Origin of the sequence: Rhodococcus artemisiae, assembly GCF_036327795.1 — a bacterium.
GTDB lineage: Bacteria > Actinomycetota > Actinomycetes > Mycobacteriales > Mycobacteriaceae > Rhodococcus > Rhodococcus artemisiae.
Window position 1 is genome coordinate 56996 of sequence record NZ_JAUTXY010000002.1, and the last position, 230686, is coordinate 287681.

Sequence of the window (230686 nt, forward strand, 5' to 3'; positions counted from 1 at the left end):
TCAGGTCGGGGTGCTCCTTCGCGGTGGCCTCGGCGGCCGCGAGATCGAGGTCGGCGGCGATCACCTTGTCGCCCTGCGCGGCGAAGGCCAACGCAATGGATTTACCGATTCCGGAACCGGCTCCCGTGACGAGTGCGATGTTGTTCATGTGAATTGTCCTCTCGGCGTGGAAGATGCGGTCAGGCCTTGACGTACTTCGAGAATTCGGCGGGCCGCTTCTCGGCGAATGCCTTCGCTCCTTCGAGGCCTTCGTCGGACTTGCCGAACAGGTCGAGTGCAGACATCGCGAGGTTACTCAGACCGGCCTGGTGATCGGTGTCGGCGTTGAACGACTGCTTGAGGAATCGGATCGCGGTGGGGCTCTTCTCGGCGATCTCGGCGACGACGGCCTTGGCCTCGTCGAGCAACTTGTCCTGGGGGACCACCCAGTTCACGAGACCCCAACGCTCGGCTGTGGGGGCGTCGTACTGGCGGCACAGGTACCAGATCTCGCGGGCGCGCTTCTCGCCGACGATGCGGGCGAGGAAGGCGGAGCCGAATCCGGCATCGAACGATCCGACGCGGGGTCCGGCCTGGCCGAACTTCGCGTTCTCCGAGGCGATGGTGAGATCGCACAGGACGTGCAGGACGTGTCCGCCGCCGACGGCGATGCCGTTGACCGCAGCGATGACGGGTTTGGGAACATCGCGGATGAGCTTGTGCAGGTTGCCGATCTCGAACATGCCGCTCTCGGTGGGGCCGTAATCGCCGGTCTCGGCGCGCTGTTTGACGTCGCCGCCGGTGCAGAAGGCCTTCTCTCCCGCGCCGGTGAGGATGATCGCCGAGACGCGGGTGTCGGCCCAGGCGGAGCGGAAAGCCTTGATCAGTTCCTCGACGGTCTTGCCGCGAAAGGCGTTGTAGCGCTCGGGGCGATTGATCGTGATGATCGCGGCGGCGCCGTCGACCTCGTAGGTGATGTCGTCGAAGTCGGTCATGGTGACTCCCTTGTCGAAGTGAGAGAATGAATACTCATTCATTAAGCCTGAAGGTACATTCACCAGGATGTGGTGTCAAGGGTCACAGTCTTCGATGGTGGATGTACAGCCGAAAACGCCCCCGGGCCGCGGTGGCGCCGGGGGCGGAGGTGTCGGCTATCGGGAGTTGTTACTGAGGATTCAGAGCCATGAAGCGCGCGGGCACCTCGCCCCCGCCGTGGACGGCGAGATCGGCGCCGTTGACGTAGGACGCAAGCGGTCCGGCCAGGTACAGGCAGGCCCCCGCGATGTCGGAGGGCACGGCCATCCGCTGCATGGGCAGAGTCTTCGTCACCGCAGCTCCACCGTCGTCGCCGTAGACGTGAGCTGCAGCTTCGGTACGGATCAGGCCCGTGGTGATGTGATTGACCCGCACTTTCGGTGCCCACTCGAGCGCGAGCGCCTTGGTGAGTGCGAGCAGGCCGGCCTTGGCTGCGGTGTATGCGGCGGTGCCGGGCTGGGGATCGTGCGCCGACACACTGCCGATGTTGATGATCGAGCCGCCGGTGGGCTGGGTGCTCATGACGCGGTTCGCGGCCTGTGCTGCATAGAAGGGCGCAGAAAGATTGAGGGAGAGGATCCGGTCGAAGAATCGTGTCGACACCGTCGCCGCGTCCGCGTCGGGGGAGCCCCCCGCATTGTTGACCAGCACATCGAGTCGGCCGAATTCGGCGGCCGCCGCATCGACGACGGCAGCCGCCTGGTCGGCGGCACGGATGTCTGCGGCGAAGAACGACGCCTTGCGGCCGTCCGCTTCCGGGAGAGTCTCGGGCTCGGACCGCCCGCACACGAGCACGTCGGCGCCCGAAGCGAGGAAGGTCTCGGCGATGACGAAGCCGATGCCCTTCGTGCCGCCGGTGACGACGACTGCGTGTCCGGTGAAATCGGCCGGGTTCGCGATACTCATGGGACCGGAGCGTAACGGCGCGGCCGATGGTTCGGCCGCGCCGTTCCGCTCAGTGGGTCCGTCTCGGTCAGGGCAGATGAGCCGTCAGAGAAGATGAACCTTCTTGTAGAGGATCTTCGACGGCCCGCCGATCAGTCCGACGCTGTCGAGGAACGTCATGAGCTTGGCGCCGGACTTGCGCACCTTGTCGTGGTGGTGCTTGTTGCCCTTCGCCTCGGCGAGGGCGCGGTCACGGTCGAGCCCGGCGTTGGTGTACACGCGGGGATGGATCATGCTCTTGACGACGAAGTACACGACCACCGCAGTGTTGACACGCTCGATCGCGAGCCGTGTGCGGCTCGCGCCTGTGAGTCGTCGGGTGACCTCCTCGCGAGCGAACCGGATGTGCCGAGCTTCCTCGAGGACGTGGATCTTGCTCACAGTGCGGGTGACCGGCTGGACGCGCTCGTCGCGCATGAAGTCGCGCTGCATCATGTCGAGGATCTCCTCGGCGGCCATCACCGAGGCGTAGGCGTTGGCGCCGCGGAAGTAGTGACCCCACAGCCGTCCCAGGTGATGGATGTACTTCGGAGGACCGTAGCCGGGCATTCCGAGGCGTTCGCCGGCGTGCGCGAACATCACGGAGTGACGGCACTCGTCGGCGACCTCGGTGAGCGCGAACTGCACATGGCTCGAGTGCTTGTTGCGGCCGTACACGTCGCGCAGCAGCATCTGCATGAGCAGGATCTCGAACCACAGGCCGACGCCCGACACGCTCGCAGCCTCGTGCTTGGTCAGCTCGATGCGCTGCTCGTCGGTCAGCTCGTCCCACAGTGCGGTGCCGTAGAGCGTGCTCCATTCCGGTGTCATGCCGAATTTGTCGTCGGGGATCGGTGCGTCCCAGTCGACCTCGATGACCGGGTCGTACGACTTGCGGGCGGACGATGCGAGCAGGCGTCGCGCGGTGTCCTCGCGGTCGGAGATCGGGAGTCCTGGAACGAAACCCTTGCTGTTCTCGCGGGTGAGCGATGCGGTCATGCCTCCACCTTTAAGTGTGACGATGAGTAACTGTTAACTGAAGGCTACAGTGATCGCGCCCACGACACAATGCCCACCGCCGAATCGACGATGGGCATGGTGGATGGGCGTTGCGGATGGGACCTGTGGGTTCTGGAAGAGGTTGGGCTCAGCTGCGTGGCGGCGCCCAGAATGCCGCACCGACCGCGCCCACCAGCAGAACCGCCGCGAGAGCGAATGAGGCCTGCTGCATGCCCTCGAGGAACGCGTCCTGGGCGAGTGCGGCGAGTTGTTCGCCCTGAGGACCGGCCTGTTCCGCGACCTGCAAGGCGGCGGCGAGGGAATCCTCCACGGCCCCCCGCGCCGGTTCCGGGATCATCTCCGCGGTCGGCGCGATCCGGTTCCCGTATGCGGCGGCGAGGACGCTGCCCGCCGCAGCGACACCGATTGCCGCCCCGATCTCGCGCGTCGCATCGTTTACGGCCGATGCGACACCCTGCTGGTCTTCCGGGGTGTTCGACACGATCGCGTGCGTCCCGGGGGCGGTACAGAATCCGACGCCGACGCCCGTCACCATCATCGCCAGCGCGACATCGAGGTACGACGAGTCCGCGTCGAGCAGGCCGAGGAAGATCAGCGACACCCCGATCAAGGCCAGGCCGACGCTCATCAGGATGCGCAGTCCGATCCATCGGAGCATCAGCGGCACTGCGACCGACATGATCATCACGAGGACGAAGATGGGAGTCATCGCGACGGACGACATCAGCGGTGAATAGCCTTGGACGAGCTGGAGATACTGCACCATCAGGAAGAACAGCCCGAACCCGGCGAGGAACTGCAGGTTCAGAGCAGCGGCACCCACGCCGAATTCGCGGTTGCCGAACAGGCGCATGTCGAGCAGTGGCTCGGAGGCTCGTAGTTCGGCGAACACGAACCCGACGGCGGCAGCGAGACCGACAGCGACGCAACCCAGTGTCACCGGGTCGAGCCAGCCCCGATGGGGGCCTTCCATCACACCCAGGACGAACAGGCCGATGGACGCGATCGCGAGGATGCTGCCGCCGATGTCGAAGCGCCCGGGATTCTCGGCCCGCGAGGACGGGATCGTCAGTGACATCACGACCATGACGAGGGATGCGACAGCGAATCCGCCGAAGATCAGCTTCCATGAGGCGTATTCGAGGATGACTCCGGAGACGATCATGCCGACGACTGCCCCGGATCCGGCCACCCCAGCCCAGATCCCGATCGCTCGTGCTCGGTGCTCCGGAGAGAATCCCGTCGTGATGAGCGACAGCGTGGCCGGCATGACCAGGGCAGCCCCGACGCCGGCGATGCCCCGCGACGCGATCAACCACGTCGGACCGTCGGTGATCAGCGGAAGCGCCGACCCGAGGCCGAAGATCACCAGGCCGATGACGAGGACGCCGCGCCGGCCGAACCGGTCTCCCAGGGCGCCGCACGGGAGCAGTAGTGCGGCGAGTGCGAGCGTGTAGCCGTCGACCACCCATGTCAGTTGACTCTGCGTTGCACCGGTATCGACGGCGATGTCGGGCAACGCGGTGTTGAGTGCCGCCATCGCCGCAATTACCGCGGACACCGAGGCGCACGCCACGACGAGCAGCCACAGTTGAGCGCGCGTCATACGGGCAGTGCGAATCTCGGACTCCGGAGGTGCTGATGCTTCGGGCACGGTTGCCTTCCGAACGTCGCGGCGGATTTCTGGAACCACTCTTCTGGGGCCACTGAGGATTTGCGGAACCACAAACGAGACTGTCGGTATCGTAACGGAAACGACGGTTCCATAACCAGGTCATGACCGACACGAGAGAAACTGTGGGTGTGAGCGCACGCGACGATGCCCAGACATCCCGAGAACCCGATCCACGGAAGGTGCGGTCGCGGGCACGGCTGCTCGACGCCGCCACCGACCTGCTCGCCACGGGCGGCGCCGACGCCGTCACGATCGATGCCGTGACAACCCGCGCCGGGGTGGGTCGCGCGACGCTCTACCGGCATTTCGCGAACGGCACCGAGCTCGTGGCCGCTGCCTTCGCGCGCTTGATCCCGCCGGCCCCGCCCGTGCCGGAGAACGCCGACCTGCGCGAACAACTCGTCGAACTGCTCATCGGTCAGGCGCGGATCGTCGAGGAAGTACCCATTCCCCTCGCCGCGATGTGCTGGCTCGGGATGGGACCGGAACTCGTCCACGCGAGCCGCCCGGCGGACCCGGAAGCTCTGGAACGCCCCGAACTACAATCGCTGCGCGAGCAGCTCGTCGAGCGCTACCGCTCGTCGTTCGACCGCGTGCTCGGCACGGAGTCGGCGCACGAGGACCTCGGCGAGTTCGACTACGACCTCGCTCTCATCCAGCTGGTCGGCCCGGTCGTGTTCAACCGGCTCGTCACCCTGCCGCCTATCGGGCGGGGGGCATGCGAACAGATCGTCGACGACTTCCTCGCGGCTCGTCGCGCGGCGAGGGGGCAGTAGTGCCGGGGGGTCTGATCAGAGGGACCAGCGTCGTCGATCCGGCGCCCGCAGGACGAACGGCCGCGACCGGCGGAAGTCCTTGACCCTGAGCCTGCGCAGAGGCTGGATCCGGAACTCGTCCGGATCGAGCTCGGCGGCGAGCTTCTCGTCCACCAGGATCGAGCCGGGCCGGGCCGCGCCGGTGAGACGGGCAGCGTTGTTGACGACGGAACCGAACAGGTCGCCGAAGCGTGCCAGCACCGGCCCCCAGGCCAGGCCCACCCGGAGCTCAGGTGTGTCCTTGCTCGCGCCGAAGGTCTCCTGCAGTTCGAGCGCGATCCGTGCGCCGTCGGCCGGATCCTCCGCCGCGAACATCACTTCGTCGCCCACGGTCTTGATGACCCACCCGTGGTGTCCGGTGATGGCCGCAGTGACCTCGGATTCGAAGTACTCGAGCAGTTCGTTGAGTTCCCCCGCATCGATGCGACGGGTGAGCTGTGTGTAGCCGACCATGTCGGCGAATCCGACCACGACCTCGCGCAGAGGTGCGTCTCCCTCGGGGCGCCAGACGGAACGCTCCGTGGTACTGACGATGTGACGTCGCCAGATGTGGCTCTGCAGGGTTTCGGCCCGCATCGACAGCTGCTGCACGAGCGCATCGATGAGATCGGGCATCTCCTCGGCCGACACATCGGAATGCTCCTCGACGAGGTTGTCGAAGAGGTGGGTGTTGAACAGGGTCAGTTCCCATTCGGCGAGTCGTGAGATCGACTGGCCGAGCGACCGGGCCGCCGAGAGCTCGAGGTTCTCGTCGATCACGCCGCTACCGACGATCGCCGCGATATCCCGTAGCGCACCGACGTCGCCGTCGGTGAACATCTCCGCGTCGGGCTCGGGATCGACGGTGAATCCCAACGCCTGCCACAGTCGCCGGACCCGCGCGGGGGACATGCCTGCCATCGTGGCGACCTCGTCGACCGTATAGCGGCGTTCGCCCCCGAGCAGGCTGCGTTCGAGCTCCCTCTGAATGGCGGCAAGCATGTCGAGGCCGGGCTGCGGTCGTTGCTCCGGCGAGTTCACACCCGACATCCTTCCTTGTCGTGGTCCGGGGCACACGCCGGGTTCCGTTGTGACGAGGCGATCAAGGTGCCTCTGGACGGACGGAGTGTCGTACAGATGTGCGAGAGTGGGCGCCGTCGATCGCACAGCAGAGCCGAGAAAGGACGTGGCATGCCGCCCCGTAGACGTGCGGACCATCTGACCGAGGAACAACTCACGGAATTGAGCTCCGCCCTCGCGGAAGGGCGCCGCGCCACGGTATATCTCGTCGAGGGGATTTCCAGTCTGGGGATCGAGCCGGGGACGTCGGCGCGAGTCATCTCGATCGAGGGGACCACGGTCACCGTCCGCCCCAAGGGGGTCAACGACGAGCTCCCCTTCGAAACCGACGAGTTGCGCTTCACCCGAGATGTGGCAACGAAGGCGTCGCCGAAAAAGGCCGCCGCGAAGGCGCCCGCTGCGACCCGGGCACCCGCCCCGAAGCCTCCGGCGGCACAGCCCCCCGCAGCAACAACTCCACCTGCGAAAGCCGAACCCACACCGCCCGCCTCCCGGCCGGCAGCCAAGGAGAAGACCACCGTGACCTCCACTCCTGCGAATCCGCCGTCTGCGGCCGGCACCGAGCCCGCCAAGCCCAAGGCCCCGGCCAAACGAGGCGCCAAGAAGCCCGCAGCCATCAGCATCACCGTCACGATCGACCCCGAGAACGAATGGACGGTCGCTGTCGCACAGGGCACGCGGAAGATCGGCAAGCCCGCGGCGGTTGCGCCCGATGCCGTCGAACGCGCCGTCAAGGAACTCGGCGACGAGACCGCGATCGAAGCCGTGCACTCGGTGATCGACGAGGCACGCCGAACCGTGGAGGAACGCGTCGCGCAGTTGAGTCGCGAACTCGAGGAAGCCAGGAAGGCGCTCGAAAGTCTCGGTTCCAACCCCGCATAGTGCGTAAACCTCTAGTACGGTGACGGCGCTCTAGTACGCTGACCGCGGAGACGGTCGGGGCAGACCGCGTTGGAGGGGAATGATGTTCAAAAGACTTGCTGTGGTATTCGCAACCGCGATTGCCCTGGTCGGCAGCGGTGCGGCGGTAGCCACGGCTGCCCCTCCGGTCGTGCTCGGCGGTGGATCGGGTATCACGCTCGGTCACGGTGACGAGAATGTGTACGACTGCACGCTCACCACGATCGGACACGACGCGGCCGGTCGGCTCGTCGGACTCACGGCGGCGCACTGCGGCGAACCGGGCATGACGGTCAAGTCCGAGCAGGCCATCGATGCCGGAACACTGGGCCACATCGTGTCGACGAACGAGACCCTCGATTACGCGGTCATCGAGTTCTACGGCGACAGGGTCACCCCGGTCAACCGCATCGGCAACGTCACCATCACCGGGCTCGGTACCCCCGCCGGATTCCCGAACATCGCCTGCAAGGAAGGCCGCACCACCGGCAACACCTGCGGCATCGTGTGGGGCGACGTCTTCGGCGCTCAGGAGACATGGACTCAGGTCTGCGTCATCGAGGGCGATTCGGGTGCACCGCTCGTCGTCGGTACCACCCTGGTCGCGATGGTCAACGCCTACCTGCTGGCGCCGTGCGTCGGTCCCGAGGTCGGCACGAACATCGACGTGATCATGGCCGACATCGATGCGCGCGGTGGCGCCGGTGCGGGGTTCCGGCCGATCTGACCGGAGTGGTCACCCGCACACAGCGCCCTGTGATGCGGACCCGACGAGTTTCGTGTATTTCGCCAGTACACCCTTGGTGTAGCGCGGCGGCAGTGGCTTCCAGCCCTGTCGCCGCGTCGCTGTTTCGGCGTCGTCGACGAGGACATCGAGCAGACCGTTCGCAACATCGAGCCTGATCCGGTCGCCGTCGCGGACGAACGCGATGGGGCCGCCGTCGACGGCCTCGGGCGCGACATGCCCGACGCACAGGCCGGTGGTGCCGCCGGAGAATCGTCCGTCGGTGAGCAGCAGGACGTCCTTGCCGAGGCCTGCGCCCTTGATGGCGCCGGTGATCGCGAGCATCTCACGCATCCCCGGGCCGCCCTTGGGGCCTTCGTAGCGGATGACGACCACGTCGCCCGCGGTGATGGTGCCGTCCTCGAGGGCATCCATCGCCGCACGTTCGCGTTCGAATACCCGCGCGGTGCCTTCGAAGACGGACTCGTCGAAGCCCGCAGACTTCACCACCGCGCCACCCGGTGCGAGGGATCCACGCAGGATCGTGATGCCGCCGGTGGGATGGATCGGGTCGTTCAGCGCGCGCAGCACCTTTCCATCGGGATCGGGCGGCGCGATCCCCGCCAGGTTCTCCGCGACGGTCGCGCCGGTGACGGTGAGGCAGTCGCCGTGCAGAAGACCGGCATCGAGCAGGGCTTTCATGATCACCGGAACTCCGCCGATGTGGTCGACGTCCTTCATGACGTGCCGACCGAACGGTTTGACGTCGGCGAGGTGCGGGACGCGTGCGCCGACCCTCACGAAGTCGTCGAGCGTGAGATCGACGTCGGCCTCGTGGGCGATCGCGAGCAGGTGCAACACGGCATTGGTGGATCCGCCGAACGCCATCACCACCGCGATAGCGTTTTCGAAGGCTTCCTTGGTGAGGATGTCGGACGCGGTGATGCCGCGCCGCAGCATCTCCACGACGGCCTGTCCGCTGCGTCGTGCGAACCCGTCGCGACGGCGGTCGGTGGCAGGCGGTGACGCGCTGCCCGGAAGCGACATGCCGAGTGCTTCCGCGGCGCTGGCCATGGTGTTCGCCGTGTACATCCCGCCGCACGCGCCCTCGCCGGGACAGATCGCGCGCTCGATCGCGCCGAGATCCTCTTCGGACATCAACCCGCGCGCGCACGCACCGACCGCTTCGAACGCGTCGATGATCGTCACGTCGCGTTCAGTGCCATCAGACAGTTTCGCGATGCCGGGGAGGATCGAACCCGCGTACAGGAACACCGAGGCGAGGTCGAGCCGCGCGGCAGCCATGAGCATTCCGGGCAGCGACTTGTCGCACCCGGCGAGCAGCACCGATCCGTCGAGCCGCTCGGCCTGCATGACCGTCTCCACGCTGTCGGCAATCACCTCGCGGGAGACGAGGGAGAAGTGCATGCCCTCGTGACCCATCGAGATGCCGTCGGAGACAGAGATGGTTCCGAACTCGAGCGGATACCCGCCGGCCGCGTGCACCCCGTCCTTCACAGACTGCGCGAGACGGTCCAGCGACAGGTTGCAGGGTGTGATCTCGTTCCACGACGAGGCCACACCGATCTGCGGCTTGGCCCAGTCGTCGTCGCCCATCCCGACGGCGCGCAGCATCCCGCGCGATGCGGTCTTCTCCATGCCGTCGGTGACGTCGCGGCTGCGGGGCTTGATGTCGGGGGTGCCGGAGGAGGACCGGTCGCTCATGGCGTTCTCTGCTTTCGGGGGGTCACGGCTGTCGGGGATCGCGACCGGTGAGGGCGATCAACCGGTCTTGCACGGGAGCGTCGTCGGCTATCGGGACGGGAGGCGCGAACAATCCGCTCGACGCAAGCATGTCACGCTGCAGCTCGAGCTCGGACCACACCGCATCGACCAGACCGGGGTTGAGCCGGTCGCCGCCACCGACGGCGCGTGCCAGATCCCACGTGTGCACGGCGATGTCGCCCACCTGCTGTTTGAGGTATTCGAGGCAGGTCACGGTGCCGTACGACAGGTGCACGTTCGCGTCGAGCGGGGTGGCCTCCCACGCGGCGGTGGCTTTCTCCGCGTATCGGTGCCATTCTGCGGCGAGGTCGTCGCGGATCGGTTCGAGTGTGGCCTCCGCGTCGGCGAGGGTGCGCCCTTCCAGGATCGGCGCGACCCACCGCTGTTCGTCGACCATGTGTCGTACGAGGTCGGCGACGGTCCACTCGGTGTCGGGGGTGGGAGCGGACCAGTCGGTGATTCGGGGGAGCCGCGCGTCGAATTCACTTCGGGCGGTGCGCTGCATTTCGGTCCAGTCGATCGCCATGGATCCAGCCTAGGCGCGGCGGGGTTCGAATCACGGTGATTCTCGAACCTGCGCGGCGGGGCAATGTGCGGAAGGATCGGAGAGATTGTCGTGTAGTGATTGTCGTGTTCTGTGTTCGTCTACTCGAGGAGAGTGCTCGATGCCCGTCCCCACCGTGGAGCTCGCACCCGGATTGACCGTCAGCGCCCAGGGCTACGGCGCCATGTCCGTTGCCCCGGTCTACGGGGCGGTCGATCTCGACGAGGCTCTCGCGACACTGCACCACGCGGTGGACATCGGCGTCACCTTCATCGACACGGCGAACATCTACGGCAGCGGCACGAGTGAACAGGTCGTCGGGAAGCTGCTGAGTGATCGCCGCGACGAGGTGCAGCTGGCCACGAAGTTCGGTCTCGTCGGGGGCCTCGGGAAGGACAACCGGTCGATCAACGGACGCCCCGATTACGTGCACGAGGCGATCGACGAGTCGCTGCAGCGGCTCGGTGTGGACGTGGTGGATCTGTATTACCTGCACCGCGTCGATCCCGAGGTTCCGATCGAGGAGACCGTCGGTGCGATGGCCGAGCTGGTCAAGGCGGGGAAGGTACGCCACCTCGGTCTTTCCGAGGCCACGGGCGAGGAGCTGCGGCGCGCGCACGCCGTGCACCCGATCGCCGCGATCCAGTCGGAGTGGAGCATCATCTCGCGCGATGTGGAACGCAATGTGGTGCCGACCGCTGCCGAACTCGGGATCGGCTTCGTGCCGTTCTCGCCGGTCAGCCGCGGTTTGCTGACCGACGCGTTCGCGCCGGGACAGATCGGGGACGGCGACTTGCGGCACCGGTTCCCGCGATTTGCAGAAGGAGCGCTTCCCGCGAACCTGGAGCTGCGTGCGAAGGTGCGCGCCGTCGCTGATGAGACCGACGCCACGGTCGCGCAGGTTGCTCTGGCATGGCTCGATGCGAAGGCTCGCGCGTTCGCTCTGCCGTCGGTGTCGATCCCCGGTACCCGTTTCGCTGGGCGCGTCACCGAAAACGCGGGCGCACTCGATGTGACGCTGTCGGACGAGCACGTCGCGCGTCTCGACGCTCTCGCGGGTGAGGTGGTCGGTGAGCGGGCTTCGGACCCGACGTGGGTGTCGCTCGGACGAGAGTAGTTAACCGACCTAACGAACTCCGGCGTATCGTGTATATCCCATGAGGTCATGGCTGGTCTGGGGTGTCGGTGTCTTCGCCTACCTGGTCGCGGTCCTGCACCGCACGACATTCGGTGTTTCGGGTCTGGCCGCGACCGAGCGCTTCGACATCTCCCCGTCCGTGTTGTCCGGGTTCGTGGTGTTGCAGCTCATCGTCTACGCGGGCATGCAGATTCCCGCCGGAGTTCTGCTCGATCGATTCGGGTCGCGCAAGGTCATCGCGTTGGGTGCCGCCATCATGGCGGTGGCCCAGTTCGTGCTCGCTGTCACCGACTCGCTGCCCATCGCGTACGCCGGTCGTGTGTTCGTCGGGGTCGGTGACGCTCTCACGTTCATCTCGGTGCTGAGGCTGGTCCCGGTGTGGTTCGCTCCGCGCCGGGTTCCGGTGGTGTCGCAGTTGACGGGCATCCTCGGGCAACTCGGACAGGTGTTGTCGGCTGTTCCGTTCGTGCTCATCCTGTCCGGTCAGGGGTGGACCGCTGCCTACGCCAGCGCCGCGGCGTTGGGGGTCATTGCCTGCGTCCTGGTGGTCGCGGTCGTACGGAACGCTCCGACCGGGGAACACCTGGAGGTCCCGGCGGCGGGACTGCGCAATGTGCTCGGTCAGATCGGCGGCGTGTGGCGTCGACCGGGTACACGGCTGGGGTTCTTCACCCACATGGGCACCCAGTTCTCGGTGACCACGTTCGCCTTGATGTGGGGTGTGCCGTACCTCGAATCCGCGCAGGGCCTGTCGGCCGCGGCAGCCGGCTCGATGCTCACGGTATCGGTGGCCACCGCGATCGCAGCCGGTCCGATTCTCGGTATTCTCACCGGCCGCTTCCCGAATCACCGATCGTGGCTCGTGCTGTCGATCATCATCGCGTGCGCGAGCGCCTGGACGGTGGTGCTCGCGTTGCCAGGACCCGCGCCGATCTGGCTGCTGGTGCTGCTCATCATCGTCATCTCTGTCGGCGGGCCGGGTTCGATGGTCGGATTCGACTATGCACGCACGTTCAACCCGTCGACTGCGCTCGGTACCGCACAGGGCATCGTCAACATCGGGGGCTTCCTCGCGACGTTGCTGGTCGTCCAGACGATGGGTGTACTGCTCGACGCGTTCGGCGGATACGGCTTCGATTCGTTCCGGGTCGCGTGGCTCGCTCAATACCCGATCTGGGTGCTCGCCCTCGTGGGTGTGCTGATCACTCGTAAGAAGGCGAGGCGTGAAACAGGTGTGTATCCGCGCACGTTGCGGCAGATATTGCGAGCGAGAACCGAGCCCCGCCGTGAGGAGCTGGCAGACTCGATAGCGGAACACATCGAGGAGGAACCGAGTGACAACGACGGTGGACGGTCCTGAACAGGGCGTGCCCCTACCCGACGAGCCGGAGGATGCCTCCGCTCGGCCGCCGGTATCGCTGCAGGACCTGAAGAGCGAGCTCACTCGGTTTCTCATGGTCTACAAGTTCGGCATCGACGAGATGATGACCAAGATCAACATCTTGCGCGACGAGTTCACCTACGCCCGCGACTACAACCCGATCGAGCACGTCAAGTCGCGACTCAAGTCGCCCGAGTCGATCATTGCGAAGGCGCGCCGCAAGGGTGCTCCCCAGACGCTCGAAGGCGTGCGTGAGCATGTTCGCGACATCGCCGGCATTCGCATCACGTGCAGCTTCACTTCGGACGTCTACCGCATCATGGACATGATCACGCGACAGGGTGACGTCGGTGTGGTCGAGATCGAGGACTACATCGCCCGGCCCAAACCGAACGGTTATCGCAGTGTCCACGTGATCGTCGAGATCCCCGTGTTCATGTCCGACCGCATGGAGTCGGTCTACGTCGAACTCCAGATCCGCACGGTCGCGATGGACTTCTGGGCAAGTCTCGAGCACAAGATCTATTACAAGCACGACCGCGCGGTGCCGGATGCACTGCGTGAGGAACTCCGCGTTGCTGCAGAAACCGCCCGTGACCTCGACGTGAAGATGGAGGCGCTGCACGACCGGGTGCATGGGGAGACCGATAGCTGATCAGTCCTCCGCCGATGAGTCGCCCTCGGGATCTTGCTTGTCGTCTCCACCGGTGACCGTCTCGAGCACCAGACCATCAGGACCGGTGTCGACTCGCACCGTGTCTCCCGCGCCGAGCGTTCCGGCAAGCAGCAGGTTCGACAGCCTGTTGTCGAGTTGCTTCTGGACGGTGCGCCGCAACGGGCGAGCACCGAACTCCGGTGCGAACCCGGTGTCCACCAGCCAGTCGACCGCGCTCTCGGTGATGTCCAGATCGACGTCCTGGGCTCGCAACCGTCGCCGGGTCCCGTTGAGGATCAGGTCGACTATCTCGCGCAGCTGTGCCTTGTCGAGCCGGTGGAACACCACCGTCTCATCGATACGGTTGAGGAACTCGGGCCGGAAATGGGAGTGCAGTCGCTCCATCAGCTTCGGGGTCAGCGTCTCGATGTCGCCGCTGGTGTCGGCCAGGATGAGATCGGACCCGATGTTGCTGGTGAGAATGACGATGGTGTTCTTGAAATCTACTGTGCGGCCTTGCGCGTCGGTGACATGGCCGTCGTCGAGGAGCTGAAGAAGCACGTTGAACACATCGGTGTGCGCCTTCTCGATCTCGTCGAACAGGACCACCGAGTACGGCTGACGGCGAACCTTGTCCGTGAGTTGTCCTGCCTCCTCGTACCCGACGTAGCCCGGGGGAGCCCCGACCAGACGGGAGACGGTGTGCTTCTCCTGGAATTCGCTCATATCGAAGCGAATCATCCGGTCCTCATCACCGAACACGGCCGCAGCAAGCGCCTTCGCGAGTTCGGTCTTGCCGACCCCGGTGGGGCCGAGGAACAGGAACGAGCCGATCGGCCTGTTCGGGTCGGACAGACCTGAGCGCGCCCTTCGCACCGCTTCGGCCACTGCTGAGACTGCTTGTTCCTGCCCGACCACGCGAGCGTGGAGCACGTCCTCGAGGTCCAGGAGCCGTTGGCGTTCTTCTGCTGTCAGTTCGGAGACCGGGATGCCGGTCTGTCGCGAGATCACTTCGGCAATGTCGACGACCTCGACCTGCGGTGTCGACGCCGAGCCGCTCGATCCGACGCGCTCTTCGAGGGCAGCGATCTCGTCCTTCAACTCGCCGGCTTTGGCGTAGTCCTCGGCGGCAACCGCAGTGTCCTTCTCCCGCTCGAGTCGTGCCAGTTCTTCCTCTTGCGAACGGGTGTCCGCATCGGGCGTTTTGGTGCGCAGACGTACTCGAGCCCCGGCTTGATCGACCAGATCGATCGCTTTGTCGGGCATGAAGCGGTCGGTGATGTACCGGTCGGACAGTTCGGCTGCAGCCACCAGTGCTTCGTCGGTGTAGTGCACCTGATGGTGTTCCTCGTAGACGTCGATCAGTCCGCGCAGAATTTCGATGGTGTCGTCCACCGACGGCTCGGACACCATCACCGGCTGGAACCGCCGTTCGAGCGCCGCGTCCTTCTCGATGTAGCGGCGGTACTCGTCGATCGTGGTCGCGCCGACCGCGTGCAACTCTCCGCGCGCGAGGGCCGGCTTGAGGAGATTGCCGGCATCCATCGAACCTTCGCCACCACTGCCCGCGCCGACGATCGTGTGCAACTCGTCGATGAAGAGAATCAGTTCGTCGGAGTGTTCCCGAACCTCGTCGAGGATCTTCGTCAACCGCTCCTCGAACTCGCCGCGATACTTGCTACCTGCGACCAGCGAACCGACGTCGAGCGCGACGACGCGTCGATCGGCCAGCGTCGACGGTACGTCCCCGTTGACGATTCGCTGCGCCAAACCCTCGACGATCGCGGTTTTGCCCACGCCGGGATCACCGATCAGGACCGGATTGTTCTTACGACGACGGGAGAGGATCTCGATGGTCTGCGCGATCTCGTCGGCGCGTCCGACCACAGGGTCCACGTTGCCCGCGCGCGCCTCAGCGGTCAGGTCTCTGCCGTACTCGTCGAGTGTGGGCGTCGTGCTCTGCGATGTGTCGCGCCGACCGCCGGTATCGAGTTTGGCGCCGGCCAGCGCATGAGCAGCCGGGTTCTCGCTGTTCGCGGCAATCCCGTAGAGGATGTGCTCGGGACCGATGTAGCTGATACCCGACTGTCCTGCCTGCTGCTGGGCAACCCGTAGTGCACGCTTGGCCGCAGGACTCAGCGTCACTTGCTCGCCCTCGTTGCCTTCGCCACCGGCAAGGGAGCGCATCTGTTCTGCGACCGCATCGGGATCCAGCCCCAGACCACTGATCACACCGCGGGTCGGGTCGTCGAGAGTGGCGGCATACAGGAGATGTTCGGGGGTCAGCTCCGCGCTACCCCACTCCGTGGCTGCCTTCCTGGCCTCGGCGACCAGCTGCTTGGCATCGTCGTTCAGCAGCCGACTCAGGTCCACACGCTGTACCTGCGGTTGACGGAGTCCGCCGGAGCTGAAGAATCGTTCGAAGATGTCGTCGAACGGGTCGCGGGAAAGCCAGCTGTCGGTCATATCAACTCCACGGTCTCGGCCTGAATTTCGGTTTCCGCAGGAAGTACCGCACGCACTTACTTTGCAGCACAGCTCGTTTGCGGAGATCCACTCCGCCACGCCGACAGCAGATGCGTGCCGGCCGATGAGTTCGATCGTAGCCTCCGGCCTACGATTTGTGTGCGGGTCGGCGGATCAACTCGATGAGAGTGTTGGGCTCGGCAACGATTACATCCGCACTGATGGCTACCTCGTTCACTTCGTCGAACGGCACGAGCTTCACGGTGGGTACCGGGCCGGGCACGGGGAGGCGGATCATCGGATTGCAGATGGTGGGGCCTTTGTATGGACGAGGAAGACGTCGGCCGCGACATCCTCGATGTCGTCCACTTCACGGAGGTGTCGTACGTGTGTACCAGGAGCCTGCGGATCCTCACGCGACGTCCGATTCCGTCCTCGTACACCCGTAGCACGGTGGTGCCTCGGATTCCCAGCGGAAGCAGTGCGATCACCAGTGTCGAGACGGCGGTCAAGGCGATGAACGGAACATGCTCCGCCACTTCGTCGCGCGGAATCAAGACTGCGTCTGCGTGCGTTGCCCAGGCATAGATCATGACAGCGCCGACCAGCGTCACCAATGCTGCAGTCGCAGAGGCTGATAGGGGCGGTGTTCTTCCCGTGGGTGGCGAAGAAGAGGAAACCGCACGCGGATGCCGAACTCGCCGCAAAACTGAAGGGGCGGAAGCGTCGAGGCCAGGCGGGGATGGGCATGGCCTCGGAATGAACAGTGTCGTGGCCGGGTGTCTATCGGTCCGCTCGGGCGGGGATGTCCAGCACAACTGTCAACCCGTTGTGAATAGTCGATGCAGCGGAGGCGAGTCCCGCATCGGGGTGAGCGCGAGTGGTTACCGTCAGCTGGGTCAGGTAGCGGTCGTATTCGGCGTCGACGACGAGAAATCGAGTTGTTGCGTCGAACCAGGCATCGCCGACGCGGTAGATGCCTCGCGTGACAACCGAACGATGGGAATCGAAGTCGCCGCTGTCGGACTGCTGTTCGGACCACTCGGGAAGTGAACGGCATTCGGATGCGGCGGCACGGAGAAGTTCGTCGGTGGGGCGCCAACGTGAGAGGCGGCCATGGAGCAGCACCGCGTTGGGTGTCCATCCGTCTTCTGTGTGTTCGGGCGCGACGAGGACCGCGTATGCGTGGGGGAATACTTCGTTGGGTACGGGGGTCCACCCGGCCGGAGTTGGGATCGTGACGTGTGGGTATCCCGGTTCCTCGGGAGGGCAGGCGATGAGCTCGACTTCGTGACTTTCGAGGTACGTTCGGAGGGCTTCCGGAGTCGGGTTCGGAGGTCTCATTTCTTTGCCTTCCGGGTGCGTGCTGATCGGAAGCGTTCGCGTATTGGAGGGGGTCTCAGTAGTTCGGCTGCGTTCGGCTCGCTGACGAGTTTTCGGTCGTCCGGGTTTTCGTGAAGGCGTTTCAGCAGCGCGAGAAGTGTATTGGGTTCGGTCACGAGTACATGAGCCAACAGGGTGATCTTGTGCTCTGTGTCGTGTGGTGTTTGCTGGCGGGCCTGGAGAGGAGATGCGGTGTGCAGTTCGATCACAGGCTGATGCGCGAGGCTTCCGGCATCGATCCGTTCGATCTCATGCCATGCGAGAAATATTCGGTATCTTCTTGTAAAGAATGGGAATTGACGAAGAGAATAGCGCTCGACACCATCGTGGTAGATCGTCACGACAGTGTCGATCCTGATGATCAGAAGCAAGAGCGCGCCAATCACGGAGCCGATCGAGCACACCGTCATGAATGCGGCCCCGCTCTCGGTGCTACGTCCGGATGGCAATAGCGATTCCTCCGCGCCGAGAAACCAGCTGAGAGAAGCGACGCCCGAATATACAGCGCATCCGATCAGTAAGGAGACGGCGAGTGGGATCAACACCCGAGTCGTCGGGACTCTAACCCCGTAACCGTGCTCGGGTGCGTGTTGTCGGCGCAGTCGCCGAGGACGGCCAATTTTTCGAAATCCCGCTTCTTGGACTCCATACAATGATCCGCATACCAGCATGGCTCCTCCGGCCGTGAAAGCCACAGTCGTAGGCGTATCGCTGCGGCCGGAACCCTCGACCGTAAATGTGATGACAACGAAAGCGAAAAGCAGCATCGCTGCTGAGAAAACCAACACTAGTGGACGGAATGGTTGAATCCATGCCTGACGAACACCATCGACACCGATTTTCCCCGGTTTCGCTGCTTCAGACCTGGACTTCTGTGCGTGCATGCTGCGACACCTTTCCCTGATCGAAGGTTGTAGCCACGGATCAATTCCATATTGACTGAAGCGATTTGGAAGTCAGGTAGGTGAATGCGCCTCCAGCCAACGCGCCTGCAACTATCCCTACTGCGGTGCCGGCGCCCGGCGCGATAAGGGTGCCGAGCGCCGCGCCTGCTTTTGCTCCACCCATTGCTGTGACGAATCCGACGGCGGATCCTGCACCTTCTGTGACTATTGCCTGTGCGGGATCCATCCCACCCTCGATGTCGTTGACGATTGCTGGGACAGTACCCAGAGCTGCGGCCGCCGGGCCGAGCGATCTGGCTATGCCACGTGCGACGTCGTCACCTGTGGATAGAGCTGCAGCCTTCAGTCCCTCCTTGGTCGAGTCGGCCATGAACCCGATAGTGGAGGACGCGGTGGTGGCAGACCAGTCAGGAACCCAGGAGAACTCACCGTGGTCGGACTTGACGAGCTTTCCGGGTGTCGCAGCTGAGGCTGCGTCCTCCAACCTTGCGATTGCGTTGTTGATGCGACCCGTTACGTCGTTGGCGGCTGTCGTGGCTTGCTGGAGTGCGTCGACCAACGCGACACTGAGCTCGGCGGCCTGGCGTTCGAGCTGGAGGCACGCGGTGTCGTAGGTCGCGCCCGGTGGCAGCAGAGCGCGAAGAAGTGAGATCTGGTTTGCTGCGTCGACGATGCCGTTGTCGTGCACGGTGAACGATTGATGTTCGGCAGCCCGCACTAGTCCGACTACGTGCATCCGGGCGCCTTCGACGATCGGTGCCCCGGTGCGATAGGCACCGGCGACCTGCAGGAGGGCCCCGGCGATAGCGCTGCCGAGTGAACGTTCCCGGACCACACGGAGGGCTGCGGCATTCGCGGCGTCGCCTTTCCACTGTTCGGCGAGGACATCCTGATCGTTGAGGAGGCCCTTCATGCGGTCGTCGAGTGAGTCGACGATCGTGTCGAGCCCGTCGGCGGTTGTGCGGAGGGCGTCAGGGTTCCAGGCTTCGACGGCAGAGACGCCGGGACTCACCGGGGGAGGTCCATCGCCGCGAGTGCTGCGACGAAGTCGGCCTCGGCGATCTCGTAGTCGTCTGCCGCGCCGTTCGAGATGTCGGTGACTTCGAGGAGGCGTTGGCGGATGTTGGCCAGTGCTTGTGCGGTCGCAAGGTGCCCGCGCGCACCGGTGTCGCTGAATCCGGTCCCGGGAAGTGCTGATTGCGAGTGTGCGTACGGGGCACCGATATCCGATTCCCCGATGGCGTCGGCTGCGCCTCCGACGGATGCGGCGAACGCACGAAGCGCCTGCGGATCTACTTTCAACGTCACGACTGTCCCCCCGACAGAATCCCCCGATATGTCGGGCGTGACGATAGCAGAGCGGATGGAGAGGATTTCAGGTCCCGGTCGTGGATTGCCACAACAGCTTCGGACAGGTGCAACCTTTCGGCGTTCGGGTTGTATCTGTCCGTGCAGGTGGGATCGATCGTGAGATATGAAGGAGTGGAACAAATGCGAGTCCTGCCGGTCCGGAGTGGACCGACAGGACTCGACAGATACTGCTGGGGGACTACTTGTAGCTGTAGAAACCCTCACCGGTCTTGCGGCCCAAACGGCCCGCCTCGACCATGCGACGCAGTAGTGCCGGCGGCGCGTAGTTCGGCTGGGCGAACTCGTCGTACAGCGACTGTGCGGCGTTGAGCGCGATGTCGAGTCCGACGGTGTCGAGCAGCGTCAGCGGACCCATGGGGTAACCGCAGCCGCCCTTCATCGCGGCGTCGATGTCTTCCTTTGTTGCGTAACCCGACTCGAGCATCCGCACCGCGTCGCACAGGTACGGGATGAGCAGTGCGTTGACGATGAAGCCGGCGCGGTCGCCTGCGCGCACGGCGGTCTTGCCGAGGGTGTTCTTGGCGTACTCGAACACCGTGTCGGCGGCGGCCTCGTCGGTGGTGAGTGCCGAGATGATCTCGACGAGCGGCATCACCGGCACCGGGTTGAAGAAGTGGACGCCGACGACCTTGCCGGGACGCTGCGTCGCCTGCGCCATCTTGATCACGGGTATCGACGACGTGTTGGTTGCGAGGATTCCCTCGGGCTTGACGATCTTGTCGAGTTCCGCGAAGATCTCGACCTTCAGGGACTCGATCTCGGGTGCGGCCTCGATGACGAGGTCGCGGTCGGCGAACTCACCCATATCGAGCGTGACCTTGATGCGAGCGAGGATCGCGTCGGCGTCCTCCTGGGTGATCTTGCCGGACTTGACGCCGCGTCCGATCGACTTCGCGAGACGGTCACGCGCGGCTTCGGCGAACTGCTCGGTCGTCTCCTTGACGAGCACGTCGCTACCGGCCTTCGCGCACACCTCTGCGATACCGGCACCCATGGTGCCGCCGCCGATGACGCCTACTTTTTCCACAGCCACTACGAAGACTCCTGATCAGTGTGATGTTCGAGCTGGTCCAAACCTAACCGACCTGTGTCAGCGAAGCAGAGCGCGCGACATGACGACGCGCTGGATCTGGTTGGTGCCCTCGTAGATCTGCGTGATCTTGGCATCGCGCATCATGCGCTCGACCGGGAAGTCCGTGGTGTAGCCGGCGCCGCCGAACAGCTGAACGGCGTCGGTGGTGACCTCCATGGCGACATCGGACGCGAAGCACTTGGCGGCGGCCGAGATGAAGCCGAGGTTGCCTTCGCCTCGCTCGGCGCGAGCGGCAGAGGTGTAGACCATCAGGCGGGCCGCCTCGACCTTCATGGCCATGTCGGCGAGCATGAACTGCACACCCTGGTTGTCGGAGATCGGGCGGCCGAACTGCTTGCGATCCTTGACATAGGCGATCGCGGCGTCGAGCGCACCCTGGGCGAGGCCGACGGCCTGCGCACCGATGGTGGGGCGGGTGTGGTCGAGGGTTGCGAGAGCCGTCTTGAATCCGGTGCCCGGCTCGCCGACGATGCGGTCGCCGGGGATACGGCAGTTCTCGAAGTACAGTTCGGCGGTGGGGGAGCCCTTGATGCCGAGCTTCTTCTCCTTCGGTCCGACGACGAAGCCTTCGTCGTCCTTGTGGACCATGAACGACGAGATGCCGTTGGCGCCCTTGTCGGGGTCGGTCACGGCCATGACCGTGTACCACGTGGACTTGCCGCCGTTGGTGATCCAGCACTTGGAACCGTTGAGGATCCAGTCGTCGCCGTCCGCCTTCGCGCGGGTGCGCATCGACGCGGCGTCGGAGCCGGCCTCACGCTCGGACAGCGCGTACGACGCCATCGCTCCGTTGACGATGTCCGGCAGGACCTTGGCCTTGAGTTCGTCGGAGCCGCGCAGGATCAGTCCCATGGTGCCGAGCTTGTTGACGGCCGGGATCAGCGACGAGGACCCACACACGCGGGCGACTTCCTCGATCACGATGCACGCGGCGATGGAGTCGGCGCCTTGACCCTCGAATTGCTCGGGGACGTGGATGGCGTTGAAGCCGGACTTGTTGAGTGCGTCGAGCGCCTCCTGCGGGAAGCGGGAGTTCTCGTCGACATCCTTCGCGTGAGGCGCGATCTCCTTCTCGGAGAGTGCGCGGATCGCCTCGCGCAGCGCGTCGTGTTCTTCGCTGAGCTTGAACAGATCGAAATCGGCGTTGAGGGCCATGGGGTCGGAACTCCTATCGGCACGCGGTGCCATTCCAGAGGGTGGATCTGCGCCCACAATATCTGAGCTGATGGGCGCAACGTCGCGGAATCCTCCAATTCTAACCACGGCACTGAGTGCCAGGTCAATGGTAAAGGTGGCCCAGCGCAGCGAGAAGTCGCTATGCGCCGAGCGTGCGCCGCACTTCTTCGGCGACCTCGGCCGGCGACGTTCCCGCGGGATATGTCACCACCGTCACGGCACGTGGTGCCTCGGTGGTGGAGGGCGAGTCTGCACCCGGAACAACGCCGAACGTGCGCCTGATGTCGTACAACTCCCGATCGAGGACCTCCGCGGTCGCGGTGTCGTCGCCGCGGATCATCGCCCTCAACAGGAAGTTGTGCGCCGAGGTCACCGCTGCGGCGAAGCTCACGATCCGGATGGGCTTCTCGCCCGGCACCGCCTGGCGCAGGAACTCTGTGAACAACCGCTCGTAGCGGTAGGTCGTCACGAGTTCGCGATCGCGCAGTGCGGGCACCCGCTGCACGACCCGGTACCGCCACACCGACAGGTCGCGCCGGTCGCGGAAGTAACCGAACACGAGTTGCGCGGCGTCGCAGGCGGCAGCCCACGGGTCGTCGAAGTCGCGCGACAGGTATTCCGACACCTGTTCGAGCAGCGACTCGTGGTCGGCGAAGATCACGTCCTCTTTGGAGCGGAACTGCCGGAAGAACGTGCGACGCGAGACTCCCGCCGCCGCAGCGATCTGCTCGACGGTCGTCGATTCGTAGCCGTGCTGCGAGAACAGCCTGATTGCCTGGCTGACAACGTGCACCCGGAACTGGGCGGGATCAGGCCCCGCCGCCTCGGTGCGACGAGTGGGAACCGATCCATGCGTCATAGCTACCGAGTATCCAAGGTCCGCACCCTCGCCACGTCAAGACCTCGGAGTTTCCGCCGCACGCAGTTCGAACTTGAGAATCTTGCCGGTCGAGGTGCGCGGCAGTTCGAGCGGGAAGACGATGTCGCGGGGGACCTTGTAGCCCGCCAGCAGGCTGCGGGTGTGGGCGATGAGGTCGTCCGCGGCGACCGACTGTTCCTTCTTCAGGATCACGAACGCCTTCGGCCGTTCGCCCCACTTCTCGTCGGGAACACCGACCACGGCGACGTCGATCACCGCGGGATGAGCCATGATCGCCTGTTCCACCTCGACCGTCGAGATGTTCTCGCCGCCGGAGATGATGATGTCCTTGGCGCGGTCCTTGAGCTGGATGTATCCGTCGGGATGCATGACACCGAGGTCGCCGGTGTGGAACCAGCCGCCCCTGAACGCCTCGGCGGTGGCATCGGGATCCTTGTAGTAACCGAGCATCACGTTGTTGCCGCGCAGCACGATCTCACCCATGGTCTCGGCGTCGGCGGGCACGTCGTTCATGTTGTCGTCGACGATCCGCGCTGTTTCGGCCTGCAGCATGCCGACGCCCTGTCGCGACAACAGCGCGGCGCGTTCGTCGCCGGTCTTGTCGTCCCACGAGTCCTGGTACTCGCAGATCGTGTACGGGCCGTACACCTCGGTCAGGCCGTAGACGTGCACGACGGTGATGCCCATCGATTCGAGCTGTGCGATCACCGTCGGCGACGGCGGCGCACCCGCGGTGGTGATGTGCAACGGCCGGTCGAGAGGGTGCGCCTGCTCGGCGTTCGCGATGGTCGAGCACACTGCGGGAGCACCGCACAGGTTGGTCACGCCCAAGTTGTCGATCGCATCCCAGATCGCGTCGGCGCGCACCGCTCGCAGGCAGATGTGCGTGCCGCCCGCCGCGGTGACCGCCCACGGCGTGCACCAGCCGTTGCAATGGAACATCGGCAGCGTCCACAGGTATTTGCTCTGTCCGGTGAACCCGTTGTGGAAGGTCTCGCCGAGCGAGTTGAGGTAGGCACCGCGGTGCGAATACATCACGCCCTTCGGTTTCCCGGTCGTGCCCGATGTGTAGTTGAGCGTGATGACGCCGAGTTCGTCGTCGACGCTCCAGGGCAGCGGGCTGTCGTCGAGCGAATCGGCGAGCGCGAGGAACTCGTCGTAGCGCGCGGTGATCACACCGGCAGGAACCTCGGGCGCCGGCACCGTCGAATCCGGGATCTCGACGATGTCGGTGAGTGTCGGGACATCGACGCCGGTGAGCGAGCCGACGAACTCGGAATCGACGAAGAGCAGCGACGCCTCCGCGTGACCCAGGATGTAGTCGAGTTCCGGACCGGCGAGCCGGGAATTCAACGCGATGAGCACACCGCCGGCAAGCGGCACCGCGAAATGCGCGATGAGAGTCTCGGGCACATTCGGCGCCAGGTAGGCCACCCGGTCGCCGGGCTTGATCCGGCTCTTCAGGACCCTGGCGAGTCGTTGGGTCTCGTCGGCGAACTCCGCGTATGTGTACCGACGGTCGCCGTAGATGATGGCGGTGCGATCGGGAAACACCGACGCCGAACGCTCGAGGAAACGCAGCGGGCTGAGCTGGCTGTGGTTGGCGGGCGCGGCAGAGCTGTCGAGTGCGGTGGACACGGAAACCTCCGGGATCATCGGGAAAGTCGGCGTCGCGTGTGACCGTCACAACACCGGATCCCGTCGAGGCTACGAATCATGGAATCGGCGCCGCTACCCTAGAAAGAGGGTGTTCGGAGGAGGAAAGCCGACCAGTGAGTGCAGCGAATCGGGCCGATCTGCTTCGGCCGAGTGACGTCGACACGCTTCGCGCCGAATTGCGGTCGCTGAAGCAGGCGACGGAACTTCCCATACTGTTCGGAGGTACCGTCCACGGCGCCGACCTGGTGTTGTCCGGGTATGTCGGAACTCGTGGACGCTTCCTCCGTAACCTCGTGATCAGTTCCGAACGGGGACTCGGTGGGCGGGCGATCGCAGAGCAGCGTCCGGGCTCGGTCGCCGACTACTTCACCTCCCCGCGCATCACCCACGACTACGACAAGCCCGTCGCGGGTGAAGGGATCGAGTCGCTACTGGCGGTACCTGTCGTAGTGCGCGGGAAGACCCGCGCCGCGATGTACGGCGGTCTCCGGACACCCCGATCCATCGGAGACGCCGTCACCGACCAGATCGTGCAGTCGGCCCGCGCGCTGGCGCGGGAGATCGAGATCCGAGACGAAGTCGATCGTCGGGTGGCGCTGCTCGGCAACGTCGGAGAAGGCGTCGAGCCGGAACGCGGTGACCGGCTACCACGCACGGTGTCCGACACGATCACCGCAAGCTATCTGGAGCTGCGTGAGATTGCGGCCGCGGCCGACGACCCCGACTTGGAATCGCGGCTGAAGGAGATCGAAGACAACTTGCGAGCTCTCGGCGGGGCGGGGATGCCGACACCGACCGTCCACCTGACCTCGCGTGAACGGGACGTGCTCGGGTACGTGGCCTTGGGCTGCCGCAACGCCGAGATCGCCGAGCGGCTGTCCTTGAGTCCGGAGACTGTGAAGAGCTACGTGCGCAATATTCTGGCCAAACTCGAGGTGCACGGTCGTCACGAAGCGGTCGTGGAGGCGCGTCGCCAAGGGCTGTTGCTCTGAGGAGCAGGCATTCCGTCAGGCCGGTGCGGGGAGGTCGGCCTCCGGGCCGGGGACGCCGCCGAGCGCTGCGGCGAGGCGTTCGCGTGCGCGCCCGAGGTGGTCGGTGAGGATCGAGACCGCCAGCTCGCCGTTTCCGGAGGCCACCGCCTCGAGTATCCGACGGTGTTCGGCAGCGATACTCGCGGTGGTCAGCAGGTGCTGGCCCTGGACCTGGACCATGCACAATCGCACCTCGGAGACGAGAGAACCGAACATTCTGCTCGTCCGAGGGCTTCCCATGGCGTCCACCAGTGAGGTGTGGAACCGCATGTCGGGTTCGACGATCGACAGCGGTGTGCTGTCGGTCATCGCGGAGATCTCGCCGTTTGCGGCGACGGCAGAGTCGGGAACGAATGAGCCCTGCGCCAGGTAGCGCAGTGCCGTGGATTCCAGGTGCGCACGAGTGTTGTAGATGTCGCGGACGTCGTCGGGGCCCAGTTTCGGTACGCGGGCGGTCTTGTGGGCGCTGCGCTGGAGTAGCCCTTCGCCGACGAGCTTCTCGATGGCCGCTTTCGCCGTCGGCCGCGCCACTTCGTAGACCCGTGCGACTTCGGCTTCGGTCAGTGTGTCGTCCCGCGCGAGCTCGCCGGAGAACAGCCGCCCCCGCAGTTCGTCGGTCAGGGCATCGACGATCGACAGAGTTCTGACCCGTCCCGCCATCTCCGGCCCCTCCGCTCCACTGTCGAATCGGTGCGCGATTCTTCCACGCCGCGGCAATCGCATTCTTGACTGTCCAGTGTACTTGTCTGACAATATTCGAATGGCTGGTTCCGTGCACATCGAAGACCTGTTCAGCTCACTAGGCGACGCGCTCGTCACCGACCCTGATCGGATGCTCGCGTACCGCCGCGACCAGTCGCTGCTGACCGAGGCGGGAATGCCGCTGGCGCTCGTCCGGGCACGCGACACCGACGACGTGGTCGAAACGATGAAGTGGGCCCACCGACACGGTGTGCCCGTGGTGACGCGCGGAGCAGGAACCGGCCTGGCCGGCGCCGCGAACGCGCTCGACGGATGCATCGTGCTCAGCGTCGAGAAGCTGAACAAGATCCTCCACATCGACACCGCCGCGCGAACCGCGACGGTGCAGCCGGGCGTGATCAACGGCGACCTGGCGGCCGCGGTCGCCGAACACGGACTCTGGTACGTACCCGACCCCGGAAGCCGCGCCATCTCGACCATCGGCGGCAACCTCGCAACCAACGCGGGCGGCACCTGCTGCGCGAAGTACGGCGTCACCGCCGACCACGTGGCCAGGATCAAAGCGGTACTCGCCGACGGGCGCATCATCCACACCGGTGCAGTGACCAGGAAGAATGTCGCCGGGCTCAACCTGACCCAGTTGCTCGTCGGATCGGAGGGGACACTCGCCGTCATCGTCGAGGCCACCATGCGGCTCAGAGCAGCACCGACCGCGGCGTCGACGGTCGTCGCGGCATTCCCGTCGACGGCGCAGGCGATCGACGCGGTGCTGGCCATCCGCGACCGCGCCGAACCCTGTCTGCTCGAACTGATGGACCGCACCACCATCGCTGCCGTCAACGAGATGACGCACATGGGTCTCGACGAATCCGCAGGAGCCCTCCTGCTCATCCAGTGCGACGGCAGAGATGCCGGTGCGGAGGCACAGACATGTGCCGCTGTGTGCGCGGAGGTCGGGGCAACCGAGGTGTACGACACCGACGACCCGGTCGAGGGTGAAGAGTTCATGCAGGCACGCCGGGTCGCCTTGACCGCGCTCGAACGACAGGGCAGCACCTTGCTCGACGATCTCGCGGTTCCGATCCCGCGACTGCCCGAGATGCTGTCGGCGATCGAGCAGATCGCTCAGAAGCACTGCCTCGTGATCGGCACCTTCGGTCATGCCGCCGACGGCAACCTGCATCCCACCATCGTGTTCGACGCAGCCGACGACGACCACACTCGACGCGCAAGATTGGCGTTCGACGAGATGGTGGCGGAATGTCTGGCACTGGGTGGATCGATCAGCGGCGAGCACGGCATCGGAGTCCTCAAGGAGCCGTACCTCGAGCGGATGGTGGGTTCGGTGGAGCGTGAATTGATGAGCAAGGTGAAGGTCGCCTTCGACCCCACCTCGATCCTCAACCCGGGGCGCGGGATCTAGCTCGGCGCCCTACCTGCGACGAATCCGCTGGAAGAATTCTCGGGCCCGCCGCCGAAGGCGTGTTGTCCACGGCTCGGCGACGGCGTTCGCGGGGCGTTCGAGCACATCGACGTTCGACGCGCCGCGTAACGGCCAACCGCCGTCGACGTCGGTGGTGTCGCGGCCGAGACCTTCCAGGTACTCGGCGAAATTCCGCTGTCGTTCGGCGTGCCACGCGGCCTGATCGGCCATGATGTCGAGCTCGGCGAGCTGCGGGAAACGGGCGACGAGCGCGCGGACGAGGTGCCCCGCGGCGAGTGCGTCCGCTTCGGCTTCGTGCGCGCACGACAACGTCACCCCGTACGCGTCGCACACCGCCGCGAGAGTCCGCTTGCCCGACCGCTTGCGGTCCATCTCACGATCGATGACATACGGATCGGCGACCAGCCCGAACACGAGCGAGGGAAGTCCGAGCCGTTTCCCCTCGGCATCCATCACCGTCAAGTCGTAGCTCGCGTTGAATGCGACGACGATGTGCCCGCGAGCCCACGCGTCGAGCAGTGCTTCGCGGATCTCGAGATAACCCGCCCGGTAGTCCATGCCTCGGGTGCGGGCGAGTTCGTCGGTGATGCCGTGGATGGCGATGGTCTCGGAGGGAATCGGGATGCCCGGATCGAGCAGCCACGTGCGTGAGTGGATGTGCTCGCCGTCGAACGTCGCGACACACGCGCTGACGATGCGGGCCGTCCTCGGGTCACGATCGGTCGTTTCGAGGTCGAACGCGCAGAGGGGGCGGTCGGGCCAGGGCGTCATGCGCGGTCCTCTATCCGTTCGATCGACGTGGTCGGTGGTTCATCCGGCATTGTGTCTGCCGGCACCGACACGTCGTGCCGCGGTCGGAACGAGACTCCCCGCGAGGGACTCGGAACGAGACTCTCGCGAACGACTCGGAACGAGACTCTCGCGAACGACTCAGAACGAGTCCGAGCACACGACCATTTCGCGTTCCTCGTAGACGAACCCGCTGTCGGAGATCGAGCATTCGTTGACGTCGGTGGTGCCTTCGAGGATCTCTGTGACCTTCTCCCCCTCGATGGCGGTGTCCGAACAATCGATCCGCTTCGGGTCTTCGCCCCCGAGATCCATGCAGTCGTCGACCTGCCAATCGATATCGAGGCACAACGCGCCGAGTTCGTTGCCTCGAATGGACTCGTAGTAGGACTGGTCCGAGTTGCACTCGTCGCTCGTCGTCACGATGTCGACGACCAGATAGTTGGAGTCGAAGCTGCCACAGGTTGCTTCATCGATCGTGGCGTCGTCGACGGTGCCGCCGAGCAGGACGCAATCGCCGACCTCGGCGTCGACCTCCAGATCGAGATCGGACGCAGACGGGCTGCCCGAGGTCGTGGAAGGCGCGCTGGTGGTGGTTGTGCGCGAGGTAGTGGGTGACGTCGACGATTCCGTTGTCGAGGTCGCCGACGAGCCGGCCTCGGGCACGGCCCGGAGCTCGACATCATCGGAACACCCCGCGATCAACGACACTGCGGCAACGGCTGCGGCTGCGAGGCCGGCCGCACGGCGAAGAGTGATCATGGCTGCACAGAGTACGGAAGGGGAGCATTCCATTCGCGTCGTGGTTGGTGATCACCGTCTCCGACCTCCGGAAACGACATCGATGTGATCGACCTCATAGGTCTTCCCTACTGCTGTGAGGTGGGCGAACGGAAAGGCCGATCGCTCGCAACCGGCACGCGTAGAGAATCCGGGTGCAACGATGAGGGTCATGGATCTGCCTGTCGTTCCACCCCTAGCGCCCATGCTGGCGAAGGCCTCATCGACGGTGCCGGAGCAACCGGATTCCGGTGCAGCGCAGTGGTCTTACGAGCCGAAGTGGGACGGTTTCCGCGCCATAGTGTTTCGTGATGCCGACGAGGTCGTGTTCGCGTCGCGTGGTGGTAAGGACCTCGCGAGGTATTTCCCGGAGCTCGTCGAGCGCGTGCGGGCCGAACTTCCCGAGCGCTGTGTGGTGGACGGCGAGATCGTCGTGCCACGTGAACGCGACGGTCGTATACGTCTGGACTGGCAGGCGTTGTCGGAGCGGATCCATCCGGCGGCGAGCCGTGTCGCGATGCTCGCGGAAGGGACTCCCTCGCAATTCATCGGGTTCGACATGCTTGCTCTGGGCGACGACAACCTCATGGAGGAGCCGTTCGCCGATCGTCGCTCGAGGTTGCAGCAGTCCGTCGGTGGCGGCCCGAGCTGTCATGTGACTGCCGCGACCACCGATGTGGCGACCGCGATGCGGTGGTTCGAGGAGTTCGAAGGGGCTGGTCTCGACGGCGTGGTCGCGAAGAAGCTCGACGGGATCTACCGCCCCGACAAGCGCGACATGATCAAGCTCAAACATGCCCGCACCGCCGATTGCGTGCTCATCGGATACCGCAAGCACAAGAGCATCGACGGGGTCGGCTCGCTGTTGCTGGGGCTGTACAAGGGCGACGAACTCGCGATGGTCGGTGGCGCGTCCGCATTTACCACGGTCCGGCGTCAGGAATTGCTCGCGGAGCTGCAACCGCTGCGTGTGGGCGACGACGTGGTCGCCGACGGTGAACAGACGAGATGGCGTTCAGCGGCCGATCGCAGCTGGGTCCCGTTGCGTCCGGAAAGGGTGCTCGAAGTCGCATACGACCAGATGGAGGGGACTCCGGAGACGGCTATGCGGTTCCGGCATGCGGCCAGATTCCTCCGCTGGCGACCCGACCGCGACCCACAGAGCTGCACGTACGACCAACTCGAGGTGCCTGTGCGCTACGACCTTGCCGATGTACTGGACCGGACGGAGGACTGACGGTGGCGACAGCGAAACGATCACCCGCGGAAGAACTCGACGTCGACGGTGTGCCCGTGCGGCTGTCGAACCCCGACAAGATCTACTTCCCCAGGCTCGGTGCGGAGGGCGGCACCAAACGTCACCTCGTCGAGTACTACCGTGCGATCACGACGTCCGCGGATGCACCGCTCCTCGATGCGCTCCGGGATCGCCCCACCCATCTCCAGCGTTTTCCCGATGGTGTCGAGGGTGAGGAGATCTATCAGAAACGCGCACCCGCGAAACGGCCCGACCATGTCGCGACGTGCGAGATCACCTTTCCGTCCGGACGCAAGGCCGATGCGCTGCGCGTGCGTTCGGCAGCGGATGTGGTGTGGGCGGCCAACCTCGGGTGTGTGACGTTCCACCCGTGGGCAGTGCGCTGCGGCGACACGGACAGGCCCGACGAACTCCGGATCGACCTCGACCCGCAGCCGGGGACGGATTTCGGTGACGCCAGAGCGGTCGCGCTCGATGTGGTGCGGCCGCTCCTCGACGAACTGGGGTTGAAGGGTTTCCCGAAGACGTCCGGTGGCCGCGGAATCCACATCTATCTGCGGATCGTTCCGGAATGGGATTTCGTCGGGGTGCGCCGCGCCGGGATCGCGCTGATGCGGGAGGTGGAGCGGCGCAGCGGTGACCGCGCGACGACCGCCTGGTGGAAGGAAGAGCGTGGTGAGCGGATCTTCCTCGATTTCAATCAGAATGCGCGTGACAAGACCATCGCGTCGGCGTATTCGGTGCGGCGAACACCGATCGCGACGGTGTCGACACCGCTGACCTGGGACGAACTCGCCGACGCAGAGCCGGACGATTTCACGATCGCGACGGTACCCGCGTTACTGACTCGGCGACCCGATCCGATGTCAGGGCTCGACGATGCCGCGCATTCGATCGATGTTCTCCTCGGGATGGCAGACCGCGACGAGGCTGCCGGGCTCGGTGATCTGCCCTACCCGCCGAACCACCCGAAGATGCCGGGCGAACCGAAGCGAGTGCAACCCAGTCGTGACCGGGAGTTGAAGAGTGGGCAAAACGGCGGGAACAACACCTGACCGAGACTGTGCTGTGACCGCGCTGTGGAGCGTGACAGGGCGAACCTCCCTAAACTGTTATCCGAAGGTAGTTCTTCTGACCGATGGAGGGCCGCAGGTGTGACCTGGGCAAAGATGTCGGGCCGGGTGTCGGCAGTCGGCATGACGCTGGCTGCGGCAATCGGCGGTGCTCTGCTGGCTGCGGCGCCGGCGCAATCGTTGACCTGCTCGGCCCCTCCCGGCGCCCCGACGGAGTCCGTCGAGATCCTCGGGACCGAAGCATGTGGTGCGAACACCGAGGGGCCCGGAGGCGCATGGAGCCATGGGGGCGGCGGGGTCGGTTTCGCGGATTCCCGAGGGGATTCGAGGGTCGGAGCCGTCGGTCTCGACGGTGGGGTCGGAGCTGCCGAGAGTGCCGGAGGGCTGCTCGCCGCCGTCGGCGTGGGTGCGGAGTCTCTCGCGCTCGGTGTGCTCGATCAGCCGGGTACCGCGTTGGTGGCGACCGGTCCGAGGTCACAGGCATTCATCGGCGACGCCACCGATCCGGTCCTGTGCGTGGGAGAGATGGCACTGGCGGCGAACCTCACGACCGGCCAGGGCTGCGTCGTGTACGGATCCTTCCGGTACGCGACGGCGCCGTAGTCCGAGACACCGCGTGGTCCGATAATTCCCGGACTGCCGACAATCTGTATGTAGGGCCTTCCCCGGACCCGCGTCGGCACGTAGCGTGTCGGAAACATCCGAGCGGAGGTGCCGATGAGCGTCCGGACGATCGACCGTGAGCAGGCTTCACGCGGGCAGGGCGTCCGAGAACTGCCCCCGACCGCAATGCACGTCGACCCGAGGTTCCTGCCGCTCGCCGACCGCTTCTTCGCCCTCTACAAGGAGCCGCAGCACGGCGGCGGAGCGCTCACCGCATATCTACACGGGGAGAAGGTCCTCGACATCTGGGCAGGATGGGCCGATCGGAACCGGCGCTGGACCCGCGACACGATGACGCTGTCGTTCTCCACGGGCAAGGGCGTCGCCTCGACCGTCGTGCACAGACTCGCCGAGCGTGGCCTGATCGACTATTTCGCCCCCGTAGCGCAGTACTGGCCGGAGTTCGCGGCAGGCGGAAAGGGCTCGATCACCGTCGCCGACGTGATGACCCACAGCGCCGGTCTGCACCGCGTACGCGGTCTCGTACCCGGCACTCACGGAATCCTCGACTACGACCGGACGGTCGCCGCGCTCGCCGCGGCACACCCCGACAAGCGTCGTCACCGCGGGTCGGGCTATCACGCGGTCACCTACGGCTGGCTGGTCGCGGAGATCGCTGCGCGGGTCACCGGGAAGCCGTTCGTCGAGGTGGTCGAAGAGGAGATTGCCCGGCCGCTGGGCATCCGAGACTTCTGGTACCGGGTTCCCGCCGGCGAACGACACCGCATCGCACCGCTGTTTCCCCGGATCAGTCCGATGGGGCTGAACTGGGGAATGAGCGCGTCGGTGCTGTCGAGGATCGGACCTACACGCGGGCTCGCGGAGGCGGGGATGCCCGACGGATTCGACGACCTCGTCCGTGACCCGGCGGTGCACGATGCGGTGATGCCCGGCTGGAACGGCGTGTTCACGGCGCGTTCTCTCGCACGGATGTACGGGGCGATCGCGGCCGGGGGAGTACTCGACGGTCTGCGGTTCCTGGATCCCGGGACGATCGCCGAGATGAGCAGGGTGCGCCGTCGCAGCCACGACTACGTCCTCGGTGTCCCGATGGCGTGGCGACTCGGATATCACCAGCCCGTGTTCGCGAGCACCGAGCGGCCGCGGGGCGCACTCGGGCACTACGGGGTAGGTGGTTCGGGAGCGTTCGCCGACCTCGAGTCCGGTCTGTCGCTCGCGTTCACCACCAACCGGCTCGGCGCCGGTGCGATCCCGCTCGGCGATCTGCGCCTTGCCCGCCTGGGAGCGCAGGCACGCGACCTGGCAAGGAAAGCGTGAGTGCCCCTGCCCCGAAGTGCGGCGGAGATTCCCGTTCCGGCACGAAGAGCAGGGTGAGGCGGGCAGTATCCGGAGCAGGGCATTCATGCTTTGTGCCGACTATGTGAGGAGCGCCGCCATGAGTCATGTGTACCGAGTGATCGAGGTCGTCGGATCGTCGACGGTCGGGGTGGACGACGCGATCGCCAAGGCTGTTGCGCGGGCCGGGGAGACGACGCGCCACCTGGAATGGTTCGAAGTCGTCAACACGCGCGGCCACATCGATGACGGTGCCGTCGCGCACACGCAAGTTACGCTCAAGATCGGATTCCGGATCGAGTCCGGCGACGAATTGTCCGAATAGCACATTCTCGCCACCGGTAGCCGCCTGCTAGGATTTGGATAATGTGATTCTCGACCAAATCTGTAACGTGTTATAGTCTGGGGTTCCGACGACCCCACCCGGCACTCTCAGGCAGGTAGCGAAGTGGCTTATGTGATCACCCAGGCATGTTGCAACGACGTCTCATGCGTCGAAGTCTGCCCGGTCAACTGCATACACCCGACACCCGACGAGGCGCCGTTCGCAACGACGGAGATGCTCTACATCGACCCGGAGACCTGCATCGACTGTGGTGCGTGTGTCGACGAATGCCCTGTCGACGCAATCTTCGCGGACAACGAGATCACTCCCGAGCAGGAGCCGTACCTCGAGATCAACGCCGCGTACTACGAGCGGTACCCGATCGGTCCGGATTGGCCGGAGCTGCGTAGCCGCAAGAAGATCCCGGCCGATCTCGGAACGCTGCGCGTCGCGATCGTCGGATCCGGTCCGGCCGCGTGCTACGCAGCGCAGGAACTCGTCTCGCACTCGAGCGTCCGGGTCGACATGTTCGACCGCCTGCCCACCCCGTACGGGTTGGTTCGTGCCGGTGTCGCGCCGGATCACCAGACCACCAAAGGCGTAGGCGACGTCTTCCGCAGCGCCATCGGCCACAAGAACACCCAGTGCTGGTTCAACGTCGAGGTCGGCACGCACATCACCCACGACGAACTCCTCGCACACCACCACGCCGTGATCTACGCGGTCGGCGCATCGAGCGACCGTCACCTCGGTGTGCCCGGCGAAGACCTCGTAGGGTCGCACGCCGCCACCGAGTTCGTCGCCTGGTACAACGGCCACCCAGACTACGCCGACCGGCAGTTCGACCTGTCCGGCGAGCGCGCCGTGATCATCGGCAACGGCAACGTCGCACTCGATGTTGCGCGCGCCCTGGTCATGAACCCCGATGACCTCGCTCGCACCGATATGGCCGAGCACGCCGTCGAGGCACTGCGGAACTCGAACATCCGAGAGGTCGTGGTCGTCGGTCGTCGTGGCCCGATCCAGGCCGCGTACACCAACCCCGAACTGCTCGCCCTCGGCCAGCTCCACGGCATCGACGTCATCGTCGATCCGACGGAGATCGAACTCGATGCGGCCAGTCAGGCCGTCCTCGACGACCCCGAGGTCGAGCCTCGGATCGCTCTCAAGATGCGGCAGGTCGAGGGGTACGCACAGAACACCCCGAACCCCGACAACAAGCGCATCGTGCTGCGGTATCTCACGTCGCCGGTCGAGATCGCGGGCGAAGGCAAGGTCGAGTCGATCACCCTCGAACGCAACGAACTCGTCGAGTCCGACGGCCGGCTGGACGCCCGGCCCACCGGCGAGACCGAGACACTCACGACCGGCCTCGTGCTCCGCTCGATCGGGTACCGCGGCACCCCCGTCGACGGTCTCCCGTTCGACGAGAAGAAGGGTGTCATCCCGAACGAGTCGGGCAAGGTCGTCGACCTCGACACCGGCAACCCCGTCCCGGGTGTCTATACAGCGGGCTGGATCAAGCGCGGCCCGAGCGGTGTGATCGGCACCAACAAGCAGTGCTCGGCCGAGACCGTCTCGCAAGTCGTCGAGGACTTCATCGCAGGCCGTCTCGCCGAACCTGTCGCGGATCGGGAGAAGCTCGACGCGCTGATCGCCGAGCGTCGTCCAGATTACGTCGATTACAAGGGCTGGCAGGCCATCGACAAGCAGGAACGCGCACGCGGGAAGGCGTCCGGGCGGTCGCGCCTGAAGTTCGTCTCGATCGAGGAAATGCTCGCAGCGTCGAGGCCCGAGGCCTGACACACGGTCTCGAATCGCACCGAATGAATGTGCCGTTCATCTCCTCCGAGAGTGTGAACGGCACATTCGCTTCGCTGCCCGAATTGCTCGACGCCGGGCCGGTGTGTGTAATGACCAGGTATGCCAGCGCCGCGGTCGGGGATGTGTAAACGCGACGCACCGTCGAACGATGGGTAATTTGTCGATGTCTGTGAAGCAGTCCATGCCCAAGAGTCGTCACCGTGCCACGCGCCGGGTCGGCCGCTTCGTCGCCGCTCTCACGGGTGCCGGCGCAGTCGCACTCGCGATGGCAGGCCCCGCGGCTGCCGCGCCGCTGTGGCCGGGCGGCCCGGAGGTACCGAGTGTCGAAGACCTGATCGAGGGTCTCGCGCCGGCGATCCCGGGCGCACCGCAACTCCCGATCCCGCAGGCCCCTGAGCCGGCGGCGCCGTTCTCGGATCCGTCCCTGAACCCGTCCGCAGGTGAAACGGTCGGCGTCGCGCAGCCCATCATCATCCGGTTCAACGAGCCCGTCGGCGATCGCGCTGCCGCCGAACGTGCCATCAAGATCACTTCGGAACCGGCCGTCGACGGCCATTTCTACTGGGCGTCGGACCAGCAGGTGCGGTGGAAGCCGTTCGAGTTCTGGCCCGCGCACACCACGGTCGACGTCCGTGCGGGCGGCGCGCATTCGTCGTTCACGATCGGCGATGCGCTCGTGACCGTGGCCGACGACAATACCAAGACGATCACCGTCACCCGGAATGGCGAGGTGGTCCGGACCATGCCGACCTCGTTCGGCAAGCCCGGCCACGACACCCCGAACGGCACGTACATCGTCGGCGACAAGTTCCGCGACATGTACATGGACTCGTCGACGTACGGTGTGCCCGTCGACGACCCCGAGGGCTATCGCACCTACGTCGAGTACGCGACGCGGATGTCCAACAGCGGCATATTCATCCACGCCGCCCCGTGGTCCGAATGGGCGCAGGGCAACACCAACACCAGCCATGGCTGCCTCAACGTGAGCACCGCCGACGGCCAGTGGTTCTACGAGAATGCCCGCAAGGGCGACCCGGTGATCGTGCAGAACACCGGGGGCGGTGTCCTGGGTGGCTGGGACGGCCTCGGAGACTGGAACCTCTAGCGAGCACTGAGTTCCGCCCCCTACCAGACCGAGCGAGTGAATCGTCGGTTCGATCTATCGAGACGAACGATACATTCGCTCGGATGGGTAGGGGGCGCCTTCTTTTCGTAACCACCTGTTCGCAGATGGCGGACAGACTGCCTCGGTGCCATCGAGTCCGGAACGAACACTGCCGCAGACGGGCCGCGGTCTACGCGGCCGTCCGTGGACCGACTACGCGCTGTTCGCGGTGCTCGTCGGACCCAACGTCGCGCTGCTGGTCCTGTTCACCTATCGCCCCCTGGTGGACAACATCCGGCTCTCGTTCTTCGAGTGGAACATATCCAGCCCCACGTCGACGTTCATCGGCTTCGACAACTATCGAGAATGGTTCGGCAGGTCCGACACCTGGCAGATCGTCGGAAACACACTATTCTTCACCGCGGCCGCCGTCATCGGTTCGATGGTGCTCGGCCTCGGCCTCGCTCTGCTCCTCGATCGGAAGCTGATCGGTCGCAATCTCGTCCGCTCCACACTGTTCGCGCCGTTCGTCATCTCAGGCGCCGCCGTCGGTGTCGCCTTCCAATTCGTCTTCGATCCGAACTTCGGCCTCGTCCAGGACATTCTGGCCCGGATCGGAATCGACTCGCCCAACTTCTACCAGGACCCGACCTGGGCGCTGGTGATGGTGACACTGACCTACCTTTGGAAGAACCTCGGCTACACGTTCGTCATCTACCTCGCCGCGTTGCAGGGGCTGCGCTCCGAACTGGGTGAAGCCGCCGCGATCGACGGGGCGTCCGGGTGGACCACGTTCCGCAGGGTCATCCTGCCTCAGCTTCGCCCGACCACATACTTCCTGTCGATCACGGTGTTGCTCAATTCGTTCCAGGTGTTCGACATCATCAACGTGATGACGCGCGGCGGTCCGCTCGGCACCGGCACCACCACCATGGTGTTCCAGATCTACGACGAGTCGTTCCGTAACTTCCGCGCCGGATACGGGGCAACCGTGGCCACCATCATGTTCCTGGTGCTGCTCGCGGTGACCGTCTACCAGGTCCGCATCATGGATCGAGGGGATCAGAAGTGACTGCTCTCGCCGACCGTCCCACCGCCTACGTCGAACCCGAGCCTGTGGACGCCGACACCCACGCGCGCCGCGAACGTCTCGTGAAGGTGTTCGGCTATGCCGCCATGCTGTGTGTCCTGATCATCGTAGGACTGCCCCTGTACTGGATCGTCATGACCTCCTTCAAGGAGCGCCCGGACATCTATACGATCCCGGTGACCTGGTGGCCGGCCGTGTTTCATCCCCAGAACTACTCCGAGGCCGTGCAGTCCGTGGAGTTCTTCGCGTTCCTCCGCAACTCGGTGATCATCACATCGATCCTCGCGGGCGTGAAATTCGTCCTCGGTGTGCTCAGCGCGTACGGGTTGGTGTTTCTCCGCTTCCCCGGCAAGAACCTCGTGTTCCTCGGAATCATCGCGGCACTGATGGTGCCCAACCAGATCACCGTCATCTCCAACTACGCGTTGGTCGCAGAATGGGGATGGCGCAATACCTTCCAGGGCATCATCGTTCCACTCGCGGGCGTCGCCTTCGGCACGTTCCTGATGCGAAACCACTTCCTGTCGATTCCGGCCGAGATCATCGAGGCCGCAAGGATGGATGGGGCCGGCCCGCTGCGGCTGCTGTGGCGCGTCGTGCTGCCGTTATCGGGCCCGACCATGGTGGCGTTCGCCATCATCACCGTGGTCAACGAGTGGAACGAGTACCTCTGGCCGTTCCTCATGGCGGACGACGCATCGGTAGCGCCGCTGCCTATCGGACTGACGCTGCTCCAGAACAACGACGGCGTCACCAATTGGGGTCCGGTCATGGCGGGCACCGTGCTCGCGATGCTCCCGATCCTTGTGGTCTTTCTTCTCCTGCAACGACACATGATCAAGGGCCTCACCTCCGGTGCGGTCAAGGGCTGAACACTCAGGGAGCTGGTAATGGGTATCGACATCAGGAATTTGAACAGGCGCGGCTTCCTGGGGCTGACGGGTCTCGTCGCGACGAGCGCGGCGCTGGCCGCGTGCGCGGGAACCGGCGACGGCTCGAGCGGTTCCTCCGGCGCATCGGGATCGGCGGCGTCCGGCGACGCGACCACTGTCAACTTCTGGTCCAATCACCCCGGCAAGTCGATCGAGATCGAGAAGGAACTGATCAGCCGTTTCCAGGCGCAGAACCCCGAGCTCACGGTCAACCTGATCGACGGTGGCAAGAACTACGAGGAGGTGTCGCAGAAGTTCAACGCGGCACTGTCCGGTGGCGACCTGCCGGACGTCGTCGTCCTGTCCGACGTGTGGTGGTTCAACTATGCGATCACCGGTGCCATCGCGCCGCTCGACGATCTGTTCTCGACTGCCGGCGTCGACACCGGCGACTACGTCGACTCGCTTCTCGCCGACTATCTTTACGAAGGAAGCCATTTCGCGCTTCCTTACGCGCGGTCGACGCCGCTGTTCTACTACAACAAGGACGTCTGGAGCCAGGCCGGGCTGCCCGATCGCGGCCCCGAATCGTGGGCCGAGTTCGACGAGTGGGGACCGCGCATCCAAGAGGTCGTCGGCGGCGGGAAGTGGGCGCACGGCTGGGGCAATGCTGCGGACTACCTCGGCTGGACGTTCGAGGGGCCGATCTGGACCTTCGGCGGCGCCTACTCCGACGGGTGGGACCTGAAGTTCACGGATTCGAAGACCCTCGAGGCCGGCGCCTTCCTGAAGGACATGATCCACACCAAGAAGTACGCGTCCGTCTCGAACGACATCGCCAACGACTTCTCGGCCGGTCTCCTCGCGTCCACGATCGCGTCCACCGGCGACCTGTCCGGCATCACCAGCAACGCAGCCTTCGAATTCGGCACCGCCTTCCTGCCTGCACCCGACGGGCCCGGCTGCCCGACCGGTGGTGCCGGTCTGGCGATCCCGTCGGGTATTTCCGACGAGCGCAAGGCCAACGCGCTGAAGTTCGTCGATTTCGTCACCAATGGCGACAACACGGCGTACTTCTCGCAGAACACCGGATACATGCCGGTCCGCAAGTCCGCGGCCGAGAACGACGAGATGAAGAAGTACCTCGACGAGAACCCCAACGCGCGCACCGCTGTCGACCAGCTCGCCGTCACACGTTCGCAGGACTACGCCCGCGTCTTCGTTCCGGGTGCCGACCAGGTGATCGGAACCGGACTCGAGAAGATCGCGCTGCAGAACGCCGACGTTGCAGTGACGTTCGCGGAAATCCAGGACCAGCTGCAGCAGATCATCGATCGTCAGATCACCCCCAGCCTGTAAGCACACATTCACAGATAGAGGTACGAACCCAGTGGCCCAGATCAGTTTCCGCAACGTCACGCACCGCTATCCCGGTTCGGACCGCCCGGCAGTCGATTCGCTCGACCTCGAGATCGCGGACGGCGAATTCCTCGTGCTGGTGGGTCCGTCCGGATGTGGGAAATCTACGAGTCTGCGCATGCTCGCCGGTCTCGAAGCGGTCGATTCCGGCCGCGTCGAGATCGGTGGGCGCGACGTGACGGGGTTGCCGCCCAAGGCCCGGGATGTGGCGATGGTATTCCAGAACTACGCGCTGTACCCGAACATGACGGTCGCCGAGAACATGGCGTTCGCGTTGCAGAACGCCGGAATGAAGAAGCCCGAGCGCACGAAGCGTGTACTCGAGGCCGCGACAATGCTCGAACTCGAACAGCTGCTCGATCGCAAACCGGGCAAGCTCTCGGGTGGCCAGCGTCAGCGAGTGGCCATGGGGAGGGCCATCGTTCGCCATCCGGCGGTGTTCTGCATGGACGAACCGCTGTCGAACCTCGACGCGAAGCTGCGGGTGAGCACCCGCGCCCAGATCGCCGAGCTGCAACGCCGACTGGAGACCACAACGGTGTACGTCACCCACGACCAGGTCGAGGCGATGACGATGGGCGATCGGGTCGCCGTGCTCGACGGTGGACGTCTCCAGCAGGTCGCGGCGCCGCGCAAGCTCTACGACGACCCCGTCAACACCTTCGTAGCGGGATTTGTCGGGTCGCCCGGAATGAACCTCATCGATGTTCCGGTGGAGGACGGATCGGCGACACTCGGTGCGCTGCAGGTTCCGGTACCCCGGTCGGTCGACTCGGGTCGTGTGGTGCTGGGAGTGCGGCCGGAATCGTGGACTCCCGTCGGTGCGTGGCGGAAGGGTTCGTGGACATTGCGGACGGTGCTCGTAGAGGAACTCGGGGCCGAGTCGTTCGTCCACGCGGTAGCGCAAGCCCCGACCGACGGGATGGGCAAGGTCGTCGTGCGATGGGATCGGCGGACTCCGATCACACACGGTGAAGAGATCCACCTGATTCCGAAATCCGGTGAGGTCTTCTTCTTTTCGGCGGAAACCGGCCTGCGCATCAGGTCATGACGCGGTGGGCGTCTCGGCGATCGCCAAGGTGTCGCCGTAGAGGTCGCGTTGGTCGTCACCGAGCCCGGAGTCGGTGACGATCGTGCTCACCTCGTCGAGCGCAGCTACCTTCGCGAGTGCGCGGTGCCCGAACTTGGCGTGGTCGGCGACGACGACTGTGTGCGCTGCGGCGGCGATCAGGGCGCGTTTGATGGGAACTTCGAGGGTGTTGTTGTTGGTGATGCCGGCGGCGGGGTCGATCGCGTCCGCCCCGAGGAACGCCCAGTCCGCCGAATAGTGCGACATGAACCGGACTGCATGGTCGCCGATGAGCGTGTAGACGGAGCCGAGCAGTTCACCCCCGGTCACCAGCAGTCGCACATCGGGAAACGATGCGACGAACTTCGCGATGCGGAGATCGTTGGTGAGCACGGTCAGCGACGACTTCTCACGCAGCGCAACCGCGACCTCGTAGGTCGTGGAGCCGCTGTCGAGAACGACACTGTCGCCGTCGGACACGAACGCGGCCGCGGCCGAGGCGATCGCCGATTTCTCGGCGCGGCGTACGTCCTGTTTGAGTGCGTACGGGACTTCGAACGACGCACCGTCGATCGCTTTCGCGCCGCCATGTGTGCGTTCGACCTTGCCGTCGCGTGCGAGCACATCGAGGTCGCGCCGGATGGTGGAGGAGTCGACACCGAGGGCCGCCGACAACGTCTTCGCGTCGACGTATCCGTCGGCGAGTACTCGAGTGAAGATCTCACGTCGTCGTGTGCTCGCGGACACGAATGCTCCTCGGATCGGTGCGTCGGTTATGGGGCGGCCGAGATCGGGACTCTGCTCGATTGGTGACGACCATAGCGCACCGACACGCAGAATGCGCATAGATGTTGACACTCATGCGCGAAACTGTGCATTATTTCGAGCAAAACATGCGCGATCTCGCGCAGTGATCGCGAAGCTGGTCACGAAACCTGAAGTTTGCCGAGAACAGAAGTTTTGCCAAGAACACCGGAACCACCGAGGTTCCTTTACGGACCTCGGTCGACCGCATACGACGTCGTCCTTCGGAGGTCACACGCATGCTCAAGTTGGGATACAAGGCTTCGGCGGAACAGTTCGGTCCGCGTGAGCTGGTGGAGTTGGGGGTGCTCGCCGAGGCGCACGGGATGGATTCGGCGACGGTGTCGGATCATTTCCAGCCGTGGCGGCACAACGGTGGTCATGCGCCGTTTTCGTTGGCGTGGATGACTGCGGTGGGTGAGCGTACCGAGCGGTTGCAGTTGGGGACCTCGGTGCTGACGCCGACGTTCCGGTACAACCCGGCGGTGATTGCGCAGGCGTTCGCGACGATGGGGTGTCTGTATCCGGGTCGGGTGTTTCTGGGTGTGGGGACCGGTGAGGCGCTCAATGAGATCGCGACGGGTTATGAGGGGCAGTGGCCGGAGTTCAAGGAGCGGTTCGCGCGTCTTCGTGAGTCGGTGCGGTTGATGCGGGCGTTGTGGTCGGGGGAGCGGACGGATTTCGCGGGGGAGTTCTACAACACGGTGGGGGCGTCGATTTATGACGTGCCCGATGGTGGTGTTCCGGTGTATGTGGCGGCGGGTGGTCCGGTGGTGGCGCGGTATGCGGGTCGGGCGGGGGATGGGTTCATCTGTACGTCGGGTAAGGGTATGGAGCTTTATACCGACAAGTTGTTGCCTGCGGTGGCCGAGGGTGCGGGGAAGGTCGGGCGTGAGGTGGCGGGGATCGACAGGATGATCGAGATCAAGATTTCGTATGACACGGATCGTGATCGGGCGTTGGAGAATACGCGGTTCTGGGCGCCGTTGTCGTTGTCGGCGGAGCAGAAGCACAGTATCGAGGATCCGGTGGAGATGGAGGCGGCGGCGGATGCGTTGCCGATCGGGCAGGTGGCGAAGCGGTGGATTGTGGCGTCGGATCCGGATGAGGCGGTGGAGTTGGTGAGGGCGTATGTGGATGCGGGGTTGAATCATTTGGTGTTTCATGCGCCGGGTCATGATCAGCGGCGGTTTCTGGAGTTGTTCGAGCGGGATCTGGCTCCGCGGCTGCGCGCCCTCGCCTGAGCGGACGGTTGAGCGAGATGACTTCGGTTGCACAGAATGTGACCACTCTTCCACAGTGGAAGGAACTCGACGCGCATCGCGCCGACATCGAGTCGGTGCACCTGCGTGAGCTGTTCGCAGCAGATCCCACGCGGGTCGGGGCGATGACCGCCACCGCCGCGGATCTGAGGGTCGACTACAGCAAACACCGAATCACCACCCGGACCAAGGAACTGTTACTCGACCTCGCGCGCGCGACCGGGGTCGAGGGCGCCCGAGATCGGATGTTCGCCGGTGAACACATCAACGTCACCGAGGGCAGGGCGGTTCTTCACACCGCACTGCGACTGCCGTCGACCGCGCAGTTGACGGTCGACGGTCAGGATGTGGTCGCCGATGTGCACGACGTGCTCGGGGCGATGGGCGATTTCTCGGATCGGGTCCGGGACGGCCGGTGGCGCGGAGCCACCGGGGAGAAGATCACGACAGTGGTCAACCTCGGTATCGGCGGATCCGATCTGGGCCCGGTGATGGTGACTCGCGCGCTGCGGCACTATCACGACGGCCCGCATGTGCGGTTCGTGTCGAACGTCGACCCGGCCGACCTCACGGCAGCCCTCCACGGACTGAATCCGGCCACGACGTTGTTCATCGTGGCGTCGAAGACGTTCTCGACGGTCGAGACACTGACGAACGCGACCGCAGCGAGGCGCTGGATCGTCTCCGCACTCGGAGAAGGCGCGGTCGCAGCGCATTTCGTTGCGGTGTCCACACATGCACAGCGCGTCGCAGAGTTCGGGATCGACCCGGACAACATGTTCGGCTTCTGGGACTGGGTCGGAGGCCGGTACTCGGTGGGCTCGGCGATCGGGCTATCGGTGATGTGCGCGATCGGCCGAGAGCGATTCGCCGAACTGCTCGACGGGTTCCACCGCGTCGACGCACACTTCCGCACCGCGTCCCTCGAGGAGAACATTCCGGTCCTGCTCGGCCTGCTCGGCGTGTGGTACACGAGCTTCCTCGGCGCGCACTCGCGTGCGGTGCTGCCCTATTCCAATGACCTCGTGCGCTTCCCTGCCTATCTGCAGCAGCTGACCATGGAGTCGAACGGCAAGTCCGTCCGTGCCGACGGCGCTCCGGTGGGATGCGCGACCGGCGAGATCTTCTGGGGGGAGCCGGGAACGAACGGACAGCACGCGTTCTATCAGTTGCTGCACCAGGGAACGCACCTGGTGCCGGCGGACTTCATCGGGTTTGCCATGTCGACGGGCGATCTGCCCACCGTCGACGACTCGGGAAGCATGCACGACGTGCTCATGGCGAACTGCTTCGCGCAGTCGAAGGTGTTGGCGTTCGGGCGCACAGCAGACCAGGTGCGGTCCGATGGCACGCCCGAGGAATTGGTGGCGCACAAGGTGATGCCCGGCAATCAGCCGTCGACGACCATCCTTGCGCCGAAGCTGACGCCGTCGACCCTCGGGCAGCTGATCGCGTTGTACGAGCATCAGGTGTTCGTGCAGGGCGTGGTGTGGGGGATCGACTCGTTCGACCAATGGGGCGTGGAACTGGGGAAGGTGCAGGCAACGCAACTGCAGCCGGCGTTGTCCGGTGACGGCGATCCGGCGACGGGCGATGCCTCCACCGACGCGCTCATCCGAATCTATCGAGAGATGTCGAAGGGAGAGTGAACCGTGCCCGCTCTGAAACTCCTCAAACTCCCCCCGCCGGTGGCGGAGTCGTGGGACTGGCAGATGGACGCGGCGTGCCGCGACGTCGATGGGGCGATCTTCTTCCACCCCGACAACGAGCGTGGAGAACTGCGCGAGGAAAGGGTCGCGGCTGCGAAGCGGATCTGTCAGGTGTGCCCCGTGCGTGCACAGTGCTCGAGCTACGCCTTGGAATCCGGTGAACGTTACGGGGTCTGGGGTGGCATGACCGAAGAGGAACGGAAGGCTGCCCGCAGGCGGCGTGTGGTCCGGTAGTGCTCCCGGAATGCGACGGCACCGAGTGAGAATCACTCGGTGCCGTTTCTGCGTGCGGTGATCAGGCGTCGAGGAACAGATCCCGCTGAGGTTCGTCGCCGCCGCCGTAGCGCGAGAGATCGGTGACACCGGCTGCGGTGAGAACATCCGCGTCGATGTAGCACTTGCCGCTGGTGGCCTTCGCGGGGCTCGACAGGATCGCGACCGCGGCGTCGGCCATGATCTCGGGGCTCCGCGACGACGACAGCAGGTTCTCGCCGTCCTGCATGTTCGCGACCGCGGAGGTGGCGATGTAGGTCTCCGGCCACAGGCAGTTCGCGGCGACGCCGGCCTCGGCGTATTCGGCCGCGAAACCCAATGTCAACAAGGACATTCCGTACTTGGACAGTGTGTACGCGGGATGTGCACCCAGCCAGTACGGGTTCATGTTGATCGGTGGGGAGATCGTGAGAATGTGCCCGTTCTCGGACTTGCGCAGATGCGGCAGTGCTGCCTTGGTGAGGAGGAAGGTGCCCCGGCAGTTGATCTCCTGCATGAGGTCGTACTTCTTCGCCGACAGATGCTCTGTCGGCTCGGTGCCGATCGCGCTCGCATTGTTGACGCACATGTCGATGCCGCCGAATCGTTCGACGGCGGTGTCGACGGCGCGCTGCACGTCCTCTTCCTTGCGTACGTCGCCGACGATGGCGACGGCCTTGCCGCCGGCTGCCTCGATGTCGGCCACGGCTGTGTGGACCGTGCCCTTCAGCTTCGGGTGGGGTTCGGCTGTCTTGGCCAGGAGCACTACGTTCGCGCCCTGTGCCGCGGCTGCGACGGCGATCGCAAGTCCGATGCCGCGGCTGGCGCCGGACACAACCATCGTGCGGTCGCGAAGTGCATGCTGGCTCGTCATCGTTCTCCCTGCTCGGATTTCGTGGGGCTCATTCGTTCTCACCGATGATATTGGCATTCTCATTTTCTGCAAGTAAGGTATCCAGCGTGAGCGATATCGTGGAAACCTCGTCCGGGATCCCGCTCGATCCGGTGTACGGGTCGGGGGATCGAGAGCGCGAACTGCCCCTACCGGGCAAGTTCCCCTTCACCCGTGGAAACTTCGCCTCCGGTTACCGGGGCCGGCTGTGGACATTCCGTCAGTACTCGGGCTTCGGCACCGCTGAAGAATCCAACCGCCGCTACCGCTACCTGCTCGAACAGGGCGGAACCGGGCTCTCGGTCGCGCTCGACCTGCCCACTCAGTGCGGTTACGACTCCGACGACCCCGAGGTCACCGAAGAGGTGGGTCGCGTCGGTGTCGCCGTCGACACTCTGGCGGACGCCGAGATCCTGTTCGACAGCATTCCCCTCGACAAGATCAGTACGAGCTTTACGATCAACGGCACCGCCGCGATCCTGTTGGCCTTCTACGTGGCGGCAGCCGAACGCAAGGGCGTGCCGCGTGAGAAGCTCACCGGCACCATTCAGAACGACATCCTCAAGGAATACGCGTCCCGCGGTACGTGGATCTGGCCGCCCGAACCGTCCCTACGGCTGATCGCCGACACGATCGAATTCTGTGCCGCCGAAGTCCCGCGGTTCAACGCGATCTCAGTGGCCGGCGCACACTTCCGCGACGCCGGAGCCAACGCGGTCCAGGAGATGGCCTTCACCCTCGCCGACGGTGTCACCTACTGCGACACCGTGGTCGAGCGCGGTCGCATGACCATCGACCAGTTCGCGCCGCAGATCTCGTTCTTCTTCTACACCCACGGCGACTTCTTCGAGGAAATTGCCAAATACCGCGCCGGACGCCGTCGTTGGGCGACCATCGTCCGCGAGCGCTACGGCGCGACCACCGACAAGGCGTCGATGTTCCGTTTCGGTTGTGTCGCCGGTGGCGCCTCGCTCTACGCCCCACAGGCGCAGAACAACCTCGTGCGTGTGGCCTACGAGTCCATGGCTTCCGTGCTCGGGGGCGTCCAGTCGATGTTCACTGCGGCGTGGGACGAACCGTTCGCCCTGCCGAGTGAGGAATCCGCGACACTCGCGCTGCGTACGCAGCAGGTCCTCGCCTACGAGACCGGCGTGACCCGGGTGGCCGACCCCCTCGGCGGGTCCTACTTCGTCGAGGCACTCACCGACCGCACCGAAGAGCGCATCGTCGAGATCATGACCGATCTCGAGCAGCACGGCGGCATGGTTCGAGCGATCGAGGACGGCTACCTCCAGGGCCTCATCGCCGACGAGGCGTACAAGCTCCACAAGGAGATGGAGGCCGGCGAGCGACCCATCGTGGGCGTCAACAAGTTCGTCTCCGACGAGCCCGCGCCGGAGATCTCCACCTACGAACTCGATGCCGAAGGTCGCGAGATGCAGCTGAAGCGTCTCGCGAAGGTGAAGGCAGAGCGTGATCCCGAGGCCGTGCGCAGCACCCTCGCAGCCTTGTCCCGCGCAGCGGAAGGAACCGACAATCTCATGCATTCCCTGATCGACTGCGCCAACGCCTACTGCACGGTCGGCGAAATGGTGTCCACACTCAAGTCCGTGTGGGGCGAGTTCCAGCAGCCGGTGGTGTTCTGATGACCGCCCGAGTTCTCGTCGCCAAGCCCGGACTCGACGGCCACGATCGTGGCGCCAAGATCGTCGCCCGCGCACTGCGTGATGCCGGCTTCGAAGTCATCTACACCGGGATTCGCCAGAAGGTAGAGGACATCGTGTCCATCGCCGTCCAGGAGGACGTGGCCGTGGTGGGTCTCAGCATCCTCTCGGGCGCGCACGTCGCCTTGACGACGAAGGTCGTCGAGGCCCTGCGTGCCGCGGATGGCAGCGACATCGACGTGATCGTCGGCGGCACCATCCCGCAGTCCGACGTCCCCAAGCTTCTCGATGCCGGGGCCGCCGCGGTGTTCCCGACCAGCACGCCACTCGACGAGCTGGTCGCCGGAGTGCGCAAACTGACCGAGAACGCACGCTGACCGGCAACCCGGACCAGGCGTAACCCACTCTCGAGCCCGGCCACCGAGCGCGCCACCGGGCCGCGCAGTCAAACGAACTCGTCGAATGCTGGAGGAATCGTGCGGATCGGAGTGATGGTCGGACCCGAGCAGGGTGATACGGCCCGCAAGGTCGACCGGATGCTGAAAGACGTCGAATGGGCCGAATCCGCGGGATTCGACACCGTGTGGGTCCCCCAGATCCCCACGGACTTCGACGCATTGACGGCCGTCGCCCTCATGAGCACGAGGACGAGCCGAATCGAGATCGGTACCGCTGTCGTGCCTCTCCAGGCGCAGCACCCGGTGCACCTGGTGCGCCAGGCACTGTCCACCCACGCCGCGCTGAACGGACGACTCGCGCTCGGTGTCGGCCCGTCGCACCATTGGATCGTGCAGGACATGCTCGGCCTGCCCTACGAGAAGCCCGCCAAGTTCACCCGGGACTACCTCGACGTGCTCGGCGGCATCAAGGATCTCCCCGGGTCGATCGACGTGGAGAACGACACGTTCACCGTGCACAATCCGCTCGATATCGGACCTGTCGCACCGATGCCGCTCCTGGTAGCTGCGCTGGGGCCGGTCATGCTGAAGATCGCCGGTGAACGCGCCGACGGAACCATCCTGTGGATGGCCGACGAACGCGCGATCGGCGAGCACATCGTTCCCCGCATCACGAAGGCCGCTGCCGATGCAGGCCGCCCCGACCCGCGGATCGTCGCTGGTGTGCCGGTATGCCTGTGTGCACCGGGCGAGGAGGGCATCGCGCGTGAGCGCGCCAACCGCATTCTCGCGGAGGCCGAGATCTCGCCGAACTACCAGCGTCTGCTCGAGCAGGGCGAGGCAAAGGACATCGGCCAGATGGCCATCGTCGGCGACGAGAACGCAATCCTCGCCGGGTTCAAGCGGTACCGCGACGCGGGCGTGACCGATCTGTCGATGCGCCTGCTGCCCATCGGCAACAACCGCGACGAACTGGTCGCGTCGAAGTACCGCACCCGTGAGGTCGTCGCCGAGCTCGCGAAGGAACTGCGGTGACCACGAGTCCCGGCCCCCTCGCAGGTATCCGGATCCTCGAGGTCGGCCACATCCTTGCCGGACCGTACGCAACGATGATGCTCGCCGATCTCGGGGCCGAGGTCACGAAGATCGAACCACCGACCGGCGACCTGTCGCGGCAGGTCAGCGACGCGTACTTCGCGAGCCTCAACCGGGGCAAGCGGAGTATCTGCCTCGATCTGACCACCGAGGACGGTCAGCGCCGGCTCGGCGAGCTCGCCGCCGAATCACATGCTCTGCTGGTCAATCTGAAGCCGTCGGCGATCCGGAAGTACGGCCTGACCTACGACGCACTGCGCCGGTTCAACGACAAGATCGTGTGTGTCGCGCTCACGGGGTACGGCCTCGACGAGGGCGATGATCCGGCATTCGACTACGTCATCCAGGCGGTGGCGGGCGTCGCCGATCTCACCGGCGACCCCTCAGGACCGCCGACTCTGCCTGGGTATTCGGCAGCCGACAACTCGACCGGCCTGACGGCGGCGCTCGGACTGCTCGCCCAGATCGTGTCGGGTCGCGGGGGCCAGGTCGAGGTGTCGCTGCGCGATGTCATGCTCTCGCAGCTCAATTATCGTGCCTCGGCGTATCTCAACGAGGGAACGGCGCCGCGTCGTATGCCGAACGGGGCGCACTCGTACTACGTTCCTGCGCAGCTGTTCCCGACATCCGAAGGCACGTTGGCACTGTTCATTACGCACGACGGATTCTGGCGGACGTTCGCGGCGGAGGCCGGCGTCGACGGTTTCGAGACGATGGCCGAGCGCGCGGCCAATCGTGACGAGGTGCTTGCCGTCGTCACCGAGGCGCTCGCCGGCGACACTGCCGCCGGGTGGGAATCGCGGTTGCGTCCCTTGGGTGTGCCCGCCGCCGCGGTCCGGTCGCTGCCGGATGCGCTCGAGGCCACACCGTCGATGATCGTGGAGGCCGGCGATTTCCGGCTCGTCGGAAGCCCTATCCGAGTCGACGGCTACGAGCCCGAATACGGGGCGCCGCCGCGGCTGGGCGAACACGGCACGCTTCCCGTCGGCTAATGGGAGGTATCAAGCCTGGCCGATCCGGCAGACTTGATACCTGGTAGCCGCTGGTGGATGAGCACTCTCGTCGGCTGGACCCCGACCGAGTCCTGAGATCAGACCGTGCCTCCACCGGCGCGCCAGGAGGTCTGCATCGCTGATGGGATGTCGTGCCCGGCCGAGGTCGTGAGCACTCGACCATTAGTCCGCGAACCGACTTCCTGCAGGCTGCCGCCGACGCTCGACGATCCAGGAGGTGCAGGTTGTTGTACATCGGAGACGACTGGGCCGAAGACCACCACGACGTGGAGGTCCAGGACGAACACGGCCGGGTCCTGCGGCGCGAACGACTGCCGGAAGGAATGGCGGGGATCCGCGGATTCGGGGAACTCGTCGGACGGTTCGCCGACGATGACACCGAGTTCTCCGACGTGCTGGTGTGCATCGAGACCGACCGCGGACCCTGGGTGCAGGCCCTGCTGGCGGCCGGCTACACCGTGTTCGGTGTCGACCCGAAACAGGCTGCGCGGCACCGGGAAATCCTCGGAAACTCCGGAGCCAAGAGCGACAAGGGAGACGCGCACGCCCTCGCCGATATGCTCCGCACCCGCCGACATCAACTTCGTGAGGTTGCCGCGGACTCCGAGGTCGTGGAGGCGGTCAAGGTAGTCACCCGCGCTCACCAGACGCTGATCTGGGAACGCACTCGCCACCTGTTGCGGTTGCGGGTAGCGTTGCGGGACTACTTCCCCGCCGCGCTCGAGGCCTACACGCCGCTCGGGCTCACCTCCACCCCAGTGTTGACCCTGCTGGCCAAGGCCCCGACCCCGGATATGGCCGCCGCGCTCACCCTCCGGCAGATCACCGCCGCGTTGAAGAGCCGCCGTGACATCGAGACCAAAGCGGCGGCGCTCCAGCAGGTACTGCGCGCCGAACACCTCGGCCAGCCCGCTCCTGTGACCACGGCGTATGCGGCGACGGTCCGGTCACTCGTGGCGATCCTGACGACGCTGAACTCCGAGATCGCGAACCTCGAGAAGGACGTGTCGGCGCATTTTGGTGAGCACCCGGATGCTGAGATCCTGCTCAGCCAGCCCGGTCTCGGCGTCGTTCTCGGTGCCCGGGTGCTTGCCGAGTTCGGGGACGCCCCGGGCCGTTATACCAGCGCGAAGGCGCGCAAGAATTACGCCGGGACCAGTCCGATCACCAGGCAGTCCGGCAAAACGCGAGTGGTCTCCGCCCGGCATATACATAACGATCGGCTCGTCGATGCCCTGCACATGCAGGCTTCCTGCGCGCTCCTGCACGATGAGCAGGTCCGTGCCTATTACGACCAGCTTCGCGCCCGCGACGTCAGCCACAATGCCGCTCTGCGGCAGGTCGGCAACCGGCTCGTCGGCATCCTCCACGGCTGCCTCAAGACCCACACGCACTATGACCAGGCGACCGCGTGGTCGCATCGTCAGCACACCCTCGCTGCTTGACAGCTGAGATCCAGGGATGTCTGATCGGAGTCGTCGGTCGCGACATGCCGGAGGGTCTATTCGTACCGCACCTTGATGGAGCAGTCCGGTACGGCCTGGCAGGTGAGGGTGTAGCCGTCGGCGATCTCGTCGTCGCTGAGTGCGTCGTTGACACGCATGGTGGCGCTGCCGTCGGTGATCTTCGCGATGCAGGTCGCGCAGTTGCCGGCCTCGCACGAGAACGGGGGTGCCAATCCCGCGCGACGTGCGCTTTCGAGCAGGGTCTCTCCCGGATTCAGCGGCACCGACACGCGCTGGCCGCCCAGCCGGATCGATACCGTGCCCTCGATCGGCGCGGCTGCGGCCGGGGCCCCGATGTCGGCAGCCGCGGCCGGGGTCTCCGCGTCGGCAGCCTTCACGGGTTCCGCAGCGGCGCCGAAGCGTTCGCTGTATACCGTGCCGGGGCCGGTGAGGGCGGACTCGATCATGTCCATGAATGCCTCGGGGCCGCACAGGTATGCGTCGGACGCGGTGTCGGCGCCGATGAACTCCAACGCACCCGCGGGAGTGAGCAGGCCCAGGTCGTCGTCGAAGTGGCGAACCACGGTGAGGCGTCCGGCGTACTTCTCGACGAGTTCGTCGGTCACGGCGTCGAAGATCGCTGCGTTGCGGTCGCGGTCTGCGATGAGCAGACGGACGTCCCGATCGGTGGTGGCGAGAGTGCTCTTCGCGATGGACAGAAGTGGGGTGATGCCGCTGCCGCCCGCGAAGCCGATGACGGGCCCCTCACCCTGGCGCAGCAGGAAGGTGCCTGCGGGGCGGGTGATCTCCACCTGATCGCCTTCGGCCAGGTTGTCGTGCAGCCAGTTGGAGACCTTGCCTCCGGGGACTCTCTTGATGGTGGTCATCATCTCGGTGTCGGTCTCGGGGGCACTCGACATCGAGTACGACCGGTAGAGGGAGGTGCCGTCGACGTCGACCTTGAAGGTGCAGAACTGTCCTGCCTGGTAGGTGAACGGCCCATCCTCGGGAACGAGCACGTAGGTGCGGGCGTCGTCGGTCTCTTTCACGATTCGGGTAACGGTCGCGCGCTGGAACAAAGGTGGTCTCGCCATGGACCGTCTCCTCCTGGTATCGATATTCTGCTACTAGGAGAGTACTATTCTCGCCAGTGAGAGCGAAAGCTCGCGATGGAGTTCTTCCCAGGATGAGACGGGATCGTAAGGAACGAGGACATGGCCGACCGCACCGTGCTGGCCTTCGACCAGCAGGAATACAGCCGCGCGCAACTCGAAGCGCTTGCTGCCGGTATGGCTGCGTCCCTCGAGCGTCGCGGTGTCACACCCGGCGACCGTGTGGCCCTCATGTCGTCGAACCGGCCCGAGTTCGTCATCGCCGTGCTGGCCATCTGGCAGGTAGGTGCAGTCGTCGTCCTGATCAGTCCGGCATGGAAACGCGCTGAAGTCGCGCACGCGCTCGACGTCAGCGCCGCGACCCATGCTGTCGGCGACAACTCGATACTGGCCGACCTGATGCCCACCCTCTGCCTCGACGATCAGATCGAGGAAGGATTCCGGCCGCCCACGCCGGCAGGACCGGATGCCGACGCCGTGCTGGTCTTCAGTTCCGGCACCACAGGTCTTCCGAAAGCGGTCCGGCACACCCACGCGTCGTTTGCCGCCGCAGTCGTGCACTGGCGCGACGCCCTGAAACTCACCGCGAGCGATCGCATCCAGATCGTCACGCCCCCGTCGCACATCCTCGGCCTGCTCAACATCGCAACCGCACTCGACGCCGGCGCCTGGCTGCGGCTGCATCGGCGTTTCGATCTCGACGCGATGCTGCGCCACATCGAGAGCGACCGCATCACCGTCGAGATGGCGGTCGCACCGATCGCCCTGGCCATGGCGTCACACCCGGAACTCGAATCCTTCGACCTGTCGTCGCTGCGCTACATCATGTGGGGCGCCACGCCCGTCACACCGAGCGTCGCCGAGACGGTCACTCACCGCACCGGCGTGCCGTGGGTCCCCGCATACGGTGCGAGTGAAATTCCCGTGATCGCCTGCAGCCCGATCGACGGTGCGCGCCTGGACAGGGTGGGGCGTGCGGTACCGGGTGTAGAGATGCGCGTCGTGTCGCTCGAGACGGGCGAGACACTCGCACCGGACCACACGGGGGAGATCCAGGTGCGCTCCGCGTCCATGATGGCCGGATACCTGCCCAGCGACACGACCGCAGACGCATTCGTCGACGGCTGGTACCGCACCGGCGACGTCGGCAGTGTCGACGCCGACGGCTGGGTGCGCATCACCGACAGATCCAAGGACATGATCAAGGTCAACGGCTTCCAGGTGGCGCCTGCCGAGATCGAAACCGTGCTGTTCTCCCACCCCGACATCGCCGATTGTGCGGTGTTCGGCGTCGACGACCCTTACACCGGGGAAGCCGTCGTCGCTGCGGTCACGACCACCGCACCGATCGAAGCCGACGAGATCATCGACCTCGTCGGGAACACCCTCGCCTCGTACAAGCGTCCGAGCCGAGTGGTCTTCGTGCCCGAAATCCCGCGCCTGCCCTCCGGCAAGGTGTTGCGCCGAATACTCGAGGAGCGCCATGGACGTACGTCTGACCAATGAACAGCAGCAATTGCGCGACGCAGCCGCAAAACTCGCCGACGACCTGGGGCCGGGTTCGGTTCAGGACCTCGACGACGCGACACGTGTCGCGCGGCTGGAGAAGACGGTCGCCGCGGCCGGCTGGCGCGAACTGCGTTCCGACGGCGCCTCCGGCGTCGAGGTTGCCATCGTTGCCGAAGAATTCGGCAGAGGACTCGTGGATGTTCCGTTCCTCGGGCCGATCCTCGCCGACGACCTGCGACGACACCTGTCCGACGAACAGCAGACCTGGGCGATCGCCGTCGGCGACGACGCGTTCGACGTGGCGGGACTCACGCGCGCACTCGTGGTGCGCGACAACAGTATTCTCTCGGCCGAGATCGGCGGCCCCGCCGAGGGCGCCGACTTCACCCGCGCATTCGCGACGTTGGTCGAACCGTACGAACAGCTCGGCGACCTGTCGTCCGAACAGATCGAGCGAGGATATGCGCTGGCGTTGGTCGCCACGTGCGCGGACCTCGTGGGAACCTCGCGTGGTGCCCAGGCGGCCGCGGTCGACTACGCCAAGATCCGCGAGCAGTACGGCAACACGATCGGCTCGTACCAGGCCGTCGCGCACCTGCTCGCCGAGAGCGAAGCGCTCATCGAAGGATCCATCAGCGTGCTGCGGCACGCGGCGTGGGCCGTCGACGAGCTGACACCCGCGGAGGCCGTGCGCGCCGCGCGGATCGCGAAGGTCTATTGCGCCCGTGCCGCACGCACCGTGTGCGAGACCGCCATCCAGGTGCACGGCGGCATCGGAAACACCTGGGAATGCATCGAACATGTCTACCTTCGGCGGGCGCTGACGTCCACCGAACTGTTCCCCGTGAGCCTGGAGGAGATCGACCTTGGACTTTCGTGACTCGCCGGAAGAAGCCGCGTTCCGCACGCGGCTGCGCACCTGGCTCGCAGAGATAGCAGGCAAGTTCCCCACATCGGGCGACGAGTACTGGGCGAAGCAGGGAGAATGGCACCAGGCCCTGTACGGGGCGGGATTCTTCGGATTGTCCTGGCCCAAGGAGTACGGCGGCCAGGAACTCCCGCCGGTCTTCGACGTGATCCTCGACGAGGAACTCGCAATCGCCGGGGCGCCGCCGCGGCCCAGCCTCGGTTACCTCGTGGTGGGTCTCGGGCATCACGGAAGCAAGGAACTGCAGCAGCGGTTCCTGCCCGGGATGATCAACGGCACGCAGCGGTGGTGCCAGGGATTCAGTGAACCCGGCGCCGGCTCCGACCTCGCGTCGCTGACCACCACCGCGACCCGCGACGGCGACGAATACGTCATCCACGGGCACAAGATCTGGACGAGCTACTCCGACGTCGCCGACTGGTGCCTGTTGCTCGCGCGCACCGATCCGGATGCGCCGCGGCACCGCGGTATCTCGGCGTTCATCGTCCCGATGAAGCAGCCGGGCATCGAGCAGCGGCCATTGAAGATGATCAGTGGTGTCACCAAAGAATTCGGTCAGGTCCTGTTCGACGGTGCGAGGGTCTCTGCGGATCAGATGGTCGGCAAGCCCGGCGACGGCTGGCGTATCGCGATGACGGTGGTCGGCCACGAACGAGAGCCCTCCACACTCGGATTCGCAGCCCGCTACGGCAAACTCGTCCGCCAGCTTGCCGCCCGCACAGAAGGCAGACCGCCGGAAGATCTCGCGTGGGCCGCGGTGCAGTCGGAGATGCTGCGTCTGCACGTGCGCCGCCGGCTGTCGGAACAGCTCGACGGCGTGAACCACGGGTCGGAGGGCTCGCTCGACAAGTTGCTCATGACCTGGGTGGATCAATCGGTCGGACACGCCGCGCTGGCGGTGGCCGGCACCCGCGACACCGAACTGCTCGGCTCGTACATGTACAGCCGCGCGCAGTCGGTGATGGGCGGTACATCGCAGATCCAGAAGAACATCATCGCTTCACGAATCCTCGGATTGGGGGTCTGACATGTACGACATGCCCGACGAAATCGACGTTCAGGCCGACGGCCCGCTGCGGATCATCACCCTCAACCGCCCCGACGATCTCAATGCGGTCAACGATGCACTGCACGAGGGCCTCTCGCGACTGTGGACGCGCCTCAGTGCGGACCGCGATGCGCGTGTCGCGGTGATCACGGGTGCCGGCAGGGCCTTCTCGGCCGGCGGCGACTTCACCTATCTCCAGGAACTCGCGAAAGATCGGGACCTGCGCGCGAAGTCGATCTCCGACGGGCGTGAACTCGTGCTCGGGATGACCCGGTGCCGAATCCCCGTGATCGCCGCCGTGAACGGACCCGCAGTGGGGCTCGGCTGCAGCATCGTGGCGCTCAGCGACATGGTCTACATGGGTGAGAAGACGTACCTCGCCGACCCGCACGTGCAGGTCGGTCTTGTCGCCGCCGACGGCGGTGCGCTCACCTGGCCGCTGCAGATCAGTCTGTTGCAGGCGAAGGAGTTCGCCTTCACCGGCCAGCGGATACCCGCGCGGCGAGCGTTGGAATTGGGGCTGGCCAATCACGTGGTCGAAGATCCGCTCAGCGAGGCACTCGCGGCGGCCAAGAACATCCTGGATCAGCCGCAGAAGGCGATCGAGGCGACGAAGCGCCTGATCAACATCCAGCTCGAGCGTACGGTGCTCGCCGCCATCGACTTCGCGCTGTCGGCAGAGGAAATGACGTTTCAGAGTGATGACTTCCAGGCCAACATCGCGCGCCTGACCGCCGGCAAGAGCTGACGGCAAGCATGCTCGGCCGTATGAGGTCGCTGGCAAGTTTTCATCCTGATCTGCGGGTCGCGGCGCTGGTGGCGCCGCGACGCGCGGTGACACCGAGGACCCTCCCGGTGTTGCGCCGACTCACCAAGGCGATCAGGGGTAGAGACGCGGATGTCCACGTCCTGGAACCCGGTGTGGCGGTGCGGTATTTTCGTCCGCGCACACCGGTCGGCGACGAACCGCGTCCGGCGTTGCTATGGATCCACGGCGGTGGTTACGTGTTCGGCCGAGCCGTGCAGGACGATGCGCTGTGTCAGCGTTTCGCCGATCGGCTCGGTGCCGTCGTCGCATCGGTCGATTACCGGCTCGCGCCGGAGTTCTCGTACCCGATCCCTGTGGAGGACTGCTTCCAGGCCTATCGGTGGCTCGTACACCGGCCCGAGGTGGACCCGTCGAAGGTCGTGATCGGCGGTGCCAGTGCAGGTGGGGGTCTTGCCGCGGCGCTCGCGTTCGCGATACGCGGCAGCGACCTTACGAAGCCGGCGTTCCAGCTCCTGGTCTATCCGATGCTCGACGACCGGACTGTCTCCGGGCCCGACCACATGCGTTTGTGGGACGAGGACTGCAACCGCTTCGGGTGGGCGAGTTTTCTCGGGGACGCCGATGCCTCGATTGCGGCGCCGGGACGTCGAACAGACCTGGCGGGGCTCCCGCCGGCGTGGATCGGTGTGGGATCCAACGATCTGTTCGCGCGTGAGGATCGTGAGTATGCGGACCGTCTCGTCGAAGCCGGGGTGCCGTGCGAATTCCATTCGGTATCGGGGGCTTTCCACGGTTTCGACCTCGTCTCCTCGCGCAGCGGTGTCGCGCGGGAGTTCTTCGACGAACAGTGTGCCGCCGTGAGCAAGATCCTGAAGGCCTGACCTTACCGACAGAACGACGGCGCTTCCGAACTCCCCGGAGTCCGGAAGCGCCGTCGTATCGGTCTACGAGTGAGCGAGTTCGTAACGCCGACGGTATTCCTCCTTGGACGTCTCGCTGACGTCCACGTCCTTCGCGCGGGCACGCAGGGCACCGACCGTGGCCTGCTCACGCGGTGTGTGCTCGAACGGATCCCAACCGAAGAAGCGTGCGGCGTTCTCGAAGGTGACCTTGTCGATCTCCTCGTCGGTGAGTTCGGCGGCGACGAATTCCTCCATCAGCACCTCCGGCGACCGCGGCCAGGTGGAGTCCGAATGCGGGTAATCGCACTCCCAGGCGATGGTGTCGATTCCGAGGCGTTCGCGGTTGTTCAGGCCGCTCGGTTCGGTGATGTAGCAGGCGAGGAAGTTCTTCTTCCACACGTCGGTGGGCGACATGCCTTTCGGGAGGAAGCTCGCACCGGTCCAGGACTGGTTGACGATGTGGCGTTCGAGGCGGTCGAGCCAGGGCGCGACCCAGCCGACGCCGCCTTCGCTCATGGCGACCTTGAGATCGGGGAACTTCTGGAATGCGCCGCTGAGCATCATGTCGGTCGCGGCGATTGTCGAGATCAGAGGGGTCAGGACCAACATGTCGTCGAGGTTGAACGCCTCTGGTCGTTTGACCAGGCCCATGCCGCCGCCGATGTGCAGGCTCACCACGATGTTGTGCTCGACGCAGGCCTTGAAGATCGGGTCCCAGTGTCCGGATTTGAAGTCGGGGTAGCCGTCTCCGACGCCGTAGGGGGTTTCGGGGATGGAGATGGAGCGGCAGCCCATGGCGGCGAGCCGGTGGATTTCCTTGACGGACTCGTCGGCGTCGTAGAAGGGAATGATACCGAGTGGGATGAAGCGTCCGGGGTGGGTGCCGGGCACTTCGCCGACGACCCAGTCGTTGAAGGCCTTCAACGCTGCGAGGGAGAGCTTCTTGTCGGGCAGGGTGGCGAGGTGGGTGCCGGCGAAGCCGGGGAAGGTGGCGAACAGTGTTGCGGCGAGGGTGCCGTTGGCGTCCATGTCGCGGACGCGTTGGTTCATGTCGTAGACGCCGGGCCGCATCTCGGCGTAGCCGGTGGGGTCCATGCCCCATTCCTCTTTGGGCCAGGAAACCACTGCATTCAAGCCGGAGCTGCCGACGACGGTGCCCTGGAACTGCCATGCCTGAACTTCGGGGTTGCGGGGGTTGGCGGTGAGTTTGGGAGCCTGGTCCATGAGGCTCTTCGGGAAATGCTTCTCGAACAGATCTGCCGGCTCGACCACATGATCGTCGATGCTGACCATCACCATATCGTCGATATTCATCGAATTCCTCACTGTTGCACCGCTACCGGAGCGGCAAGTTCTCGTTCGTCGATCATGAGCTGAAGGGAGGCCAGAGTCTCGTCGAGTCCGGCTCCGGTACGCGGGCCAGGAGTGAAGGTCGCCGGGAGCTGTCGCATTCCCTGAATGACACCGATGGAATCGTAGTGAACCGCGCCTTCCGGGTCGCAGTGGAAGTCCGGCATCCGGTCGAGTACCGCCACCAGCATCCGCTTGAACACGGTTCGCGCCAGGTTGGATCCGATACAGCGGTGAACCCCCAGGCCGAAACTGAAGTGCCGGTTGCCCCTGCGCTCGAGGTCGACGGTGTCGGGGTCGGTGAACAATGCGGGGTCGCGGTTGGCCATTGCCCAGGAAAGCCACACACGCTCGCCTTCTTTCGCTTCTGCGCCGTCGATTTCCGTGTCGGCGGAGAAGGTACGGCCGTCGCCCGGGGACGGGCAGAAGAAGCGGAGAAATTCCTCGGTTGCCGAATCGAGCAGTGTGTCCCGCTCGGTGCTGAGGGTCTCGCGCTGGTCGGGATTCTGCGACAACCACTCGAGTGCGTGGGACGTCAGGGCCGTCGTCGTATCGAAGCCACCGCCGATGAGCAGGCTGAGAACGCCGAGTTGCTCGGATTCCTCCGGCTCTTCGCCGTTGACGATGGCCTTGACGATTGCGTCGACCATGCCGGGGCGCGGAGACTCCCGGATCTCGCGAAGGTTGGAGAGGAGATCCAAGCCCATGAGTCGGTGTAGTTCCGCGACGCGGACCACGTCGGGAGAGTCCGGGGGTGTGTACATCGCCGCATGGACCGGTTCGCAGTACACATTCCATTTGGCAATCGGGATGCCGAGCATCGCCAACGTGATCACCGCTGGGACGATATTCACGAGATCGTCGATGAAGTCGATTTCACCGGTCTCGATTTTCTCGTCGAGGCATGCGCGGATCACCTCGTCGATGACGGGAACCCACTTCTTGACTGCGGCGGGAGACAGGTACGGATTGAGGACCGCGCGGAACTCGCGATGCTCGGGGTCGTCCATCTCGAGGATTCCGCCCCTGACGCCGGATGCCCTGGCTACGGACGGGATCATGATCCCCTTGTACCCGCGGCGAACTCCCTTGATGTCGTGATCATTCGAAATGTCGGCGCTCCGGGCGAGGGCGAATACTTCGTCACTGCCGGAAGCAACCCAGTGGCCACCGTGGGTGTCGGACCACGCAAACGGGCACTTGGACTGCAATTCCTGGGTGATGTCCTGGAACTTGCCGCGATAGTCGGGTGCGTGTCGGTCGAACTGAAACACCGGCTTCCTGCGGTCGGTGTCGGATACGGCGTCGTCAACGGTCATGGTCCTGCCATCTCGTGTGTCGGTGGAGGCGGATTGCGATCACGCGCGCCCGTGCAGTCGCGTAGTCTTCATTGCAAGAATCATATTCCAGGTGTGGAGAACCATAATCGCGTGCGCGATGATTCCGCAAGGCTTCACATGTGGTGTCACCGAGAACGGGCGCGTCGATCCGCTCAGACGCGCGGATCCCAGACTCGGCGGACCCGGGCGGCATCTACACAGCCTCGGGTCGGCCCACGACGAAAGGACGGAAATTGAAGGCGTGGCAGTTCGAGGGGACCGGCAAACCGATTTCGTTGAACGACATTCCGGAACCGCAACCTGGCCCCGGGGAAGTCGTCATCGACGTCAAGGCCGCCGGGCTGTGTCACAGCGACATCATGTACATGCAGGTCGGTGAGGCGACTATGCCGTTCCTCCCGATGACTCAAGGGCACGAGAACGCCGGAGTCATCAGCGCACTCGGCGCAGGCGTCGAAGGATGGAACCTCGGCGATGTCGTCGGAGTCTGCACATCCGGTGCCCGTCCACCGGCCGGAATGTTCACCCCGGGTGGATTCGCCGACAAGTTCCTCGCCGACGCCCGAGATCTCGCGCGAGTACCGGAAGGGCTCGATCTTGCGCTGGCGGCGATCGCGACCGATGCCGGCATGACGTCGTACCACGCAATCATCGAAGTGGGAGGCGCTGCGGCCGGGATGAAGGTCGGCGTCATCGGATACGGCGGTCTCGGCCAATTCGGCACGCGCGCAGCAGTGCTGGCGGGAGCGCAGGTGCATGTGGCCGAGACGAAGGATTCCGTGTGGGATCTCGCCCGAGCGGCAGGGGCCGTCGACGTTGTGCGAGATGCCGGAGAATGGGCGGGCCAGGGATTCGACCTCGTGGTCGACTACGCAGGCTTCGACACCACGAACAAGGCGCTCGAGGCGATCAAGCGCGGTGGCACCGTTGTCCAGGTCGGTCTCGGAAAGTCGACGTTCACCGTGAACACTCCCACGATGCTCGGCCGGACTCTCGTCGGCTCCCTGGGTGGCACGGTGCAGGACATCGAAAAGGTCTACGCGCTACTGCTCGCCCGCGAAATCGAGCCCGAATACACCGAGATCGGCTTCGACGAGATAGGTGCGGGCCTGGAGCGTCTTCGTCGCAACGAAGTTACCGGACGCCTGGTGGCACGTTTCGGGGACTGACCGGTGTCGGCAGTCGGACAGTGACGGCGAGGGCCGGTCATCACGTGGATGACCGGCCCTTGTTCGACGAGTTACTGCTGCGGTATCAGCGTTTCCGAGCGCTGGATCGTGCCCGTGATTCCCGAGGCGTCCTGCTGCCCGAGCAGGACGGCGGCGGCGCCCATCGTTTCCGGCGGCTCGATGGCCTCCGGCGGAATCTTCTGTCCGCCACCGCCGGCCAGCCACCCTTCGGTGAGCACGACACGGGACGGCGACAGGCAGTTCACCGCAATGTTGTCGGCCGACAGGTCGGACGCGAGACCGGTGTAGAGGCGCTCGGCACCGGCCTTCGACACCCAGTAGGCGTTCGATCCACGATCGATCATCGTGACGCCGGTGGTGGTCACCGCGATCATCGACCCGCCGCCGCGCGCACGGATATGCGGGATGGCGGCCTTCGTCACGTTGAACACACCGGTCAAGTTCACGTCGAGACACAGCTGCCATCGCTTGAGCGGTGTCGACTCGATCGGTCCCATCCACAGGACGCCCGCGTTGGCGACGAGGATGTCCAGGCCCCCGAATTCGCCGACCGTCGTGGTGATGGCGGCGTCGACGGAAGCCTCGTCGGTGACATTGCACTGGACCGGGATCGCCTTGCCGCCGATGGAATCGATCCGCTCGGCGACCTCGCCGATGGTGCCCGGGATCTTGCCTTCCTGTTCGGTCCGCGCGGCAACGGCCACCGCGGCCCCCGCATCAGCGAGGGCGACGGCGATCGCAGCCCCGATCCCACGGCTGGCACCCGCGACGAACGCGACCTTTCCCTCGAGGGGCGTCACTTCGGCGGGAACCTCAGCGCACCGTCGAGACGGATGGTCTCGCCGTTGAGGTAGTCGTTCTCGACGATCGACGCCACCAGCGTCGCGTATTCGACCGGGCGGCCCATGCGCTTGGGGTGAGGGACCTGCGGGCCCCAGTACGCCTCGAGCTGATCGCCCGCCTTGCCGTAGGCGGGGGTCAGGATGGTGCCGGGGGCGATGGTATTGACGCGGATACCCAGCGGCGACAGGTCGCGTGCGGCGACGAGCGTCATACCGAGGATGCCACCCTTCGCGGCCGAGTAGGGGAGCTGACCGATCTGGCCTTCGACGCCTGCGATCGACGCGGTCTGGACGATGACGCCGCGCGAGCCCTCGTCGTTGAACGGATCCTGCTTGGCGATTGCCGCCGCGGCCAGACGCAGGACGTTGAACGACGAGGTCAGGTACGACTGGATGGTCTTTGTGAAGCCCTCGAGCGGCATCGGGCTGCCGTCCTTGCCGACGAGCCGGCCGCCACCTGCGGGACCACCGTGGCAGTCCACGGACACCCGCAGCGGACCGAGTGATTCGGCTTCGGCGATGGCCGCGAGCACCGACTCCTCGCTTCCGGCGTCGGTGTTGACGTAGCGCACGCCCAGCTCGTCCTCGAGGGCCTTGCCTGCTTCGTCGTTGACGTCTGCGACGACAACCTTGGCGCCGCCTTCATGGAGGCGGCGAACGGTGGCCTGCCCGAGGCCTCCGGTGCCTCCGACGACGATGGCCGAGATACCTGCGATCTGCATTCCGATTTCCCTTCTTGCAACTAAAGCTCTCGTGCTGCGAGAATAATGTTCTCATGAACCTAAGCATGATTCTAGAAATGGTGGCAAACAACGGCGAACGCGCAGTTGCGACCGTTGGCGATCGCTCCCTGACTGCCGCGGATCTCGACACGTGCGCGCGCCGCCTCGCCGCGCGGGTGCGCGACAGCTCCGCGGTGCTCTACCTGGGAACGAATCACCTCGCCTACCCGGTGGCACTGTTCGGCGCGGCACTCGCAGGCGTGCCGTTCGTCCCCCTCAACTACCGGCTCGGCGAGCAGCAGTTGTCGGCGCTGCTCGAACGCCACCCCGGCGCGACGATCCTGCGTCAGGACGATCTCGTTGCGCTGATCGACGATGTTCCGGACGATGCCGAACCCGCCGAACTCGAGCCGCAGTGGGACGGCGACGCGATCGCTGCGATCATCTACACCAGCGGCACGACGTCGGATCCCAAGCCCGCCGTCCTGCGTCACCGGCATGTGATCGCGTACGTCCTCAACACGATGGAATTCGCGTCCGCCGAGGAAACCGATGCCTCGCTGGTATCGGTGCCGCCGTATCACATCGCGGGCCTGACGAACCTGATCTCCAATCTCTACAGCGGCCGCAGGATCGTGTACCTGTCGGCGTTCGAACCGGCCACCTGGCTCGAGACCGTGCGGCGAGAGGAAGTCGTCCACGCGATGCTCGTGCCGACGATGCTGGCCCGGATCGTCGCCCACCTCGGAGGAGAAGTCGCGAACGTCCCGACACTCGCGACCCTCGCCTACGGGGGGTCCCGCACGCCGCGGCCGGTCCTCGAACACGCCCTGCGTGCCTTCCCCACCACCGGATTCGTCAACGCGTACGGCCTCACCGAAACAGCCTCCTCGGTGGCGGTCCTCGGACCCGACGATCATCGCGAGGCGATCGCCTCCGACGACCCGGCCGTGCGCGACCGGCTCGGCTCGGTCGGCCGGCCCCTGCCGGGCATCGAGATCGAGATCCGGACGGAGAGCGACGAGCCGGTCGCGACCGGCGAGACCGGGCTGATCTTCGTGCGCGGTGAGCAGATCTCCGGCGAATACGGCGGTCGCAGCGTGCTCGACGCCGACGGCTGGTTCTCCACCCGCGACCTCGGGCACCTCGACGCCGACGGCTACGTGTACGTCGAGGGTCGCTCCGACGACACGATCATCCGCGGCGGCGAGAACATCGCACCCGCCGAGATCGAGGACGTCCTGCTGGCACACCCCGCGATCGCCGAGGCCGCCGTGATCGGTGTGTCCGATCCCGAATGGGGACAGCGCATCGTCGCCGTTCTCGTCGGCGACGCCGACCCGGACGAAGTGCGACAGTGGGTCAAGGACCGGCTCCGCTCGTCGAAGACCCCCGACACCATCGTCTTCCGACACGAACTCCCGAAGACCGAAACCGGAAAGCTACTACGCCGCACCCTGCTCGCCGAACTGGAGAACCAAAATGCCTGAAGCCGTCATCGTTTCCGCTCTGCGGACCCCCATCGGCACGGTCCGTAAAGGAACGCTCCGCGACACCACCGCCTTCGAGCTCGCCGACCACATCGTCGCCGCGGCGGCGAAGGGGCACGACACCGCCGACATCGACGACGTGATCCTCGGTGAGGGCCTGTACGGCGGTGGCGTGATCGCCCGTCACGCCGCGATCACCGCCGGCCTGACGAGCGTTCCGGGAATGGCCGTCAACCGCCACTGCGCCGCGAGCCTGGCCGCGGTGCAGAACGCGTCGGCGAGCATCATGGCCGGCATGGACCGGCTCGTGATCGCCGGTGGCGTCAACTCGGCCTCCACCTCTCCGCAGTCGCTCATGCGCAACGGTGAGAACTGGGAGCCGTGGCTGTCGCCGACCCACCCCAACCGTGAGGACGCTCCGAACAAGGACATGTCCATCACCGTGGGCTGGAACGCCGCGGTGAAGGCAGGTGTGTCGCGCGAAGAGATGGACGCGTGGGCCCTGCGCTCCCACCAGGTCGCGATCAAGGCCATCGACGACGGCAAGTTCGTCGACGAGATCGTCCCGATCGAAACCCCGCACGGCCTGTTCTCGGTCGACGAGCACCCGCGTCGCGACACCAGCATGGAAAAGCTTGCGTCGCTGAAGGTTCTCCACCCGGAGATCGAGGGCTTCAGCATCACCGCGGGCAACGCCAGTGGTGGCAACGACGCCGCGGCGGCCCTGACGATCGCGAGCAGCAATCTGGGTCTGCCCGCGCTGGCCACCGTCAAGTCGTGGGCGTCCACCGGCATCGATCCTGCCCTCACCGGCCTCTCGCCTGTGGACGCGATCCCGAAGGCGTTGGCCCGCGCCGGGATGTCGATCGCCGACGTCGACCTGTTCGAGATCAACGAGGCGTTCGCGGCGCAGTGTGTCGCAGTGATCAAGATGCTCGAACTCGACGCGGATCGCGTGAACATCTACGGTAGCGGGTGCTCGCTCGGACACCCTGTCGCCGCGACCGGTGCGCGAATGCTCACCACCCTTGTCCACGAACTGCGTCGCCGCGGCGGTGGAGTCGGGGTGGCCTCGATGTGCGCGGGCGGAGGAATCGGCTCGGCGGTGGTGATCGAGGTCCAGGCGCCGTGACACCCGCTCTGCTGAACGTGTCGTCGACTCCGGATTCGATGTGAACATCGCCGAACTCGTCGAAGCGGCTCGTCGCGGCTCATTACGCGCGACGGGCCGCTTGCTGACGCTGGTCGAAGGCGACCGCCGCGACGAGGTTCTCGGACTGATCGAGACAGCACCGGTACGGGTCGTCGGGATCACCGGGCCTCCTGGCGCCGGGAAGTCGACGACGGTCGGCGTGCTCACCGGCGGGTACCGCGCGCGGGGCTTCCGTGTCGCGGTGCTCGCCGTCGACCCGTCCTCGCCGTACAGCGGGGGAGCTCTGCTCGGCGACCGTATCCGGATGGCCGCGCACGTCAACGATCCCGACGTGCTGATCCGGTCGGTGGCGTCGCGGGGCCATCTCGGTGGTCTGGCTGCGGCGGTGCCGGCAGCGATCGCACTGCTCGGTGCGCTGTCCTATGACGTGATCCTGCTCGAAACCGTCGGGGTCGGCCAGTCGGAGGTGGAGATCGCTGCGGTCGCCGACCCGACCGTGGTTGTTCTCAATCCCGGTGCGGGAGATGCTGTTCAGGCCGCGAAGGCCGGTCTGCTCGAGGTGGCCGACCTTCTCGTCGTCAACAAGGCGGACCGGGACGGTGCCGATGCGACGGTACGCGACCTGCGTGTCGAAACCGGTATGACGATCCTCAAGCTGATCGCGTCGACCGGTGAGGGCATCGACAAGCTGATCGACGCCATCGAGGTGCATCAGCGAGCCGATACACCGGAGCGCCGTGCTGCACGGGCCCGTGCCCAGATCCTGTCGCTCGCGACCACACGGTTGCGCACCCATCCGGACCTCGACGCACTCGCCGCTGCCGTTGCCGACGGACGCAACGATCCCTACACCGCCGCCGCCGGCCTGCTCGGACAATAGATCCGGGAGGCCGGCGGGCGGCCGGCGCTCAGCTCAGGACCGGAACGATCAGGGGCAGGTCGAGGCTGGTGCGGATACCCGGTGCGGCCGAGTACACCGCATGCACCGCGTTGACCGCGCGATTGGCCGTGTAGTTCGGCGACAGCTCGCTCATTCGCTCGAGGGGGAACGGGAAGCGCATCTCGATGTCGAGCGGGGCGTCCCCGTCGATCGAGATGTGCCAGCCGGTCGCATGTAGGTCCCAGTCGGCATCGATATCGGTGGTGCAGTACCACGTGGGCCGAAAACGCATCAGTTCGCGACCGTCGCGCATGCCTGAGATCGTGATGCGCTGTGCTGCCACCGTTCCGGAGGGAATCGTGCCCGCCGCGATCGTGACGTCGCTCCGGGCAGCAGCCAATTCACCACTGGCCTCGACGGAGTCGAAGGGCAGGCCGAGGGCGTCGGCGAGCACTTGGAGTGACGGACCGAAGTTGGCCTTCACATGGTCGAGTCGCGCCTGTGCGAACTCGGCGAGGGACTGGCCGAAGCCCATGACCTCGAAGAGGATTCCGGGTGAGTCCCGCTGCGACAGATCGGCGTATTCGTCGATCGCGAGATGGTCGAGCCTGCGCTGGATCGAACTCAACACCAGAGGCACTGCCTCGCTGATGAACCCGGGGCTGCTCCCCGTGCTGTGGACGGAGGTGCCGCCCGTAGCGCATGCCGCTTCGACGGCGTCGCGGATCGCGGTGGGCATGCTCGGTGGGTGGTGGAACTCGCCTCGGGTGGTGACGATGTTCGCGCCGGATGCGAGGATCCGGCAGACCTCGTCGAGATCGAACTGCAGTGGCATGTAGAGAACGCAATCCGCACCGAGATTCATGATCTCGTCGATGCTGCGGGTTGCTTTCACGCCCACCGCGTCCCGATCGCACAGTGCGCCGGCGTCGAGGCCTTCCTTGGCGTCGCTGTGGACATACAACCCGGCCAGCGTGAGGTCGGGATGGTCGATCACCGCCCGGAGTGCGCGGGTGCCGATATTTCCGGTGGCCCACTGGACGACGCGTAATTGCTTCTGGGACATGTCAGACCACCTCGGCGGGGAGCCGCAGGAGTGCTTCCTGGGCGAAGGAGGCGACGAGGTCGCCCTGTTCGGTGAAGACATCGCCGCGGCCGAAGCAGCGACCATTGGCGATGAGAGGGCTCCTGTGGCGCAACAGAAGCCAGTCCTCGGTGCGGAACGGCCGGTGGAACCAGAGATTGTGCGAGGTCACCGCCGACGTGAAGGCCGTGCCGTTCCCTGTCTGGCAGTAGCCATCGACGGCGAGAAGCGCGGTACCGATGAGGTGGAGATCGGTCGCGTAGGAGGTGAGCGCGGGCGCCAGTGCTTCGTCCACGGTGGGCGTGCGCATCCACATGTCGAATTCTGGTGCGGCCGTTCCGAGATCGTTGAGATCCGAGGATGCGCGGGTCTCCCAGGGTATGAGGGAGAAGTCGACCCGGCTCTCCTCGGGGAGCAGCGACGGGACAGGCGGGAAGGACTGCCGCTCGGGGCCGTTCTCCGGGGCATGCATGGATACCGATGCGGTGGCCAGCACCCCCTTGGTCTGGCGCGCGACGATGGTCAGGGTGCCGAACGACCGGCCTTCGTGCTGGCGTGTCACCTCGTAACGGACCGGCTCGTCGGCGCGGCCTTCCCGGGCGAACACCGTGTGCAGCGACTTGATGGACTTCTCCGGGCACGTCAGTTGAGCTGCGCGGACGAACTGTCCGAGGAGTTGCCCACCGAAGAGCCGGTGGTACTCGAGGCGCTGGTTTGCGCCTTCGAGAACCACATTGCCGGTTCGGGCGTCAGCGGGATCGGGGGCCGAATCGGCTGCCGGAGTGAGGTCGAGACACGTCAGGAGGTCATTCCAAAGCTCGGTCACATGCCGAGTGTAAATGACCCACTCTCAAATGAGAACAGCATTCTTCCTATTTGGTAGCGAATCCATGGGAGCAGAATGTCCATACCTCGTCGGCGGTGATCGGGCGTGCGGTGGCGTCGGCGTCGCCGCTGGACTGAGCGATGAACATCACGGTCTGCATGGTCATCGCTGCGGCGCGTCGCGCGTTGAAATCGCTGCGTAATCGACCCGATGCTGCGACCTTCTCCATGAGTTCGGTGAACAGTGCCAGCATGGACGCGTGTGCCACCTTGACCTCGGCTGGGTGCGTGAGCAGTAGCTGAGGGGCGAAATCGGTGAACAGGGGGCGCTGTGCAACGGGGTCGGGGCGCGACGATTCGAACAGCAACTCGACTGCCACGCGAAGTTGATCCATCGGGTCGTCCTCGCCGGCCGCGGCCGCGCGGATCTGATCGGCAGACCGGCCGAGGGCGTCCTCGAACAGCGCGAGCAGCAACTCGTGTTTACCGTCGAACTGCAGGTAGAAGCTACGCAGTGACTGCTTCGAGCGATCGACGACCTCCTGCACGGTGAAGTCGGTACTGCCCTTCTCGGTGATGATGGCCTGGGCAGCGTCGAGGAAGCGCTGCACGCGTTGCTCGGCCCGCAGCTTCGCGGTGCGGATGGACCGCTCGACGGCGCGCTGCTTCCATGCGGGTTCTTCGCTCGGGCCGGTCACTGCGCGCACTGCCCATCGTTGCGTGAGGCAAACATGTGAGCACTGTACCGGAGAACGCGTTCGGTTCCGCAAGGTTACCCGAGAGTCAGATGCGTTGAATGAGACCATTACTTTCTCGTATAGAGAATGATATTCTCATGTTGCTGTGCACCGCAGCTCTGTCAGAGAGGTATGTCGGAATGCTTTTCGAGTTCGACTCCGATCAGCGACTGTGGCAGGACACCGTCCGTGACGTCACGGCGAAGGAATGTCCGTCCACGCTGATCCGCAATATCGTCGACAACGGCGCAGATCCAGGGCCGCTGTGGAAAGTCTTCGTGGGGCTCGGCTGGACCGAGCTCACGGAGCCCGAAGCTGCTGTCGAACTCGGGATCGTCCTGGAGGAATTGGGACGGGCCACGGATCCCACGCCCTATCTCGCGACGATGACGCAATTCGCGCAGCTCGCGCCCGGTGTAGCCGAGCCCGACCAAACCGGTGCCGCGGTGTACAGCGGCGTCCATGCGCATCGCGACGCCGACGGCTGGGTCCTCCATGGCACCGCTGCGCAGGTCCTCGACGGCGATCGCGCCGACCTGCTGGCCGTGGTCACCGACGCGGGCGTTTTCGTCGTCACCGCCGACAAGGCGACCGCGACCCGCAGTCCGGTCTTCGACCCCGCCCTGCACATAGCAGAGGTGCGTTTCGAGCAGGTCAGGGTCGAGGGCGACCCTCGCTCCGACGTCGATCCGGTCCGGGCGCGTCACCTCGCACTCGCTGGTCTTGCGCTCACGACTGTCGGTGCGTGCCAACGGGTTCTCGATCTCGCGCTCGACCATGTGAAGAACCGGCAGCAGTTCGGCGTCACGATCGGGTCGTTCCAGGCCGTCCAGCACAAGGCCACCGACATGCACATCGCGATCGAACGTGCCCGCGCACTGGCGTACTTCGCGGCGCTCACCATCGCCGAGGACGATCCGCGCAGGAACCTCGCCGCCTCGATGGCGAAGGCCGCGGCGGGTGAATGCCAATCGCTCGTCTTCCGCCACGGATTGCAGTTGTTCGGTGCCATGGGCTTCACCTGGGAGAACGATCTGCAGTTCGCGCTCAAACGTGCCCGCGCCTGTGAGCATCTGCTCGGTGGCGCTGCCGAGCATCGGGCACTGATCACCGAGGAGTACCGTGCAACTCTCGTATGACGACGACGTCGAGGCGTTCCGCGCCGAGTTCGTGGCTTTCCTCGAAGCGAACCTGCCCGACGAGGCCGACGCCACGGAACGCTCCACCTCGAGTGCCGACGTGCCCGAATGGGCTCGTCGCTGGCAGCGACTCCAATTCGACAACGGCTGGTTGCTTCCGGGAAATCCGCCAGAGTTCGGTGGCCGCAACGCCACGTTGATCCAGCAGGCCGTTCACCTCGAAGAGTTGTCCAAGCGCCGGATCTACCACAGCTTCAATCCTCAGGGCCTCGGCATCATCGCGGCGTCGATCCTTTCCTTCGGAACCGAGGAACAGAAGCAGAAGTGGGCCGCGCGCATCCTTCGCGCAGAGATCACCGCCGCCCTGGGTATGAGCGAACCCGGTGCGGGCTCCGACCTCGCGGGGCTCCGCACCCGTGCCGTCCCAGATGGCGACCACTTCGTCGTCAACGGTCAGAAGGTGTGGACATCCGGCGCTCACCACGCCGATGTTCTGCTCACCTTCGTCCGGACCGATCCGGATGCGCCCAAGCACAAGGGCATCAGCGTGCTGCTGATCCCCACCGACACGCCGGGTGTGGTCCGTCGCCCGTTCGCGTCCATCGCCGACAAGGACGATCGCGATTTCAACGAGGTGTTCTTCGAAGACGTCCGGGTACCGGCGGAGAACCTCATCGGCGAGCTCAACCAGGGCTGGACCGTCGCCAACGGTTCGCTCGGACACGAGCGCACTCTGCTGTGGCTCAGCTTCGCGGACAGATTGGAAGATCTCGTCGTGGACTTCGAGCCACGCACGGTCATCGATCGCGACCGGTACGCAACACTGGTGATGGACCTGCAGGCGCTGCGCCTGCTCGGGTCCGCGGCTCTCGCGCGTGAGTCGCGCGGCGAGCAGGATGTCGCTTCCCTGTCGGTCCTGAAACTGCTCGGATCCGAGGCGATTCAACGCTCGGTCGAGCACGCACTCGATGCAGAGGGCGCTGAAGGGCTCGTGCACCCTGCGTCGACTGCGGCGTACACGCCGTGGAACCTCGACAACTTCACATCGAGCTGGTTCGAACGCTTCGCCCGCAGTTTCGCCGGCACCATCGCGGGCGGTACATCGGAGATCCAACGGAACATCGTCGCCCAGCGAGTGCTCGGGCTACCACGCGGCTGAGGAGCGCAACTTGTACATTCTCTACGAGGTAGCGGACAGGATCGCCACGATCACGTTGAATCGGCCGGATGCCGCGAACGCTCAGAACGCGGCTCTGCTCGATGAACTCGATGCGGCATGGGTCCGTGCGGGCGACGACCCGGACGTGTCGGTGATCGTGTTGCGTGCGGAAGGCAAGCACTTCTCCGCGGGTCACGACATGACCGGCGGTGGGGGCCCGGTGCCCGACAAGATCACGCTCGAGATGATCTACACCACCGAGTCGCGTCGCTACCTCGAGTACTCGATGCGCTGGCGCAACATCCCCAAGCCGTCGATAGCTGCGGTGCAGGGGCGCTGCATCGCCGGTGGCCTGCTGCTGTGCTGGCCGTGCGACCTGATCATCGCGTCCGAGGATGCCAAGTTCTCCGATCCGGTCGTCATGATGGGAATCGGTGGCGTCGAATACCACGGCCACACCTGGGAACTCGGGCCGAGGAAGGCCAAGGAGATCCTGTTCACCGGACGGCCGGTCACGGCCGAGGAGGCCGAGAAGACCGGCATGGTCAACAAAGTGGTGCCGCGCGACCAGCTCGACACCGAGACGCGTGCGCTCGCCGAGCAGATCGCGAAGATGCCGCCGTTCGGTCTGCGGCAGGCCAAGCGGGCGGTCAATCAGACGCTCGACATCCAGGGCTTCTACGCGGCCATCCAGTCGGTGTTCGACGTGCACCAGACCGGACACGGCAACGCACTGAGTGTCGGCGGGTGGCCGGTGCTCATGAAGCTCGATGAAATGAAGCAGAATATCAAGTAGCACGTATGAATCGGGCGCCTCCACTACTGTTGGAGGCGCCCGAATCGTGTGCGGGTCACTGGGGTTTGACGTACTCCGAGTACACTTGCATGATGCGCATCTTCGGGACCGGGCCGAAGCTCAGTGAATCCGACATGTCGAACTGTTTCGCCGCGGCTGCCGCATGAACATTGTGTAGCGCCTCCTTCGGATCACCTTCGATCTCGTAGAGGGTTACGTACGAACCGCCGGACTCATCGGCAGGTGCCAGACGGGTGGCATTGAGAAAGCCGTCGAGCGCGACAACTTCGCGGATGTGTGTGGTTTCGTACCACTCGTTGAACTCGTCGACGCGGTCGGGATGGGACGGGTGGGCTTCGACCATCAGGTAGTGCTTCATTGTGCTCCTTTGTCGTTCCCGGAGGAAGATATGAACTCAGACTCGGACGACCCAGCCGCCGTCGATGTTCAACGTGTGTCCCGTCACCCAATCGCTACCGGACGAAACCAGGTACAGAAGACCGGGAATCAGCTCCTCCGGCTCACCGAACGGGAAGGGGATCGAGTGTTTCACCATCTCCTTCAGCTCGGGTGGCGACGCGATGTCGCCCGCTTCGGTGTTCACCATGCCCGGCGCGATGGCGTTGACGCGGATCCCGAACGGCGCCAGTTCCCGTGACAGCGACACCGTCATGCTCACGAGACCGAGTTTGGTGATTCCGTAGGCCTGGGCGGCCATGAATGCACCGCTGGACGACTGGTTGACGATCTTCCCGTAACCGCGTTCCTTCATGTAAGGGACTACCGCACGGGTGCACAGGAGCGGGCCGGTGAGGTTGACCGCGAGCGTGTTGCTCCACAGGTTCAGAGGCATCGACGTGAGACCGCCCTTGCCGACGACCTCCGCCATCAGGCCGGCGTTGTTGACGAGTATGTCCACTGAGCCGAACTCGGCGGCAACTACGGCGGCCATGTCCGACGTGCTCTTCTCGTCCCGCACATCCACGCGGACGGCAAGTGCCCGATGCCCGTCGGCCTTCAATTCGTCGGCTGTTGCGGTTGCGGTGTCGAGATCGATGTCGGCTACGACCACTGCGGCGCCCGCCTCGGCGAGGCCTCGGGAGTAGGTACGGCCGATCCCGCCGCCGGCTCCTGTGACGATGGCGACCTTGTCTGCAAGTTCCACTGAATCCGGCATGAAACCCTCTCGAATTGTGTGGATTATCCTCTGGCTCAAACCTTTTTCGTGATCCCGCCGTCCACGCGGATGATCGCACCCGTCGTGAAACTCGAAGCGGCACTGGCGAGGTGCAGTGCGAGCGGTGCTACCTCCTCGGGGCGGCCCATCCGCTTGAGTGGGACGAACTGGGCCTCTTCGTCTTCCGGCGGTGCCCATGCCTTCGACAGGTCGGTCCTGAAGGGGCCGGGCAGGATCGCATTGACGCGCACGGTGGGTGCGTAGGCGTCGGCAAGGCCCACGGTCAGGGCATTGAGGCCCGACTTGGCGCATGCATAGGGGAGCTCGCGCACGCTGGCGGTGAGGGAGCCTGCCGTACCGACGTTGATGATCGAGCCGCCGCCGTTGGCGACCATGTGTGCGCCCGAGCGTACGGCGAGGCGGAACGGTCCCTTGAGATTGACGTTGAACGTCTTGTCGTACAAGTCTTCGGTGATCGATTCGAGGTTCTCGTACAGCGGTGACATTCCGGCGTTGTTCACGAGGATGTCGAGGCGGCCGAAGTGTTCGAGGGTGCGGTCGACCAGCGCGTCGCAGTCGTCCCAGTTGCCCACATGACAGGCGACGGCGAGTGCGCGACGACCGGTGGATGCTTCGATCTCCTTCGCGGCGAGTTCGCAGCTGTCGAGTTTGCGGGAGGCTATGACCACGTCGGCGCCGGCCTCGGCGAGTATCTGGGCGATCGCCCTGCCGATTCCCCGCGAGCCGCCTGTGACGATGGCGGTCTTCCCTGTGAGGTCGTGCAGTGAATCCAATGTCGTCATGTAGCGATTGTCTCGCAGAATCTGGAATTTGGAAAGAATATTCTTATTGTCAAGAATACAATTTCGCCATAGGAGAGTGATGATTCGCGCAAGGTAGGGTTGCCGGGCCGCCCGCGTGCGAGGTGGGAACATTCGTCAGATCCGACATCGAGAAGTGAGGACCAGAATGACATTGCAGCGACTCCAAGACCGGCTCGACATCGCCGATCTGCTGTACAAGTACGCGACCTCGGTCGACACGAAGAACTGGGAAGCGCTGGCGACGGTCTTCACCGAGGACGCCCATCTCGACTATTCGTCGGTCGGTTACCCGGCGGGCGCGCGCGACCAGGTGATCGCGATGCTGAGTCGCGGGCTCGACCGGTGCCCCATGACCCAGCACTTCGTCACCAACATCGAGATCGCGTTCGTCGATGACGACACGGCGAATGTCTCAGCGATGTTCTACAACCCGATGCAGCTTCCGGGTGTCGACGGTTTGACGTACTGCGGCGGCAACTACCACCACGAGGTCGTGCGCACAGCCGACGGATGGAAGAGCCGAAAGGTCGTGGAGGAGAACCTCTGGTTCTCGAATCATCCCGATCCGTCCAAGAACGGTGCGGCGGTATTGCAGTCGTAGAGCCCGAGGGGCAGTCGTAGAACCTGAAGGACGAACGAGTAGAGCCACCGTCGCCGACGGTGGCTCTACTCGTACGGGTGCTCGCCTACAGGTTGGCGATGCGCGGCGCCGACCCGGACGCGCGGATGGCTGCCCCGGCCTCTCGTGTCAATTCCTTGGAGCTGCCGAGCAATCCGTCCAGGAACAGTCCGCGACGGACGTGGCGATGCAGATCGTGTTCGTCGGTGAACCCGATACCGCCGAGCACCTGCTGGCAATGCCGCGCAGCGGTCACCGCCGCCTTGCCGGCTGCGGCCTTGGCCAGTAGTGAACTGAAGTCGTCGTTCGCCACGAGGAGCGCCGCTTCGGCCCCCTCGATGGCCACGTATGTCTCGGCGAGCTTGTGGCGCACCGCCTGAAAGCCGGAGATGGGCTTGCCGAACTGCGTGCGATTCAGCGCGTGGGTCCGGGCGAGATCCAGCATGGTGCGGCTCGTTCCCACCAGCCACCAGCCGAGGGCACGACGACCCGCAGCGACCGGCACCGGATTCCCGGATTCGATCACCTCGACGGTGAGTTCCTTGTCGAGCGCCTCGACGATGCGGTCCCCGCCGAGCGCCTCGACGATGCGGTCCCCGCCGAGCGCCTCGGCGATGCAGTCCCCGCCGAGCGCCTCGGTGCTCCGCTGGGTGCGATGCCACACGAGCCACGAGCCCCCCGAGTACGGGAGCGGAACCGTACCTCCCGGTTCGGCCCCGGCCTCCGTCAGAATTACGTCGTTGAGCACGGGTGCGTGTGCGCCGGTTTCGCCCAGCAGTCTGAACACCAGGGGGATCGCGACATCGGGCATCTCACTGAGCATGTCGTGCCAGCCGAGTTCGACGAGCGCCGAGTCGAGTGTGACACCCGAGTGGGTCTCCATGGTCTTGCGGAGTGCGTCCTCGAGGAGTGTCAATTCCGAATCGACCGCCGGTGCAGTGTCGTTCGTGGTCATCACTCTTTCCCCAGTTGCAGTAGACGGCGGGCGATGATGTTGCGCTGGATCTCCGCGGTACCGCCGTAGATCGACGCGGCCCGCGAATACAGGAACTCGGTCCGAAGCTCGCTGTCGAGTAGCTCGATGCTGCCCGGAATCAGATCGCGCGCTGTGTCGAACAGTTGCTGCTCCGCAGTCGCCAGCAGAACCTTGTCGACCGATGTCTCCGGGCCCAGCGGCAGACCGGCCTGGAGGCGCTTCTGTGTGCCGTACGAGCGGCTCCGCACCGTATGCAGCGCGAGGTAGGCGTCGCCGAGCTCTCGATCGTCGGCCGGATCCGAGACGGCAGCAACCTGATCGAGACGCGTGAAGAGGTACGCGATCCGGTGCCAGAAGCACGACGAACGCTCGTGCGGCAGCAGATCCATCGCGAGTTTCCAGCCGTCTCCGGGATTCCCCAGCATCCGATCGGCCGGCACCACGACATCGTCGAAGTAGACCTCGCAGAATTCCTCGCGGTCGTGCATCGTCGTCAGGGGTCGGACAGTGATGCCCGGGGTGTCCATGTCGAGGAAGAAGGCGGTGATGCCGTCGTGTCCGGGGCCGGTGCGGGTGAGGAGCACGCATCGGGTTGCGAACTGCGCGAGCGAGGTCCACACCTTCTGCCCGTTGATCACCCACCGGTCGCCGCGCTGTTCGGCGCGGGTCGACAGCGACGCCAGATCGCTGCCGGAGCCGGGCTCGGAGAAGCCCTGGCACCACTGCTCGCTGCCGTCGAGCAGGCGCGGCACCATCTCGGCTGCCAACTCGGGGCTCGCGTACTTGATCATGGTGGGCGCGAGTACCTCGATCATCGAGTAGATCCCCGGCTCGGCAAGGTCGCGTGTCGCGACCTCCTCGCCGAGTACCGCTCGCAGCATTGCCGGTCCGCCGAGGCCTCCGACCTCGGCCGGCCACCCGTAGCGCATCCATCCGGCGTCGTAGAGAGCGCGCCGGACCCGACCCAGCTGCTCGACGTGTTCGTCGAACGTGAGGTCGGGTCCGGGCGTGAGATCGTTCTCGTCGAGCCAGGCGCGAACCGCTGTCCTGAACTCCGCGATACCTCCCGTCGCTTCGCTCGCCTGGACATTCCCCGTCGCTTCGCTCGCCTCGACACTCCCGGTCGCTTCAGGCGCCCCGGTGATATTCATGCCGTCGGTGCCTCGAAAGCGTGCGGGATTCCCGAGTCGTGCACGCCGCTGCGGCGGATGAACGTCATCTTCCGGGTCTTCAGGCGCCACCCGGCCTCGGTCCGGAGGTAGGTGTCGTTGTAGTACCCGATGCGCATGTCGTGTGCGGAATGTTCGACGAAGCACAGCGGTTGCGTGCCGGTCGCGGTGTCGCCGTCGAGCTCGATCAGCGCAGTACCCACGAGGAACAGGCCCTGGGGAGCCGCAGCGACCAGTTCGGGGAACTGGTCGAGCGTGAACACGTCGCCGAAGGCACTGTAGGTGCCGTCGGGCGTGAACACGTCGACGACGCCGTCCACCTCGCCCTTGGTCATGTTCACGGCGTAGCGTGCGAGGAGCTGATTGATCTCGACGAGGTCACTTGTTGACATAGACCTTTCCGCCTTTCATCACGAACCGCACGTCCTGCGTGACGGTGATGTCTTCGGTGGGATCACCCGGAACTGCGATGATGTCGGCGAGTAGTCCCTCTGCGAGGCGGCCGCGATCGTCGACCCCGATCAGCTCGGCTGCGTTGATGGTCGCGGCCTGAATGACCGCCAGCGGGGGAAGTCCCCGGTCGACGAGAGCGACGATCTCGTCGGCGTTCTTGCCGTGCGGAATTGCCGGAGCGTCGGTGCCGACCGCGATCTTGACACCGGCCTTGTACGCCGCGAGCACAGAAGTGCGTGCCTTCGGGAACATCTCGGCTGCCTTGGCCTGAAGTTCGGGCGGGGCGTGGGAGGTGTCCATTGCGTCGGCCAGGCGGGTGGTGGGAACCAGCCAGGTGCCCTGCTCCACCATGCGATCGATCGCGTCGTCGTCGATGAGGAAGCCGTGCTCGATGCAGTCGATACCGGCTTCGACCGCGTGGCGCACCGCATCGGCGCCGTGCGTGTGCGATGCGACCTTCAGCCCGCGCCGGTGTGCCTCGTCGACGATCGCGCGCAGTTCCTCGTCGGAATAGTGTTGGGCACCTGCCGATCCTGTCATCGACATCACGCCACCCGAGACGCAGACCTTGATGAGCTGGGCACCGTGCTTGATCTGGTATCGGACAGCCTTACGGACCTCGTCGACACCGTTGGCGATGCCTTCCTCGATGGTCAGGTCGAGGACACCGGGCGCGAAGGCCGCGAACATCGTCGGATCCAGGTGGCCACCGGTCGGGGTGATTGCGTGACCTGCGGGGACGATGCGGGGTCCGTCGACCCATCCGGCGTCGATCGCCTTGCCGAGGGCGACGTCGAGCAGATAGCCACCGGTCTTGACGAACAGCCCCAGATTTCGCACGGTGGTGAAGCCTGCACGCAGCGTGCGGCGGGAATTGCCCACCGCACGCAGCATGCGGAGCGGAGGATCGTCCTGAACCGTGGAGTAGACGGGCTTTTCGCCGCGCCCACCCATGAGCAGGTTGACCTCCATGTCCATCAGACCCGGCATGAGGATCTGGTCACCGAGATCGATGACCTCCCCTTGCGGTTCGCCGCCGACGCCCGCAATACGGTCGCCGTCGATGTGGATGATGCCCGGTCGGGTGATCTCGCCGGTCTCGACATCGAGGAGTCCGGCTGCCTTGAGCGTCAGCATGCGCTTACACCACCGGTTCTTTGGTGATTTCGGCCCAGGCGGCGCCGCTGTCGGGGACGCGGGGCTGTTTCCAGACTTCGACGGGGAAGGAGACCATGACCAGTGATTGCATCAGGTGCATGAGGGTGCGGGCGTCGTCGGGGAGGTCGTCGAGGTCGAATTTGTCGCAGTAGGCGATGGCGTCCTCGAGGCGGGGGAAGGCGGCGTTGTAGAACTGCTGCATCTCCGGCATGGTCGAGGCGAGGCGCTTGGCGTACCGCTCGGGTTCGGTGGCCAGGTCCCAGTCGATGTAGGGCTCGAGGTCGGCGAAGTCAGTTGGCAGAGGCATCGCGGTGCTCCTTGACGTAGTCTGCGACGGTTTTGTGGAGGTGGCGCAGGAGCAATTCCTGGTCGCAGAGGGGGAATTCGGTCACCGTGCGGGTGCCGATCATCGTTTGAGTGGCTTCGAGGGTGTTGGCGTCCTGGAGGGCGTATTCCTTGAAGGTCACTGCGGCGAGTTCCTGGGCGAGGCGCTCGCGGGCGTTCTTCGGGGGCACGAAGTAGAGGCTGGCCTCGAAGATGTGCTTGTCGACGGCGGTGGGCCAGTAGGCGTAGGTCAGGTACCAGCCCGGCTTCCAGATGAGCAGGGTCATGTTGGGGAAGAATTCGAAGGAGTCCTGGCCCCAGCTGTGGAATCCGGTGGGGTTCAGGGCTGTGGGGAGTTGGTCGTCGGTGAGGCCGTCGATGTCGGGTTGGTCCCAGGGGCCGAACAGGCCCGAGCGCAGGACGCGTTCGATGGGCTTGACCATGTTGAGGTCCTTGGGCGGTGCCATGCCGCCCCAGGAGGAGATCATCGAGTGCGGGGGCTGCAGGTCGTAGTGCAGGGCTTCGTAGCCGTAGCCGGCGAGCTTGTCTGCTTCGTCTTTGACTGCCTGCTTCATGTGCAGGATGGGTGCGTGGTAGAACTCGGCGAAGGCGTCGATGAACAGCTTCCAGTTGGCGTTGATTTCGGAGCGGTAGCTGTAGACCTCGGTCATTTCGCCGAAGGGGTAGCCTTCGAGGCCCTTGGCGAAGGTGCCGAGGTAGTCGACCAGGGGGATGGCGGCCGGGTCGAGGTTGATGTAGATGAACCCTTCCCACGTTTCGCAGCGCACGTCCTTGAGGCCGTAGTCGGCCTTGTCGAGGTCGAAGAATTCGCCTTCTTGCTGGACGAAGGTGAGTTCGCCTTCGAGGCTGTAGCGCCAGGCGTGGTACTTGCAGGTGAATTGCTTGCAGCTGCCGGCGGTTTCCTCGTTGGGGTAGTCGTTCCAGACGAGTTTGTTGCCGCGGTGGCGGCAGACGTTGTGGAAGGCTCGGATTTTGTTGTCGTTGCCTTTGACGATGATCAGGGAGGTGCCGGGTCCGGCGGAGGGGAGTTCTTTGGTGAAGTAGCTGCCGACGCGGGGGAGTTGTTCGACGCGGCCGACGTAGAGCCAGGTGCGCTTGAAGATTGCTTCGCGTTCGGCTTCGAAGTAGGCGGGGTCGATCGAGTCGGTGTAGTCGACCGGGGCGGTACCGATGTCTGGGTAGTTCTCGGTCCAGCTGCCTGCGGCCGGTTTGGTGAAGTGTGGCAAGGCTCTACCTTTCGTTCGAGAGCACTCTCTCTAGTGAGAATGACGCTCTCACTGTTGAACATTAGGTTTCCATAGAACTCGATCGACGTCAATTGCCGCAGTGCCCGGAACACGAAAAAGGCGTCGACCCAGGATGAAGTCCCAGGTCGACGCCGATAATCGAGGCGGTGCGGCGTTCACCTGCCGGGCAACGGCATCTCGAAGCCCTCCAGAATGACGGCATTGCAGTCGGCAGCGGCCTGACGCAGCGGCAGTGCCTTCTGGTACTCCTCCGACTCGTACCACCTTCGCGCTGCCTCGACGGACTCGAACTCCAGGACGACCGTCCGCTGACCGTGCCATTCGCCCTCGAGTACCTGCGGCTCGGCAACGGCAAGAACGGCGGCGCCCGCCCGTGCGATGGACGGGCCCGAGAGTGCGCTGTAGGCGGCCATGCCGTCCTGGTCCCTGATGGCCTCGGTCAGAACGACGTATCCCTTGGGCATGGATGCTCCTCGGTGTGAAGTGGGGTTCGAGAATGGGTAAGTGCGTCCACGCGGTGATGCGCAGTTGCGTTGTCGCACACTACGACAAACGCCCGCCCCCACGGTCGGAACCGTGAGGGCGGGCGTGGCGTTCGGTGTGGAGTCGGTCTACGAGATCGAGATTGCGCGCTCGGGGCAGCTTGCAACGGCTTCGCGAACATTGTCCTCGTGCTCGGCCGGGACCTCGGACACGAGCGTCACGGCGTAGCCGCCGTCGCTCAGTTCGAAGACCTCCGGGCAGAGCGCGAGGCAGAAGCCGTGGCCACGGCACGCATCATCGTCGACGTGGACCTTCACTTGGCGTCACCCTCCGCGACGGTTCCCTTGTTGTCGCCATCCGCGACGGTGTACTCCAGATTGAGGTTCAGCAGACCGCGAAGGATGAAGGTCGGCAGGTAGTCGAACTTGCGATCGCCCTCCGGGCCGTGCACCTCTTCGGACAGCGCGATATTGGTGGTCCGCTCGAGGAGACGCTGGAGACCCACCCGACCCTCCGTACGGGCCAGAGGTGCGCCGGGGCACGCATGGACACCGCGGCCGAATGCGATGTGGGTACGCGCATTGCGGCGCTCGAGGTCGAATTCCTCCGGGTCGGAGAACTGCCGGGAGTCGCGGTTGGCCGCGCCGTTCAGGAGCATGAGGATGGTGCCCGCGGGAACGTCGACACCGCCGACCTCGGTCGGAGTCTTGGAGAGTCGGAAGTCGCCCTTGATCGGGCTCTCCATCCGCAGTGCCTCCTCGATGAAGTTCGGGATCTTGTCCGGGTCGTCGCGGAGGGCCTGCTGAATCTCGGGATTCTCGGTGATGATCCGGAGCGCGGAGCTCAGCAGTCGTACCGTGGTCTCCTGTCCGGCGGAGAAGACGTTCGCCGCGATGCGGAGGACATCATCGACCGGGGGAAGCGTGCCGTCGGGGAATGTCGCGGTCGCGAGCCCCGTCAGGACGTCGTCCGTGGGGTTCGCACGACGATCCTCGATGTACTCGCCGAACTTCTTGTAGAGGAATTCGAGCGGGTTCAGCTTCAGCGTCTCGCCTTCGGTGCTGCCGAGTGAGAAGCCCCCTTCCGTCGCCAGATTCAGGCCGGCAATGAACTCCGCGTGGTCGCTCTCCGGGACGCCGAGGAGGTCGGCGATGACGAGCATCGCGAAGGGACCTGCGAATTCGCTGATGTAGTCGCCTTCACCCTTGGCCAGGATGTTGTCGAGGAGCTTGTCGGCCAGACGGTAGATGAACTCTTCGTTCTCCTTGAGGCGCTTGGGGGTGATCAGGCGCATCAACAGGCCGCGATGATCCGCGTGCTGCGGTGGGTCCATCGTGGGGAGCTGATCGTTCATCGGCAGCGAAGGGCGGTGCTCCTCGATCAGATCGGAGATGTCGTCGCTCTCGGCCGGGAGCGGGAAGCCCGAGAACGGACCGGTCACCGAGATGCAAGAGGAGTACGACTTCTCATCGCTGAGGACCTGGATTGCTTCCTCGTATCCGGTCACCATCATGACGTTCATGTGCGGCTCGCGCTTGACGGGGCAGCTCGCGCGCATCGCGTCGTAGTACGGGTTGGGGTCGCCGACGAACTCAGGGTCGGTGAAGAAGTTCTTCGTCTCGATGTCGGTCATCATTTCCTCTCGAGAAACAAGCTTCGGGCTGTGGCCGAGCGCGGCCCCGGGTCGCAGCCTGTGCCGCGCCGACGCCGAGTCTCGTCGCACATCAAATCACGCTCCCCCGAGGGGCTCACCTAGGGATGTTTCGTACATATCGGACTTGTGAGCTGAAACAAGGAAACAGAGCCCGCAATGTAATTGATCTTGGTGATTCCCCTCGACGGGTCCAGCATCCTATGACTGGCGTCATAAGTGTAGAGCCCGCAAATGCAGTCGTGGCCGTGCTCGAACGACGGCTGTCGTTCGAGCACGGGCACGACTTGTGCGGGTGCAATTGCTATCTCGCAGGTCTTGTTCTCACCGGGCGGCCTACCTCACACCACCGGTTCTTTGGTGATTTCGGCCCAGGCGGCGCCGCTGTCGGGGACGCGGGGCTGTTTCCAGACTTCGACGGGGAAGGAGACCATGACCAGTGATTGCATCAGGTGCATGAGGGTGCGGGCGTCGTCGGGGAGGTCGTCGAGGTCGAATTTGTCGCAGTAGGCGATGGCGTCCTCGAGGCGGGGGAAGGCGGCGTTGTAGAACTGCTGCATCTCCGGCATGGTCGAGGCGAGGCGCTTGGCGTACCGCTCGGGTTCGGTGGCCAGGTCCCAGTCGATGTAGGGCTCGAGGTCGGCGAAGTCAGTTGGCAGAGGCATCGCGGTGCTCCTTGACGTAGTCTGCGACGGTTTTGTGGAGGTGGCGCAGGAGCAATTCCTGGTCGCAGAGGGGGAATTCGGTCACCGTGCGGGTGCCGATCATCGTTTGAGTGGCTTCGAGGGTGTTGGCGTCCTGGAGGGCGTATTCCTTGAAGGTCACTGCGGCGAGTTCCTGGGCGAGGCGCTCGCGGGCGTTCTTCGGGGGCACGAAGTAGAGGCTGGCCTCGAAGATGTGCTTGTCGACGGCGGTGGGCCAGTAGGCGTAGGTCAGGTACCAGCCCGGCTTCCAGATGAGCAGGGTCATGTTGGGGAAGAATTCGAAGGAGTCCTGGCCCCAGCTGTGGAATCCGGTGGGGTTCAGGGCTGTGGGGAGTTGGTCGTCGGTGAGGCCGTCGATGTCGGGTTGGTCCCAGGGGCCGAACAGGCCCGAGCGCAGGACGCGTTCGATGGGCTTGACCATGTTGAGGTCCTTGGGCGGTGCCATGCCGCCCCAGGAGGAGATCATCGAGTGCGGGGGCTGCAGGTCGTAGTGCAGGGCTTCGTAGCCGTAGCCGGCGAGCTTGTCTGCTTCGTCTTTGACTGCCTGCTTCATGTGCAGGATGGGTGCGTGGTAGAACTCGGCGAAGGCGTCGATGAACAGCTTCCAGTTGGCGTTGATTTCGGAGCGGTAGCTGTAGACCTCGGTCATTTCGCCGAAGGGGTAGCCTTCGAGGCCCTTGGCGAAGGTGCCGAGGTAGTCGACCAGGGGGATGGCGGCCGGGTCGAGGTTGATGTAGATGAACCCTTCCCACGTTTCGCAGCGCACGTCCTTGAGGCCGTAGTCGGCCTTGTCGAGGTCGAAGAATTCGCCTTCTTGCTGGACGAAGGTGAGTTCGCCTTCGAGGCTGTAGCGCCAGGCGTGGTACTTGCAGGTGAATTGCTTGCAGCTGCCGGCGGTTTCCTCGTTGGGGTAGTCGTTCCAGACGAGTTTGTTGCCGCGGTGGCGGCAGACGTTGTGGAAGGCTCGGATTTTGTTGTCGTTGCCTTTGACGATGATCAGGGAGGTGCCGGGTCCGGCGGAGGGGAGTTCTTTGGTGAAGTAGCTGCCGACGCGGGGGAGTTGTTCGACGCGGCCGACGTAGAGCCAGGTGCGCTTGAAGATTGCTTCGCGTTCGGCTTCGAAGTAGGCGGGGTCGATCGAGTCGGTGTAGTCGACCGGGGCGGTACCGATGTCTGGGTAGTTCTCGGTCCAGCTGCCTGCGGCCGGTTTGGTGAAGTGTGGCAAGGCTCTACCTTTCGCTTTCGAACTCGATGCCGAATGTGTTGTAGGCCATGGCCAACAGGCCGTATCCGCCTACGGTGAAGATGAAGTCCATGCGCTGCTGCTCGCTGAGGTGTTCTCCGAGCGCGTTCCAGGTCTGTTCGGACAGCGCGGTGTTCTTGTGGAGTTCGTCGACTGCCGAGAGGAGGCGGTTCTCGAACTCGTCCTCAGCGGTGCCGGCCAGTGCGGCCTCGATCTCCGGGCGGGTCAGTCCGCCTTCTTCCTCTGCCATCCGGATGTGATGGCTGCGCTCGTACTCGCACTCGTACACCTGTGCTACGCGCAGGATCGTCATCTCGCGCAGCCGTGGCGACAGCGTCGACCGGAAGAGCAGGTGCACGCTGAATCCGAGGAATGCTTTGGTCAGCTCCGGATGGCGGACGAGCGTCGCCATGGCAGTGCCTGCGTCTTCCGGATTGCGCATGTGCCGGGGCATCAGCCCCTTCAGTGCGAAATCGACACGCTCGTCCCATTGGTCTGCCGGCAGCGGGGGCACTAGGGCCATGCCGAACTCCTCTTCTTGAGAATGCCATTCTCGTTTACGAACGGTAGATTCTCACGACTCGCGGGGATAGTCAACATACGGTCGTGGAGTCTCCGTAATTGCAGGTAGTGAGGGTGGATCCGTCGCTGATCGATGAGGCACCTTCCCTCCGATTGTGCAGGCCGGTCGGTTGTGGACGTTGGACCCCAATGGAATGAGCATATTGATTCTCCGGATGCGAGAAGATAGTTTCCTTAATGTGAGAGCACCTGCGTGCGATCGTCCATGACTCGACGCGCGCAGACCGCCTGCCGAAAGAGAGGTTTCCCGTGACTGCAACCCTGCGCCCTGGTGGGCAACTTGCCAGCACCGTCTGCACCACCCGTGTGGTGGTCGTGCGTGCACCTGCTGAAGGCGTGCAGGAGATCACGTGCGGCGGAAGCCCGATGGTTGCGGCTCCTCCCGGCAAGCCGGATTCCAAGCCCGACGGCGACGTGATCACCCTTCTCGGTAAGCGTTACGTCGACGCCGACGGGTCGATCGAGGTGCTGTGCACGTCACCCGGAACCGGGGAACTGTCGTACGGCGGCACCCCGATGACGATCAAGGCGGCCAAGGCGTTGCCCGCCTCCGACTGATTCGCTCGATCGCAATCTGAAGATAGGCCGGACGTGCTGCCGCAGTGGCGCAGTTCGCGGCCCCGCAACGACGGCATGAGGTGTCGACTATGGGTGGAATGAGCTTCGCGCTGAGTGAGGATCAGGAGCTGATCCGCAAATCCGTTGCCGAGCTGATGAAGAACTTCGACGACCAGTACTGGATGGAAAAGGATCTCGCGCACGAGTTCCCGACGGAGTTCTACAAGACGCTCGCCGACGGCGGCTGGATGGGCATCACGATGCCCGAGGAGTACGGCGGTCACGGTCTCGGCATCACAGAGGCCACCATCCTGCTCGAGGAGATCGCACGGTCCGGCGGTGCGATGAATGCCGCGAGCGCAATCCACCTGAACATCTTCGGGATGCAGCCCGTCGTCAAACACGGTTCGGACGAGATGAAGGCGCGCACACTGCCCCGCATCGTCAATGGCGATCTGCACGTCTGCTTCGGCGTGACCGAACCGGGTGCCGGCCTCGACACGTCACGCATCACGACATTCGCGAAGCGCGACGGCGACCACTACGTCGTCAACGGCCGCAAGGTATGGATCTCCAAGGCTGCCGAGTCGGAGAAGATCCTGCTTCTGACCCGTACTCAGCGTTACGACGAGGTCGAGAAGAAGACCGACGGCATGACGCTGTTCCTGACAGACATCGACCGCAGCAAGATCGACATCCGTCCCATCCGGAAGATGGGACGCAACGCGGTCACCTCCAACGAACTGTTCATCGACAACCTCCGAATCCCTGTGGAGGATCGTATCGGTGAAGAAGGGCAGGGGTTCAAGCTACTGCTCGACGGTCTCAATCCCGAGCGTATGTTGATCGCGTCCGAAGCTCTCGGCATCGGCCGTGTCGCGCTCGACAAGGCCGTGAAGTACGGCAACGAACGCGAAGTGTTCGGGCGCCCCATCGGCATGAACCAGGGTATCCAGTTCCCCCTCGCCGATGCGCTTGCACACCTCGATGCGGCCGAACTCGTCCTGCGCAAGGCCACCTGGCTCTACGACAACGGCAAGCCGTGTGGCCGCGAGGCCAATACCGCCAAATATCTCTGTGCGGAAGCAGGTTTCGCCGCCGCAGATCGGGCACTGCAGACCCACGGCGGAATGGGCTATTCCGAGGAATACAACGTCTCGCGCTACTTCCGTGAGGCACGGGTGATGCGCATCGCCCCGGTCAGTCAGGAGATGATCCTGAACTATCTGGGATCCCACACCCTCGGACTGCCGAGGAGCTACTGATGGAGGCCCCGCTCGCCGGGGTCACCGTCGTGACCCTCGAACAAGCGGTCTCCGCGCCGATGTGCACTCGCGTCCTCGCCGACTTCGGCGCGCGTGTGATCAAGGTCGAGAATCCCAAGGGTGGCGATTTCGCTCGCGACTACGACGACGTCGTCAACGGAATGGCTGCGCACTTCGTCTGGGCCAATCGCGGCAAGGAATCGATCGCCCTCGACCTGAAGACCGGGGGCGGTCTGCGGGCGCTCCACACCCTGCTGGCGCGCGCAGATGCCCTCGTATCGAACCTTGCACCCGGAGCCATGGCGCGGTTGGGACTTTCGTCCGAGGATCTGGCCGAGAAGTATCCGGACCTGATTGCGGTCGAGATCGACGGATATGGCCCCGACGGGCCGTTGTCGCACAAGCGCGCGTACGACCTGCTCATCCAAGCCGAGTCGGGAGCATGCTCCGTCACCGGCTTCCCTGGGCAGCCCGCGAAGCCGGGTCCGCCGGTCGCGGACATCAGCACCGGGTTGTATTCGGCGTTGTCGATCCTCGCGTTGCTGTGCGGGCGGGAACGCAACCGGGGCCGCGGCGGCGGACTGTCGAAGGTGTCGGTGAGCCTGTTCGACACGATGGCAGACATCATGGGCTACCCCCTGACGTACACCCGCTACTCGGGTGTCGAACAGCAACCTCTCGGAATGAGCTCGCCGGCGGTCGCACCGTACGGTTCGTATCGCACCGCCGACGACCGGATCGTCGTGCTCGGCACGACCAACGACCGTGAGTGGCAGCGTCTGGCGCGCGAGATCATCCAGCGCGACGACCTCGCCGACGACGAGCGGTTCTCGACCAACGCGGCACGGTGCGAGCACCGCGCGGAGCTCGACGAGGCCATCGCCACGTGGTGCGCACAGCACCCGCTCGACCACGTACAGAAGATCGCCGACGAGGCGGGTATCGGCAATTCGCGCTACAACACGCCGCGCGAGGTCATCGATCATCCGCACTTGGCCGCCCGTAATCGTTGGCGGACGGTCGGGAGCCCGAACGGGCCCGTGGAGGCAATTCTGCCGCCACCGGTGATCGAAGGCTACGAGCCGCCGATGGCGCCGGTACCCGGTCTCGGTGAGCACACGGACACGGTTCTCGCGGACTTCGGTCTCCGCCCCGACGAGATCGATCTTCTGCGTGAGCAGGGCGCGATCGGGTCGGTGCAATGACGATCGATGTTCGGCAGATGACCGGCAAGAACACTTGGACCCAGGAGAATTCGAATGCGTGAAGTGGTCATTGCTGCGGCCGTCCGGACCCCGGTGGGTAAGCGCAACGGTGGGCTGGCCGGGGTGCACCCGGCAGACCTGTCGGCGCTCGTGCTCGAGGCGCTGGTCGAACGCACCGGTCTCGATCCTGAGATCGTCGACGACGTCATCTGGGGTTGCGTGTCGCAGGTGGGTGACCAGTCGAGCAATATCGGCCGCTACTCGGTGCTCGCCGCCGGATGGCCGGAGTCCATCCCCGGCACCACGATCAACCGGGCGTGCGGGTCGAGTCAGCAGTCGATCGATTTCGCGGCTCAGGCGGTGATGTCGGGGCAGCAGGACGTGGTTGTCGCCGGTGGTGTCGAGGTCATGAGCCGGGTTCCACTGGGCTCGGCGCGCGCATCGGGGCAACCGTACGGGCCCCGGGCGCTCGCACGCTACGACGGGTTCGCGTTCAACCAGGGAATCTCCGCCGAGAAGATCGCCCAGAAGTGGGGATTCTCGCGCACTCGACTCGACGAATACTCGACGACCTCGCATGAGCGCGCCGCTGCGGCGCAGGATCGCGGGGCGTTCGAGGCGCAGATCGTTCCGGTGGTCACCGACGAGGGCACGGTCAGCGTTGACGAGGGCATCCGTCGCGGCACCACGGTCGAGAAGCTCGCGGGCCTGAAGCCCGCATTCGCCGACGACGGCGTGATCCACGCCGGTAACTCGTCGCAGATTTCCGACGGCGCCGCTGCGCTGTTGGTGACCACGCCGGAGAAGGCTCAGGAGCTGGGTTTGACCCCGCTCGTCCGTTATCGGGCGGGTGCGGTGGCGGGCGCCGATCCGGTACTCATGCTCACCGGCCCGATCCCGGCTACCGAGAAGGCGCTCGTGAAGGCGGGGATCGGTCTGAAGGATGTCGGAGTCTTCGAAGTCAACGAGGCATTCGCGTCGGTTCCGCTGGCGTGGCTCGCCGAGACCGGTGCCGATGCGGAGCTGGTCAACCCCCTCGGCGGGGCGATCGCGCTCGGGCATCCGCTCGGAGGTTCCGGTGCCGTACTGATGACCCGGATGATTCATCACATGCGCGACAACGGAATTCGATACGGTCTCCAGACCATGTGTGAAGGCGGCGGAACCGCGAACGCCACCGTCGTCGAACTACTGGGTACGTAGGGTTTCACGCAGTGTGATCCAGTGAGGAAAATTCTCGGTCTGAGACCCTTGTCACATCCGGGAAACCGACCTAATGTGTGTTCAGTAGGTTGGGGACGTGAAGGAGAGGGGCAGCGTGCAACGGGCGTACGACACGCTTCTCGCCAAGGGTGAGGACCGCAGGGAGCTGATTCTCAGCGCAGCTCAGCGGTTGTTGGCGAGGAACGGGTGGCGCAGCACAAGCCTCGCTCAGATCGCACGGGCCGCGGGCATCACTCCCGCGGGCCTGCTGCATCACTTCCAGTCCAAGGACCAATTGCTGCATGCCGTGCTCGACGCGCGGGATGCAGACGATGATGCACGTGCTGATCGTTCGGGAGATCCCATCGAGCAGATCAGGGGACTGTACTTGCGTTTCGAGAAGTCGCCTGATCTGGTCGGGATGTTTGCAGTACTCCTGATCGAGAACCTGGAGCCGGATGCTCCGCTGCACGATCGCCTACTCGTTCGACACCGGGCCGCGATCGACACAATCGAGGCGGGAATCCGGCGTGGTCAACATGCCGGACGGTATCGGATGGATGTGAACCCAGCCGTCAAAGCGGTGGAAATCGTCGCTTTCCTCAACGGAATGGAAACCTCATGGCTGCTCGATCGTTCGCTCCCGATAGCCGAGATCTTCGAGGACTTCACACAGTCGCTCGAGCAACAGCTCATGCCCACCAGCACAACCTGAGGCATCGCGTCGTCATCGTCGCACCGCGTGTGGTCGATACCGTGCGCAACGCCGGAGGGTGGCTCTACGACCAGGTTCTCGCGGGGTGGGAAGTCACTGTCCTGACCCGAGAGCATCAAGACATCCGCCCCCTCGAGATCCTCGGAGCCCGTGTCGTCGATCTCGACTCTGCTTTGGCGACCGAGAACGGTCTCGTACCCGAGGCGCTGGTGGCATCGGCCGAGCTCTACTCGTCCGACGAACGCATCCGAGCGGGCCTGAACCGTGTACTCGAACGAGGATTGACGAAGTTCAGCATGTGGGGCGATGAGATCCCTGCAGATATCGATGCGCGGTTCTCGGCGTCGGAATACTGTATGAGCAGGGCGGCACAGGTGTTCAAGCGGCATGCGCTCGTCGCAGCGGAGGTCCGTGAGCCCGTGATCGCGCCCACCGAATCCTTCCGGACGTCCGGGTTCACCGCATCGCAGTCGGGGCACCTCACGTCGGTCTGATGTGACCCGGCCGTACGACGAAGACAAGGTTCGACAGCCCAGAAATCACAAACGTCCCGGCTCTCCGATGAGTGCCGGGACGTCGTGTTCGATCGGTCAGGTCGGCTGAAGGTCGATGACCACCTTGCCGACAGCTCGCCCGTTGCCTACCAGTCGGAGAGCATCGACGGTGTCGTCGAGGGAGTACACCGCACCGATGTGGGGCACGGCCCGTCCCGAGAGGAGGAGTTCGACCAATTCTTCCTCCCCTTGCCGGTATTCGTCAGGATCCAGATCCTGGAACTGGAATCCCTGAATTCGAACGCCTTTCACCAGAACGAGATTGAGTGGTATCCGGGGAATGGTCCCGGATGCGTAGCCGACGGTGATGAATCGTCCTCCGCGGCGCAGCGACCGCAGGGCCGGTTCCGACAGGTCGCCGCCGACCGGATCGACGACGACGTCTGCGCCCTCGGGTACGGCATTCTTCAGCAGGGTACGCAGATCACCCGACCGGTGGTCGACGAGATGTTTCGCGCCGTACGACGCCGCAACCTCCAGCTTGTCGGACGACGACGCCACCGCGACGACGGTCGCGGCGAGGACCGCCCCGAGCTGGACCGCGGCGAGGCCCACACCGCCGCCTGCGCCGAGCACGACGAGGGTCTCACCCGGCTGGAGCCGAGCCACCGACCGGAGCGTGTGATAGGCGGTCCGGTGCGCCACGCCGAACGCGGCAGCGGTGCGGTAATCCACACCGTCGGGTATCCGTTTCAGCGACGCGGCCTTTGCTGCTATCTCCTCCGCGAACGCGCCGACGATACCGGTGCCACTCACCCGATCGCCGACGGCGAGGTCGCCGACCTCGCCGTCGACCTCCTCCACGACCCCTGCGAACTCGCTACCGGGCACGAATGGTGGGGGCACGCTGATCTGGTATTTGTCGGCGACGACCAGGACATCGGGGAAATTGACCGCGGCAGCACCGACCCGGACCCGCACCTGTCCCGGTTCGAGAGCGGGAGAGGGACGGTCGCTGATCCGGACCACGTCGGGTTCCCCGTACTCGGAGCAGATCGCTGCGCGCATGCCCGCTACCGCCCTTGCCAGACCGGTGCGCGCTTCTCGATGAACGCGGCGGCACCTTCCTTGGCGTCGTCGCTGGTGAAGACGACGCTCTGCCAATGCCCGAGGCGTTCGTCGGCCCGTGCGGGGTCCGACTGGGCAAGACGAACGAGTTCCTTCACCGCGGACAAGCCCAGCGGGGCGTTCGCGGCGATGCGTTGGGCGAATGCCATCGCAGCCGACTGGACGTCCTCCGGTTCGACGACCTGGTTGATCAGGCCGAGTTCGTATCCGCGCTGCGCCGTGATCAGGTCACCGGTCAGCGTCAGCTCCATGGCAGCGGCCCGCGGGATCCGCGTCCCGAGATTCGTCCCACCGCCTGCGGGGAACAAGCCCCGCTTCACCTCGGGAAGACCGAACTTCGCGGCCGAGGAGGCAACGACGATGTCGGATCCGAGAAGGAGTTCGAGCCCGCCGCCGATCGCGGTGCCGTTGGCAGCGCCGATCACAGGAATATCGGTCTCACCCCTGGCCAACCGTGCGTACGCGGCACCCGGGCCGGAGTCCAGCCCGATCTTCTCGCCGCTCGAGAATGCTCGTAGATCCATGCCCGAGCAGAAGGCGCGGTCGCCGGTGCCGATGAGCACGATCGCCCGGATCTGGGGATCTGCCTCCGCGTCCTCGACGGCTGCGCCGATCCCGTTGATCACGGCGCCGGTCAGCGCATTACGTGCTTCGGGGCGGTTCAGCCGAAGCAAGAGAACCGCGCCGTGTTGTTCTCGTACGAGTCCTTCCACCGGTTCGCTCATCCCTGGTAGTCCGTCGATTCGGCGAGGTCGGCGGCCGACTTCATGAGGTTGGTGATGACCGGACCGTACGACTGCAGCTTCACGTCGTCGCCGGCGCGCTGGAAGCCCTGTTCGAGGACGATGGCGAGCTTCCATTTCGCAAGTACGAGGTAGTAGTCGAGGTCGTCGACCTGGCGGCCGGAGACCTCGGCGTAGTGCGCGAGCATCTGCGAGCGGTTCGGCATCCCGCGCAGATCGACGTAGCTGACCGCGCTGTCTTCGATGGCGTTCGTGTCCTCGGGCCAGTTCATGAGCATCCAGCCGAGATCGAGCTTCGGATCGCCGACGGTTCCCATCTCCCAGTCGACGAGCGCGGCAAGCTTCGCAGGCGCGCCGTCCTTGTACATCACGTTTGCGAACTGGTAGTCACCGTGCATCAGGCCCGGGATGTAGTCGAGCGGGCGGTGATTCTGGAGCCACTTGGTGGCGACGTCCATGCCCTCGATGTCGCGGGCTTTGATCCGTTCGAAGAACCGGGTCCAGCGGTCGACCTGACGATCATGGAAGCCTTCCGGACGTCCGAGATCCTGGAGTCCTTGCGCCTTCCAATCGACCTTCGACAGCAGAGCAATGCCCTCCGCAAGCTGGTAGGCGAGGCCCTTCCGTGCCTCGACGTCGGTGTCGAAGGGTGCGGGCCACGTGCCGCGGTGATCCATCGGGGACCAGCCGTCGACGAATCCCATGAGGTAGAAGGCGCGGCCGAGCACCGAGGTATCCTCGCAGGCGGCGATCGCGGCGGTGTGGGGGACGTCGGTGCCGTCGAGGCCCTGGATGATCCGCCATTCGCGCATGATTCCGTTGTCGCGGTCGGCGGGTGCGGCCGCGGGAGGAATCCGGATGACGCTCGTGAAATCGTCGCGGACCAGCTTGTAGATCTCGTTCTGCGTGCCGCCGGAAAGATAGGTGGCTTCGAGCGGGGCGCCCTTACCGGGCAGTCCACTCTCGTCCATCCACTCGGCGAGTCGTTTCGTGTCGATCACAGGTTCCCCACTTCCAATTCGAGGTATTCGGCGTACTTGGCACGGGCTTCGTCCTGCTTGCGCGGAATCCACTCCGAAGGCCACAGGTCGTCGGTTGCGGTGTAGTCGCGCAAGACTTGCTTGGCGACGGTGGTCTTGTGGACCTCGGTCGGGCCGTCGGCCAGGCCCATCACGGCCGCGCCGTGGATCATCCGGAAGAACGGCATCTCGTTGGTGACGCCGAGCGCTCCGTGTACCTGCATTGCGCGCCAGGCGATGTCGTGGAGCACGGTCGGCATCACGATCTTCGCCGTCGCGATGTCCTTGCGGAGCTTCTTGTAGTCGTTGTATTTGTCGATCTTCCAGGCGGTATGCAGCACGAACAGACGGAACTGTGTCAGCTGTGCATAGGAGTCGGCGATATAGCCCTGGACGGTCTGCTTGTCGGCGAGGCGGCTGCCGGCGGTCTCACGACTCAGCGCGCGCTCGCACATCGTGTCGAGAGCCTTCTGGGCGAGGCCGATGGTGCGCATCGCGTGGTGGATTCGGCCGCCGCCGAGGCGGGTCTGGGCGACGGCGAACGCCTGGCCTTCGCCACCGAGGAGTGCGTCGGCGGGTACCCGCACGTCCTCGTAGTGGATGAGCGCGTGGCTGCCGCCGTTCATCGGTTCGCCGTACAGGCCGACGTTGCGCACGATGTTGATGCCCGGTGTGTCGGCGGGCACGAGGAACATCGACATGCCCTTGTGCACCGGCACCTCGGTGTCGGTCACGGCCATCACGATCAGAAACGAGGCGGTCTTGGCGTTGGAGGAGAAGTACTTCCAACCGTTGATGACCCAGTCGTCGCCGTCCTTGACCGCTTGGGTGCGGAATTGTGCAACGTCGGCGCCGCCTTGCGGTTCGGTCATCGAATACGTGGAGAACAGCTCGCCGTCGAGCAGCGGCTGCAAGTACTTCTTCTTCTGCTCGGGAGTGCCGTAATGCGCGATGATCTCGGCGTTGCCGGTATCGGGTGCCTGGCATCCGAAGACGATCGGTGCCCACGACGAGCGTCCGAGGATCTCGTTGAGCAGTGCGAGTTTGAGCTGTCCGTAGCCCTGTCCGCCCAGTTCTGGGCCGAGGTGTGTGGCCCACAGGCCCTGTTCACGAACCCGCTGCTTGAGCGGATCGATGGCCTTGCGCCGAAGTCCGTCGAGGGGTACGAACTGTTCGTGCTCCCACACCAGGTCCAGGGGCTCGACCTCGTCGCGCACGAAGGCGTCGGCCCAGTCCAGTTTCTCCTGGTATTCGGGGTCGGTTTCGAAGTCCCACGCCATTGCCTGGCTCCTCTCTGATCCAAAGAATATTAATTCCGACTTTCCAGAATGCTATTCTTACACGAGTGAAGACGGTTTGGAACAGTCCGCTACGAAAGGCACCGAGTTGAAAGCCGAAGACCTTTTCCACATGGGCGTCGTGACCGACGACCTGTCCGCGACCAAGACGGAGTTCTCGCAGCTCTTCGGATACGAATGGGGGCCGGAGGTGGGCGGTGAGGTTGCCGTGACGCTCCCGACGGGCGATCGAGTGGTCGACCTGAAATGCGCGTTCTCGATCACCGAACCGCGCATCGAACTCGTCCGGAGTGCATCGGCGCCCCTGTGGGAGTCGGTCCCCGGAATCCACCACCTCGGCTACTGGTCCGACGACGTCGACGCGGATCGCGACGAGTTCGCCGCCCAGGGCTACGGCACGGAGGCGACCCGCCGAGCGCCCGACGGCAGCCTCTTCTTCGCCTTCATGCGCAGCCCATCGGGGCTCCTCCTCGAGTTCGTGACCCGAGTGGCGGAACCGGGGATGTCGCAGTGCTGGGCGGCGTCGCGCTAGGCGTATTGCAGGGTCGGCACATCGAAGCTTGCAGCTCGGCACATCAACCAGGCGAAAAGGGGAAAGTATGGGCAACGTAGGGATCGTGACCGGCGGCGGACGCGGAATGGGGTTTTCATGCGCGGAGCGGATGGTCGGCACCGTAGACACACTGCTGCTCGTCGACATCGATGAAACCTCCGCGAAGGAGGCTGCAGCGCAGTTGTCGTCGGAGCGGACGGTGGTGGAGCCGTTCGTCGCCGATATCGGTGACGCCGAGGCGCTCGGCCCGCTGGCCGACCGCGCGGCCGAGCTCGGGACGCTACGTTCCGTCGCTCACGCTGCGGGAATCTCGCCGACGATGGCCGATTGGCGGAAGATCGTGTCGGTCGATCTCGTCGGCACCGCGCTGCTGGCGCAGGCGCTCCGTCCACTTGCGACCGCAGGCACCGCAATGGTCTATTTCGCCTCCATGGCGCCGTTGATCGGGCGAATGGATCCGGGTCCGGAACTGGGTGCGGTCCTGGATGATCCGCTCGACGGGCAGTTCCTCGACAAACTCCGTGAGATCGTCGGGGAATCGATCGAGCAACCGGGTATCGCCTACTCGTGGGCAAAACACGGGGTGCAGCGATTCGCGCGTGCGGAAGCGGTCCGCCTCGGTGCGGCAGGTGCGCGGGCGAACTCCGTGTCGCCGGGACTGATCGATACTCCGCAGGGGCGTCAGGAGGCGGCGAGCAATCCGCGTATCGCCGACATGCAACGCGCGACGCCACTCGGACGACTCGGGCAGGCCGACGAACTCGCAACGGTCGTGGCGTTCCTGCTGTCGGAGGGTGCGAGTTTCGTCAACGGTATCGACATCCTGGTCGACGGCGGTGTCGTGGCGGCGGTCGATGCGCAACGTGCACACGCTGCGGTGTAGGCGTGTGACAGTGGGTGTCAGTCGGTTCCGGGCCGCAGGCTGCGCAGGAACAGGTGGACCGCGGCACGGATGTGCTCGTCGAGATTTCCACGGATGATCCCGAACGATGCGAGGCGCGCCGGTGCGCCGGCCGCCATGCCGAGAAACAGTTCGGCGAGGGTGTCGGGGTCGTCGGCGACGATGGCGCCGGTGGCCGCATGCCGTCGAAGGAGTTCGGCGACCTGTTTCGTGCGCGGCCAGTACCCGGAACCGAGTGCCTTGCGGGCGATATCGGGGTAGCGGGATGCATAGGCGACCGCTACCTGCTGGAGTTTGATCATCGACGGATCGAGGGCGCGCCGGACGGCGGTGTCGGCGATCGCGGTCAGGGCCGTCTCGAGGTCGTCGAAATCAGGTAACTCGGGTTCGGGCCAGGGCCAATCGCTGCGCGACATGGCCCACCCGAGGACCGACCGGAAGACGTCTTCCTTGGTGGGGAAACGTGCATACAGGGACGGTTTCGTGGTTCCGGCTGCGGTGGCGATGGCGTTCATCGTCGTGCCCTCGTAACCGTTTTCGAGGAACAGTCGAAGTGCGGACTCGCGAACGGCTTCGTCGAGTTTGCCCGCTTCCTCCCTGGTCGGTCGGCCGCCACGGCGCCGACCGGCACTGTCGGCGTGTGGCACATCGTTCACCGGTGTCATAGGTGACGAGTGTGCCAAACAAAATTGCCTCTGGACATAAAACTTTCCCGATGAGTATGGTTATCCGTATTCACTAACTATACCCACAAGTCTAGTTATCTCGGATCTCCCGAAAACTCAACGGCCGGAGGGCACAGTGACAGAAGCGACGATGCAGAAAGACGTCATCGGGACGCTGAACGCGTACTTCCAGGAACGGCGGGAACAGGTACCCGTTCTGACTCAGCGTGCGAACGATCAGGGCATCACCGAAATCCGTTCCCGCGAGGACATCGTTCCTCTGCTCTTCCCCCACACAACCTACAAGAGCTACCCGGAATCGCTGATCGCCAAGGGCAAGTGGGAGCAGATGAACCGGTGGCTCGGTTCCCTTTCCACGCGCCGGGTCGACGACGTCGACGTCTCCGGTGTCAGCGATGTGGACGGTTGGATCGCCGCGCTCGAGAAGGCCGGCCACATGGTGTCGAGTTCGAGCGGAACCAGTGGAAAGGGCTCGTTCCTCAACAAGTCCATCCGCGACTTCGAGGTCAATAAGCAGAACCTGCTCGACTGCTTCGACTCGTTGGGGATGCCACCCGAAACGACATGGCACGTCATCCCCGTCGGACCCGACACCGGACAAGCCCAGCACGCAGCCGTGCGCGATCTGATCATCAATTCGTTCTCCAAGCCCGGTGCGCTCCCGCTGTTCGACGGTCCCGCACCGGAAGGATTCCATCGCTACCTGTCCCGGTTGTCGGCGGTGCGCCGAGCGATGGCCGACGGCACCGCCGCCCCCGACGACATCGCGTCGTTCGAGGCGGAAGCCGCCGAACGTGCGGGGCTCCAGGAACAGAAACTGAACCACTACGCCGACCAGATCATGGCCCGTCGTAACGAGAACATCCTGTTCAGTTCGCAGTTCCCGCAGTTGTATCGACTCGTCGAGGTCCTCCGTGAGCGGGGGGTCAAGGACGGGGAGATCACCGGCATCAACGGTTTGACCAGCGGTGGCGGACTCAAGGGCACGAACCTGCCCGACGATTACCAGGAACAGATCTACCGGATGCTCAACATCGCGCCGGATCGCTTCCTGCACTACTACTCCATGCAGGAACTCAACAACCGCATGTTCAAGTGCCCGGAAGAGGGCCGCTACCACGTGCCGGACGCGATTGTGCTCTTGGTCCTGAACAAGGACGGCGACGCCCTGGCAGAGGCGTCGGGCAACCTGGTCGAAGGCCGGGCCGCGTTCGTCGACACCACCGTCGACGGTCGTTGGGGCGGCACGATCTCCGGCGACAAGATCACCGTCGATCTCGGCCGGTGCCCGTGCGGGCGCGACGGAGAGACCGTGATGCCGACCATCGTGCGGTACTCCGACCTCGGAGACGACGACAAGATCACCTGTGCCGGAACCATGGACGCATACGTCCGCGGAATCGTGGGGGAGTAGAACACCATGACTGCAACTGCACCCACGCGCACCAAGATCAGGGTCCCGCATTTCATCCGAGGCGAGCTCGTCTGGGGCGAGGACAACGAGTACCTCTCCCGTGATTTCGGCGTCCCCTTCGTCACGCCCAAGATCGAATACAACGAGCTGTTCGTGCCCCGGACCGAACCCGGACCGGCTTTCGACGTGCCGATCACGGAGATCATCGACTTCCTCGTCGAGACCGCCGGACAGCTCACCCTGGAGAAGAACCCCTATCTTCAGGAATCGCTCGAAATGACATTGCAGGTCAGCGCACTGCCCAGGCGGATCATCGAGAACACCTTCCAGCGGCCGGGCCGGTTCCTGACCAGGAAGGCCCTCGAGTACCGGCTCGAACGCACTTTCGGCAGCATCGATGTCCTGGACGGATGGGTCGAGAACACCGACCCCAACGGCAGCGTCAGCAGAATCCGCGCCTTCCCTCCGCGACTCGTCCACATGCTCGCCGGCAACTCGCCGAGCGCGGCTATGACGTCGATCGCCGACGCGGCTCTTCTCAAGGCCGTCAACGTGTTCAAGATGCCGTCGGCCGACCCGTTCACCACCGTTGCCGTGCTGCGGACGATGGCCGACATCGCACCCGACCATCCCGTCCTGAAGTCGATCTCCGCGGTCTACTGGCGTGGCGGCGACGAGTCGGTCGAAGGTGTGCTCTACCGCTCGCAGTACTTCGACAAGCTTGTGGCGTGGGGTGGCGGCCCCGCGATCGAGAACGCCGCGAAGTACGCGGGGCCGGGATTCGGCTTGATCTCGTTCGACCCGAAGGTCTCTATGGCAATCGTCGGACGCGAGGCGTTCGAATCGGAGGAGGCGCTGCGGGAGGTCGCCGAACTCGCGGCGGCCGACGCGACGATCTTCAACCAGGATGCCTGCCTCGCAGCGCGACACATCTGTGTCGAGGGTGACGTCGAACAGGTCGACCACTTCTGCGCTCTGTTACACGAGCGTCTCGGCGTGGACCGCGATTTCGCGTCCGCGGTGGGACCGAAACCCGACTCCGAGATCCGCGAGGCAGTCGAAGGCATGCGGTACCTCGAACCCGATTATCGCGTGTGGGGCACGTTCGACGGTTCCGGTCTCGTGGTCCGCTCTCCCGAGATGGTCGACTTCCATCCCAATTTCAAGACCGTCAACGTCATTCCGATCGCGAACCTGCGCGACGCCGCGTCCTACGCGACGGTGGCAACTCAGACGGTCGGTGTCTACCCGAGCCACCGCAAGGCCGAGATCCGTGATCACCTCGCAACCGCGGGTGTACAGCGGATCGTCGAGCTCGGCGGCGCATTGCGCGGCAGCATGGGCGGCCCACACGACGGCATGTACCCACTGCACCGCATGGTGAACTGGGTGGTGGACGACTATGCCTGAGACGACACGACTGCCCGAGACGACACGCAACGCCATTCCGATGAGGGTGCTCGGCCGCTCCGGTGTCAGGGTCAGCGAGTTGTGCCTCGGCACGATGACCTTCGGAACCGAATGGGGTTTCGGCACCGACGAATCGACCAGCCGGAAGATCTACGAAACCTACCGGGAAGCCGGCGGCAACTACGTCGATACCGCGAACAACTACACGAACGGTTCGAGCGAGGAAATCCTCGGGCGGCTCGTGGCGCCGGAGCGCGACTCGGTAGTCGTGAGCACCAAGTACACCTTCCCTACCGACTCCGCAGACCCCAACACGGGCGGAAATCATCGCAAGAGCCTGCGCCGCAGCGTCGAGACGAGCCTTCGCCGCCTCGGCACCGACTACATCGATCTGCTGTGGGTCCACGCGTGGGATCAGTGCACGCCGGTGGACGAGACCCTGCGGGCCCTCGACGACCTGGTGCGGTCGGGCAAAGTGCTCGCGATCGGAGTGTCGAACACGCCGGCCTGGGTGGTATCGCAGTCGGTCGCCATCGCCGAGCTGCGCGGATGGAGTTCGTTCTGCACTATGCAGGTGGAGTATGCGCTCACGGCGCGCACTGCCGAACGCGATCTCCTGCCGATGGCGCGGGCACTGGGGATCGAGGTCTCTGCATGGAGTCCGCTCGGGCGCGGCACTCTCGCCCGACCCATGTCCGAGGAGGCCTTCGCGAAGTTGCCCGCGCCCGTGCAGCGCATCCTCACGGTCACGCGGGAGGTCGCCGGCGAACTCGGTGTCTCACCCGCGCGGGTTGCCCTCGCATGGGTACGCAGGCAAGGGCTTATGCTGTCGATCGGTGCACGTACCGTCGACCAGATCAACGACAATCTGGCGGCATTGGACGTCGAACTCGACGACTCGCATCTGGTGCGGCTCGACGAGGCATCGAAGATCCGCCTCGGTTATCCGCACGAATTCCTGCACGAGCGCCGGGCGATGTTCACACCGGATGCTCTTCGGGCCTGAGCCCGGCAGCCCGCGACTGAGGAAGGCATACACGATGGAGACCCTCGAACACTGGATCGACGGAGCCGTCGCCCCACCCCACGGCGGCGACTACCTTCCTGTGACCGATCCCGCGACCGGTCGCATCGTGCGGCAGATCGCGAACGGCGACAGCTGCGACATCGACACCGCCGTCGCGGCTGCGTCGAGGGCGACAACGGAGTGGTCGAAGATCCCGGCGCTGGCGCGTGGGCGTCTGATCACCGACCTGGGCCGGGCTATTCGTGCGAACAAGTCCGAATTGGCCGAGCTCGAGGTGAGTGAGACGGGTAAGCCGCTCGCCGTCGCCTCGGGTGAAATCGAGAACTCCGCCGTGTATTTCGAGTTCTACGGTGGACTTGTCGGAATGCCAGTCGGGGAGACCCTCGACGTGGCACCCGACCAGCATGTGTTCACCAAGCGTGAGCCATACGGCGTCATCGGCGTCATCACACCGTGGAATGTGCCGCTCAACCAGGCGTCGCGGGCCTGTGCACCCGCGCTCGCCGCAGGCAACACGGTGGTCCTGAAGCCATCCGAGAACACCTCGGCGACCAGCGTGCGGCTCGCGGAACTCGCCACGGAGGTCGGGATTCCAGGCGGCGTGGTCAACATCGTGCTCGGAAACGGACGCGACGCGGGTGCCGCGCTCGCCCAGCACCCCGGGGTCGCGAAGGTTGCATTCACCGGGTCGGTGCCGACCGGTCGCGCTGTCGCGGGGATCGCCGCGGAACGGATCATTCCGGTGACCCTCGAACTCGGCGGCAAGTCGGCGAACATCATCTTCGCCGACGCCGATCTCGATGCCGCCGTTGCCGGGGCGCTGGCGGCGTTCACCGGGAACGCGGGGCAGGTGTGCTCCGCAGGTACCCGCCTGCTCGTGCACCGCGAGGTGCACGATGCGGTCGTACGCCGACTGGTCGACGCGGTGGCTGCCATCCAGGTGGGACGCGACATGGGTCCGATCATCACGCGCGAACAGTTCGGGCGCGTCCAGGAATACTTCAAGGTCGCCGAATCAGAAGGCGTTCGCGCCGAGACCGGCGGCACTGTCTCGACACTCGCCGAGGAGACCGGCGGCTTCTACATCGATCCCACCGTGTACACAGGAGTGGACAACTCGATGCGCATTGCGCGCGAAGAGATCTTCGGTCCCGTCGTCGTAGTTATCCCGTTCGACACCGACGACGACGCGGTCGCGATCGCAGACGACTCGGAGTACGGTTTGATCGCAGGTGTGTGGACCAGGGACGTATCCCGGGCGCTCGCTGTCAGCGACCGCCTGCGCACCGGCCAGGTTTTCGTCAATACGTGGTCGACGGCATCGGTGCAGACCCCGTTCGGTGGATGGAAGAACAGTGGCTACGGGCGCGAGAAGGGCGTCGAAGCACTGCACCACTACGGGCAGGTCAAGTGCGTCACCGTCAAGCTCTGACCACGCACGCGGTGCTGCTGTCCATTCTCGGAAGGAACATGTGATGACCCAGGACTCAGTGACGACCCAGAGAGCAGGGGTGAACGGAGCGTCCGTCGACGACGCGCACCGCGCACTCTTCGACGCCGGACTCACGGTCCGCAGGGAAGTGCTCGGCGACGCCTACGTCGACGCTGCCCTCGAACGCAACGCAGGCTCGGACGGGGAGTCGTTGCAGGAGTATGTCAGTGAATTCGTCTGGGGCGGTGTATGGACGCGCGACGGTCTCGAACGCCGCGACCGATCTCTGTCGACAATCAGCATTCTCATCGCGCTCGGACACCTCCAGGAACTGGCGACGCACGTGCGCGCGGGGCTCGGCAACGGTCTGACCCGCGAGGAGATCACCGAGACCGTCGTCCACGCGACCGCGTATGTGGGTTGTCCCGCGGGTATTTCGGCGATGCGGGTGGTCCAGGAAGTGCTGGTCGCCGAACTCGGCCCGCTCAGCGGGGAGGGCAACGCATGACCGCCGGCCCGGAAACCCCAACGGTCAAGATCGTGCCGTTGCCCGGCAAGACGGTCGGCCATATCGGACTCGGAGCGATGGGACGGCCCATTGCACAGAATTTCGTTGCCGGCGGGCAGCCCACGGTGGTGTTCGACGCCGATCCGACTTCTCAGGAACGGTTCCTCGACGACCACTCCGGTATCCGCGGTGCAGCAAGTCTCGCCGACTTCGCGGACTGCGAGGTCGTGGTCCTGGTGCTTCCGACGAGCGACATCGTCGACGCCGTCGTGCTTTCGGACGAAGGTCTGCTGACACACCTTCGGCCCGGTAGCACGATCATCGACATGGGATCGAGCATCCCCACACGCACCCAGGCACTCGCCGAAGCGGCGGCAGCGAAGGGTATCTCTGTCGTCGACGCCCCGGTCAGTGGCGGTGTTGCGCGTGCCCGGCAGGCCGCGCTCGCCGTGATGGTCGGTGGAGACGCGGCCGCGGTCGATTCGGTGGTCCCCCTGCTGAAGGCGACGGGCAGCGACATCATCCATGTCGGTCCGGTCGGATCCGGCCACGCAGCGAAGGCTCTCAACAACCTGATGGCCGCGAACAATGTGCTCATCGCGGCAGAAGCGCTTCTCGTCGGCCGCAAGTTCGGGATCGATCCCGCTACATTGCTGAGCGTGCTCAACGCGAGCAGCGGACGAAACCAGGCCACCGAGACGAAGTTCGAGAAGTTCGTGTTGTCGCGATCGTTCGACTCGGGGTTTGCGGCGCGTCTGATGCGCAAGGACATCGGAATCGCACTCGACCTCGCGCACGATCAGGAGATCTCACCGCTCCTCGGGGAGACAGTGGGACGGTTGTGGAATGCGGCTGTCGATGAACTCGATCCTGCCGCAGATCAGACGGATGTGGTGCGGTACTTGGAGGAACTCCACCACGTGTCGTTGGAAGACCCTGCCGGTCACTGAGATGAAGAAAAGCCTCGCTCTCCGGGGAGCGAGGCTTTTCGGTCGGAGATGCGGCCCGGTGTGATCGCGTCGGGCCCGACGCCTTTGTTCTTCGGACCTTCCACGAGCAGGCCTTCCATGAGCGCTGCCATGAGAATTGTGCTTCTGCAATCAGGAATGACGTTCTACAGTGGAGGTCATCCGACCTCGGCAATGCCGTCGAGCGGCCGACGTGAGAGCGAGAATCTGTGACGGAGACCGATATTCGATTGACACCGACCGCGCATGCCCACGCGCGCCCGGATACTCCGGCGATCGTGATGGGCGCGAGCGGTGAGACCGTGACCTACGCCCAACTCGAGGAACGGTCGGTGCGGTTCGCCCGCGCGCTCCGGGCTCGAGGGATCATGCCGGGAGACCACATTGCGATCCTCATGGAGAACAACCGGCCCTTCCTCGAAATCTGCTGGGCTGCTCAGCGGTCCGGCCTGTACTACACCGCGATCAACAGGCACTTCAAGCCCGGCGAGGTCCAGCACGTACTCGACGATTGCGGCGCTACCGCGCTGATCACCAGCGACACCGTACGAGACACCGTCGACCGACTCGACCTCGGCAAGATCCTGGTCCGCGTCTGCGCATCCGGCCACATACCGGAATTCGAACGCTACGACGAGGTGCTCGCGCGCGAGACCTCGGAACCGATCGACGAATCCGAGGGGCGCGAGATGCTCTACTCGGGCGGCACCACCGGATTCCCGAAGGGTGTGAGTAAGCCGCTACCCCGCACCGAATTCGGCGACCCGTCGTCGCCGCCCGTGCAGATCGCCAAGGGGCTGGTCATGAGTGGTCCACAGTCGAACGTGGTCTACCTGTCGCCGGCGCCGCTGTATCACTCGTCGCCGCTGGTCTTCTCGATGTCGTGGCAGCGGCTCGGTGGCACCGTCGTGGTGATGGAGAGCTTCGATCCTCGGCGCTGTCTCGAACTCGTCGAGAAGCATCGCGTCACCCATGCCCAGTTCGTCCCCACGATGTTCGTTCGCATGCTCAAACTCCCTGATTCGGAACGCTCCCGATACGACCTGTCGACTCTCCGCTCGGTCATCCACGCTTCCGCGCCGTGTCCGATACCGGTGAAGCGGCAGATGCTGGAATGGTGGGGCCCGATCATCGACGAATACTATTCGGGAACGGAAGATATCGGAACATCGGTAATCACCGCCGCGGAGTGGCTCGCACATCCCGGATCCGTCGGGCGGCCCATGCAGGAATGCCACATCGTCGGTGAGGACGGCGAAGAGTTACCCGACGGGGAGGTCGGCTCGATCTACTTCGCCGGCGGCCGCCCGTTCGAGTACCACAACGATCCCGAGAAGACCGCGTCCGTCACGAACGACAAAGGCTGGCGGACCCTCGGCGACATGGGATATCGCGATGGGGACGGGTATCTCTATCTCACCGATCGGGTCGCATTCATGATCATTTCGGGCGGTGTGAACATCTATCCGCAGGAGACCGAGAACCTGCTCGTCACGCACCCCGCCGTCGCAGATGCCGCGGTGATCGGGGTGCCCGACGACGAGATGGGCGAGGCGGTCAAAGCCGTGGTCCAGCTACTGGATCCGTCGTCGGCAGGGCCGCACTTGGCTGCCGAGCTCATCTCGTTCTGCCGGGCCGAGCTCGCGTCCTACAAGTGCCCGCGCAGCATCGATTTCGTCGGCGAACTCCCACGCGACCCCAACGGAAAGCTGTACAAGCGCCGGTTACGCGACGACTACTGGGCCGGTCACGAGACCCGGGTGATCTGAAACCTGCCGGTCAGGCTCGCGCGCTGATCGCGGTGTCGAGCACACCGAGGTCGGCGCCGAGTTCGGCGACCGTGTCGCGCACGACCGAGACATCCTTCGAGATGAATTCCCCGACCGAGCTGCGGAACGCCTCGACGGACCCGCGCATTGCGACGTTCCCCATCACCTTGCACGCCGAACTTCCGTGGGGAAGAGCGGAAAACAATGCCTCCGGCGCAACGCCGAGCTGTTGCCCGAGCGCTTCGGCCTCGGCCAGGAGCCCGATCTGAGCTGCGAACAGGGCGTTGTTCACGAGCTTGACGCGCAGTCCGTTGCCGCTCGGCCCGACGTGCAGCACCGGGTCGCCGTAGGCATTCAATACCGGGACGACCGCGGCGACATCGGACTCGGGGCCGCCGACGAAGAGCGTGAGGCTGCCCGCTGCGATGTCGTGCGGACCGCCGCTCACCGCCGCATCGACGACCGCGACCGCCAGCGGTTCGGCCACCGCGACAAGATCTTCGATTGTCTTCGGGCTGATGGTGGTGTGGATGACGAGGGATGATCCCCGTGGCATCGCCTGCAGGAGTCCTCGTTCGAGGCAGACCTCGCGGACCTGGGCATCGGTGAACACGCACACCGTCACGAGATCGACGTCGACGCCCACCTCGGAGACGTCGTCGACCGCTTTCGCTCCGGCGGTTTCGATCGCGGCGCGCGACTCATCGGACCGTCCGAGCACCCGAACCTCGTGACCTGCACCGAGAAGACGTTCGACCATGGGCATGCCCATGCGGCCTGCACCGACGAACCCGACGCGGCTCATCGCTGGTATCCCATCATCTCGAGCGTCGCGTCGGCCGTGCTCAGTGACACTCCAGCGGAGGCTCCGGCATTGTCGGCGAGACTTGCAACGAGTGTGACGTCCTTTCGGAGGAGTTCACCGGCGTGCCCTGCGATCCGTTCGAGGCCGCCGGCGGAGACGACACGGCCCAGCGCGAAGCTGTTCGCCGTGCCGTGCGAGACGACCTCACCGAGCTTGGCGGGATCGACGCCGAGCGACTTGCCGAGTTCGAGGGTGCTCGCCGCAGTCGACAGGTTGGCGGTGAAGAGCAGGTTGTTGAGCAGCTTCGCGACCTGCCCGGCACCCAGGTCGCCGAGGTGGACGACGGGGTTGCCGTAAGTCTCGAACACCGGCCGGGCTACTTCGACGGTCTTGTCGTCGCCACCGAGCATGACGAGCAGTGTGCCCGCTGCCGCACCCATGCCGCCGCCGCTGACCGGTGCGTCGATTATCGACACACCCTTCTCACCGGCTACCTCGGCGAGTTCCTTACAGGTGTCGGGGTGGATGGTGCTGTGGATCGCGATGATGCCGCCGTCGCGCAGTCCTTCGAGGACCCCGTTCTCGCCGGTGATCACCGAGCGGACGTCGTCGTCGCTCACCACACACAGGCACACGAGGTCGCTCGCCTCCGCGAGTTTCGCGGGAGTGTCGGCGTATTTCGCGGCGGTGTCGGCGTAGGGTTCCAACGACTCTTTCCGGCGTGCCCACAGCGTAACTTCGTAGCCGGCGTCTACGATGCGGCGGGCCATGGGGCCGCCTTGGCTACCGAGTCCGATGAATCCGACGCGCATCATGTGTCCTTACCTTGGTGGGCTCGCTCGGCGAGGCAGTCGTCGATGAAGTTCAAGACGGTCCGGTGGTACTCCGGAGCAGCGTTGCAGATGCTGAGATTGTGGCCTCCTCCGGCGATCCGGGTGGTGGCGACACGAGGGGATGCGGTGAACATCGCGGCGACGTCGTCGAGTGCCTGCGGGTCACTGCGCCACACCCGCTCGTACTCGGCGGCAGCGTACTGAACGGGAACAGGCACACGAGGCGCCAGCGAGGGGAAGGTCTCCGTAGGCCAGATGGCTGTGACATCGGCCTCGTAATCGGGCGTGCGAGAACCGATTGCCGCACCACCCATGATGTCCGCCGGGTAGAGGTCCTCCGCCGGCGTCCAGATCAGTTCACCCACGCCTTTTGCTTGAGCGTATCGCTCACGCGTACCGAGGATCCCGACCGCAAGCGCGTGGTGCTCGCGACCGGTGCCGGAAATTGCGAGGCCGAGCAGGTCGTGGCCGTGGTCGTCGGTGGCCATCCGAACTGCCAGTTCGCTGCCGACCGAGTGGCCCCACAGGAACAGGCCGGTCTTGCAGGAACCCGAGCCGAGGACGGCATCGACTGCCGCGTAGGTGAGGTGGGCCCGACGCTGCGAATCGCGGAGTTCCTCGGCGAACGGCCTCGATGCGCCGTATCCGGGACGATCCAGTGCGAGCACCGTATACCCGTGATGGGCAGCAGCGCGCATCATCGACAGTTCAGGGTGGCCGGGGCAGTCCCAATATGCGGAGAACGCGGCACCTCCGTGCAATGCCACGATCACTGCGCGCGGTTCGGGGGCCTCGAGGAGCAGTCCCGAGATCGGGATGCCCTCGATATCGACGACGCGGGAGACGGGTGAGGAACTCCACGCGTCGCCGACACCGGCCTCCTCGATCGCTGAGGACTGTGGGGTGGTGAAAGTCATGAGTCCGTCCGAAGTAGCATCGCGCCGCCGGGAGAGAGCCCGCCGGTCGCGGCCACGGCGACACGTGCACCGGCGACCTGCCGCGGACCGCCTTCGCCGCGCAACTGTGTCACGGCCTCATGGATCAGTCCCATGCCGTGAGTGCGCCCGTGGGACAGCTGACCACCGTGCGTATTGAGGGGGAGGATCCCATCGCGGGCGATGTTCTTGCCGCCCGCGAGGAAATCCTTCGCTTCGCCGATGCCGCAGAATCCGAGTCCTTCGAGCCACGACAGGCAGTTGAAGCTGAAGCCGTCGTAGAGCTCGGCCACGTCGACATCGTCGGGCTTCATGGATGTGCGCGACCACATGTGGGCAGACGGCCCGAGCGAATGCGGCTCGTGCGTCAGCGTGCTCTGATCCCAGTCCATTCGTTCCATGATCTGGGTACCGACGGCCTCGACGAGCACCGGGGTCTTCGGGAGGTCGCGTGCTGCGTCGACAGCCGAGACGATGACGGCGATCGAACCGTCACACGGGACATCGCAGTCGTAGAGCCCGAAAGGCGTGGTGATCGGACGGGCCGACATGTAGTCGTCCATCGTCATCGGGTCGCGGTAGATCGCGGTCGGGTTCAGCGCCGCGTTTGCGCGCTGGTTGAGCGCGATCCACCCGAGCGTTTCGCGGTCGGTTCCGTATCGATGGAAATGCCGCTGCGCGTTCTGCGCGAGGGTGTGGGCAGCGGACGTAGCACCGAATGGCATGAACCAGTTCGGGGTACGACCACCGGACGGGGGAGCGATCTCCCCGCGCTTCATCAGTTCGCTGTAGGTCGCCTCCCACAACGTGCGGTAGCACAGCACATGCCGCGCGGCCCCACTGGCGACTGCGATCATCGCGGCGATCACCGATCCGCCTGGGCCGAACGTTTCGATACCGCCGTTGTGCCACGTGGGCCGCAAGCCCAGCGCGGCTTCGACCTGCGTGATGCCACCCTCACCGAACCCACCGACATTTCCGCCGCCGGGATAGCTGGCGATGCCGTCGATGTCGTCCATCGTCAGACCTGCATCGGCGACCGCTCGTTCGCACGCATCGATGGTCAGATCGATGGGTGACCGCATCAGTCGCCGGCCGATGTCGGACATGCCGATACCGGTGAGCGCGACCTTGTCCTCGTACTTGTCCTGCGTGGCCGGGGGACGCACGTGGAAACGGAACTCGCCCGGCTCGATCTCCTCCTGCGGGAGGGACGAGAGTTCGCTCTGCTCCGGTGCCGGCCGGAAGAGCGGAAGCCACACGTCCGCGTCCTGCTGGAAGACGACTTCCATGCGCATGCCGAGTTCGAGCGTCTCGGGGTCGCAGTCGACGATGTTGGTCGTGAGCCGGACCCGGGGGTCTTCCTCGATCGCAACCTGCGCGACGACGTACGGCGCAGGCATGCCCGGCACCGCGAAGCGGTGGTTGACCGTGAACCCCGCGAGAGTTGCGAAACCCGAGACCTCTCGGACACCCATCCGGTGCTCCCGGCAGTACCGGCAGACCGGTTGTGGCGGATGGATGAGAGCCGAGCACGACTCACATTCCTGAATTCGCAGTACCCCGTCGGCGCCCGCCGTCCAGAAGAATCGGTTCTGCGAGGTGAGTTGAGGTAGGGGACGTCCCGAGGCTTTCGCCACAGATGTGTCTCCGGTCTGATCGACCATCGCTGTCTCGGCCACGTGCGTCGAGTTCCTTACTGTCTGTGCCGGGGGCGCCGCTGCGCGACTGTCTGTGCTTGGAGCGCCGCTACGCGACTTTCTGTGCTTGGAGCGCCGCTACGCGTCGACGCAGTGGCGCCCCCGGGGTGAAATCGGTTGCTGTGGGATCAGTTACCGATGTTCGCCGAATCCTTCTTCCGCGTGATCGGATCTGCGAGACGCTGTTCGTCGCAGATCTTCTGCAGCCGCTTCAGCGTGTCGTCGAGATTGTCGCCGAGACGCGGTCCGGGGGTGAACGTCGCCGGCAGATGCCGCATGCCCTGGATCACGCCGATCGTGTCGTAGTGCACGGTGCCCTCGACGTCGACCTTGTAGTCCGGCATGCGATCGAGAACGGCGAGCAGCATCCGCTTGAACACCATGCGCGCCATGTTGGATCCGACGCACCGGTGAATTCCGAGTCCGAAGCTGAAGTGACGGTTACCCCGGCGCTCGAGATCGATGTTGTTCGGGTCGTCGAACAGTTCGGGATCGCGGTTGGCCATGGCCCACGACAACCACAGCCGGTCGCCTTCCTTGAACTCGGTACCGTCGAGTTCGTAATCGTCGGCGAAGGTACGTCCGTCGCCCGGCGCCGGAGTGAAGTAGCGCAGGAACTCCTCGGTCGCGGGATTGAGGAGGGTGTCGCGCTCCTCGCTCAGACGAGTCCGCTCGTCGGGGTTGAGCCCCAACCATTCGAGTGAATGGGCTGTGAGGGCGGTCGTCGTGTCGAAACCGCCGCCGATCAGGAGGCTGAGGATGCCCAGGAGCTCCATGTCGTCGGGCTTCTCGCCGAGCACTTCGACGTTCGCGATCGCGTTGATCAGGCCCGGGCGCGGATTCTCCCGGATCTCGATCAGGCTCATGAGCAGGTCCAGCCCCATTGTGCGGTGCATCTCGTTGATGCGCGGGATGTCCGGGGAGTCCGGCGGCGTGTAGACCGCGGCGTGCACCGGCTCGTTGTAGATGACCCACTTCTCGATGGGAATTCCCATCATGGCGAGGGTCAGTACGGCCGGTACGATGTTCGCGAGTTCGTCGACGAAATCGATCTTTCCGCTTTCGATCTTCTCGTCGATGGCTGCGCGGACGACCTCGTCCACGAAGGGGATCCACCGCTCGACAGCGGCGGGGGACAGGTAAGGATTGAGCAGTGCTCGAAACTCGTGATGCTCAGGGTCGTCCATCTCCAGGATTCCGCCACGCACACCGGACGCGCGTGAGTTCCAGGGAATCGAGATGCCCTTGTATCCCCTGCGCTTACCGTGGATGTCGTGGTCGGTAGACACGTCCGGGTGGCGTGCGAGGTCGAACACCTGGCTGCTACCCGCGGCGACCCAGTGGCCACCGTGGGTGTCGGACCATGCCATCGGACACTTCGATTGCATTTCCTGGGTGACGTCGAGGAACCGATCCCGGTAATCCGCTGCGTGTCGGTCGAAGTCGAAGGTGGGAGTCTTTCGGGCTGCGTCGGCAACTGGGTCGACACTCATGACTGTCCTCTCGGGATTCAGAGAATGGTGATCGCTTGCTCAGGACACGAGCGCACGGCCTCGCGGACGTTCTCCTCGAGGTCTTCGGGAATTTCGGTATCGATGGCTGTGGCATGGCCGTCGATGTCGCTCAGCTCGAAGACATCCGGTGCAGCCATGGCGCACAATGTGTGTCCCTGGCAGCGGTCGGGGTCGACTCGCACCTTCATGGCGTTCCTCCCGTTCGAATGGATATTGATGATGGGCTGTACATTTCGGGGAGTCGGCCCCGGCCCGAAGGCCGGGGCCCGGTCGTCAGATGTGGTAGTCGTACCACTTGAGGTATCCGCCGCCGTCCACACGCATCTGCATGCCGGTCACGTAGCGGGCTTCGTCGGAGGCAAGGAAGAGCACCATGTTGCTGCTGTCCTCGGGCTCGATGAACGGAATCCGCATGGCCTGCTGCACACCGAAGGCCGGCTCTGCGTCCGCGCGGGTCGGGTGTTCGAGATCCGGACGGAACGACCGGTACATCGGCTCGCTCTGCAGCATGTCGGTGTTGCAGTTGGTGGGGTGCAGTACGTTTGCGCGGATGCCGGCGGGGGCAAGATGGGTTGCCAGGTCGTGGATGAACTGCGACAGGGCGCGCTTCGAGAACACGTAGGCGGCGCCGCCGAGGTCCTTGCCCGGCTGGTCGACCTTCGACACATCCATGAGTGCGGCGGTCGAGCCGGTTGCGATGATCGATGCGCCGTCACCGAGGTGCGGCAGTGCCGCCTGCACGGCGTTGATGGTGCCGACCAGGTTGGTGTCGACCACATCGGCCCAGGCCTGTCGCTGCGGCTCGCCCTTCATGCCGGCGACACCGGCCTGCGCGACGACGATATCGATCTTGCCGAGCTCGTCGATACCCTGTTGGACCGCTGCGCGCATCTGCGCGGCGTCGCGGACGTCGGCCTTGACCGTCACGATGCGACGGCCTTCCTTCTCGACCAGACGAGCGGTCTCGTCGAGATCTTCCTGGCTGGCCATCGGGTAGCCGATGGTCGAGAAGTCCTCGCACCGATCGACGGCGATGATGTCGGCGCCCTCGGATGCGAGCTTGACTGCGTGGCTGCGGCCCTGACCTCGCGCCGCGCCCGTGATGAATGCGACCTTGCCTTCTACGCGTCCCACTGTTCGTCCTTTCGATCGAGTGTGTGGTTTTCACAGGCCCGATGATGGGCCGGCAGTGTTCACGTATTGCGTTTACGTACTGCGGTTCGAATACTGCTGTTAGGTGTTTCGGCCACCGTTGACGCCGAGGATCTGTCCGGTGATGTAGCCGGCTTCCTCCGAGATCAAGAATGCACACGCAGCGGCGATGTCTTCGGGACGGCCGGCCCGCCGGACCGGTGTGCGCTCGATGTGGTCTTCGATGGTGCCGCCGAGCAGGCCCTTGCTCTCGGAGCGGCGGAGCATAGGGGTGTCGACGAATCCGGGCGGGACCGCGTTGACGGTGATCCCGTCGGGCCCGTACTCGAGCGCGAGCGACTTCGTGAGCCCGTTGACGGCGGCCTTGGCCGAAACGTACGCGGACATGAATTGCTGGCCCGACTGCGCGCTCGACGAGGAGATGTTCACGATGCGTCCCCAGCCGGCATCGACCATGTCGGGGAGCGCGGCCTGGACGCAATGGAACACGCCGCCGAGGTTGACATCGAGGACCTTCTGCCAGGTGGCGTAATCGATGTTCTTGAATCGCTTGTACAGTTCGAGGCCGGCACCGTTGACGAGGATCGTCACGGGACCGAGTTCTTCGCGGACCTGCGCGAAGGCTGCCGCGACCTGCTGCGGGTCGGAGACGTCGACCTTGTATTCGAGCTCTTCACCGGACGGGTTCAGATCGAAGACGGCGACCTGATGGCCGTCCTTGCGCAGACGCTCCGCGATGGCCTTACCGATTCCCGAGCTTCCGCCGGTGACGACGGCTGTCTTCACGCCCATGCTTCGTCACCCACGATCGTGGTGCGGCGCATGAGGCGCTCGGACGACGGATCGTACGGGAGAGCGCGGTGCAGCATGCCCGTGTTGTCCCAGACGACGAGGTCTCCGACCGACCACTCGTGCGAGTAGACGAAGCGCTCCTGCGTGGTCCACGTGAGGAGTTCGTCGAGGAGTTCACGGCTCTCGTCGGGACGCATGCCCACGATGCGATCGGCCGTTGCGCCGATCACGAGCGATCGGCGGCCGTCGCGGCGATCCCACACGAGCGAGGACTCGTGCTCGGGAAGCCGGCGCCAACCTGCAACCTGCTCTTCGGTGGGGTCGGGGTACACCAGGCGTTGCGCGGCCTCGAAGCTGTGGACGACCCGCAGGCCCTCGTAGCGCTTCTTCTCATGCTCCGGAAGGTTCTCGTATGCGGCGTATGTATTGGCGAATTCGGTTCCGCCGCCGACCATCGCGACGTGGCGTGCAGACAGTGTGGTCGCCTTGGCCGGGACGTCGTTGGTGGTGTCGTCGATGTGCCAGCAGAACGTGCCCTTGAGGTATTCCGCCGTGGGCGTCTTTGCGGGATCGAGTGAGACAGTGAAGATTTCCTGCCCCGGCGCCGGCTGCACCAACTTCCCGAGGCGACGGCTGAAGGCCAGCTGGCCCTCGTCGTCGAGGTTCAGGCCGCGGATGAGCAGCACCCCTCGCCATTTGAGCGCCTCGAGCAGTTGGGCCACCACCGAGTCGTCGCCGAGGTCGTCGAGGCCGGTGACTTCCACCCCGAGTGACGGACTGAGTGCTGTTGTCTCAATCACAAGAATCTCCCTTCCAGATGCGAGAACCATACTCTCGTTCGATTGGGGGTGGCAAGACCGGATTTGTCCGGGTTCGGCCGGCCTCTTCCCACTTCGCCTCGGTGGCGTGAATCACGTTCTGGGGTAGGCGTGAGACGCTCGACTTGGTACAGTCGCCTCCAGCAGATCTCTGATTCTCAGATGCGAGAATATTATTTCCACCAGTGTGAGGAGACGGAATGTCACCGCAGGACAACGGGTCGACCGCAGTAGTCGACGGCGCTACATCGACGGGCGTGACGAAACCCCTGCTCATCGACGGCGAACTGGTCACGCTCGACAAGACCTTCCCGTCCTACAATCCTGCGACCGGTGAGCTGTACGGTCACGCTCCGGACGCCGGAGTGGACGAAGCAGAGGCGGCCGTTGCCGCTGCTCGCCGTGCATTCGATACCACCACCTGGGCAACCGACGCCGAATTCCGTGCCAACTGTCTGGACCAGCTGTACCAGGCGCTGCAGGACAACAAGGAAGAGCTGCGCGAGCTCCTGATGGGCGAAGTCGGCGCCACCCGCGTGCTTACTCACGGCAATCAGCTCGAAGCTCCGCTCGAGATCGTCAAGTACTACGCCGACCTGCTGCGGACCTACCCGTTGACCGAAGAGCTCGGTGAGATCGAGATCCGCGGACAGCAGCACCGCCGGTGGATCGACAAGGAAGCAGCCGGTGTCGTCGCTGCGATCACCGCGTACAACTACCCGGTCCAGCTGGCGATGGCCAAGCTGGCACCTGCACTTGCGGCAGGATGCACGGTCGTTCTCAAGGGCGCACCCGACACCCCGCTCGTCACCAACGCCCTCGGCGAGATCATCAAGGAACACACCGATATCCCCGCGGGCGTAGTCAACGTCCTGTCGTCGTCGGGTATCCCCGTCGGCGAGGTCATGACCACGCATCCGGAGGTGGATGTCGTGACGTTCACCGGCTCCACCCCGGTCGGTGCGCAGATCATGGCGGCTGCCGCGGCCACGATGAAGAAGGTCTTCACCGAGCTCGGCGGCAAGTCCGCTCTGATCGTGCTCGATGACGCAGACCTTGACATGGTCGCGCAGTTCGCCGCCTTCAGCATCTGCTCACACGCCGGCCAGGGTTGCGCGCTGACCACTCGCCTTGTCGTGCCGCGCGAGAAGCACGACGAGATCGTGGCGCGCGTCGCGGGCTTCATGGCCAACGTGCCGTTCGGCGATCCGACGAACCCCAAGATGTACATGGGGCCGCTCATCAGCGCGAAGCAACGCGACAAGGTCGACGGACTCGTGCAGCGCGCGATCGAGGCCGGCGCCACGCTGGCGACCGGCGGCAAGGCCGTCGAGCCCGGCTACTTCTACGAGCCGACGCTCCTCGCCAACGTCGACCCGTCGAGCGAAATCGCCCAGGAAGAGGCGTTCGGTCCTGTTCTCGCGGTGATCCCCCACGATGGCGACGACGATGCCGTCCGGATCGCCAACGATTCCAAGTACGGACTGTCCGGCGGTGTGCTCACCGCCGACGAGCAGCGCGGCATCGCGATCGGACGTCGCATCCGCACCGGTACGTTCAGCATCAACGGTGGTAACTACTTCACCCCCGACATGCCCTTCGGTGGATACAAGCAGTCGGGTATCGGTCGTGAGATGAGTGCGCACGGTCTGGAGGAGTTCCTCGAGACCAAGGCCTACGCAGCCGCGGTGAAGGCATGAAGCCACTGGACGGGGTCCGCATCCTCGAGGTCGCGATGTACGGGTTCGTTCCCTCGGCGGGCGCAGTGCTCGCCGAGTGGGGTGCCGACGTCATCAAAGTCGAACACGCGGTCACCGGTGATCCGCAGCGTGGCCTTCGCCAGATCGGCCACATGCGCGTCGAGGGCGACCCGAACCCCAATGTCGAACATGCAAATCGTGGGAAGCGCAGCATCGGCGTCGATATGAGCACGCCCGAGGGCAAGGAACTTCTCCACGACCTCGCACGTAATTGCGACGTGTTCCTGACGAGTTTCCTCCCGCAGGCCCGGACGAAGTTCGGTATCGACATCGACGATATTCGTGCCGTGAACCCGAAGGTGATCTACGCGCGCGGAAGCGCGCTCGGTCCACGTGGCGAAGAGTCCGACAAGGGCGGCTACGACATGACGGCCTTCTGGGCGAGAGGGGGAATCGCCGCCTCGCTCACCCCTCCCGGGACAGAAGGCATGATCAGTCCTCCGGGGCCGGCGTTCGGCGACACCATCTCCGGAACCAACCTCGCGGGCGGTATCGCGGCAGCCCTGTTCAAGCGTGAACGTACCGGCGAGCCGTCGATCGTCGACGTGTCGTTGCTCAGCAGTGGCGTGTGGGCGATGGGCCACGGGATCGCATTGTCGGTACATATGAACGATCACATGGTGGCCCCGGTGCCCGGCGGGCACGGCGCGATCACCAACCCTCTCTCCGGACTGTACGAGACAGCGGACGGACGATTCCTGTCGTTCGTGATGCTGCAGCCGACGAAGTACTGGGCGGAGGTGTGCACGCTCATCGAGCGCCCCGACTTGATCGACGATCCCCGCTTCGCCGATTCCGAACAGATTGCCGCGCACACCCCAGAAGCCGTCGAACTCATTCGTGAGGCCATCCGTACCCGCACGCTCCCCGAGTGGACCGAGCGTTTCGGAAGTCTGTCCGGCCCGTGGGCGCCGGTGCAGGATTCTCTGCAGGTGGCGAGCGACCCGCAGGTCCGGGCGAACGAGTACATCGTCAAGGCGGGTGAACTCGAGTTGGTCAGCAATCCCGTCCAGTTCGACGTGAGCGCGCCCACCCCCGGAGCGGCGCCCGAATTCGCCGCTCAGACAGAGGAAGTCCTGCTCGAGCTCGGGCTCGATTGGGACCGCATCATCGCCCTCAAAGCTGCCGGAGCAGTCACGTAGTTCGGCAGTCGTCCAGTTCGTCGGGAGAACCCCATGCCATACATTGCTTCGATCGGTACGTACCTGCCATGTTGGGGTACATCCGAATCCCGAGTACCGGGAGATGACGAGGACGCGATCACGCTTGCTGTCGAAGCAGGTCGCGCCGCGCTCGAATCCGGAGGCTCGGTCGAGTACGTCGTGCTCGTGAGCCGAGACCTTCCGCTCACGGAGAGCAGCAATGCCGCGGTTCTCCTCGCCGGGCTCGGGCTCGATCCAGAGCTCGAAGTCATCGAGCGATTGGGCGGGGCTCCCGCGACACTCGACGCCCTCGGCTCGGCCAGACCCAGAACACTCGTGATCGGCGTCGACATCGACGCCGCCGGCGCGGCAGCAGCGCTCACAGCGGAACGCGGCCTGCAGGTGCGCACCGCCGCGCGGGTGTCCCGGAGTCTGCCCGTCCGGACACGGAACAGTTCGGGGGATGTCCACGATTACGGCGATCCACGACTCCTCAAGAAGCGCGGCTACCTTGCGTCCCTGGCGACGGCCTGGGTCGACAGCCCCGTCGTCGTCGCGGGCGTCGGACGCAAGGACGCGGCGCCCCTCGCCGTCGGTGAGTCCGTCGCACTTCCCACCACCGGTGCGAGTTCGAGTCTGTTCGCGTTGGCGGCCATGGCGGAAGCCTCGACGACCGGACCGCTGGTAGGGATCGAACAGGCGAGTCTGTCGGGGATCACAGTGGCGGACGGCTCGGCTTCGGTCCTTCGCCGGGAGCGAGCCCCGCAGCCCCCGCCCGAATCCGGCCAGCTCGCGACCGGTGAGATCCCGATCTCCCTCGCCGCGTACGAGCGGGCTTTCGAGGCGAAGGTGCGCTGGGAGGCGGGAAAGTTCTCCGACAGCGACGAACTGGACTTCCCTCCTCGATACCGGGTGGACCGGGACGGAACATTGAAGACGGACTACACCTTCGTCGAACTTCCTCGCACCGGCACCGTGTACACCGAGGTGACAGTGCACGTCCCGGTGCCCGGCCTGAAGACGCCGTACACACTCGTGATCGTCGCACTCGACGACGTGAGTGTGCGGGCGCTGGTGCGGGTCACCGGTGTCGAGGCAGGCGCCGTCGATATCGGTGACCGAGGTCGGCTGGTACTCAGGCGGGTGGCCGTCCGATCAGGTGTGCCCGACTACGGCTATGCATTCGAGCCCGACGCCGCAGGTGCGGCCGGTGCAGGAACGGAGGATGCAGCATGAGGAACGTAGCGATTGTCGGTGCGGGAATGACGCCGTTCGCGGAGCACTTCGCGCTGGGCATCAGAGACCTTCTGCCGATGGCGTTCTCCGAGTGTGCGGCGAGCATCGACAAGGGGCTCGACCTCTCGGATCTGCAGGCGGCCTGGTTCGGCTCGATGGGTACCAGCGACGGCTTCCCGTCGGGCATCCTCGCCGACACCCTGGGGCTACGCGACATCCCCGTGACCCGAGTCGAGAACTCGTGTGCCACTGGGCACGACGCGATCCGGAATGCCATGTTCGGCATTGCATCCGGAGCCTACGACGTTGCGCTCGTGGTGGGAGCCGACAAGCTCCGCGAAACAGCGTCGAAGGGGATGCTGTGGGAGTGGGAGGCCATGTCCCGCGACATGGCGTGGGACTACCCACTCGGGCTCGCACAGGCGGGATTCGCGCTGCACGTGCGCAGATACCTGCACGAGTCGCCGGCGACCCGTGAACACATGGCGATGGTGGCGGTCAAGAACCACCACAATGCGATGAGCAATCCCAAGGCGTGCCGCCGATTCGAGCTCACAGTCGAAGAGGCACTCGCAGCGGATACCGTCGTCACGCCCTTCGGGGTCTACGACTGCGCACCGCAGAGTGACGGTGCTGCTGCGGTGGTCCTGGTAGCCGAGGACGTGGTCGACAGATTCACCGATCGTCCGGTCTGGATACGCGGAAGTGGCGTCGGTCTGGATTCCGTTATGCATCAGCACAAGCGCGACATGACCTCTTTCCCCGCGACAGTGCGCGCGGCGAAGCAGGCGTTTGCGATGGCCGGGATGACCCCTTCCGACATCGACGTGGCGGAGGTGCACGACTACTTCACAGGTATCGAGCTGATCAGCTACGAGGACCTCGGCTTCGTCGAGAAGTTCGAGGCGTTCAAGCTCATCGAGTCCGGCGGTGCGGCCGTGGGCGGATCCCTGCCGGTGAATCCCAGCGGCGGGCTCAACACCAAGGGGCACCCGCCGGGCGCCACCGGAGTGGCCCAGTGCGTCGAGCTGTTCGAGCAACTGCGTGGCGATGCAGCCAACCAGATCGACGGAGCGCGGATCGGGTTGGCGCACAACGTCGGGGGCCCCACCGCTGTTGCGGCCGTGACGATTCTGGAGGCAGCAACAGGCTGATGGCCTGCAAGGGAAACCCGCGCACACGCATTGTGTGACGCGGGTTTTCGTCGTATCGTGGGCTCTTCAGCATGCCCGATCTGCCCGGATCGATGAATTGTTGCCGGGGTGCAAGATTGCCGTTCTGTAATTTGAATACATAGGTTCTTTTTTATGTGAACTGATATTGCCGTTGACGCGAGAACGTCCTACTGTGGGAGCCGTCACAAGTACTTCGTCTCTTGTTCTGGGCGGCACGATTCCTGTATCGCGATGAAAGTTGAGTTCGGATGATTTCCACGGTTTCCAAACGGGTGGGACGCAGCATTCTGGTTGTCCTGCTGGTGACGATTGCGGTCGTCGCCCTGCTCAGCTTCGCGCCGGGATCGGTTGCCCAGGTCATCCTGGGCGAGAACGCCACACCCGAAGCCGTCGCGAAGATGAACTCCGAACTCGGCCTGGATCAACCCTTCTGGGTTCGGTACATCGACTGGCTCGGCAACGCCGTCCGTGGTGACCTCGGAACCTCGCCGCTCACCGGGCAATCGGTGAGTGAGGCGATCGTCGAGCGCCTGCCCGTCACACTCCAGCTCGCGGCCATGGGTCTGATAATCGCGCTGGTCGTGTCCCTGGTGATGGGCATCGTCTCGGCATCGCGTCCGGGCAGCAAGATCGACCGGGGGATCAACGCACTGTCTGCAGTGTTCCTCTCGGTACCGGCCTTCATTGCCGGCCCGGTGCTGATCTACTACTTCGCCATCCAGCTGCAGATCTTCCCGGTGATGGGCTGGTCGCGAATCAGCGAGGGGCTCGGAGACAACTTGCGCGGTGCGCTCCTTCCCGCGATCGCGATCGCGCTGACCGAGATCGCCGCGTTCCATCGGCTGTTGCGAACCGACCTCATCGGCACGCTCCGCGAAGATTTCGTGGCGTCTGCGCGGGCAAAGGGTATGCCGTCCTGGTACGTGATGATGCGGCACGCGCTGCGGCCGTCCTCGTTCTCTCTCATCACGGTCGCCGGCATCAACCTCGGACGCCTGATCGGTGGCACCGTGATCGTCGAAACGCTTTTCGGGCTACCAGGATTGGGGCAGTTGGTTGCCTCGTCGATCACGTCACGTGACGTAATCATGGTGCAGGGCATCGTCGTCTTCATCGCGGTCGTGTACGTCGGTATCAACACCCTCGTCGACCTCAGCTACCAAGTCATCGACCCGCGGGTCAGGAAGGTGGTCGGAGCATGACGCAGGTCGCGCTCGAGAAGCGTGGGGACGGCGTCTCCACAGGCAAGAGCGCCGCGACGTTACCCGACGTCCCGGCCGTCAAGAAGAAGCGTTCGATCCTCGTCTACCTGTCGATCGTCTGGCTGGTGGTCATCATCGGTGCGGCGGTTCTCGCGGGCCTTCTCCCCATTGCGCCCTACGATGTCCCGATCGGATCCCCTCGCCAGCCACCGTCGTTCGAATCCCTCGACACGTTCCTCGGAACCGACACGCTCGGCCGATCGATGCTCTCGCGCATCATCTACGGCGCGCAGGTCTCGCTCGTCATCGGTGCTGTCGCCGGTTTGACCGGCTTCGTGATCGGCTCGTTCTTCGGCCTGATCTCCGGCTATTTCGGCAAGAAACTCGACTCCGTGATCACCCTGATCACCGATGCCATGCTCGCGTTCCCCCCGCTGATCCTGCTCCTCGCACTGGCGTCGATCCTGACCCCGAGCGTGCCGACCATGCTGCTGGGCCTCGGACTGATGGCTGTTCCGTCGTTCATCAGACTGTCTCGCGCGAATACGCTTTCGTGGTCATCGCGTGAATTCGTCAGAGCAGCAAAGAATATGGGAGCCGGAAACGGACGAATCCTGTTCCGGGAGATCATGCCCAACGTGATCGCGCCCCTCGCGTCCTATCTCCCCATTGTGATGGCCGCGCTCATCGTCGCCGAGGGCTCCCTGAGTTTCCTCGGCCTCGGAATTCCGCCGCCGCAGCCGAGCTGGGGCGGGATGATCAACGACGGAAAGGACGCGCTGTCCACCTCACCGCACTTGGTGATGGTTCCTTCACTCGTCATCTTCCTTACGGTGTTCGGCCTCAACCAGGTAGGCGATCACCTCCGCACGAAGTACGACCGCACGCTGCACGACTGAGTCATCTCGGCGTGCGCCGGTCGTAGTCCCGAAGTACATGAAAGTATGAGGTCGAGAATGATCCGACACAGACGCATGGCGGCCGCGGTCGCGGTAGCGTGCTCCGCTGCACTGGTCCTGGGTGCATGCGGCTCCGGAGGGGATTCCGGGTCCGAGGCCAATTCGACTGCGGCCACGGTGGAGGCGGGCGATCCCGTCGCCGGCGGCACAGGCCGTGTCCTGCAATCGGGCGAACCGCGGTCGCTCGATCCTGCAGCCCTGTCCAACACGTGGGCGCACCAACCACTTCTCGGCAACGCGCTCTACGGCACGTTGATGATCACGAACAACGACACGTTCGAGCTCGAATACAAGATGGCCACGGACTTCTCGAGCGAAGACGGTGGTAAGACCTTCACCCTCTCCCTGCAGCCCGATCTCGTGTTCAGTGACGGGACCCCACTCGAGGCCGAGGCTGTGAAGTACAACTGGGATCGGCTCAAGGACCCTGCCCTGGGATCCACGACCATTCGCCAGGCCTCGGAGGTCGAATCGACCGAGGTCATCGATCCGCACACGCTACGTGTGACTTTGGTCGATCCGAACCCCCAGTTCGGCCAGGCGGTTGTTGCCGGAGCGCTCAATTGGGTGGCCGCGCCAGCAGCACTCGAACAGGGCCGAGAGGCCTTCGACGCAAATCCGATCGGTGCGGGTCCGTTCACCCTGGTCAATTGGGCTCGTCAGGACGCGATCGAACTCGAGAAGAATCCGCAGTATTGGGATGCCCCCAAGCCGTACCTCGAGGGACTGGTCGTTCGCACGGTGGCAGATTCCAATCAGCGGTCGAACACCATGACGACCGGCGGTGCCGATATTGCCGCGGAGACGAACTGGTCCAACATCAACAAGGCCGAGGCCGCAGGCCTGCAGTACGTTGTGACCTCCACCGGTGGTGGTCAGTACGCCGGTATGAACCAGCGCCGTGCACCGTTCGACGACGAGCGTGCGCGACGTGCGGTGTCTCTGGCAGTCGATCTCGATGCCGTGAACACCGTGGTCTACAACGGCGAGGGAGAGGTTCCCACCACGTTCTTCCCGGAGGACTCCCCTTACTACGCCGATATTCCCCTCGGTGAGACGAACACTGAACAAGCGCAGCAACTGTTCGATGAGCTTGCAGCAGAGGGTAAGCCGGTTTCGTTCACCTTCCTGTCGTACCCGACAACGGAAAGCCGCGTTCTTGCAGAGGCCATCCAAGCGCAGTTGAGTGCATTCGAGAACGTCGAGATGAACGTCGAGGTCACAGACTTCGCCGCGGTGACCGCGCGAGCGGGTGCGCGTGACTTCGACATGATCATCTCGTCTGCGATAACCCAGGACCCCGATTACGCTCTGTCGACGGCCTTCGCTTCCGGCTCGTCCGGAAACTTCATGGGCGTCGATAATCCTGATCTGGACACAGCGTTGCAAAGCGGTCGCTTCGGTGAGACCCAAGAGGAGCGCAAGCAGGCATACGACGAGGTGCAGCAGATTCTCGCCGATTCTGTGGTGGGCATCTGGTATACCCGGGGGGTGCCTGCGGCGACCTTCAGCGCGGACACGCACGGTGTGCAGCTCTTCAGTCTCGGATCGAACCTTCCCGAAGAGCTCTGGATCAGTAGTAACTAGCCGACACGACTGAAAGGGCCGGCTCACCGTGAGTACTCAGCCGCTTCTCGAAGTGAGAAATCTACGTGCCTACATCGGCACGCCGCGAGGCACCGTCCGCGCTGTGGACGATGTGTCGCTGACCCTGGACTCCGGACAGGCGCTGGGTATCGTCGGTGAGTCCGGCTCCGGCAAGTCGGTCATGGCCCGCGCGATCATGGGTCTGATGCCGCCGCGATCAGGTCGCTCGGGCGAGGTCACCTTCCAGGGGCGTGATCTGCTGTCCCTGAGCAAGAAGGAAAAGCTGGAGATCTGGGGAAATCAGATCGCCATGGTCTTCCAGGATCCCGGTCGATCTCTCAACCCCGTTGTGCGAGTGGAGCGTCAGCTCACCGAGGGAATGCGACGACACCTCGGAGTGAGCAAATCCGAAGCCCACGATCGAGCCCTGAAGCTCCTGGACGAAGTCGGTGTACCCGACCCGGAGCGGAGACTGCGCAACTATCCGCACGAGATGTCCGGCGGCATGCGCCAGCGTGTGATGCTCGCGATCGCCCTGGCATGTGAGCCGGACCTTCTGATCGCGGACGAGCCGACGACAGCCCTGGACGTGACGGTGCAACGTCAGATACTCGACCTGCTCCGGCGCGTGCAACGCGATCGGAACATGGCGATGATGCTCATCAGTCACGACCTCGCCGTCGTCGCCGGTCGTACCGACCGGGTGGCCGTCATGTACTCGGGTCGTCTCGCCGAGGTCGGTTCCACCCGTGAAGTGTTCGACGCGCCGATGCATCGCTACACCCATGCACTGCTGGGCGCGACGCCCTCGATCGATCACGAGCGACATTCGCCTCTTCGTCTGATCGAGGGGTCGCTTCCCGACCCGATCTCGCCCCCCGAGGGGTGCAGGTTCGCTCCTCGTTGCTCGCACGCGGAGGACGCATGCACGTCTGCGCCGATCGAGCTCGAATCATTCGGCGTCGATCACGACGTCGCGTGCACGAACCCCGTCAAGGTTCCGGCGGGGTCTGTATCCGGAGGTGAGTCACATGGCAGGTAGTGGTACTGCGCATCTGCGCGGAGATGAAGCTTTGCTTTCGGTGCAGGACCTCGTCGTCGAGTACCCGTCGAAGGCCGGCACGGTGCAGGCGGTGTCGAAGATCAGCTTTGACCTGCTTCCCGGCGAAACACTGGGAATCGTAGGCGAATCCGGATGTGGTAAGTCGACCACCGGCCGTGCGGTTCTCCGTCTCGACCGGGTGACGGCAGGCCGGATCCGCTTCGGCGAAGAGTGGATCGAGGACGTGAGCGAGAAGCACATGCGCTCGCTGCGCCGCGACATGCAGATGATCTTCCAGGACCCGGTGTCGTCCCTCAATCCGCGTCGCGCGGTCAAGGACATCGTGGTCGAAGGCCTGACGGTTGCCGGCGCGGATGCCGATGAGCGCGGGAAGAAGTCTGCGTCGATGCTCGAGCAGGTGGGACTTCCGGGCGACCGCTTTGCTGAGATCCTTCCCCGGCAGCTGTCCGGTGGCCAAGCGCAGCGTGTCGCGATCGCACGTGCACTTGCGCTCGGGCCACGCCTTTTGATCTGCGACGAGCCGGTTTCGGCGTTGGATGTCTCGGTACAGGCCCAGATCCTCAACCTCATCGAAGAACTCAAGGCGGAGTTCGATCTGACGGTCGTGTTCATCGCCCACGATCTCGGTGTGGTTCGTACCGTGAGTGACAACGTGATGGTGATGTATCTGGGCAAGGTCTGCGAGTTCGGCGACTCCATCGAACTCTATGATGACCCTGCGCATCCCTACACTCGCGCACTGTTGGACTCGGTTCCATTGACCGATCCGGACAGGGCATTTGCGGGGCCGGCGCTGGCAGGTGATGTGCCGTCGCCACTCTCCCCGCCGACGGGGTGCCGATTCCGGACGCGATGCCCGCACGCACAGAGTCGATGTGAGACTGAAGAACCGGAAATGCGGGAGGTGCGTCCGGGGCAGTACGCGGCGTGCCATTTCCCGCTGCCATCCGTAGTAGGACGGAAGAATCTGTTCGAGGTCGAGACCATCGACCTCGAGGAGGCCGAAGCGTCGTAAGCACCGATTCATCAGAACCGCAGGCCCCGAGATTCTCTCGGGGCCTGCGGTTGTTTGTCGGACGTGTCGAGGTTACGCGGACGACTTGGTCAGACGGGCGAACTCCTCGCGGATGATGAGCCCGACCTTGATCGAGAACCCTCGCGGCAATTTGTGTTGTGCCGTTGCGGCCATTCCGACTCTGTGGCTGAGAACGGGACCGTTCAGCGGCGCGTATCTCAGACGTCCGCTGCGGACTTCGGATCGGCAGGCGGACAGGGGAAGAATGCCGTAGGCCTGACCGGACTCGATGAGTTCCTTCGAGACCTGAAGCGAGTCCGTCGCGAATCGGGACCGAAGTGTGATTTCCAGTCTGAGGGCCGTGTTGGTCAAAGTGGTGCCGATCCCCACTGGCGAAATAGGCAGTACCAGTGGGTAGTTCACCAGTTCTGCGAACTTGATTGCCCGAATCGGGTGTAGGTCGGATGCCGGGCCTCCAACGACGACGAGGTCTTCGACGAGTAGCTCGCTGTAGAACAGGCGATCATCGGGAATCGAGTTGATGATTGCGGTATCCAAGTTCTCCTTGAGCATGTCCTCGACGAGCTTTTCGCTGGGTGAGACCGTCACTGAGAAGCTGACCTTGGGAAACGCCGCGGACAGACTGCCGAGCAAGGGCGACGCCAAGGTAGCTGCGACAGTTTCGGTGAGACCGAGCCGCAACCCGCGCTCGATGTGTGCCATAGGGGAACCGGCGTATTGGAGCGCGAGTTCCAATTGACGTAGCGGACCGGCCGTGTTCGCGCGGAGCTGTTCGCCGTCGTCGGTGAGCTCCATGCCGCGGGGTGTGCGGCGAAAGAGCTTGACGCCCAGATCCTCTTCCAGGAGGCGGAGCTGCCGACTGAGTGCCGGCTGCGCCACGCCCAACACGCTTGCGGCCTGGGTCATCGAACCCTCTTCGGCGATCCGCAGGAAGTAGCCGAGCCGGTGCGTGTCCATGGGCGACAGGTCCTCTCGAGGTATAGCGCGATGTTATGGCTCGGCGCCGAAATCGATATTGGCACAGTGCGTGACCTGAATCATAGTCTCATTTCACCGGGGTGAATTTCTGATCACCCGAATTCGAGAGTAAATCGGCGAGAGGGGAATTCATGTTGCAGGACGAGGCGCAGGACTGGGTCGCAAAACTCGGTTTGGATCGACTGCCGAAGCATACTGTCGATCAGCGTGTTACCGAGGTTATGGATCTGACGGGTAGGAAGGCCCTCGTCACCGGCGCGGGCGGAGAAGGCCTCGGCCATGCCATCGCGAATCGTCTGGCAGGACTCGGGGCAGATATCGCACTGGTGGGCCGGACGCCGGAGACCTTGGAGCGTCGGGCGAAGGAGATCGCGGAGCGGTGGGGGGTGAAGACTGTTCCCGTCCGGGCCGATGTGTCCGATTGGGACCAGGTGCACCGCGCCGTGCAGGAAAGCCGTGATGCTCTCGACGGTTTCGATATCATGATCAACAACCCGGTGAATGTGGTGGCGGGTCCGTTCGAGAACCACACGAAGGATGACATCGACACCACCGTGCACGGCAGTCTGACCATGATGATGTACGGCGCACACGCTGCGCTGGAGGTCATGTTGCCTCAGGGGGCGGGAAAGATCATCAACATCGGGGCTGTGGGCGGCCGCATCCAGCAGCGTGGCCTGGTGGTGTACAACTCGTGTAAGTCCGGGGTGGTGGGATTCACCCGAAACCTGGCACACGAGATGGCTCCGCGGGGCGTCAACGTACTCGCATGTGCTCCCGGGATCATGATCAAGCCCAGCATGATGGAGTACCTCCAGCGTCCGACGAACGAGCGGGAGCATGCCGCTCGGGATTCGATCGTGGAATCGATCGAGAACTACGTACAGCTGGGTCGTGCGGCCCTCCCCGAAGAGGTGGCGAACATGGTCGCATTCCTCGCCGGCGATGCCGCGGACTACATGTGTGGTCAGACGATCGATGTTGCCGGTGGGCAGTGGATGAACTGACCAGCGTTCGGTTGCTGCCGCATCCAGAAGGCTTGATCGACATTTATTGTACTGGAGGACAACGTGTTCGACATCGGCGAGATGCTGGAGACAGCAACATTGCGCACCGACCTCACCGACTTCGGTGACGACTCGTTCCGTGAGGGTCTCGACATACTTCTTTCGTCGCTACGCAGCGAAGCACAACTGAACAGCCGTGGAGAATCGTTTCTCCACGAACGAATCGTCAACCATCTCGCGCAGCGTCTCCAGGTCGAAGATTGGTACCGCAGGCATCCGGAGATCGAGTCGGAGCAGATCACGGCACCTCTGATCGGCTTGGGGCTTCCCCGAACCGGTTCGACGGCGCTCTCCCTCCTCCTGGCGCAGGACCCCGGCGTGCGATACATCCGGCGGTGGGAATCCTCGCAACCATGTCCGCCGACGTCGACGGTGGTCGGGGTCGATCCTCGTATCCCGTCGGACATGGGGGAGAAGGTCGGATCTCGACACCACGTTCCGGTCGACACTCACGGGCCGATGGAGTGCCACGACCTGATGGCGCTGGATTTCAAATCGTACATGTTTCTGTCGTTCGCTCAGATCCCCACATATGCAGAGTGGCTGGTCACGGACGCAGATCTCACATCGACGTTCGAGTATCAGCGGCGAGTGATGAAGCTGATGCAATGGGGTGAACCCTCTCGTCCCTGGCGCCTGAAGTGCCCGACCCACGTTCTCTTCCTCGATGCGATCGACAAGGTCTTCCCGGACGCACGCTTCGTGATGACACACCGTGATCCGACCGACTGCATGCTGTCGGTATCGGAACTGATCGCCGACATCATCATGAGCTTCACGGACAGCGTGGACAAACCCTTCATCGGCCGCACAAACGTCGAGCATTGGGTGCTGGGCATGCAGAGGGCACTCGAATTCCGGGCCGCGGGCGCTGACGAGCGCTTCTACGACATCGATTTCCGCGCGATGCAAGCAGAGCCGATCGGTCGGATAGAGGGACTCTACCGATGGTTGGGCGAGCCGGTCACCGAACAGTTCGAGACGCAGATGCGCGACTGGTGGATGCGCGCGGCTGCCGAGCGTGAACCCAGCAAGAGCGCCGACCCCGTCGAGTTCGGGATCGTCCTGGAACAGGTACGACCGCGGTTCGCCGAGTACCTGGAGAAGGCGAATACGTGGACGGTGCACGAATTCAGCTGAGCCTCGATGTGTGGGCCGCTCGATGAGAAGGGGATTCGATGTTGCAGGGCGATGAGCAGGACTGGGTCGAGGTACTCGGTCTGGACCGATTGCCCACGAACACTGTCGATCGTCGAGTCGATCGAGAACTACGTGCAGTTCGGCCGTGCGGGACTGCTGGAGGAAGTCGCGAACACGGCGGCATTCCTCGCCGGTGATGCCGCCGACCACACGTGCGGTCAGACGATCGGATGTTGCCGGCGGAATCTACATGAACCGAGTCGGAGCGGTATCGAATGTGTCAACCCGACCACGCCGATTTCGACCATGTCAATCTTGCGCGCGTTGACCGTGCGCGACCAATCGAAAGGTGTGAGATGTCCGTAGACCTGACCGGTGGAATCGATCCGTCGCGGGAGTTCGTCTTCGCGGAACGCCCGGAGAATCCGGAGATGCGGGACTCGGTGAGCTTCTGGACTTTTGATGATCGCGGTACGGTGGGATTGCCGCGTATGGGTGTCGAGGCCGTGTCGGAGAATTGGGACAGCCACGACATTCAGGTGAACGTCGCGTTCCCGGACGGGCGAACATACCGGCTCCGCGAGACCACGCCGTCCCATTCTGTGGCCGGCCACGACGGTCTTCCGAGAGTTCTCGGCGCCGGTGGATTGCGTTTCGAGTCCATCTCCGAGTTCGACACCTGGAAGATGACGTACGAGGGCAAGGCTGTGGCCTCGACTTCCGCGGATCTGATCGACGGCAATACCGACGGGCCCCTGGTCGACATCAGGTTCGGCGTCGAAGCGACGATGGCGGTACCGCCGTGGGTACAGGGTGCCATGCGCGAAGAGGCCCAGGAGAACATGAACTCGACTCCGGCGGGCGATCTCATGGGCGGCCCCCGCTACGAGCAGCTGTACCGAGCCACCGGATACATCGCGGTCGACGGTGGGGAGGAGCAGACCTTCACCGGTAGCGGCCTTCGGATTCGACGGCAGGGAGTTCGCAGGCTGACCGAGTTCTGGGGACACTGCTGGCAGTCGGCGGTGTTCCCGAGCGGAAAAGCCTTCGGATACATGGCCTATCCCCCTCGTGATGACGGCGTGCCGTCGTTCAACGAAGGTTTCATCTTCCGCGGTGACGGTGAACTACTCCCCGCGCGTGTTGTGAAGGCACCATGGCTCACGCGACTCCAGGCATCCGGCGACGATGCCTCTCTCGTTCTCGAAACCGATGAGGGAAGGATCGAGATCGAGGGTGAGACCGCGTTCGGCCTTCACGACGTCCATCACAAGGACAAGACCTTCTCGGCTCAGCAGTTGAAGGTGAACTTCCCTGTGGTGCATCAGGCCGGTGTGCGTTACCGGTGGGATGGCGAAGAAGCCTACGGAATGATGGAACGTTCGAACCCGATCGAGAAGATCACCCACCCGTAGACGAGAGTGTGCCCACTGCAAAACCTTCCGAGAGAGTGACGGATCGATCGACATGTCGGAAATCAAGATCAATGCGCCGCTGCCATTCGACGACATCGACACGGCAGACGAGTTCCTGACCGTTGCGGCGGTTCAGGAGATCGGTACGGTACTGGAGAAGGCGGGCTTTTCTGCTGGTTCGGTCACCGACCATCCCTGTCCGACCGGTCGATGGCTCGATGCCGGAGGGCATCATGCCCAGGACCCCTTCGTCATGTTGTCGATGATCGGTGCGGTGACGACCTCTCTGAGGTTGCAGACCGGCATTCTCGTGCTGCCCTATCGGAACCCGTTCCTGGTCGCGCGTGCAGTGGCCACCCTGGATCGGATTACCGATGGTCGAGTCACACTCAGCGTCGGAACAGGTTACCTGAAGGGTGAGTACCGCGCACTCGGGGTCGACTTCGGGCGCCGTAACGAACTCACCGACGAGTACCTCGATGCGATCACTGCAGCGTTGTCGGGGCGGGAGTTCGCCTTCGAAGGAGAAGGTTTCAGGGCCTACGGGAATCGGATTCTGCCGGGGCCCGTGCAGCAGCCTCGCCCGCCGATACTCGTGGGCGGCAACTCGAAGAAGGCAATACGGCGCGCAGTGGAGCGCGGCGACGGCTGGAATCCGTTCCTGACCTCGGTGTCAGGAGCCGACCTGGTCACTACACGGACCGCCGGCATCACCGGGGAAGACGATCTGCGTCGGGCGATCTCGTATATGCGGGAGGTCTGCGAGAAGCACGGGCGAGGCACACTTCCGGAGATCGTTCTCGGAGGAATCATCAAACCGTCCGAGCCGTGGGATCCGCAGAAGTGGGTGGATCGGATCGGCCGTTACCGAGAGCTCGGGGTGTCGGCGGTCGGCGTGAACTTCACCGGACGTACACGGGCCGAATGGTGCGACACCGCTGAACGATTCGGAACCGAACTGATCTCTCAGTTCTGAGGTGAATGCGGGTCGAGCACACTGCGGTACCTGGTTCAGGAAGGCAGGAACGGTATGAAGCCACTCACACATCTTGAAAGACTGGAAGCGGAGAGCATCCAGATATTCCGGGAAGCGGTATCGGAGAGCGAAAATCCGGTGATGCTGTACTCGGTGGGCAAGGACAGCTCGGTGATGTTACATCTCGCGATGAAAGCGTTTCATCCGTCGAAGCTGCCGTTCCCGTTGCTGCACGTCGACACGACGTGGAAATTTCGTGCCATGTACGAGTTCCGAGACACGGTAGCCGAACGCATGGGCGCCGAACTCGTCATCCACCAGAACCCCGAATGTGTTCGGCTCGGTGTCAATCCTTTCGAGCACGGCTCTGCCACGCACACCGACATGTGGAAGACCGAGGGCCTCAAGCAGGCGCTCGACCTCCACGGTTTCGACCTGGCATTCGGTGGTGCGAGACGCGATGAAGAGGCATCGCGAGCGAAGGAGCGTGTGTTCTCGATCCGTAGCGCGAAGCACCGCTGGGATCCGAAGCAGCAGCGTCCGGAGCTGTGGAGTCTCTACAACACGCGGAAGGCGCCCGGCCAGAGCCTGCGCGTGTTCCCACTGTCCAACTGGACCGAGCTGGACATCTGGCAGTACATCCGGCGAGAGCGGATCCCGATCGTGCCGCTGTACTTCTCGAGTCCTCAACCGGTCGTCGAACGTGATGGTGTTCTGATCATGGTCGATGACGATCGATTCCCGCTCGAACCCGGCGAGGTGCCGGAGAAGAAGAACGTGCGCTTCCGGACGCTCGGTTGCTATCCCCTGACGGGGGCAGTCGAGAGTGAGGCGTCCACGCTCACCGAGATCATCCAGGAAATGCTCCTGACGACAAGCTCTGAACGGCAGGGGAGGGTGATCGACCGCGACTCGAGCGGGTCGATGGAGCGGAAGAAGCAGGAAGGCTACTTCTGATGGCACATTCAACGAGCGATCTCCTCGAATCCGGCATCGAGGACTATCTCGAAGTCCACGAGAACAAGTCGATGTTGCGCTTCATCACCTGTGGAAGCGTCGACGACGGCAAGAGCACGCTGATCGGCAGGCTTCTCTACGATTCGAAACTGGTGTTCTCGGATCAGTTGGATGCGCTCGAAGCGGACTCCAAGAGGGTCGGGACACAGGGCGACGAGCTGGACTTCGCGCTGCTCGTCGACGGCCTCACCGCGGAACGCGAGCAGGGCATCACCATCGATGTGGCGTATCGATTCTTCTCCACGGAGAAGCGGAAGTTCATCGTCGCCGATACCCCGGGGCACGAGCAGTACACCCGGAACATGGTGACCGGAGCGTCGACTGCGGACGTCGCGGTGATCCTGCTCGATGCCCGACACGGGATCTCGACGCAGACGAGGCGGCACTCCTACCTTGTGACGCTGCTCGGAATCGACCGGGTGGTTCTCGCCGTCAACAAGCTCGATCTGGTCGACTACTCGCAAGAGGTGTTCGAGTGTCTCGAATCCGAGTATCAGGTGTTCGCGAAGGAGCTCGGCCTTGCCGCCCCCGTGTGCATTCCGATATCGGCGCTACGGGGCGACAACATCATCGAACAGAGTCCGAATACGCAGTGGTACACCGGCCCTACTCTGATCGAGTATCTCGAGTCCGTCAAGATCGCCGACGAAGTCCGGGCATCTCCGCTCCGGCTTCCGGTGCAGTGGGTGAACCGGCCTAATCTCGACTTCCGGGGGTTCTCCGGCAGGATCGTGGGCGGCACAGTCAGCGCCGGCGACGATGTGCGCATTCTCCCGTCGGGTCGAGAGACCCGAATCAAGCAGGTGCACACCGCAGATGGCGATATCGGCCTTGCCGTCGCCGGTCAGTCCGTCACGGTCACCCTCGCCGACGAAGTCGATGTCAGCCGTGGTGATGTCATCGTCGCGGCGTCGGAGCCTGCGTCGGTGTCGGACCAGTTCGAGAGTCATGTCGTCTGGATGGGCGAGGAGCCGATGCTGCCCGGTCGCTCGTACCTGATGAAGATCGGTACGCGCACCGTCGGTGTCAGTGTGGCCCAGCCGAAGTACACGGTGAACGTCAACACTCTCGAACACCTCGCTGCGAAGACACTCACCATGAACGAGATCGGGGTGTGCAATCTCAACCTCGACAAGCCGATTCCCTTCGACCCATACGGAGAGAACCGGGAGATGGGTGGGTTCATCCTCATCGACCGGTTCACCAACGCGACGGTGGCCGCGGGAATGTTACATTTCGCACTGCGCCGCGCCGACAACGTCCACTGGCAGGCGGTCGACGTGACGAGGAACGTTCGCGCGCGTGCCAAGGGCCAGAAGGCAGCGCTCGTGTGGTTCACCGGACTCTCCGGCGCGGGCAAGTCGACCGTCGCGAACCTCGTCGAGAAGCGCCTGTTCGACCAGGGCTTCCACACCTACCTTCTCGACGGCGACAACGTCCGCCACGGACTGAACAAAGACCTCGGTTTCACTGCTGCCGATCGAGTCGAGAACGTGCGGCGGGTCGCGGAAGTTGCCCGGCTGATGGTGGATTCCGGATTGATCGTGCTCGCATCCTTCATCTCGCCGTTCAAGGCCGAACGTCGGATGGCGCGGGAACTGGTCGGGGCGTCCGAGTTCGTCGAGGTCTTCGTCGACGCTCCTCTGTCGGTAGCGGAGTCCCGCGACCGGAAGGGTCTGTATGCAAAGGCCCGGCGCGGCGATCTGATCAACTTCACCGGTGTGGACTCACCGTACGAAGCCCCCGAATCTCCGGATGTCCATCTCGACGCAAGTGGCGGCATCACACCGGAGGCCGCAGCCGATCTCGTGATCCTGCATCTCCGTGAAGCGGGAATCCTGCAGCCGGGAACGGGGGCATGAGGTGAACGACCACGAGCTTGCCGCGGCGTTGGCCGCGGAAGCGGGTGCGCTGCTGCTCGAAATTCGCTCCCAGGGAGGTGATGCCGGCGACGCAATGGCGAACCAGCTGTTGTTGCGCCGGCTGGCCGAAGAACGTCCTCTGGATGCGGTGTTGTCCGAGGAGGCGGCAGACGACAAGGTCCGCCTCGGTCGCGATCGGGTCTGGATCGTCGACCCCCTCGACGGCACGCGGGAATACGGCGAGCCGCCGAGGGCCGACTGGGCCGTCCACGTGGCGCTCGCCATCGACGGAGTCGCCGTGATCGGTGCGGTGGCGCTACCTGGGATGGATGTCGTCCTCCACACGGGAACACCACCGGTGGTGCCCGTGGCGCACTCGGGTCCGCCGCGGTTGGTTGTGTCCAGGTCGCGGCCCCCGAAGTCTGTCGATCGAGTTGTCGAGCGACTCGGCGCCACCACGATTCCGATGGGATCGGCAGGCGCCAAGGCCATGGCGGTGGTGCGGGGTGAGGCCGATGTCTACGTTCATTCCGGCGGCCAGTACGAATGGGATTCGTGTGCTCCGGTTGCTGTCGCGAAGAGCGCAGGTCTGCACACGTCGCGGATCGACGGGTCTTCACTGCGCTACAACATGCCCGATCCGTACCTGCCGGACCTTGTGATCTGTCGCCCGGAGCTCGCAGATTCGGTACTCGAATCACTTTCCGGGAGTGTCGAATCGAGCCGCGGATGATTCGGAGGTCTCGGAACAGGCAGACGCGTCCGCGATTCGGTCGGTCTGTCGGGACGATGGTCGCAGCGTGTATCGCCGCCCTCATGTTGTCGGCGTGCGGTGCAGCCGCGCCCGGCGACGGCGAGAACCGGTCCGTAGGTGAGGGGAGTCCACCGGTTCAGGGAGGCACAGCGAACATCCTGCAGCCTGCCGAACCGCGTTCTCTCGACCCGGCGGCCCTTTCCAACAGCTGGTCGCATCATCCGGTCATCGGGAACGCCCTGTACGGGACACTGATGACCCTCGATCCCGAGACACTCGAGGTCGGGTACAAGATCGCTACGGACTTCGTGGGGAGTGACGAGGGGCGAACATTCACGTTGACACTGCGGCCGGACGTGGTCTTCTCCGACGGAACACCACTCGATGCCGCAGCCGTGAAATTCAACTGGGATCGGCTGCGCGACCCGGATCTGGCCTCGACCGCGATCCGTCAGGCCGCCCAGGTCACCGGCACCGAGGTGATCGACGACCGGACACTGAAGGTCACACTGCCCGAACCCAACGCGAACTTCGTGCACGGCATCGTCAACACCTCGATGAACTGGATCGCATCGCCGTCCGCGCTCTCCGAGGGCCGAGAGGCATTCGACGAGAATCCGGTGGGTGCCGGTCCGTTCACCCTCGCCGAATGGACTCGGCAGGACACGATCGAACTCGACAAGAACCCCGACTACTGGGACGCGCCCAAGCCGTACCTCGACGGTCTGAGCATCCGAATGCCGACCGACACCAACCAGCGCTTCAACGCACTCACCACAGGTGCCGCCGATCTGTCCACCGAGGCCAGTGGGAAGATTCTGTCGATGGCCGGCGACGCAGGGCTCATGACCGAATCCGTGGCCACCGGAGGTGGGCAGTTCATTGCCCTGAATCTGCGGAGGGCGCCGTTCGACGACGAGCGTGCGCGCCGCGCTGTTGCCCTGGCCGTCGATGCCGAGGCGATCGATTCGGCCGTGTACGAAGGGACTGCGCAGACCCGCGACTTCCTCTTTCCGGAGTCGTCGCCGTTCCACCGCGACATCACGTTCCCCGCACGGGATGCGGAGTCCGCTCAGAAGCTGTTCGACGAACTCGCGTCCGAGGGCAAACCCGTGAAGTTCACCTTCCTGTCGTATCCCACACCGGAGAGTCGCGGACTCGGGGAGAGCTTGCAGGCGCAGCTGAGCACCTTCGAGAACGTCGAGGTGGACGTGGAGATTGCGGACTACCCGGCGGCGACCGCGCGGGCAGGTGCACGAGACTTCGATGCGATGATCTCGACGGCTGTCATCCAGGATCCGGATTACGCGCTCTGGACCGCGTTCCACGGTGATTCACCGGGCAACGTCACGGGCATCGACGACGATGCACTGGACGCGGCCCTCGACGTCGGTCGTACCAGCACATCGATGGATGTGCGCTCCCAGGCATACGCGACAGTCCAGGAACGGCTCGTTGCCCTGAATCCCGCAGTGTGGACCATCCGGGCGGCGCCGTCCACCATCTGGCGCGAGTCGATACACGGAGTCGAGCTGTACGCCTGGGGTTCACCGTTACCCGAAGAACTCTGGCTCGGGAAGTGATGGTGCTGCGCCCGAGCAGCCCCGGCCGCATCGTCGGGGTGCTGGTATTCGGCGGGATCGTCACGACCTTGATGTCGACGCTGGTGATTCCACTCCTCGGTGCGCTCCCTGCGATACTCGGAACCAGTGTCGCCAACGCGTCGTGGGTGGTGACCGTGACCCTGCTGTCGGGTGCGGTGGCGACGCCGGTGACCGGCCGGCTGGGGGACATGTACGGGGCTCGCCGGATACTGCTGCTGTGCACCATCCCGTTGATCGTGGGATCGGTGCTGTGCGCACTCTCGTCGTCATTGGCGCCGATGCTCGTCGGGCGAGTTCTGCAGGGCGCGGGCTTCGGCATGGTCCCGGTGGGGATCAGCGCGCTGCGCACCCTTGTACCGCCGGAGAAGCTGGGATCGTCGATCGCGGTGATGAGTTCGTCGTTGGGTGTGGGGGGAGCGCTCGGGTTGCCGCTCGCCGCGGTGGTGGCCCAAACCACGAGCTGGCGGTTCCTGTTCTGGGGAGTTGCGGCCCTCAGCGCAGCGACTGCAGTACTCATCGCGTGGGCCGTGCCGTCCACGCCTGCCTACGGCAAGGGAAAGCGATTCGATGCGGTCGGTGCCCTCGGAGTTGCTGTGGGCCTGGTGTGCCTGCTCTTGGTCGTGTCGAAAGGCGCCGAGTGGGGATGGGCGAGTCCGGCCACGCTCGCACTGCTCGCCGGCGGGGTGATCGCCCTAGTGCTCTGGGCCCTGTGGGAACTGCGGACCGACGACCCGCTCGTCGATCTGCGCGTGTCGACGGGGACGCGCGTGCTGGTCACCAACTCGGTGACAATCCTGATCGGATTCTCGGCGTACTTCCAGTCGTTGCTCGTTCCGCAACTCCGACAGCTACCGGAATCCACGGGTTACGGGCTGGGACAGTCGATGGTGATGATGGGCCTGTGGTGCGCGCCTGCCGGAATGGCGATGATGGCGGTTGCCCCGCTCAGTGCCCGTCTGACCGCGACACGCGGACCCCGAGCCACGTTGCTCACGGGATGCCTGTTCATGGCGACAGGATTCGCATCCTCACTCTTCCTGATGGGATCGACTTGGGGACTGATGTTCGTCAGCTGCAGTGTCGCTGCGGGTCTCGGTCTCGCCTACGGCGCAATTCCGACGTTGATTCTGAGTTCGGTCCCGCAGTCCGAGGGGGCGTCTGCGAACAGTGTCAATACACTCTTGCGATCTGTGGGCAGTTCGGTCTCGGCTGCCGTGAGCGGGATGGTTCTCGGTCGGATGAGCATCGAGTTCGCAGGAAGCACGATTCCCAGCGAGTCCGGATTCGTCACCGGTTTCATGATCGGCGGCGTGACCGCTCTGGTCGCCGCCGCCACGACCATGATGATTCGTGTTCGGAAGCCGGGCGTCGGTCCGGCACATGAACCTCACGCACCGGAGCGAGCCACGGGCTGATCAGGAACTATCGACCGGCATCCATATTCGACCCGCCGTCGACCATCAGGGTGTGTCCGGTCATGTAGCTGGCCGCATCGCTCGCCAGGAACACGGCAACGGAGGCGACTTCGTCGCCACCTCCGAAACGACCCAGCGGAATCTGGGACCGCATCCACGCCTGCGTCTCCTCCCCTGCCTTCTCCAGGTAGATCTTCATAGCGGGAGTGTCGTAGGCGGCAGGACAGATCGTATTCACCCGGATGCCGTCGGGGCCCCATTCGCGCGCCACCACCCGGGTGGTCGCGCGTATCGCTTCCTTCGTTGCGGCATAGGAGAAGTGGTCCTTCAGTCCACCGACACCGGCTCCGGATCCGATGTTGACGACGTTGCCGCTGCGTTGCTCGAGATACGGGTAGCACGCCTGAAGGTAGTAGTAGGTGCCGAGGAGTCCACTCCGCAAGTGCACCATGAGGTGCTCCTCGTCGGTGTCGACGAACGGCATCTGCGTGTTGCGGACGTTCTGGGCGTTGTTGACGAGGACATCGATGCCGCCGAACTCGGATACGACGGTCGCGACGCTTGCGTCGACCTGGTCGCGCTGGGACACGTCGCATGCAATCGGAAGGCCCGGGCTGCCGTAGTCGCCGAGTTCCCGACTCACTGCTTCTGCGGTGTCCGGGTTGATGTCGACGACCGCAACACGAGCTCCGGCCTGTGTCAGGGCGATCGCGATGTCGCGTCCGAGGCCTTGCCCCGCTCCTGTCACGATCGCGGACTCGCCCGCGAGCGCGCCTTCGAGAAATGCCAGATTCCGTTCGGTCATGGTGTTTGTCCGTTCCTCGCACGTCGGTGATGTGAGACTCAGTCTCAATGTCAATTCAGGGTATCAGGACGTAGGCTGTCTCTCCATGAGCAAGGACATCCGCGATCGAGGTCGAGAGATCCTCACCGCTGAATTGGCGGATGCTGCTGCGACCTACTGCGCTGAACACGGTTTCGATGCTGTGACCGTCGACGACATCGCGCGGGCAATCGGGATTTCCCGAGCAACGTTCTTCCGGTACTTCACTTCGAAGGAAGCTGCGGTCGTCGCTGCGGTCCGGATCGGACGGCTGTCGATCGGCGACCAGGTGCGCCGTGGGCAACCGGCGCTCGGCACGCGGGTCGTCGACGCTGTTCGCGCGGCCATGCAGCCGACTATCGATGCAGCACACGCGACCCCGGGGTTGCTGCGCGCGAGACTGACGATGATCTCCGAGTCCTCGGCGCTGAGGGCTCGTCTGGCATCGGAAAGGTCGGAACAGCGAGTGGACCTGGAGCAGGCTCTGCTCGAACGCGTGGCGGATCCGATCGAGGCGTGCGCTGCTGCCCACGCCTCGATGGCTGCGATCGATCTGGCATGGAGTATCTGGAGTTCCGACGAGCGCATGGAGTTCGACGTCGCCCTCGACCGCGCGTTCGAGCTTGTCGTCGACGTCGACTCGGTCCAACTCGATCGCTGATGGAGGCGAACAGCCTTCTGCCCTTATGATCGGAGGCGCGACCCGCTCTGGTTGTTGCTGTCACGACCTTGATGATTCGTATATCGAAGGCCGACAGCTACTCACCACGACACTCGGCGACCGAACATGACCTGGGCTGAGCAGTATTGGAGACCGATATGGGCGAACAACGACGAGGTGCCGCAATCGCGATGTCCGGCGACGGGGGCTCCGACTTCATGAGTCTTCGAGGTGTGGAACTACGCGGGCGCGCAGTGCTGGTCGGCGAAGTGCCACGTCGCGGCGATGATGTCGACGAACTTACCGAACCCGAAAGGATTTTCGCGGCCAAGTATGCCGGCGGGCGAGGTTTCTCCTACGACGGGCGGCACGCGTGGTGCAAGCTCGAACCGACGAAGATCGTAAGCTGGGATTTCAGCAAAATGCGTAAATGACGGCCGTTGAGCGTTGCTCCGGCGCAGCAGGACCGTACCGGAGCAACGCGTCAGGCCGAGAGCTTGCTGAGCGGGTGCTGGGGTGAGACGAACTTTGCCCGGTCGCGGTCGGCGACCGACCGGATGTCGATAGCCCCGATCCGCTCGTCGCAGACCTTGACGAGTTGGTCGAGGATCTCCGGGTCGAGCCGATTCCACCGGTCCCGTGTCAGAAGCACGCGCAGCCGATGGAAGAACTCCGTTGGGGTGATGCCGAATTCGACGAAGATGTCTTCGTCGGGACCGCCGTTCCAATGCCTCCACTTCAAGGCGAAGGCCAGCATTGCAGCTTCGTCCCTCATCGTGCCTCCTCCTGTAGTGCGGTGGGTGATTCGACCTACCGCAGTTGGTCTTTCATGACTTTTCCGGTGGCGCCGAGTGGCAGCGCATCGAGGTATTCGACGAAGCGGGGCGCCTTGAACCCCGCCATGCGGTCGCGGCTCCATGCGATGAGGTCGTCGGCCGGTACCGGATTGCCCGAGACGACGAAGGCCTTTCCCACCTGGCCGAGCCGGTCGTCGGGAACACCGATCACGGCGACCTGGTCGACGGCGGGGTGTTCGAGCAGGAAGCCTTCGATCTCGGCGGGGTAGGCGTTGAAACCACCGACGATGAACATGTCCTTCTTGCGACCGACGATGCGGAGCCGCCCTTCGTCGTCGAGCGTGCCGAGGTCACCGGTGTGCAGCCAGCCATCGTCGTCGATCGCCTCGGCGGTGCCATGTGGATCGTCGAGATAGCCTTGCATGACGTTGTAGCCGCGGATGAGCACTTCGCTGTCGTCGGCAATGCGGATCTCGATGCCGTCGCACGGCTTTCCGACCGTGGTGGCGATCTGCTCGAATGTGTCGCCGCGACGGGACGCGGTTGCCGTCCCACCTTCACTCAGGCCGTACCCCGTCATGATCGTCTCGAACGGCAACTCCTTGCTGATCCGACGGATGAGCTCGACAGGAATATCGGCAGAACCCGTGACAGCGGCGCGTAGAGACGAGATGTCGTGTGTGGTCGGGGAAGTCAGCAAAGACTGGTAGAGAGTCGGGGGACCGGGGAGCATCGTGACCTTCTCGCGTTCGACGAGTTCGAGCACTCGGTCGACGTCGAGTACGGGTATCGGCAGGATCGTGGCGCCGCGGATCATCGAGGCGATCAGTCCGGCCTTGTAGCCGAACATGTGGAAGAACGGATTGACGATCATGTAGCGGTCGCCTTGGCGGAGATCGGCGAGATCGCACCATTCCGAGAACATTCGCAGGGTCTGCTTGTGGTTCATCATGACGCCCTTCGGGCGGCCAGTGGTGCCCGAGGTGTACATGATGTCGGCGATATCTTCGGCCAGCACACTCACTTCGAACGGCTCGCCGCTGGAGAGGAAGTCGGACTTCAGATCGAATACCGGTACGGGCTCGGTGACCGTGAAGTCCTGGCCGAGGAAACCCTTCTCGACGAGTACGGCCTTCGCTCCGCTTCGGCGGATGATGTCGGAGGCCTCGTTCTCCCGGTAACGGGTATTGATCGGGACGAGGACTCCGCCGGCAGTGAGAAGGCCGAACGCGGCGATTGCCCATTCGGCCGAGTTGGGACCCCAGATCGCCACCCGATCGCCCTTGCGGATGCCTGCGCCGGCGAAAGCACCGGCGGCTCGACGTATCCGGTCGGTGAGATCGGTGAAGGTGATCCGGAGGTCCCCGTCGACGACCGCTTCGGCATCGCCGAAGCGGTCGCCCGAACTCAGGACCATCTCGGGGATGGTCTGCCAGTTCATACCTTCAGGAGCCTCGCAAGGTTGCCACCCATGACCAGCTTCTGATCCTCGAACGGGAGGTGCTGGATGTGGTCGATGTAGGTGGTCGGTTCGGCGAGCCCTTCGGGGTGCGGGTAGTCGGACCCGAACAGCACGCGCTCCGCACCGATGAGGGCGGTCAGCTTGCTGAAGTCCTCTTCCCAGAACGGGCTGACGTGGATGCTCTTCTTGATGGCAGCGACCGGGTCCTGCATGCCGAAGCCCTCGGGCGCCTTCTTGAAGGTGTCTTCGAGGGTCTGGAGCACGTGCGGGAGCCAGGAGGCACCGTTCTCGATGACCGCGATCCGCAGTTCGGGGAAACGGAAGAGCGCACCGTGGCACACCCAGGAGCAGACCGCGTCCTGAATCGGGCGCCACTCGCTGACCATGCGGAACGCGTTGGTCACGAACGGGAGCATCTCCGCGCCCGTGCCGTCCCACTCCTGGTTGTAGCGGGCGTAACCGCTGTCGGAGGAGTGCTGGGTGACCAGGACGTCGAGTTCGACGACACGCTTCCAGAACGGGTCGAACTCGGGGAGGGCGAACGACCGCGGCCCCTTGAATCCGGGCACCGGTGCGGGACGCACGAGAATGGCCTTCGCGCCACGCTCGACACACCACTCGAGCTCCTCGATCGCCTTCTCGACGATGGGGAGGCTGATGACGGGAACGGTGAAGATACGTTCCTTGTAGTTGAATCCCCAGGTCTCGTACAGCCACTGGTTGAGCGAGTGGACGACCGCGTGGATCAGGTCCGGATCGTCACGCATGCGCTCTTCGACGAGGCTGGCGAGCGTCGGGAACATCAGGGTGCGCTCGATCTGGAGCTCGTCCATCAGCTCGAGACGTGCGGCAGGCTCACGGAAGGCCGGGATCGACTTCATCGGCTTGCCGAAGATCTCCCGCTTGCTCTTGCCTTCGGGGTTGCCGTTCTTGAAGTAATCCTCCATTGCACCTGGTCGGGCGACGACCTCGAAGGTGGGGTTGGGGATGTACTCGCTGATCTGATTGCGGATCGCGATCTTGGTGCGGCCATCGACCTGAACGTACTTGATCGCACCCTTGTACTTGTCCGGGAGGAACTTCGTCAGCGCCTCTTCGGTCTCGTACAAGTGGTTGTCCGCATCGAACAGCTGGTACGGCAAGTCTTTCGCTGTCATCAGAAATGCTCCTTCTCTCGTTGTGAGAATACTATTCTCTTCCGATGCGTGCCGCAATATCCTTTCGAACCAAGAACTTCTGGATCTTGCCGCTTGCGGTGCGGGGGAAGTCTGTTACTTCGTGCAACTCCTCAGGCCACTTCTGCTTCGCGACTCCGGCCTGGGCGAAGTGCGCTCGTATGTCGCCGAGGGTGGGCAGGGTATATCCCGGGTGCAGCCGAAGGACCGCCGCGGCGTGCTCACCGAGTCTGTCGTCGGGAGCGGAGACGACTGCGGCTTCCGCGACCGACGGGAGTGCGAGCAGGACCTCCTCCACTTCGAGGGCGCTGATGTTCTCCCCACCGCGGATGATGAAGTCGGCCTTGCGGTCGGTGATGGTGAGATAGCCGTCGTCGTCGAGCACTCCGATGTCGCCGGTGTGGTACCAGCCCTCGTCGTCGAACGCCTTCGCGGTCAGCGCGGGGTCGGTGTAGCCGGCGCACAGGTCCGGTCCGCGGCTGAGGATCTCGCCTTCGTCGGTCAGCCGGATCTCGACACCCGGTGCGGCATTGCCGTCGGTGTAGAGGCGCTTGTCCTCGGGGTCGGTCACCAGCGAGCTCGTGATCGACGGGTGCTCGGTGCTGCCGTATGCGCGGAAGACGATGATTCCGTGATCGGCAAGCCGACGCGTCACTGCCGCCGGAACCGTGGATCCGCCGAGTCCCGCATACTTCATGAACGGAATGTGTCGCTCGGGGGAGAAGTGGGGATGGTCGACGAGGCTCGTCATGAAGTACGTGGCACCGCCGCCCACCACGAGCGCGTCGCTCTCCATGAGTTCGAGTGCCCGCTGGGGATTCCACACGTCCAGCAGATTGATCGGGCTACCGTCGAGGATCGGGATGAGGAAGGCGTTGACCATGCCGATGAAGTGGCCGACCGGCGCGGCCGTCAGCTGCTTGCCCCGGTCCGCCGGGTACCGCGCGGCCAGTTGGCGGGTCTCGCATCCGAGGCTCCGATGGCTGTGGATGACGCCCTTGGGGTTGCTCGTTGTGCCGGATGTGAACGCCAACAGGGCGGGACCTGCCGTGTCGGCGGGCAACACGCCCTCGAACGGCTCGTCGTCGAGCAGGTCCTCGAACGAATCCTGTCCCACCACACCGACGATCGGGACATCGGCGCAGAGATCGGGGTGGAACTCCATGTTGCCGAAGCGCTCTGCGCTCACGAACGCCTTCGGATCCGCCTCGCCGAGGATGTAGGAGAGTTCCTTGCGTCCGTAGAAGTGGACGATCGGTACTACCGCGGCGCCGAGGAACGACGAGGCCCAGAACACCGCCGCGGCCTCCATCCAGTTGGGTAGCTGGAATGCCACAGTGTCGCCGGGGCCCACGCCGCGCTTGTGCAGGCCGGCTGCCAGGCGCCGCGCCACGAGTTCGACGTCGGCGAATGTTCCTTCCCAGGGGCGTACGTCGGAAAAAATCCGAAACTCGGTGTCCGGAGCGGACTTCAGGCCGCGAGAGAGAAGATCGCCGAGTGTGTCGCGTGTCCACCATCCTTCGTTTTCGTAGCGTTCGACAAGCTCGGGGGGTATCTGCCGCATCTGTTGCGCTCCAGGTAGTACGGAGCCGCGCCGAGGTACACCGCGGCGTCGGCGGAGTTCCTGCCGGTCTTCACCGACATGTGAACATGTTATTCTCTCTAAACAAGAATTCCAATATCACCTGGGAGAATTACCCTATGGTCGAGCTCGAACTGGACGAGGGACTCGCGGTCCTCACGATCGATCGTCCACAGGCGCGCAACGCGATCTCGCTCGAGACGATGGATCGACTCGATGAGACGCTCGACAAGGTCGGCGATGCTCGCGTGCTGGTCATCACCGGCGCCGGCGACCGCGCGTTCGTCTCCGGGGGCGACCTCAAGGAGTTGGCCAAGCTGCGGACGGTGGATGAGGCTGCGGACATGGCACGCCGTATGCGGACGATCTGCGATCGGATCGCGGCCTTCCCGGGGCCTGTGGTCGCGGCACTCAACGGCCATGCGCTCGGGGGTGGCGCGGAGTTTGCCGTGTCGGCCGACATTCGCATCGCTGCCGACGACATCAAGATCGGATTCAACCAGGTCTCGCTCGCGATCATGCCTGCGTGGGGTGGTGCAGAGCGGCTCGCCCGAATCGTGGGTCGAGGGAGGGCGCTCATGCTCGCAGGTTCCGGCACGATCCTCGGTGCCGAGGATGCTCATCGTGTCGGTCTCGTCGATCGGGTGCTGCCGCGTGAAACTTTCGACGAGGGCTGGCGGTTGCTCGCGCGCTCACTCGTCAACGAATCCTCGGGTTCGATCAAGCGCGTCATGTCCGGCGCGACGCCGGAAGAAGCGATCGAGGCGTTCGCGCGATTGTGGGTCGCTGATGCTCATTGGGAGGCTGCCGACAAGGTGATGAACCGGGGGAAGTGACCCGGCAGGCCCGTGAACCCGGACACATTTTCGAGTGGCGTCGTCGGAATGTCTGATCCCCTCTGATGTGCATGTGACCAGTGTGGGGAAATTTCGGACATTCCACCAACTCACCCGTGAGCAGACGTCAAATCGACACGCCGTAGGCAACGGCAGAACACGTACTCTGTGATGGATTCGTAACCCTTTCGTTACCGAGAGGCCACTCAGAGGAACGCCGCATTGTCTTACGAGAATTCTGCTCTGCCCGTCATGTCCCGACGCCGACCCGCTGCCGCGCGTATCGGGAGGTGGATGTCGGTGGTCCTCGTTACCGGGGCCGTCACGGCGGCCGGAACGACGGCTGCCAACGCCACGGACACCACCGCAGCCGGCAAATCGGCCCGCACACAGGCGGGTCTCTCATGGACGGGGAGCAGCGAGGCGCTGTCCACGGCGCCACAGGTGCTGTCGATCCCGGGGGTCGACGCCTCGAGCTACACGGAGAAACTGCGCAAGGCCACAGAGCGCGAGCAGCAGCGCATCGCCGAGGCGGCAGCGGCACATCAGGCCGAATTGGATCGCATCGCACATGAGGCGGCGGAGCAGGCCGCACGTGAGGAAGCCGCGCGTCGTCCCGCATCGGTTTTCCCTGCGGCCGGCATCTTCACCTCCGGCTACGGTGCCCGGTGGGGCACCAACCACAACGGCATCGACATCGCCGGCCCCATCGGAACTCCGATTCTTGCCGTCACCAACGGTCACGTGATCGAGACCGGCCCCGCATCGGGATTCGGGCTGTGGGTCCGAGTGCAGCAGGACGACGGCACCGTCGGTGTGTACGGCCACATCGACCGGTCGCTGGTCTCGGTGGGCCAGGCGGTCAGCGCCGGCGACCAGATCGCCACGATGGGAAATCGCGGGCAATCAACGGGACCGCACCTGCACTACGAGGTTCACCTCGCCGACGGCACCAAGATCGATCCCGCCCCGTGGCTCGCGAACCGCGGAATCCCGATCCCCGGCACACACCTGTCCTGAGACGCGTGCTCCACGATCGCGGCCCCGCACACCTCGTCGGTGTACGGGGCCGCGATCGTTCGATCACCAGATCTTCACGCGCTCCTCGGGTTCGAGGTAGAGGCCGTCGCCCGGCTTCACGTCGAACGCAGTGTGGAACGCATCGATGTTGCGCACGACACCGTTGCACCGGAACTCCGGCGGGGAGTGCGGGTCGACGGCGAGCCGCCGCGTCGCCTCCTCGTCGCGCACCTTCGTACGCCACACCTGTGCCCATCCGAAGAACACCCGCTGCAGACCCGTCAGTCCGTCGATGACCGGGGGCTCCTCGCCCCCGACTGCAATCTCATAGGCCTTCAACGCAATCGACAGTCCTCCCAGATCGCCGATGTTCTCACCGATCGTGAAGCTGCCGTTGACGTGCTTGCCGGGAAGCGCCTTCGGCTCGAACTCGTCGTACTGGGCAATGAGAGCTGCGGTGCGCTTACCGAATTCCGTGCGGTCCGAGTCGGTCCACCAGTTCTCGAGGTTTCCGTCGCCGTCGTACTTGGCGCCCTGGTCGTCGAAGCCGTGACCGATCTCGTGTCCGATGACCGCGCCTATCCCGCCGTAGTTCGCGGCGTCGTCGGCCTGCAGATCGAAGAACGGTGGCTGCAGGATCGCCGCGGGGAAGACGATCTCGTTCATGCCCGGGTTGTAGTAGGCGTTGACTGTCTGGGGAGTCATGAACCACTCGCCACGGTCGACGGGGCCGCCGAGCTTGGCGAGTTCGTGGTCGTACTCGGCGGAGTAACCGCTGCGGTAGTTGCCCACCAGGTCGTCCGGGGTGATCGTGACCGCCGAGTAGTCCCGCCACTTGTCGGGATAGCCGACCTTCGGGGTGAACTTCTCGAGCTTTCGGAGCGCCGCCTGACGGGTCTGAGGGCTCATCCACTCCAGATCGGTGATGCTCTGTCGGTACGCCTCGGTGAGGTTCTCGACGAGCACCTGCATCCGGGTCTTCGCCTCGGCCGGGAAATGGCGTTCGACGTAGAGTTTTCCGACGGCCTCACCGAGAAGGTCCTGCACGAGTGACACGCCGCGCTTCCAGCGTTCGCGAATCTCCTCGGCGCCCGTGAGGGTGCGGCCGTAGAACGCGAAGTTCTCGTCGACGAACGCGTCGGTCAGGTACGGGGCACGTGCGCGCAAGATCCGCCACGACGCCCACGCCTTCCACTCATCGAGCGACTCGTCTGCCCACACCTGCGTGAACACGTCGAGGAAACTCGGCTGACGCACCACGATCTCGTTCCACTGCTCTGCGGTGGCGCCCGTCGCGGCGATCCAGCCGGACCAATCGAAATCGGGGAGATCGGTGAGCACCGACTCGAGGGTGACGAGGTTGTACGTCAGATCGGCATCGCGACGTTTGACGACGTCCCAATGCCCGGCGGCAAGCTTCGACTCGAGCGCGAACACGCGCTGCGGATCGTGATCGAGGCCTGCGAGCGTGAACATCCTGCCGATGTGCGCGACGTACTCGTCGCGGATCTCGGCGTACTGCTCCTCGCGGTAGTACGACTCGTCGGGCAGGCCGATGCCGCCCTGCGCGACGTGCATCAGGTAGCGCTGGGAGTTCTTCGAATCGGTGTCGACGTAGTGGCCGAACGCGCCACCGACACCCACCCGTTGCAACCGTCCGAGCACGGACGCGAGTGCGGCGCGATCGGCGGCACCCGCGACCGACGACAGCTCGTCGGCGATGGGCCCGAGCCCGGCGGCCTCGATCGTGTCGGTGTCCATGAAACTCGTGAACAGGTCGCCGATCTTCTGCGCATCACTCCCTGGCGCGGCGTCGGAGTCGGCAGCCTCCCCGATGATCGTTCGCACATCGGTCTCGGCCTTGTCGGCGAGGGTGCGGAAGGCGCCGTCGAGGGCGCGGTCGGCGGGAATCTCGTGTTCGGTGAGCCAGCGGCCGTTGACGTGCTCGAACAGGTCGTCCTGGGCGCGTGTGCCCTCGTCGACGTGGTCGAGATCGATTCCGGATCGGGTCTCCGAGTGCGCAGTGGTCATGCCGTCCATCCTTACACTCGTAACAGTCCTGATGCAGTAAGCGCTCGAACGTCGGAGAACATGCACGCGCCGTCCGGCCGATCCCTACCATCGGGTCGGGAACCCACGGACGGGAGAAGAACACGGTGGCCAGCGGTGACGAACCGGCGTCGAAGGCGACGCTGCGCACGGAGATGATCGTCGACAAACGATTCCTGCCCGTCGCCGACGTCTTCTTCCGGATGTTCGACAAACCCGGCCAGGGCGGCGGCGCGATCGCCGCGTACCTGCACGGCGAACCCGTACTCGATGTCTGGGCGGGATGGGCCGACAAGCAGCGTCGCTGGGCCGGCGACACGATCGTGCTGTCGTTCTCCACCGGCAAAGGTGTCGCAAGCACGGTGCTGCATCGTCTGGCCGAGCGGGGCCTGGTGTCGTACGACGCACCGGTTGCGCAGTACTGGCCCGAATTCGGTGCCGCCGGAAAAGAGAACATCACCGTCCGCGAGCTCATGTCGCATCGCGCGGGTCTGCACAAGATCCGCGGACTCGTCCCGGGCCGATACGGTCTCCTCGACTCGGAGAAGGTCGCTGCGGCGCTCGCAGCAGCACCACCGGACGCGCGCAGGCTGACGGGACCGGGCTACCACGCCGTGACCTACGGAAACCTCGTCGCGGAGGTCGCCGCGCGGGTCTCGGGTATGCCGTTCCAGGACCTCGTCCGGCAAGAGATCGCCGAGCCGCTCGGCGCGGAGGAATTCGGGGCGGCGGAGTTCTGGTATCGCGTGCCACCCGAGCAGCGGCACCGCATCGCGCGACTGTTCCCCAAGGTCAACTTCCTGCCCGCACCGTGGGCGACCGCAGGCGCGGTGATGTCGCGGATGCCCGGTGTCAAAGGTCTCGCCGAGGCCGGGATGGCCGACGGGTTCGACGAGGTGATGCGCAGCCCCCGGGCCCACAACGCGGTGATGCCGGGCTGGAACGGCGTGTTCACCGCCCGCTCACTCGCCCGGATGTACGGCGCGCTCGCGAACGGAGGTGCACTCGAAGGTGACCGCCGGCTGCTGACGGAGGAGACCGTCGAGCAGTTGCTCGAGGTGCAGACACGTCGTCGTGACTACGTCCTGGGCTTTCGTCCCAATTGGCGGCTCGGCTACCACCCCGCCTGGGTGGCAACGCGGAAGCAGCCGCTCAGGTCCATCGGGCACTACGGTTTCGGAGGTTCAGGCGCGTTCGCCGATCCCGAGACCGGACTGTCCTTCGCCTTCGTGACCAACCGGCTGGGCAACGCCTACACCACGATCTCCGACGGACGCTTCCCGCGGCTCGGCGGTGCAGTGGTCACCGCGGCTCGGCGAAGCTAGCGAACAACTGCACGCTCGCGTACGCCCGCACGTACACGGTGCCGTCCTCGCCGGTCAACAGCGTCTCCAGCGATGCGAGACGCCGTCCGGCCCGCACCACGTCGGACTGCACCTTCACGACCGGTCCGGGCACCGCAGGAGAACGCAGGTAGTCGAGGGTGATCTGAAGCATCCGGTACTGCCCGCCCGCTTCGGTGAGACTTTGTGCTGCGAGGCCGGTGACGATCTCGGCGATCGAGAGCAGCACTCCGCCCTGGATCGAGCCGATGAGGTTCGTCATCCACTCGCCCGGCGTGACGGTGGCGCGCACCGCGCCGCGTTCGACGGTGTCCACCCGGAGGTCGTGCATCCCGGCGAGTGGACCTCGGGGCAGCGTGCCCGAAGCGATGCCGCTGACGACGTCGAATCCCGACGTCGAGTCGAGGACATCGCCGTCGATCCAGGGTTCGTGTTCGTCCGGGGCCGTGGGGAACGAGGCCGAAGAACCGGCGCCGTCGGTGGGTGTGCGCCCGACGACAATGGTCCGTCCGGTCAGGTGCAGGACGAGGTTGCCGTTCTCGTCGAGGATCTCTGCGGACGACAGACCGGAGGTGTCGTCGAAATGCATGCTGCGTCCCACGCCGGAGACCAGTCCGGCGTGCGGGAACGGATTCGCGGTCGATACGGTCAGCTGCGCGAGCACAGCCTGCGCGACGACACCGCTTGTGTGTTGACGGGCGACGCCGGCGGGAGCGGCTCCGACGATGTCGGACAACGCGCCGAACGCCGAGATCGTGACCTGTCCGCGGTGGTCGAAGAACTTGGGGCCGACGGTTTGCGTCACCGACACCGAGCCGGGTGGGCACACGGTCACTCCGACGCCCGAGTATGCGGCGGGTCGGTCGATCGGGAACGTGGCAATTTCGAGCGTCATGCCGTCGATTCTCGCTCAGACGATGGTGAGCGGATCACCGGGACTCGTGCGCCAGGATCGCGGCCTGGATCCGCGACTGCAGATCCAGCTTGTGCAGAACCCGCGCGACATGCGTCTTGACGGTGGTTTCGCTGACCCCGAGGCGGGTGGCGATCTGCCTGTTCGACAGGCCTTCGCCGATGAGGTCGAACACTTCGCGCTCGCGGCCGGTGAGAGTGTCGAGAGCGGGAACGGGCGCGGGCGTGTGCTCACGTACGGCGGCGAACGCGTCGATCACCGTGCGGGTGACCTCGGGCGCGAGCACCCCGTCGCCCGCGTGCACGGAGCGGATCGCGTGCAGGAGGGCATCGGCCGATGCGGATTTGAGGAGGTAGCCGCCTGCGCCGGCCCGGAGACTGTCGAACACGTACTCGTCGATCTCGAAGCTGGTGAGCACGAGGACCCGGCTACCGGTTTCCGAGGTGATGATGCGGGTCGCGGCGATGCCGTCGGTTCCCGGCATCCTGATGTCCATCAGCACCACGTCGGGTTTCAGCGCGAGCACCTGGGACACGGCGACGGCGCCATCGGCGGCTTCACCGACCACCTCGATATCGGGGTCGGAGTCGAGAATCATCCGCAGGCCGCTGCGGATGGCGGTGTGGTCGTCGGCCAATAGCACGGTGATGGTCCGTGGGTCTCTGATCGTCACTGAATGTCTCCTGTCCGTAGAGGCAGATGCACTTCCGTCCGCCACAGCATCCTCCCGTCGCTGCGCTCGGCTGGGTCCTTCCCGTCGCTGCGCTCGGCTGGGTCCTTCCCGTCGCTGCGCTCGCCTGGGTCCTTCCCGTCGCTGCGCTCGCCTGGGCCCTCGACGATCTGCGAACGGGCACGGCCACCGATGGCTGCGGCACGTTCGGCGATGTTGCGCAGACCATGCGAGCCACCGTTTCCGACGTGGGCGGGCTCCCGTCGGCCCCGGTCCGGGGGCAGCGGGTTCGACACTCGGATCGTGAGTTCGCGGTCGTCCATCGCGAGTTGCAGGAGGACAGGGAGTCCGGGTGCGTGTTTCGTTGCGTTCGTCAAGGCTTCCTGGATGATGCGGTAGGCGGTCACGTCCACGTCGGCATCGAGTCCGGTCAGGTCGGGGGCCTCTACGGTGACGATGCTGCCGCTCGCCTCGGCCGACGCCACGAGAGCGGTCAGATCGGACAGCCGCCCCGCGGTGGCGGTCTCCTCCCGGGCGTCGTCGCTGCGCAGCAACGTGACCATCGATTGCATCTCCCGCAGGGCGTCGACGCTGTTGGCTCGCACCGACTCGAGCACCGACATCGCCTTCTGCGGATCGCGGTCGCGCAGTCGTAACGCGGCCTCGCTCTGGATGGCGATCGCCGACAGGTGCCCGGCAACGATGTCGTGGAGATCGCGTGCGAGGTGTGCTCGTTCGGACGTGATCGCCGCCGCACGATCCAGTTCGGCGACCTGGGCCAATGCCTGCGCTTTGGTGCGCTCGGCCTCGGCGGCGTCGCGGTGGGTTCGCACCGATCGGGCCCACCACACCGGCAGTGAGATGAGGAGCGCGCCCATAGCCGCGACGAATACCGCCGGCCTCAACTCGCCCGTGTAGATACCGAAGCCGACGGCGAGTACTGCGATCGGGACGATCGGTGCACGCTCCAGGAACACGCTCGTCCGCGCACTCCCGTACAGCGCAGCTGCGAACAGCAGGTCGCCGTATGCGAGCCAGACCGGCAGGGAGATACCGAGCGCGAAGTCGACGGCGATGGGCACCGAGGCCAGCATCAGACCGAGTAGTGGGTGCGAACGTCGCAGGAGGATCGGTACGCACACGGCAGCGAGAAGCACCAGTCGCACCTGCACCGACGTCTCGTCGTGGGCAACCAGGGCACCGAGGTCCAGCAGATACAGCACCGCGCCGCACACGAAATATGCGAGTGCGATGAGAGCGGCTGCGTATCGGTCGATCACGATGCCATTCGATCACAGCGACCTGCCCGAACAGACCGGCGTCATCCGAAGTGATGACGCCCTGCGACCCGATCGGCGGACGCGGCGACGAGGTTGCCGACGACATGCTCGAATCATGTTCGCCAGCCATATCACCGCATTCATCATCGCCAGCGAGGTCGGGTTCTGGGTGGTCCTCGCCCTGGGGCTCGTCGTCCGTTATCTGCTGCGTCTGCCGAAGGCCGGTGCGGTGGTCCTCGCGCTGATTCCCGTCATCGACGTCGTGCTGCTCGTCGCTGTTGCACTGGACCTACGGAACGGCACCGAGGTCGGCTACATCCACCGCATCGCCGGAATCTATCTGGGAGTGAGTGTCGCGTTCGGACCCAGCATCGTCCGCTGGGCCGATCGTCGCTTCGCTTACCTGTTCGCCGGCGGCGAGAAACCCACACCTGCGCCGAAGGAAGGGCCGGAAGCGTTCCGGCACGAGATCGCGAGTTTCGGGCGCTGGCTCATTGCAGCCGGTATCAGTGGAGCGGCCATCCTGGGACTCGGCGCGACAGTCGCGAACGATGCGCAGAGCGCCGCCCTCAACGCCGTGTTTCCGACGCTCGGAATCATCACCGTCATCTGGTTGATGACCGGGCCGGTATGGGTTCTGAGCAAGATCTGATCATCGCGATGAGATTTCCGGCGGCCGTGGGTCTGTCTCCTTCGAACGCTCACCGAACCGATCCTCACCGACCCAAGGAGATCCCGATGTCCCGCATGCTCTTCGCCAACCTCGCCGTCGAGAATGTCGCCGCGACCCGCGCATTCTTCGACAAACTCGGCTTCACCTTCAACGAGATGTTCTGCGACGAGAACACCGCGTGCCTGGAGATCAACGAGCAGTCGTTCGTGATGCTGCTCGAGAAGCCGCGATTCCGCGATTTCATCAACGACGACATCTGCGACACCTCGACTGCGAGGGAGGTACTGATGTGCGTGTCTGCGGACAGTCGCGAGGCAGTGGACCAGTTGGTCGACGGAGCGGTCGCCGCGGGCGGCAGCGAGTGGATCACGGCCGGATCGCAGCAGGCGAACGCGGAGATGGGCGAGTTCTCGCACAGCCGCGCATTCCGCGACCTCGACAACCACGTCTGGGAGGTCATGTGGATGGATGTCGAGGCCGCTGCCCAGCAGTGGGCGCCCGAAGGCGACGGTAGTACCCAGGCCTGACTGTCCGGAACTATTCAGCGCTCAGCTTCGGGCTGCCGGGAGTCTCCGGTAGCCCGAAGCGCGCGAACAACCCGACGAGGTCGTCGCTGAAGAAGACCGTCGCGTGCGCGACCTTGCCGTCGACGATGTCGAGCACCTGGAGCTGAAACGGACGATGCTGCCCATCTTCACCGCGCATGTAAAGTCCGAGGGCCGGCTGTCCGTTCGCCACCGTGGGGAGCAGGATCTGATCTCCCGGGCCTTTTGCCGGGCAGTTGCACTTGATCAGAGTCACGATGGCGTCGGCACCTTGATACCAGCCGTCGAACGGCGGCATTTCCCAGATGGCGTCCTCCGTGAGCATCGTGACGAGCGAATCGATGTCGTACTTCTCGAACCCCTCGACCCACCGCTTCACGAGCGCGCGGGCTTCGGCGCTGTCGGGTTCGCTGAGTTCGGCGTTCGAGGCCTGGGAGTCGCGTAGTTGCGCGCGGGCGCGTTGGAGCAGGCTGTTCACCGCGGCGGTGGTGGTATCGAGTGCGGCGGCGACTTCGCTTGCCCGCCATTGCAGTACATCGCGCAACAGGAGTACCGCGCGTTGCCGCGCCGACAGGTGCTGCAGCGCGGCGACGAACGCGAGCCGGATCGAATCGCGTGACGCGACGATCGTTGCGGGATCGCTCGGGTCGTCGGTGTGGCCGTCGTCGGTGTAACCGCCGGGGATCGGCTCGAGCCAGGGGATTTCCTGACGGGAGACGAGGTCGTCCGTCGGGTCGGAACTCGGTGCACCCAGCCCGGTGGGCAAGGGTCTGCGTTTGCGTCCGTCGAGCGCTGTGAGGCACACGTTGGTGGCGATGCGGTGCAGCCACGTACGCAACGACGACCGCCCACCGAAGTTGTCGTATCCGCGCCACGCCCGCAGGTACGTTTCCTGCACCAGGTCTTCGGCGTCGTGGAGGGAACCGCTCATCCGGTAGCAGTGGGCGAGAAGTTCGCGTCGGTACGGTTCGGCGGCATCCATGAACGTGGCATTGCCGAGGCCACTCGATGTCGTAGCAAGAAGCTGTTCTGTCATGGGTCCCCGCCCTCGGTCGACTGCCTGAACAACTACCTGCCCGAGAGTAGTCCCGGGCGCCGACACACAACAGACCGAGAAGTCTTCCGAAGGAGGTCACAGGCACTTCGATTGTGACGGTTCTCCGGGTAGCGTGCACGAAGCCGTGTCCTGGTGGGGGGCACGATGGGATGGATTGGGGCGGGTGTTGCACGAGAACACCGGACGGAACGGTGCGTCGAATGGGGCGGGGCCTGTGGGTCCGTTCGCGGGTGGGCCGCCCCCGGACGCGCTGCATGTCGAGACTCCGCCGCTCGAACGGTTCGGGCTCGCCGAACTCGGACGCGCGGTCGTCGTCGCCTGTGCTCTCGTCGCCTTCGTGACGTGGGCGATCCTGCGGTGGTCGGTGCAGCGGCCCGTGGGGCGTGCAGACGGTCGCAGCATCGTCGACGCCGCCGCGCACGGCACGGTCGATGCATTCGAACATCTCGGACCCACATTCGTGAAGCTCGGACAGCTCGTCGCGTCGTCGCCGGGCCTGTTCCCGGTCCCACTCGCCGACGCCTGCCTGCGCATGCTCGACGACGTGCCCACCTTCCCTTCCGAACAGGCCCGCGCGGTCATCGAGGAAGACCTCGGCCACCCGATCGGCGAGATGTTCTCGTCATTCGACGATGTGCCGCTCGCAGCGGCCTCGGTCGCGCAGGTCCACGGATGCGTGCTCCTCGACGGCCGCGAAGGTGTGATCAAGGTGCAACGCCCCGGGATCTCACGACGGATGCTCGTCGACCTGCGCGCGGCATATGTCGGCGCCAAGATCCTGCGGATCTTCGAGTTCTTCCGGATCGCCAACACCCCCGCGATCATCCGCGACCTCTACAACGCGACGATGACCGAACTCAACGCCGCGGTCGAGGCCGACCGGCAGGATCGCTTCCGCAACAACATCGGGGCGTTCGGCGACAACCGGTTCGTCACCGTGCCCGAGCTCTACTGGAATTGGTGCGGGCCGAGGGTGATCTGTATGGAACGGCTGAAAGGCACCCCGCTCGACCGTGTCGTGCCAGGCGAAGGCGGTCTCGACACCGCGCTGCTGGTTCGGCGCGGCGTGAAGGTGTGGATCGAAGCGGTGCTGTTGCACGGCCCGTTCCACGGTGATGTGCACGCCGGGAATCTGTGGCACCTCGACGACGGACGTGTTGCGCTGCTCGACTTCGGGATCGTCGGTGAACTCCCCGAACAGTGGCGGACGGTGCTGCGCGAGCTGTTCCGCTCGGCATTGCTCGACGGTGACTTCTCCTCGGTCGCGAAGAGTATCCGGGAGCTCGGGGTCTCGGAGGATCTCGATGTCGACGATGCCGAGGTCGGGCGGCAGGTGGCGGAGACCTTCGCGCCGCTGCTGGGACGTGATCTCTCGGAGCTGCGGCTCAGTGCGTTGATCGGTGCGCTCGTGTCGCTGGGACGTCAGTGGAACACTTCGAGTCCGGAAGAGCTGGTTTTGTTCGGTAAGCAGGTCGGCTACTTCGAGCGGTACGCGACCGCGCTCGCACCGGGCTGGGTACTGGGCCGCGACCCGTTCGTCTTCCGCAATGTCTTTCCAGAGGAAGTAGCCATAAGAATTGCCGAATCGGGCGTGAGCCTGCCCGACTGAGTGAAATGCATCCGGGGCCTTTACAACACTTCGTGCACGCCGTAATTTAACGATCGTTCGACCCAACTTGCTGGGTTCGACCGCTGACGGCATCGCTACGGAAGGATCACGACCTCATGAGTGCATCGCAGGACGTCGTACTCGCCGAACGGGACGGCCACGTCGTCACGTGGACGATCAACCTTCCCGAGGCGCGGAACCCGATCTCCGGAGACGACGTCGTCGAACGGCTCGTCGAACTCGTCGAGGCGGCGAACGACGACGTCGAGACCCGCGTCGTCGTCCTCACCGGCGCCGGCTCGGCGTTCTCCGCGGGTGGCAACGTCAAGGACATGGTCGATCGCACCGGCATGTTCGCCGGTGCACCGCACGCACTCCGCGACGGGTATCGCCGTGGAATCCAGCGGCTGCCCAAGGCGATCTTCCACTGCGAGGTCCCCATCATCGCGGCCGTCAACGGACCCGCCGTCGGCGCGGGTTGCGACCTCGCGATGATGTGCGACATGAGGGTCGCCTCGACCAAGGCATTCTTCGCGGAGAGCTTCGTCAAACTCGGCATCATCCCCGGCGACGGCGGCGCCTGGCTGCTGCCGCGCGCGATCGGTGCTGCCCGCGCCGCCGAGATGGCCTTCACCGGCGACCGCGTCGATGCCGCGACAGCGCTCGACTGGGGCATGGTGTCGCAGGTCGTCGAACCCGAGCAGCTGCTCGGGACCGCACGCGCCCTGGCTGATCGCGTCGCCGTCAACCCGCCGCATGCGCTGCGCATGACCAAGAAACTGCTCCGCGAAGGACAGCGCGTCGATCTCGACACCCTCCTCGAGCTGTCGGCGTCGCTGCAGGCGCTGTCGCATCACACCGAAGATCACCGAGAAGCGCTCGCCGCGTTCATGGAACGCCGCCCGGGCAACTTCACCGGCAACTGAACTCCGAGACCGAAGGAAGACCACCGTGAAGAGGACGATCCTCACCGAAGAGCACGACGCGTTCCGTCAGATGCTGCGCGACTTCATCGAGCGCGAGGTTGCACCGCACCGAGAAGAATGGGACGAGCTCGGGCACCCACCGCGCGAGTTCTTCCGCCGACTCGGCGAGCTCGGCATCCTCGGTGTCCAAGTACCCGAAGAGTTCGGTGGCGGAGGCGAATCCAGCTTCATCTACAATTCGATCGTGTTCGAGGAGGTCGCGCGCGCCGGTGTGTCCTTCGGTGGCTACACCGTCCACGCGTGCCTCATCCTTCCATATCTGATGGCGTACGCCACCGACGAACAGAAGAAGCGCTGGCTCCCGGGATTCTCGGACGGCTCGATCATGACTGCGATCGCGATGACCGAGCCGGGCACCGGTTCCGATCTCGCGAACATCGCGACCACGGCGAAGCTGTCGGAGGACGGCTCGCACTACATCGTCAACGGCGCCAAGACCTTCATCACCGGTGGCGCCACCGCCGATCTGATCCTCACGGTGTGCCGCACCTCGCCGTTCGATCCGGAGAATCGCCGCGGCGGCCTGTCGATCATCGCCGTTCCCACAGCAACCGAGGGTTTCGCCGTCGGACGCAAGCTCAACAAGATCGGCCTGCATCAGCAGGACACCGCCGAGCTGTCCTACAGCGACGTCAAGGTGCCCGTGGAGAACCGCCTCGGCGAGGAAGGCGCAGGCTTCGGCTACCTGGCGCACAACCTCCCCCAGGAGCGTCTGGCCATCGCGCTGAACCAGGTCGGCTTCGCGGAGGCCGCGATCTCGCATGCGATCGCCTACACGCAGGAACGTAAAGTGTTCGGCAAACCGGTTGCCTCGTTCCAGAATTCGAAGTTCGTGCTCGCCGAATGCTCCGCCGAGACCCAGGCCGCGCGAGTCTACGTCGATCACTGCCTCGAACTGCTCGACCGCGACGAACTGTCGGTTGCCGACGCCGCGCGCGCCAAGCTGTTCTGCACGGAAGTCGCGGGCCGGGTCGTCGACAAGTGCCTGCAGTTGCACGGCGGCTACGGCTACATCACCGAATACCCGATCGCGCGGCTCTACGCCGACACGCGCGTCACCCGGATCTACGGTGGCACCAGCGAAGTGATGAAGACGATCATCTCCAAGGATCTGGGGCTGTAGTCATGTACCCGGGCCGCTACGCAGTAACGCACCCGGACCGGCCCGCGGTACACGAGGCCGCAACCGGGCGGACGATCACCTATCGAGAACTCGAGGAGGCGTCCGTCCGGTTCGCGCACTGGCTGCGCGCGCACGACGTGGGTGTCGGCGACCATGTCGCAGTGATCACCGTCAACCACGCAACGGCATACGAACTGTATTGGGGTGCACTTCGTTCCGGTGTCTACATCACCTTCGTGAATTCGCACCTCGCAAGCGCGGAGGCCGCGTACATCGTGGACGACTGCGACGCGAAGATCCTGTTGGTGTCGGCTCCCCTCGGGGCGCTCGCCGAGGAGATCGTCGCATCGACACCGAAGGTGCAGCATCGCGTCGCCTTCGGCGGTGCGATACCCGGTCATCTCGACTACGAGACCGAGGTCGAGGGCCTGTCCACGGTACCGCCGGCCGACCAGCCACGGGGCAGCGACATGTTGTATTCGTCGGGAACCACAGGGCGCCCCAAAGGAATCAAACCACGTCTCAGCGGTGTGCAGATCGACGAGGATCCCGGGATCCCGCTCATCGGTATGCTGCGGCACTTCGGATTCGACGAGGACACCGTCTACCTGTCGCCCGCGCCCATCTACCACTCGGCGCCGCTGCGCTACAGCGTGCTCACACAGGGTATGGGCGGCACCGTCGTTCTGATGGAACGCTTCGACGCGGAGGAGTCGCTGGAACTGATCGAGCGTCATCGCATCACCCACAGTCAATGGGTTCCCACACATTTCGTGCGTCTGCTCCGGCTCCCCGCAGAGGTTCGGGACCGGTACGATCTGTCGTCGTTGCGATGCGCGATCCACTCGGCGGCGCCGTGTCCCGTCGAGGTCAAACAGCGCCTCATCGAGTGGTGGGGCGAGATCGTGTACGAGTACTACTCGGCAACCGAGGCTGTCGGCAGCACCGTCATCACACCGCAGGAGTGGCTCTGTAAGCCCGGAAGTGTGGGGCGTACAGGCGGACCCGGAAGCAGCGGGATCGCGCACATTTGCGCCGGCGACGGCAGTGAGCTGCCGGCGGGGCAGGCGGGAACGGTCTACTTCGAGAAACCGGTGCAGAATCTCGAGTATCACAAGGACCCGGTCAAGTCCGACTCGGCACGACATCCGTTCGAGACGAACTGGGCGACCAACGGCGACCTCGGCTACCTCGACGAGGACGGCTACCTGTTCCTCACCGGCCGCGACAGGTTCACGATCATCTCCGGTGGCGTGAATATCTACCCGCAGGAGATCGAGAACATCCTCGCCCTGCACCCGGATGTCGGCGACGTCGCGGTCGTGGGTGTGCCGGACGCAGACCGCGGTGAACGCGTCGAAGCGTTCGTGCGGCCCGCGGACGGCGTCGCTCCCAGCGATGACCTCGAACGCGGGATCATAGTGTTCTGTCACGAGCGGCTGTCGAAGTTCAAATGCCCACGCAGGGTTCGCTTCGTCGACAGCCTGCCGCGCACCGCGACCGGCAAGATGGTCAAGGGCGCTCTGCAAGAACTCATCGCCGAGTATGCCGATGCAGGGGCAACGTGATGGCTCCGTCTCCCAAGCAACGGTTGTTCATCGATGTGGGGCGCAAGGAGTTCGCGCGCAACGGGTACGGTGCCTCGTCGATCCGCACGATCGCGCAGGAAGCGGGTGTGAGTCTGTCGGCCTTGTACTACCACTACAAGAACAAGCAGGATCTGCTGCTCGCAATCCTGCTGGACGGCGTCGACACATACGACGCGGTGTGCGACGCCGAACTGGCCGATGCCGGAGACGATCCCGTCGCACAACTGCGCGCGTTCGTGCGAGGAAATGTCAAGTTCCGGACCCAGTACCCCCTCCAGGGGCAGCTGATCGCGACCGAGGTCCGCAACCTGGAACCCGACGGAGCGCGACAGTACGACGAGCGTCGCCGTGCGGGGCGCAAGCGGATGCGCGACATCATCGACGAAGGCGTCCGCCAAGGTCTGTTCACCACGAAATACCCCGACGACTGCCGCCGGTCGATCCTGGCGATGGTGTCGGCGATCGCAAACTGGTACGAACCGGCCGGCCCCGACACCCCGGACGAGATCGCCGAACGCTACGCCGACATGGCAATGGATTTGTTGTGCCCGAGCGGGACGAACACTGCCCCGCGCGACGGAAGAGAATGACGATGACTACACGACTGGTACCGCAGGCGGGGATACCCGATCCGGCGCTCGCCGAACTGCGCGCGCAGGTGCGGGCCTTCCTGAAGGAACAGATCGACGCCGGTGTGTTCACCCCCGGAATCGACACATGGCTGACCCAGTGGAACGTCGACTTCACCCGGGCACTCGCTGCCGAGGGGTGGGTGGGTATGACGATTCCCACCGAATACGGAGGTCATGGGCGTACCTTCATGGAGCGGTTCGTGGTCACCGAGGAACTCCTCGCAGTGGGAGCCCCGGTGGCGGCGCAGTGGGTTGCGGACCGGCAGGCCGCACCGTCGCTGCTGAAGTACGGCACCGAAGCACAGAAGCGGAGGTTCCTCCCCGGCATCGCAGCGGGCGAGATCTGCTGGGCCATCGGCATGTCCGAGCCTGACTCCGGGTCCGATCTGGCCAGCGTCAAGACTCGCGCCGTGCAGGTGGAGGGTGGTTGGAAGGTCACAGGAACCAAGCTGTGGACTTCGGGTGCGCATCACGCCGACGCGTTCTTCGGTCTCGCCCGCTCGGCTCCGCTCGACCCCGCCCACCGGCACGACGGCCTGAGCCAGTTCATCGTGTTGCTCGACTCGCCGGGCGTGACCATCCGTCCGATCCTGTCGATGTCCGGCGACCACCACTTCAACGAGGTCCTGCTCGAGGACGTCTTCGTCCCCGATGACCTCGTCCTCGGTGCGGTCGGGTCGGGCTGGGAACAGGTCACGAGCGAACTCGGCTTCGAACGGAGCGGACCGGAACGCTTCCTGTCGACGTTCGGTGTCCTCGAGGGCCTGGTCCGCGGAGTCGGGTCCGGGACCGTCGAAGCCGACACCCGGATCGGTGCGACCATCGGCCGGATGGCCGGACTGCACCGGATGTCCACTGCTGTCTCCGAATCGCTCGAACGCGGCGAGAATGCGGAACTCGCGGCATCGGTGGTGAAGGTACTCGGCACGAAGACCGAGGGTGATCTGGCAGACCTTGCCGACGAGGTCGCGGGGTATGCCGCAGGCGACGATCAGCTGGCGGAACTCATTCGGGCGGGTGTCATGCAGCGTCCGGGCTTCACACTGCGCGGCGGTACCAGCGAGATATTGCGCGGGGTCATTGCACGAGGATTGGGATTGAGATGAGCGGCAACACGACAGACAACACCGAATTGCGCGACTTCGAGCGAATGCTCGCCGAAGTCTTCACGCCCGGCGACGACCACCGTATCGGCGAGGTCATCGAATTCGACCGCGCCCTGTGGGGCACGTTGAGCGAGTTGGGTCTCGCGCGCCTGACCGGTGACGAATCCGCCGGCGGCAGCGGCGCAGGCTGGACCGAGGCGGCACTGCTCCTCACTGCGGCCGGCGCGGGTGCGGCGGCCGTGCCGGTAGCCGAGAACGACCTGCTCGCCGGGTGGCTGCTCGCCACCGCCGGACTCGAGGCGAGCGACGGTGTGCGCACCGCGGCCGTGCTCGATGCCGACGGTGGCGCCCGTTTCGTGCCGTGGGCTCGCGACGTCGACTCGATCGTCGTGCTCTGGCAGGACCCGAAAGACACGTGGCGGGTCGCCGACGTCCCCCGCGCCCGGATCGACCTCACCGACGCCGTGAATCTCGCGTCGGAGCCGCGCGACCGCATCCGCGTCGATGTCTCTGCACTCTCGGGTGCGGCGGTATCGGGGTCGGTGGCCGAGGAATTCCGCTATCGGGGGGCTCTGGCGCGGGCCCTCGCCTCGGTGGGGGCGATGGATCGGATTCTGGAACTCGTCGTCGGACACGTCACGGCGCGTGTGCAGTTCGGTCGTCCGCTCGGAAAGTTCCAGGCGGTCCAGGCGCTCGTGTCCGATATCGCCGCCGAGGGGGCGCTTGCGCGCGCGGCATCGGACGCAGCGGTCGCGGCGGCTGTCGGAGGCGGGTTCGAGAGCAGTGCAACGCGATTCGCGGTCGCTGCGGCGGCGTCGTGTACAGGTCATGCGGCAGCCGTGGTTGCCCGCAATGCGCATCAGGCGCTCGGCGCGATCGGCTTCACTATGGAGCACGAACTGCATCGGCACGCAAACCGCATCCTGTCGTGGCGAAGCGAGTTCGGAACTGTGTCGTCATGGGATGCGGAGCTTCTCGACGCGGCCGTCGCGGCGGGGGATGTGTGGTCATTGGTCACCGAGTGATGCAGGTAACAGTTCCCTAGCGCTGTCGGTGTGGCACCGTCAGGACATCCGTCGCGAGCGGACCTGTCCAGGAACGGAGCACACGTGGATACGATCGACACCGGCCTGCTGATACTTCGCGTGCTGTTGGGGTTGACGATGGCCGCGCACGGATACGGAAAACTCTTCCGAGGTGGCCGTATCCCGGGCACGGCCGGATGGTTCGACGGCATGGGGATGCGACCCGGCAAGGTACATGCGTGGCTTGCTGCTCTGACGGAAGTCGGTGCCGGCCTCGCGCTCGCGGCCGGCCTGCTCACCCCGTTCGCTGCGGCCGGGTTCGTCTCGCTGATGTTCGTCGCTGCGTGGACCGTGCACCGGGGCAGTGGCTTCTTCGTGACCGCGAACGGGTGGGAATACAATCTGGTTCTCGCCGGGAGTGCGGTCGCCGTCGCGATCATGGGTGCCGGCAGTGCCAGCCTCGATCACCTGATCTTCGGCGACAACCTCCTCGACGGATGGGCCGGTGGGCTCATCGCCCTGGTCGGTGGACTCGCTGCGGCCGGTGTTCTGCTCGGTGCGTGCTACCGGCCCGCACCGAAGCAGGACGACGAATCGGTGTCGGTGTCCTGACCAGGAGAGCTGCCCGTCAGCGCAAATAGAGGCGCACCTTGTCGATCTCGTTGCGGAGCAGGTCGATCTCGTGAGCGCTCGGGGGTTCGGTCACCGTCAACTCGGGGGAGACCCGCAGATCCCATCCGGTTGCCGCGCGCACCTCATCGACGGTGACGCCGGCGTGGACGCTGGTGAGTTCGAGCTCGTCGTAAGGTCCGCTGCGGGAGAGCACCCCGAGGCTGGTGAACACCTTGGTGACGCCGCGTCCACGGGGCATGATGCCGACGCCGGACTCACGGGCTCGCACCGGACTCGGTGACGTGCAGAAGTCGAGCTCAGCGGGGAACGCACTCGGGTCGTGCCGGCGCATGACGACGAAGACCTCACCCGCGTTCGGCATGATCTCCACGGCCCCACCCGCACCTGGAAGCCGCACGGTGGGCTTGTCCCAGTCGCCGATGAAGCTGGTGTTCAGGCTGCCGTAGCGGTCGATCTGACCGGCACCGAGGAATCCGACGTCGACATTCCCGCCCTGCAGGACGTACCCGAACAGCGACGCCATCGAGACGACGGATTCGGCGCCGGACACGACGACCGAATCGGCAATGCCCTCGGCCATCGCTTCGGGGTGCGCGCCGCACACACCGGATTCGTAGATGAGTTCGATGTCCGGGTTCGAAGTGCGGCACGCGAGGTCCACCGCGAGGGTCGGTAGGCCGACTCCGGCGAAGACGCGGTCTTTGCCGGCGAGCGCCCGGGCGGCGACCGACACGATCAGTTCTGTCGTGGAAAACTTTTCGGCAGTAGTCACTTTCGGCTCCCGTAGTTGACCGCTTCGGAGTATCGAGGCGCGACCTCGAGATCGCTCCAGTAGTCTTCGCCGAGCTTGGCGAGATACTCGTCGTGGTCGGCGATTTCGTACACCCAGTCCTTCAACCACGTGCGGAGGGCTTGTGGGTCCTTGCTGATCTCGGTCCAGCGCCGGTAGAAGGCACAGTCGCGGTCGTAGTAGCCCTGCGCGTACGACGGGTGGGCGCCGCGCGGGCACACCACCACGGCGTCGACGGCGTGCGACGGGATGAGGGTGCGGCTGGGGTCGGAGCGCACTGTCTCGTCGTCGACGACCTCCTCGACCACGACGATGGCGTGCTCGGCTGCGTACACGGCTTCCTGCTGGACCCCGGCGATACCCCAGATCTGGATGTTGCCGGCTCGGTCCGCGCGCTGCGCATGGATGATCGTGACATCAGGGTTCAACGGTGGAACCACATAGGTGCTGCCGTTGCCGTAGGGATCCTCGACGAGCTTGATCTTCGGATTCAGGGTGGGCAGGTCGCTCCCGGCATACGAGCGCAAGGGGAAGAACGGCAGGCGTGCTGCGCCGGCCTGATAGCGGCACACCATCCCGTAGTGGCTGTATTCCTCGACGTGCAGCCTCACCGGGTCGTGCTTCTCGATGCGTCGGCGGATTTCGTACAGCGATCCGGCGGATCCGCTTGCGAAGAACGATGCGACGAGGGTCGAGACGCAATCGGCGGCGATGAGCTGGTCGGAGATGATGTCCGGCGTCATTCGACACAGTGTCAGGTCCTTGCGGCGCTGCCGGATGATCTCGTGCGCTGCGGCGAACGGGATGAGATGCGAGAAGCCCTCGAGGGCAACGGTCATCCCGTCCTGCACGTACGTCGCGATGGCATCGCGCATGGTCATCGTCTTGTCTGCTGACATATCGGTCTCCTGCCGCGTCGTGCGTTGTATCGACTGTGACAGGAGCAATAGGTCTAGTCCAATACAAAATGTTGCGGCTTTTATTTCACGGTGCGCAATAATGAGCGGGTGGAAATTCATCAGATCCGGGCGTTCCTCGCGGTGGCAGAGGAGCTGCATTTCGGACGGGCGGCGCAGCGTCTGCATGTGGCACAACCGCCGTTGAGCAGGACGATCAAACAGCTCGAGAAGCAACTCGGAGCGGTCCTGTTCGAGCGCAGTACCCGGAGCGTGCAGCTGACCGAAGCCGGGCTGGCGCTCATCGAACCGGCGCGCGCCATCCTCGATGCGGTCCGTCTCGCCGAGATGGCGGTGACCGCCGCGGGACGCGGCCAGACCGGCCGCGTGCGCATCGGATTCGCAGGCTCCTCGTCGCACCACCTGGTCGGGCAGTGGGCGAAGCTCGTGCGCCGCACCCACCCCGGCATCGAGTTCGTGCTCACGAGTTCCGCCTATGCGAGCGAAGTGCTGAACCGACTCTCGGAGGGCACGCTCGACATCGGCATCGTCCGGTTGTTGTTCTTTCCACCGGGGATCGCGTCGAGGGTCGTGGCGCACGAGAATCTCGTCGTCGGATTGCCGAGGGAGCACCGGTGGGCGGGGGAGCCGGCTGTGCACATGGCTGATCTTGCCGAGGAGGCGTGGGTGATGCTCCCCTCCGAACCCGGTTCGATGTTGCGCGACCTCCTTCAGCGACTCGCCCAGAACGAGGGATTCACGCCGAGAATCGTGCAGAGCGCACCTGACTCGCTCTCGCTGGTGGCGCTCGTCTCGGCAGACGTGGGGTGCACGTTGACGGTGTCGTCGGTGGCCCGGCATGTCGTCAATCCGGAAGTAGTGTTCGTGCCGCTCGCCGATCAGGGACCGATCGACGTGCGTCTCGTGTGGCGTGAGGGCGATACGAGCGCGGCGCTCGCCGAAGTGCTCCGGCTGTCCGAGGAGGCACTGCCCACTCCGAACGAATGAGCGGTGCCGGCCGCCACGAGGACCGGCAGGCACCGCTCGTCACGGATTCTCGAATCAGGTTCTGACACTCGCGGTGCCGGCAGTCGGGTTCTGAGCGATACCGTCCTGGACAGAGACGCTGCTGTCGATTCCGTCTTCGCCATCTCGGCGCTCGAGTTCGAGCTCGTCCTCGTCCGACTGCTCCGCAGTGGACAGTGCCTTCGGGTCGTAGCCGGTGCGATTGAGAAGCATCAAGGTGCAGACCAGGGATACCGCCGCGTACATTCCTGCTGCGATCGCGACGCCTGTGACACTGCCGGACGAATTGAGGATCCACTGTGCGAGCACCGGTGTGCCGCCGCCGACGATGAGCGAGCACAACTGGTATGCCGCCGACAGTCCGGAGTAGCGAATGTTCGCGGGGAACGCCCTGGCGAGGATCCCGGCGATGGCACCGTAGAACATCGAGTGTGGGATTGTGGCGAGGCACATGCCGATGGCGGCAATGGCAAAGCTCTCGGTGCGGATCGCATAGAACATCGCGGGCATCAGGAACAGTTCGGGCACGACCATGAGGCAAATGGCCTTGCGCATGTCGATCCTTGAGACCAGGACCGCTCCGAACGGCTGCACGATGAACTGGACGACGAGTGCAATCGCGATGATTGCGAGGAACGTTCCGCGCTCGTATCCGAGTTCGCTTGTCGCCCAGGACAGTGCGAACGTGTTCTTGAAGTAGGTCACCTGGGCGAGGGGGAGGGCTCCGGCACCGAGCAGCACCAGCACCCAATGCTTGCGCAGGACTTCGCCGATCGGGAGCTTGACGACCTTCTTCTTGGCGAGGACGGCCTTCATCGCATCCGACTCCTCGAGCTTGAGCCGGATCACCATGCCGACGATGACGAGCAGCGCCGAGAAGAGGAACGGGATTCGCCATCCCCAGAGCAGGAATTCGGGCGTGGGCATCGCGGCGAGGAAGAAGAACGCCATCGTTGCCAGCAGGTTTCCGGCCGGAGAGCCCTGCTGCGCAAATGCTGAATAGAGGACGCCCTTGCCCTTGGGGGCGTTCTCGGAGGCGATGAGAACCGCGCCGCCCCACTCACCGCCGACGGCGACACCCTGCAGTACGCGGAGTGCGACGAGCAGGATCGGAGCCCATATCCCGATCTGTGCGTAGGTGGGCAGCAGGCCGATTCCGACGGTCGCGATGCCCATCATGATCAGAGTGATGACCAGAGTGTTCTTGCGGCCGATGCGATCACCCAGGTGGCCGAAGATGACGCCACCGATGGGACGGGCGAGGAAACCTGCCCACAGTGTGACGAATGCGAGCAAGGTGCCGACGCCTGCGGGGAGATCGGAGGCGAAGAAGATCTCGCCGAAGACGAGCGCCGCTGCCGTTCCGTAGATGTAGAAGTCGTACCACTCGATGGTCGTGCCGATGAAGGAGGCAATTCCGGCTTTGCGTGCCTTCTTCGTGATATCTGCGTCGGTGGGTGTCGACGGTGCCATACGACTCCGCTTTCTCTGGGTTGACTCGGCTGCCTGACGGACCGATGTGTCGTGGGTCTCATCAGAGGCTTGCAGTTCGGAAGCGGCCGCGTCCAATACCTGATTCCTGGGTGATTGTTTCGAAAAGCGTATGAATCGACATGTAATTAGTGCGTATTAATAGCATAGTCCGTCATCAACGGTCAGGGAGTTGTTGGTGGTAGACATACAGCCGACCGCAGTGCGAGGGAGGACATCGGCGTGACAGGTGAAGAGACCAGCAACCACGGCACCGCTTCGGGATGCGACGAACTGCCACTCGACGGCATCACCGTCGTCAGTCTCGAACAGGCGGTCGCGGCGCCGCTGGCGACCCGGCACCTCGCCGACCTGGGCGCACGTGTGGTCAAGGTCGAACGGGTCGGCGACGGCGACTTCGCTCGCGACTACGACAGCGCTGTCCTCGGCCTCGCCGCGCACTTCGTGTGGCTCAACCGAGGCAAGGAGTCGCTCGCGGTGGATCTCAAGGCTCCGGCCGGAATCGACGCGGTGAAGTCGCTCATTGCCGGCGCCGATGTGTTCGTGCAGAATCTTGCGCCCGGGGCCGTCGAGCGACTCGGGCTCGGCGCCGACGAGCTGCGCGCCGAGCATCGGGAACTGATCGTCGTCAACATGTCCGGGTACGGAACCGAGGGGCCGATGCGTGACCGGAAGGCCTATGATCTGCTGGTTCAGTCGGAGTCAGGGCTGTGCTCGATCACCGGCACACCCGAGACCGCCGTCAAGACGGGCATTCCCACATCCGACATCGCGGCGGGCATGTATGCGCTGACCTCGATCCAGGCCGCGTTGCTTCGCCGGCACCGCACGGGCGTGGGGGCCACGATCGACGTGTCGATGTTCGATGCGACCGCCGAGTGGCTCGGATATCCGATGTACCTGCAGATGTATCAGGATCGGCAGGTGCCGCGGATGGGGCTCGGACACACGTCGATCTCCCCGTACGACAAGTACCCGACCGCCGACGGAGAGATCCTCATCGGTGTGCAGAACGACCGCGGTTGGCGGACATTGACCGAGGTGCTGGGGATGCCCGAGCTGGCGGACGATCCGCGCTATGCGACCAATGTCGAACGGGTCGCGCGCCGAGGCGAGGTCGACAAACTCGTCGGTGACGCGACCAGCGCGTACGCCAGTGCGGAGCTCGACGACAAGCTTGCCGCGGCCGGCATCCCCGCGGCGCGTCTGCGTGACCTGTTGGGCCTGATCGAGCATCCGCAGCTGAGTGAGCGCGACCGGTGGCGCGAGGTGCAGACCCAAGCGGGCCCTGTGCGCGCGATCCGCCCGCCGATGAACTTCCGCGACGTGGAACTGCCCATGGGGCCGGTTCCCGGACTCGGGCAGCACACCGATGCCGTCCTGGCCGGGCTCGGGCTGACCGACGAACAGGTCGCGGGTCTGCGTGAGGCAGGGATCGTCGGGTAGGCCACCGCTGCAAATATCCGGCCATATAGGTACGGGGAGTCGTACGTATTGGTGATTCGGATCGACGGTGCAGTACTGAGCGATTGACGCCCGGTGCGTACATATCCGAAAATGGCCGTACAAATTCTGTACCAGAGGAGCAGGCCATGACCCGAGCGGCACTCGTCGCCCCCGTTCGTACCGCCGTCGGCCGTTTCGGCGGCTCGTTGAAGGACGTCTCGGCGGTGTCTCTCGCGACCACGGTGATCAAGGAGGTCGTCGCGCGTTCGGGTATCGACCCGGTCCTCATCGAAGAGGTTGCGATGGGCCAGTCCTACGCGAGTTCGGAAGCGCCGTGCATCGGCCGGTGGGCCGCGCTCGACGCGGGCCTGCCGATCTCTGTTGCCGGCATCCAGACCGACCGCCGCTGCGGCACCGGTCTGCAGGCCCTGGTGACCGCCGCGATGATGGTGCAGACCGGTGCGGCGAATGTCGTGGTTGCCGGCGGCGTGGAGTCGATGAGCAACATCGAGCACTACACGACCGGCGCTCGGTGGGGTGCGCGTTCGGGTGGCCTGAACCTCTACGACCGCCTCGACCGCGGTCGTGAACGGTCACAGCCCGAATGGCGATTCGGCAAGATCAGCGGAATGATCGAGACGGCCGAGAACGTCGCGGAGCAGTGCGGGATCACGCGCGAGGACTCCGATGCACTTGCAGCGGAGAGTCATCGTCGCGCCCACACCGCTTGGGAGGCAGGGCGTTTCGACGACGAGGTCGTCGGGGTCGAGGTCAAGGATCGCAAGGGCAACGTGACAGTGGTCGCGCGGGATGAAGGTATCCGCCCCGACAGCACGCCGGAAACTCTCGCGAAGCTCCGGTCCGTCACCCCAGGCGGTGTGACCACCGCAGGTAACGCAAGCCAGCAGAACGACGCGGCCGCAGCGCTTCTCGTGGTGGCAGAAGACAAACTCGACGAGTACGGACTCGAGCCGATCGGCTTCCTCGAAGGCTGGACCGCGGCCGGGTGCGACCCTGCGACCATGGGGCTCGGCCCGGTGGCGGCAACCCGAAAGTTGTTCGATCGCACGGGCCTCGGGTTCGGCGACTTCGACCTCGTCGAACTCAACGAGGCTTTTGCATGCCAGGTTCTCGGTGTGCTGTCGCAGTGGGGCTGGGACGATCGAGACAGGCTCAACGTCAACGGTTCCGGCATTTCCCTCGGGCATCCGATCGGCGCGACGGGTGTCCGGATGACGACGACTGCTCTGCACGAACTGAAGCGTCGCGGTGGTGGCCGTGCGTTGGTGACCATGTGCATCGGCGGCGGCCAGGGTATGGCCGCGTCCATCACCACGGCCTGAAGGAGGATCGACATGGCAGGGTTGCACCGCGCGGCAGGGCTGGACGACAGGGAATGGATGCTCGCCGCGCGCTGCCGGGGTTTCGACACATCCGTCTTCTTTCCGCAGAAGGAATCGGGTCGCGGCCCGGTAGCCGGCGCCGAGAACGATGCGAAGAAGGTGTGCCGCACGTGCCCGGTGATCAGCGAGTGCCGCGACCACGCGCTTCGGAACGCCGAACAGCACGGCATCTGGGGAGGGATGAACTACTCTGAGCGTCGCGCGGCCGACCGGGCCAGGAGGTTGGGTCGGCTCACCCCCGTATGAGGGCCGCCGCGAGTTGTTCGAGCCGCTCCACGTTGGCCGTCATGGCGTCGTGCCAGACGCCCAGTCGGTAGGTGACGATCTCGCCCTCCCTGTCGGGATGCTGCTCGATGAAATCGGAGAAGGGCGATCTACCGGTACCGACCTTGGCCCACTGTCGGACGACGCAGCCGTCCGCTGTGGGATCGACCTCGAAACCCCAGAAGGCGATCGGCGCCTCGGCGGGGCCCACGCGCCACACCCAACGGCGCCCGTCCTCGACTTCGACGACCTCCGGTTCGGTGTGCCACTCGCCCATCTGTGGACTGTGGTTGTACCCGCGGAACCTGGCTCCGACCGCGACCCCGTCGGCTCCGTCCAGCCATTCCGCACGCTGTAGTTCGCCCTCGGCGCCGGTCGGCAATTCGATGTCGGTGACCAATGTCCAGGCCTGTTCCGGACCGCAGGGCAAGGTTCCGGTGACTTCCACTGTCGGGGTGTCGCGCAGACGCACTGATGCTCCTTCGGTCTCGATTCGATCCGCGCACGATGCTAATCGAGACTCGGCCTGCTCAGCCGACGTTCGTCACCGGGATCAGTCCGCCGGTGATGGGCGACCCCGCATCGGACAGCAGGAACTCGATCACCTTCGCGACGTCGGCCGGCTGCGACCACCGGCTGGTGTCGGCGTCGGGCATCGCCGCGCGGTTGGCGGGGGTGTCGATGACGACGGGGAGCAGTGCGTTGACGCGGATGTGGTCGTCGCGGTACTCGACGGCCATGGTCTCGACCAGTGCCGAGACCGCCGCCTTCGACGCGATGTACGACGCGCCGCCCGAGAACGGATTGTGAGTCGCGGCGGCGGAGATGCAGACGATCGATCCGCCGCCGCGACGGATCAGGTGGGGCAGCGCGGCCTGGCTGACGGAGTAGGCCGTGCGTACGTTGAGGTCGAACTGGGAATCGAGCACGCCGATCGGCGTCTCGTGGACTCGCGGACCGGAGGAGAATCCGCCGACCAGGTTGACGACACCGAACAGCGGGGCGCCGGGGTCGTCGGCCGCGACCGCCAGGACATCCTCGAGTTGCTGCTCGTCGGAGAGGTCGGCCTTGACGAGGTGCAGATTCGGATGAGTACCGACCCGTTCGAGTTCTCCGGGGGCCACCCACGGGACCACGACACGCCAGCCGGTGTCGAGAAGATGCGCGGTCACAGCGGCTCCGAGACCGCCGGTGCCGCCGCTGACGAGTGCGGTGCGAGTCATGGCCACCGTCCTTCCGAGTGTTGTCGAGGTCTCGCGTGTTGATCCGGTCCTGTCCGGTGCGGGACTGGTAACGACCCTATCGCATAGGGAAATGACATTCTCGAAAATCTCACCAAGTGGGAAAAGGGTGTCCTTTGCTCGGTAATCGGCATGATGAGCGGCAGGTACATCATCGAAAGGGACATCACGTGACCGACATCGAAGCGGAGTTCGTCGAAATCGGTGGTCTCCGGGCATTTCTCGCTCGCCCACTCGGCGGAAGCAGCGGCGGAATGCTGCTGCTGCCCATGATCACCGGTATCAACCATCAGGTCCGCGAGTACGCCGAGGACATCGCAGAAACCGGCGTCACCGCACTCGTCTGGGACCCCTGGCACGGACACAGCGCCGACGACACCCCACGGGAAGAGCTGGTGGAGTGGATGGGCGAACTTCAGGACGACACCGTCCTCGCCGAGTTGAACACCCTGCTCGAGCACGCCTACGGCGAACTCGAACTGTCGAAGATAGGGGTGATCGGGTGGTGCCTCGGTGGCCGGCTGGCCCTGATCCTCGGCGGCGGCGACCCGCGGCTGTCGAATGTGGTTGCCTACCACCCGTCGATCTTGGTCCCCGCGCCGCCGAATCACACGGTCGAGGCAGTCGAGTCGGCGTCACGCATCACCGCACCGGTGATGATCCTTCACGCGGGCGCCGACACCGTCATGTCACCTACGACGTTCGCCGAACTGCAGACCGCGCTGCAGAACCGCACCGCGGGCGCGAGCATCATCTCGGTCTTCCCCGGTGCCGAGCACGGATTCAGCAGCCGGGACCGACACGCGAACCCGATCAACGCCGACGCATATGCACTGTCCTGGCCGCAGGTACTGCGCTTCGTCGGCGACACGGTGCTGGGTTCGTAGCCGGGAAGTTCCACAGAAAGTTCTGGAACCGGTTGCATGTCCGCAACAGAAGACGACTATGGAGCGCAGGCGCCGGACCGCTCAGGCCCGGGGGAAGCGAGACAGGTATGGAGTCGAAGGACACCCGCACGTCACACGTGACCGAGCCGGACCAGCACGTGACCAGGCACGTGACCGAGCCCGACCAGCACGTGACCAGGCAAGTGACGAGGCTGGACCAGGTCGTCATCCGCATCGCCGGAGACTCCGGCGACGGCATGCAGCTTGCCGGAGACCGATTCACCGCCGAAGCTGCGGCCTTCGGGAACGATCTCGCCACGCAACCGAACTTCCCGGCAGAGATCCGAGCACCGCAGGGCACGCTGCCGGGGGTGTCGAGTTTCCAGATCCAGATCGCCGACCACGACATCCTCACAGCCGGCGACCGACCCGACGTGCTCGTGGCGATGAATCCGGCAGCACTGAAATCGAATGCCGGTGATCTACCCGACGGCGGCATCCTCATCGTCAACAGCGACGAATTCAGCAAGCGCAACCTCGCGAAGGCGGGCTACGACGGCAACCCGCTCGACTCGGACGCATTCGAGCACCTACAGGTACACACCGTCCCCATGAGCACCATGACGCTCGGCGCGGTAGAACCCTCCGGAGTGGGTAAGAAGGAGGCCCACCGCGCGAAGAACATGTTCGCGCTCGGTCTCCTGTCGTGGATGTACGGTCGTGCGATCACCACCGTCGAGGACTTTCTCGAAGTCAAGTTCGCGTCGCAACCCGACATCGTTCGTGCCAACATCCTTGCATTGCATTCGGGTTGGAACTACGGGGAGACGACCGAGTCCTTCGCGTCTACCTACGAAGTGGACCGCGCCGATCTGCCGCCGGGCACCTACCGGCAGATCACCGGCAACACCGCCCTCGCGTACGGACTGGTCGCCGCAGGCAAGGCGGCAGGCATGGGCGTGTTCCTCGGCAGCTACCCGATCACGCCCGCGTCGGACATCCTCCACGAACTGAGCAGACTCAAGCGCTTCGGTGTCCACACCTTCCAGGCGGAAGACGAGATCGCCGGTATCGGTGCGGCGGTCGGAGCGTCGTACGGCGGTGCATTGGGGGTCACCAGCACTTCGGGTCCGGGGGTCGCGCTGAAATCGGAAGCCATCGGGCTGGCGGTGATGACCGAACTGCCGCTCGTCGTCGTCGACGTCCAGCGAGGCGGGCCGTCGACCGGGCTTCCCACCAAAACCGAGCAGGCCGACCTCTTGCAGGCGTTGTTCGGTCGCAACGGTGAGTCGCCGGTTGCGATCGTCGCGCCGCAGTCGCCCGCCGACTGCTTCGACATTGCGGTCGAGGCGGCCCGCATCGCCGTGACGTACCGGACCCCGGTGATGCTGTTGTCCGACGGCGCGATCGCCAATGGTTCAGAGCCATGGCGTATTCCGGAGGTCGATGCTCTCACCCCGATCGAACCCCGATTCGCGACACCATCGGGCGGCGACAACGAGGGCTACCAGCCCGACGCGGACCCGGGTTACCAGCCGTACGCACGCGACCCTGTGACACTCGCGCGCGACTGGGCGATCCCCGGCACCGCAGGCCGAGAACACCGCATCGGCGGGTTGGAGAAGGCCAACGGCACCGGGGACATCTCCTATCACCACACGAATCACGAGTTGATGACCCGCGTGCGCGCGGCTCGAATCGCCGGTATCGACGTACCCGACCTCGCAGTGGACGACCCCACAGGTGATGCCGAGATTCTCGTCCTCGGCTGGGGTTCGTCGTACGGTCCGATCGGCGAGGCGGTGCGCCGTGCCCGCCGCAGCGGCCATGCGGTCGCCAGAGCTCACCTGCGACACCTCAACCCGATGCCGAAGAACCTCTGCGACATCCTGAAAGGCTATCGCCGCGTATTGGTTCCGGAGATGAATCTCGGTCAGCTGTCCATGCTGCTGAAAGCGCGGTGCGACGCCGAGATCCAGCCCGTCACCAAGGTCGCCGGCATGGCGTTCCGTGCGGACGAACTATTCGAAGCGATCCTCGACGAATTCGACGGCACGTTGAGCGATACCGAGAGCGCCAAGACCCCCGCCGCGGCCTCCGCGGCCGCGACGATCCAGCGAGGTGATCGATGATGGGAGACACAACGAACGGCGCCGTGCACAACGGACGTGCCTACCGGCCTGTCGGGTCCGACCTCGGGATCAGCGCCCTCCACGGAGTGCCGCGCACCGACAGCCCCCAGAAGGCGAAGGATTTCACTTCCGATCAGGAAGTCCGGTGGTGCCCGGGTTGCGGCGACTACGTCATCCTGGCGACGGTCCGCACCGTGCTGCCGCAGTTGGGTCTGAAGCGGGAGAACATCGTCTTCGTGTCGGGTATCGGGTGCTCGTCGCGGTTCCCGTACTACCTCGACACCTACGGAGTGCATTCGATCCACGGCCGAGCCCCGACCTTCGCGACCGGCCTCGCCGTGACCAGACCCGACCTGTCGGTGTGGGTGGTGACCGGCGACGGCGACGCGCTGTCGATCGGAGGAAACCACCTGATCCATGCCCTCCGCCGCAACGTGAACATGCGGATCCTACTGTTCAACAACCGCATCTACGGGCTGACGAAGGGGCAGTACTCGCCCACATCGGAATCCGGCAAGATCACCAAGTCGACACCGATGGGGTCGATCGATGCGCCGTTCAACACGATGTCACTCGCACTCGGCGCCGAGGCGAGTTTCGTCGCGCGTGTGCTCGATTCCGACCGTGCAGGGCTCACCGAAGTCCTGCTCGCGGCGGCCGAACATCGTGGCGCAGCCTTCGTCGAGATCCTTCAGGACTGCCCGATCTTCAACGACGGTTCGTTCGATGCGCTCCGCAAGGAGAACGCCGAGGACCGCCTCATCCACGTTCGTCACGGTGAGCCGATCATCTTCGGAACCGACGACGAACTCTGCGTCGTACGCAGGGGGTTCGGGCTACGGGTAGCGCCCATCACGGACGTCGACCGAGACGACATCGTCGTGCACGACGCTCACAGCGACGACCCCGAAAATGCCTATGCGCTGTCGCGGCTGTCGGCGCAGGATCTCACCTACACGGTCACGGGAATCGTGCGCTCGGTGTCGCGGCCCACCTACGACGACCAGGCACGCGCCCAGGTCGCGGCCGCTGTGAGCGACGAACGGGCCGATCTGCAAGCGCTGCTCGACGGCCCCAGCACGTGGACGGTATCGTGACGCCCATCCCGTCGATCTCGGGGAGTGACCGGTGACAATTCGATTCGGTGTGTTCGTTCCGCAGTTCCGTCTCGGCGTCGGCGAGGTGAAGGCCCGGGCAGTGGCAGCGGAACAGGCCGGATTCGACTCGTTCTGGCTCATGGATCACCTGTATTCGCCGGGCGGCAGGCCGACGGATTCGCTCGAAAGCTGGACGTTGCTCACTGCACTCGCCGGTGCCACCTCGACCATGAGACTCGGACACCTGGTGGGATGCGCGCCGTTCCGGCATCCGGCCTTGCTCGCAAAAATGGCTGCCACCGTCGACCACATCAGCGGCGGACGACTCGACCTCGGGCTCGGCTGGGGCTCGGTGGAGGCGGAATTCGAGACCTTCGGTATCGAGGTCGGTACGCGCCGGGAGCGCGCGGAAGCCCTCGACGAAACGCTCGAGATCTTCCGTCTGATGTGCACGGGCGAGCAGTTCGACTACGACGGCAAGCACTTCCGGATGCGCGGTGCGTACGGGTTGCCGACACCCGTGCAGGACCGGATTCCGGTGCACATCGGTGGTGCGGGCAGAACCTTGACGATGCCGCTCGTCGCACGCCACGCCGACTGGTGGAACTGTGTAGGCCACGCACGGAACCGGCTCGAGGAACTCGCGCCACTGAAGGGCGATGCCCGGATCTCGGTCCAGTACGCGGTGGGATTCGCGGACACTGCGGCAGACATACCCGACGTGACAGCATCGGTTGCGCGCAGACTCCCGGAAAGCGGTTGGGGTGCACCACTGATCGGTACGGGTGATGCCCTGACAGAACAGATCGCGCTCGAACACCGGCGCGGTGTAGAACTGTTCGTTCTCCGCTTCCACGACTTCGCACCGCCGGAGACACTCGAACGGTTCGGACGCGAGGTCATCGCTCCACTGCAGTCCGTATTGCAGAGCCGCAGTGATCAGGTCATCGTGTAGACGCAGCGGCCACCGATCCAGGTGGCACGAACCCTGCTTGCATCGGGCTCGCCGAGGACATCCGCGAGCGGCCCGTCGAGCAGGACGAGATCGGCCTCGGCGCCGGTCGTCACATGACGTGCCGATCCGCCGGGGTCGTCGAGAGGCGCAAGATAGCGGTCCAGTGCGTCGGCCGGCGAGATCCGCTCTACCGCACCGACGATGTCCCCGGTGGGGCAGCGTCGCGTGATGGCGGCCGCCATGACCTGCCACGGGTCCACAGGGCCGTACGGGGCGTCGCTCGACAGCGCGACGGGGACTCCACCGTCGATCAGGCTGCGGCAGCGGTAGAGATCGGGCAGGTCCGCGGCATCGACATCGCGCAGATACGCGTCGCCGCGGGCTGCGAGGAATCCGGGCTGCGTCACCACCGGGATTCCTCGTCGTCGCAGGTCGTCGATAGATTCGGCCGGGACGAGGGCGCCGTGCTCGATCCGGTCGCCAGAACGGGAGCCGACCTCGTCGAGGACCGCGAGGAGGATCACGAACGCCTCGCGGCTGACGCAGTGCACCGCGACAGCGCGACCTGCCGCGTGGGCACGACGAATGGTTGAGGCGAGATCGTCGATGTCGGGGAGGGCCGAGTCGGCGATGACGATCTTGTACGGACCGACAGTGCAGTCCGGTGCACTCGGGGTGAGGTGGTGCGGTGCGCCGAGCAGATGCAGACGCTGAGGAAGCGCACCGCTGACATGTGAATCGACGAGGGCAGCGGCCGTGGTCGGTGTCAGATCGGGGGTCGCGTCTGTGACACCGGTGATACCGAAGCGTGCGAGTTCCGCGCCGATCGCATCCAGCCTCGGGGGTGAGGCGGCAGGGAGTCGTTCGCGCAACCAGGTGTCGGCCCGCCATATCCGCCCGGTGGGACGGCCGGTGCCGTCGCGCTCGACGCCGGGATGATCGGCTGTGTCGAGCCGGGCGAGTCGAGCAGCCTCGGAGTTCAAGGCCCACATGGCACCACTGCGGTGTTGGATGCGTACGGGCCGCCTGGCGTGCAGACGATCCAGGACCTCGGAATCGAGCATCCCGGCGACGGACTCGAAGTATCCGACGCCGCGGATCCACCCTTCGCCGGCAGCGCTGCCGAGAGCACGCGCGAGATCATCGGGCGAGGTCACATCGGGCGGCCCGCATCGTATAGAGACGCGATCGGCCGCCAGCGCGTGCAGGTGGATGTGGTGATCATGGAGGCCGGGGATCAGTGCGCCGCCCTTGCCGTCGACGATGTCGCACCGCTCGGATGACTCGAGTTCCCTTCCGAGCCGCGCGATCACACCGCTGCGAACGAGAACGTCGAGACCGGGAACGCCTTCGACCTCGACGTTGCGCAGGACGACCTCGGTCATCGGATGCCCAACTCGGACAGGATCTTCGATGTGTCGCGGCCGGATTCGGCGACGTCACCCGCGGGCTCACGGCGCTGCGGCTCTGCGAGTGCAACGATGCCGGACGGGGCCTCGACCCACCAGCGTCCTCGGAGCGAATGGCACATTGCGTCGAGTGGAGGAGACGAACGATACATTCGCTCAGAATCGTCTGGGTGGTGCGTCAACGTCGACGAAACGACGGCCGACATCGACACGTCCCAGAGGACTCCGCTGCCGTCTGCGGGTGCGGACAGTGCGAGAGCGGCCGCTGTGACGCCGGTGAGCGGATCGGCAAGGGCGTCGCCGACGAACACGGGACCCTGCGCATCGTGCGCGATCAATCCCGCTGAGGCCGCGATATCGTCGCCGAAGCCGATGCGGAAGGAATCGCGGCCATGCGCGGTGATCGACACCCACGTGCCGCCGCTTGCGACGAAACGGTCGGCGTCCAGGCCGAATCCGGCGAGTGCCCGCGGGCGGGATGCTTCGATGATGATGTCGGCTGCCGTCACCAGTTGCGCGAGTTCTCGGCGCTCTGTGTCGTCGCCGGGATCGAGCACCACCGACTCGTGCCCGCCGTGCAACAGGCGGTAGAAGTCGGCGTTGCCGAGGCGTGCGCCGTCCGGCCGCGTCGGGGTCTCGACCTTGACCACGCGGGCGCCCGCGAGGCCGAGAACATGTGAGCACAGCGGACCGGCCCACAGCGAACTGAAATCGACGACCAGCAACCCGTCTACAGCGCGAGGAACGAGGGGCTGTGGTGCTGCGGCAGGAACCGGCGAGACCGGGCCTGCCGCAATGCCGAGCGGTTCCGCGAGTTCGAGGAGGTCCTGGCCGGTGTGTCCCGCAAGCCACGAGGTGACGGCAGGCCAGGGATCCTCGCCGACGTCGGCACCGACCAGCGCCCCGAAAAGTAGCGGATCGTCGGGGCGAGCGCACGAGACCGCGGCCCAGCCGTCGGCGGTGGGCAGCAACCTGCACGAGCCGCCGGCCGAGACGGCACCGGCACGCCGGTGTCCGGTGAACGCGGCCCGCTCGGACAGCAGCCGTGCCCCGTCGAGCTGTACCGCTCCGTTGGTCGCGGACTCGATCTGTGCTGTCATCCCACGCGCCAGGGTCGCGGCGCGTCCGGGTGGGATGAGGGGAGGGCCGTCGGGCCTGCCGGTCAGACAAGCGATTCCGCTCTCGGCCCAGTCGCGCGCGGAGTCCGCGGACGGGGATTCGAACACGTTTGTGATGCTACATTGCCCGGGACGGTCGGGCAGCGAACACAAGGGCGGAACTGATGGGCACGAACACGATCTCCGTCGTGGAGCTTGCGGACGGCATCGCCGATGCGCCGGTTCTCGGCGCCGGTGCTGCGGTCGTCCACCCACTTCTGATCGTCGACCTCGACGACGCGCCCGACTCGGTGATCGAGCGCGCGGCAGAGCGTGCGAGGGGGAGCGATCACCTGCTCGTCGGCAGGTTCACCGGTGCGTCGATAGACGACACGGCCCTTGCGCCTCTCCTCGAGTCCCTCGATCTGACCTACGCAGTGGGGCCCGACCCGCGGACGTCGACCGTGGTCGGCACGGACGACCTGGACGCGAGCCTGTCGGCGTTCGGCGATGCCGTCGCGCAGAATCCGCACGCGTCGCTGGTCGTTCGGCATGTGCTGCGCGCCGCCGACACTGTCGGGGTGGCTGCCGCGATCGACATCGAATCGCTCGGGTACTCGACATTGCAGGGTGGCCCCGAGTTCCTGCGGTGGCTCGACGAACGCGGACCTCGACCGCTTCCGCCGCCCGCACCCGCCGACCCGGTCCTCGTCGCGCGGGAGAGCAGCACACTGCAGGTCACGCTCAACCGACCCGAGCGGCGCAATGCCTACGGGACGCAATTGCGCGACGCCCTGGTCGAAGCGCTGCGCCTCGCCGAGCTCGACGACAGTATCGAGCGTGTGGTGGTGGACGGGGCGGGTCCGTCGTTCTGTGCCGGCGGCGACCTCGACGAATTCGGACGCACACCCGACACCGCCACCGCCCATCTGATTCGCACTCGCGGTGGCGCCGGACGCCTGGTGGCGCGGCTTGCGGATCGGACCGAGGTGCGCGTGCACGGGCACTGCGTCGGTGCGGGGATCGAGATTCCGGCATTTGCGAATCGGGTGGTCGCGGCTCCGGGAACGGTGTTCCGGCTTCCTGAGGTGTCGATGGGTTTGATTCCGGGAGCCGGGGGGACGGCGAGTATTCCGCGCAGGATCGGCAGGTGGCGGTCGATGCATCTGTTCGTCACCGCGAGTGCTCTCGACGTCGGTCGCGCCTTCGGATGGGGCCTGGTGGACGAGGTGTCCGAGCTCGCGTGACATCTACCTACTGGGTGAATGTTCAAGAAATCGTTGTCACGCGTCTCTTATAGTGTAAAGATTGTCATAGATTTGATCTGGGGTACTCGGTCCGGGAACCCGGGGGAGTTCGGACGGCGGAGGTTCATCGATGGGACGGGCAGGCCTACGGCCGCAGAAGACGGCGATGCTGGTGGCACAGCGGATCGTTCAGGATATCAACCGGCGAGGAAACAAGATCGGTGATCGGCTGCCGCCGGAGCGTGTCATGCTCGACGAATACGACGTCGGTCGGGGTACCTTGCGCGAGTCGCTGCGGTTCCTCGAACTGCAGGGCGTGATTTCACTGAAGCCGGGTCCAGGTGGGGGTCCGATCGTCCAGCAACCGGACAGTGAGGGCCTGGCGACGTCGATCACGCTCCTGCTGCAGTTCGAGAACGCACCGTTCCGGACCATCGTCGAGGCGAGGACCGCGCTGGAGCCGATGATGGCGAAACTCGCCGCGGAGCGGATCAACGAGGAGCAGCTGGCCGATCTGAAGTACTCCGTCGAACACATGCGAGATAACCTCGACGACGGTGAGATCTTCCTCGAGATGAGTCGCGTATTCCACGACACCGTCGCGAAGGGGTCGGGAAATGCCTTGTTCGGCTACCTCATTCACGCGTTGCTCGACATGCTGGACGGATCGGCGATGGGTATGGAGTATCCGGAGCGGCACCGCCGCGCGACCCTGGACATCCACGAGAAGATCTACAACGCCGTCGCCGATCGCGACCCGGAGGCCGCGCTCGTCGCGATGGAGGAGCACATTGCCGGCATCTGGCGCTACGAGGAGAAGCACTATCCGGCCGCGCTGGAGACGCCCATAGCCTGGGGTGCCGTCCACTGACGCGCACTCGTCCTTGATCCGGCCCACAACGGCGGGGCGACCTTTACGGTCGCCCCGCCGTTCGGCCATTTCCGGGCATCGACGTTCTGGTGATCTGCGTCATGAACAAGTGTTGACAATGGAACTAATCATGCGCATGATAGTCGTGATTTGCATCACGGATGCGTGAGTGTGCTACGCACCCCAAGAGACGGAGCAGCGCATGACCCTTTCCCGCACCACCCGCTCGAGATCGATCTGTGGCTCGGCTGCTGTCCTGGCGCTCGCCGCAGCACTTGTCGCGGGATGCGCCGAATCGGCGTCTGCCGCCGGCGGCGGAGGTGGCGACGGCGTCGAGTACGGTGCCACCAAGGACGATTACATCGCGGCATTCGAGGATGTCGATCCGATCCGGCTCTACACTCAATCGCCAGCCCCCAGGGGGTCTGCTACCGGCGTTCCGGTGGAGAAATACCTCGACCGGATCACCGAGTGGTCCGGCGGCAAGATCACCTTCGATGTCGCCTACTCGAACGCCGTTGCGCCCCCCGCGGAGATCGACAATGCACTGATGGACGGTCGACTCGACCTCGGCCACGTGATCCCGCAGTACGAACCGTCGGAGTATCCGGCAACAGCTGCTCTGATCGATTCGAGCTTCGTGTCCCTCCAGACGCCGGTGCTCGGACCGCTGCAGTCCAATGCCTGGGCCAACGAGGTGGCATTCGAGACGCCGGAGCTGGTCGCGGAGTACGAGGACAAGGGCATGAAGTTGCTGCTGCCCGCGTACAACTCCGGTTCCAACGGATTGTTCTGCGCTACCGAACGCCGAGATCTTGCTGCCACCAAGGGTGCCCAGGTGACCGCATCCGGCCTCTCGATCAACTCCGAGGTCGAGTCTCTCGGCGCAACACCGGTGTCGATCGCCTACACCGAGCTGTTCGAGGCGCTCGAGCGCGGTATCGCCGACTGCTCCGTCACATCCTTCACCGTCGGCATGCTCGGCGGATTTCTCGGACAGACACCGCAGGTGGTCGTCGATCCCGACGCGGGCCTCGCGGTAGGCTGGGGCGGAATGGCCATGAGCACCGAAGCGTGGGAAGAACTTCCGCTCGTCGCGCAGCAGCTGATCTGGGACAGCCTCACGGTGTACGTCGAGTCGAACATCGAAGACAAGATCTTGCCGAACACCGCCGACGGGATGAAAGCAGTCCTCGCTGCAAACGGCACCGTCGGCCCCTACGCAGAGGATGCCCGCGCCGCACTCGCCGCGGAAAACGAGAATCTCCTCGAGGCGCAGCGGACCAACGCTGCGTTCGACGACGGTGGTGCATTCGTCGACCGCATCGGCGCGTCGACCGAGAAGTGGGAATCCACCCTGTCGGAGCTCTACGACGATGTCACCTACGACGAGTTCGCCACGTGGTACAGCCCGGAGGCGCTCGATCTCGAGGATTACAGCGCGAAGGTCTACGAGGAGATCTTCCTGCCGCACCGCCCGTCCTGACCGCAATCGGAGGAAACGCATGACGCACGGAACCGGCTGCCCCGTCAGCCACACCGACTACACCAACGAGTCCGAAATATACGGGCATTACACAATTCTCGATGAAGAACGTGAAGCCGCGCGGTTCCACTTCAACGACACGACCGAACGTGGTTTCTGGATGCTGACGCGTTACGAGGATGTCCTCGCGGGATTCCAGAATCACAAGAACTGGACGACGGCAGTTCGTACGGCATTGTTCCCCGAGAGCAAGATCCCGCTGCTTCCCCAGGATCTCAACGGCGAAGAACACCAGAAGTTCCGTCGCATCATCAATCCGTTCTTCGCGCCGGCAGCGGTCCGGCGCATGGAGGAACTGGCGCACACCCGTTGTGTGGAACTGCTCGAGGAACTCGCACCCAAAGGTCACTGCAACTTCGTGGCGGAGTTCGCCATCCGGTACCCGACCGATCTGTTCCTGGTGTTGATGGGGCTGCCCGTCGAAGACGGCGACTTCTTCCTGCCGTGGACCGAAGAGATGTTCAACTGCATGCTCCAGGGCGACCTCGATGGCGCCGCGGTTCCGAAGCAGAAGATCCTGGACTACTTCACCGCCGCTATCGACGAACGGCGCAGGGATCCCCGCGACCCGGCCGAGGACATGGTCACACGTCTCGTCGAGGCCGAGCTCGACGGTGAAACCCTCTCGCACGACACAATTCTCACCACCTGTATGTCGATCATGCTTGCCGGTCTCGACACCACTCGGTCGGCGCTGGGATACATCTTCACCCACCTCGCGACGCACGACGACGACCGCCGGATGCTGATCGAGGAGCCCGAGTCGACGCGCGATGCGGTCGAGGAGTTCATCCGGATGTATCCGCTGGTGATCCAGGCGGGACGTGAGGTGCAGGAGAGTTGCGAATTCGAAGGCATCGACATGGCCGCGAAGGACGTGATCTGGCTCGGAATCGGATCGGCGAACAGGGACCCCCGCAAATACGACGACCCGGACAAGTTCGTTCTCGGCCGGCCGGGGATCAATCAGCACCTCGCATTCGGTGCCGGACCGCACCGCTGTCTGGGTATGCACCTGGCGCGGCTCGAACTCGCCGTCGTGCTCGAGGAATGGCACAAGCTGATCCCGGAGTATCGGATCAAGGACGGTGCCGCACTGATCGAGCGTGGCTCGCAGCTGACTCTGAAGGAACTCGAACTGGAATGGGAGGTCTGACATGGCCGGGACATCCGGAACGACGATGTCGATCGTGCGTGAGAAGTGCATGGGGCACGGGCGTTGCTACTCGGTCGCGCCCGATCTGCTGAGCGACGACGAAGAGGGCTTCGTTGCGCAGGCCGGCGAGGACTTCGAAGTTCCGGCCGAACTCGTCGGTCAGGCCGAGGCGTCGGTGGACGCGTGCCCGGAGCACGCGATCACCGTCACCCGGTAGGTCAGCGGCCCCAACCTCGCTCGAGATCGGTTCCGACATGCAGGTCGATCGTCAACGATTCGAACAGCGCTTCACCCGAGTCGGTGCATACCTCGGCTGTGTATGTGCCCCAGCCTATTCCGGAACCGTCTCCTGCTCGGGCGGTGTAACCGAAGTAGCATTGGAGGCGCACGCGGTCGGGTGTGTATGCCCGGAGTTCGGGCTGGCAGATGAAATGGCGCTTGTCGGAATCATCCGCCGCCCGTGCGGATCGGAAGAACCCGGCGATCTCGTCGCGTCCACTGTGAGTGCCGCGACCGGTCGCCAGCACCCCGTCGTCGGTGAACAGGGACGCAAGCGACTCCGGGGCCGGGTTGTCGAGCAGGGCCGCGTATCGGTGCATCAGACCGGACGCGGCCCGCTCCGATTCGAGTGTGGTCACCCTCGACACGAGATCGTCGAGCAGAGTCTGCAATCGGGATTCAGCGGACATGTTACTCCTCTGTCGGACACGGTCAGTCGACTATAGAGGAGTGAAAATTACTTGGGTAGAAAAAGATTCGAACACGATCTCGCAGTGCTGAGGAAAGGGGACGGTCGACCGTGATACGGATCAGCAACCGATTCGAGGGTAGGGTTGCGGTTGTCACCGGCGGCGCAAGTGGTATCGGTGAGGCCGTGGCGCGGGCGCTGCACGCAGAGGGCGCTTCCGTCGTGATAGCGGATGTGCAGGAGGCAGGTCGCGCGCTCGCCGACCGGCTCGGCGAGCGGATCCGGTTCCTACGCACCGACGTCACCGTCGAATCGGATGTCGCGGCAGCAGTGGATCTCGCCGTCGCGAGTTTCGGCAGGCTCGACGTGATGTTCAACAACGCCGGTGTGATGGGCACGCTGGGTCCGATCGATCGGACCCCGATGGCCGAGGCGGACTTGACCCTCGCGGTGAACCTCCGTGGCGTGCTGTGTGGCTTCAAGCACGCGGCCCGCGTGATGAAACCACAGGGATCGGGTGTCATCATCTCGACGTCGAGCCCGGCCGGTGTTCTCGGCGGTGTGGGGCCGCACGTGTACAGCGCGGCGAAGGCCGCGGTCATCGGCCTGTCGAACTCGGTCGCCGCCGAACTGCGGCCGTTCGGGGTGCGGGTCAACACCGTGATTCCCGGAGCCGTGGTCTCGCCCATGACCGCTGCCGTAGTGGCCACCGGCGCCGACGATCTCGCCGGCGCCACCGCGGCACTCGGCGACAGCGCGCTGATGAACAACCGTGCTCTCACACCGGAGGACGTCGCCGCCGGTGTGCTCTTCCTCGCGAGCGACGAGGCCGCTTACATGACCGGAGTGACGTTTCCGGTCGATGCCGGGATGACGGGCATCTCGGGTCGATCGCCCTACACCAGCGGGCGATACGAGCAGCCTGTGACATTGCTGGAAGCCGGACGCACTGCCGCGGCCACGGCCCGGTCTTGATCGAGATGTCGTCGGCGCAGCCGACGGAGAAGGGAAGCAGAACATGCTGACAGGCAAGCGGACACTGGTCACCGGAGCGGCGCAGGGCATGGGTCGCGACATTGCGCTGGAATATGCCAGGCGCGGTGCCGAATTCGTCGGTGTCGCGGACCTCAACGGTGATGGCGCGAAGGAAGTGGCCGCCGAGATCGAAGCGATAGGTGTGTCGGCCGTGGCGATCACCGTGGACCTCGCGGACAGTTCTACAATCGGGGGCATGATCGACACGGTTGTGTCAGCGGCCGGTGGTCTCGACACGCTCGTGAACAATGCCGGTGTCATGGAGAACGCCTTCACCGAACACACGAGCTTCGAGGAGCTTCCGGAGGACGTGTGGGACAAGGTGTATGCGATCAACGTCAAGTCGGTGTGGCTTGCCACGAAACTTGCAGCACCACATCTGCGGAATTCGGTTCGCGGGCCGTCGGTGATCAATGCCGCTTCCGTGGCGGGCATGGTCGGTTACGTCAGCACTGCGTACCCGTCGAGTAAAGCCGCGGTCATCCAGCTCACTCGCACCTCCGCAATCGCGCTGTCTCCCGACGTACGGGTCAACGCATTCGCTCCCGGTTCGATCGAAACCCCGATGAGTCGTGCCTACCTCGACGCTGCGGACACCGATGAGGCCCGCGAAGCGCGGAAGCGATCGATGGTCGGTGCACACTTGATCCCCCGATTCGGCACCGGCGACGAGATCGCGAAGGTCGCCGCATTCCTGGCGTCCGACGATTCGTCGTTCCTCACCGGGATCGTCGTGCCAGTCGACGGCGGTACGACGGCGTGGCGTGGACTGCGCGCGTGAACGCGACAGCTGCTGCCGCGGCGATCGTGGGGGCCGGTGAGTCGCAGTTCGGCCGGTCGGTCGATCGCCCGATCACGAAACTCGTCCTCGACGCGTGCCGCGGCGCACTCGACGATGCGGGGCTGACGGCGTCGGACATCGACGGAGTGGTCCCAGCGGGTACGTATCCGGGACCCGACGAGGTGTCGGTGGCGTTGGGGATCGATCGCACGTACACGGCTGCTCCCGGAATTCCCGCGGGTGCGGGCCCGCTGGCCGCTGTCGAGACCGCTCGCGCAGCAGTCGAATCCGGGCGCGCGAGCACCGTGCTCGTGTATTACGGCTACGCCGGATCGAAACCCGGAGGCCCTTATGGCTTCCACGCACAGGATCCGGTGAAGGCAAGTCTGGAAATGCCGTTCGGTTGGTATGGCCAACCGGTGTATTTCGCAGCGTGGGCACAGCGCTACTGCCATACCTACGCAATCGAGCCCGATGCGCTCGGCTCGATCGCCGTGTCGAACCGGGTCTGGGCAACGATGACCCCGAACGCGCAGCGCCCCAAGCCGCTCACGGAGGACGACTACCTTGCCTCACCCATGATCGCGTCGCCGCTGCGGTCTGCGGATTGCTGCTTGATCTCAGACGGTGCCGGCGCACTCGTCGTCACCACGGCGGAGCGGGCGCGCGATCTCACAGGCGCACCTGTCCTCGTGGCCGGATCGTCGACCGTCGCCGTGGGTCCGTCCATGACCTCGTATTTCACTCAGGCCGAGGACATGTGCTCGTTCGGTTCCTCGGTGTCCGGTCCGCGCGCGTTCGCCGATGCGGGACTCACCCCGGCGGACATCGATGTTGCCGAGATCTACGATTGCTTCTCCATCTCGCAGGCGATCCAGATGGAGGATCTCGGGCTCTGCGGTCGCGGTGAGGCGGTGGAGTTCCACCGCGACGGACACACGCGGCCGGGAGGTTCACTGCCCGTCAATACCCATGGGGGTCACCTCGCGTACGCCTATATTCCCGGGATCGTCCACGTGATCGAAGCGGTGCGCCAGGTTCGCGGTAGCCGTGGGCAGGCACAAGTACCCGATGCGTCGATCGCGCTGGTCGCTGCGTTGGCCGGCGGCGAGCACACGACACTGATCCTGACGAAGGACGGGTGAGGAGCGTGACCGAATCGGACGTTGCCGTTTCGACCGTCTCAGTGCCGGAATTCGCACCGCCGAAAGATATTCCGGAACTGGAGCCATTCTGGGACGGCGTGAGCCGAGGTGAACTGGTGTTCCCGCGGTGCGCTTCGTGCCGGCGATGGCATTGGTACCCGGGGCCGGGCTGCCCGTGCGGTCATGACGGCGATTTCGAATGGCGCGCTGTCAGGGGCAGGGGAGTGATCCACTCGTTCACCGTCGTGTACCGCGCGTTCCTGCCGTCCGGATCGGCCCCGCCGTATACGGTGGCGCTGGTCGAGTTCGAGGACGCGCCGGGTGTGCGCCTCGTGACGAACCTCGTCGGCGAAGGAGCAGACACCCCCCGGATCGGCGACCAGGTGGTTCTGTCGCCGACCGTCTTCGAGACCCACACCTTGCCGACCTTCGCCCTCGAGCGGGACCGGCTGATTGGAGAAAGGCAACCGTGATGAGGCTGTCATTGCGTTACGACATGCGCGCACCCTCGATCGGAGCGCCCGCAGTCGACCTCTACCGGGCAGCGGTCGAACAGGCCGGCTGGGCGGATTCACTCGGGTTCGAGACCGTGTACATCGCCGAGCATCACGGTGCCGAGGACGGTTATTGCGCGTCTCCGATGATTCTGGGTGCGGCGATGCTCGGACGTACCGAGCGGATCCACGTCCATTTCTCGGCGCTCGTGGCGGTGCTGCATCACCCACTGCGGCTCGCCGAGGATCTCGCGACACTCGATCTGGTGGGCGGTGGTGGCCGCGTCGAGATGACGATGGGGATCGGCTACCGACCCGACGAATTCGAGATGTTCGACGTGCCGATGAAGCGCCGGGTCCGCATCCTCGAGGAGATCGTCGAGGTCCTGGACAAGGCATGGACCGGTGAGCAGTTCGAGTTCCGGGGTAAGACGGTGCGCGTGCGCCCGATGCCCGTCGGACCGTCGCGTCCCCCGATCTACATCGGCGGCTCGGCCGATGCGTCGGCGGCGCGGGCGGCCCGACTCGGCGACAACTACATGCCTGCCGGATCGGAGAAGCATCGCCTGTACGAGTTGTACGATGCTGAGCGCACGAGGTTGGGGCTGCCGATTCCGCCGCGCCCCGCGCCGGCGGGCCCGCTGTTCCTGCACGTGACCGACGATCCCGATCGTGATTGGGAACTGCTCGCGCCGCACCTGATGTACACGACCAACATGAACGCGCAGTGGGCGAAGGAGCGCGGTGTCGGCACGACGGGATATACACACGTCGAGACCGTGGACGACTTGAAGAAGCAGCCGCAGTTCGTCGTGCTCACGCCACAGCAGTGCGTCGAGTTCGCCCGGGAACGTGGCGACAAGTCCGAACTGATGTTCCAGCCGCTCATGGGCGGTCTGCCACCCGAGATCGGGTGGCGGAGCCTCGAGCTGTTCGCCTCGGAGGTCCTCCCCGAGATCGAGTGCCTCGGTCTGCGCGATTCGGGCGCGCCTCGGCCCAGCACCACCTCGGCACAATCAGCGGAGACCATCAGGAAATGAGGGAGTCGATCATGAAGTTTCGATCGGTTGCGTGTGCGGTCGCAGGTTTCACTGCGGGTGCGACCGTATTGGCGGCCTGTGCCGAGTCGACCGGCACCGGCGGCGGAGGTGGTGGCGTGGGTGTCGAATACGGGGCGAGTATCGAGGAGTACCAGCAGGCGTTCGAGTCCGTGGACCCGATTGTGATCCACACCCAGTCGCCTGCGGCGAAGGATGCCTCGGGTGGCCAGCACATCGAGAACTACGCCCGAGCGGTGTCCGAATGGTCGGGAGGCAAGATCACCTTCGAGATCGTGTACTCGAACGGTGTGGCGTCGCCGACCGAGTCGGACGACGCGGTGCAGGACGGCCGTCTCGACATGGCCCAGGTCATGGGGGCCTACGAACCTCAGGAGTACCCGGTCACCTTTGCACTGAACAACGCCAGTGTGTTGTCGGACAACAGCGTGATCGTCGGGAGCCTGTCGTCGAATGCGTGGCCGGTCGACGTGGCGTTCTCGTCGCCGGAATTCTTGTCCGAGTACGAAGACCATGACATGGTGGTGCTCGTCCCGTCGTTCAACTCGGGTTCGATCGCCCTGATCTGTGGGCAGGCCCGAAACGACCTGGCCGAACTGAAGGGCCAGTCGATCGCATCGGGTTCGGCGACCCTCGGTACGCAGGTCGCTGCGCTCGGGGGCAATCCCGTGTCGATCGGGTACACCGAATACTACGAGAGCCTCCAGCGCGGGGTGGCGGCATGCGCGGCCACCACACTGACCGCGGGCAGGATCGCGGGAATCATGGAGGTCGCGCCGCACGTCGTGATCGATCCCGAGGCGGGATTCGTCAATACCTCCGGCACTCTGGCGATGAATGTCGATGTATGGGAGGGTCTTCCGCTCGTGGCGCAGCAATTGATGTGGGATCGGCTCGATGTGTTCATCGAAGGCAGCATGAACAAGATCTGGGAGGGGACGGTCGACGCTTCGGCGACGATTGCCCAGTTCGACGGTTCGGCCGAGCCGTTCGCCGACGACGCGCGCGATGCGTTGATCGCGAAGAACGAGGCGATCGTGGACGAGCTTGCGGACACTGCCCCCGGCGGCGACGAATTCGTTTCGCGGGTACGGGACACCTCGGCGGAATGGAAGGCGACGGTAGCCGACCTGGGTTACGAGAACAGCGTGGACTATGCCGGTTTCGCCGAGTGGTACAGCCCTGAGAAGCTCGACACGACGGCATTCGTCGACGCACTGTTCGACGAGGTACTGCTCGAGCACCGTCCGTCCTGAGTTGCAGCCACCGAGCCGTGAACATCATACTGCAACATTATGTTGACAACATAGCGTTCACGGCTCACGCTGTAGGTATGACGAACGAGGAATTCACCCCACCGAACCCCAGTCGTGAGCGTGCCCATCGGGAGTACGCCGGCCTGTTCCGGATTGCCGAACGCCACGGTGCAACACCGGAACAACGTGCCCGCCAGTCCCATCCGGAAATGCTCGACCCGTTGGGTGCGATCCGCATCGTCGCCGCACTGGCCGGCGGCGTCCACCAGGCGGGTCCGGACGAACCCGATGTGGACGCCGCCGACATCACTGCTGCTCTGGGCCTCATTCCGAAGGCTCGGTCCGAGATGGATCAGCTCGAGGCGCTGGTTCTCGGAATCGCCCGTGAACACGGAATGACCTGGCAGGAAATCGCGTTCGGCCTCGGATTGGGGAGTACGCAGGCGGCTCGACAGCGCTACGAGCGACTGGTTGCACGCACTGAATCCTGACCTGTGACGACGGTTGCCGTCAGGGAGCGTGCGGATCCGCCCGCCTGATCGGCGGTGCAGTCTTCCAGTCGGGCATTCCGAGTTCCGGAGTCCCCACCACTGCTTTGCCGCCCGACAGATGGGTCCACTGGGCGTGGTTGAGCTGATGGATCGTGAAGCAGGCGTCCAGTGCGCTGGAGAAGCCCATGGCATCCTGGCTCTGGTTGACCGATTCCTTCACGAGCAGCGCCGCCATTGTCGGCACCTGAGCGATACGGCGAGCGAAATCGAGGGTCTTTGCGGTCAGATCTTCGGCGGGAAAGACCTTGCTCACCATGCCGAGCGCGCGTGCATCCTCTGCATCGAGACTGTCACCGGTGAGGAGTAGCTCTTTGGCCTTGCGAGGTCCGAATTCCCAAGGATGACCGAAGTATTCGACTCCGCACATGCCCAGTCGTGTGGCGACGACATCGGCGAACTGCGTGTTCTCCGCGGCGACGATGAGATCGCATGCCCACGTGAGCATCAGTGCCGCGGAGAAGACGTTCCCGTGCACCTCTGCGATGGTGATCTTGCGGAGACTGCGCCAGCGGCGGGTGTTCTCGTAGAAGTAGTGCCACTCCTGGTGGAATCGCGACTCGACGGCATCTTTCGTGCCCCCGGTGCAGGCATACGACCAGTGCTGCTCGGGCCCGGGGTTACGTTCGGCCAGGTAGTCCGGGCTGCCGAGATCGTGTCCCGAGGAGAAGACCGGGCCGTTTCCGGCGAGAATCACCACGCGCACGTCGTCATCGGCCTCGGCGCGCAGAAACGCGGCGGTGAGTTCGACGAGGAGCCCGCGGTTCTGGGCGTTGCGGTACTTGACGCGGTCGAGAACGATGCGGGCGATGGTGCCCTCGTCGTGGGTCTCGTACTGTAGGTACTTGTATTCGGTGGTTGCCCGGGGATCGGTGGTCACGGGGAGTCCTTCCTGAGACAGGCTCAGACGGCCTGCGGTGATGTGGAAACGAGTGCGCGAGCTTGGTCCAGCAGGGACTGGGACACGCCGTGGAAGCGCTTCCCGAGTGCCTCGTCGACCTTGCCTGCGCACGCGCGGGCGTGTGTGCCCTCGAGGATGATGGCCAGGCGGTAGCAGGCCAGCACCTGATACCAGTCGAATCCGGTCATGTCGCGGCCACTCGTCTCGCCGTATCGGGCGATGAGCTCACTTCGGGACGGCAGGCCGTCGAGCCGGCGGGCCAGGCCCTTGGTGCGGGACTCGTTCGGGTCGGGCCAGGTCGCGAGCAGGTGCCCGAGGTCGAGGAGCGGGTCGCCGATGGTCGCGAGTTCCCAGTCGACGACCGCGGCGACCTCGGGGCCGTCGTGCCGGAACATGACGTTGCCGAAGTGGAAGTCGCCGTGGATGACACCCTTGCGCCACTCGGTAGGGCGGTGTTCGTCGAGCCACGCGCCGAGTTCGTCGACTCCGTCGAGATCAGGACCAGGCCAGCCCTCGAGCTCGTGGTACGAATCCAGCTGCTTACGCCAGCGCCCGACCTGTCGCTCGATCCATCCTTCGGCGCGATCGTACTGCGCCCGCCCGAGTGCAAAGGGATCGACGCGGCCGAGCGCAGCTGCGGCGTCGACCATGGCCAGCCCCATCGCGTGCTGTAGCTCCGCGGACGACGCGTGCGGCTCGGGCACCTCGGTCGTGGCGGTGAAACCGCTGATCGCGTCCATGACGAAGAAGGTGAAGCCCATGACGTCCGGGTTCTCGCATGCCGCAACGAGTCGCGGGTGGGGAACGTCGGTGCCTCCGAGCGCGGTGAGGACGCGCGCTTCCCGGCGCATGGTCTCGTCGCTGTTGCTGCGCTTGTGTAGTGGGGGCCTGCGGAACACGTATTCACGGTCGTTCCTGACGAAGCGGACCAGGATGTTCTGGGTTCCGCCGGTCAGGGTGACAGCGTCGGTGATCGGCCCGGTGCCGACTCCTTCGCTGTCGAGCCAGGAGGTCAGGGTGTCGACGTCCAGCATCTCCCGATCGTTCATCGGGGTTCACCTCATCTTCGATCATGGTCCGGGCGGTGCCTTGCAGTACTGGGGCCGGCCGCGGAGCGGATGTGCTTGTGGGTGACCGGGGCCACTCTCCACCGCACTCTACACATTCGTGCAAACCATTGTCATGATTAGCTTCACATTCAGGCGCATGATTGTTAGAGTCCGACTACGGCGCCCGGTTACTGCGACAGTGGATCGGCGAGGGCTCGGACAACCCGGAATCGTTCAATTCAGGTGGTGCAATGGGTATCGAAATGGTTCTCGACATGGCGACCTCGGTCGTCCCGGACCGCGTGGCCATCGGCCGCCGCGAGTCGGGGCTGACCTACGCTCAGCTCGACGATGTCGCGTCGGGTGGAGCGACCGTCCTGAAGGAACGCGGCGCGGCGCACCTCGTCTTCGTGGGCGTCAACGGACTCATCCTGCCTCTGCTCACGTTCGCGTCGGCGAAGGCGGGAATACCGATCGCGCCCCTGAACTACCGGCTCGCGACCGAGCAGCTTCGCGACCTCGTCGCCCAGCTCGACACGCCGTTGATCGTCGCCGACCCGGCATACAAGGACAAGCTCGAGGGTGCAGCCGCACAGCTGCTGACCAGCGACGAATTCTTCGACGAAGCCCGCGCGGCAGGGCCGTCCGATCATCTGCCGGCAGACGACGACAGCACCGCTGTCGTGCTGTTCACCTCCGGAACCACCTCCGCTCCCAAGGGCGTACTGCTCCGGCATCACCACCTGACGTCCTATCTGTTCAACACCGTCGAATTCGGTTCTGCCGGTGAGGAACAAGCGACCCTGATCAGCACACCGCCCTACCACATCGCAGGGATGGGTGCCGTCCTGAGCAACATCTACGCCGGTCGCCGCATGGTGTACCTGCCGGACTTCACCCCGCAGGGCTGGCTCGATCTCGTCCGGGAGGAGGAGATCACGAGCGCGATGGTGGTGCCGACTATGCTCGCGCGCGTCGTCGAACATCTCGGCGGCGAATCGGCGGGCGCTCCGAAGCTCGCGTCGCTCGCGTACGGCGGGGCCCGGATGGCGCAGCCCGTGCTCGAACGTGCACTCGTCGCCTTCCCTGACACCGGGTTCGTCAACGCCTACGGGCTTACCGAGACCAGTTCGACAATCGCGGTGCTCGGACCCGACGACCATCGCGAAGCCCTCGCTGATCCCGCGTTGCGTCACCGCCTGTCCTCAGTCGGGCGGGTCGTGCCCGGGATGGAGGCACAGATCCGCGCCGAGGACGATGTCACAGTGCTGGCCGACGGCGACACCGGGCTGCTGTGGGTCCGCGGCGCGCAGGTCAGCGGCGAATACATGGGCAAGGGCTCGGTGCTCGACGCCGACGGCTGGTTCCCCACCCGCGACCGCGCCCGCATCGACCACGAGTTCCTGTTCATCGGTGGTCGCGCAGATGACACGATCATCCGCGGCGGCGAGAACATCGCGCCCGCCGAGATCGAGGACGTCCTCGTTCGCCACGACGACGTGCGCGAGGTCGCTGTGATCGGTGTCCCCGATGATGAATGGGGCGAACGCATCTGCGCCGTCATCGTGCCGACCGGCGACGATCACGCAGAGCAGGAGGCCGTTCGGGCCTGGTGCCGTGAGCGACTGCGCGGATCCCGGACCCCCGACGACGTCGTCTTCGTCGACGAACTGCCCAAGACCGCCACCGGCAAGCTCGTGCGTCGTGATCTGGTCGCACAGGTCACGGCCGAGTCTGCCTGAGATCGAGTGCCTGTGTCTTTCGTTGCAAGCAGCCAGTGGGTGCTCCGTTCCCGTCCGACGGGCCGCCCGAGCACATCCGATGTCGAACTCGTCGATGTCGTGGTCGGCTCTCCCGAGCCCGGTTTCGTGCGGGTGGAGAACCTCGTGATGTCCGTCGAGCCGTACATGCGGGGCAGGATCGGTGGTGAGGCCAACTATGCCGAGCCGTATCCGCTGGACGAGCCGATGCTTGCGCCCACGATCGGTCGTGTCACCGACTCTGCCGACGAATCCGTTCCGGTCGGGTCACTGGTCAAACACGAGTACGGCTGGCGGGAACATGCTCTCGTACCTTCGGGCGACTGCACCGTGCTCACGCACGACGATCTCGCTCCCGCCGACTATCTGGGAGTGATGGGTCTCCCCGGCATGACGGCCTGGGTGGGGTGCGAACGCATCGCCCGCATCGAGTCGGGCGATGTTGTCTTCGTGTCGTCCGCGGCCGGAGCCGTGGGGGCCACCGTCCTGCAGATCGCAAAACTGCGGGGCGCAACCGTGATCGGCAGTGCCGGTAGCCCGGACAAGGTGGCATTGATCCGGGAGCTCGGAGCAGACGCCGCGTTCGACTACCACGACGGTCCCGTCAAGGATCTGCTTCGCGCTGCGATGGCGGAGGTGGGAGCGACCGGCCTCGACGTGTACTTCGACAATGTCGGAGGCGAGCATCTCGAGGCTGCGATCAGGGTGATCAACGACCACGCGCGGATCGCCCTGTGCGGGATGATCAGCATCTACAACTCCGCAACCCCGCAGCCGGGGCCGAACAACCTCATCAAACTCGTCTGGCGCCGGGCCCGGATGGAAGGCTTCCTCCTTCGCGATCACCTCGACGCACGCGAGGAATTCGAGGACCGGATGGCCGAGTGGCTCCGCATCGGCGCGCTCCGCCCCGTCCACACGGAATTCACCGGTGGTGTCGGGGGTGCGTGGGACGCGTTTCTCGGCATGCTCGACGGCAACGCGACGGGCAAGGCCGTCGTACCACTCACGCGCGATCCGGCCGGGCAGGACTGCAAGACACGCGAATCCGGCGGGATGAACTCGCCCGACAAGGAGGCAACACGATGACCGACCAGGCACTGCCCTTGGAAGGGAAGGTCGCACTCGTCACCGGCGGAAGCCGTGGTCTGGGTCGCGAAATGGTGCTGGCGTTTGCGAATGCCGGTGCCGACACCGTCATCGTCAGCCGCAAGATCGACAGCTGCGAGAGGCTCGCGGCCGAGATCATCGAGACCACCGGGCGCAGGGCTCTCCCGATCGCATGTCACGTCGGCGACTGGGACGCGCAGGAAGACCTCGTCGAGCAGGTCTACGCGGAATTCGGCCGTGTCGACATTCTCGTCAACAATGCGGGTATGTCGCCGCTCTACGATTCCCTCGGCGACGTGACGGAAGCGTTGTTCGACAAGGTCTTCGACGTGAACCTCAAGGGCGCGTTCCGCCTGACCACTCTCGTCGCCCCGCGCATGATCGAGGCAGGCGGAGGCTCGGTGATCAACATCAGCTCCATCGCGTCGGAACGGCCCACACCGAGCGACCTGCCGTACGCGGCCGCCAAATCCGGGCTGAACATCATCACCAAGGGCTTCGCGCAGGAATACGGGCCGACGGTGCGCGTCAACGCGATCATGGCCGGCCCGTTCCTGACGGACATCAGCAAGTCTTGGGACATGGACATCGTCGCGGAGAAGTTCAAGGCACTTCCGCTGGAGCGCGCAGGCAACCCCGACGAGATCGTCGGTGCCGCGCTCTACCTCGCCGGCCCTGGATCGACCTATACCAGCGGCGCGATCATCCCGGTCGACGGTGGCCGTACTGCGATGCGTTGACCTTCCACGCACACAAGACTTTTCGAGAAAGGAATGCGCATGAGCTGGGGATTCGAGACAGATCCCGAATACCAGGAGGTCCTCGACTGGGCCGAGGAATTCGTGAAGAACGAAGTCGAACCGGTCGACAAGGTGATCACCCACGCATGGGATCTGCAAGACCCGCTGCGCCAGAAGCTGATCCCGCCGCTGCAGGACAAGGTGCGGGAGAAGGGTCTGTGGGCGACGCACCTCGGACCGGAACTCGGTGGCCAAGGGTTCGGGCAGCTCAAACTCGCACTTCTCAACGAGATCGTCGGTCGCACCCACTCGGGGCCGATCGTGTTCGGTGCGCAGGCGCCGGATTCGGGCAACACCGAGATCCTCGCCCACTACGGCACCCCCGAACTCAAAGAGCGCTATCTCGAGCCGCTGATCAACAACGAGATCGTCTCGTGCTACGCGATGACGGAGCCCCAGGGCGGATCGAATCCCGTCGAGTTCGAGACCACTGCAGTCCTCGACGGTGACGAGTGGGTCATCAACGGTGAGAAGTGGTTCGGCAGCAACGCACGCTTCGCGTCGTTCTACATCGTCATGGTGGTCACCGATCCCGATGCCGAGCCGCACAAACGTCTGTCGCAGTTCATCGTGCCGGCCGACACCCCGGGCGTCGAAATCGTCCGGAACACGGGCGTGTGGGGTCACGACTACGAGGTCGGTACACACGCCTACACGCGGTGGACCGATGTCCGGATACCGAAGGACCACATCCTCGGTGGCGTCGGGCAAGGGTTCGAGGTCGCGCAGACCCGTCTCGGCGGTGGCCGCATCCACCATGCGATGCGCACCGTCGGCCTGGTGCAGGCGTCGCTCGACATGATGCTCGAACGCGCCGTGTCGCGTACGACGCGTGGCAAGCGTCTCGGCGACCAGCAGTTGGTCCAGGAGATGATCGCCGATTCGTGGTTGCAGATCGAGCAGTTCCGGCTGCTGGTGCTGCGCACCGCGTGGCGGATCGACCGCTACAAGGACTACAAGAAGGTCATCAAGGACATTGCCGCGGTCAAGGCGGCAATGCCGAAGGTGCTGCTCGACGTGACCTCTCGTGCAGTACAGCTGCACGGGTCCCTGGGCGTCTCGAAGGAGCTTCCGCTGGGCAAATGGTTGTTCGAGAGTTACCACATGGGCCTCGCCGACGGCGCAACCGAGATCCACAAGGTGGGTCTTGCCCGGCAGTTGCTGCGCGACGCCGAACCGCACGATGGCCTGTTCCCGAGCTATCACCTCCCCGAACTCGAGGAACTCGCGCGCCGCAAGTTCGCGGCGCAGATGGCGGGCCTCGAAGAGTGACGGCGTAGTCGAGCGGGGGAGGGGCAGGAGCGTGACCGCTCCCGCCCCTCTCCGGTTTCAGCCCGCTGCCGAGATGACGAAGGCGGTCGAGCCTGCCAACCCGTTGGACACGGTGACGACAGACCGCTGTGCGCCGGGTATCTGTCGCTCTCCGGCACGATTCGTCACCTGGTAGGCCGCTTCGGTCAGCTGGGTCATACCGTGCAGACGGCCTTCCGCGAGGCATCCGCCGCCCGTGTTGAGCGGCAGGCTGCCGGTCGGTCGGGCATTACCCTCGTCGATGAAATCTGCGGCGTCGCCACGATCGCAGAAGCCCAGACCTTCGAGCCACGTGTAGGTGAAGATCGAGAACCCGTCGTACAACTGGGCGATGTCGATCTCGTCGCGTCCGATCCCCGCGGCGTTCCAGAGCCTGTCACCGGTGGCTTCGGCGCCGGCGAGGATGTCTTCGAGCGTCATGGGTACACCGGTGGCCCCGACGTGGTTGCTCGCGGCGTACCCGGAGATCAGCGCCGGAGGGTTGGGCAGGTCGCGGGCGCGGTCGGTGCGAGTGAGCACGATCGCGACGGCGCCGTCGACGGGCAGGTCGCAGTCCAGCATGGTGATGGGATCGGCGATCATGCGCGACGACAGGTACTCGTCCGTAGTGAGACTCTTCCCGCGGAAGAACGCATTCGGGTTCAGGTGTGCGCGTTCGCGATTGTCGACGATGAAGCGTGCGAACGACTCTCGTGTCGCATCGGCGAGATCGAGGTATCGGCGGGCGACGGTGGCGGCCCAACCCGCGGGCATCGAGAAACCGTAGGGTGCGAAGAATTGGTCTTTGCCGCCGGCCCGTGCGGACGTGAAGTTCGAGTACCTCCCCTGCGGCATGTGCAGTGCCCGGTAGAGGACGACGTGCGTGCAGGTTCCGGCCACGAGTGCGTTGATCGCGTCGATGGCGGCGTGGGTGACCATCGGCATGGTGTTGCCGAGCCAGGTTATGTTGTCTCGGATTCTCAGCGCTCCGGAGAGATGCCCGGGGGTGACGACATCGATCCCGTCGCGGTTGCCCTTCGCGCCCCCGTAGACCGGCATGGTCGGTGTGGTGGCGAGTCCGTCGACGTCCGCACGGGTCAGGCCTGCGTCGGCGAGCGCAGCATCGGTGGCCTCGACCGTCAGCGACAGCAGTGTGCGGGGGTTGCGTCGGATGAGTTCGGTGTAGCCGATGCCGGCGATCGCGACCTGGTCGCGGTATTCCCACATGGTCAGGCGCTCCTCTGCTGGGATGCGGGGCGGAATTGGGGCACGACTTCCCCGGGCGCCAACTCTTCGAAGGTCGCCTCGAGTGGGAGCCCGATCCGCAGCTCGGCCGGGTTCGCATCCACAAGGTTGGTGGTGATCAGCAGATTTTCCTGCTCGTCGAGTTCCGCGACCACGACGATGTACGGCAGATGATCGGCGAAACCGGGCGCAGGTGCGTCGTGCATGACCGTGTAGGAGTACAACGTCGCTCTGCCCGACATGTCTTTCCAGGACAGCTCCGAGCCCCCGCATTTCGGACAGGCGTCCACGGGAAGATGCTGGTAGCGGGCACAGGGCTCGCAGTACTGCACCGCGAGTCGCCCCTCACGTGCGGCGTTCCAGTAGGCAGTGGTGGTCTCGTCGGCCAAAGGTAGTGGCTTGCGTGTGGCCTCTTCGGAGGCGTCGGTGGGGGGCATGGATCCTCACTCGGCATTGACATCTATTGCAGATAATGGTGATCATCTATTGTGATTCTGTGATGCCGGTCTCGGTCCGTCAAGTACTCGCTCGCAGGGTGCATGTCCGGGACGCACGGCAGTTCAGGTAAATCATTCGCATGAAAGCTTGACTCTGATCGAATCCAGGCGAATGATATGCCTTTAGAAGTGATGTAGATCACGACTGCTGAAGCCGTCCCTGTGGACGAAGCCGAGGCACGACAGGTAGGCGGAAGCATGATGCATCGCAGCGTTGAATCCGAGATCCGGATCGAAGACATCGACCTCGGTGGACTCGGCGAAGCACTCACCGCACTTGTCCAGCTACTCACCACATGACCTCAGGGCGTCCATCCACGCCTGCCGCCCCTCAATACCCGCGGAGTTGACATGAGCGCATCCCCGAGCGCTTCGAGCAAGCGGACGAATCCGCTCTTGTTACTCATCGAAGTGCCTGCAGTCATCGTGTTGTTCATCATGATGATCCACGTGACGGCCAACGCGCTCCTGCGCGCGTTCGCCTCGTCGCCTATCCCCAACACACTCGAAATCACCCAATACATCTACCTGCCGATCATCGCGCTGCTCGGTTTCATGGCCGCCCAGGCTCGGGGCGAGCACATCGTCGCAGACCTGGTCACGCACTACTTCCCCAAGTGGGCGCGCCGTGGTGTGCTGGCCGGCGGTTACATTCTCGGCGTCGTCGTGATGTTCGGGTTCGCGTGGTACGGCCTCGAAGAGGCTCTGCACGCGCGCGATATCGGTAAGACGGCCGGAGTGTCGACCGTCGTTGCATGGCCGGTGTACTTCCTCGTCCCCCTCGCATTCGGTGTGCTCACCGTGCAGCTGGCGCTCGCCGCAGTGCGTGCGCTACGAGGCGCGGAGGACGACACCGACCCGATCGATGACGAACTCTCCCGCATCAACGAGGAAGTAGAGGCCGAAGAGTCGGCGACTGCCGGGCACATCTCCACCCCTTCCGCTTCGACCACAGCTACGCCGGACTCGGAGAAGAAATGACGATCACCACAGCGACCGACAATCCGGAATTGTCCCCGGGGCCACCGCGGGTCGGGCCGAGTGAGAAGACGAGCGTTCAGTCCTGGACCGTCTTCGGAATCCTCATGCTCGTCCTCGTCGCATCGACCGCCGCGGTGTTCATGCCACTGACGCCGATCGCGATCGGGTGCGCTGCGCTGGTCATGATGATTGCGATGCTGTGCCTGCGGGTGCCCGTCGCGCTGACGATGATCATCCCCTCCCTCGCGGGTCTCTACGCGATTCGTGGGGAACGCACGGTCGAGAGTGTGTTCACCTCACTGCCCTACGACCAGGTTGCCAGCTGGACACTGAGCGTCGTGCCGATGTTCGTCCTCATGGGCCTGCTCCTGTGGCGCTCTGGACTGACCGACACCCTTTACACGGCGGCTCGTCAGTGGTTGGGCTGGATGCCGGGTGGGCTCGCCGTCGGTACCAACATCGCGGGGTCGGGACTGGCAGCGGTCAGTGGGTCGACGACGGGAACCGCGTACGCGCTCGGTCGCATCGGAATCCCGGAGATGCTCAAGGCCGGATACGACCGACGCCTCGCAGTGGGTGCCGTCATCGTCGCCGGACTGCCCGGCCAGCTGATTCCGCCGAGCATCCTCCTGGTTCTCTACGCGGGCATCGCGGAAGTGCCGGTCGGTAAGGCGCTGCTCGCGGGCATCGGTCCCGGCATCCTCGTCTCGGTCATGTTCACGATCGCGATCATCCTGATTGCGGTGTTCGGAAAGAATCTGGCCGGCACCAAGGAAACTCGTCTCGCGGACAGCAAGGTCCCCTGGGGAACGCGCTTCAAGAGCCTGGCTGCGGCGTGGCCCGTTCCGGTGCTGATCATCGTGATCATCGGCGGAATGTTCTCGGGCGTGTTCACCGCCACCGAAGCGGGCGCAGTTGCTGCGCTCTGCTCGGTCGGGATCGTGTTCCTGTGGAAGCGTAAGACCGGCGGGGCGTGGCGGGCTCTCGTCGACGGATCCATCGGCACGGTGTCGACGGTGGGCGCGGTGTTCCTCCTGCTCGTCGGTGTCGAAGCGCTCTCGCGGATGATGACGTTGACGGGTATCAGCAACAGCTTCGCAGACCTCATGACGAGTATGAATCTCGGTCGCGTCGAGTTCCTTCTGCTGATGATGGTGGTCTACCTGCTCCTGGGTGCCTTCATGGAGCCGCTCCCGATGATGGTGCTCACCGTGCCGATCCTGATTCCTACACTCGAGAGCCTCGACATCTCGATGCTGTGGTTCGGCGCCTTCGTCGTCTTCATGGGCGAACTGGCGATTCTGTCGCCCCCGATCGGCATCCTCGCGATGGTGATCCACTCGATCTGCAAGGATCCGGAAGTCAACATGGGCAAGAACATTCCCCTCAAGGATGTGTTCGTCGCGTCGCTGTGGTTCCTGCCGATGGCCATTGTGGTCGTGCTGATCCTGATCTTCTTCCCGGAGATCTCGACGTTCCTGCCCGACATGTCCAGCGGCGGCTGACAGCTGCCCGCAGTGTCGACTATCTCGACGCCCCCCGTGTATTCGCTGCCCTGGTGGGCGCGGTGCCGGGGGACGCGGTCGTCTCGGTGGAAGTGCGCGGCGAAATCACTTGCCCTAATCTATGAGCATCATTATAGTGAACTAGGTAACGTTCACGAGGGGATCGCAGGCGCAGACTCGCCGCCCCCGAACCCATCACACGGCGAAGGAGTGGACATGAGTGCAGTAGATCCAGGTGCAGCAAACACCGAGGGAACCGAAGCCGCGAACGGCAACCGTCTGCGTTGCAACAACTGCGGCTCGGAAGCAATCGTCACCAAGGCCGGTGGCTCGGCGCTGACCTGCTGCGGTGCACCACTCGAGGTCACGTTCGGCCGATAGCCTTCCGGGCCGGGCTGCCATCACCACATCCCAGGAGTTCACATGAACGAGGTCGGTAAGCGCTACACGTGCGCCACCTGCGAAACCCAGATCATCTGCGTCAAGAAGGGCGAAGGGCAGTTCACGTGCCACGGCGCACCCATGGCGCTCGTCACGGCGAAGCCGCTGCCTTCGTCCGACTAGGGCGGCTCGATCCTGTCCGTTCGGCGGACACCGAAGACCAACGGACACCGAAGAAACCCTGGCTGCGTACGGCGCGGCATCGTGTGAGAAGAAGGAGCGTGCAATGGCTGGTCCACTCGACGGACTCGTAGTGATCGACGCGAGCTGGGGCATGCCGGCTGCAATTTCCACGATGATGCTGGCCGACTACGGCGCCCGCGTCATCAAGGTCGAGCGTCCCGGCGGCGGCCCCGACGCCGGGTCGAATGTCCGCAGGTCGACCGACCGCGGCAAGTGGAGCGTCGAGGCGGACCCGCATACCGAAGTGGGACGCGCAGCAATCCGCGGTCTCATCGCGAACGCCGATGTCTTCGTCGAATCGTTCGGTGTCGGCAAAGCGGACGCACTGGGTCTCGGCTACGACGACCTGCACGCCGCATACCCCGAACTCGTCTACGTGTCGGTGACCGGATACGGCAGCGTCGGTCCCCATGCGACACGCCCCGGTTACGAGGCCCTGCTCAACGCCCGTCTCGGGCAGATGGCCGAGCAGACCGGTCACCGTGAGGGCCCCATCTTCATGGGCCACCCGACCGTGTCGTACGGGACCGCGTTCATCACGACCATCGGCATCCTGACGGCGTTGCGCGCGCGGAAGATCAACGGCACCGGGCAGAAGCTCGACACCTCTCTGCTCGACGGCATGCTTGCGATCGCTTCGATGAACTGGTGGTGGAACGAGAAGGACATCTCGTACCTCGCGCGGAGTGGCAACCAGAAGGGCTTCGGCAACAAACGCCTCATCACCGACCCGTTCCAGTGCGCCGACGGCAAGTGGCTCATCGTGCATACCGGCGGTCCCGGGGCGTACAAGCGGTCGATGGACATCCTCGGATTCGGAGACCGGACACAGACGATCGACGGACCCGAGATGGCCGTGCCGCTCAATGAGGTCGAGCTCGACATCGCTCGCAACCAGGTCCCCGAAACGTTCAAGCAGCGAAACCGAGACGAATGGCTCGACCTGTTGCACGCGGCCGACATCGCTGCGCTGCCGCTCAATCATCCCGAGGACATCTTCGAGGACGACCAGGTCACGTTTGCAGGTGTACCGATCGAACTACCCGACGACGAGCACGGCACGATCAAGCAGATCGGCCCGGTGATCCGGTTCGAGAAGTCGAAGCCCGCGACACCGGCGCCGGCGCCGAAGGTCGGTGAGCACAACTCCCGCACGGCCGAGATCGCGCGATCCGATGTTTGGGCGCCCTTGTCGGACAAGCCTGCTCCGGTGACGCGGCCGCTGCAGGGTGTGAAGATCCTCGACTTCAGTTCCTATTTCGCCACCGGATTCGGCGCGCGCCTGCTGTCCGACCTCGGAGCCGACGTCACCAAGATCGAGCCGCTCATCGGCGACCAGATGCGCCCCCTCGGCGACCTGTTCGAAGGCGCCAACCGCGGCAAGCGCAACATCGCCCTGGACCTTCGGACTCCCGAAGGGCAAGAGATCGCGCACCGGCTCGTGGCCGGCGCCGACGTGGTGATGCACAACTACCGGCCCGGCAAGGCGGAGAAGATCGCGCTGGGCTACGAGACGCTGAAGGCCATCAACCCCGACCTCATCTACGCGTACCTCCCGGGCTTCGGCTCGGCCGGACCGAAGTCGAGCCTGAAGTCGTTCGCGCCGATGGTCTCCGGAATGGTCGGTCTCAACTTCGAGGGATCCGGCAAGGGTAACCCGCCGATCCGCCGTGTCATCGGCAACGAAGACCTGTACAACGGATTCCTCGGTGCCGTCACGGTCCTGCTCGCGCTCAATCATCGACTCAACACGGGCGAGACACAGTCCGTCGAGAGCCCTCAGTTGCATTCGAGCCTGTTCGTCGTCAGTGAACACTCCGCGACACTCGACGGAAAGGCAATTCCCGCACACGAACTCGATGCCGATCAGACGGGGTGGTCGCCGCTCTACCGTCTGTACCGCACGGCCGACGGGTGGATCGCCATCGCTGTGTTCGGCGACGCCGCATTCGCACGGCTCGCCGGTGCACTCGGCACTCCCGACTTGGCGACGGATACGCGCTTCGCGACGAACGTCGACCGTTCGGTCAACGCCGATGTGCTCGCGGAGGCCCTGTCCGCCGCGTTCGCCGGCCTGGACACCGAAACCGCCTTCAAGCTTCTGGACAACAACGACGTACCTGCGGAAATCCCGCTCGACTACCCGATCATGCCCGAATTGCTCTGGGAAGAATGGGCTCTCGACTCGAACCGGGTTGTCGAGCACCACCACCCCGAATACGGCTGGTGCCGCGAGGTCGGCATGGTCATGCACCTGTCCGATACGCCCGGCACATTCAAGGGCGGCGCGCCGGTGCTGGGGGAGCATTCGCAGCAGATCCTCACCGAACTCGGCTACACCCCCGACGAGGTGAGCTCCCTCATGGCATCCGTGTGTGCACTGCCCGCGGCAGCAGCAAAGGAAGAGTGACGATGGACATCACCTATCCGCCGGAGGCGGAGCAGTATCGGGCGTCGCTCCGCGAACTCCTCGAGTCGAGTCTGCCGGACGATTGGAAAGGGATCGGCGCCCTTCCCGGGGGCGAACAGGAAGAATTTCTCGAGTCGTGGCGAAAAGTACTGTCCGACAATGATCTCCTGGCAGTGTCACTTCCGCGTGAATACGGCGGCGGTGGCTTGTCCGATATCGAGCAGGTCGTGCTCAACGAGGAACTGATGCGCCTCGGAGTTCCGGAAGGGACCGAGAACGACACCCTCGGCATCAAACTCCTGTGCAACACCCTCGCGGTGCTCGGCACCGAAGAGCAGAAGGAATACTTCATCCCCAGGACACTGTCCGGGGAGATCAGTTGGTGCCAAGGATATTCGGAGCCGGAGGCCGGATCCGATCTGGCCGGTATGCGGACGCGCGCGGTGCTCGACGGTGACGAATGGGTCATCAACGGTCAGAAGACGTGGACCTCCGCGGGGAGTAGCGCGAACTGGATCTTCGCGATCTGCCGCACCGATCCGACCGCTGTCAAGCACAAGGGCCTGTCGTTCCTTCTTGTTCCGATGGACCAGCCCGGGATCGAGGTACGACCGATCCTCAATGCCGCAGGGTACGTCGCGTTCAACGAGGTGTTCTTCACCGATGCACGCACTGCGGTAGGTCACGTATTGGGTGAGGTCAACGGTGGCTGGCACACGGCCAACACGCTTCTCGGCTTCGAACGTGGGGTTCGCGCGACCACCGATGCGGTGCGATTCGGCCGCGAGGTGGACCGCCTCATCGAATTGGCCCGCGAGCGTGGGCTCACGGCCGATCCGCATATCCGTCAGGAACTCGCGTGGTGCTGGCAGCGGGTGCAGACCATGCGCTTCCGCGGTTACCGCGCGTTGACGAAGCTGCTCGCGGGCGGTCGCCCCGGCACCGACGGCTCGTTCTCCAAGATCTACTGGGCCGAGTTCTTCCAGCGCTACACCGAGATCGGTCTCGAGATCCTCGGGCTCGAGGCGTTGACGCCGGAAGGGCAGGGCAACAACGGAATTCTGGTCACCCCGCAGCCCGGGACCCAGAACTCCTCGCGATGCTGGGACGACATCGCGCTCTACGCTCGCGCGGCGACCATCTACGGCGGTAGCTCGCAGATCCAGCGCAACATCATCGGCGAACAGTTGCTGGGGCTCCCCAAGGAACCGAGGCTCGACGGCGGCCCGTTCCAGGACATCGGGCGACGTAAGACCGCCTGATCGAGTAGTCCGCCGATCTACGGCAGAACGGAACACACGTGTATTTCGAATTCGATGATGATCAAGAAGAATTCCGAGCCTCTCTGCGCAGGCTCCTGTCGGAACGCGCACCGATCACCAGGGTGCGCGAGATAGCCGAGACTCGTGGATACGATTCGGCGACCTGGCAGCTGCTCACCTCCGACATGGGCGTGCCCGGCATCCACGTTCCCGAGGAGTTGGGTGGGAGCGGATTCGGTCTGCTCGAAACATGTGTGGTGGTGCAGGAGCTCGGTCGCACGCTGACGCCGGTGCCCGTCATCACCACGATCGGTGCTTTGGAAGCCATCCGGGGGTTGGGTTCGCCGTCGCAGCAGGTGGAACTGGTTCCGGGGCTGGCGTCGGGTGAGGCCATCGGCACGTTGGCGCTGTCGGGCAACCGCGACCTCGACGTGGACGGTGCAACCGTCCGCGCGTCGGCCGAAGGCGACGATCATGTACTCGGCGGTCATGTGCTCTGGGGCCGGGTCGATTACGTCGCGTTCGGCCACATCGCAGACCTGCTGGTCGTGCCTGCACTGACCCCGTCCGGTGACGCGGTCGCGCTGTATGTGGTGGAGGCGACTGCGCCCGGCGTGACGATCGAGTCGCGCGAGACGCTCGACCTGACGCGCCCACTGGCGTCCGTGGAGCTGTCCGGAGCCTCCGCGCAATTGCTGGGTTCCGATCAGGCCGCCATCGTGCGGGTCGTCGACCTCGTCAGGATCCTGCTGGCCAACGAGGCGATCGGATCCTCGAAGGCGGTTCTGGAGATGGCGGTCGACTACGCGAAGCAGCGGGTGCAGTTCAACCGGCCCATCGGATCGTTCCAGGCGATCAAACACAAGTGTGCCGACATGGCGATCGCGATCGACTCCGCAGAGGCAACCGTCATGTTCGCATCGATGTCCGCCGCCGACGAGTCGCCGGATCTGCGGCTTGCTGCGTTGATGGCCAAGGCGCAGGGCTCAGAGTGCCTCACGCTGTGCGCCTCACAGAACATTCAGGTCCACGGCGGCATCGGATTCACGTGGGAAGCGGACCCACACCTCTACTTCCGTCGAGCGAAGGCGATCGAGCCGCTGTTCGGAAACAAGGTGTACCACAACGAAATGCTGGCCGACCTGGTCGGGATCTGACAGGAGATGGAGATGACCACAACCATGCGTCGCCTCGAGGGCGACATCGCGCTGGTGACGGGTGGCGGCTCGGGGATCGGCGCGGCCTCGGCCATCCGGTTGGCACAGGAAGGCGCCGTAATCGCGGTCGTCGACGTCAACGTCGACAACGCTGAAGCCACTGCCTCGCAGATTCGTGACTCGGGTGGTACGGCGGCCTCGTTCGCGGCCGATGTGCGGGACGACAAGGCGCTGGACGCGATTGTGGCCGACGTGGTCTCACAACTCGGTGAGATCAGCGTGGTGTTCACAGCGGCCGGCGTGAGCGGTGCGCGTCTCGACAGTCACGACGTGACTCGGGAGGATTGGTACGGGGTTCTCGACATCAATCTGTCCGGCACCTTCTTCACCATTCGCAGCGCCCTGCCTTCGCTTCTCCGCCGGGGCGGTGGCTCGGTGGTGACCTGCGGTTCGACGTCGTCGTTCATCGCGACGCAGGGTGGTCTCGCGCCGTATCGCGCGTCGAAGGGCGGCGTCAAGATGCTCACCCAGACACTCGCGGTCGAGTACGCGCCGCAAGGAATCCGCGTCAACAGCGTCTGCCCGGGGGCGATCCGCACCAACCTCAGTGCCAACACGGCCGCGATCGTGCCGACGAGTGGCACGGTGAAGAACCCCTCCAAGCCGCTGAGCGTGCCCCTCGGTCGTTATGGTGAAGCGGATGAAATCGCCTCTGTCGTAGCATTTCTTGCGTCGTCCGACGCTTCCTACATCACCGGTCAGGCGATCCTCGTGGACGGTGGCGTCACAGCTGAATGAGGGTCTTGACAGCGCCCTAATTCAGTCGCATGATTAGCACCATAACCGTGAGGGTGATCACTCCGAGTGGAGGATCCGGAAATGCACCGGTATCACCGGGTCTCGCGGTCGATCCTGACGAAGGAGTCCGAAGTGGTCACATTCTCCCGAGCGCGCATGCTTCCCCGCGCCGGCGTTCTCGTGGCGGCGGGAGCGCTGTTCCTAGCCGGGTGCGCCGAAACCTCCTCCGGTGGAGGAGGTGGAAACGGAGGCGGAGAGGGTGTTGCCTTCGGTGCGACGATCGAGGAGTACCACGAGGCCTTCGCCGACGTGGACCCGATTGTGCTGTACACGCAGTCACCCAGCACGCAGGGCTCGACCGGCGGTGCGTTCATCGATGCGTACACGTCCGCGGTCGAAGAATGGTCGGACGGCAAGATCACCTTCGATATCGCGTACTCCGACGCGATCGCGAAGTCGACCGAAATCGACAACGCTATCGTCGACGGCCGGCTCGACATCGGACAGGTTCTCGCCGTGTACGAGCCGCAGGAGTTCCCGGCCACATCCGCTCTGCTCGACGCCAGCGTGTTGTCGGACCAGAGCGTGGTCACCGGTGTGCTCCAGTCGAATGCGTGGCCCGCGGACGTTGCGCTGAACACGCCCGAAATCGTTGCCGAGTTCGAGGACAAAGGCATGAAGCTGATGCTTCCCGCCTACAACGCAGGCATGAACGCACTGTTCTGCTCCGAGAATCGCACAGCGCTTCCCGACTACCAGGGCCGCAGCATCTCGGTCGGCAGCACCGCCGGTACCCAGCAGGTCTCAGCTCTCGGCTCGACCCCGACCTCCGTCGCCTACACGGAGGCATACGAGGCACTGCAGCGAGGCGTGATCGACTGCTCGATGCTCAGCCCTGCCGCCGCGCAGATCGGCGGCATCCTCGAGGTCGCACCGCAGACCGTGATCGATCCGCAGGCGGGCCTCGCGGTGCCGAGTGGCAACATGGCCATGAACCTCGATGTGTGGGAATCGCTTCCGCTCGTCGCGCAACAACTCATGTGGGATCGCCTCGACGCCTTCATGACCGGCAGTATCGAAGGCAAGATCTGGCCTGTCACCGTCGAATCCGTCCAGGAGATCCAGCAATACGGCGGAACCATCCAGCCGTTCGCCGACGACTCGCGCGTCGCGGTGCAGGACGCGAACGACAAGATCGTCGATGCGATCGCAGGCAACAGTGGCCTGAGCGACGGTGCAGGTTTCGTCACCACGGTGCGTGAGAGCGCCGACAAGTGGAGTGGCATCGTCGGCGAACTCGGATACACCAACGAAACCGACTACAACGGATTCGCCACCTGGTACTCGCCGGGCAAGATCGACATCGATCCGTACGTCCAGCGAGTGTACGAAGAGATCTTCCTTCCCTACCGTCCGTCCTGACATTCGAGGCCGGCACCGACCACGTTCCGGAGGGGATGCCCCCTGCGCCCCCTCCGGAACGTTTCTGCATGAGGGGTACAAGATGACCGAACGTCGCTCGGGTACGGCCGCGATCGCCCTCGACGGCGCGATCGACATGCATTGCCATTTCGGTCCGGAACCGCTCGTGGAGATGGCGGCCAAGTCCCCGCACAGCGTCGACCCGGTCGAGGCGGCACGAGAGGCCGCCGACCACGGCATGAGAGCAATCGTCCTGAAGGCGCACGAATTCCCGTCGACGGTCGCGGCGCATCTCGCCAATCTCGCGGTTCCGGAAGTGCAGTCGATCGGTGGTATCTGCCTCGACCATCCCGTCGGAGGCCTGAACCCGCACGCGGTCGAATGCGCCCTGCGGGCCGGAGCGAAAGTCGTCTGGTTGCCTACGCTGTCGTCCGAGCAGGATGCGCCGGCGAAGGTGAAGACCTTCTTCGGTGAAAAGGAAGAAGGGATTCGGGTCATCGATACGGACGGGGCGATCGTCCCCGAGGTGCGCACGATCCTCGACCTGATCACCCAGTACGACGCGGTGCTCGCCACCGGCCATGTATCGACCGCCGAACATTTCGCCGTGGTAAGGGAATACGCGTCGAAGGGTCGTGTCCTCGTCACCCATGCGATGCATGCGACGACGGGTCCGCGCCTGACCGAACAGGAGGTCGTCGAACTGGCAGACCTCGGCGCCAGCATCGAGTTCGCAGCCCACACCTGTATGGGTGAACCGTCGACGTTCGCGAGTGTCGTGTCGGCACTGAAGCGTCTGGACCCCGCAAGGGTCGTGCTCGCGACCGACTACGGGTGGACGACGAAGGTCCCTCACCCCGCGGAGGGCCTGCACTCCTACGTGAACGCGTTGTGGGACGAGGGTATCGACGAAGCCGATCTGAAGGTGATGACCTGTGACAACCCGGCGCAGCTACTGGGCATGAAATAGCCGGGCACTACACAGCCGGGCACAAGCAACTGCAACTACGAACTCGAAGGAACGTCGAATGACCGACACTCAGGGACGGGTGGCCGGGAAGGTCGCCTTCATCACCGGTGCCGCCCGCGGGCAAGGGCGGTCGCATGCGTTGCGGCTCGCGCAGGAGGGCGCCGACATCTATGCCACCGATGCATGCGAGGACATCGCGTCGTTGACCTACGGCATGGCGACGGAGGAGGACCTCGCCGAGACCGCCCGCCTCGTGGAGAAGACCGGTCGACGAATCATCACCCGCAAGGTCGACGTGCGCGACCAGGCCGGCCTCGATGCGGCGGCAGCAGACTGTGTCGAGCAGTTCGGCCGGATCGACATCGTCAGCGCCAACGCGGGTGTCTGCGGTTGCCGTCCCACCGTCGAACTGACGGAGGACGAGTGGCAGGACATGATCGACGTCAACCTCACGGGTGTGTGGAAGACGTCGAAGGCCGTGATTCCGCAGATGCTGCGCACCGGCGGCGGCTCGATCGTGCTGACGAGCTCGGTCGTCACCTACAACGGCTCGCGCAACGTCGCCCACTACAACGCATCGAAGCACGGCGTCGTCGGCTTGATGCAGACCCTCGCGGCCGAGTACGGAGGCCAGGGCATTCGTGTGAACGCGGTCCATCCGGGCAACGTCGGCACCGACATGCTCTTCAGCGAATCGACGCTCCGGGTGTTCTGCCCGGATCTCGAGAACCCGACCATCGAAGACCTGCGTGAGCGTGCGCGTGGACGCAACATCATGGACATGGCGTGGGTCGAGCCCGAGGACATCACCAACGCCGTGCTGTGGCTGGCATCCGAGGAGGCCCGGTACGTCACGGCTATCTCGATCCCCGTCGACTGCGGACTCCGCATCAGCTGAGAGGAACTCCCGAATGACCGAAGGACGCAACGCAGGACGCAAGGTTCTCGTCACCGGTGGCGCCGGTGGTATCGGTGCCGCCGCTGCTCGGCGACTGGTGAAGGAGGGTGCCGCGGTTGCGGTGCTCGATCTCGACGGTGCGGCGGCGGAGGCGCTCGCGACCGAACTCCGAAGCGAGGGCGCGACGGCGGTCGCCGTCCGCGCCGACGTGTCCGATCCCGACTCGGTAGGGCCGGCGATCGACGACGCGGCAGCCCGGCTGGGCGGACTCGACGGGATCGTCACGTGCGCGGGAATCGCGAAGTCCGCTCTGGTGCACGAGATGTCGGTTCAGGATTGGCACGACGTGGTCGGCATCAACCTCACCGGCTCGTTTCTGTCGGTCCGGGCGGCGCTGCACCACATGCTGCAGGAACGTCGCTCGTCCGTCGTGACCATAGGTTCGGTGGCCTCGCTCATCTCCGCGAACACCAACACCTGCAGCTACGATGCGTCGAAATCCGGTGTGCTGGGACTGACCCGATCCATCGCAGTCGGTTACGCGGATCGCGGTGTCCGGGCCAACGCACTGTGCCCCGGTGTGGTGGACACACCGCTCGCACAGCGGGCGCGGGAAGCCGGTGGCGTCACGAGTACGGCGCTGGCACAGACACCGCTGGGTCGCCGTGCCGAGGTCGACGAGATGGCGTCGGTCATCGGGTTCCTGATCTCCGACGAGTCCTCCTACATGACAGGTTCTACCGTAGCCGCGGACGGCGGCCTCACCGCGCAGTAGACCGGCGCATTCGACGATACTTGTGTGACATCCTGTTTCGTCGGACTTGTTCGACGCTGTATCCCTCGAGAATCGAAAGGCGCACTCATGGCTTCGACCGGACGCCTCGCCGGTAAGTCAGCACTCATCACCGGCGCAGGATCCGGACTCGGGCGGGCCACCGCGCTCCGTTTCGGAGCGGAAGGCGCTGCCGTTGCTGTGGTCGATCTCGACCTCGCCGCGGCAGGCCGGGTGGCCGACGAGATTCGAACGTCGGGCGGGCGCGCTTTGGCGGTGAGCGCAGATGTCACCTCGGATGCGGATTCCCAACGCATGATCGCCGAGACTCTTTCGGAGTTCGACACGCTCGATGTCGTCTTCGCCAATGCCGGTGTCAACGGCGCCGGAAACGCCGCGGATACGACCGAAACCGAGTGGGACAAGGTGATCGGCGTGAACCTCAAGGGAGTGTGGCTGACGTCGAAGTACGCGCTGCCGCACATGATCGAACGGCGTACCGGGTCGATCATCAACCAGGCCAGCATGGGTGGACTGATCGGCCTGCCCGGCATCTTTCCCTACACCGCAGCCAAAGGCGGTGTCATTGCCATGACCAAGCAGATGGCGGTTACCTACGGGCCCGACAACGTGCGTGTGAACGCGATATGTCCTGGCACCATACCCACGCCACTCGTCTACCAATCGCGCGTGGACCGTGGTGCGGCAGCCGCCGATGCCGACCAGACCGCCATCGATGCCGAGGTGGCGAATCGGTTCCCGCTTCGCCGTCTCGGGACCCCGGACGACCTTGCTTCGGTCGCCCTGTTCCTCGCGAGCGACGAAGCTGATTGGGTGACGGGTGGTATCTACACGGTCGACGGTGGTCGCAGCGCGTTCTGATCAGCGCGCACAGAGCGATCGGCACAGACAGCAGAAGGGCGGACCCAAATGCCGGTCCGCCCTTTGCTGTCAACGTGATGTCACGCCATGAGCGCGCTGAAACGCCAGTCCAGGACGGGTGCAGGCTCGGCGTCGGTGCGGTGTGCGTAGACGAGCGACCGCAGATTCAGCACGCCACCACCCTCGGCGAGGGGTTCTGCGGACTCGACGTGCAGGTCGCTGGTGAGGGTGTCGCCCTCGTGCACCGGCCCGGTGTGATCGCACGACTTCCAGCCGAGCACCGTCACCAGATTCGGCAGTGCCCGCGACGCCTGCGACAACGCCAGGCCGATCGTGTGCCCGCCGTACACCAGCCTGCCCGCGGCCCCGACTCGCTCGTCGTGGTGAGTCGCTGCGATGTTCAAGCTGAGCCGTGCCAGTTCGGGTGCGCTCGACACGACGTCGCCGCTGGACTGCAGCACCGATCCGGCGAGTGACGCGTCGAAGTGCGCTCCCGGTACCGAGGTGCGGTATTCGTCGAGGTTCCATCCCTCGGGGACGGCCCAGTGCGGATCGTCCTGGGGGCCGATTGCCGACAGGTCGTCGGTGTGCACCACTCGGTTCCGGTCGGGACTCTCGCTCAACGGCAGCATCGCGCACCGGTAGAAGTCGAGGATTGTCCTGCCGTCCTGGTCGACGGTGTTCATGCGCAGCGCTGCGAGACCGGTGGGTTTGCGGCCCGGTTTGGCCGAGTTCTCCTTCAGCCCCACGACCTCGGTGGTGGTGTACAGGGTGTCGCCGATGTAGGGGAACCGGCGGAAGCGCAGGCCGCGGTAGAAAAGATTGGCCTTGACGTGGTGCGTGGCCAGCGTCGACTGACCGATGGCGATGTCGGTGACGAAACCGGCGTGTGCGACCGCGCCGCCGGTGACCCGGGCGGAGAGGTGCTTGTCGAGGGGCAGACGCAGACGGTCGCCGAGGATCGACTGGTGCGCGGCAGCGAGACCGTCGGTGAGAGTGACGGCAGGCGCGGTGTCGAACGCCTGACCGACGGTCAGTTCGTCGAAGTACGGTCCGCCGACCGGCGCGTGGTTGCTGGACATGTTCAGGCTCCGATCTTGGTGAGGGTGCGGCGGGCGGCGACAGCGACGGCCTCGTCGAGCATCTGGCCGTCCAGCTGTGCGGCTCCGGCTCCGCGCGCTTCGGCTCCTTCGAGAGCGGCGAGAACCTTTCGGGCCGCCTCCACCTGTTCGTCGGTGGGGGTGAACGCAGCTGTGGCGGATTCGATCTGGGCGGGGTGGATGACCCATTTGCCGTCGAATCCGAGATCGGACACCCACTGCGCGGAGTGACGGAATGCGTCGTCGTCGGCGATGCCGAGGAACGGGCCGTCGATCGCCTGCAGGCCTGCGGCACGCGCGGCGTGTAGCACGCGATCCTGGACATACAGCCAGTGTTCGGGCAGTGCGGTGCGCGCGCGTCCCAGTGCGGCGCCGAGATCGGCGTAGCCGATGATGACGCCGACGGCGCGGGGGCCCGCGACGATCTCGTCGATGTTCTGGACACCGGCCGGGGTCTCGATGAGGGCCTGGATCCCGACACCGGAGTTCTCACCGAGGATGCGATGGGCCTCGGTGAGATCGTCGGCGCTCTCGACCTTCGGGAACACGATCGACGCGAGTGCGGTGCCGAGCTCCGCGCACGCGCGCAGGTCGTCCTCGAACCACTCGGTGCCGCGTCCGTTGATACGCACCGACACGGTGCGGCCGGCGCCGTGATCACGGACCAGGGGGGCGATGAGGTCGCGCGCGGCGGGCTTCCGGTCGGGCGTGACCGCGTCCTCGAGGTCGAGGACGACCTCGTCGGCGGCGGAGGCGAGTGCCTTGCCTGCCTTACGTTCGTCGGAGCCGGGGGCGACGAGCACCGCTCGCCGGCGAAGGTGTTGCTCGGAAGTCACGGGGAACCTCGTGGAGTTCGACGGGTGGGGAACATCGATAAATGTACGGCCATTGTGGCGTGATGCGCCAGTTCTATAGGTATCGGTAGCGACACGGATCACTGATATCACTGGCTCGGAGTGCTGGCAGAGTGGGGTCAGCGATTGACAAGCACTGGTGCGGCTAACCAAAATGGCCGTACAAAGTGTGCGTCCCTGTCACCGGGACCCGCGACGAGCCTAAGGACTTCCGTGAACCACCTGAACGACGAAGAGACATTCCTGGTCAAGACCGTCCGCGACTTCATCGACCGCGAGGTCAAGCCGTCGGTGCAGGAAATCGAGCATGCGAACGAGTATCCCGAGAAGTGGATCGAGCAGATGAAGCAGATCGGCATCTACGGGCTCGCGGTGCCGGAGGAATACGGCGGATCGCCGGTGTCGATGCCGTGCTACGTGCAGGTCACCGAGGAGCTCGCACGCGGCTGGATGTCGCTCTCGGGTGCGATGGGCGGGCACACCGTGGTCGCGAAGCTGCTCGTGTTGTTCGGCACGGAGGAGCAGAAGGCCAAGTACCTGCCCAAGCTGGCGACCGGTGAGATCCGCGCGACGATGGCGTTGACGGAGCCCGGCGGCGGCTCGGATCTGCAGGCGATGACCACCACCGCCAAGCGTGACGGTGACGATCTGGTGATCAACGGGTCGAAGACGTGGATCACCAATGCGCGGCGTGCGGGGTTGATCGCGTTGCTGTGCAAGACCGATCCGCAGGCCAGTCCGCGGCACAAAGGGATTTCGGTGGTGCTCGTCGAGCACGGTCCGGGTCTGACGGTCTCGCGGGATCTGCCCAAGCTCGGGTACAAGGGTGTCGAGTCGTGTGAGCTCAGTTTCGATGGGTACCGGATCTCGGCGGACGCGATCCTCGGCGGCGAGCCGGGCAAGGGTTTCGGGCACATGATGAAGGGTCTCGAGACGGGCCGGTTGCAGGTCGCCTCGCGCGCGTTGGGTGTGGCTGCGGCTGCGCTGGAGGATTCGTTGGCGTACGCGCAGCAGCGGGAGAGTTTCGGGCAGCCGATCTGGAAGCATCAGTCGATCGGTAATTATCTGGCGGAGATGGCGACGAAGTTGACGGCGGCGCGGCAGCTGACCCGGTATGCGGCGGAGAAGTACGACAGTGGTGAGCGTTGCGACATGGAGGCGGGTATGGCGAAGCTGTACTGCTCGGAGGTTGCGATGGAGATCGCGCTGAATGCGGTGCGGATTCATGGTGGTTATGGGTATTCGACGGAGTATGACGTGGAGCGGTATTTCCGTGATGCGCCGTTGATGATCGTGGGTGAGGGGACCAACGAGATTCAGCGTAATGTGATCGCGTCGCAGCTCGTGGCGCGTGGTGGCCTCTGATGGTCGCCCACTAGGATCATCTCCGCCATGGACAGCAGAACACGTGAGACGGAACCGGCATACGCGCAACTCGCGCGTCAACTGCGCGATGCCGTCGAAGCCGGTCGGTACAACGACGGTGTGCGTCTGCCGACGGAAGCGGAGCTTGCGGAGCAGCACGGGGTGAGCCGTCAGACAGTGCGGCGGGCATTCCAGGATCTGGTTGCAGACGGGATCGTCTACCGCGTGCCCGGTCGGGGTACGTTCGCGAACGAGTCGAGCAAGCGTTACCGTCGCCAGCTCGGCTCGATCGAAGATCTGCTCGCGTTGTCGGCGGACACGGTCATGGAGATCGTGTCGCCGCTGAGGCGCGGGGTCGATATCGATGCAGCGAGTCGTCTGCGCCTCGACACCGATCTGCTGTATTCCGTGGTGTTGCGACGTGTGCATGATGGGATCCCGTTCGTGCATACCACGATCCACCTTCCCGACGATGTTGCGGCGGATGTGCTGGACGAGCCTGCACTGCAGCTCGGTGCGTCCAGCCGCAACACCGTGATCGGGTTGCTCGAGCCATATCTGAACAGTCCGATCGTCGAGGCTGCGCAATCGATCACCGTCGCGGCTGCATCCGAGCAGGTCGCGGAGGTTCTGAACTGCGTGATCGGGCATCCGTTGTTGCGGGTCGATCGGTTGTATTCGAATGAGGCGGGGGTTCCCACCGAGTTGTCGGTGAGTTACTTTCTGCCCGAGCACTACACCTATCGCGTCACCCTCCGGCGTTCCGGACGCTGACGCCACATACCAACTACAGGAGTCGAACATGCGGGTCTTCAACGGAATCGACGAGGTCGAGAAGGCAGTCGGCGAGACCATCGGCCAGAGCGACTGGCTCGAGATCACCCAGGAACGGGTCAACCTGTTCGCCGACGCGACCGGCGACCATCAGTGGATCCACGTCGATCCCGAGCGAGCTGCAGGTGGCCCGTTCGGCGCGACGATTGCCCACGGCTACCTCACGCTGTCGTTGCTTCCCGTGCTCGGCGCGCAGATCTTCTCGCTCGAAGGTGTGAAGATGAAGGTCAACTACGGTGCCAACAAGGTGCGTTTCCCCACGCCGGTCCCGGTGGGTTCGAAGGTTCGCGCCTCGGCCGAGTTCAAGTCGTTCGAGCGCACCGCGAAGGGCGCCAACCTCATTGTGGGCTACACCGTCGAGATCGAGGGCGGCAGCAAGCCGGCTCTCGTCGCCGAGACGATCGTCGTTCTCGTTCCCTGACCTTCAGGGATTCTCGATACTGGGATTCTCGATACGGAGGATGCGGTCATCGTCGTCCGCGGGTTCCCCGCGACCGTCACGGTTCGACGTGGTCAGCCACAGTGATCCGTCCGGTGCAGCGACGACGGTCCGCAGCCTCCCGTATTCGCCCGTGAAGAACTCGGTTGTGCTGAAATCGTCGATGCCTGCATCCGCGATACCGATGCGCCACAGACGTTCTCCCCTCAACGAGGCCATCCACAGGTTGCCGTCGTCGTAGGCGATTCCGGACGGTGACGCCTGCGAGACCGGCCATGTCACAACCGGGTCGATGTACTCGCCTCCGTTGTCCCTATCACTGCTGCCTTCTACCTCGGGCCAGCCGTAGTTGCCGCCCGCGACGATCTCGTTGAGTTCGTCCACATCGTTCTGCCCGAATTCGGACGCCCACAACCTGCCGTCGTCATCGAACGCGAGGCCCTGCACATTCCGGTGACCGAGCGAATACACCGGAGAATTCGGGTCGGGATTGTCCGGCGCCGGCTCACCGTCCATCGTCACCCGCAGGATCTTTCCACCGAGCGACGCCGGATCCTGAGCGAGAGGTCGATCGCCGGCCTCCCCGGTCGCGGCGTACAGCATGCCGTCGGGCCCGAACTGCAACCGCCCGCCGTCGTGGACTCGTGCGGCGGGAATGCCCTCGAGGATCACCTGATGGTCGGTGAGTGCCTCCCCGTCGTACGTGGCGCGCAGAATGCGATTGTCGGAGGACGTTGTGACATAGAGGAAGACGAAACGGTCGGTGTCGAAGGTGGGCGAGACCGCGATGCCGAGAAGGCCGGATTCTCCCTGCGCGACCACTTCGGCGATCCTGTCGACCTCCCGGACCTGCTGGCCTGTGCCGATCTCGAGGACCCGGCCCGTGTTGCGTTCGGTGACCAGCGCTGCCCCGTCGGGAAGGAAAGCGATACCCCACGGTGTCTCGAGACCGGACGCGACGGTGTCGGTGACACGCGGTGAGGGGTCTGCAGGCGCAGGAGTGGAGGGGGTGGGTGTCGCGGGTGCCTCCTCCGGAGAGGAACACGCGACGAGTGGAACCGCCAGGGCGGAGAGGGCGACGCGACGTAACAATACGGGTGTCACGTGTTGCATCCTCGCGCAGCGACCCGCCATCGGTCCACTACCGCGTCGGCGTGGCGCCCGTCTGTCACAATCAGCTCATCTGCGAGGTTGACCGTGTTGCAGACATGATTGGGAATCACTCGCACCCGTTGTCCGAGGTCGGGACGGGTGGATGTATTCGGCCACCCCACGGTGGCGTGATGCTCCGAGAGGGCAGTGATCCGCGCGTCCGGTTCACCGAGGATACGACCGTATCCGGTGGCCCACGATGCGCGGTCGGCTCCGAGCGTCTTGCTTCCGGAGTCGAGCACGACCACCTCTCCGCGAGCCGACACCACTGTTGCCAGTACGGTGAGTGCAATATCCGCCTCGGTCACCGCGTCGAGTTCGAGCTGCTGAGCGTCACCGAACACATAGACGCCGGGGCGTAGCTCGGTTGCGACGCTGGGAGTCTCGATCAGCGCGGTGGGTGACGAACCGCCGCTGATCACCACCGGATCGATCCCGGCGTCGCGCAATGCCGCAGCCGCGACGGCGAGCGCATCGGTCTCCTCGGCAACAGCGACATGAGGCAGACCCGGACCGTAGGAATGACCGGGGAAGGTGAACACGCCGAGTACATTCAGGCCCAGGGCTTGCGCCTCACTCGCGACGACGCCGGCCTGTTCGGGCGCGACACCGGTCCGGTGGTGTCCGCTGTCGATCTCGACCAGCACGCCGATCGAGGTGTCGCAGTGGTCGGCGAGTGTCCGAGCGCCGGCCGCGGAGTCGATCCCGACGGTGAGCTGCACGGTCTCGGACAGGGCTTGTAATCGTGCGCCGCGCGCGGCGTCGACCCAGAGTGGATAGGCGATGAAGATGTCGTCGAACCCGGCCTGCGCGAAGGCCTCCGCTTCGGACACCGTCGCGACGGTAAGTCCCCGCGCGCCGGCGGCAAGCTGGAGATGGGCGATCTCGATGCACTTGTGGGTCTTTGCGTGCGGTCGTACATCGAGACCGCGTTCGCGCGCCGATGCTGCCATGCGTGCGATGTTGCCGTCGAGGACGGCGCGGTCGACGAGGAGTGCGGGCGTGGCGTCGATGGAGGGGAAGGCGATCATCATCTCGACCGTAGTCGCACGTGGAAGCGTAGGTGTGCTACCTGGCTCCGCGTCGGCCGGTCCGCTGCGTTCCGCCCTTGGGTGTGATCACGCGAGGAGGCACCGTTCGTGTCATCGAGCGCTGCTGGTGGATCCGGGTCGGGTAGGTACTGTGTTGCTTTCGCATTGGGATACCGCCTGTCGGGACGTGGGGAGGCCGGGGAGCCGGACTTCTCGGTGAGTGGGCGTCGACTCAGGTGCGATCGAACCAGGTGAGCTGCATGCCGCTGTCGAACTCTCGACGTCGAACCACACGGAACTGAGTCGGCCTGAAGTTCCCGGCCAGCGCCGAGATGCCGCCACCCGCGATCACCGGGTAGCTCTTGAACATCAGTCGGTCGATCTCGTCGACGAGCTGACCTGCGAGGTTTCCACCTCCGCAAAGCCAGATGTCGAGCCCCTCTTGCCCCTTGAGTGTGCGGACCAGTTCGACCGGATCGGTGTCCACGACCTCCACCTGTGGATTGTCGACCGGTTCGAGTGTGCGAGAGAAGACGTACTGCTTCATGTGGGCGTACGGGCTGGTCATGCCGCCGGCCTGGTAAGTGCTGCGGCCCATCAGCACGGTGTCCCACGCCTGGTTCGGGGTGTCGGTCGGCATGTCGATCTGGGAGCGCAACTCGGTCGGGATCGATTCCGGATAGCGCTCACGAATCCACGACATGTCGTCGCTCATCGGATAGAACTCGAATTCTCCTTCGGGGCCTGCGATGTAGCCATCGAGAGAGACCGCCGCGTAGTAGACAAGCTTTCGCATAGTCACTGCACCTCCGTAGTACTATGTCTGAAGTGGTTTGAACGTAGTACTACGGATGGAGTGGTGTCAAGTGGTTCGTACGAATCCTGAGCGGCGACAGGCCCTGCTGGATGCATCGATCGAGGTCCTGGCCCGAGAAGGGGCCCGGGGGCTGACATTTCGGGCGGTGGACAAGGAGGCTGCGGTACCTGCTGGTACCGCATCGAACTATTTCTCGAACCGCGACGACCTGCTCGTTCAAGTGGGGCACCGCTACTACGAGCGACTCGTGCCCAGTGACGAAAGGATGGAGCAGTCTCACCAGCTGCAGACGCGCGAATCCATGACCGAATTGATGACCGAGGTGGTCGAGCGGGTTTCCGGATTCCGCACGGGCTATCTCGCGATCCTCGAACTCCGGCTCGAGGCGACCCGACGACCCGAGTTGCAGGCTCTGCTCACCGACCGGGTGCGCGCTGATCTGGATTTCAATATCAGTAACTATCGAGAATCCGGATTGCCCGGCGGTGAAGATGCCGTCGTGCTCCTGTATCTCACATTGAACTGGCTCATCCTCGACCGTCTCACGCTCCCGGGGATCTTCGACGAGAAGCGTGCCGCAGATCTGGTGCGGACGGCCGTCGACCGCGCGATCCCGGGCGAGGACTGACTGTCCACCGGGATGGGCGTCGGATCGAATTCCTGGCCCAATTGTTGGTGAGCGTCACACTTCGCATAAGTTCGGGTAATGAGCAATGAGAACGGTCCTGCTCCGCAGTGGTTCGTGGATGCCCTTGCCGCGCCCGTCGAGACCGGAACCTATACGGTGTCGGGTGCGACGATCTCCTACCGTGCGTGGGGTGAAGCGGGCTCACCCGGTGTAGTTCTCGTCCACGGCGGTATGGCACATTCACGCTGGTGGGACCACATCGGACCGCAGCTGGCGGTCGGTCGTCGCGTCGTCGCACTCGATATGAGCGGACACGGCGACAGTGACCATCGCGAGTGCTACAGCCTCGAGCATTGGGCCGACGAGGTCCTCGGTGCGGCCGAGCACGGCGGGATTGCCGGTCCCCCCGTTCTGGTCGGCCACAGCATGGGCGGAATCGTCTCGTTCGTGACGTCCGCACTGCATGGTGGCAGGCTCGCCGGTGTAGTCATACTCGACTCCCCGATTCGCGATATGACCCCCGAGGAACTCGAGATGCGTGCGAAGACGGTCGCGAATGCCGGGCCGCCGAAGGTGTACCCGTCGGTCGATGCCGCGGTTGCGCGGTTCCGGCTCGTACCACCGCAGGACGAGGCCGCGCCGTTCGTGTTCGACCACATCGCCCGTACCTCGTTGAAGGAGGTCGACGGGGGCTGGTCGTGGAAGTTCGACAATCTGCGCATGGGTCGTGAGGCTCGCCGCAGCCTCGAGGAGCTGCACCAGACCTGCCCTCTCACGTATTACCGATGCGAGAACGGGATCATCCGGGAACCGTTGCTGTCGCAGATTCGGGAGCAGCTCGGTCCTGACGCGACGATGGTGGAACTACCTGTCGCCGGGCACCACCCGATGTTCGATCAGCCGCTTGCCCTGGTCGCTGCAGTCCGGACCGTGCTCGCAGGGTGGGGTCGCTGAGCCGGTGAATCCTCTCCGCCGGGTGGCGATCCACCTGGGTGCTCGGCCATGGCTCCCGCGCTACGCGCGTGTCATCGTCGGGGTGGACCGCGCCATCCAGAAGCTGACGCGGGGCCGACTCACGCTACTGACGGCCTCCGGGCTACCTGAACTGATGCTCACGGTCGTCGGACGGAAGACCGGTGTGCCGCACACAACGCCGCTGCTCTGTGTGCCGCACGACGGGGGTTGGCTGGTTGCGGGTTCCAATTGGGGAAACCCCGACCCGCCCGCGTGGGTGCACAACCTTCGCGCGGCCGACGGTGCCTCCGTGCGGTTCCGCGGCATCGACAGCGCCGTGTCGGTGCGGATCGCCGCAGGCGCCGAACGAGAAGCCCTGTGGCGTGTACTCGTGGCGACGTGGCCGAACTACGATCTGTACGCCGAAAGGATCGAACGCGAGATACCAGTGTTCGTCCTGATGCCGAAGTGAGTAGACATGTGGGGGTCTTGTGACCGCACTATCTTCGGCGCAAGCCCGGTCCTTCACGGCCGGGACAGCCGATCCCTCGAGCGGTGTGTGTCGGTGGTCGCTTGTACGGTGCGGGCGTGCAACTCAGATACCGCTACCGCGTGTATCCGACGCCCGGCCAGCAGGACATGCTGGCCCGGTCGTTCGGATGCGCGCGGGTGGTGTTCAACGATGCGTTGCGCGCCCGGCAGGACGCGTATGCGGCGGGGGTGAAAATCTCGGACACCGCCGTGCAGAAACAGGTGGTCACCGACGCGAAGAAGACTCCGCCGCGGGTGTGGCTGTCCGAGGTGGCGTCGGTGGTGTTGGTGCAGGCCTGTCAGGACGCGCGTCGCGCGTATCGGAACTGGTTCGATTCGCTGTCCGGGAAGCGGAAGGGTCGCAGGGTCGGGGCTCCGCGGTTCCGGTCTCGCAGGGACACTCGGCAGTCGATCCGGCTCACTCGGAACGGGTTCGGTATCCGGGACAACGGGAAGTTGTATATCGCGAAGGTCGGCGAACTGAAAGTCACCTGGTCACGGGAGTTGCCGTCGGAGCCGAGCAGCGTCACGGTCGTCAAGGATGCGGCGGGCCGCTATTTCGCGTCGTTCGTGGTGGAGACCACCGATGTGCCGTTGCCGGAGTGCGGTGCGGAGGTGGGGATCGACCTGGGTTTGACGACGTTTGCGGTCCTGTCGGATGGGAAGGTGATCGAGTCGCCGACGTTCTTCCGCCAGGCCGAACGCAGACTCCGCAAGGCGCAGCAGAGCCTGTCTCGCAAGGACAAGGGCAGCAGGAATCGGGCCAAGGCACGCATCCGTGTCGCGAAGGCCCACGCGAGGGTGGCCGATGCCCGCAGCGAGTGGGCGCACAGTCAGTCCACGACACTGATTCGCGAGAACCAAGCGATCTATGTCGAGGACTTGTGCGTCACCGGGTTGGCGCGGACGAGGTTGGCGAAGTCGGTGCACGATGCCGGGTGGGGGATGTTCACCCGGTTGTTGGAGGAGAAGGCCGCCCGGTATGGGTGGGTGTTCGTGAAGGTGGATCGGTGGTTTCCGTCGTCGCAGCTGTGCTCGGTGTGTGGGGCGTTGGACGGGCCGAAGCCGCTCTCGGTGCGGGAGTGGACCTGTCAGGGGTGTGGTGTGGTCCACGATCGTGATGTCAATGCAGCACGAAACATCCTCGCCGCTGGACGGGCGGAGAGGCGAAACGCCTGCGGAGAGAAGGTAAGTCTTCCTGCTTAGTGGGGAGCGTGGCTCGATGAATCAGGAACCCACCGAAAGCGCCTAGCGGGCGCTGGTAGGAATCTCGGTCGTTCACGACCGGGAGGACGTCAACGAAGTCGGTGCGCCGTGGATCATCAACATCGTCGATGGTTTTGGGGATCTCGGTGGGCAGCCCTGGATGGGGCATCTTCGTGGCAGTGTGCTCGGGCGTTGTGCCGATGGTCTTCATCCTCGCCGGGATGTGCAGAGCGAAGATCGGCGACCACCATGTCACCGAGATCGACGAGCGTCACGTGTTGATCGTTGCGATTCTGGCAGTGGTTGTGGGTGCGCTCGTTGTTCTGATTGTGGCTGGTGCGCCGATCGAGCTGGTCGGTTTCACATCGGCGGGTCTCGTGACCCTGGTGGTCGCGGGCGTCATCACGAGCATCGGGCGTTGGAAGGTCAGTGTCCATACCGGTGTGTCGGCGGGCGTGACCGTTGTGCTGGCCCTCGCGCTGTCGCCGTGGTGGCTACTGGCGCTGATGTCCACACCGCTGATCGGCTGGTCCCGGGTTCATCTCGGTGATCACACACGTGGCCAGGTCATCGTCGGCGCGGTCGCGGGAGCTGTGGTCGCCGGAGCGGCCTACGCGTCGATCGCCTGACGCGGCGCTCGGCCGTCACACAGGCTGGTGTGTGTCGGTGTCTTCCATACGAATCGGGGTGCGACGCTCGCGGAGCAGGTGACGCGCCGCCCAGTCGAGCCAGAATCCGAGGAAGCCGATCACGACGATCACGGCCATCACCTGATCGTAGGCAAGCTGGTCGCGTGCATTGAGGATCTGGTAGCCGAGTCCCGAGCGCACGCCCAGCATCTCGGCGGGCACCAGCACGACCCATGCGATCCCGAGCCCGACGCGCAGACCCGTCTGCACCTGGGAGCGGATCGAGGGGAGCACCACCGTCGTGAGCTGTTCGACACGGGTCGCGCCGAAGGACCGGGCCACCATGAGGTGCCCGGGGTCGATGGCGTGCACACCGGCCGCGGTGTTGATGACGATCGGCCATATCGCCGCTGCGGCAATGAGGAAGAACACCGGTTGGTGCCCGATCCCGAACAATGCCACTGCGATCGGAGCCCACGACAGCGGCGAGATCATCCGCAGGAACTGCATGACCGGCATGGTCGCCTGCTCGACGATCGGATTGAGTCCGATCAACAGCCCCAGTGGGATGCCGAGTGTTGCGGCGATCAGCAATCCGACGAGAAGTCGCCACAGGCTCGCGAGCATGTCGGGTAGCAGCACTCCGCGGGCGAACAGATCCACGATGGCCGGGCCCACATACTGCGGCGCGAATTCGCGCACGAGTGAATCGGGTCCGGCGACGACGGTGGTGACCATCCACCACAACGCCACGGCGACGACGATCGCGATGGTCTGCGGCAGGAGCGGAAGACTCCGGGCGGACCGGGTCGGGGTGCTCACGTGGGGTCGACCTCCTCGATGCGGGTGAGATCGGCGGGTAGCCCGAAGGCGTCGGTGCCGGGGATTCGGGTCAGTGACGTGCGGACGAACCGGTCGTCGACGAGATCGTGGTGTACCGTCGCCGGGTCGATCCGCGACAGGAAGTCGGTGTTGCCGTCGACGACCGTGCCGTGCATTGCCTCGACCAGTGCGGTGGTGAAGCTGGGAAACGGGAAGGGCTGATACCCGATCTGCTGAGGTGCCCACCGAGGATGCCGGGTGCCGACGTCGCGGCCCGGATAGGTCAGGGCCGTCGTGATCGCGGGAAGCGGTTGCGGCAGATATTGATCGGAGAGCATCGCCGCCGCGACCGGGCGATCCGCCCCGATCTGCAACTGGGCGGACACCACTGAATCGGTGAGAGACTGTACTGCCGCGGGATTCGCTTCGATGACGTCCTCGTGGACGAGCAAAGCGCAGCACGCGTGATCGCGCCACACGTCGCCGAGAAAGCGGTGGATCCGGCCCACGCCGCGGAGCTCGGCTGCGGCGTTGAACGGGTCTGCGACGGTGAATCCCGCGATCGAGCCGTTGGCCAAGGCGGGAATCATGTCGGAGGGCCCCATGACGACGAGCCCGACGGTGCGCGCGGATTTCGAGGGTGCCTGCCGCACCACGGGGGTCAGGCCGTGTTCGCGCAGCAACTGTTGAACAACGATGTTGTGGATCGACCACCAGAACGGGATCGCGATGGTCTCGCCCGCGAGCTGTCCGAGATCGGTGATGTGCGGGGCGACGGTGAGCGCGGAACCGTTGGTGTGGTTCCATCCGAGAATGCGGGCGGAACTTCCCAGGCCGTAGCGCAATTGGATGGCGAGGGGCATCAGCAGGTGCACGACGTCGACCTGCCGGCTGACGAATGCCTCCGCGAGCGACGCCCAGCTGCGGAACAGTACAGGTTGCGCGTTGTCGACGATGCCGCTCGGATACAGTCCCGCGCCGTGTGCGACGAGCAGCGGCGCCGCGTCGGTGATCGGCAGGTAGCCGATGCGAAGTTGTCCCGTGGTGTTGGTGCGGTCTGTTGCAGCGGTACGCACAAGGTCGGCTGCGCCGAGCACGCCGCCGGCAGCGGCGAGTCCGAGTGCACCCTGCATGAGGGTTCGCCGCGTCAGTTTCCCATTCACGATGGGGTCAGCGACGAATCGCGGTAGTGCTCGAGGATCTCAGTGCGCAGTGGCGCCCGTTCGTCCTGGTTGACGTCGGCGATGCGCCACTGCTGCCGCACCGTGCCACCTCGGCCGAACAGTGCGATCCGGTCGGCGAGCCGAAGAGCTTCGTCCAGGTCGTGGGTGACCAGCACCGTCGTGAAGGCAAGGTCTCGGGCGAGGTCGCCCAGCCACGACTGTAGATCGGAGCGTGTCGCGGGGTCGAGCGCGCTGAACGGTTCGTCGAGCAGCAGCAGGCGTGGACGCACCGCGACCGCGCGGATCACGGCGACACGTTGTGCCTGCCCACCCGACAGCTGATCGGGGTAATAGCCGGCAAGTCCGGACAACCCGAACCGGGCAAGCAGTTCATCGGCGTACGCGATATCGAACCGTTCTCGATGATTCTTGAAACGCCCTCCGAAGGCGATGTTTTCGCGAACGGTGAGCCACGGCATCAGGTAGGGCTGCTGGAACACCACACCTGTGTGCGGGCGGGTGTCACCGTCGACGCTCGGCCAATCGATCTCTCCGCGATCGAGATGATCGAGACCCGCGATGATCCGCAGGAGCGTCGACTTCCCGCTACCACTGCTGCCGAGCAGGACGAGGAACTCACCGGTGGGGACGTCGAGGTCGAGCCCCTGCAGGACGGGTTCGCGTCGACCCGCGAAACTCTTGTGAGCGCTCGTTATTCGAACTTCGAGAGTTCCCACCGCAACTGTCCTTCCGAGGGGGATTGGATGGGGAGGAACGCGGCCTCGCGGAAACGCCTGTTCGTTGCGCTCGAGGAGGCGTATCCGGCGCCGCCGCGCAGCGTCGCTTCGAGACGCGTTGCGGCAACTGCGACGACCGAGCCGTCGAGGCGCAGGCGGATCAGATCGGCCCCGGGCACCGAGGACGGTGCGGTGGCGAATCGGTACAGGCGATCCCGTAGCGATCCGTATTGTTGTGCGAGACGGTGGTATTCGCCGCTGAATTGCTCGCCGAGACCGTACAGGCGCGACGACGCCTCTGTGAGTGATGCTCGGGCGATGCCCGCGCAGAACGAAGTCTGCAGCAGCAGGAAGGTAGGACGGATGGCGCCACAGAATTCGCTGAGGTCTTCGGAGATGATGTCCGCAGCAGGTATTCGAACGTCTTCGAATGCGAGCGACGTCGAGGAGGTGGCACCCAGCGCGAGCAGTTCGGGTGACGAGTTGATGCGGATACCCGGTGAGTCGGCATGTACTGCAGCGATGACGTGTCCGCCGTCAGTGGTGCGTGCAGGGAATACGATGAGTGATTCCGGAAAGACGTTGGAAGCCCAGTGGATCGGTCCGGAAACGGTGAGTCCGTCGTCGGTGCGTTCCGCGACGAGCGGGAGTTCGCCGAGTCCCGCGAGGTACTTGAGTGCGGCCGCCATGGCGGTGACGCCGACCCGCCGACCCGATGCGAGCTCGTCGCAGTATCGCGTGCGGAGGTGTTCCGGTGCGCGGTCCAGGTATTCGAGTGTCATGCGCTGAGCCCACAGCGAGAACCCGACGGTGAGGGATTCCGCGGCGATCCCGTCGATGACCGCGACCATGTGGTCGAGACACTTTCCGCCGAGCCCGTTCTCGAGCAGCCCGAGCTCGCCGATGCGTGCGAGGTCGGTGCGGATATCGGTCTCGCCGCGATCGAGAGCTGCGGCACGGTCGCGGACGAATTCGGCGATCGTGTCGAGCTGCTCGTTCGGGTTCTGAATGGCCGCGGTCATCGGATGCCTATCCTTCGAGAGAGTGGATGCGGTCGATCGGCGTGCTGACGGCCTCGCGAGCGCGGACGACGGCGTCCTCGTCGGGAGCGTTGTAGAAGCACAGGCACTTGTCCATGTCCTCGCGCACGTAGGTGCGAAGGAAGCTCACCTCGGGGACGTTCGCGTACTTCGGCGAGTTGGCCTTCTTGCGCGCGAGATAGGTCTCCATGTCGATGGTGTCGGGGATGTCCCACTCCACGAGGTAGCCGGCCTCGGGGCGCGCTGCCTTGATCTGGTCGAGATCGGCGCCGACGAGTCGAACTTCGTTGGGGCCCACGATTTCTGCGATATCGAGGGTGGTTGCCTCGAGCTGGGCTGCGCGGCATGCGTCGAACTCGGCGACAGCGAAGATGCGCGTGCCGCCGGAGGTCACCTGGGATTCGATCAGTTCGCCACCGCCGGCAACGACCGCAGTGTCGAATGCCTTGATGGCGGCTTCGGCCCGGCCTTCGGAGGGCACGAGTTCGTAGAGATACAGCGACATGGAGTCACCTTCCGGGTAGAGCGGTGTGGGCATGCTGACGGCAGGGGCGAACGCGGGCGTACGTCAGGAAGCGACGGGCCGGGTGAGGCAGGCGCCGGTCAGCGCATGAAATGACAACACGCAGCGCCGGTCACCCGCACGAGATCCACGTGCAGGCGACGGGTCAGAAGACAGCGTGTCACGGGAGACAGGATACATCTGTATAGAACGGTCTGTCTATCTCGACGATCCGATAGGCTTTTCTGTGTGCGTACCCCCGTCGAAACCCCCGCCAAGCGGCCGCCCGCGGAACGACTCCTCGACACCGCCAGCGCACTGTTCGCCGAGTTCGGCATTCGAGCGGTGGGTGTCGATCGGATCCTCGCCGAGGCGGGGGTGGCGCGTGCGAGCCTGTACTCGTCCTACGGCTCGAAGGACGGCCTCGTCCACGCTTACCTCGACCGTCTCGACCGTCGCGATCGCGCCCGATGGAACGACGCGGTCGTGGGCATCGACGACCCCGTGCGCCGAATCCTGACCTTCTTCGACCTCGCGCTCGCCTCGGCACCGGGCAAGAATTTCCGGGGATGCCAGTACGCGAATGCGGCCACGGAGTTCCCGGAAGAGCGGATCGAGCCGGTTCTGGCGCATCGCGAGTGGCTACTCGACACTCTTGTAGGACTGCTCGACCGGGCAGGTGCGGCAGATCCGGGTCTGACCGCCGAACGCGTACGGTTGATCTACGACGGGGCGCTCGCGGGATCGAAGTTCGAACACTCGATCGAGCCGATCCGTCGCGGCCGCGACCTCGCTGCCGAACTCATCGAGGCAGTTCGAGGTGCAAGACGGGCTCACGCCGACGCGTGAGTGCACGAAAACCGGTGCCGGCGAACGCGACGGTAACGAGCACCCCGATCGTGCCGGCGACGCCGGTCGAACCCTCTTGACCTCCGACCGTGTAGTCGGCCAGGACGCTGTCTGCGAGCCGATGCTCTCGAACGTGGCGAGCCATGCAGTTGCCGGTCCGTGAAGCCCGAGGCGTGTCGGTCGGTGCGATTTCGCATCCGCGCAGCGTTGCGGCTTCGAGCGCGTCAGGTGTGTCCGCAGTGAAGGTTGACAGGGCGACGGTGGACAGGATGCCGGCGACGCCGAGTGCAGCGAAGCCGAGTGTGGCCATGAGACGGGTGTGCGTCGCGCCTGCCGCTGCGACGACGACAACCCCGGTGACGAGACCTTCGAGCAGCGCGATAGGCGCGTGGGCGCCGTAGAGATACGCGAGGGTCGACAGCGGCATGTGCGTAGCGCCGGACATCGCGTAGACGACCACGAATCCGGT

229 protein-coding genes and 1 pseudogene (2 of these 230 cut by a window edge) are annotated in these 230686 nt (G+C 64.8%); 135 read left to right on the top strand and 95 right to left on the bottom strand.

The annotated features are described in order from the left end of the window. The 5 genes from Q7514_RS04510 to Q7514_RS04530 form a co-directional block, all read right to left on the bottom strand. Positions 1–148: the 5' portion of an SDR family NAD(P)-dependent oxidoreductase gene (locus Q7514_RS04510; protein WP_330132069.1), read on the bottom strand. It extends 584 nt beyond the left edge of the window; 148 of the gene's 732 nt are visible here — the first part of the coding sequence; the start codon lies at positions 146–148; its stop codon lies beyond the left edge, outside the window. Positions 149–179: 31 nt separating this feature from the next. Further along, on the bottom strand, positions 180–974 hold the full coding sequence (locus Q7514_RS04515; protein ID WP_330132070.1) for an enoyl-CoA hydratase-related protein: 795 nt from the start codon (positions 972–974) through the stop codon (positions 180–182). A gap of 169 nt (positions 975–1143) precedes the next feature. Then, positions 1144–1920, bottom strand: a complete 777-nt coding sequence (locus tag Q7514_RS04520; protein ID WP_330132071.1) for an SDR family oxidoreductase — start codon at positions 1918–1920, stop codon at positions 1144–1146. Between the two features lie 84 nt (positions 1921–2004). Further along, on the bottom strand, positions 2005–2937 hold the full coding sequence (locus Q7514_RS04525) for an AurF N-oxygenase family protein (protein ID WP_330132072.1): 933 nt from the start codon (positions 2935–2937) through the stop codon (positions 2005–2007). A gap of 148 nt (positions 2938–3085) precedes the next feature. After that, positions 3086–4564 carry an MFS transporter gene (locus Q7514_RS04530; protein ID WP_330132073.1) on the bottom strand — a complete coding sequence of 493 codons (1479 nt, stop codon included), beginning with the start codon at positions 4562–4564 and terminating at the stop codon, positions 3086–3088. Between the two features lie 170 nt (positions 4565–4734). Here Q7514_RS04530 and Q7514_RS04535 point away from each other — a divergent pair, with 170 nt between their 5' ends. After that, positions 4735–5409 (top strand): TetR/AcrR family transcriptional regulator, encoded by a 675-nt coding sequence (locus Q7514_RS04535; RefSeq protein ID WP_330132074.1) that lies wholly within the window; start codon positions 4735–4737, stop codon positions 5407–5409. A gap of 15 nt (positions 5410–5424) precedes the next feature. Here Q7514_RS04535 and Q7514_RS04540 read toward each other — a convergent pair whose 3' ends face one another. After that, a complete protein-coding gene (locus Q7514_RS04540) occupies positions 5425–6477 on the bottom strand; it encodes an adenylate/guanylate cyclase domain-containing protein (protein WP_408016034.1) in 1053 nt (350 codons plus the stop codon). 141 nt (positions 6478–6618) lie between these two features. Here Q7514_RS04540 and Q7514_RS04545 point away from each other — a divergent pair, with 141 nt between their 5' ends. Together Q7514_RS04545 and Q7514_RS04550 are read left to right on the top strand one after the other, a co-directional pair. Next, positions 6619–7389, top strand: a complete 771-nt coding sequence (locus tag Q7514_RS04545; protein WP_330132075.1) for a DUF6319 family protein — start codon at positions 6619–6621, stop codon at positions 7387–7389. 82 nt (positions 7390–7471) lie between these two features. Then, a complete protein-coding gene (locus Q7514_RS04550; RefSeq protein WP_132475673.1) occupies positions 7472–8134 on the top strand; it encodes a chymotrypsin family serine protease in 663 nt (220 codons plus the stop codon). Positions 8135–8143: 9 nt separating this feature from the next. Here the strand turns inward: Q7514_RS04550 and ilvD are convergent, their stop codons facing one another. Together ilvD and Q7514_RS04560 are read right to left on the bottom strand one after the other, a co-directional pair. Beyond that, complete coding sequence (gene ilvD / locus Q7514_RS04555) at positions 8144–9856, bottom strand: dihydroxy-acid dehydratase (RefSeq protein ID WP_330132076.1); 1713 nt, start codon at positions 9854–9856, stop codon at positions 8144–8146. A gap of 22 nt (positions 9857–9878) precedes the next feature. Next, complete coding sequence (locus Q7514_RS04560; RefSeq protein ID WP_330132077.1) at positions 9879–10442, bottom strand: TIGR03086 family metal-binding protein; 564 nt, start codon at positions 10440–10442, stop codon at positions 9879–9881. A gap of 139 nt (positions 10443–10581) precedes the next feature. Between Q7514_RS04560 and Q7514_RS04565 the strand changes: the two genes are divergently transcribed. From Q7514_RS04565 to Q7514_RS04575, 3 genes are read left to right on the top strand one after another with little or no spacing between them, the layout of a single operon-like run. Further along, entirely contained in the window at positions 10582–11577 is a 996-nt protein-coding gene (locus tag Q7514_RS04565) for an aldo/keto reductase (protein WP_330132078.1), read from the top strand. A gap of 40 nt (positions 11578–11617) precedes the next feature. Beyond that, positions 11618–12958 (top strand): MFS transporter, encoded by a 1341-nt coding sequence (locus tag Q7514_RS04570; RefSeq protein WP_330132079.1) that lies wholly within the window; start codon positions 11618–11620, stop codon positions 12956–12958. Beyond that, positions 12933–13634, top strand: coding sequence for a GTP pyrophosphokinase (locus tag Q7514_RS04575; RefSeq protein WP_330132080.1), 702 nt, complete (start codon positions 12933–12935; stop codon positions 13632–13634). Before Q7514_RS04570 ends, Q7514_RS04575 begins: the two co-directional genes overlap by 26 nt. Here the strand turns inward: Q7514_RS04575 and Q7514_RS04580 are convergent, their stop codons facing one another. Next, positions 13635–16100: an ATP-dependent Clp protease ATP-binding subunit gene (locus tag Q7514_RS04580; RefSeq protein ID WP_330132081.1), complete on the bottom strand. Its 2466-nt coding sequence runs from the start codon at positions 16098–16100 to the stop codon at positions 13635–13637. Between the two features lie 148 nt (positions 16101–16248). Then, positions 16249–16398: a hypothetical protein gene (locus Q7514_RS04585; RefSeq protein WP_330132082.1), complete on the bottom strand. Its 150-nt coding sequence runs from the start codon at positions 16396–16398 to the stop codon at positions 16249–16251. A 26-nt stretch (positions 16399–16424) separates the two neighbouring features. Between Q7514_RS04585 and Q7514_RS04590 the strand changes: the two genes are divergently transcribed. Continuing rightward, positions 16425–16688: a hypothetical protein gene (locus Q7514_RS04590; RefSeq protein ID WP_330132083.1), complete on the top strand. Its 264-nt coding sequence runs from the start codon at positions 16425–16427 to the stop codon at positions 16686–16688. 195 nt (positions 16689–16883) lie between these two features. Here the strand turns inward: Q7514_RS04590 and Q7514_RS04595 are convergent, their stop codons facing one another. The 8 genes from Q7514_RS04595 to Q7514_RS04630 all read right to left on the bottom strand — a co-directional run bounded on the left by Q7514_RS04595 (position 16884) and on the right by Q7514_RS04630 (position 24564). Next, the gene (locus tag Q7514_RS04595; RefSeq protein ID WP_330132084.1) at positions 16884–17444 is read right to left on the bottom strand and encodes an LpqN/LpqT family lipoprotein; all 561 of its coding nucleotides are present in this window, start codon (positions 17442–17444) and stop codon (positions 16884–16886) included. Then, positions 17441–18367, bottom strand: coding sequence for a hypothetical protein (locus tag Q7514_RS04600; protein ID WP_330132085.1), 927 nt, complete (start codon positions 18365–18367; stop codon positions 17441–17443). Before Q7514_RS04600 ends, Q7514_RS04595 begins: the two co-directional genes overlap by 4 nt. A gap of 40 nt (positions 18368–18407) precedes the next feature. Continuing rightward, positions 18408–19400, bottom strand: a complete 993-nt coding sequence (locus tag Q7514_RS04605; protein WP_330132086.1) for a WXG100 family type VII secretion target — start codon at positions 19398–19400, stop codon at positions 18408–18410. Further along, entirely contained in the window at positions 19397–19696 is a 300-nt protein-coding gene (locus Q7514_RS04610) for a hypothetical protein (protein ID WP_330132087.1), read from the bottom strand. Before Q7514_RS04610 ends, Q7514_RS04605 begins: the two co-directional genes overlap by 4 nt. A gap of 241 nt (positions 19697–19937) precedes the next feature. Continuing rightward, positions 19938–20786 (bottom strand): 3-hydroxybutyryl-CoA dehydrogenase, encoded by an 849-nt coding sequence (locus Q7514_RS04615; protein WP_330132633.1) that lies wholly within the window; start codon positions 20784–20786, stop codon positions 19938–19940. A gap of 63 nt (positions 20787–20849) precedes the next feature. Next, positions 20850–22007, bottom strand: coding sequence for an acyl-CoA dehydrogenase (locus tag Q7514_RS04620; protein WP_132475676.1), 1158 nt, complete (start codon positions 22005–22007; stop codon positions 20850–20852). A 160-nt stretch (positions 22008–22167) separates the two neighbouring features. Continuing rightward, positions 22168–22887 (bottom strand): TetR family transcriptional regulator, encoded by a 720-nt coding sequence (locus tag Q7514_RS04625; RefSeq protein ID WP_330132088.1) that lies wholly within the window; start codon positions 22885–22887, stop codon positions 22168–22170. 36 nt (positions 22888–22923) lie between these two features. Next, positions 22924–24564: an acyl--CoA ligase family protein gene (locus Q7514_RS04630; protein ID WP_330132089.1), complete on the bottom strand. Its 1641-nt coding sequence runs from the start codon at positions 24562–24564 to the stop codon at positions 22924–22926. Between the two features lie 116 nt (positions 24565–24680). On the opposite strand from Q7514_RS04630, the gene Q7514_RS04635 reads away from it, so the two are divergent. After that, the gene (locus Q7514_RS04635) at positions 24681–25559 is read left to right on the top strand and encodes a helix-turn-helix transcriptional regulator (RefSeq protein WP_330132090.1); all 879 of its coding nucleotides are present in this window, start codon (positions 24681–24683) and stop codon (positions 25557–25559) included. Between the two features lie 15 nt (positions 25560–25574). On the opposite strand, the gene Q7514_RS04640 is transcribed toward Q7514_RS04635, so the two are convergent. After that, positions 25575–26258: a GntR family transcriptional regulator gene (locus Q7514_RS04640; protein ID WP_330132091.1), complete on the bottom strand. Its 684-nt coding sequence runs from the start codon at positions 26256–26258 to the stop codon at positions 25575–25577. A 100-nt stretch (positions 26259–26358) separates the two neighbouring features. Here Q7514_RS04640 and Q7514_RS04645 point away from each other — a divergent pair, with 100 nt between their 5' ends. Then, complete coding sequence (locus Q7514_RS04645; RefSeq protein ID WP_330132092.1) at positions 26359–27723, top strand: FAD-binding oxidoreductase; 1365 nt, start codon at positions 26359–26361, stop codon at positions 27721–27723. Positions 27724–27732: 9 nt separating this feature from the next. Here Q7514_RS04645 and Q7514_RS04650 read toward each other — a convergent pair whose 3' ends face one another. Beyond that, positions 27733–28515 carry a 3'-5' exonuclease gene (locus Q7514_RS04650; RefSeq protein WP_330132093.1) on the bottom strand — a complete coding sequence of 261 codons (783 nt, stop codon included), beginning with the start codon at positions 28513–28515 and terminating at the stop codon, positions 27733–27735. A gap of 159 nt (positions 28516–28674) precedes the next feature. After that, on the bottom strand, positions 28675–29295 hold the full coding sequence (gene lppU / locus Q7514_RS04655; protein ID WP_330132094.1) for an LppU family putative lipoprotein: 621 nt from the start codon (positions 29293–29295) through the stop codon (positions 28675–28677). A 190-nt stretch (positions 29296–29485) separates the two neighbouring features. On the opposite strand from lppU, the gene Q7514_RS04660 reads away from it, so the two are divergent. From Q7514_RS04660 to Q7514_RS04710, 11 genes are all read left to right on the top strand, one after another. After that, a complete protein-coding gene (locus Q7514_RS04660) occupies positions 29486–30550 on the top strand; it encodes an ATP-dependent DNA ligase (RefSeq protein WP_330132095.1) in 1065 nt (354 codons plus the stop codon). Between the two features lie 2 nt (positions 30551–30552). Next, complete coding sequence (locus Q7514_RS04665) at positions 30553–31626, top strand: DNA polymerase domain-containing protein (protein WP_330132096.1); 1074 nt, start codon at positions 30553–30555, stop codon at positions 31624–31626. A gap of 99 nt (positions 31627–31725) precedes the next feature. Further along, positions 31726–32247: a DUF6764 family protein gene (locus Q7514_RS04670; RefSeq protein WP_330132097.1), complete on the top strand. Its 522-nt coding sequence runs from the start codon at positions 31726–31728 to the stop codon at positions 32245–32247. 114 nt (positions 32248–32361) lie between these two features. Next, entirely contained in the window at positions 32362–33585 is a 1224-nt protein-coding gene (locus Q7514_RS04675; protein ID WP_330132098.1) for a serine hydrolase domain-containing protein, read from the top strand. Positions 33586–33703: 118 nt separating this feature from the next. Beyond that, a complete protein-coding gene (locus Q7514_RS04680) occupies positions 33704–33928 on the top strand; it encodes a dodecin (protein ID WP_054712891.1) in 225 nt (74 codons plus the stop codon). Positions 33929–34051: 123 nt separating this feature from the next. After that, positions 34052–35731 carry an FAD-dependent oxidoreductase gene (locus tag Q7514_RS04685; RefSeq protein WP_330132099.1) on the top strand — a complete coding sequence of 560 codons (1680 nt, stop codon included), beginning with the start codon at positions 34052–34054 and terminating at the stop codon, positions 35729–35731. 202 nt (positions 35732–35933) lie between these two features. Continuing rightward, on the top strand, positions 35934–36860 hold the full coding sequence (locus Q7514_RS04690) for a L,D-transpeptidase (RefSeq protein WP_330132100.1): 927 nt from the start codon (positions 35934–35936) through the stop codon (positions 36858–36860). A 145-nt stretch (positions 36861–37005) separates the two neighbouring features. Next, positions 37006–37932, top strand: coding sequence for a carbohydrate ABC transporter permease (locus Q7514_RS04695; RefSeq protein ID WP_330132101.1), 927 nt, complete (start codon positions 37006–37008; stop codon positions 37930–37932). Continuing rightward, entirely contained in the window at positions 37929–38822 is an 894-nt protein-coding gene (locus tag Q7514_RS04700) for a carbohydrate ABC transporter permease (protein ID WP_408016035.1), read from the top strand. The genes Q7514_RS04695 and Q7514_RS04700 overlap by 4 nt, the downstream gene beginning before the upstream one ends. Positions 38823–38852: 30 nt before the next feature. Continuing rightward, a complete protein-coding gene (locus Q7514_RS04705) occupies positions 38853–40181 on the top strand; it encodes an ABC transporter substrate-binding protein (protein WP_330132635.1) in 1329 nt (442 codons plus the stop codon). Positions 40182–40212: 31 nt separating this feature from the next. Next, positions 40213–41292 carry an ABC transporter ATP-binding protein gene (locus tag Q7514_RS04710; protein ID WP_330132102.1) on the top strand — a complete coding sequence of 360 codons (1080 nt, stop codon included), beginning with the start codon at positions 40213–40215 and terminating at the stop codon, positions 41290–41292. Here Q7514_RS04710 and Q7514_RS04715 read toward each other — a convergent pair. After that, positions 41287–42057 (bottom strand): DeoR/GlpR family DNA-binding transcription regulator, encoded by a 771-nt coding sequence (locus Q7514_RS04715; protein ID WP_330132103.1) that lies wholly within the window; start codon positions 42055–42057, stop codon positions 41287–41289. The two genes, Q7514_RS04710 and Q7514_RS04715, sit on opposite strands and share 6 nt — an antisense overlap. A gap of 296 nt (positions 42058–42353) precedes the next feature. On the opposite strand from Q7514_RS04715, the gene fgd reads away from it, so the two are divergent. Genes fgd through Q7514_RS04730 form a run of 3 tightly spaced genes read left to right on the top strand, consistent with a single transcriptional unit; the run spans position 42354 to position 45319 of the window. After that, entirely contained in the window at positions 42354–43358 is a 1005-nt protein-coding gene (gene fgd, locus Q7514_RS04720; RefSeq protein WP_330132104.1) for a glucose-6-phosphate dehydrogenase (coenzyme-F420), read from the top strand. A gap of 17 nt (positions 43359–43375) precedes the next feature. Further along, entirely contained in the window at positions 43376–45025 is a 1650-nt protein-coding gene (gene pgi, locus Q7514_RS04725) for a glucose-6-phosphate isomerase (protein WP_330132105.1), read from the top strand. A 3-nt stretch (positions 45026–45028) separates the two neighbouring features. Then, complete coding sequence (locus tag Q7514_RS04730) at positions 45029–45319, top strand: WhiB family transcriptional regulator (RefSeq protein ID WP_330132106.1); 291 nt, start codon at positions 45029–45031, stop codon at positions 45317–45319. Between the two features lie 61 nt (positions 45320–45380). Here the strand turns inward: Q7514_RS04730 and Q7514_RS04735 are convergent, their stop codons facing one another. Further along, positions 45381–46211 carry an SDR family oxidoreductase gene (locus Q7514_RS04735; protein ID WP_330132107.1) on the bottom strand — a complete coding sequence of 277 codons (831 nt, stop codon included), beginning with the start codon at positions 46209–46211 and terminating at the stop codon, positions 45381–45383. An 86-nt stretch (positions 46212–46297) separates the two neighbouring features. Here Q7514_RS04735 and Q7514_RS04740 point away from each other — a divergent pair, with 86 nt between their 5' ends. The 5 genes from Q7514_RS04740 (at position 46298) to Q7514_RS04760 (ending at position 51844) form a co-directional block, all read left to right on the top strand. Next, positions 46298–47875, top strand: a complete 1578-nt coding sequence (locus Q7514_RS04740) for a methylmalonyl-CoA mutase family protein (protein WP_330132108.1) — start codon at positions 46298–46300, stop codon at positions 47873–47875. Further along, positions 47875–48270: a cobalamin B12-binding domain-containing protein gene (locus tag Q7514_RS04745; RefSeq protein WP_054717303.1), complete on the top strand. Its 396-nt coding sequence runs from the start codon at positions 47875–47877 to the stop codon at positions 48268–48270. Before Q7514_RS04740 ends, Q7514_RS04745 begins: the two co-directional genes overlap by 1 nt. Positions 48271–48369: 99 nt before the next feature. Next, on the top strand, positions 48370–49326 hold the full coding sequence (locus Q7514_RS04750) for an LLM class F420-dependent oxidoreductase (protein ID WP_330132109.1): 957 nt from the start codon (positions 48370–48372) through the stop codon (positions 49324–49326). Next, positions 49323–50378, top strand: coding sequence for a CaiB/BaiF CoA transferase family protein (locus Q7514_RS04755; protein ID WP_330132110.1), 1056 nt, complete (start codon positions 49323–49325; stop codon positions 50376–50378). Before Q7514_RS04750 ends, Q7514_RS04755 begins: the two co-directional genes overlap by 4 nt. Positions 50379–50623: 245 nt before the next feature. Beyond that, entirely contained in the window at positions 50624–51844 is a 1221-nt protein-coding gene (locus tag Q7514_RS04760; protein WP_330132111.1) for an IS110 family RNA-guided transposase, read from the top strand. Between the two features lie 56 nt (positions 51845–51900). On the opposite strand, the gene Q7514_RS04765 is transcribed toward Q7514_RS04760, so the two are convergent. Next, positions 51901–52938, bottom strand: coding sequence for a ferredoxin--NADP reductase (locus Q7514_RS04765; protein ID WP_330132112.1), 1038 nt, complete (start codon positions 52936–52938; stop codon positions 51901–51903). 120 nt (positions 52939–53058) lie between these two features. On the opposite strand from Q7514_RS04765, the gene Q7514_RS04770 reads away from it, so the two are divergent. Genes Q7514_RS04770 through Q7514_RS04790 form a run of 5 tightly spaced genes read left to right on the top strand, consistent with a single transcriptional unit; the run spans position 53059 to position 58091 of the window. Then, positions 53059–54462 (top strand): class I adenylate-forming enzyme family protein, encoded by a 1404-nt coding sequence (locus Q7514_RS04770; RefSeq protein ID WP_330132113.1) that lies wholly within the window; start codon positions 53059–53061, stop codon positions 54460–54462. After that, positions 54440–55345 carry an acyl-CoA dehydrogenase gene (locus Q7514_RS04775; RefSeq protein WP_330132114.1) on the top strand — a complete coding sequence of 302 codons (906 nt, stop codon included), beginning with the start codon at positions 54440–54442 and terminating at the stop codon, positions 55343–55345. The genes Q7514_RS04770 and Q7514_RS04775 overlap by 23 nt, the downstream gene beginning before the upstream one ends. After that, complete coding sequence (locus Q7514_RS04780) at positions 55332–56420, top strand: acyl-CoA dehydrogenase family protein (protein ID WP_330132115.1); 1089 nt, start codon at positions 55332–55334, stop codon at positions 56418–56420. The genes Q7514_RS04775 and Q7514_RS04780 overlap by 14 nt, the downstream gene beginning before the upstream one ends. Position 56421: 1 nt before the next feature. Beyond that, complete coding sequence (locus Q7514_RS04785) at positions 56422–57189, top strand: enoyl-CoA hydratase/isomerase family protein (RefSeq protein ID WP_330132116.1); 768 nt, start codon at positions 56422–56424, stop codon at positions 57187–57189. 20 nt (positions 57190–57209) lie between these two features. Further along, positions 57210–58091 carry an alpha/beta hydrolase gene (locus Q7514_RS04790; protein WP_330132117.1) on the top strand — a complete coding sequence of 294 codons (882 nt, stop codon included), beginning with the start codon at positions 57210–57212 and terminating at the stop codon, positions 58089–58091. A gap of 63 nt (positions 58092–58154) precedes the next feature. Here Q7514_RS04790 and Q7514_RS04795 read toward each other — a convergent pair whose 3' ends face one another. Beyond that, positions 58155–59426, bottom strand: coding sequence for an amidohydrolase family protein (locus tag Q7514_RS04795; RefSeq protein WP_330132118.1), 1272 nt, complete (start codon positions 59424–59426; stop codon positions 58155–58157). Positions 59427–59434: 8 nt separating this feature from the next. Next, positions 59435–60781 (bottom strand): cytochrome P450, encoded by a 1347-nt coding sequence (locus Q7514_RS04800; protein WP_330132119.1) that lies wholly within the window; start codon positions 60779–60781, stop codon positions 59435–59437. A 254-nt stretch (positions 60782–61035) separates the two neighbouring features. On the opposite strand from Q7514_RS04800, the gene Q7514_RS04805 reads away from it, so the two are divergent. Further along, positions 61036–61971, top strand: a complete 936-nt coding sequence (locus Q7514_RS04805) for a zinc-binding dehydrogenase (RefSeq protein WP_330132120.1) — start codon at positions 61036–61038, stop codon at positions 61969–61971. A 71-nt stretch (positions 61972–62042) separates the two neighbouring features. On the opposite strand, the gene Q7514_RS04810 is transcribed toward Q7514_RS04805, so the two are convergent. Together Q7514_RS04810 and Q7514_RS04815 are read right to left on the bottom strand one after the other, a co-directional pair. After that, a complete protein-coding gene (locus tag Q7514_RS04810; protein ID WP_330132121.1) occupies positions 62043–62792 on the bottom strand; it encodes an SDR family NAD(P)-dependent oxidoreductase in 750 nt (249 codons plus the stop codon). Then, the gene (locus Q7514_RS04815; protein WP_330132122.1) at positions 62789–63556 is read right to left on the bottom strand and encodes an SDR family oxidoreductase; all 768 of its coding nucleotides are present in this window, start codon (positions 63554–63556) and stop codon (positions 62789–62791) included. Before Q7514_RS04815 ends, Q7514_RS04810 begins: the two co-directional genes overlap by 4 nt. Before the next feature lie 53 nt (positions 63557–63609). On the opposite strand from Q7514_RS04815, the gene Q7514_RS04820 reads away from it, so the two are divergent. From Q7514_RS04820 to meaB, 3 genes are read left to right on the top strand one after another with little or no spacing between them, the layout of a single operon-like run. Further along, a complete protein-coding gene (locus Q7514_RS04820; RefSeq protein ID WP_330132123.1) occupies positions 63610–65046 on the top strand; it encodes a class I adenylate-forming enzyme family protein in 1437 nt (478 codons plus the stop codon). Beyond that, entirely contained in the window at positions 65039–66178 is a 1140-nt protein-coding gene (locus tag Q7514_RS04825) for a thiolase family protein (protein WP_330132124.1), read from the top strand. The genes Q7514_RS04820 and Q7514_RS04825 overlap by 8 nt, the downstream gene beginning before the upstream one ends. A 40-nt stretch (positions 66179–66218) precedes the next feature. After that, positions 66219–67079, top strand: a complete 861-nt coding sequence (gene meaB / locus Q7514_RS04830) for a methylmalonyl Co-A mutase-associated GTPase MeaB (protein ID WP_330132125.1) — start codon at positions 66219–66221, stop codon at positions 67077–67079. A 28-nt stretch (positions 67080–67107) separates the two neighbouring features. On the opposite strand, the gene Q7514_RS04835 is transcribed toward meaB, so the two are convergent. The 3 genes from Q7514_RS04835 to Q7514_RS04845 are packed head-to-tail and all read right to left on the bottom strand — an operon-like array spanning position 67108 to position 69686. Further along, positions 67108–68145: an NAD(P)H-dependent amine dehydrogenase family protein gene (locus tag Q7514_RS04835; protein ID WP_330132126.1), complete on the bottom strand. Its 1038-nt coding sequence runs from the start codon at positions 68143–68145 to the stop codon at positions 67108–67110. A 1-nt stretch (position 68146) separates the two neighbouring features. Then, complete coding sequence (locus Q7514_RS04840; protein ID WP_330132127.1) at positions 68147–68989, bottom strand: acyl-CoA thioesterase; 843 nt, start codon at positions 68987–68989, stop codon at positions 68147–68149. Positions 68990–69035: 46 nt separating this feature from the next. Continuing rightward, positions 69036–69686, bottom strand: a complete 651-nt coding sequence (locus Q7514_RS04845) for a TetR/AcrR family transcriptional regulator (RefSeq protein ID WP_330132636.1) — start codon at positions 69684–69686, stop codon at positions 69036–69038. A gap of 179 nt (positions 69687–69865) precedes the next feature. Here Q7514_RS04845 and Q7514_RS04850 point away from each other — a divergent pair, with 179 nt between their 5' ends. From Q7514_RS04850 to Q7514_RS04860, 3 genes are read left to right on the top strand one after another with little or no spacing between them, the layout of a single operon-like run. Further along, positions 69866–70864, top strand: a complete 999-nt coding sequence (locus Q7514_RS04850) for an acyl-CoA dehydrogenase family protein (protein WP_330132128.1) — start codon at positions 69866–69868, stop codon at positions 70862–70864. Further along, on the top strand, positions 70848–72023 hold the full coding sequence (locus Q7514_RS04855) for an acyl-CoA dehydrogenase family protein (RefSeq protein WP_330132129.1): 1176 nt from the start codon (positions 70848–70850) through the stop codon (positions 72021–72023). The genes Q7514_RS04850 and Q7514_RS04855 overlap by 17 nt, the downstream gene beginning before the upstream one ends. Positions 72024–72033: 10 nt before the next feature. Further along, complete coding sequence (locus Q7514_RS04860) at positions 72034–72819, top strand: enoyl-CoA hydratase (protein WP_330132130.1); 786 nt, start codon at positions 72034–72036, stop codon at positions 72817–72819. Positions 72820–72874: 55 nt separating this feature from the next. On the opposite strand, the gene Q7514_RS04865 is transcribed toward Q7514_RS04860, so the two are convergent. The 3 genes from Q7514_RS04865 to Q7514_RS04875 are packed head-to-tail and all read right to left on the bottom strand — an operon-like array spanning position 72875 to position 74799. Continuing rightward, a complete protein-coding gene (locus Q7514_RS04865; RefSeq protein WP_330132131.1) occupies positions 72875–73198 on the bottom strand; it encodes a hypothetical protein in 324 nt (107 codons plus the stop codon). Positions 73199–73234: 36 nt separating this feature from the next. Further along, the gene (locus Q7514_RS04870) at positions 73235–73996 is read right to left on the bottom strand and encodes an SDR family oxidoreductase (protein ID WP_330132132.1); all 762 of its coding nucleotides are present in this window, start codon (positions 73994–73996) and stop codon (positions 73235–73237) included. Positions 73997–74031: 35 nt separating this feature from the next. Then, the gene (locus Q7514_RS04875) at positions 74032–74799 is read right to left on the bottom strand and encodes an SDR family NAD(P)-dependent oxidoreductase (RefSeq protein WP_330132133.1); all 768 of its coding nucleotides are present in this window, start codon (positions 74797–74799) and stop codon (positions 74032–74034) included. 166 nt (positions 74800–74965) lie between these two features. On the opposite strand from Q7514_RS04875, the gene Q7514_RS04880 reads away from it, so the two are divergent. Next, positions 74966–75421, top strand: coding sequence for a nuclear transport factor 2 family protein (locus Q7514_RS04880; RefSeq protein WP_330132134.1), 456 nt, complete (start codon positions 74966–74968; stop codon positions 75419–75421). An 85-nt stretch (positions 75422–75506) separates the two neighbouring features. Here Q7514_RS04880 and Q7514_RS04885 read toward each other — a convergent pair whose 3' ends face one another. The 12 genes from Q7514_RS04885 to Q7514_RS04940 form a co-directional block, all read right to left on the bottom strand. Further along, positions 75507–76394, bottom strand: coding sequence for an acyl-CoA dehydrogenase family protein (locus tag Q7514_RS04885; protein WP_330132135.1), 888 nt, complete (start codon positions 76392–76394; stop codon positions 75507–75509). Then, positions 76394–77566, bottom strand: coding sequence for an acyl-CoA dehydrogenase family protein (locus Q7514_RS04890; RefSeq protein ID WP_330132136.1), 1173 nt, complete (start codon positions 77564–77566; stop codon positions 76394–76396). The genes Q7514_RS04885 and Q7514_RS04890 overlap by 1 nt, the downstream gene beginning before the upstream one ends. After that, positions 77563–77976, bottom strand: coding sequence for a nuclear transport factor 2 family protein (locus Q7514_RS04895; RefSeq protein WP_330132137.1), 414 nt, complete (start codon positions 77974–77976; stop codon positions 77563–77565). The genes Q7514_RS04890 and Q7514_RS04895 overlap by 4 nt, the downstream gene beginning before the upstream one ends. After that, a complete protein-coding gene (locus tag Q7514_RS04900) occupies positions 77963–79174 on the bottom strand; it encodes a metal-dependent hydrolase family protein (RefSeq protein WP_330132138.1) in 1212 nt (403 codons plus the stop codon). The genes Q7514_RS04895 and Q7514_RS04900 overlap by 14 nt, the downstream gene beginning before the upstream one ends. A gap of 4 nt (positions 79175–79178) precedes the next feature. Beyond that, complete coding sequence (locus Q7514_RS04905) at positions 79179–79502, bottom strand: hypothetical protein (RefSeq protein WP_330132139.1); 324 nt, start codon at positions 79500–79502, stop codon at positions 79179–79181. After that, entirely contained in the window at positions 79486–80766 is a 1281-nt protein-coding gene (locus Q7514_RS04910) for an aromatic ring-hydroxylating oxygenase subunit alpha (protein WP_330132140.1), read from the bottom strand. Before Q7514_RS04910 ends, Q7514_RS04905 begins: the two co-directional genes overlap by 17 nt. A 176-nt stretch (positions 80767–80942) precedes the next feature. Beyond that, positions 80943–81251, bottom strand: a complete 309-nt coding sequence (locus Q7514_RS04915) for a DUF1330 domain-containing protein (RefSeq protein WP_330132141.1) — start codon at positions 81249–81251, stop codon at positions 80943–80945. Between the two features lie 147 nt (positions 81252–81398). Beyond that, complete coding sequence (locus Q7514_RS04920; protein ID WP_054720334.1) at positions 81399–81587, bottom strand: ferredoxin; 189 nt, start codon at positions 81585–81587, stop codon at positions 81399–81401. Continuing rightward, positions 81584–82906, bottom strand: a complete 1323-nt coding sequence (locus Q7514_RS04925) for a cytochrome P450 (RefSeq protein ID WP_408016036.1) — start codon at positions 82904–82906, stop codon at positions 81584–81586. Before Q7514_RS04925 ends, Q7514_RS04920 begins: the two co-directional genes overlap by 4 nt. A gap of 356 nt (positions 82907–83262) precedes the next feature. Further along, entirely contained in the window at positions 83263–83586 is a 324-nt protein-coding gene (locus Q7514_RS04930; RefSeq protein WP_330132139.1) for a hypothetical protein, read from the bottom strand. Next, positions 83570–84850 carry an aromatic ring-hydroxylating oxygenase subunit alpha gene (locus tag Q7514_RS04935; RefSeq protein ID WP_330132140.1) on the bottom strand — a complete coding sequence of 427 codons (1281 nt, stop codon included), beginning with the start codon at positions 84848–84850 and terminating at the stop codon, positions 83570–83572. The genes Q7514_RS04930 and Q7514_RS04935 overlap by 17 nt, the downstream gene beginning before the upstream one ends. A gap of 4 nt (positions 84851–84854) precedes the next feature. Further along, positions 84855–85391 carry a carboxymuconolactone decarboxylase family protein gene (locus Q7514_RS04940; RefSeq protein ID WP_330132142.1) on the bottom strand — a complete coding sequence of 179 codons (537 nt, stop codon included), beginning with the start codon at positions 85389–85391 and terminating at the stop codon, positions 84855–84857. A gap of 308 nt (positions 85392–85699) precedes the next feature. On the opposite strand from Q7514_RS04940, the gene Q7514_RS04945 reads away from it, so the two are divergent. The 6 genes from Q7514_RS04945 to Q7514_RS04970 all read left to right on the top strand — a co-directional run bounded on the left by Q7514_RS04945 (position 85700) and on the right by Q7514_RS04970 (position 90890). After that, on the top strand, positions 85700–86008 hold the full coding sequence (locus Q7514_RS04945) for a hypothetical protein (protein ID WP_330132143.1): 309 nt from the start codon (positions 85700–85702) through the stop codon (positions 86006–86008). Positions 86009–86106: 98 nt separating this feature from the next. Continuing rightward, on the top strand, positions 86107–87273 hold the full coding sequence (locus Q7514_RS04950; protein ID WP_330132638.1) for an acyl-CoA dehydrogenase family protein: 1167 nt from the start codon (positions 86107–86109) through the stop codon (positions 87271–87273). Next, positions 87273–88478, top strand: coding sequence for a CaiB/BaiF CoA transferase family protein (locus tag Q7514_RS04955; protein ID WP_330132144.1), 1206 nt, complete (start codon positions 87273–87275; stop codon positions 88476–88478). The genes Q7514_RS04950 and Q7514_RS04955 overlap by 1 nt, the downstream gene beginning before the upstream one ends. Positions 88479–88532: 54 nt before the next feature. Further along, entirely contained in the window at positions 88533–89681 is a 1149-nt protein-coding gene (locus Q7514_RS04960; protein WP_330132145.1) for a thiolase family protein, read from the top strand. A 115-nt stretch (positions 89682–89796) separates the two neighbouring features. Then, the gene (locus tag Q7514_RS04965) at positions 89797–90396 is read left to right on the top strand and encodes a TetR/AcrR family transcriptional regulator (RefSeq protein WP_330132146.1); all 600 of its coding nucleotides are present in this window, start codon (positions 89797–89799) and stop codon (positions 90394–90396) included. A 29-nt stretch (positions 90397–90425) separates the two neighbouring features. Beyond that, entirely contained in the window at positions 90426–90890 is a 465-nt protein-coding gene (locus tag Q7514_RS04970) for a hypothetical protein (protein WP_330132147.1), read from the top strand. 96 nt (positions 90891–90986) lie between these two features. On the opposite strand, the gene Q7514_RS04975 is transcribed toward Q7514_RS04970, so the two are convergent. Genes Q7514_RS04975 through Q7514_RS04990 form a run of 4 tightly spaced genes read right to left on the bottom strand, consistent with a single transcriptional unit; the run spans position 90987 to position 95060 of the window. After that, positions 90987–91958, bottom strand: coding sequence for an NADPH:quinone oxidoreductase family protein (locus Q7514_RS04975; protein ID WP_330132148.1), 972 nt, complete (start codon positions 91956–91958; stop codon positions 90987–90989). Positions 91959–91963: 5 nt separating this feature from the next. Further along, positions 91964–92743, bottom strand: a complete 780-nt coding sequence (locus Q7514_RS04980; protein ID WP_330132149.1) for an enoyl-CoA hydratase-related protein — start codon at positions 92741–92743, stop codon at positions 91964–91966. Then, positions 92740–93762 (bottom strand): phosphotransferase family protein, encoded by a 1023-nt coding sequence (locus tag Q7514_RS04985; RefSeq protein WP_330132150.1) that lies wholly within the window; start codon positions 93760–93762, stop codon positions 92740–92742. The genes Q7514_RS04980 and Q7514_RS04985 overlap by 4 nt, the downstream gene beginning before the upstream one ends. After that, positions 93759–95060 carry an acyl-CoA dehydrogenase family protein gene (locus tag Q7514_RS04990; protein ID WP_330132151.1) on the bottom strand — a complete coding sequence of 434 codons (1302 nt, stop codon included), beginning with the start codon at positions 95058–95060 and terminating at the stop codon, positions 93759–93761. Before Q7514_RS04990 ends, Q7514_RS04985 begins: the two co-directional genes overlap by 4 nt. Before the next feature lie 130 nt (positions 95061–95190). On the opposite strand from Q7514_RS04990, the gene Q7514_RS04995 reads away from it, so the two are divergent. Continuing rightward, a complete protein-coding gene (locus tag Q7514_RS04995; protein WP_330132152.1) occupies positions 95191–95610 on the top strand; it encodes a VOC family protein in 420 nt (139 codons plus the stop codon). 67 nt (positions 95611–95677) lie between these two features. Next, complete coding sequence (locus Q7514_RS05000) at positions 95678–96514, top strand: SDR family oxidoreductase (protein ID WP_330132153.1); 837 nt, start codon at positions 95678–95680, stop codon at positions 96512–96514. 17 nt (positions 96515–96531) lie between these two features. Here Q7514_RS05000 and Q7514_RS05005 read toward each other — a convergent pair whose 3' ends face one another. Further along, on the bottom strand, positions 96532–97197 hold the full coding sequence (locus Q7514_RS05005) for a TetR/AcrR family transcriptional regulator (RefSeq protein ID WP_330132154.1): 666 nt from the start codon (positions 97195–97197) through the stop codon (positions 96532–96534). Positions 97198–97333: 136 nt separating this feature from the next. Between Q7514_RS05005 and Q7514_RS05010 the strand changes: the two genes are divergently transcribed. The 7 genes from Q7514_RS05010 (at position 97334) to Q7514_RS05040 (ending at position 105746) form a co-directional block, all read left to right on the top strand. Further along, the gene (locus tag Q7514_RS05010) at positions 97334–98632 is read left to right on the top strand and encodes a hypothetical protein (protein WP_330132155.1); all 1299 of its coding nucleotides are present in this window, start codon (positions 97334–97336) and stop codon (positions 98630–98632) included. A 6-nt stretch (positions 98633–98638) separates the two neighbouring features. Continuing rightward, positions 98639–100042: an acyl-CoA reductase gene (locus Q7514_RS05015; protein ID WP_330132156.1), complete on the top strand. Its 1404-nt coding sequence runs from the start codon at positions 98639–98641 to the stop codon at positions 100040–100042. Beyond that, complete coding sequence (locus Q7514_RS05020) at positions 100035–101048, top strand: aldo/keto reductase (RefSeq protein WP_330132157.1); 1014 nt, start codon at positions 100035–100037, stop codon at positions 101046–101048. Before Q7514_RS05015 ends, Q7514_RS05020 begins: the two co-directional genes overlap by 8 nt. Positions 101049–101082: 34 nt before the next feature. Then, positions 101083–102501, top strand: coding sequence for an aldehyde dehydrogenase family protein (locus tag Q7514_RS05025; protein WP_330132158.1), 1419 nt, complete (start codon positions 101083–101085; stop codon positions 102499–102501). Between the two features lie 43 nt (positions 102502–102544). Then, positions 102545–103009 carry a carboxymuconolactone decarboxylase family protein gene (locus Q7514_RS05030; protein ID WP_330132159.1) on the top strand — a complete coding sequence of 155 codons (465 nt, stop codon included), beginning with the start codon at positions 102545–102547 and terminating at the stop codon, positions 103007–103009. Then, positions 103006–103959, top strand: coding sequence for an NAD(P)-dependent oxidoreductase (locus Q7514_RS05035; protein WP_330132160.1), 954 nt, complete (start codon positions 103006–103008; stop codon positions 103957–103959). Before Q7514_RS05030 ends, Q7514_RS05035 begins: the two co-directional genes overlap by 4 nt. A gap of 227 nt (positions 103960–104186) precedes the next feature. Further along, on the top strand, positions 104187–105746 hold the full coding sequence (locus Q7514_RS05040) for an acyl-CoA synthetase (protein ID WP_330132161.1): 1560 nt from the start codon (positions 104187–104189) through the stop codon (positions 105744–105746). 10 nt (positions 105747–105756) lie between these two features. Here the strand turns inward: Q7514_RS05040 and Q7514_RS05045 are convergent. From Q7514_RS05045 to Q7514_RS05085, 9 genes and pseudogenes are all read right to left on the bottom strand, one after another. Then, positions 105757–106569, bottom strand: a pseudogene (locus Q7514_RS05045) (NAD(P)-dependent oxidoreductase); the annotation flags it as partial. Further along, positions 106548–107363 (bottom strand): NAD(P)-dependent oxidoreductase, encoded by an 816-nt coding sequence (locus tag Q7514_RS05050; RefSeq protein WP_330132639.1) that lies wholly within the window; start codon positions 107361–107363, stop codon positions 106548–106550. The pseudogene Q7514_RS05045 and the gene Q7514_RS05050, both read right to left, overlap by 22 nt. After that, the gene (locus Q7514_RS05055) at positions 107363–108301 is read right to left on the bottom strand and encodes an alpha/beta hydrolase (protein WP_330132162.1); all 939 of its coding nucleotides are present in this window, start codon (positions 108299–108301) and stop codon (positions 107363–107365) included. The genes Q7514_RS05050 and Q7514_RS05055 overlap by 1 nt, the downstream gene beginning before the upstream one ends. Next, positions 108298–109959, bottom strand: a complete 1662-nt coding sequence (locus tag Q7514_RS05060) for a thiolase C-terminal domain-containing protein (protein ID WP_330132640.1) — start codon at positions 109957–109959, stop codon at positions 108298–108300. The genes Q7514_RS05055 and Q7514_RS05060 overlap by 4 nt, the downstream gene beginning before the upstream one ends. A 188-nt stretch (positions 109960–110147) precedes the next feature. Further along, positions 110148–111512, bottom strand: coding sequence for a cytochrome P450 (locus Q7514_RS05065; RefSeq protein ID WP_330132163.1), 1365 nt, complete (start codon positions 111510–111512; stop codon positions 110148–110150). 17 nt (positions 111513–111529) lie between these two features. Beyond that, positions 111530–111721: a ferredoxin gene (locus tag Q7514_RS05070; protein ID WP_330132164.1), complete on the bottom strand. Its 192-nt coding sequence runs from the start codon at positions 111719–111721 to the stop codon at positions 111530–111532. Positions 111722–111806: 85 nt separating this feature from the next. Further along, positions 111807–112667, bottom strand: coding sequence for a mycofactocin-coupled SDR family oxidoreductase (locus tag Q7514_RS05075; RefSeq protein ID WP_330132165.1), 861 nt, complete (start codon positions 112665–112667; stop codon positions 111807–111809). Between the two features lie 99 nt (positions 112668–112766). Then, a complete protein-coding gene (locus tag Q7514_RS05080; RefSeq protein WP_330132641.1) occupies positions 112767–113471 on the bottom strand; it encodes an SDR family NAD(P)-dependent oxidoreductase in 705 nt (234 codons plus the stop codon). Next, positions 113468–114277, bottom strand: coding sequence for a TauD/TfdA dioxygenase family protein (locus Q7514_RS05085; RefSeq protein WP_330132166.1), 810 nt, complete (start codon positions 114275–114277; stop codon positions 113468–113470). The genes Q7514_RS05080 and Q7514_RS05085 overlap by 4 nt, the downstream gene beginning before the upstream one ends. A 218-nt stretch (positions 114278–114495) precedes the next feature. Between Q7514_RS05085 and Q7514_RS05090 the strand changes: the two genes are divergently transcribed. The 9 genes from Q7514_RS05090 to Q7514_RS05130 all read left to right on the top strand — a co-directional run bounded on the left by Q7514_RS05090 (position 114496) and on the right by Q7514_RS05130 (position 125434). Beyond that, complete coding sequence (locus Q7514_RS05090) at positions 114496–115995, top strand: aldehyde dehydrogenase family protein (protein WP_330132167.1); 1500 nt, start codon at positions 114496–114498, stop codon at positions 115993–115995. After that, positions 115992–117197, top strand: coding sequence for a CaiB/BaiF CoA transferase family protein (locus Q7514_RS05095; RefSeq protein ID WP_330132168.1), 1206 nt, complete (start codon positions 115992–115994; stop codon positions 117195–117197). Before Q7514_RS05090 ends, Q7514_RS05095 begins: the two co-directional genes overlap by 4 nt. A 33-nt stretch (positions 117198–117230) precedes the next feature. Then, positions 117231–118433, top strand: coding sequence for an OB-fold domain-containing protein (locus Q7514_RS05100; protein WP_330132169.1), 1203 nt, complete (start codon positions 117231–117233; stop codon positions 118431–118433). Further along, positions 118430–119587, top strand: a complete 1158-nt coding sequence (locus tag Q7514_RS05105; RefSeq protein WP_330132170.1) for a thiolase C-terminal domain-containing protein — start codon at positions 118430–118432, stop codon at positions 119585–119587. Before Q7514_RS05100 ends, Q7514_RS05105 begins: the two co-directional genes overlap by 4 nt. 269 nt (positions 119588–119856) lie before the next feature. Next, positions 119857–120810, top strand: coding sequence for an ABC transporter permease (locus Q7514_RS05110; RefSeq protein ID WP_330132171.1), 954 nt, complete (start codon positions 119857–119859; stop codon positions 120808–120810). Continuing rightward, positions 120807–121709, top strand: coding sequence for an ABC transporter permease (locus Q7514_RS05115; RefSeq protein ID WP_330132172.1), 903 nt, complete (start codon positions 120807–120809; stop codon positions 121707–121709). The genes Q7514_RS05110 and Q7514_RS05115 overlap by 4 nt, the downstream gene beginning before the upstream one ends. Before the next feature lie 57 nt (positions 121710–121766). After that, positions 121767–123356: an ABC transporter substrate-binding protein gene (locus Q7514_RS05120; protein WP_330132173.1), complete on the top strand. Its 1590-nt coding sequence runs from the start codon at positions 121767–121769 to the stop codon at positions 123354–123356. 28 nt (positions 123357–123384) lie between these two features. Next, complete coding sequence (locus tag Q7514_RS05125) at positions 123385–124398, top strand: ABC transporter ATP-binding protein (protein ID WP_330132174.1); 1014 nt, start codon at positions 123385–123387, stop codon at positions 124396–124398. Next, positions 124388–125434 (top strand): ABC transporter ATP-binding protein, encoded by a 1047-nt coding sequence (locus Q7514_RS05130; RefSeq protein ID WP_330132175.1) that lies wholly within the window; start codon positions 124388–124390, stop codon positions 125432–125434. The genes Q7514_RS05125 and Q7514_RS05130 overlap by 11 nt, the downstream gene beginning before the upstream one ends. A gap of 72 nt (positions 125435–125506) precedes the next feature. Here Q7514_RS05130 and Q7514_RS05135 read toward each other — a convergent pair whose 3' ends face one another. Further along, a complete protein-coding gene (locus tag Q7514_RS05135) occupies positions 125507–126412 on the bottom strand; it encodes a LysR family transcriptional regulator (RefSeq protein WP_330132176.1) in 906 nt (301 codons plus the stop codon). A gap of 152 nt (positions 126413–126564) precedes the next feature. Between Q7514_RS05135 and Q7514_RS05140 the strand changes: the two genes are divergently transcribed. From Q7514_RS05140 to Q7514_RS05185, 9 genes are all read left to right on the top strand, one after another. Then, entirely contained in the window at positions 126565–127440 is an 876-nt protein-coding gene (locus tag Q7514_RS05140; RefSeq protein WP_330132177.1) for an SDR family NAD(P)-dependent oxidoreductase, read from the top strand. A 63-nt stretch (positions 127441–127503) separates the two neighbouring features. Then, on the top strand, positions 127504–128640 hold the full coding sequence (locus Q7514_RS05145) for a sulfotransferase family protein (RefSeq protein WP_330132178.1): 1137 nt from the start codon (positions 127504–127506) through the stop codon (positions 128638–128640). Positions 128641–128996: 356 nt separating this feature from the next. After that, positions 128997–130055: a hypothetical protein gene (locus Q7514_RS05155; protein ID WP_330132179.1), complete on the top strand. Its 1059-nt coding sequence runs from the start codon at positions 128997–128999 to the stop codon at positions 130053–130055. Between the two features lie 52 nt (positions 130056–130107). Beyond that, positions 130108–131031: an LLM class F420-dependent oxidoreductase gene (locus tag Q7514_RS05160; RefSeq protein ID WP_330132180.1), complete on the top strand. Its 924-nt coding sequence runs from the start codon at positions 130108–130110 to the stop codon at positions 131029–131031. A 54-nt stretch (positions 131032–131085) separates the two neighbouring features. Next, entirely contained in the window at positions 131086–131988 is a 903-nt protein-coding gene (cysD, locus tag Q7514_RS05165) for a sulfate adenylyltransferase subunit CysD (protein ID WP_330132181.1), read from the top strand. Continuing rightward, positions 131988–133910: a sulfate adenylyltransferase subunit CysN gene (gene cysN / locus Q7514_RS05170; RefSeq protein WP_330132182.1), complete on the top strand. Its 1923-nt coding sequence runs from the start codon at positions 131988–131990 to the stop codon at positions 133908–133910. The genes cysD and cysN overlap by 1 nt, the downstream gene beginning before the upstream one ends. Before the next feature lies 1 nt (position 133911). Then, positions 133912–134643 carry a 3'(2'),5'-bisphosphate nucleotidase CysQ gene (locus Q7514_RS05175; protein WP_330132183.1) on the top strand — a complete coding sequence of 244 codons (732 nt, stop codon included), beginning with the start codon at positions 133912–133914 and terminating at the stop codon, positions 134641–134643. Positions 134644–134699: 56 nt separating this feature from the next. Beyond that, entirely contained in the window at positions 134700–136247 is a 1548-nt protein-coding gene (locus tag Q7514_RS05180; RefSeq protein ID WP_330132184.1) for an ABC transporter substrate-binding protein, read from the top strand. After that, on the top strand, positions 136247–137683 hold the full coding sequence (locus Q7514_RS05185) for an MFS transporter (protein ID WP_330132185.1): 1437 nt from the start codon (positions 136247–136249) through the stop codon (positions 137681–137683). Before Q7514_RS05180 ends, Q7514_RS05185 begins: the two co-directional genes overlap by 1 nt. 7 nt (positions 137684–137690) lie before the next feature. On the opposite strand, the gene Q7514_RS05190 is transcribed toward Q7514_RS05185, so the two are convergent. Next, positions 137691–138488, bottom strand: a complete 798-nt coding sequence (locus Q7514_RS05190; RefSeq protein ID WP_330132186.1) for an SDR family NAD(P)-dependent oxidoreductase — start codon at positions 138486–138488, stop codon at positions 137691–137693. Positions 138489–138573: 85 nt separating this feature from the next. Between Q7514_RS05190 and Q7514_RS05195 the strand changes: the two genes are divergently transcribed. Next, complete coding sequence (locus tag Q7514_RS05195) at positions 138574–139167, top strand: TetR family transcriptional regulator (protein WP_330132187.1); 594 nt, start codon at positions 138574–138576, stop codon at positions 139165–139167. 158 nt (positions 139168–139325) lie between these two features. Continuing rightward, positions 139326–139601, top strand: a complete 276-nt coding sequence (locus Q7514_RS05200; RefSeq protein WP_330132188.1) for a hypothetical protein — start codon at positions 139326–139328, stop codon at positions 139599–139601. A gap of 50 nt (positions 139602–139651) precedes the next feature. On the opposite strand, the gene Q7514_RS05205 is transcribed toward Q7514_RS05200, so the two are convergent. Genes Q7514_RS05205 through Q7514_RS05220 form a run of 4 tightly spaced genes read right to left on the bottom strand, consistent with a single transcriptional unit; the run spans position 139652 to position 144165 of the window. Continuing rightward, complete coding sequence (locus Q7514_RS05205) at positions 139652–139942, bottom strand: DUF3263 domain-containing protein (protein WP_169687378.1); 291 nt, start codon at positions 139940–139942, stop codon at positions 139652–139654. A 35-nt stretch (positions 139943–139977) separates the two neighbouring features. Then, positions 139978–141405, bottom strand: coding sequence for a FadD3 family acyl-CoA ligase (locus Q7514_RS05210; protein ID WP_330132189.1), 1428 nt, complete (start codon positions 141403–141405; stop codon positions 139978–139980). After that, the gene (locus Q7514_RS05215; protein WP_330132190.1) at positions 141402–142583 is read right to left on the bottom strand and encodes an amidohydrolase family protein; all 1182 of its coding nucleotides are present in this window, start codon (positions 142581–142583) and stop codon (positions 141402–141404) included. Before Q7514_RS05215 ends, Q7514_RS05210 begins: the two co-directional genes overlap by 4 nt. Positions 142584–142614: 31 nt before the next feature. Continuing rightward, the gene (locus Q7514_RS05220; RefSeq protein WP_330132191.1) at positions 142615–144165 is read right to left on the bottom strand and encodes an AMP-binding protein; all 1551 of its coding nucleotides are present in this window, start codon (positions 144163–144165) and stop codon (positions 142615–142617) included. A gap of 137 nt (positions 144166–144302) precedes the next feature. Here Q7514_RS05220 and Q7514_RS05225 point away from each other — a divergent pair, with 137 nt between their 5' ends. Both Q7514_RS05225 and Q7514_RS05230 read left to right on the top strand, forming a co-directional pair. After that, positions 144303–145019 (top strand): enoyl-CoA hydratase/isomerase family protein, encoded by a 717-nt coding sequence (locus Q7514_RS05225; protein WP_330132192.1) that lies wholly within the window; start codon positions 144303–144305, stop codon positions 145017–145019. A gap of 294 nt (positions 145020–145313) precedes the next feature. Beyond that, on the top strand, positions 145314–146039 hold the full coding sequence (locus tag Q7514_RS05230) for a M23 family metallopeptidase (protein WP_330132642.1): 726 nt from the start codon (positions 145314–145316) through the stop codon (positions 146037–146039). Between the two features lie 63 nt (positions 146040–146102). On the opposite strand, the gene Q7514_RS05235 is transcribed toward Q7514_RS05230, so the two are convergent. Further along, positions 146103–148070 carry a M13 family metallopeptidase gene (locus tag Q7514_RS05235; RefSeq protein ID WP_330132193.1) on the bottom strand — a complete coding sequence of 656 codons (1968 nt, stop codon included), beginning with the start codon at positions 148068–148070 and terminating at the stop codon, positions 146103–146105. Positions 148071–148243: 173 nt separating this feature from the next. Between Q7514_RS05235 and Q7514_RS05240 the strand changes: the two genes are divergently transcribed. Continuing rightward, on the top strand, positions 148244–149413 hold the full coding sequence (locus Q7514_RS05240) for a serine hydrolase domain-containing protein (RefSeq protein WP_330132643.1): 1170 nt from the start codon (positions 148244–148246) through the stop codon (positions 149411–149413). Here the strand turns inward: Q7514_RS05240 and Q7514_RS05245 are convergent. Genes Q7514_RS05245 through Q7514_RS05255 form a run of 3 tightly spaced genes read right to left on the bottom strand, consistent with a single transcriptional unit; the run spans position 149391 to position 152294 of the window. Further along, a complete protein-coding gene (locus Q7514_RS05245) occupies positions 149391–150326 on the bottom strand; it encodes a PaaI family thioesterase (RefSeq protein ID WP_330132194.1) in 936 nt (311 codons plus the stop codon). The genes Q7514_RS05240 and Q7514_RS05245 overlap by 23 nt on opposite strands. A 34-nt stretch (positions 150327–150360) precedes the next feature. Then, complete coding sequence (locus Q7514_RS05250; RefSeq protein ID WP_330132195.1) at positions 150361–151017, bottom strand: response regulator transcription factor; 657 nt, start codon at positions 151015–151017, stop codon at positions 150361–150363. Continuing rightward, positions 151014–152294 (bottom strand): sensor histidine kinase, encoded by a 1281-nt coding sequence (locus Q7514_RS05255; protein WP_330132196.1) that lies wholly within the window; start codon positions 152292–152294, stop codon positions 151014–151016. The genes Q7514_RS05250 and Q7514_RS05255 overlap by 4 nt, the downstream gene beginning before the upstream one ends. A 115-nt stretch (positions 152295–152409) precedes the next feature. Between Q7514_RS05255 and Q7514_RS05260 the strand changes: the two genes are divergently transcribed. Next, positions 152410–152946, top strand: coding sequence for a hypothetical protein (locus Q7514_RS05260; RefSeq protein ID WP_330132197.1), 537 nt, complete (start codon positions 152410–152412; stop codon positions 152944–152946). A gap of 86 nt (positions 152947–153032) precedes the next feature. Continuing rightward, positions 153033–153494 (top strand): VOC family protein, encoded by a 462-nt coding sequence (locus Q7514_RS05265; RefSeq protein WP_330132198.1) that lies wholly within the window; start codon positions 153033–153035, stop codon positions 153492–153494. A gap of 10 nt (positions 153495–153504) precedes the next feature. Here the strand turns inward: Q7514_RS05265 and Q7514_RS05270 are convergent, their stop codons facing one another. Beyond that, positions 153505–154548 (bottom strand): sigma-70 family RNA polymerase sigma factor, encoded by a 1044-nt coding sequence (locus tag Q7514_RS05270; RefSeq protein ID WP_330132199.1) that lies wholly within the window; start codon positions 154546–154548, stop codon positions 153505–153507. Between the two features lie 187 nt (positions 154549–154735). Between Q7514_RS05270 and Q7514_RS05275 the strand changes: the two genes are divergently transcribed. The 8 genes from Q7514_RS05275 to Q7514_RS05310 all read left to right on the top strand — a co-directional run bounded on the left by Q7514_RS05275 (position 154736) and on the right by Q7514_RS05310 (position 163251). Continuing rightward, positions 154736–156178 (top strand): ABC1 kinase family protein, encoded by a 1443-nt coding sequence (locus Q7514_RS05275; protein ID WP_408016045.1) that lies wholly within the window; start codon positions 154736–154738, stop codon positions 156176–156178. 116 nt (positions 156179–156294) lie between these two features. Further along, positions 156295–157104, top strand: a complete 810-nt coding sequence (locus Q7514_RS05280) for a crotonase/enoyl-CoA hydratase family protein (RefSeq protein WP_330132201.1) — start codon at positions 156295–156297, stop codon at positions 157102–157104. 25 nt (positions 157105–157129) lie between these two features. Beyond that, complete coding sequence (locus Q7514_RS05285; RefSeq protein WP_330132202.1) at positions 157130–158287, top strand: acyl-CoA dehydrogenase family protein; 1158 nt, start codon at positions 157130–157132, stop codon at positions 158285–158287. 2 nt (positions 158288–158289) lie between these two features. Next, entirely contained in the window at positions 158290–159855 is a 1566-nt protein-coding gene (locus Q7514_RS05290; protein WP_330132203.1) for an acyl-CoA synthetase, read from the top strand. Beyond that, positions 159855–160466 (top strand): TetR/AcrR family transcriptional regulator, encoded by a 612-nt coding sequence (locus tag Q7514_RS05295; RefSeq protein WP_330132204.1) that lies wholly within the window; start codon positions 159855–159857, stop codon positions 160464–160466. The genes Q7514_RS05290 and Q7514_RS05295 overlap by 1 nt, the downstream gene beginning before the upstream one ends. Before the next feature lie 2 nt (positions 160467–160468). Next, on the top strand, positions 160469–161614 hold the full coding sequence (locus Q7514_RS05300) for an acyl-CoA dehydrogenase family protein (RefSeq protein WP_330132205.1): 1146 nt from the start codon (positions 160469–160471) through the stop codon (positions 161612–161614). Beyond that, positions 161611–162639, top strand: coding sequence for an acyl-CoA dehydrogenase family protein (locus tag Q7514_RS05305; RefSeq protein WP_330132206.1), 1029 nt, complete (start codon positions 161611–161613; stop codon positions 162637–162639). The genes Q7514_RS05300 and Q7514_RS05305 overlap by 4 nt, the downstream gene beginning before the upstream one ends. A gap of 84 nt (positions 162640–162723) precedes the next feature. Beyond that, positions 162724–163251 (top strand): DoxX family protein, encoded by a 528-nt coding sequence (locus Q7514_RS05310; protein WP_330132207.1) that lies wholly within the window; start codon positions 162724–162726, stop codon positions 163249–163251. A 16-nt stretch (positions 163252–163267) separates the two neighbouring features. Here Q7514_RS05310 and Q7514_RS05315 read toward each other — a convergent pair whose 3' ends face one another. Next, positions 163268–164044, bottom strand: a complete 777-nt coding sequence (locus Q7514_RS05315; protein ID WP_330132208.1) for a CoA-transferase subunit beta — start codon at positions 164042–164044, stop codon at positions 163268–163270. Beyond that, positions 164041–164961 (bottom strand): CoA transferase subunit A, encoded by a 921-nt coding sequence (locus tag Q7514_RS05320; RefSeq protein ID WP_330132209.1) that lies wholly within the window; start codon positions 164959–164961, stop codon positions 164041–164043. The genes Q7514_RS05315 and Q7514_RS05320 overlap by 4 nt, the downstream gene beginning before the upstream one ends. A 108-nt stretch (positions 164962–165069) precedes the next feature. Here Q7514_RS05320 and Q7514_RS05325 point away from each other — a divergent pair, with 108 nt between their 5' ends. Then, positions 165070–165966 carry a LysR substrate-binding domain-containing protein gene (locus Q7514_RS05325; RefSeq protein WP_330132210.1) on the top strand — a complete coding sequence of 299 codons (897 nt, stop codon included), beginning with the start codon at positions 165070–165072 and terminating at the stop codon, positions 165964–165966. A 54-nt stretch (positions 165967–166020) separates the two neighbouring features. Here the strand turns inward: Q7514_RS05325 and Q7514_RS05330 are convergent, their stop codons facing one another. After that, a complete protein-coding gene (locus tag Q7514_RS05330; RefSeq protein WP_330132211.1) occupies positions 166021–167457 on the bottom strand; it encodes an MFS transporter in 1437 nt (478 codons plus the stop codon). 240 nt (positions 167458–167697) lie between these two features. Here Q7514_RS05330 and Q7514_RS05335 point away from each other — a divergent pair, with 240 nt between their 5' ends. From Q7514_RS05335 to Q7514_RS05345, 3 genes are all read left to right on the top strand, one after another. Beyond that, on the top strand, positions 167698–168921 hold the full coding sequence (locus Q7514_RS05335) for a CaiB/BaiF CoA transferase family protein (RefSeq protein ID WP_330132212.1): 1224 nt from the start codon (positions 167698–167700) through the stop codon (positions 168919–168921). 146 nt (positions 168922–169067) lie between these two features. Then, the gene (locus Q7514_RS05340; protein ID WP_330132213.1) at positions 169068–170264 is read left to right on the top strand and encodes an acetyl-CoA C-acetyltransferase; all 1197 of its coding nucleotides are present in this window, start codon (positions 169068–169070) and stop codon (positions 170262–170264) included. A gap of 12 nt (positions 170265–170276) precedes the next feature. Then, on the top strand, positions 170277–170570 hold the full coding sequence (locus tag Q7514_RS05345; protein ID WP_330132214.1) for a WhiB family transcriptional regulator: 294 nt from the start codon (positions 170277–170279) through the stop codon (positions 170568–170570). Here Q7514_RS05345 and Q7514_RS05350 read toward each other — a convergent pair. Both Q7514_RS05350 and Q7514_RS05355 read right to left on the bottom strand, forming a co-directional pair. After that, positions 170557–171060 carry an SRPBCC family protein gene (locus Q7514_RS05350; protein ID WP_330132215.1) on the bottom strand — a complete coding sequence of 168 codons (504 nt, stop codon included), beginning with the start codon at positions 171058–171060 and terminating at the stop codon, positions 170557–170559. The two genes, Q7514_RS05345 and Q7514_RS05350, sit on opposite strands and share 14 nt — an antisense overlap. Before the next feature lie 58 nt (positions 171061–171118). Next, positions 171119–171811, bottom strand: a complete 693-nt coding sequence (locus tag Q7514_RS05355; RefSeq protein ID WP_330132216.1) for an SDR family NAD(P)-dependent oxidoreductase — start codon at positions 171809–171811, stop codon at positions 171119–171121. A gap of 188 nt (positions 171812–171999) precedes the next feature. Here Q7514_RS05355 and Q7514_RS05360 point away from each other — a divergent pair, with 188 nt between their 5' ends. The 4 genes from Q7514_RS05360 to Q7514_RS05375 all read left to right on the top strand — a co-directional run bounded on the left by Q7514_RS05360 (position 172000) and on the right by Q7514_RS05375 (position 176900). Further along, entirely contained in the window at positions 172000–172716 is a 717-nt protein-coding gene (locus tag Q7514_RS05360) for a dienelactone hydrolase family protein (protein WP_330132217.1), read from the top strand. A 107-nt stretch (positions 172717–172823) separates the two neighbouring features. Beyond that, positions 172824–174848 carry a 2-oxoacid:acceptor oxidoreductase subunit alpha gene (locus Q7514_RS05365; RefSeq protein ID WP_330132218.1) on the top strand — a complete coding sequence of 675 codons (2025 nt, stop codon included), beginning with the start codon at positions 172824–172826 and terminating at the stop codon, positions 174846–174848. Next, a complete protein-coding gene (locus Q7514_RS05370) occupies positions 174848–175945 on the top strand; it encodes a 2-oxoacid:ferredoxin oxidoreductase subunit beta (protein ID WP_330132644.1) in 1098 nt (365 codons plus the stop codon). Before Q7514_RS05365 ends, Q7514_RS05370 begins: the two co-directional genes overlap by 1 nt. 31 nt (positions 175946–175976) lie before the next feature. Continuing rightward, positions 175977–176900 carry an LLM class flavin-dependent oxidoreductase gene (locus tag Q7514_RS05375; RefSeq protein ID WP_330132219.1) on the top strand — a complete coding sequence of 308 codons (924 nt, stop codon included), beginning with the start codon at positions 175977–175979 and terminating at the stop codon, positions 176898–176900. Here Q7514_RS05375 and Q7514_RS05380 read toward each other — a convergent pair. Both Q7514_RS05380 and Q7514_RS05385 read right to left on the bottom strand, forming a co-directional pair. After that, positions 176885–178285 carry an amidohydrolase family protein gene (locus Q7514_RS05380; RefSeq protein WP_330132220.1) on the bottom strand — a complete coding sequence of 467 codons (1401 nt, stop codon included), beginning with the start codon at positions 178283–178285 and terminating at the stop codon, positions 176885–176887. The genes Q7514_RS05375 and Q7514_RS05380 overlap by 16 nt on opposite strands. Continuing rightward, the gene (locus Q7514_RS05385; protein WP_330132221.1) at positions 178282–179535 is read right to left on the bottom strand and encodes a CoA transferase; all 1254 of its coding nucleotides are present in this window, start codon (positions 179533–179535) and stop codon (positions 178282–178284) included. Before Q7514_RS05385 ends, Q7514_RS05380 begins: the two co-directional genes overlap by 4 nt. Positions 179536–179591: 56 nt before the next feature. On the opposite strand from Q7514_RS05385, the gene Q7514_RS05390 reads away from it, so the two are divergent. The 5 genes from Q7514_RS05390 (at position 179592) to Q7514_RS05410 (ending at position 184443) form a co-directional block, all read left to right on the top strand. Further along, positions 179592–180653, top strand: a complete 1062-nt coding sequence (locus Q7514_RS05390; protein WP_330132222.1) for an enoyl-CoA hydratase/isomerase family protein — start codon at positions 179592–179594, stop codon at positions 180651–180653. Positions 180654–180783: 130 nt separating this feature from the next. Further along, positions 180784–181524 carry a FadR/GntR family transcriptional regulator gene (locus Q7514_RS05395; RefSeq protein ID WP_330132223.1) on the top strand — a complete coding sequence of 247 codons (741 nt, stop codon included), beginning with the start codon at positions 180784–180786 and terminating at the stop codon, positions 181522–181524. A 202-nt stretch (positions 181525–181726) separates the two neighbouring features. Then, entirely contained in the window at positions 181727–183010 is a 1284-nt protein-coding gene (locus Q7514_RS05400) for a type 2 periplasmic-binding domain-containing protein (protein ID WP_330132224.1), read from the top strand. Positions 183011–183029: 19 nt separating this feature from the next. Next, entirely contained in the window at positions 183030–184226 is a 1197-nt protein-coding gene (locus tag Q7514_RS05405; RefSeq protein ID WP_330132225.1) for a cytochrome P450, read from the top strand. A gap of 1 nt (position 184227) precedes the next feature. Further along, the gene (locus Q7514_RS05410; protein WP_330132226.1) at positions 184228–184443 is read left to right on the top strand and encodes a ferredoxin; all 216 of its coding nucleotides are present in this window, start codon (positions 184228–184230) and stop codon (positions 184441–184443) included. A gap of 1 nt (position 184444) precedes the next feature. Here the strand turns inward: Q7514_RS05410 and Q7514_RS05415 are convergent, their stop codons facing one another. Then, on the bottom strand, positions 184445–184915 hold the full coding sequence (locus tag Q7514_RS05415; protein WP_330132227.1) for a nuclear transport factor 2 family protein: 471 nt from the start codon (positions 184913–184915) through the stop codon (positions 184445–184447). 110 nt (positions 184916–185025) lie between these two features. Here Q7514_RS05415 and Q7514_RS05420 point away from each other — a divergent pair, with 110 nt between their 5' ends. From Q7514_RS05420 to Q7514_RS05450, 7 genes are all read left to right on the top strand, one after another. Continuing rightward, entirely contained in the window at positions 185026–185889 is an 864-nt protein-coding gene (locus Q7514_RS05420) for an SDR family oxidoreductase (RefSeq protein WP_330132228.1), read from the top strand. Positions 185890–185932: 43 nt separating this feature from the next. Continuing rightward, the gene (locus tag Q7514_RS05425; RefSeq protein WP_330132229.1) at positions 185933–186730 is read left to right on the top strand and encodes an SDR family NAD(P)-dependent oxidoreductase; all 798 of its coding nucleotides are present in this window, start codon (positions 185933–185935) and stop codon (positions 186728–186730) included. Then, a complete protein-coding gene (locus Q7514_RS05430) occupies positions 186727–187875 on the top strand; it encodes a thiolase family protein (protein WP_330132230.1) in 1149 nt (382 codons plus the stop codon). The genes Q7514_RS05425 and Q7514_RS05430 overlap by 4 nt, the downstream gene beginning before the upstream one ends. A gap of 98 nt (positions 187876–187973) precedes the next feature. After that, positions 187974–188348: a Zn-ribbon domain-containing OB-fold protein gene (locus Q7514_RS05435; protein ID WP_408016046.1), complete on the top strand. Its 375-nt coding sequence runs from the start codon at positions 187974–187976 to the stop codon at positions 188346–188348. Between the two features lie 23 nt (positions 188349–188371). Beyond that, entirely contained in the window at positions 188372–189409 is a 1038-nt protein-coding gene (locus tag Q7514_RS05440; protein WP_330132231.1) for an LLM class flavin-dependent oxidoreductase, read from the top strand. 11 nt (positions 189410–189420) lie between these two features. Further along, the gene (locus Q7514_RS05445; RefSeq protein ID WP_330132232.1) at positions 189421–190683 is read left to right on the top strand and encodes a type 2 periplasmic-binding domain-containing protein; all 1263 of its coding nucleotides are present in this window, start codon (positions 189421–189423) and stop codon (positions 190681–190683) included. Between the two features lie 77 nt (positions 190684–190760). Next, positions 190761–191174: a DNA-binding protein gene (locus Q7514_RS05450; protein ID WP_330132233.1), complete on the top strand. Its 414-nt coding sequence runs from the start codon at positions 190761–190763 to the stop codon at positions 191172–191174. A 19-nt stretch (positions 191175–191193) separates the two neighbouring features. On the opposite strand, the gene Q7514_RS05455 is transcribed toward Q7514_RS05450, so the two are convergent. Further along, complete coding sequence (locus Q7514_RS05455; protein ID WP_330132234.1) at positions 191194–192111, bottom strand: enoyl-CoA hydratase; 918 nt, start codon at positions 192109–192111, stop codon at positions 191194–191196. Positions 192112–192134: 23 nt separating this feature from the next. Continuing rightward, complete coding sequence (locus Q7514_RS05460) at positions 192135–193181, bottom strand: phosphotransferase family protein (protein ID WP_330132235.1); 1047 nt, start codon at positions 193179–193181, stop codon at positions 192135–192137. A gap of 251 nt (positions 193182–193432) precedes the next feature. On the opposite strand from Q7514_RS05460, the gene Q7514_RS05465 reads away from it, so the two are divergent. From Q7514_RS05465 to Q7514_RS05480, 4 genes are read left to right on the top strand one after another with little or no spacing between them, the layout of a single operon-like run. Continuing rightward, positions 193433–194923 carry a class I adenylate-forming enzyme family protein gene (locus tag Q7514_RS05465; RefSeq protein ID WP_330132236.1) on the top strand — a complete coding sequence of 497 codons (1491 nt, stop codon included), beginning with the start codon at positions 193433–193435 and terminating at the stop codon, positions 194921–194923. Positions 194924–194935: 12 nt separating this feature from the next. Next, on the top strand, positions 194936–196030 hold the full coding sequence (locus Q7514_RS05470) for an NADP-dependent oxidoreductase (protein ID WP_330132237.1): 1095 nt from the start codon (positions 194936–194938) through the stop codon (positions 196028–196030). After that, the gene (locus tag Q7514_RS05475) at positions 196027–196791 is read left to right on the top strand and encodes an SDR family NAD(P)-dependent oxidoreductase (protein WP_330132238.1); all 765 of its coding nucleotides are present in this window, start codon (positions 196027–196029) and stop codon (positions 196789–196791) included. Before Q7514_RS05470 ends, Q7514_RS05475 begins: the two co-directional genes overlap by 4 nt. Positions 196792–196830: 39 nt before the next feature. Then, positions 196831–198123, top strand: a complete 1293-nt coding sequence (locus Q7514_RS05480; RefSeq protein ID WP_330132239.1) for an acyl-CoA dehydrogenase family protein — start codon at positions 196831–196833, stop codon at positions 198121–198123. Between the two features lie 57 nt (positions 198124–198180). On the opposite strand, the gene Q7514_RS05485 is transcribed toward Q7514_RS05480, so the two are convergent. Together Q7514_RS05485 and Q7514_RS05490 are read right to left on the bottom strand one after the other, a co-directional pair. Continuing rightward, positions 198181–199368: a thiolase C-terminal domain-containing protein gene (locus Q7514_RS05485; RefSeq protein ID WP_330132240.1), complete on the bottom strand. Its 1188-nt coding sequence runs from the start codon at positions 199366–199368 to the stop codon at positions 198181–198183. 2 nt (positions 199369–199370) lie between these two features. Continuing rightward, a complete protein-coding gene (locus tag Q7514_RS05490) occupies positions 199371–199823 on the bottom strand; it encodes a Zn-ribbon domain-containing OB-fold protein (RefSeq protein ID WP_330132241.1) in 453 nt (150 codons plus the stop codon). Positions 199824–200234: 411 nt separating this feature from the next. Between Q7514_RS05490 and Q7514_RS05495 the strand changes: the two genes are divergently transcribed. The 13 genes from Q7514_RS05495 (at position 200235) to Q7514_RS05555 (ending at position 213564) form a co-directional block, all read left to right on the top strand. Beyond that, positions 200235–200864, top strand: a complete 630-nt coding sequence (locus Q7514_RS05495) for a TRAP transporter small permease (RefSeq protein WP_330132242.1) — start codon at positions 200235–200237, stop codon at positions 200862–200864. Next, positions 200861–202369 carry a TRAP transporter large permease gene (locus Q7514_RS05500; RefSeq protein WP_330132243.1) on the top strand — a complete coding sequence of 503 codons (1509 nt, stop codon included), beginning with the start codon at positions 200861–200863 and terminating at the stop codon, positions 202367–202369. The genes Q7514_RS05495 and Q7514_RS05500 overlap by 4 nt, the downstream gene beginning before the upstream one ends. A 216-nt stretch (positions 202370–202585) precedes the next feature. Beyond that, complete coding sequence (locus Q7514_RS05505; protein ID WP_330132244.1) at positions 202586–202750, top strand: hypothetical protein; 165 nt, start codon at positions 202586–202588, stop codon at positions 202748–202750. A 42-nt stretch (positions 202751–202792) separates the two neighbouring features. Continuing rightward, a complete protein-coding gene (locus Q7514_RS05510; RefSeq protein WP_330132245.1) occupies positions 202793–202933 on the top strand; it encodes a hypothetical protein in 141 nt (46 codons plus the stop codon). A 103-nt stretch (positions 202934–203036) separates the two neighbouring features. Beyond that, complete coding sequence (locus Q7514_RS05515; RefSeq protein WP_330132246.1) at positions 203037–205403, top strand: CaiB/BaiF CoA transferase family protein; 2367 nt, start codon at positions 203037–203039, stop codon at positions 205401–205403. 2 nt (positions 205404–205405) lie between these two features. Then, entirely contained in the window at positions 205406–206665 is a 1260-nt protein-coding gene (locus Q7514_RS05520) for an acyl-CoA dehydrogenase family protein (protein ID WP_330132247.1), read from the top strand. A gap of 38 nt (positions 206666–206703) precedes the next feature. Next, complete coding sequence (locus Q7514_RS05525; protein ID WP_330132248.1) at positions 206704–207822, top strand: acyl-CoA dehydrogenase family protein; 1119 nt, start codon at positions 206704–206706, stop codon at positions 207820–207822. A gap of 12 nt (positions 207823–207834) precedes the next feature. Beyond that, positions 207835–208620 (top strand): SDR family NAD(P)-dependent oxidoreductase, encoded by a 786-nt coding sequence (locus tag Q7514_RS05530; protein ID WP_330132249.1) that lies wholly within the window; start codon positions 207835–207837, stop codon positions 208618–208620. 81 nt (positions 208621–208701) lie between these two features. Next, positions 208702–210042 (top strand): type 2 periplasmic-binding domain-containing protein, encoded by a 1341-nt coding sequence (locus Q7514_RS05535; protein ID WP_330132250.1) that lies wholly within the window; start codon positions 208702–208704, stop codon positions 210040–210042. An 82-nt stretch (positions 210043–210124) separates the two neighbouring features. Beyond that, a complete protein-coding gene (locus Q7514_RS05540) occupies positions 210125–211012 on the top strand; it encodes a DUF6282 family protein (protein WP_330132251.1) in 888 nt (295 codons plus the stop codon). Positions 211013–211070: 58 nt separating this feature from the next. Continuing rightward, positions 211071–211910 carry a mycofactocin-coupled SDR family oxidoreductase gene (locus tag Q7514_RS05545; RefSeq protein ID WP_330132252.1) on the top strand — a complete coding sequence of 280 codons (840 nt, stop codon included), beginning with the start codon at positions 211071–211073 and terminating at the stop codon, positions 211908–211910. 13 nt (positions 211911–211923) lie between these two features. Further along, positions 211924–212685, top strand: coding sequence for an SDR family NAD(P)-dependent oxidoreductase (locus tag Q7514_RS05550; RefSeq protein ID WP_330132253.1), 762 nt, complete (start codon positions 211924–211926; stop codon positions 212683–212685). An 87-nt stretch (positions 212686–212772) separates the two neighbouring features. Then, on the top strand, positions 212773–213564 hold the full coding sequence (locus tag Q7514_RS05555; protein WP_330132254.1) for an SDR family NAD(P)-dependent oxidoreductase: 792 nt from the start codon (positions 212773–212775) through the stop codon (positions 213562–213564). Positions 213565–213644: 80 nt separating this feature from the next. Here Q7514_RS05555 and Q7514_RS05560 read toward each other — a convergent pair whose 3' ends face one another. Both Q7514_RS05560 and Q7514_RS05565 read right to left on the bottom strand, forming a co-directional pair. After that, positions 213645–214646 carry a MaoC family dehydratase gene (locus Q7514_RS05560; RefSeq protein ID WP_330132255.1) on the bottom strand — a complete coding sequence of 334 codons (1002 nt, stop codon included), beginning with the start codon at positions 214644–214646 and terminating at the stop codon, positions 213645–213647. Positions 214647–214648: 2 nt separating this feature from the next. Beyond that, positions 214649–215500, bottom strand: coding sequence for an HpcH/HpaI aldolase/citrate lyase family protein (locus Q7514_RS05565; RefSeq protein ID WP_330132256.1), 852 nt, complete (start codon positions 215498–215500; stop codon positions 214649–214651). 231 nt (positions 215501–215731) lie between these two features. On the opposite strand from Q7514_RS05565, the gene Q7514_RS05570 reads away from it, so the two are divergent. From Q7514_RS05570 to Q7514_RS05580, 3 genes are read left to right on the top strand one after another with little or no spacing between them, the layout of a single operon-like run. Beyond that, complete coding sequence (locus tag Q7514_RS05570; protein WP_330132257.1) at positions 215732–216883, top strand: acyl-CoA dehydrogenase family protein; 1152 nt, start codon at positions 215732–215734, stop codon at positions 216881–216883. 27 nt (positions 216884–216910) lie between these two features. After that, positions 216911–217657: a GntR family transcriptional regulator gene (locus tag Q7514_RS05575; protein ID WP_330132258.1), complete on the top strand. Its 747-nt coding sequence runs from the start codon at positions 216911–216913 to the stop codon at positions 217655–217657. Positions 217658–217685: 28 nt separating this feature from the next. Continuing rightward, entirely contained in the window at positions 217686–218138 is a 453-nt protein-coding gene (locus Q7514_RS05580; protein ID WP_330132259.1) for a MaoC family dehydratase, read from the top strand. Between the two features lie 3 nt (positions 218139–218141). Here the strand turns inward: Q7514_RS05580 and Q7514_RS05585 are convergent, their stop codons facing one another. The 3 genes from Q7514_RS05585 to Q7514_RS05595 form a co-directional block, all read right to left on the bottom strand. After that, entirely contained in the window at positions 218142–219269 is a 1128-nt protein-coding gene (locus Q7514_RS05585; RefSeq protein WP_408016037.1) for a PQQ-dependent sugar dehydrogenase, read from the bottom strand. After that, entirely contained in the window at positions 219257–220339 is a 1083-nt protein-coding gene (locus tag Q7514_RS05590) for an alanine racemase (protein ID WP_330132261.1), read from the bottom strand. Before Q7514_RS05590 ends, Q7514_RS05585 begins: the two co-directional genes overlap by 13 nt. A gap of 232 nt (positions 220340–220571) precedes the next feature. Further along, positions 220572–221135: a dihydrofolate reductase family protein gene (locus tag Q7514_RS05595; protein ID WP_330132646.1), complete on the bottom strand. Its 564-nt coding sequence runs from the start codon at positions 221133–221135 to the stop codon at positions 220572–220574. Positions 221136–221205: 70 nt separating this feature from the next. On the opposite strand from Q7514_RS05595, the gene Q7514_RS05600 reads away from it, so the two are divergent. From Q7514_RS05600 to Q7514_RS05620, 5 genes are all read left to right on the top strand, one after another. Beyond that, positions 221206–221784 (top strand): TetR/AcrR family transcriptional regulator, encoded by a 579-nt coding sequence (locus tag Q7514_RS05600; RefSeq protein WP_330132262.1) that lies wholly within the window; start codon positions 221206–221208, stop codon positions 221782–221784. A gap of 78 nt (positions 221785–221862) precedes the next feature. Next, positions 221863–222738 carry an alpha/beta fold hydrolase gene (locus Q7514_RS05605; RefSeq protein ID WP_330132263.1) on the top strand — a complete coding sequence of 292 codons (876 nt, stop codon included), beginning with the start codon at positions 221863–221865 and terminating at the stop codon, positions 222736–222738. 4 nt (positions 222739–222742) lie between these two features. Beyond that, on the top strand, positions 222743–223210 hold the full coding sequence (locus Q7514_RS05610) for a nitroreductase family deazaflavin-dependent oxidoreductase (protein ID WP_330132264.1): 468 nt from the start codon (positions 222743–222745) through the stop codon (positions 223208–223210). A gap of 116 nt (positions 223211–223326) precedes the next feature. Then, complete coding sequence (locus Q7514_RS05615) at positions 223327–224475, top strand: RNA-guided endonuclease InsQ/TnpB family protein (RefSeq protein ID WP_330132265.1); 1149 nt, start codon at positions 223327–223329, stop codon at positions 224473–224475. A 128-nt stretch (positions 224476–224603) separates the two neighbouring features. After that, positions 224604–225104 (top strand): hypothetical protein, encoded by a 501-nt coding sequence (locus Q7514_RS05620; protein ID WP_330132266.1) that lies wholly within the window; start codon positions 224604–224606, stop codon positions 225102–225104. Positions 225105–225119: 15 nt separating this feature from the next. Here the strand turns inward: Q7514_RS05620 and Q7514_RS05625 are convergent, their stop codons facing one another. The 6 genes from Q7514_RS05625 to Q7514_RS33160 form a co-directional block, all read right to left on the bottom strand. Then, complete coding sequence (locus Q7514_RS05625; RefSeq protein ID WP_408016047.1) at positions 225120–225842, bottom strand: ABC transporter permease; 723 nt, start codon at positions 225840–225842, stop codon at positions 225120–225122. An 80-nt stretch (positions 225843–225922) separates the two neighbouring features. Next, positions 225923–227089, bottom strand: coding sequence for an ABC transporter substrate-binding protein (locus tag Q7514_RS05630; protein WP_330132268.1), 1167 nt, complete (start codon positions 227087–227089; stop codon positions 225923–225925). Next, the gene (locus Q7514_RS05635) at positions 227086–227826 is read right to left on the bottom strand and encodes an ABC transporter ATP-binding protein (protein ID WP_408016038.1); all 741 of its coding nucleotides are present in this window, start codon (positions 227824–227826) and stop codon (positions 227086–227088) included. Before Q7514_RS05635 ends, Q7514_RS05630 begins: the two co-directional genes overlap by 4 nt. Then, positions 227802–228848, bottom strand: a complete 1047-nt coding sequence (locus Q7514_RS05640) for an acyl-CoA dehydrogenase family protein (RefSeq protein ID WP_330132269.1) — start codon at positions 228846–228848, stop codon at positions 227802–227804. The genes Q7514_RS05635 and Q7514_RS05640 overlap by 25 nt, the downstream gene beginning before the upstream one ends. Before the next feature lie 7 nt (positions 228849–228855). Next, complete coding sequence (locus Q7514_RS05645) at positions 228856–229371, bottom strand: DUF4242 domain-containing protein (protein WP_330132270.1); 516 nt, start codon at positions 229369–229371, stop codon at positions 228856–228858. Positions 229372–229469: 98 nt separating this feature from the next. Next, positions 229470–229706, bottom strand: a complete 237-nt coding sequence (locus tag Q7514_RS33160) for a putative leader peptide (RefSeq protein ID WP_408016039.1) — start codon at positions 229704–229706, stop codon at positions 229470–229472. Here Q7514_RS33160 and Q7514_RS05650 point away from each other — a divergent pair. Next, entirely contained in the window at positions 229618–230217 is a 600-nt protein-coding gene (locus Q7514_RS05650; protein ID WP_330132271.1) for a TetR/AcrR family transcriptional regulator, read from the top strand. The genes Q7514_RS33160 and Q7514_RS05650 overlap by 89 nt on opposite strands. On the opposite strand, the gene Q7514_RS05655 is transcribed toward Q7514_RS05650, so the two are convergent. Further along, positions 230171–230686 carry the 3' portion of an energy-coupling factor ABC transporter permease gene (locus Q7514_RS05655; protein WP_330132272.1) on the bottom strand. The gene runs 564 nt beyond the window's last position, so only the last 516 of its 1080 coding nucleotides appear in the window; the start codon falls outside the window, past its right edge; it ends in the stop codon at positions 230171–230173. The genes Q7514_RS05650 and Q7514_RS05655 overlap by 47 nt on opposite strands.

Coding starts and splice junctions, on each gene's coding strand:
- Q7514_RS04515 (WP_330132070.1), bottom strand. CDS start 974: ATGACCGACTTCGACGACATCACCTACGAGGTCGACGGCGCCGCCGCG.
- Q7514_RS04520 (WP_330132071.1), bottom strand. CDS start 1,920: ATGAGTATCGCGAACCCGGCCGATTTCACCGGACACGCAGTCGTCGTC.
- Q7514_RS04525 (WP_330132072.1), bottom strand. CDS start 2,937: ATGACCGCATCGCTCACCCGCGAGAACAGCAAGGGTTTCGTTCCAGGA.
- Q7514_RS04530 (WP_330132073.1), bottom strand. CDS start 4,564: ATGACGCGCGCTCAACTGTGGCTGCTCGTCGTGGCGTGCGCCTCGGTG.
- Q7514_RS04535 (WP_330132074.1), top strand. CDS start 4,735: ATGACCGACACGAGAGAAACTGTGGGTGTGAGCGCACGCGACGATGCC.
- Q7514_RS04540 (WP_408016034.1), bottom strand. CDS start 6,477: ATGTCGGGTGTGAACTCGCCGGAGCAACGACCGCAGCCCGGCCTCGAC.
- Q7514_RS04545 (WP_330132075.1), top strand. CDS start 6,619: ATGCCGCCCCGTAGACGTGCGGACCATCTGACCGAGGAACAACTCACG.
- Q7514_RS04550 (WP_132475673.1), top strand. CDS start 7,472: ATGTTCAAAAGACTTGCTGTGGTATTCGCAACCGCGATTGCCCTGGTC.
- ilvD (WP_330132076.1), bottom strand. CDS start 9,856: ATGAGCGACCGGTCCTCCTCCGGCACCCCCGACATCAAGCCCCGCAGC.
- Q7514_RS04560 (WP_330132077.1), bottom strand. CDS start 10,442: ATGGCGATCGACTGGACCGAAATGCAGCGCACCGCCCGAAGTGAATTC.
- Q7514_RS04565 (WP_330132078.1), top strand. CDS start 10,582: ATGCCCGTCCCCACCGTGGAGCTCGCACCCGGATTGACCGTCAGCGCC.
- Q7514_RS04570 (WP_330132079.1), top strand. CDS start 11,618: ATGAGGTCATGGCTGGTCTGGGGTGTCGGTGTCTTCGCCTACCTGGTC.
- Q7514_RS04580 (WP_330132081.1), bottom strand. CDS start 16,100: ATGACCGACAGCTGGCTTTCCCGCGACCCGTTCGACGACATCTTCGAA.
- Q7514_RS04585 (WP_330132082.1), bottom strand. CDS start 16,398: ATGATCCGCCTCCCCGTGCCCGGCCCGGTACCCACCGTGAAGCTCGTG.
- Q7514_RS04590 (WP_330132083.1), top strand. CDS start 16,425: ATGGACGAGGAAGACGTCGGCCGCGACATCCTCGATGTCGTCCACTTC.
- Q7514_RS04595 (WP_330132084.1), bottom strand. CDS start 17,444: ATGAGACCTCCGAACCCGACTCCGGAAGCCCTCCGAACGTACCTCGAA.
- Q7514_RS04600 (WP_330132085.1), bottom strand. CDS start 18,367: ATGCACGCACAGAAGTCCAGGTCTGAAGCAGCGAAACCGGGGAAAATC.
- Q7514_RS04620 (WP_132475676.1), bottom strand. CDS start 22,007: ATGGCCCTCAACGCCGATTTCGATCTGTTCAAGCTCAGCGAAGAACAC.
- Q7514_RS04625 (WP_330132088.1), bottom strand. CDS start 22,887: ATGACGCATGGATCGGTTCCCACTCGTCGCACCGAGGCGGCGGGGCCT.
- Q7514_RS04630 (WP_330132089.1), bottom strand. CDS start 24,564: ATGATCCCGGAGGTTTCCGTGTCCACCGCACTCGACAGCTCTGCCGCG.
- Q7514_RS04640 (WP_330132091.1), bottom strand. CDS start 26,258: ATGGCGGGACGGGTCAGAACTCTGTCGATCGTCGATGCCCTGACCGAC.
- Q7514_RS04645 (WP_330132092.1), top strand. CDS start 26,359: ATGGCTGGTTCCGTGCACATCGAAGACCTGTTCAGCTCACTAGGCGAC.
- Q7514_RS04650 (WP_330132093.1), bottom strand. CDS start 28,515: ATGACGCCCTGGCCCGACCGCCCCCTCTGCGCGTTCGACCTCGAAACG.
- lppU (WP_330132094.1), bottom strand. CDS start 29,295: ATGATCACTCTTCGCCGTGCGGCCGGCCTCGCAGCCGCAGCCGTTGCC.
- Q7514_RS04660 (WP_330132095.1), top strand. CDS start 29,486: ATGGATCTGCCTGTCGTTCCACCCCTAGCGCCCATGCTGGCGAAGGCC.
- Q7514_RS04675 (WP_330132098.1), top strand. CDS start 32,362: ATGAGCGTCCGGACGATCGACCGTGAGCAGGCTTCACGCGGGCAGGGC.
- Q7514_RS04680 (WP_054712891.1), top strand. CDS start 33,704: ATGAGTCATGTGTACCGAGTGATCGAGGTCGTCGGATCGTCGACGGTC.
- Q7514_RS04690 (WP_330132100.1), top strand. CDS start 35,934: ATGCCCAAGAGTCGTCACCGTGCCACGCGCCGGGTCGGCCGCTTCGTC.
- fgd (WP_330132104.1), top strand. CDS start 42,354: ATGCTCAAGTTGGGATACAAGGCTTCGGCGGAACAGTTCGGTCCGCGT.
- pgi (WP_330132105.1), top strand. CDS start 43,376: ATGACTTCGGTTGCACAGAATGTGACCACTCTTCCACAGTGGAAGGAA.
- Q7514_RS04735 (WP_330132107.1), bottom strand. CDS start 46,211: ATGACGAGCCAGCATGCACTTCGCGACCGCACGATGGTTGTGTCCGGC.
- Q7514_RS04745 (WP_054717303.1), top strand. CDS start 47,875: ATGACCGCCCGAGTTCTCGTCGCCAAGCCCGGACTCGACGGCCACGAT.
- Q7514_RS04765 (WP_330132112.1), bottom strand. CDS start 52,938: ATGGCGAGACCACCTTTGTTCCAGCGCGCGACCGTTACCCGAATCGTG.
- Q7514_RS04770 (WP_330132113.1), top strand. CDS start 53,059: ATGGCCGACCGCACCGTGCTGGCCTTCGACCAGCAGGAATACAGCCGC.
- Q7514_RS04775 (WP_330132114.1), top strand. CDS start 54,440: ATGGACGTACGTCTGACCAATGAACAGCAGCAATTGCGCGACGCAGCC.
- Q7514_RS04785 (WP_330132116.1), top strand. CDS start 56,422: ATGTACGACATGCCCGACGAAATCGACGTTCAGGCCGACGGCCCGCTG.
- Q7514_RS04790 (WP_330132117.1), top strand. CDS start 57,210: ATGAGGTCGCTGGCAAGTTTTCATCCTGATCTGCGGGTCGCGGCGCTG.
- Q7514_RS04795 (WP_330132118.1), bottom strand. CDS start 59,426: ATGAATATCGACGATATGGTGATGGTCAGCATCGACGATCATGTGGTC.
- Q7514_RS04800 (WP_330132119.1), bottom strand. CDS start 60,781: ATGACCGTTGACGACGCCGTATCCGACACCGACCGCAGGAAGCCGGTG.
- Q7514_RS04815 (WP_330132122.1), bottom strand. CDS start 63,556: ATGCAGATCGCAGGTATCTCGGCCATCGTCGTCGGAGGCACCGGAGGC.
- Q7514_RS04820 (WP_330132123.1), top strand. CDS start 63,610: ATGAACCTAAGCATGATTCTAGAAATGGTGGCAAACAACGGCGAACGC.
- Q7514_RS04825 (WP_330132124.1), top strand. CDS start 65,039: ATGCCTGAAGCCGTCATCGTTTCCGCTCTGCGGACCCCCATCGGCACG.
- Q7514_RS04835 (WP_330132126.1), bottom strand. CDS start 68,145: ATGTCCCAGAAGCAATTACGCGTCGTCCAGTGGGCCACCGGAAATATC.
- Q7514_RS04850 (WP_330132128.1), top strand. CDS start 69,866: ATGCTTTTCGAGTTCGACTCCGATCAGCGACTGTGGCAGGACACCGTC.
- Q7514_RS04865 (WP_330132131.1), bottom strand. CDS start 73,198: ATGAAGCACTACCTGATGGTCGAAGCCCACCCGTCCCATCCCGACCGC.
- Q7514_RS04870 (WP_330132132.1), bottom strand. CDS start 73,996: ATGCCGGATTCAGTGGAACTTGCAGACAAGGTCGCCATCGTCACAGGA.
- Q7514_RS04875 (WP_330132133.1), bottom strand. CDS start 74,799: ATGACGACATTGGATTCACTGCACGACCTCACAGGGAAGACCGCCATC.
- Q7514_RS04880 (WP_330132134.1), top strand. CDS start 74,966: ATGACATTGCAGCGACTCCAAGACCGGCTCGACATCGCCGATCTGCTG.
- Q7514_RS04885 (WP_330132135.1), bottom strand. CDS start 76,394: ATGACCACGAACGACACTGCACCGGCGGTCGATTCGGAATTGACACTC.
- Q7514_RS04890 (WP_330132136.1), bottom strand. CDS start 77,566: ATGAATATCACCGGGGCGCCTGAAGCGACCGGGAGTGTCGAGGCGAGC.
- Q7514_RS04895 (WP_330132137.1), bottom strand. CDS start 77,976: ATGTCAACAAGTGACCTCGTCGAGATCAATCAGCTCCTCGCACGCTAC.
- Q7514_RS04900 (WP_330132138.1), bottom strand. CDS start 79,174: ATGCTGACGCTCAAGGCAGCCGGACTCCTCGATGTCGAGACCGGCGAG.
- Q7514_RS04905 (WP_330132139.1), bottom strand. CDS start 79,502: ATGCCTCTGCCAACTGACTTCGCCGACCTCGAGCCCTACATCGACTGG.
- Q7514_RS04915 (WP_330132141.1), bottom strand. CDS start 81,251: ATGCCCAAGGGATACGTCGTTCTGACCGAGGCCATCAGGGACCAGGAC.
- Q7514_RS04925 (WP_408016036.1), bottom strand. CDS start 82,906: ATGATGACCGACATCGAGACGAAGAACTTCTTCACCGACCCTGAGTTC.
- Q7514_RS04930 (WP_330132139.1), bottom strand. CDS start 83,586: ATGCCTCTGCCAACTGACTTCGCCGACCTCGAGCCCTACATCGACTGG.
- Q7514_RS04940 (WP_330132142.1), bottom strand. CDS start 85,391: ATGGCCCTAGTGCCCCCGCTGCCGGCAGACCAATGGGACGAGCGTGTC.
- Q7514_RS04950 (WP_330132638.1), top strand. CDS start 86,107: ATGAGCTTCGCGCTGAGTGAGGATCAGGAGCTGATCCGCAAATCCGTT.
- Q7514_RS04955 (WP_330132144.1), top strand. CDS start 87,273: ATGGAGGCCCCGCTCGCCGGGGTCACCGTCGTGACCCTCGAACAAGCG.
- Q7514_RS04960 (WP_330132145.1), top strand. CDS start 88,533: ATGCGTGAAGTGGTCATTGCTGCGGCCGTCCGGACCCCGGTGGGTAAG.
- Q7514_RS04975 (WP_330132148.1), bottom strand. CDS start 91,958: ATGCGCGCAGCGATCTGCTCCGAGTACGGGGAACCCGACGTGGTCCGG.
- Q7514_RS04980 (WP_330132149.1), bottom strand. CDS start 92,743: ATGAGCGAACCGGTGGAAGGACTCGTACGAGAACAACACGGCGCGGTT.
- Q7514_RS04990 (WP_330132151.1), bottom strand. CDS start 95,060: ATGGCGTGGGACTTCGAAACCGACCCCGAATACCAGGAGAAACTGGAC.
- Q7514_RS04995 (WP_330132152.1), top strand. CDS start 95,191: ATGGGCGTCGTGACCGACGACCTGTCCGCGACCAAGACGGAGTTCTCG.
- Q7514_RS05000 (WP_330132153.1), top strand. CDS start 95,678: ATGGGCAACGTAGGGATCGTGACCGGCGGCGGACGCGGAATGGGGTTT.
- Q7514_RS05005 (WP_330132154.1), bottom strand. CDS start 97,197: ATGACACCGGTGAACGATGTGCCACACGCCGACAGTGCCGGTCGGCGC.
- Q7514_RS05015 (WP_330132156.1), top strand. CDS start 98,639: ATGACTGCAACTGCACCCACGCGCACCAAGATCAGGGTCCCGCATTTC.
- Q7514_RS05020 (WP_330132157.1), top strand. CDS start 100,035: ATGCCTGAGACGACACGACTGCCCGAGACGACACGCAACGCCATTCCG.
- Q7514_RS05025 (WP_330132158.1), top strand. CDS start 101,083: ATGGAGACCCTCGAACACTGGATCGACGGAGCCGTCGCCCCACCCCAC.
- Q7514_RS05030 (WP_330132159.1), top strand. CDS start 102,545: ATGACCCAGGACTCAGTGACGACCCAGAGAGCAGGGGTGAACGGAGCG.
- Q7514_RS05035 (WP_330132160.1), top strand. CDS start 103,006: ATGACCGCCGGCCCGGAAACCCCAACGGTCAAGATCGTGCCGTTGCCC.
- Q7514_RS05050 (WP_330132639.1), bottom strand. CDS start 107,363: ATGCGCGTCGGATTCATCGGACTCGGTAGCCAAGGCGGCCCCATGGCC.
- Q7514_RS05055 (WP_330132162.1), bottom strand. CDS start 108,301: ATGACTTTCACCACCCCACAGTCCTCAGCGATCGAGGAGGCCGGTGTC.
- Q7514_RS05065 (WP_330132163.1), bottom strand. CDS start 111,512: ATGAGTGTCGACCCAGTTGCCGACGCAGCCCGAAAGACTCCCACCTTC.
- Q7514_RS05070 (WP_330132164.1), bottom strand. CDS start 111,721: ATGAAGGTGCGAGTCGACCCCGACCGCTGCCAGGGACACACATTGTGC.
- Q7514_RS05090 (WP_330132167.1), top strand. CDS start 114,496: ATGTCACCGCAGGACAACGGGTCGACCGCAGTAGTCGACGGCGCTACA.
- Q7514_RS05095 (WP_330132168.1), top strand. CDS start 115,992: ATGAAGCCACTGGACGGGGTCCGCATCCTCGAGGTCGCGATGTACGGG.
- Q7514_RS05100 (WP_330132169.1), top strand. CDS start 117,231: ATGCCATACATTGCTTCGATCGGTACGTACCTGCCATGTTGGGGTACA.
- Q7514_RS05105 (WP_330132170.1), top strand. CDS start 118,430: ATGAGGAACGTAGCGATTGTCGGTGCGGGAATGACGCCGTTCGCGGAG.
- Q7514_RS05110 (WP_330132171.1), top strand. CDS start 119,857: ATGATTTCCACGGTTTCCAAACGGGTGGGACGCAGCATTCTGGTTGTC.
- Q7514_RS05115 (WP_330132172.1), top strand. CDS start 120,807: ATGACGCAGGTCGCGCTCGAGAAGCGTGGGGACGGCGTCTCCACAGGC.
- Q7514_RS05120 (WP_330132173.1), top strand. CDS start 121,767: ATGATCCGACACAGACGCATGGCGGCCGCGGTCGCGGTAGCGTGCTCC.
- Q7514_RS05130 (WP_330132175.1), top strand. CDS start 124,388: ATGGCAGGTAGTGGTACTGCGCATCTGCGCGGAGATGAAGCTTTGCTT.
- Q7514_RS05135 (WP_330132176.1), bottom strand. CDS start 126,412: ATGGACACGCACCGGCTCGGCTACTTCCTGCGGATCGCCGAAGAGGGT.
- Q7514_RS05140 (WP_330132177.1), top strand. CDS start 126,565: ATGTTGCAGGACGAGGCGCAGGACTGGGTCGCAAAACTCGGTTTGGAT.
- Q7514_RS05155 (WP_330132179.1), top strand. CDS start 128,997: ATGTCCGTAGACCTGACCGGTGGAATCGATCCGTCGCGGGAGTTCGTC.
- Q7514_RS05160 (WP_330132180.1), top strand. CDS start 130,108: ATGTCGGAAATCAAGATCAATGCGCCGCTGCCATTCGACGACATCGAC.
- cysD (WP_330132181.1), top strand. CDS start 131,086: ATGAAGCCACTCACACATCTTGAAAGACTGGAAGCGGAGAGCATCCAG.
- cysN (WP_330132182.1), top strand. CDS start 131,988: ATGGCACATTCAACGAGCGATCTCCTCGAATCCGGCATCGAGGACTAT.
- Q7514_RS05180 (WP_330132184.1), top strand. CDS start 134,700: ATGGTCGCAGCGTGTATCGCCGCCCTCATGTTGTCGGCGTGCGGTGCA.
- Q7514_RS05185 (WP_330132185.1), top strand. CDS start 136,247: ATGGTGCTGCGCCCGAGCAGCCCCGGCCGCATCGTCGGGGTGCTGGTA.
- Q7514_RS05190 (WP_330132186.1), bottom strand. CDS start 138,488: ATGACCGAACGGAATCTGGCATTTCTCGAAGGCGCGCTCGCGGGCGAG.
- Q7514_RS05195 (WP_330132187.1), top strand. CDS start 138,574: ATGAGCAAGGACATCCGCGATCGAGGTCGAGAGATCCTCACCGCTGAA.
- Q7514_RS05200 (WP_330132188.1), top strand. CDS start 139,326: ATGGGCGAACAACGACGAGGTGCCGCAATCGCGATGTCCGGCGACGGG.
- Q7514_RS05205 (WP_169687378.1), bottom strand. CDS start 139,942: ATGAGGGACGAAGCTGCAATGCTGGCCTTCGCCTTGAAGTGGAGGCAT.
- Q7514_RS05210 (WP_330132189.1), bottom strand. CDS start 141,405: ATGAACTGGCAGACCATCCCCGAGATGGTCCTGAGTTCGGGCGACCGC.
- Q7514_RS05215 (WP_330132190.1), bottom strand. CDS start 142,583: ATGACAGCGAAAGACTTGCCGTACCAGCTGTTCGATGCGGACAACCAC.
- Q7514_RS05220 (WP_330132191.1), bottom strand. CDS start 144,165: ATGCGGCAGATACCCCCCGAGCTTGTCGAACGCTACGAAAACGAAGGA.
- Q7514_RS05225 (WP_330132192.1), top strand. CDS start 144,303: ATGGTCGAGCTCGAACTGGACGAGGGACTCGCGGTCCTCACGATCGAT.
- Q7514_RS05230 (WP_330132642.1), top strand. CDS start 145,314: ATGTCGGTGGTCCTCGTTACCGGGGCCGTCACGGCGGCCGGAACGACG.
- Q7514_RS05235 (WP_330132193.1), bottom strand. CDS start 148,070: ATGACCACTGCGCACTCGGAGACCCGATCCGGAATCGATCTCGACCAC.
- Q7514_RS05240 (WP_330132643.1), top strand. CDS start 148,244: ATGATCGTCGACAAACGATTCCTGCCCGTCGCCGACGTCTTCTTCCGG.
- Q7514_RS05245 (WP_330132194.1), bottom strand. CDS start 150,326: ATGACGCTCGAAATTGCCACGTTCCCGATCGACCGACCCGCCGCATAC.
- Q7514_RS05260 (WP_330132197.1), top strand. CDS start 152,410: ATGTTCGCCAGCCATATCACCGCATTCATCATCGCCAGCGAGGTCGGG.
- Q7514_RS05265 (WP_330132198.1), top strand. CDS start 153,033: ATGTCCCGCATGCTCTTCGCCAACCTCGCCGTCGAGAATGTCGCCGCG.
- Q7514_RS05270 (WP_330132199.1), bottom strand. CDS start 154,548: ATGACAGAACAGCTTCTTGCTACGACATCGAGTGGCCTCGGCAATGCC.
- Q7514_RS05280 (WP_330132201.1), top strand. CDS start 156,295: ATGAGTGCATCGCAGGACGTCGTACTCGCCGAACGGGACGGCCACGTC.
- Q7514_RS05290 (WP_330132203.1), top strand. CDS start 158,290: ATGTACCCGGGCCGCTACGCAGTAACGCACCCGGACCGGCCCGCGGTA.
- Q7514_RS05295 (WP_330132204.1), top strand. CDS start 159,855: ATGGCTCCGTCTCCCAAGCAACGGTTGTTCATCGATGTGGGGCGCAAG.
- Q7514_RS05300 (WP_330132205.1), top strand. CDS start 160,469: ATGACTACACGACTGGTACCGCAGGCGGGGATACCCGATCCGGCGCTC.
- Q7514_RS05305 (WP_330132206.1), top strand. CDS start 161,611: ATGAGCGGCAACACGACAGACAACACCGAATTGCGCGACTTCGAGCGA.
- Q7514_RS05320 (WP_330132209.1), bottom strand. CDS start 164,961: ATGTCAGCAGACAAGACGATGACCATGCGCGATGCCATCGCGACGTAC.
- Q7514_RS05330 (WP_330132211.1), bottom strand. CDS start 167,457: ATGGCACCGTCGACACCCACCGACGCAGATATCACGAAGAAGGCACGC.
- Q7514_RS05340 (WP_330132213.1), top strand. CDS start 169,068: ATGACCCGAGCGGCACTCGTCGCCCCCGTTCGTACCGCCGTCGGCCGT.
- Q7514_RS05345 (WP_330132214.1), top strand. CDS start 170,277: ATGGCAGGGTTGCACCGCGCGGCAGGGCTGGACGACAGGGAATGGATG.
- Q7514_RS05355 (WP_330132216.1), bottom strand. CDS start 171,811: ATGACTCGCACCGCACTCGTCAGCGGCGGCACCGGCGGTCTCGGAGCC.
- Q7514_RS05365 (WP_330132218.1), top strand. CDS start 172,824: ATGGAGTCGAAGGACACCCGCACGTCACACGTGACCGAGCCGGACCAG.
- Q7514_RS05370 (WP_330132644.1), top strand. CDS start 174,848: ATGGGAGACACAACGAACGGCGCCGTGCACAACGGACGTGCCTACCGG.
- Q7514_RS05380 (WP_330132220.1), bottom strand. CDS start 178,285: ATGACCGAGGTCGTCCTGCGCAACGTCGAGGTCGAAGGCGTTCCCGGT.
- Q7514_RS05390 (WP_330132222.1), top strand. CDS start 179,592: ATGGGCACGAACACGATCTCCGTCGTGGAGCTTGCGGACGGCATCGCC.
- Q7514_RS05395 (WP_330132223.1), top strand. CDS start 180,784: ATGGGACGGGCAGGCCTACGGCCGCAGAAGACGGCGATGCTGGTGGCA.
- Q7514_RS05400 (WP_330132224.1), top strand. CDS start 181,727: ATGACCCTTTCCCGCACCACCCGCTCGAGATCGATCTGTGGCTCGGCT.
- Q7514_RS05405 (WP_330132225.1), top strand. CDS start 183,030: ATGACGCACGGAACCGGCTGCCCCGTCAGCCACACCGACTACACCAAC.
- Q7514_RS05410 (WP_330132226.1), top strand. CDS start 184,228: ATGGCCGGGACATCCGGAACGACGATGTCGATCGTGCGTGAGAAGTGC.
- Q7514_RS05415 (WP_330132227.1), bottom strand. CDS start 184,915: ATGTCCGCTGAATCCCGATTGCAGACTCTGCTCGACGATCTCGTGTCG.
- Q7514_RS05425 (WP_330132229.1), top strand. CDS start 185,933: ATGCTGACAGGCAAGCGGACACTGGTCACCGGAGCGGCGCAGGGCATG.
- Q7514_RS05440 (WP_330132231.1), top strand. CDS start 188,372: ATGCGCGCACCCTCGATCGGAGCGCCCGCAGTCGACCTCTACCGGGCA.
- Q7514_RS05445 (WP_330132232.1), top strand. CDS start 189,421: ATGAAGTTTCGATCGGTTGCGTGTGCGGTCGCAGGTTTCACTGCGGGT.
- Q7514_RS05450 (WP_330132233.1), top strand. CDS start 190,761: ATGACGAACGAGGAATTCACCCCACCGAACCCCAGTCGTGAGCGTGCC.
- Q7514_RS05460 (WP_330132235.1), bottom strand. CDS start 193,181: ATGAACGATCGGGAGATGCTGGACGTCGACACCCTGACCTCCTGGCTC.
- Q7514_RS05465 (WP_330132236.1), top strand. CDS start 193,433: ATGGGTATCGAAATGGTTCTCGACATGGCGACCTCGGTCGTCCCGGAC.
- Q7514_RS05475 (WP_330132238.1), top strand. CDS start 196,027: ATGACCGACCAGGCACTGCCCTTGGAAGGGAAGGTCGCACTCGTCACC.
- Q7514_RS05480 (WP_330132239.1), top strand. CDS start 196,831: ATGAGCTGGGGATTCGAGACAGATCCCGAATACCAGGAGGTCCTCGAC.
- Q7514_RS05485 (WP_330132240.1), bottom strand. CDS start 199,368: ATGTGGGAATACCGCGACCAGGTCGCGATCGCCGGCATCGGCTACACC.
- Q7514_RS05490 (WP_330132241.1), bottom strand. CDS start 199,823: ATGCCCCCCACCGACGCCTCCGAAGAGGCCACACGCAAGCCACTACCT.
- Q7514_RS05495 (WP_330132242.1), top strand. CDS start 200,235: ATGAGCGCATCCCCGAGCGCTTCGAGCAAGCGGACGAATCCGCTCTTG.
- Q7514_RS05500 (WP_330132243.1), top strand. CDS start 200,861: ATGACGATCACCACAGCGACCGACAATCCGGAATTGTCCCCGGGGCCA.
- Q7514_RS05505 (WP_330132244.1), top strand. CDS start 202,586: ATGAGTGCAGTAGATCCAGGTGCAGCAAACACCGAGGGAACCGAAGCC.
- Q7514_RS05510 (WP_330132245.1), top strand. CDS start 202,793: ATGAACGAGGTCGGTAAGCGCTACACGTGCGCCACCTGCGAAACCCAG.
- Q7514_RS05515 (WP_330132246.1), top strand. CDS start 203,037: ATGGCTGGTCCACTCGACGGACTCGTAGTGATCGACGCGAGCTGGGGC.
- Q7514_RS05520 (WP_330132247.1), top strand. CDS start 205,406: ATGGACATCACCTATCCGCCGGAGGCGGAGCAGTATCGGGCGTCGCTC.
- Q7514_RS05530 (WP_330132249.1), top strand. CDS start 207,835: ATGACCACAACCATGCGTCGCCTCGAGGGCGACATCGCGCTGGTGACG.
- Q7514_RS05535 (WP_330132250.1), top strand. CDS start 208,702: ATGCACCGGTATCACCGGGTCTCGCGGTCGATCCTGACGAAGGAGTCC.
- Q7514_RS05540 (WP_330132251.1), top strand. CDS start 210,125: ATGACCGAACGTCGCTCGGGTACGGCCGCGATCGCCCTCGACGGCGCG.
- Q7514_RS05545 (WP_330132252.1), top strand. CDS start 211,071: ATGACCGACACTCAGGGACGGGTGGCCGGGAAGGTCGCCTTCATCACC.
- Q7514_RS05550 (WP_330132253.1), top strand. CDS start 211,924: ATGACCGAAGGACGCAACGCAGGACGCAAGGTTCTCGTCACCGGTGGC.
- Q7514_RS05555 (WP_330132254.1), top strand. CDS start 212,773: ATGGCTTCGACCGGACGCCTCGCCGGTAAGTCAGCACTCATCACCGGC.
- Q7514_RS05560 (WP_330132255.1), bottom strand. CDS start 214,646: ATGTCCAGCAACCACGCGCCGGTCGGCGGACCGTACTTCGACGAACTG.
- Q7514_RS05575 (WP_330132258.1), top strand. CDS start 216,911: ATGGACAGCAGAACACGTGAGACGGAACCGGCATACGCGCAACTCGCG.
- Q7514_RS05580 (WP_330132259.1), top strand. CDS start 217,686: ATGCGGGTCTTCAACGGAATCGACGAGGTCGAGAAGGCAGTCGGCGAG.
- Q7514_RS05585 (WP_408016037.1), bottom strand. CDS start 219,269: ATGCAACACGTGACACCCGTATTGTTACGTCGCGTCGCCCTCTCCGCC.
- Q7514_RS05590 (WP_330132261.1), bottom strand. CDS start 220,339: ATGATCGCCTTCCCCTCCATCGACGCCACGCCCGCACTCCTCGTCGAC.
- Q7514_RS05595 (WP_330132646.1), bottom strand. CDS start 221,135: ATGCGAAAGCTTGTCTACTACGCGGCGGTCTCTCTCGATGGCTACATC.
- Q7514_RS05605 (WP_330132263.1), top strand. CDS start 221,863: ATGAGCAATGAGAACGGTCCTGCTCCGCAGTGGTTCGTGGATGCCCTT.
- Q7514_RS05620 (WP_330132266.1), top strand. CDS start 224,604: ATGGTTTTGGGGATCTCGGTGGGCAGCCCTGGATGGGGCATCTTCGTG.
- Q7514_RS05625 (WP_408016047.1), bottom strand. CDS start 225,842: ATGGTCACCACCGTCGTCGCCGGACCCGATTCACTCGTGCGCGAATTC.
- Q7514_RS05640 (WP_330132269.1), bottom strand. CDS start 228,848: ATGACCGCGGCCATTCAGAACCCGAACGAGCAGCTCGACACGATCGCC.
- Q7514_RS05645 (WP_330132270.1), bottom strand. CDS start 229,371: ATGTCGCTGTATCTCTACGAACTCGTGCCCTCCGAAGGCCGGGCCGAA.
- Q7514_RS33160 (WP_408016039.1), bottom strand. CDS start 229,706: ATGCCGAACTCGGCGAACAGTGCGCTGGCGGTGTCGAGGAGTCGTTCC.